The sequence below is a fragment of the Modestobacter sp. VKM Ac-2982 genome (assembly GCF_026967935.1).
Lineage (GTDB): Bacteria > Actinomycetota > Actinomycetes > Mycobacteriales > Geodermatophilaceae > Modestobacter.
Genome location: NZ_JAPVBL010000004.1, coordinates 230,687 through 454,798, shown reverse-complemented (window position 1 = coordinate 454,798; position 224,112 = coordinate 230,687). Strand labels below are relative to the sequence as shown.

Sequence of the window (224,112 nt, the reverse complement as noted above, 5' to 3'; positions counted from 1 at the left end):
CGTAGCTGCTGCCTTCGACGCGGTGCTCGCTGGTGCCTCCCTGCGGACCGTGGCGAGGGACTGGAACGCCGCCGGGCTGACCACCACCCACGGCGGCCCGTGGCGGCCCGACGGGGTCCGGTACGTGCTAACCAACCCCCGGTACGCCGGGCTGCGAGCGACCCGCTCAGGGGGCGGGCGGGCATGGCAGGTGGTCGGCCCCGGGAGCTGGACGGGCATCGTCGGGGAAGAGACCTTCCGGGCCGTCGCCGAGCTGCTGGGCAGCGCCTCTCGGCGCACCTCCCCGGACACCCGGCGGCGCTACTTCTTGTCCGGGCTCGCCCGCTGCGGGGTGTGCGGGGCACCGTGCAACACCGGCGGCACGCAGCACGGCGTCCGCACGCTGAAGTGCTCGGTCTCCCGGCATCTGTCCCGGTCCGCCGAGCCGATCGAGTCGTGGGTCGGTGAGCTGGTCGTGGCCCGCCTGTCCCGCCCGGACGCCGCCGAGCTGCTGGTCGACACCGACCTGCCCGACGTCACCGCGCTGCGGTCCGAAGCGGCGGCGAAGCGCGCGCGGCTCGGTCAGCTCGCCGACCTTCTCGCCGACGGCACGCTCACGCCCGAGGCGGTGCGCACGGCGTCGGCGCGGCTGCGGGCAGAACTGGCCGACGTCGAGGCGCGCATGGCCGACAGCGGGCGGGCCGACGTGCTCGGTCCGCTCGTGCACGCCGGGGACGTACGGGCGGTGTGGGCGGTGCTCGACCCGGACCGTCAGCGCGCCGTCGTCGATGCGCTGATGACGGTGACCCTGCACTCGCCGGGGCGCGGGCGGCGCAACTTCGACCCCGACACGGTCGAGGTCACGCCGCGCTGAGCAGGGCTGACGCACCGTGAAAGTTGCCAACTCGCGGTGTCGCTCGTTGGTGGCGGGCGTCGCAGAACTCATAGGCCGGTTGGAACGCCCTGTAGTACGTTCGCGTTGTCTACAGGTAGACGGAGCTACGGGGGCACCGAGTGGCGGCAACACCGCCGAAGCGTTTGCGCGAGTTGGTCGAGTTGGCGAAGGAGGCCGGGTGGTCGTACGACGAGACGTCCGACGGTCACCCGCGCCTGACGCCGCCGCCGGGTCTGACTGATCCGTACCGCGACAACCGTCCGGCCGCACCCGTCACGTTCTCGAAGACGCCGTCTGACCATCGCGGAGACATGAACATGGTGGTCATACTCCGTCGACTCGGAGTTCCTATCCCCCGCAAGGGGAACACGCAGAAGAAGGGGAAGCGATGACTGAGTTCACTGTCGAAGCGACCATGCAGGCCGTGACTGACGGGGACTGGTCGCGTCTTCGGAGCGTCATCGATCTCGTGCCCGGCACGCTGCTGATCGAAGACGCGGAAGAGCCGATGCTTGTCCTTCCGGTGCAGGCTGAGAGCCAGGGCAAGGCGTTCCTGTTCGTCGACGGAATCCTGAAGCTCGTCGGGCTTCGTCCCGTCACCGGAAGCATCAGCGAGGCTCCCGAGATCGACTTCGACTTCGACGACGACGGCGACGAGAACCAGGGAACCGACGCGGTCCGCGCCGTGAACGAGTGGGTCGACAGCGTTCCGTCGTTCGACAAGCGCGTCACGCGCGAGGGGCACGTCGAGTTCGCCTGACCATGCACTGAGAACGGCCCCGTTGAGCATCGCGCTCGACGGGGCCGTTCTGCGTTCCGCACCCGGGGTGGGCGATGTTCCGGCGCGGTGGTCAGGCGGTCGCGCGCGCCGTCTCGATCAGCTCGGCCAACTCTGCGTCCTCGCCGTCCCGCGCCTCGCACCGCTGCACCGGGGTGAGCTTCGCCCACGCCTTCGCCCCGGCGGACAGCTCGACCGCCAGCGCGTCGGCAGCCTCGGTGAGCGGAACGCCGGTCGCCGCTGCCCGGCGCTCGGTCAGCAGCTCGACCAACTCGGGGTCGGGCTGGTCGCTCGCCGCCGTGTCCCACTCCGTCGGCCGGGGAGCGCGGGAGCAGTGCGCCGACCGGTAGGTCGAGCCGCCACCGATCGCGCAGTCGGTGCCGTGCTTGACGCACCGGGCACCGCTGCCCGTCTTCGCGCGGGGCATCAGCGGTCGAGCCGGGCGCGGGCGTCCTCGACCGCCTGCGACGCGGCGGCGAGCTGGTCGGCGGGCGCACCCTCGCGGCGCAGTCGACGGCGCTCGGCGCGAGCCTCGCGGTACGTCTCGTCGGCGTCCTCGCGGGTGGCGCGGGTGATCGCGTCGCCGAGGGTGGTCGAGCCGGTGGCGACCCCGGCGTTCCGCTGACGGGAGATCGCGCGCCGGTTGGCGATGACGTCGGCCTCCCGCGCGTTCGCGGCGGTCATGGCGTTGATGTGGTCGGTCAGTGCGGTCATGGTCAGTCGTCCTCTCGTGGTGGCTTCTGCCAGGTGCCGAGCAGTCGCGCCCGGTCCCGTTCGACGGTCAGCAGTCCGTTCGCCGCCTGCGCTCGCACCTTCGGGTCGGTGTCGTCGAGCAGGTCGCCGTACACGCGGGCGACCTGATCGAGCCGCAGTTCGGACGTCGCGCGCAGCTCGTCGAGCTGCTGGGCAGGCATCCCCGCGATGCCCTCGCCGAGCAGCTTCGCCGCCCGGTCCGGGGTGACGTCCAGCTCGGCGGCCACGTCGCGGACCGACCGACCCCGGGCGTGCAGGTCAAGGGCAGCGGCCACCCGCTCACGGTGGGCGGCGCGGGCACCGGTCGGGGGCATGGGATAACTATACCGCCGGACGGTGGGTCGTGGGCGGGTCGAGGGTGGGCGGACGTGGGTCGTTTCGCCTACGGGGACCAGTAGGCGGACGGACCACAGGTCGGGGCAGGTGACGCTCTGTGCTGGGCGTTCTCCGGGGCCGGTCGGCGGACGTTCGGCCCCTACGCGCGGGCGCGCGCGAGGGATGCGCTCGAACGCGGGCGCGAACTGTCGGACCCCTGCGAGACAGTGCCGGGCGGAACCTGTGCCGCCCGAGGCGCAGGACGGACGAAGGAGAGCACATGGCGGTCATGGTCCGCACGGCCCGCACGAGTACTGGGACGCGAACCACGTTCACGCACAAGGAAGCGAACGGCATCGGGATCCAGGACGGCCACCTGCTGGTGCAGAAGTGGAACGGCATGGGGTACGACACCGTCGCCGCCTACGCGCCGGGGCAGTGGATCGACGCCACGACCGAAGAGCCCGAGCAGAAGTGAGCCGGGGCGGGGCGAGGGATGACCTCGCCCCGCCCGCCGGTCACCCGACCCGAGGCACCCGCCACACGCGCTGCGGGCACTGGTCGGCCACCGGGCAGCGAGCGCACACCCACCGCGCCTGCCGCAGCCGCTCGGCGTGGTCGGCCGGCGTCTCGCCGTCGAGCGCGTCCCGGTCGAAGCGCGGTGCCTGTCCGACGCACAGCGCGCCGGGCAGTGCCGGGACGTCGGTCAGGATCGCCACCAGCAGCGCGACAGTGCCGTCGCGCCTCACTGGTCCGCCTCCCGCACCAGCAGGACGACGGCGTCCGGCCCGACGACCGCCCGCGCAGCGGCGGTGCGAGCCCGCCAGGACGGGCAGGTCTCGTCGTGGCGCAGGTAGACGCTGCGGGGGCCGGTCCACACCAGCTCCGACGCGCAGTCCGGGCACCCCGCGACACGGGGCCGCTGTGCGCTCACGACACACGCCCGAAGGTCGCCGGGGTGCAGTGGCGGCAGGCGCGCCAGAAGTGCGCGGGCGGCACCAGCTCGCGGGGCCGCTCGCAGTCCGGGCAGACGTCGGCCGGGGCGGTCACCGCGAGGTCGGTCAGCAGCGCGTCGATCGCCGAGGGGGCGGGCTGCGGTGCGGTGGAAACCCTTTCCACCGCAGACCCCCGATCGGGTGCGGTGGAAACTGCCCGCTGACTTTCCACCGCAGCCACCGCAGAGGACGTTTCCGCAGGTGAGAGCTGCGGTGGACTTTCCACCGCATTACCTCCGCACTGGTCAGGGGACTGCGGTGCGGTACCCCCACCCCTAGAGGGGTACCGCGCTACCGCACCCACCGCAGCAGCGTCGTCCTGCCCCTTCGTGGGCTGCTCCCGGCGGCGCTTCACCGCCTCGCGCACGATCGGCTCGGTCACCCTCGTGAGCCCCCGGCCGTCCTCGCTGGCCCACCGCAGCACCTCGCGGTACCCGGTGCTCACCGGCACCCCGGCGTCGTCGAGCGCGTCGACCAGCGCGATGACCGCCGCATCCCTCCCGGCGTCGCTCGGCCGTCCCCGCCGACGCTTCGGCGTGGCGAACTGATCGGGCACGACGACCATCGAGTCAGCAGCCGCGCGGGGAACGATCGTGACCGGCTCGGCCAGCTCGCCAACCTTGCTCTTCGTCTGCCACAGCACGCGCGGGTTCTCGGTGCTGCGGTCCTCGCCGTCGATCCTGACCACGAAGGCGGCGTCGGCGTCGTCCTCGATCGCCGACGCACCGCGAGCGCGCTCACCGGCGTGCCCGGTGTGGTGCAGGACGAGGACGGTCGCCCCGGTGTCGTCGCGCAGCGAGGCGAGCCGACCGAACGCCGCGCCCATCTCGCTGTTGCTGTTCTCGTCGGCCCCGGGCGTCGAGCGGTGCCAGGTGTCGATGACGACCAGCGCCGCACCGGTCTCGCGCACCTTGTCGCGCAGCCACGCGGTGTCCTCGTCGCTGGTCAGCCACGCGGGGCGGGTGAGCACCGAGAACGCACCACGCGGCGGGATCGGCCCGTAGACCTCCTGCCACGCCGCGAGCCGCTTCAGCAGCGTCGTCGCACCCTCGGCAGCCACGTACAGCACGGGGCGAGCGACCGGCGCGGTGTACCCGCCCCACGGTCGACCGGTGGCGACGCAGGCTGACCAGTCGAGCGCGACGAACGTCTTGTACGTCGAGTGCTTGCCCGACAGGAAGGTCACCGTGCCCACGTCGAGCACCCCGGGCAGCAGCGGCTCAGGGGTGGGCAGGTTGACGAGGTCGGCCAGCTCGAAGAACGCGCCGTCGAGCCGCGAGGGTGCAGCGGCGGTGAACTCCGGTGCCCGCTCGATCAGTTCGGACAGCAGCGGACCGCGCCGTGCCGGGTCGGTCGCGGCGAGCACGTCGTCGAGCCCGTCCGTCCCGGTCCCCGGCAGGTCGACCAGCCGGACCGACGTCGCACCGGCAGCGCGCAGCAGGTCGGCGACCCGGCCGACGGCACCGCGCACCCGGTCGTTGGTCCGGTGGTCGGCGTCGAGCACCAGCCACACCCGCTGCCCCTTCGCCCACGTCAGCCGGTCGGCGATGCCCCGGTGGATGCCGTCGCAGCCGTTCATGCCGACGACGGAGAACTCGGCCGGGGCGTGGCTGGCAGCGGCGAGGGACTGCCGCACGCCCTCGACCACGACGGTGCGGTCGCTGTCGACCTCGCGCAGCAGGTTGGGGAAGGTGGTCCGGCCCTTCGGCCACACCACCTTCATGCCGCTCGCCGGGCGCTTGTCGCGGTCGAAGACGGCCAGGTCGAGCGCCTCGGTGCCGTCCCGCCAGGGGAGCACCCACCCCCGCCCGCCGGGGTCGGACCGGATGCCGACGGCGTCGATTACCTCGTCGGTGATCGCGGATGCGTGCAGGTCAGAGCGGTGAAACGCGGTCACCAGTCCGGTAACCTGGGGGTCAGAGCTGCCCGGCTCCTGGCCCGTTCCCGCCGTCGCGGGGGCGGGCCGGTTCATGCCCGCCGCCCGGTGATCGGGCGCAGCATGGCGCGCAGGGTGTGCCGCTGGTCAGCGGTCAGGGTCGGCCAGTCGCGCACGAGCCGCGCCGCGAGCACTTCGGGTGCCTGCGATGCCTGCCCGGCCTTGCGAGCGCGCTCGGTGCGCTGCTCGGGGGTGAGGGTGGACGTTGCCACGGGTGTTCTCCGTCGAGTGCGTTCCTCGACGGCCACCGCCCCGCGAAGGGCTCCCCGTCTGCACCCCCGGTGGGGGTGTCGTTCCTCCGGGTGCGCGTCCCGGCCCGCCGCAGGCTGTGCCCGCTGCGCTGTGCCCTGGGGGTGTCTCGGCTCCCGGCGCTACCGGGCCTCCGTGTCGGGCCTTCAGCGCCCGACCGTGCGTGTCTGCCGCCCACCCTACCTAGCTAGCTCGGACCTAGCAAGGCTCTGACCTGGGCGTTTATGTGTATGGCGGTCACAAGATCGGCCGACAACTACATGTGGTTTCAGCGTGTCTACTTGCTGCGGGTGCCGTTGCCCGACGTCGTGGCGATGCAGACCCGGCAGGCGAACCTGGAGGGCGCGGGGGAGATCCCGCTGCGCCGGCTGGTGAAGGAGGCGCTGCGGATGCGGCCCTCCCGCCTGGTCGTCGGGGAGGTGCGTCAGGAGGAGTGCCTGGACCTGCTGATCGCGCTGAACTCCGGACTCCCGGGGATGTGCACCCTGCACGCCAACAGTGCCCGCGAGGCCGTGGTCAAGATGTGCACCCTGCCGCTGCTGGCCGGGGAGAACATCGGGCACGCCTTCGTCGTCCCGACCGTGGCCTCCAGCGTCGACCTCGTCGTGCACGTCGGCACCGAGCCCAGCGGTGCGCGGCGGCTGCGCGAGGTGGTGGCGCTGTCCGGCCGCACCGAGGGCAGCATCGTCGAGACCGCCGACGTCTTCACCACCCGCGACGGCCGGCTGGTGCGCGCCGACGGCTACCCACCGCACGCCGACCGGTACGCCGCCCACGGCTTCGACCTGGCCGCGCTGCTGGGTGACCCGGCGGATCGGCGGACCGCGTGAGCGTGCCCGGCGGCCTGCTCGGGCTGGCCCTCGGCGTCGGGCTGCTGCTCATCTGGCGCAGCGGCGCACGTGCGCCCGTCCGGCGGGCGGGCACGTCCCGGCCGGGACGGCGCCAGCAGTTGCTGGCCGCTGCGGGGCTCACGGGGATCAACTCCGCCCAGTTGCTCGCTCTCCAGGTCGCCCTCGGGGTCGCCGCGCTCCTGCTGGTGCTGCTGACCACCCAGACGGTGACCATCAGCCTGGCGTTCGGCGTCTTCGGTTCGGCGGTGCCGTACCTGCTGGTGCGCCGGCTGGCCGCCAAGCGCCGGGCGGACCTGCGTGAGGTCTGGCCGGAGGTCGTGGACAACCTGGCGTCGGCGGTGCGGGCCGGGCTGTCGCTGCCCGAGGCGCTGTCGGCGCTCGCCGTCCGGGGCCCGGAGGTGCTGCGGGGCTCCTTCGCCCGGTTCGCCGCCGACCACCGGTCCAGCGGCCGGTTCAGCGACGCGCTCGACCGGTTGAAGGACGACCTGGCCGACCCGGTGGGCGACCGGATCGTGGAGACGCTCCGGGTGGCGCGCGAGGTCGGCGGCAGCGACCTGGGCCGGGTGCTGCGCACGCTGGCTGCGTTCCTCCGCGAGGACGCCCGGGCCCGCGCGGAGCTGGAGACCCGGCAGGGGTGGGTGATCCAGGCTGCCCGGCTGGCCGTCGCCGCGCCCTGGGTGGTGCTGCTCCTGCTCGCCACCCAGCAGCAGACCCTGACCGCCTACGACACCCCGGTCGGGACGGCGCTGCTGCTCATCGGCGGCGGGGTGTGTCTGCTGGCCTACCGGCTGATGCTCAAGATCGGGCGGCTGCCCGAGGACGTGCGGGTGCTCCAGTGAGCCCGCCTCAGCGAGCGAACGGTCCCCGCAGCGACGTGGTGTCGCCGTGAGCGCTGGTCTGGTGGGCATGCTGCTGGGGTTGGTCGCGGCCTCCGGCGTGCTCCTGGCGGTGAGCTTCTCCCCGCCGTTCCGGCAGGTGCGGCTGGTCGACCGGCTCGCGCCCTACGTGCACGACAGCCCGGCGCCGTCCCGGCTGCTGGGCACCGCCACCCAGCCGGGGCTGCTCAGCGCCGCCCGGCGGGTGTTCGGGCCGGTGCTGGCCGACGGCGCCCGGCACGTCGACCGGCTGCTCGGCGGCCGGGTGGCGGTGCGGCGGCGGCTCGATGCGCTGAACGCCGACACGACCGTCGAGGACTTCCGGATCGAGCAGGTCGTGTCGGGCGGGATCGGGCTGCTGGGCGCCGCCGTCCTGGCTGTTGCGGGGTCGGCGCTGGCCGGGGCGGTGAACCTGCTGTCGGTCGTGCTGCTGTGCGTGGCCGGCCTGGTCGGCGGGGTGCTCGGCCGCGACTGGTGGCTGACCCAGCAGGTGCAGCGGCGCGAGGAGCTGCTGCTGGCCGAGTTCCCGGTGGTCGCCGAGCTGCTGGCGCTGGCCGTGACCGCAGGGGAGAGCCCGACCGCGGCGATCGCCCGGGTCACCCGGCTCTCCGGCGGTGAGCTGGCCCGGGAGCTGGGCGCCACGCTGGCCCGGGCCCGCGCCGGGGTGCCGCTGGTCGAGGCGCTGCAGCAGCTGGCCGACCGGACCTCGCTGGACCCGCTGGCCCGCTTCGTCGACGGCCTGATCGTGGCCATCGAACGCGGCACCCCGCTGGCCGAGGTCCTGCGGGCCCAGGCCGCCGACGTCCGGGAGGCCGGCAAGCGCCGGCTGCTGGAGGCAGGTGGGCGCAAGGAGATCGCGATGATGGTCCCGGTCGTGTTCCTGGTGCTGCCCGTCACCGTTCTGTTCGCCCTGTACCCGGGGCTGATCAGCATCGTCTCGCTGGCGCAGTGACGCCGGTGACCCACAGAGAGGACCACGGATGCGTGCCTACGCGTTCCTTCTGACCGCGCTGGCTGCGCTGGCGGCCCGGCTCCGGGAGGACGATCCCGAGCGGGGCGACGTCCCGGGCTGGGTGATGATCACGGTGATGACCGCCGCGCTGGTGCTGGCGATCCTCGTGCCGTTCCGCGCGGCGATCGTGGAGGCGGTGTCGAACGCGCTGGAGTCCGTGACGAGTGCGCCCTGAGCGGCTGACGGACGACGGTGAGCGGGGGAGCGCGGTCGTCGACTTCGTGCTCGTCGGCGTGCTGATCGTGGCGCTGCTGCTGGCGGTGTTGCAGGTGGCGGTCTACGTGCACCTGCGCAACGTGGTGGTGGCCAGTGCCCAGCAGGGCGCCCGGTACGCGGCCAACGCGGGCGTGCCCACGGAGGCCGGGGCGGCCCGGACGTTGGAGATCGTCGGGCAGGCAACCTCGGCGGGGACGGCGGCAGGGTTGGCGTGCGAGTCGGTGCAGGAGGTCGACGAGAGCGGGTTGACATTGGTCGTCGTCCGGTGCGCCGGTGCGGTGCCGAGCTTGTTCGCACCCCTGGGTGACCTGTTGCCGCTGTCGGCGACCGGACGCTCGGTGGCGGAGACGCCGTGAGGTGGATCCGTGCGCGGCTGGGCGGCCCCGAGCGGGGGTCGGCGATCGTGGAGTTTGTGTTCATCGCGCTGGTGGTGTTCCTGCCGCTGGTCTACATCGTGGCCGGGTTCTCCGCCGTCCAGCGCGGGGTGTTCGCGGCCAACGCTGGGGCCCGGGAGGCCGGGCGGGCGATCGCCATGGCACCGGACGTGGCGACCGGGCAGGCCAGGGCGGAGGCGGCGGTGGCGATCGCGGTGGCCGACCAGTCTGTGGAGGCGACCGACGTCGTCCTGGCGTATGCGCCGGCCGGCTCGGGCTGCGGGGCGGCGGGCAGCTATGCGCCGTCGCTGGTGCCGGGGGAGGAGTTCTCGGTGTGCGTGACGGTGACGGTGCGGATCCCGCTGCTGCCGGAGTTCATCGACGCCAACACCGCCACCGGCCAGTTCCTCGTCGAACGCGACCGCTACGTCGACGGCTGACCTCGCGAGGAGAGCGCGATGACGGTCGCCGGTGTCAGGTGCTGACCGTGTGGATCGTCCTCACTGCTCCTCGATGCACGAGGGTCACGTGCGCCGCATAGACCGCGACCATCGCGACAGCGAGAGCGGCCACACCGGCCCATCGCCACGGGGTCAAGCCCTCGGCATGGGCGGCGACGTCGGAGATGCCGATGGCCAGGACCTCGAATGCCAGGAAGGCGACTCCGGCTGCGAAGAGGACCGAGGCCAAGCGCCCCGGCTCGTAGGCGAGGGCGATCGCGCCCGGCAGCAGGACCACGACGTAGAAGACCGTGATCCCAACGGTCCCCACCCAGCTGAACTCCGTAGCTCCGTCGGTCACCAGGGCAATCGCGCGCATGAGCAACCGTGTGAGCGCCGCACTGGCGATGCCCCAGACGGCAGCCACAGCGGTGCCCCTGGCAGTTGCACGCCCCAGCCGATGGATGTCCATGGCCGTCCTCAACTCGCCTGGACAGTCCCTCCATGCTGCTCTCGATGGCTGGAGAAGACCAGAGGACGACGGCTGAGCGGAGAGCCGTCCGAACTAGGCCGGCTCAGCCGGTGGCGGTGGTGGACGGCGGGGCGCTGCCGCCCTGCGGTGCCTCGCCGGTCATCAGCTGGACGATCTGCTCGCGGTCGGCGGCCGAGGGAAGTCCCCAGGTCGGCTCGTACTCGTAGACTTCCCGGAGCGGACGAGAGGCGGTGCGGCCGGTGAGGATCTCCACGGATGAGGTGTCGATGAGGCCGGGGTGCTCCACGCCGCAGGCCTCGGCGACCCTGATCAGGTCGCGCCGGAGCGTCTGGATGTAGGTGGCCGCCCGGACCGACTTCAGGGCCGGGTCCAGGCCGTGGGCGAGCCAGGCGTTCTGGGTGGCGACGCCGGTGGGGCACGTGTCGGTGTGGCACTTCTGCGCCTGGATGCAGCCGATCGCCAGCATCGCCTCGCGGGCGACGTTGACCAGGTCGCAGCCGAGGGCGAAGGCGATGACCGCGTTGTCGGGCAGGCCGAGCTTGCCGCCGCCGATGAAGGTGACCTGCTCGTGCAGCCCGGCCCGAGCGAAGGTGGAGTAGACCCGGGCGAAGCCCAGCTGGAAGGGCAGCGAGACGGAGTCGGTGAAGATCAGCGGCGCCGCGCCGGTGCCACCCTCGCCGCCGTCGATGGTCACGAAGTCCACGCCGCGGCCGGTGGTCGCCATGAGCTCGGTGAGCTCGTGCCAGAAGCTCATGTCGCCCACCGCGGACTTGATGCCGACCGGGAGCCCGGTCTCGGCGGCGAGCAGCTCGACCCAGTCCAACAGGCTGTCGGTGTCGGTGAACTCAGCGTGCCGGGACGGGCTGATGCAGTCCACGCCCTCCGGGACGCCACGGGTGGCGGCGATCTCGGCGGACACCTTGGCCGCGGGCAGCACTCCACCGAGGCCGGGCTTGGCGCCCTGGCTCAGCTTGATCTCCAGAGCGCGGACGGGGGCGGCGGCGACCAGGTCCTTGAGCCGGGCCAGGTCGAAGCGGCCCTGCTCGTCGCGGCAGCCGAAGTACGCCGTCCCGAGCTGGAACACCAGCTCACCGCCGTGCCGGTGGTGTGGGGAGATGCCGCCTTCGCCGCTGTTGTGCAGGCAGCCGGCCAGCGCGGCACCGCGGTTGAGTGCCTCGACCGCCTGGCCGGACAGCGAGCCGAAGCTCATCGCGGAGATGTTCACGACCGACTGCGGCCGGAACGCGTGCGTACGGCCGCGGGCGGCGCCGAGCACCTTGGCGCTGGGCAGCGGGGACGCGTACCCGGCCTGCACCGTGGTGGTCGGGACGGCGTGGCCGAACGTGCGGTGGTTGATCACCGGGTGGCCGGCGGTGAACTCCAGGTCGATGTCGGTGCCGAAGCCGAAGTAGTTGTTCTCCTTCTTCGCCGAGGCGTACACCCAGCGCCGCTGGTCGCGGGTGAACGGCCGCTCGTCGTTGTTCGCGGCCACCAGGTACTGGCGCAGCTCCGGGCCGATGGACTCCAGCAGGTAGCGGGCGCGGCCGAGCACGGGGAAGTTGCGCAGCAGGGTGTGCTCACGCTGGAGGAGGTCGCGGGCCGCGACCCCGGCGAGGGCGGACAGTCCGGCGGCCGCAGCGCGGGTGGCCCAGGTCATGTCCCACTATGACCCGCCTGCGGCCGGTTCGGGACCGGTTCACCGCCTGACCCTGCGACGGCGAGCCAGTCGGACACGCGCGAGGGGGCGGCCCCGGTGAACCGGGACCGCCCCCTGCGGGATGGTGCTGCCTCAGTAGGTGACGGAGGTCAGGTAGTCCAGGCCCACCTCTGCGGCCTCGAAGGGGTCGAACGTCGGGTCGCCGAAGCGCGGGTCGTGCTCGACGACGTAGTAGCGGATGCGGTGGGCGGCATCGAAGATCGCCGGGAAGTCGAGGGACCCGCGGCCCACGATCTCGATCCGGTTGTCCAGCTCCGGGTTGAGGTCCTTGACGTGGAGCAACTGGATCCGCTTGCCGTACTCCTCGACGACGTCGACCGGGTCGAGGCCGGCGAAGGCGACCCAGTACAGGTCGAGCTGGGAGACGACGTTCTTCTTCTGGGTGTGCTGCATCAGGATGTCGAAGGCGGTGCGGTCGCCGAAGACGGTGGTGAACTCGAAGTCGTGGTTGTGGATGAACAGCGTCTGGCCGGCCTTGCGCGCCTGCTCACCGACGGCGTCGAGGTACTCGGCGTAGGTGATCCAGTCGGCCTCGGTGGTGAGCTCGCCGATCCACGGGGCGCCCGCGGTGCTGCCGGAGCCGAAGTACTTGATGCCGAGGGTGCGGTTGTCCGCGATGATCTGCTCGATGTCCGCGGGGTTGGCGGGGGAGCCCACGTCGACGTGCCGGGCTGATGCCGTGAGGCCGTACTCGTCCAGCAGGGCCGCGTACTCCTCGGCGGTCCAGCCGCTCAGCGTGTACGGCTCGACGTTCCGGTAGCCCATCTCGGCCAGCCGGCGCAGGACCTCCTCGTGGCGCACCTGCTCGTCGGTACCACTGCTGAGGTAGTCGGCGAACGTGTAGAGCTGGATCGAGATCTTGCTGAGCGGCACGCCACGCTCGGCGCACTCCGCGGCCGCTGCCCCCTTCGTCGGTGGGGCGGCGCTTGCCGTGCCGGCGACGCCGACGAACAGCAACGCGGACAGGACGGCGACGAGCACGGCCCGCAGGCCGATCGGCAACTTCACGGTTTCCCCCTTGGCTGGTCACGTGGGCACACGACACCGCCGCTGCGAGCTCGCCCGCTGGCTGGGGTGGAGCACCGGACACGGCTATGGCGTGCGTCACAACGTAGGGCCACTTGTGTCAGATGCAAAGCAGAAGTCGCACACCGCCGAACGGAACCGGTCGACGGCTGCCCGCCCGCCGGCGGTCGTCCACTCGTCCTCTGTCTGACGTCGGCCAATCGACGACACGGCGTCGAAATCGGTGGCGGAGGCACCGACGCCGCACGTACGTTGCGGCGCGGACGTCCCCGACCGAGGAGCAGCGACATGGGTGGCAGCGGCGACATCTCCGGGTGAACCCCGGGATGTGCCCGGCAGGCGAGCAGCCGCCGGGCCTCCGTCCTCGTCCACCGCCGGGCTGCCACAGGCGCCCGCGTCCCCCGCAGAGGTCCCGCCGTGCCCGACGCCTCCGTCGTCTGCTCCGCCCTGTCCTTCGCCTAGCCCGACGGCACCCCCGTCTTCACCGATCTCTCCTGCACCGTCGGCGCTGGCCGCACCGGCCTCATCGCGCCCAACGGCGCGGGCAAGAGCACCCTGCTCAAGCTGATCGCCGGCGAGCTCCGGCCCGCCGCAGGCACGGTCACCGTCGACGGCGTCCTCGGGTACCTGCCCCAGTCGCTGCCGCTGGCCGGCGACCTGACCGTCGCCGAGGTGCTGGGCGTCGCGCCCGTGCTCGCCGCCCTGGCCGCCATCGAGTCCGGTGACGCCGCCGACGAGCACTTCGCCACCATCGGCACCGACTGGGACGTCGAGGAGCGCACCCACGCCCAGCTCGACCGGCTGGGCCTCGGCGACGTCCCCCTGGACCGCCGGCTCGACACCCTCAGCGGCGGGCAGGTCGTCACCCTCGGCCTGGCCGCGCAGCTGCTCGCGCGCCCCGACGTCCTGCTGCTCGACGAGCCGACCAACAACCTGGACGGCGACGCCCGGCGCACCCTGTACGCCGCGCTCGAGGACTTCCCGGGCTGCCTGCTCGTGGTCAGCCACGACCGGGCGCTGCTCGACCGGATGGACCGCATCGCCGAGCTCGACCGCGGCGAGCTGCGCACCTACGGCGGCGGCTTTACCGACTGGGAGACCGCCGTCCGGGCCGAACAGGAGGCGGTGCAGCGGGACGTGCGCACGGCCGAGCAGCAGCTCAGGCGGGAGAAGCGGGAGCGGCAGCAGGCCCGAGAGCGGGCGCAGCGGAAGTCCGGCAACGCCGCCCGCACCGTCAAGGACGCCGGGCTGCCGAAGATCCTCATCGGGAAGATGAAGCGGACCGCGCAGGAGACGGCGGGCAGGGCCGATGACGTGCACGCCGCCCGGCTCGACGGCGCCCGGACCCGGCTGGCGGAGGCCGAACGTGCGCTGCGGGAGGACCAGGCGATCGTGGTCGAGCTGCCCGGCACTGCGGTGCCCGCCGGGCGGACCGTGTTCGCCGGCGAGGGGCTGCAGCTGCGGCTGGGGGAGCGGGCGCTGTTCACCGAGGGCGGCGTCGACCTCACCATCCGCGGCCCGGAGCGGATCGCGCTGACCGGCGGGAACGGGGTTGGGAAGTCGTCACTGCTCCGGCTGATGACCGGCGACCTCACACCCGACGCCGGGGAGGTCCGGCGGGCCGACGGCCGGGTCGCCCACCTCTCTCAGCGGCTGGACCTGCTCGACCCCGACCGCACCGTGGCCGAGGCGCTGGCGGACGCGGCACCCGCGATGCCGGTGGCGGAGCGGATGAACCTGCTGGCCCGGTACCTGTTCCGCGGCAGCCGGGCGCACCTGCCTGTTCGGGCGCTCTCGGGTGGTGAACGACTGCGGGCGACGCTGGCCTGCGTGCTGCACGCCGAACCGGCGCCCCAGCTGCTGCTGCTCGACGAGCCGACCAACAACCTCGACCTGGTCAGCGTCGCCCAGCTGGTGAGTGCGCTGGCGGCCTACCGAGGCGCGTTCGTGGTGGTCAGCCACGACGACCGGTTCCTCGCCGACCTGGACATCACCCGGAGGCTGAACCTGACGTCAGGCCGCCTCGACGAGGACGCCGTTGGTCACGGAGCGCCGCCTCAGGGCGATCGAGGCAGCGCTCAGTGACCAACGGGGGAGCGCAACGACGTCAGCCGGCGATGCGGGTGCACTCCGGGCAGCGGTCGGTGCCGGAGAACGTCGTCCAGTCCTGATCGGCGACGGCGGACACCAGCACGCCACAGACCGACTGGTCGAGACCGTCGACGACCGGGCGCGCGACGGCATGGGTGACCTGGTCGCTGCTGCGCGGGTCGTGCGCCGTGGACGCCACGTGGGTGGCGGTGAGGTCGGTCCCGATCGTGGAGAGGCTCGCCGTCATGCGCAGCAGCCTGCCGCAGGAACATGACGATCAGACTGCGATGGGGCGTTGATCGTGCGATGGCTCGTCACACCGGCGACCGACCCCGGACCCGAGGTAGCGCCTGCTGTACCGCAAGAGGCCAGGTCAGGGGATCGGAGAGCGGGCTCCGCACGACCAGCATCGGTGGGGACACCAGACCGACCGAGGAGCCCCCGTGCCCGATCCGTACCGCCTGGACCCCGCGCCCACCGCCCAGCCCGTCGACCGCCGTCCCGCACCGGCGCCGGCCCGCCCGCTGCGCACGCTCCTCTGGATCGTGCTGGTGGTCAGCATCGCCGGGAACAGCGTCACCTCGTTCAGCGCCGTCCCGCTCGCGGTGAGCATCGGCTTCGGCCTGCTGACCGCCGTCAGCGGCATCACGCTGATCAGCCTGTACGTGCGGCAGCGATGAGCACCGCCCTCGCACCGGCGACCACCGCCGCCGTCGCGCTCAGACAGGTCACCAAGACCCACCCCCACGGCGTCCGGGCCCTGGACGACGTCACGGTCGAGGTGCCCCGCGGCAGCTTCCTCGCCGTCATGGGGCCCTCCGGCTCGGGCAAGAGCACCCTGCTGCAGGTCGCCGCCGGGCTGGACACCCCGACCAGCGGGGAGGTCCTCCTCGACGGCACCGCGATCGGCGGGCTCGACGAGACCCGCCGCACCGAGCTGCGCCGCGACCGGATCGGCTTCGTCTTCCAGGCCTACAACCTGCTGCCGGCGCTCACCGTGGCCGAGAACATCACCCTCCCGCTGCGGCTGGCCGGGAAGTCGCTGGACCGGGCGTGGGTGCAGTACCTGGTCGACCGGGTCGGCCTGGGCGACCGGCTGGACCACCGGCCGGCCGAGCTCTCCGGCGGCCAGCAGCAGCGCGCCGCGATCGCCCGCGCCCTGGTCGCCCGGCCCGCCGTCGTCTTCGCCGACGAGCCCACCGGCGCCCTGGACCTGCACAGCGCCGCCGAGGTGCTCGACCTGCTCCGCGACCTGGTCGACGACCTCGGGCAGACCGTCGTGCTAGTCACCCACGACCCGGCGGCCGCCGCCCGCGCCCACCGTGCGCTGGTGATGGCCGACGGCCGGGTCGTCGACACCCTCGACCACCCGGCCGCCGCCGACCTGGCCGGGCGCCTCGTCGCGCTTCGCGAGGGCTGAGCGGTGTTCGCGCTCGCCCTGCGGCTGGCCCGCACCCGGCTCACCGCGTCCCTCGCCGTCCTGGTCGCGGTGCTCGGCGGGGCGGCCATCGTCACCGGCACCGGCGTGCTGGCCGAGTCCGGGCTGCGCTCGCACCTGCCCGTCGACCGGCTGGCCGGCGCCGAGGTGGTCGTCTCCGCAGACCAGACGGTGCAGCCCAGCGCCGACCTCGCCGTCGCCCTGCCCGAGCGGGGGAGCGTGCCCGCCGCGCTGGCCGACGAGCTGGCGCAGCTGCCCGGGGTGCAGTCCGTCGTCCCCGACGTCAGCTTCCCGGCCGCCGTCCTCGACCCCGCGGGGGACGTCGTCGCGACCACCGACCCGGTGACCGCCGGGCACGGCTGGTCGTCGGTCGGCCTGCTCGACGACCCAGCGGTCACCGGCACCCCGCCGACCGGCCCGCGGGAGGTCGCCGTCGACACCGAGATGGCCGCCGCGGCCGGCGTGGCCCCCGGTGACCCGGTGCGGGTGGTGCTGGCCGGCCGCACGTCCGACGCCCGGGTCACCGCCGTCGTCCCGGCCGGCGCGGGCGTCCTGGTCGCCGACGACCGGGCGGCGCAGCTGGCCGGGCAGGCCGGCACGGTCGACCTGATCGGCCTCCAGGTGGACGGGGACGCCGAGGCGGTCGCCGACGCCGTCGGTCCGCTGCTCCCTGCCGGCACCATCGTCAGCACCGGCGACGCCCGCGGCGACGTCGCCCTCCCCGAGGCGGCCGCGGCCCGGTCGCTGCTGGTGGTGCTGGCCGGCTCCCTGATGGGCGTGCCGCTGCTGATCGTCGGGTTCGTCGTCGCCGGGGCGCTGGCCGTGTCGATCGGTGGCCAGCGCCGGGAGCTGGCGCTGCTGCGCGCCGTCGGCACCACCCCGCGGCAGCTGCGCCGGCTCGTGGCCGGGCAGGCCACCGTGGTCGCGGCGGTCGCCCTCGTCCCGGGCATCGCCGTCGGCTACCTGCTGGCCGGGCAGTTCCGCCGGCTGCTGGTGCACGTCGGGGTGCTCCCCGACGCGCTGCCGCTGACCGTCGGCCCGCTCCCGGCGCTGGCCGCCGCCGCACTGCTGCTCGGTGTCGTCCAGGTCGCCGCCCGCGGCGCCGCCTGGCGCACCAGCCGGGAGCCGGTGACCCAGCTGCTCGCGGACTCCCGGACCGGCCCGCGCACCCCCTCGCCCGGCCGGCACCGCGCCGGGCTGCTGCTCATCGCCGCCGCCGTGCCGCTCTCGGTGCCGCCGCTGCTGGTGCAGTCGCCGATCGGGGCGGCGTCCACCTCGCTGGCCGGCATCGTCGCCGCCATCGGCCTGGCGCTGGCCGGACCGCTCCTGCTCCGCCGGGTCACCGGCGGCCTCGCCCGCCGGCTGCCGGCCGGCACCTCGGCCCCCGCCTGGCTGGCGGTGGCCAACCTGCACGGCTACGCCCTGCGCTCGGCCGGGGCGGTCACCACGCTGGCGATGGCCGTCGTCGTCGCGCTCACCTACACGTTCGCCCAGACCACCGTGATCGACGCGACGGCGGAGCAGACCCGGGCGGGCACCGTCGCCGACGCGACGATCACCGCCCCCGGCCTGGGTGGCATCCCCGCCGGGCTGGTCGACGACGTCCAGGCCGTCCCCGGGGTGGAGGCGGTCGCACCGGTGAGCTCGACGACCGTGCTCTGGCCGATGCGCCTGCTGGGCGAGGAGGAGCTGTCCGCCGGGCCCGCGCTGGTGCTGCCCCCGGCCGGGGCGGGCGTGCTCGACCTCGACGTGCGGGACGGCGACCTGGCCGACCTGACCGGCGCCACCGTGGCCGTCGGCAGCGGCGCCGCCGGCGCCCGGGACGTCGGCGTGGGCGACCAGGTGCAGCTCACACTCGGGGACGGCGCAGCGGTCGAGGCCCGGGTGGTCGCCGTTTACGGCCGCGAACTGGGCTTCGGTTCCGTCGTCCTCTCCGCCGACCTGGCGGCGGGTCACACCACCGGCGGCCTGGCCGACAGCCTGCTGGTGCGCACCGACGGCGACCCGGCGACCGACCGGGCGCTCGCCGGGCTGACCGACCGGCCCGGCGTGACGGTGTCCGGCGGCGGGGTCGCCGGCGACCGCCCCGCTGCGCCACCGGAGGTCTGGATCAACCTCGCGGTCATCGGCGTGCTGCTGGGCTACCTGCTGCTGGGCATCGCCAACGCGCTGGTCGCGGCCACCGCCCAGCGGCGCGGGGAGATCGCCACCCTGCGGCTGACCGGCACCACGCCCCGCCAGGTGCGCACCATGATGCGACGCGAGGCGGCGCTGGTCTCCGGTGCGGCGGTCGCGGCCGGGGTGCTGGTCTCCGCGGTGCCGCTGGCGCTGCTGGGCCTGGGCTTCCTGGACCGTCCCTGGCCGTCGGGGCCCGGCTGGCTGCTGCCGGCCACGGCGCTCGTGGTCATCGGCATCGCGTTCCTGGCCATCGAGCTGCCGACCCGGTCCGCCCTGCGGTCACCGCCGGCCGACGCGCTCGCCAGCCAGGGGTGAAGGGGGGACCGGAGGCCGGGCACCCGAGGCCGGAGGTCCCTCGTCGAGGGACCTCTGGCCTCAGGGTGATCACTGCAGCGTGTCGCGGTTCTGGGCGTGTTCGCTGACCTGCGGCATCTCCTCGCCCGCCGAGCCGACCCGCACCGGTTCCCCGGCCGTCGTGCGCGCCCAGCAGAGCCGGCACAGGTGGGTGGGCTCCTCCGGCAGCAGTGGGTGCGCGCCCAGCGGCTGCACCTGGACCCAGCCGACGGCGGCGGCGGAGTCGGACACCTCGGCGCACCGGTCGCAGCGGTACCGAACGGTCATGCGGATCGACCTCCTGGCCCGAGGGACGGCGGTGGCCCTCAGGACACCAGCGTCCCCCTCCGCCGCCGAGATCGCACACCGGATCCGGTCGGCGCCGCAGGGTGATCACCCGGTCGGTCAGCCGCCGCGGTTGGCCTCGGCCTGGACGACGCCGAGCAGGGCGGTCTGCAGCGTCTGGTCGTCGTGTTCGCCGCGGTCGAGGGCGTCCTGGGCCGGCGCGGGGAGCTGGTGCACGTCGACGTCGTCCAGCCAGGTCGTGTCCCCGCCCACCTGGCGGCCCAGCTTGAGGGTGTCGCCCTCCCGCCGCACCAGGTACTCCTCGCCACCGAGCTCGATCGTCGTTGATTCGCTCATGGCGTCGCCCTACCCGGGGCCTCGGCAGGTCTACACCCCCGCCGACACGCACACCGGCGGTGATCGGGTGGCCGGGACACGCCGTCGGGGAGCTGCCGGTGTTCACTCTTCAGGGGCCGACCGGCGTGGCGGGTGTCCAGCTGTGCCCACTGTTGCCGATGGTCTCCAGGGGGCAGGAGCGGCCCGGGAGTGCGCACGACAGGCTCCGCGACGAACGAGCACAGGAGGTGGGCGTGCCGCGAGCGAGGAGTGCCCGGAAGTTGCCGATCGACGTCCGGCAGCGGGACGGCGGCGAACAGGCGCAGTCCGGGCTGGTGGCCGGTGTGCTCGACGCGCTGCCCTCACCGACGGTCCTGATCGACGCCGACGGCACGATGCTGCTGGTCAACTCCGCCTGGCAGGCCGCCGGTGACCTGCTCGACGACGACCGCCTCCGGGTCGGCGTGGGCGGCAACTACTTCGCGGTGATGCTCAGCCTGTCCGACGACACGGCGAACCGGGAGCGCATCGACCAGCTGCGTGAGCTGTCCGCCGGTGCCCGCACCTCGGTCTCGGCCGACTACGCCCTGGCCACGGTCACCGGGGTGCGCTGGTACCACCTGCAGGCCTCCCGCGCCGACCGGTCCGGTCGGGTCGTGGTCACCCACACCGACGTGACCTCCCGGGTCGAGGCCGAGCGGGCGTCGTCCTGGCAGGCCCGGCACGACCACCTCACCGACCTGCCCAACCGGGCGCACCTGCACGACCTGATCTCCGCCGAGCTGCGCCGCGTCGACCGCGGCCCGGTCACCGTGCTGTTCCTGGACGTCGACGGCTTCAAGGACGTCAACGACACGCTCGGCCACGAGATCGGCGACCACCTGCTGCGTGAGCTGGCCACCCGGCTGACCAGCCGCACCCGGGCGCAGGACACCGTCGGCCGTCTCGGCGGCGACGAGTTCGTCGTGCTGTGCCGCGACTGCGACGTCGACGGCGCCCTCGCGCTGGCCGAGCGCTTCCAGAGCACCTTCGACGAGCCGTTCGACCTCGGCGAGCGGGTCACCCGGCTGACCGTGAGCATCGGCGTGGCCACCGCGCCCGGCGACGACCCCGGCCTGCGCTCCACCGACCTGGTCCGGGACGCCGACCTGGCGATGTACGCCGCGAAGGCGGCCGGCCGCAACCGGGTGCGGGTGTTCAGCCCCGACCTGCGCAGCGCCGTCGAGCAGAAGGTGCTGGTGGCCGCCGAGCTGCGGGCAGCGATCGAGTCCGACCAGCTGGTGCTGCACTACCAGCCGGTGCTGCACCTGCCCAGCGGCGAGGTCTCCGGGGTGGAGGCGCTCGTCCGCTGGCAGCACCCCGAACGCGGCCTGCTGATGCCCTGCGACTTCATCCCGCTGGCCGAGCAGACCGGGGTCGTCGTCCAGCTGACCCGGTGGGTGCTGGCGGAGGCGACCCGGCAGGCCGCGGCTTGGGATCTGGCCGGTCTCCCGCTGGTCACCGGGGTGAACATCAGCGCGGCGCACTTCGCCACCGGCACCCTCGTCGCCGACGTCCACGACGCCCTCGATGCCGCCGGGCTCCCCCCGGAGCGGCTGGTGCTCGAGCTGACCGAGACCAGCGTCGCGGAGGACCCGCTCCGGGCTGCGGCCCAGTTCGCCCAGTTGCGGGTCACCGGGGTCGAGGTGTCCATCGACGACTTCGGCAGCGGCTTCTCCTCGTTGAGCCAGCTGGTGTCGATCCCGGCCGGCATCCTGAAGCTGGACCGCAGCCTGATCGCCGGCATCGAGGTCCGGCGCAGCGAGTCCGCGGCGGCCATCGCCGCCGTGGTGGGGCTCGCCGCCGCCTGCGGCATGCGCAGCCTCGCCGAGGGGGTGGAGACCGCCGGTCAGCTCACGCTGGTCAGCGACCTGGGCTGCACCCATGCGCAGGGCTTCCACATCGCCCGGCCGATGCCGGCCGCCGAGGTGGCCGACTGGCTGGCCATCCGGCGGACTGCCCGCCGCGCACTCCGCACGCGCCTGCAGAGCGCCTGAGCCCGGCGGCCGGCACCCGCGCGATCAGCCCGGTTCGCCGCGCAGCTTGCGGCGGGCCACGACCACCAGGTCGACCAGCGCGATCACCGCCAGCACGGCCAGGGCGATCGGGAAGACCACCGGGACGTCGGCGAGGAAGGCCAGCACCGCGAGGACGGCGCACACCACGAGCCCGAAGGTCGCCAGCCCCAGCCGCAGGGTCAGCGCGCTGCGGGCGTTCCCCGCGCCGCCTTCCTCGTACCGGGGCTGGGACTCGGGGATCCCGTGCGGGAAGTGGTCGCGCTCGTACTCGGTCAGGTCGTCGGGGGTGCGCCGGTCGTCCGACGGTGACGTGCTCATGCCGCCGTGGGTACCCGGTGGCGCGGCGCACTACCCTGGATCGACGTGGCCGCTGACTTCTCCGTCGTCCTGGACGAACTCGACACGACCTTGAAGTCCATCGAGGCCGTGATGCGGGTCGATGACCTGCGTCGGGAGGTGGCCGAGCTCGAGCAGAAGGCCTCCGCACCCGACCTCTGGAACGACGTCGAGGCCGCCCAGGCGGTGACCTCGCGGCTGTCCTACCTGCAGGGTGACCTGCGCCGGGTGGAGGAGCTGCGCAGCCGGCTCGACGACGTCGGGCTGCTGCACGAGATGGCGGCCGAGGAGGGCGACGAGGCCACCACCGCCGAGACGGAGCGGGAGCTGGCGAGCATCCGCACCGTCCTCGACGAGCTCGAGGTGCGCACGCTGCTCTCCGGGGAGTACGACGAGCGCGAGGCGCTGGTCACCATCCGCTCGGAGGCCGGCGGGGTGGACGCCGCCGACTTCGCCGAGATGCTGATGCGGATGTACCTGCGCTGGGCCGAGCGGCACAGGTACCCCACCGAGGTCTACGACGTCTCCTACGCGGAGGAGGCCGGGATCAAGTCGGCCACCTTCGCCGTCAAGCACCCCTACGCCTACGGCACCCTCTCGGTCGAGCAGGGCACCCACCGGCTGGTGCGGATCTCTCCGTTCGACAACCAGGGTCGCCGGCAGACCTCCTTCGCCGGCGTCGAGGTGCTGCCCGTCGTCGAGCAGACCGACCACGTCGACATCCCGGAGAACGAGATCCGGGTCGACGTCTTCCGCTCCTCCGGCCCGGGTGGGCAGAGCGTCAACACCACCGACTCCGCCGTCCGGATGACCCACATCCCGACCGGCATCGTCGTCTCCTGCCAGAACGAGAAGTCGCAGATCCAGAACCGGGCGGCTGCCCTGCGGGTGCTGCAGGCCCGGTTGCTGGTGGTCCGCAAGCAGGAGGAGCGGGCCCAGATGGACGCGCTCAAGGGCGAGGGCAGCAGCTGGGGCAACCAGATGCGCTCCTACGTGCTGCACCCGTACCAGATGGTCAAGGACCTGCGGACCGAGGTCGAGACCGGCAACCCGAGCAACGTCCTCGACGGGGAGATCGACGCCTTCATCGAGGCCGGGATCCGGTGGCGCCGGCAGCAGGAGACGGCCGAGCTCGACTGACGGGCCGCGGTCGGGGGCCGGGGGAGAGACCGGCCACAGCCGGACCCGGCCCGGCAGCACGCAGGGTGACAGTGACCGACGGCCGGGCCGCCCGTTGGTCACTGTCCGTCCATGAGGTTGCGGGACGCGCCGGGCGAACGGATCATCCGCCGGCGTCGGACAGGTACCGTGGCCCCTCGTGATCGAATTGCAACACGTCTCCAAGATCTACCCGACCAGTCCTCGGCCGGCGCTGGATGACGTCTCGATGCAGATCGACAAGGGGGAGTTCGTCTTCCTCATCGGCTCGTCGGGTTCGGGCAAGTCGACCTTCCTGCGGCTGTTGCTGAAGGAGGACAGCCCCACCAAGGGCGTCATCACGGTCAACGACAAGAACCTGAACACGATGAGCAAGTGGCAGGTGCCCAAGCTCCGCCGCACGATGGGCTGCGTCTTCCAGGACTTCCGGCTGCTGCGCAACAAGACGGTCGCCGAGAACGTCGCCTTCGCCCTCGAGGTGATCAACAAGCCCCAGCGCACGATCAAGCGGGTCGTGCCCGAGGTGCTGGAGATGGTGGGCCTGGACGGCAAGGAGAACCGGCTGCCCAGCGAGCTCTCCGGTGGTGAGCAGCAGCGGGTGGCGATCGCCCGGGCGTTCGTGAACCGGCCGCTGGTGCTGCTGGCCGACGAGCCCACCGGCAACCTGGACCCGGAGACGAGCCAGGACATCATGCTGCTGCTGGAGCGGATCAACCGCACCGGCACCACCGTGGTCATGGCCACGCACGACTACCACATCGTCGACTCGATGCGGCGCCGCGTGATCGAGCTGAGCGACGGCGTCGTCAGCCGCGACCAGAGCCGCGGCGTCTACGGCGTGGGTCGTTGAGGTGCGGATCGCCGACCAGCCGATGACCGCCGGACCGCAGAACACGACAGGGAACTGATGCGCGTCAACTTCGTCCTCTCCGAGGTGGCTGCCGGGCTGCGTCGGAACCTGACCATGACGGTCGCGATGATCCTGACCACCGGGATCTCGCTGGGCCTCATGGGCACCGGCCTCCTGATCGCCAACATGATCGGCGACATGCGGGAGATCTACTACGACAAGATCCAGGTGTCGATCTACCTCGCCGACGACGTCACCGACGAGCAGCGTGACTCGATCGCCGCGCAGCTGGACGCCTCGCCCGAGGTGCAGGACTACATCTACGAGACCCGCGCCGAGGCCTACCAGCGCTTCACCCAGCAGTTCCAGGAACAGCCGGCGCTGATCGCCAACACCCCGGAGGACGCGCTCCCGGAGAGCTTCCGGGTCGAGCTGGTCAACCCCGAGCGGTACCCGGTCATCGCCGAGCAGTTCCCGAACGGGGAGGCCGGTGTCGACGAGGTCCGCGACGAGGGCGACTTCCTGGACCGGCTGTTCAGCCTGCTCAACGGCGCGCGCAACGGCACCCTCGCGGTGGCTCTCGTGCAAGCCCTGGCCGCGTTGCTGCTGATCTCCAACACGATCCAGCTCGCGGCGTTCAACAGACGCAACGAGACCAACATCATGCGGTTGGTCGGCGCCTCCCGCTGGTACACCCAGCTGCCGTTCATCCTGGAGGCGGCGCTCGCCGGCCTGATCGGTGCGGGGCTGGCGATCGGCGGTCTGGTGCTGACCAAGATCCTGTTCGTCGACAAGACGCTCGCGGGACCGATCAAGGCGGGCATCATCCCACCGGTCGACTGGTCGGCGATCATCGCGATCTCCCCGATCATCGCCGCCGCCGGGGTCGGCCTGGCCGCCGTCGCCGCCTACGTGACCCTGCGCCTCTACGTCCGCCTGTAGCCCCCACCCCACCCCCGCCCCCGCGGCGATCATGGAGCTGCGGTGGCGACGCGCCGGCCACCACCCGCGCGTCGGCACCGCGGCTCCATGATCGTTTCCCGGCGGCGCTCCCGGTGAGCCGCCCGGTAGCCTGGGGGCATGCCGCGGGAACAGGGGCGCAAGTTCATCGCCCAGAACAAGAAGGCGCGGCACGACTACTCGATCCTGGACACCTACGAGGTGGGCCTGGTGCTGACCGGCACCGAGGTGAAGAGCCTGCGTGCCGGCCGTGCCTCCCTCGTCGACGGCTTCGCCAGCGTCGACGACGGCGAGGTGTGGCTGCAGCACGTGCACATCCCCGAGTACACCGAGGGCACGTGGACCAATCACGCCCCGCGCCGCAAGCGCAAGATCCTCATGCACCGAGCCGAGATCGAGAAGCTCATCGGCAAGACCAAGGAGGGCGGGCTCACGCTCGTCCCGCTGGACCTGTACTTCAAGGACGGCAAGGTCAAGGCCACCCTCGCGCTCGCGAAGGGCAAGCGGAGCTACGACAAGCGCCAGGACCTGGCCGAGCGTGACTCCCGCCGGGAGATGGAACGCGCCTTCGGCCGCTACGTGAAGGGACGGCGCTGACCTCCATGCGCGGCATCGCCTACGACCGGTTCGGCGACGAGTCGGTCCTGCAGTTGCGAGACGACCTGCCCGAGCCCCCGGTGGGGCCGGACACGGTGCTCGTCCGCACCCGCGCGGCCGGGGTCAACCCGGTCGACATGGGCATCCGGGAGGGCGGCCTGGCCGGCTTCTTCCCGCACCACTTCCCGATCGTGCCGGGCTGGGACCTGGCCGGGGTCGTGGAGCAGGTCGGGCCGGCAGTGGTCGACTTCGCCCCCGGCGACGAGGTCTTCGGGTACCTGCGCCGGGACGACGTCCAGTGGGGGACGGCGGCCGAGCTCGTGCCCGCCCCGCAGCGCTGCATCGCGCACAAGCCCGACTCGCTCGGGTTCACCGAGGCCGCGGCGCTGCCGCTGGCCGGGCTGACCGCCTACCAGGCCCTGACCGAGGCGCTCGAGGTCGGCGAGGGTGACCGGGTGCTGGTGCACCGGGCCGCCGGCGGGGTCGGCTTCTTCGCCGTGCAGATCGCCGCCGCGCTGGGCGCGCACGTCATCGGCACCGCCAGCCCGCGCAACCACGGCTTCCTGCGGGACGCCGGCGCCGCCGAGGTGTTGGACTACAACGCCGGTCCGATCTCCGCGCAGCTGTCCGAGCCGGTGGACGCCGTCCTGGACCTGATCGGCGGGCCGGCGTTGGGTGACGCCCCGGACCAGGTGCGCGACCCGAAGCGGATCGCCAGCGTCGTCGACCCGGTGGTGCGCGAGCTCGGCGGCCGGTACGTCTTCGTCCGCCCCGAGCGGCACGACCTGGAGGAGCTCGGCCGGATGGCCGACGCCGGGCAGCTGCGGGTGGCGATCGCCAAGGCGTTCCCGCTGGCCCAGACGGCCGACGCCCAGCGGCTGGTGGCCGGCGGGCACGTGCGCGGCAAGGTCGTCATCACGCTTCCCTGATCCGGCCTCACATGGTCGGGCCGCTGCCGTTGGCGGCCCGACCGCGACGCGGGGCAACGGTCAGTGCGACCGTCACCGTGTCGCCGTCGTCAAACCGCTCCGCCCCGCGGACGTGCTGCTTCACCGGGAGCACGTAGCCGCCGGCGCGCGGCAGCAGCGAGGTCTCCCACTCGGTGGTGCCGATCTGCACGCGCACGGGGACCGCGCCCCAGCCGTAGCTGGCCACGGTGGCCTCGGCACGGACGCGGTCGCACACGTCCGCGGGCAGGGACAGCCAGTGGAACGGCGCCGGACCACGCCACTCGAACAGCTCGGCGCTGAAGGTCGCGTCCACGCCGCCGGAGGCTAGCGGCGATCACCGGATGGCGGTGCTGGTCCGCCCGGCACGGTGGACGCCGGACGGTGGGGCGGACCTAGGGTGGCCCTCGTGGTCGCACCGCCCGTCGACGATGCCGACGTCCCGAGGTACTGGCGGGAGCTCGGGCTGCCGGGGCTGGTCGACGTGCACGTGCACTTCCTGCCCGAGCGGGTGCAGGCCAAGGTCTGGCAGTACTTCGCCGAGGCGGAGACGCACTACGGGGCCCCGTGGCCGGTCACCTATGCGCTGCCGGTCGAGGAGCGGCTGGCGGTGCTGGCGGCCCTCGGCGTCCGTGCCTTCCCGACGCTGCCCTACCCGCACCGGCCGGGGATGGCCGCCTGGCTCAACGACGAGGCGGCCGCCTTCGCCCGGCAACACCCGGCCGTGCTGCAGTCGGCCACCTTCTTCCCCGAGCCGTCGGCGGCGGCCTACGTCGCCGATGCGCTGGACGCCGGCGCCCGGGTGTTCAAGGTGCACGTGCAGGTCGGCTCCTTCGACCCGCGGGACCCGCAGCTGGACGACGTGTGGGCCCAGCTGGAGGACACCGGCACGCCGGTGGTCATCCACTGCGGCTCCGGGCCGCTGCGTGGGGAGCACACCGGCCCGGCCCCGATGGCCGGCCTGCTGGACCGCCACCCGCGGCTCCAGTTGGTGATCGCCCACCTGGGGATGCCCGAGTACGCGGCGTTCCTGGACCTCGCCGAGCAGTACGAGCGGGTGCACCTGGACACCACGATGTTCGCCACCGACTTCACGGAGCGGCTGATGCCCTTCGACCGGGCGCTGCTGCCCCGGCTGGCCGCGCTGCGGGACAAGGTGGTGCTCGGCAGCGACTTCCCGGCCATCCCGTACCCCTACGCCCACCAGCTGGCCGCGCTGCACCGGTTGGAGCTGGGGGAGGAGTGGCTGCGGGCGGTCCTCTGGCACAACGGTGCATGGCTGTTCGGGATCACCGCCTAACCTCGGGCCTCGTGAACTCTGCGCCGCTGGCTCTGCCCGAGGGCCTCTCCGCCCGCCCGATCCGTCCCGACGACGCCGTTGCGGTCGCCGAACTGCTCGCCGTTGCGGAGGTGGTCGACGACACCGGGCTGCACGAGTCGCCCGAGGACCTCACCGGGCTGTGGGTCAGTGAGCTGGTCGACCTGGAGCGAGACACCCGGCTGGTGAGCACGGCGGACGGCACCGTCGTCGCCTACGCCACCACGATCGCGCCCCCCACGTTCCGGGACGCCTACGGCGTGCACCTGCAGGGTCGGGTGCTGCCGGAGTGGCGGGGTCGTGGCATCGGCCGGGCGCTGCTGGCCTGGCAGCTGGGGCGGGGCGAGGAGCTGCACGCCGAGCGGCACCCCGAGTCGCCGGCCCGGCTGACCGCCACCGTGTACACGACGATGCCCTCGCTGGAGGCGCTGGTGCGCCGGGCCGGGCTGGAGGCGGTCCGCTGGTTCTTCCACATGGAGCGGCCGCTGACCGACCTGCCGCCGCGGCGCCGGCTCGACGGCATCGACCTGGTGCCGTTCACCTGGGACCGGGACGAGGAGGTGCGGCTGGCGCACAACGCCGCCTTCACCGAGCACTACGGCTCCAGCGAGCGCGACGTCGCCTCCTGGCAGGTCATGTTCACCGGCATGCGGACCTTCCGCCCGGACCTGTCGGTGTTGGCGGTGGAGGACGGCGAGGTGCTGGGCTACGCGCTCGCCTACGTATCCGAGGCGACCGCCGCGGCCAGCGGCTCCCGGGAGAGCTACTTCGGCCAGATCGGCGTCCTCCCGTCCGCGCGGGGCCGGGGGGTCTCCAAGGCCGTGATCATCGAGGCGATGCACGCCGCTGCGGCACAGGACTGCCAGACCTCGGGGCTGGAGGTCGACAGCGAGAACGTCACCGGCGCGCTGGGGCTGTACGAGAGCCTGGGCTTCACCACGGCCCGCACCCAGGTCTCCTGGTCCCGGCGGCTGGCGCCCCTGGGCTGACGTGCGGGAGGGGCCGACGTCGTGACGCCGGCCCCTCCCGGACGGGTCAGGCGGCCAGGGCCACCTCGGCGGGCAGGTCGTCCTTCTTCGCCCGGATCAGCACGATGCTGAGGACCAGGGCGACCGCCAGGAACACCGCGGCCCAGATGAAGGCCACGTGGTACCCCTGCACGAACGCCTCGCCCGGGGCCGCGCCCGGGTTGTCGACGAGGTACCCGGTGACCGCAGAGGCGTAGAAGGTGTTCAGCAGGGCCAGGCCGAGCGAGCCGCCCACCTGCTGGCTGGTGTTGAGCACGGCCGAGGCGATCCCCGTGTCGTGGCTCGCCACCCCGACCAGCGCCGTGCTGGACGCCGGCACGAACACCGCCGCCATGCCGAGGCTGATCGCCAGCAGGGCCGGCAGCACCTCGGTGACGTACGAACTGGTCTCACCGATCCGGGTCAGCCAGAGCATGCCCAGCGCAGCCAGCACCAGCCCACCGATGATCAGCGGCCGCGGCCCGACCCGGGGGAGGACCTGGGAGACGACCCCGGCGCCGAGGATGATCCCGCCGCTGAAGGGCAGGAACGCGAAGCCGGACTCCAGCGGGCTGTAGCCCAGGGTCTGTTGGAAGTAGAAGGTCAGGAACAGGAAGATCGCGAAGATCCCCGCGCCCACCAGCAGGAAGACCAGGTAGGAGCCGCCCCGGTTGCGGTCCAGGACCACGCGCAGCGGCAGCAGCGGGTGGCTGGCGCGCTGCTCGTAGAGCACGAACGACACCAGCAGGACGGTGGCCGCGGCCAGCAGGGTCAGCGTGACCGGGTCGGTCCAGCCCACGCCCTCCTCGGCCGCCTTGCTGAAGCCGTAGACCAGGCTCACCAGGCCGGCGGCCGACAGCAGCACGCCCGGCACGTCGTAGCGCCGGTCGCCGTCGGTGCGGCTCTCCTTCACCAGGCCGATCGCGAAGACGGCGGTGGCCAGCGCGATCGGCACGTTGACGCCCAGCGTCCAGCGCCACGAGGCGTACTCGGTGAGCACCCCGCCGAGGATCAGGCCGATCGCGGCGCCACCGCCGGAGATGGCACCGAAGACACCGAAGGCACGGGCCCGCTCCTTGGGGTCGGTGAAGGTGACCGCCAGCAGCGACAGCGCGGCCGGCGCCAGCAGCGCCGCGAACGCGCCCTGCAGGCCGCGGGCGGCGAACAGCAGCTCCTGGTTGGGGGCCAGGCCGCCCAGCGCAGAGGCGCCGGCGAAGCCGATCAGGCCGATCAGGAAGGCGCGCTTGCGGCCGGTGAAGTCGGCGATCCGCCCGCCGAGCAGCAGCAGCCCGCCGAAGGCGAGGGTGTAGGCGGTGACCACCCACTGGATGTTCGCTGCGCTGATGCCCAGGTCGAGGCCGGCGTCAGGGAGGGCGATGTTCACGATCGAGGCGTCCAGCACGACCATCAGCTGGGCGACGGCGATGACGGCGAGGGCCAGCCAGCGGCGGGGGTCCGGGCCCTCGGTGTCCGGTGCGGGCGGCGGTGGCGCGTCGGGGACGGTGCTCCCCGGCGGGGTGGTGAGGCTGTCTGCGGGCATGGCGGAGCCGTCCTTCCTGCGCAGGGCGCAGTGCGGGCTGAGGGATGAGGGCAGGGGAGGGCGCACGGCCGGCGGCGTCGCGCGGTCGCGTGGTGCGGGAGGAACCCGGGCAGGCGCGACGGCGCGACGGTGCGCGGTCGGGGTGCGGAGTGCCTGCCGGAGGAGGGGCCGGCGGGGTCGGGGCCGGTGGAGTGGAGAGCGGGTCAGCTGACGGATCGGGCCAGTCCGCCGCCGGCCAGTCGCAGGCAGTCGCGGGCGAGGTCCAGGAAGTGGTCGAAGGAGTCGTCGGGGTCCCAGGCCTCGATCGCCGTGTTGAACGCGGCGAAGGCGGTGTTGATGACCAGTGCGGCGTGCAGCTCGTCCCCGTCGGGGGTGCGCCGGGCGACCCACTCCCGCAGGTCGGGCCCGAAGCTGTCACAGACGTCCCGCGACGAGTCGCAGAGCTCCGGTGACTGCTGGAACAGCCGCTTCTGCAGGGGCAGCCGGTCGGCGAGGAGCTCCGCCAGGCTGAGGACGAGCCCGGTGAGCGCTTCCCACAGCGGCTCGTCCCCCGGGGCGTCCGCCAGGAGCTCGCGCCACTGCTGCAGCTCCTGCGGATCGAGGTCGTAGACGACGGCTTCCTTGCTGCGGAAGTAGGTGAAGAACGTCGTCCGGGAGACACCGGCCTCGGTGGCGATGTCCTCCACGCTCACCGCGTCGAAGCCGCACTCGCTGATCAGGCGCAGCGCGGTCGAGCGGATCGTCCGCCAGGCCTCGAGCTTCTTGCGCTCCCGGAGGCCCAGCACGCGACCGACGGGGCAGTGCGGGGTCTTCCCCTGCCCGGATCCGGTCATGGGAGCACCGTAGACCTGAACCTGAACTCAGTACAGAATTTTACCCCGTTCGGGTTTCTGGACGGCGGTGTCCGGTCCCGAGACGGCTGTACCGGCGCGTGGAGAGGCGTAGGGTCGATGTGATGCGGAGCATCCTGCGGACAGCGGTCGTGGCCGCGGCCGCGCTGGGCGCCACGGCGCTCGGTGCGCCGGCTGCCGGTGCCGCCGAGGAGCCCGCCGCCGAACGTCGCAGCGCCACGGCGCAGAGCCCGATCGTGCAGAGCACCGTCGGGTACGACGTCTCCCACCCCCAGTGCGGCCAGACGCTGCCCGACGACGCGGCGTTCGCGGTCATCGGCGTCAACGGCGGGATCGCCACCACGGAGAACCCCTGCCTGGCCGACCAGTGGGAGTGGGCGAACGACTCCTCGGGCGCCGTGTCGGCCCAGCCGCGGGCGCAGCTCTACGTGAACACCGCCAACCCCGGCGAGGTGCGCGGGCAGGTGACCACCTGGCCGCGGCTGGGCGTCAACCGCTACGGCGTGTGCGACGGCGGCAACAGCGCTGCCTGCTCCTACGAGTACGGCGTCGACCGGGCCGAGAACGACGTCCGGATCGCGCTCGACACCCTGGGTGAGGCGTCGCCCGGGGCCGGGGACATCGCCATCGAGAGCCGTGCCGACCTCGTCGGCCTGCGGTGGTGGCTGGACGTCGAGACGATGAACACCTGGCAGACCGACGGCGCCGCGGCGCAGCGGAACAACCGGGCCACCCTGGAGGGGATGACCGACCACCTGGAGTCGGTGGGTGGTCGGGTCGGGCTCTACTCGACCGGCTACCAGTGGGGCGAGATCGTCGGCGAGGTGCCCTCGTGGAGCAGCCTGGACGGCCTGGACAGCTGGCTGGCCGGAGCCCGCAGCCTCTCCGGCGCGGTGGCCAACTGCTCCGAGGACCCGCTCGTCGACGGCGGCCGGGTGGTCATGACCCAGTACGTGGAGGACGACCTGGACCACAACCACTCCTGCGTCGCGGCCGCACTCTCGGCCCCGGCGACCACGTCTCCGGCGACCACGGCCCCGGCCACCCCGGCGCCGACCAGTGCGGCAGCGACCAGCGCGGGGGCGTCGGGCTGAGTCGTTAGGGTGCGAGGCATGGTCAGCGTCGATCAGCCCGCCGTCCCGCTCGCCCCCGATCTCCGCCTGGTCGCTCGCACGCACCGGCGGCTGGAGCCGCTGCACTCGCACGTCTACTTCGCACCGGAGACCGACGAGCACCTGACCGCAGCCGGGCTGCGCCCCGGCCGGATGGTCTACTTCGCCGGCCGCGCGGCGGCGATGGGCGCCGTCGGCCCGGGCGTGGTGACGGCGACGTTCGCCAACTTCGCTCCCGCGATCGTCGCCCGGCACCTGCCCCGCGCCTGGACCCTCGCCACACCCGACCAGGTGCTCGCCGCCCGGACGGCGGCCGCCACCGCCTCGCTCACCCGGCTCCTCGACGGCGCCGACGAGAGCAGCCTGGGCGAGCTGGCCGGCCTGCTCCGCGAGGCGTGCACCGCGTTGACGCCGGAGGCCCGGCCGCTGTTCGCCGCCCACGCTGACCTGCCCTGGCCGGAGGACCCGCTGCTTCAGGTCTGGCACGGCGTCACCCTGCTCCGCGAGCACCGCGGCGACGGGCACGTGCTGAGCCTCGTCCGGCACGGGCTGACCGGGCTGGAGGGGCTGGTCACCCACACGCTCACCGGCCGCGGGTTCACCCGGCAGGCCGCCCAGGCGACCCGGGGCTGGTCCGACGAGGAGTGGTCGGCGGCGCTGACCGGCCTGGCCGAGCGCGGCCTGGTCGCCGACGGGGGTCTCACCGAGGCCGGCCAGCAGCTGCGGGCGTCGGTCGAGCAGGAGACCGACGCGCTGTCGGCCGCCCCCTTCGTGCACCTGGGCACCGCGCGCACCGAGCGCGTCGCCGAGCTGGCCGGCGAGCTGACCGGCCGGCTGCTGGGCAACGGCGCGTTCCCGGCCGGCGTGCTGTCCCGGCCGTGACCGGTGCGCGGCTGCCCGACGCCGACGGCGACGGCCCGGCCGCCGAGGTGCTGCGGGCCCGGCGTGGCGGAGAGCTGTCCGCGCTCGACCGTCTGCTGCTGCACAGCCCCGCCGTCGCCGAGGGGTGGAGCGCGCTGCTCGGGGCGCTGCGCAACGGGACGACGCTGACCGCCGACCTGACCGAGCTGGCGGTGCTCCGGGTCGCCGTGCTCAACGACGCGGCCTTCGAGTGGGTCGCGCACGAGCCCGCCGCCCGCCGGGCCGGGGTCACCGACGCGCAGCTGGCCGCGCTGCGGACCCGTGACCCCGCCGCGGCGCCGGTGTTCTCCGCCGTCCAGGTCGCCGTGCTGCGGTACACCGACGCCTCGAGCGTGCAGGTCGACGTCCCCGATGCGGTCTTCGCCGCGGTGCGTGCACACCTGGACGACCGGCAGGTGGTCGAGCTGGTGACCACCGTGGCCGGCTACGCGATGGTGTCCCGGTTCCTGGTGGCGCTGCGGGTGCCGGCACCGGCCGGCGAGGTCGCCGGCTGACCGTTCCCGGTCCGTTCACCCCCTGGTGGGGCGACCGGGGTGACCGAGGGCGGCACCGCGTGTCACGATGGACGACGGCCGCGTGACGGACGCCGGCCCTCGGAGACGGGAGGTGCTGGGCCGTGCGATCGGAGCCTCCCAGTCACAGTCCCCGGGTCCCCTCCCGCTGACGCCCCCGGTCACCTGACCCGGGCGGGCACGCCTGCGGGGACCTGCTGCCCCCGTCCCCGCGTCCCCCGGGAGCCCAGCCGTGGCCGATCGTCGTCTCGCCCCCCGCACCGCCCTGTCCAGCCTCACCCGCCGCCCGCGCGCCGTCCTGGCGCCCCCGCGCCCGGCGGAGCAGCCCGGGTCGGTCCCGGCGACCGAGCGGCGTTCCCGGATGGTCGACAACGCGGTCTACGCCGCCGGCCGGCGGATCGCCACGCCGGAGTCGGTGGCCGAGAGCCACGAGTGGCTGACCGAGGGCTTCGACGACCGGATGGTCTGGCTCGGGCTGTACCGCCCGGAGCCGGCCGAGCTCGGTGAGCTGGCCGAGCAGTACGACCTGCCCGACCTCGCGGTCGAGGACGCCATCCACGCCCACCAGCGGCCGAAGTTCGAGCGCTACGGCGACACGCTGTTCGTCGTCCTCAAGGCCGCCCGCTACCTGGACGAGGCCGAGGAGGTGGAGTTCGGCGAGCTGCACCTGTTCCTCGGCTCGGACTTCGCCATCACCGTCCGGCACAGCGAGTCGCCGGACCTGGCCCGGGTGCGCCGCCGGCTGGAGAGCTCACCGGAGCTGCTGGCCCGCGGCACGGAGGCGGTGCTGTACGCGATCCTGGACGCCGTCGTCGACGGGTACGCCCCGGTCGTCGCCGGGCTGGACAAGGACATCGACGAGATCGAGGTCGAGGTGTTCCGCGGTGACCCGCAGGTGTCGCGGCGCATCTACGAGCTGTCCCAGGAGGTCGTGGACTTCCAGCGGGCGGTCCAGCCGCTGACCGGCATCCTCGCCGCGATCACCGCCGGGTTCGAGAAGTACGGCGTCGACGAGGAGCTGCGCAGCCACCTGCGGGACGTCGCCGACCACGTCACCCAGATCACCGAGCGGGTCGAGGGCTTCCGGCTGCAGCTGCGCGACATCCTCACCGTGAACGCCACGCTGGTCGCCCAGCGGCAGAACGAGGAGATGAAGACCCTCACCGAGACCAGCATCGCCCAGGGCGAGGAGGTCAAGAAGATCTCCGCGTGGGCGGCCATCCTCTTCGCCCCCAGCCTCGTGGGCGGGGTCTACGGGATGAACTTCGAGAACATGCCGGAGACCGACTGGTACTACGGCTACCCGTTCGCCGTCGTGCTGATGTTCATGGTCAGCCTCACGCTGTACGTGATCTTCAAGCGCCGCGACTGGATCTGACCGGCGGGGCCGCGCAGCTGAGGACGGCGGCGACGATGGCGTCGTAACCGGTGCAGCGGCACAGGTTGCCGCTGATCGCCTCCCGGACCTCGGTCTCGGAGGGGGACGGGGTGCGCTCGAGCAGGTCCTCGGCCGCGAACAGCATGCCCGACAGGCAGAACCCGCACTGGAACGCGTTGGTGTCCCAGAAGGCCTGTTGCAGCGGTGTCAGCTCGCCGCCCACGGCCATCGACGCGGTCGTCCGCACCTCGCACCCGTCGTCGGCGACCGCCAGCCGGAGGCAGGACTTGGCGATCGCACCGTCGACCCGGACGGTGCACGCCCCGCAGTCGCCGGTGCGGCAGCCGGCCTTGGGCGCGATCGCGCCCAGCTCGTCCCGCAGCGCGTCGAGCAGGAGTGACCGCGGGTCGATGCTCGCCGTCCGTTCCGCTCCGTCGACGGTCAGCCGCAGCTCCACGCGTCCCTCCTCCCCGGTCATGCCCGTTCCTCCTCAGCGTCGGCGACCGCTGCGCTCAGCGCCCGGCGCGCCACGGGTGCGGCCACGGCCGCTCGGTAGGACGCCGGCGCCAGCACGTCTCCCCACGGCTCCGGCAGGGCGTCGGCCACCGCAGCGGTGACCGCCCGGACGTCGTCGTCGACGACCACCCGGCCGAGCAGGGCGGAGACGTCGATCCGGACCGGGACGGCGGCCACCCCGCCCAGGACGAGCGTCGCCTCGGTGCAGAGGCCCACGGCGTCCAGGCGCACCACCGCGGCCGCGGTCGCGATCGGCCAGGAGCTCCCGCCGCGCTTGAGCTTCACGTACCCGGAGCCCGCGCCCGCCGCGGACGGCACCCGGAAGCCGGCGAGCACCTCGTCCGGTGCCAGGGAGGGGCGCATGGCGCCGGCGAAGAGCTCGGCGGCGGGGATGTCGCGGGCACCGCGCGGGCCGGCGACCCGGGCCACCGCCGCGCAGGCGACCAGGGCGGCCGGGACGTCGGACTGGGGGCGGGCGGCCATCGCGGCGCCACCGACCGTCGCCTGGTTGCGCAGGGCCCAGCCGCCGGTGATGCCCCCGGCCATCGTCCGCAGCAGGGGGGCGTGCTCGGCCACCGGGCCGCTGCCGAGCAGGTCCGCGTAGGTGCACATCGCGCCCATCTGCAAACCGTCGGCGGTCGCGGTCAGCTCGGCCAGCCCGGCGCGCCGCAGGTCGACGAGCTGCGCCGGCGCGGACTCGCCCCGCGACATCTCCGGCAGCACCCAGGTGCCCCCGGCGAGCACCCGCCCGCCCTCGGCGAGCGCGGCGACGCAGCCGCCGAGGTCGGCCGGCGCGACGTGCCGGAAGCGTGCCGGGATCACCGGCCCACCGCCTGCAGGGCGGCGAGGATGCGCGGCGGGCTGACCGGTGTCGACTCCAGCGCCGCCCCGTGCGGGGCCAGCGCGTCGTTGACCGCGTTCACCACGGCGGCCAGTGCGCCGGAGAAGCCGGACTCCCCGACGCCCTTGGCGCCCAGCGGCGTGCCAGGGGCCGGGGTGCACAGGTGCTCCAGCTCCACCGTCGGCAGGTCGATCGCCCGGGGCAGCAGGTAGGTCTTGAACCCGGTGGTCAGCGGCACGCCGTCGGGGTCGAAGACGAGCTCCTCGCCCAGCGCGGCGCCGATCCCCATGGCCACCCCGCCGGTGACCTGGCCGTCGACGAACATCGGGTTCACCACGGTGCCGCAGTCGTGGGTCACCACGTGCCGCAGCAGGGTGACCGAACCGGTCTCCGGGTCGACCTCCAGCACGCTGGCGTGCACCGCGTACGGGTAGGTGGTGTAGGTCTGCATCCGGCCGAGGGCGTCGGGCACCTGGCGCACGTTGCCGGGCCGGTAGGTGCGGGTGGACTCCAGGCGCGGCTCGACGTCCAGCGCCAGCCGGTAGCTGAGGGTGTGCACCGCCCCCGCGACCACGGCCAGCGGCAGCACCCGGGACGGGTCGGCGGCCAGGGCCGCGGCGTTCCCGGCCAGCACGACCTCCTCGGTCGGCTCGACCTGCAGCATCGCGCGGGCGGTGGCGCGCAGCGTGGCCGCGACGTCGCGGGCGGCCAGCACGGCGGCGTTCCCGCCGGTGATGATCGACCGGCTGGAGATGTTGCCGAAGCCGTACGGGCACCGTTCCGTGTCGCCCTGCACGACCTGGACCGACGACATGGGCACGCCCAGCTCGTCGGCGACCAGCTGGGCGATCGCCGTCTCGTTGCCCGTGCCGGGCGAGGTCACGCCGGTGAGCACGGTGACCCGGCCGGTCGGTGACATCCGGACCGTCGAGGTGTCGAAGGCGGACACCAGGGCGCCGGGGATGTCGGCGCTCTCCGGCATCAGCTCGAAGGCCAGCCCGATGCCCAGCAACCGGCCGGCGGCGCGCGCGGTGCGCTGCTCGGCCAGGACCGCGGGGTGGTCCAGCCGCTTCAAGGTCAGGTCCAGGGCCGTCGCGTAGTCGCCGCTGTCCAGCTCCAGGCCGGAGGTGTGCAGCCACGGGAACGAGTCGGGCGGGACGAAGTTGCGCCGGCGCACCTCGGCCGGGTGCACGCCGACTACCTGGGCGACGCGGTCGACGACCCGTTCCAGCAGCAGCGTGGCGCCGTCCTTGCCGAACGGCTTCGTGCCCACCCAGGGGGCCTTGTTCGTGGCCACGACCTGGTACCGCACGTGGCAGGAGGGGAGGGCGTAGCCCAGGCCGGTCGCCAGCGCCCCCACGTGCGCCATGCCCCAGCCGTGGGTCGGCGCCGCTGCCCCGTGGTCGGCGATGGCGTGCACGTCCAGCGCCAGCAGCCGGCCGTCCGCGGCGGCGGCCACCCGGTACCGCAGCACCTGTTCGCGGGTGCCGGCCAGCAGCGTCGCCGAGCGCTCCTCGACCCACCGGACCGGCCGGCCCAGCATCCGGGCCAGCAGGGGGACGATGAAGTCCTCCCGGTTGCCGTACATCTTCAGGCCGAACGACCCGCCGAGCGCCGGGGCGATCACGTGCACCGCCTCCTCGTCGAGCCGGAGGGTCGCGGCGAGCACGGTGCGCAGGACGTGCGGGTTCTGGGTCGTCGCGTGCACGGTCATCTTCCCGGCGGCCGGGTCCCAGTCGGCGAGGTAGCTGCGGGTCTCCATCGGCGCGGCCGTGCCCCGGTGGGTGCGCAGCTCGCCCTCCAGGACGTGCGCTGCGTCCGCCGCGGCCGCGGTGAAGTCGTCCGGGCCCACGTCCCGCTCGATGATGAGGTTGTCGCCCCAGTCCGGGTAGAGCAGCGGGGCGCCGGGGAGCAGCGCCTGCTCGGCGTCGAGCACCACCGGAAGCCGCTCCCAGGTCACCTCCACCGCAGCTGCGGCCAGCGCCGCGTCGGCGGCGTTCGTGGCGACCACCGCGGCGACGGGCTCACCGGCGTACAGCGCCGTGCCCACCGCCAGCGGCCGGACCACCGCGTGGTGGCCGCCCAGGTGACCGGCGTCCAGGCCGTGCGGGATCTCCTCGCAGTGCTCGGCCGCCTCGTCGCCGGTGACCACGGCCAGCACCCCGGGCAGCGCCCGGGCCGCCGCGGCGTCGATGGCCACGATCCGGGCGTGTGCGTGCGGCGAGCGGACCAGCGCCACGTGCGCCGCCCCGTCGGCCCGCACGTCGGCGGTGTACACCGCCCGGCCGGTGACGAACACGTCGCCGTCCTGGCGGCGGACCGGCGAGCCGGTCAGCCGCGGCGGGACCGCGGTGGTCACGGGGAGGGCGTTCCGGCCGGCTCGACCACGAGGTCGATGACGGCGAGCCGGAACGGGTTGACCGTGCCGTACCGCTCGGCCTGCTCGGCGTCGTCGACCGGGGCGAAGTCGCGGACCAGGCTGCGCTTGACCGCGAAGACCGCGTCGGCGTCCAGGTAGGGGCTGCCCTCGACGAAGATGTGCGTGGTCACCGGCACGTACCCCGGGGCGTCGGCGATGAAGTGGATGTGCGCCGGCCGGTACGGCAGCCGGTCGGTCGCCGTGAGCAGCTCCCCGACCGGGCCGTCGGTGGGGATCGGGTAGTGCGCCGGGACGGTGGTGCGGAACCAGAACCGGCCCTCGTCGTCGGTGGTGAACAGCCCGCGGCCGTTGCCCGCGGGCTGCCGATCGGGCTGCTGCACGTCGTAGAAGCCGTTGTCGTCGGCCTGCCACACGTCGACCCTGGCCCCGGGCACCGGCTCACCGGAGACGGAGAGCACCCGGCCGGTGACGACGCACGGCCTGGTGCCGCCCACCTCGTCGATGGTGTCCCCGTTGCTCCGCGGTGGCGAGACGGTCATGTGGAAGGGCCCGAGGACGGTCGCCTCCGTGGCTCCGCCGACCTTGCGGTGGTTGATGTTCTCCACCAGCGAGGAGATCCCCAGGACGTCGGAGAGCAGCACGAACTCCTGCCGCACGTCATCGCACTTCTGGCCGGTGCGGGTCAGGAAGTCGATCGCGTACTCCCACTCCGCGAGCGTCGGCTCCACCTCCCGGATCGCGGTGTGCAGGCCACGCACGAGCGCGCCCAGCACCTCGCGCAGCCGGGCGTCCGACGTCCCGGCGAAGCTCGTGACGACGGCGTCGGTGACGGTGTGCTCGTCGATGTCGGCGACGTCGTCGTCGGCGAGGCCGGCATCGGTCTGCGTGTTGGTCATGCGTTTCCCCCAGGCGGATCGAGCGGCACGACCGGCAGCAGCAGCGCCGACGGCCGGGCGGTGTCGTGGTAGATCGTGTGCAGCGTCGTCCGCGAGCTGGACACGTGGTAGGGCACGTACTCGGCGTTGGTCGCCCCGGCGACCCCGGTGGGCACGTCCATGCTGGTGATCTCCAGGCAGATCCGGTGACCGGGCTGGAACAGGTTGGCCGTCGCGAGGATCTCGATCTCGTACTGCACCACCTCGCCGGGGGTCACCGGCTCGGCCGCGGCGCGGGTCAGCCGGTGGAACGGCTTCCACTCGGTGCTGCGCTCGGGGTCCAGTGCGCGGTTCGAGGCCTTCAGCCAGCCCCGGGTGAGCTCCCGCTCGGGCAGGTCGGGGTGCAGCTCCCGCTCACCCTCCCGGACGGTCATCACGTGCGGGTCCGGCCCGATGTCCTTGAGCGAGACCATCCAGGTGGTGTCGTCCTGGTCGAGGGCCGCGTACAGGGTCAGCTTCGCCGGTCCGGCGATCAGCATCGGCTCGCTCAGGGGCTCGCTGACGTAGCGGAGCCCGGTGACCTTCCGGGTGTGGGTGAGCGGCATCTGCACGAAGGAGTCCGGCGGGATGTGGTCGTCCACCGACATCGGCACGAACGGCTCCGGGCGCAGCCGCTCCCAGCTGCTGAGGTGCAGCGGTGTCCACTCGGTCTCCGGCAGCGGCCAGTCCGTGCCGGTCCGCCAGGCGTTGGCGCCGGTGACCCAGTAGCGGACCGGTGGCTCGTCGAGCACCCCGGTGTCGAGGCCCTTCAGCCAGTGGTCGTACCAGCGGAGGATCTCCGAGTGCATCCCGTGGAAGGGGCGCTCGAGGTGGGCCGGCCCGAGGAAGAGCAGCTTCTTGTCCTGGCTGGCGATGTTCCGCCAGTAGCTCTGCGCCCCCTGCAGGTGGGTCTTGTAGGTGTAGGCGTACCAACCCGAGCCGGTGTAGACCGGGATGTCGATGTCGGCGAAGCCGGCCTCGCTGCGCTCCAGCACGCCCTCGGCCTCGAAGGGGTCGATGAGCACGTTGAAGTAGGCCGGCATGTGCTGGCCCTTCATCGACAGGATGTTCACCAGGTGCGGGTGGATCGCGTAGTCCGGGTCGGCCATCGCCTCGCGCCAGAGGGCCTCGCGCTCGGGGGGCAGCTCACCGGGGGCGCCGCGGTCCTGGTGGAACGTGCCGAAGTGGCCCACCAGGTAGCGGAAGAGGTGCACGACCCCGCCGGGGTACTCCTCCCGGAAGCCGCCCAGCTCGCCGTAGGCGCCACGGGGGTCGAACGGGAAGACCGCCTTCAGGTGCGGCGGCTTCTGCCGGGCCACGTGCACCTGCTCGGCGCCGAAGCCGGAGATGCCGACCATCCCGACGTTCCCGTCGCACCAGGGCTGCTGGGCGATCCACTCGATGAGGTCGTAGGAGTCCCAGGTGCGGGAGCCCCCGCTCTCGGACTTCCCGACACCGCGCGGCATCCCGATCACGTGCACGTAGCCGCGGGAGACGAGGAACCGGGTGTCGCCGGCCTCCATCGGTCCGCTCCACAGCGGCGACCAGGCCGGCTGCGGCGGGATCGCCGTCGCGGTGTCCGGCCCCTGGATGTCCTTGTTGTAGATGGCGAACGCCAGCAGCGCCGGCTGCGGGGTGTCCGTGTCGGGCCGGTAGACGTCGACGCACAGCTGCACGCCGTCCCGCATGGGCACGTAGACGTCCCGCTCGACGACCATCCCCTCGTACTCGGGTGCCCGGTCGTAGCCGGGGGGCACGTGCTCCGGTGACAGCGGGGACGGCATGGGTCGCGGAGGCCTTTCTCGAGGCGGACCCGGCCGGTGTGGACCGGCTCCGGGTCGGGGCCGGGAGAACGTAACCGCGGCCGCGCGGGTCGGCTGTCCACCTGACGCGACCACTGTCCGCGATCCGCGACCGATCCGGCCGGACCTGCCGAGGGCCGCCGGGATGCACCTCGCCGCCCGGGCCGACCGGCCTACTGTCCGGCGCGATCCGGCGACCGGCCGGGTCCTGGACAGAGGAGACGGCGTGGCCGACTACAACCCGTTCATCAGCGACGTGGCCCCCGCGCCGTCGACGCGCCGGATCCGCCGACTGGTCACCGGCCTGGACGACGAGGGGCGCTCGACCATCGTCCTGGAGGACGTCGCCCGGCACGCCGCGGCCGGGCACGGGGTGCCCACCTACGTGGCCACCCAGCTGTGGCGGACCGAGACCACGCCGGCCGACAACACCGGTCCGCTGCGCGACCCCTACGACACGGACGAGCAGCTGAGCGTCGGGCCACCGGAGCAGGGCACCGTCTTCCGGACGCTCGAGCTGCCCCCGGACCGGGACTGGCGCTTCGACGCCGACGGGAACGAGGTCCGCCCGATGGCGTTCCACACCACCCGGTCCATCGACTACGCCATCGTGCTGAGCGGGGAGGTCTGGGCGGTGCTGGACGCGACCGAGGTGCGGATGACCGCCGGCGACGTGCTCGTCCAGCGGGGCACCGCGCACGCCTGGTCCAACCGCTCCGACGAGCCGTGCGTGCTGGCGTTCGTGCTCATCGGCGGGAACCTGCCGGGCGAGGGCTGAGCGCCGCCGCCGGCTCCAGCCGGACGCCGCGGCCGTCGACGCCGCGGACCGCTCAGGCGGGCGGGGCGTCGGCGCCCGTGGCGGAGGGCAGCTCCCCGAAGCGGGCGCGGTAGGCCGCGGAGAACCGGCCGAGGTGCGTGAAGCCGCACTGCTGCGCAGCCTCGGTGACGCTGATCCCCCCGGCCGTGAGCCGGGCGCGCGTGACGTCCAGTCGTACGTCGCGCAGGTACCCCATCGGCGAGACGTCCAGGTGCGCCGAGAAGGACTCCTGCAGCCGGCGCACGCTGGACCCGGTGGCCCGCGCGACGTCGGTCACCGTGAGCGGCTCGGCGAAGTGGTCCTTGATGAACTCCTGGGCGCGACGCACGGTGCGCGGGCGGAGCGGGGCGCCGCCGGAGCGCAGCGCCTCGCTCCAGTTGTGCGGCTGGCTGCTCAGCAGCCCCGTCACCAGGCTGCGCAGGTAGCTGTCGCGGACAGCCGGGGTGTCGAACACCCCCGGCCGGTCGAGCTCGTCCAGCAGGAACTGCACCATCGCCAGCCAGGACCGGCCGGCCGGCCCGCGCAGGTCGAAGGCGGGGGAGAAGCGGACCGGTCCGGCGGCCGGGTGGCCGAGGAGCGCGCTCAGCTCCCGCTCGACCAGACCCCGGCTGAGCTTGAGCCCGATCAGGCCGCTGTCGGCCTGGGTGCGGAGCTGGTGCCGCTCCCCGGCGGTGTGCACCGCCGCGAAGCCGGGCTGCACGAGCACCTCCTCCCGGCCGGCGACCGCCACCGCGGAACCGGACAGCGCCAGGTTGACGTGGTAGCTCGTCGACTCCAGCTCCGGGGTCACGCGCACGCTGCCGCCGGGTCGGATGAAGCCCAGCGTGACGTCCTCGGTCCGCAGCGCGTGCAGCACCGAGGGGTGGGTGAACCGGCGGCCCAGCTGCGGTGCGACCTCGGCCGGGTAGTAGGCGTCGTTGAGGCGCCCGGTGAACTCGTGGACGTCCAGCGAACGGCACAGCAGGAAGCGCTGCAGCGGGAGTGCCGTGGTCATGGCGCGACCCGGACTGTGACGGTGGACACGGCCCCAGGCTAGATGGCGGACGGCGAACTGCACGAACGTGCCGACCCGGTGGTGTGCGGTGTCCGGGATGCGCGCCCGGTGTCCGGTCGGCGCGGAGAAGTAGGGCCATCTGGCCCTTGTCGCCGTGACATGGCCCACCGCGCGCGCCGTACCGGCGATGCTGCCCCCGACGTGGTGACCGAGCGGGAGGAGCCGGGGCGTGAGCGACGAACGGTTCGACCTGGACGGCCTGCCGACCCGGGTCCTGTTCGGGCCCGGGCGGCGGGCCGACGTGCCGGGTGAGGTGGCGCGCCTGGGTGGGCGTCGGGTCCTCATCGTGACCGGACGGTCGCAGCAGGCTGCCGTGGCCGAGCAGCAGGCGGCCCTGGGGACGGCGCACGTGGCCACTCTGGACGGCGCTGTCGAGCACGTCCCCGTGGCCTCGGCGGCACGGGCCCGGGCGGTGGCGGACGAGGTGGACGCCGACCTGCTGCTGGCCGTGGGGGGTGGCTCGGCAGTGGGGCTGGCGAAGGCGGTCGCGCTGACCTCCGGGCGCCCGCTGGTCGTCGTCCCCACCACCTACTCCGGCTCGGAGATGACCCCGATCTGGGGCACCACCGAGGAGGGGCGGAAGACGACCGGACGGGATGAGCGGGTGCGCCCGAGCGTCGTCGTCTACGACCCCGAGCTGACCGTCGACCTGCCCTCGGGCACCACGGCCTCCAGCGGCATGAACGCCGTGGCCCACTGTGTCGAGGCGCTCTGGCTGCCCGGTGCGAACCCGCTGATCCGGGCGCTGGCGGAGGAGGGGGTCCGGGAGCTGGGCGACGCGCTCCCGGCGCTCGCCCACACGCCTCGGGACCTGGGCGCGCGGGCCGCGGCGCTGCGCGGGGCCTGGCTCGGCGGCACCGTCCTGGCGCTGGCCGGCACCGGCCTGCACCACAAGATCTGCCACGAGCTCGGCGGGCTCGGCCTGCCACACGCGCCGGTGCACGCCGCGGTGCTGCCGGCGGTCGCGGCCCTGCTCTCCGAGGCGGCACCGGACGCCCTGCGGCGGGTGGCCCGGGCCCTCGCCGCCGACGACGGTGTCGCCGCGCTGCGCCAGCTCGCCGTACAGGCCGGCGCGGCGACCTCCTTGGGCGACCTCGGCCTGCGGGTGGACCAGGTCGACGAGGTCGCGGAACGGGTCGCCGCCCTGGCGCCGGCCGCTCCGCGCGCGGTCTCCGCAGCCGACGTCCGCGGCGTGCTGCACGCCGCCCTGACCGGGGGGACGTGACCAGAACGTGACCTTGACTCGCGCTCGAGCTGCATCCAAGGGTGTGCCGCGCCACACAGCCGCGCCCCATCCATCTCTGGAAGTGAGGATCCGAATGACGGGAGCTGCGCTCCTCGCGTCCGTTCCGCTCCGTGGCCGCGTCGCGGTCACCGACACCGGCGTGCCGACATGAGCGGCACCGCCGTCTCGTCGACGTCGTCGCCGGGCGCCGGTCCTGACAGCCCGGAAGCCGGACCCCCGCAGCTGTCCTCGGGCTGGTCTCCCCGACGTGTCGGTCGGGTGGTCCTCGGGCAGGAGTACCTCGGGGTGCTGGCGGCGACGATCGCCCTCGTCCTGCTCATCGGGGCCTTCCACCCGCGCTTCCTCGAGGCCGGCCAGCTGGCCTCGATCCTCAACAACGCCGCCTACATCGGGATCCTCGCCTGCGGCCTGGCCTTCCTCCTGGCCATGCGGGAGCTCGACCTCTCCGTGGGCTCGGTGTACGCGTTGACCGCTCTGGCCTGCGCGATGCTCGTCCAGGAGGGCGTCAACCCGTGGCTCGCAGCCGCGCTGGCCATCGTCGTCGGTGGGTTGCTCGGCCTGGTGAACGCGCTGCTCATCCAGTACGCCGGGCTCCCCTCGATCGTCGCCACGCTGGCGACGCTGGCCATGTACCGCGGGCTCACCCTGGCGCTCAGCGAGGGCACCCAGGTGCTCGGGCCGCCGCTGGAGTCCTCCTTCGCGCAGGTGGTCAGCGCGCAGTTCCTCGGCATCCCGGTGCCGGGGTGGACGCTGATCGTGGTCGCGTCCGTGCTGACCGTCGTCCTGCGCGCCACGCCGTTCGGCTACCGGGTGCGCTCGATCGGGTCGAACCCCGACGCCGCCGCGTTCAGCGGCATCCCGGTCGGGAAGGTGCGGATGCAGGCGTTCGTGCTCACGGGCGTGCTGGGCGGGCTCGCCGGCGTGCTGACCATCGGCTACCTCGGCGCGGCGGATCCCAACACCGGCACCGGCTACGAGCTGCAGGCGATCGCCGCTGCGGTGATCGGCGGCACCTCGCTGGCCGGCGGGCGGGCGACCATCGTGGGCGCCGCGCTCGGCGCGATCCTGCTCGGGGTGGTCGGCAGCGGGCTGGCCTACTTCAGCGTCCCGATCAACTGGAACCAGTTCGCCCTCGGCGCGGTGATCCTCGGCGCGGTGTCGCTGGACAGCTTCGTCCGCCGGAGGCGGCGCCAGTCCCGTGCCGCCGGAGGCCTGCGGCTCTGACTCGGAGCGCCCCCACCGGACGGCCCCCGGGCCGGTCCGCTGATGTCCCCGAGGGACGCCGACACCTCGGCGCCCCCGTGCTCCACCCCGTCTCACCAACTGGAGGAACCGTGCGTACACGCTCAAGGACGACTGTGCCCATCGGACCGACCCGTCGCACCGCCGCGGGGATCACCGCCCTCGCCGCGGTGCTCCTCGTGACTGCCTGCGGCAGCGGCGACGGGAACGGCGACTCGGGAGAAGGAGCAGCCGCAGAGGGGAAGGCGCCCGAGGACATCAACATCGCCTTCATCGGCGCCGACGGGAGCCAGAACTTCGTCCGCGAGATGCTGGCCGGGGCCGAGGCCGCCGGCGAGGAGTTCGGGGTCGACGTCCAGCTCCTCGCGCCGACCAGCCTCGACGGGCCGGCGCAGGTGCGGATGTTCGAGGACGCCATGCGCAGTGCCACCGACGGCATCGCCGTCGAGTCGCTGACCCCGGACCTGCTGGTCCGGGCGCAGGCTCGGGCCGCCCAGCAGGACATCCCGGTCATCTCGGTCGACACCCCGCCGCTGGAGGGCTCGGAGGTGACCGCCTACATCGGCAACGACAACGCCGAGGCCGGTGCGCTGCTCGCCGACGAGGCGATCCGTCTGCTGGAGGAGGCGGGCACGACACAGGGCACGGCGGTCGTCGCCAGCCCGATCCCCGGGATCCCGACGCTGGACAACCGGGCCGAGGGCATGGCGGCGGCCTTCGCCGAGAGCCTGCCGGACTTCGAGGTCGTCGGTCCGGTGGCCAGCGCTCCCGACCCGACGGGCAACTACGGCGCCTGGTCGAACCTCGTCGCGGCCAACCGGGACGCGACCGTGTTCATGGACGCCGGTGACGCCGCGCTCGCCTCGCTGGCGCAGCTGAACCGGGAGGCGGGCGGCACCTACCTCACCGGCGCCTTCGACCTGAACGAGGCGGGCCTGCAGGCGATCGCCGACGGCACCAACTTCGCCACGGTCGACCCGCAGCACTTCCTCAAGGGCTACCTCTCCACCCGCATCCTCATCGAGGCAGCGATGGGGGAGCGTGAGATCTTCGAGGGCTGGTGGGTCAGCTCGGCAGCCCTGGTCACCCAGGAGAACGTGGCGGAGACCCAGGAGCGGCAGGAGTCGAGCGAGGCCAAGCTGGAGTTCTATCGCGACGAGATCGACGCCGAGCTCGCCGACCCGCCGCTGCGGCCCTTCCCCGGTTCGGACTGACCCGGTGCTCGAGGCGCAGGGCATCCGGAAGACCTACGGCGGCGTCGTCGCCCTCGGTGGGGTCGACTTCTCCGTCCGTCCCGGCACCGTGCACGCGCTGCTCGGCGAGAACGGCGCGGGGAAGTCGACGCTGATCAAGGTCCTGGTGGGGGCTCTCCCGCCCGATTCGGGTGTCCTGCGCCTCGACGGGCGGGAACTGCGCGTGCGCACCACCGCCGACGCCGTGGACAGCGGCATCGCCGTGGTCTCGCAGGAACTCAGTCTCTTCCCCGACCTCGACGTGCTGGCCAACCTCTTCCCGATGCGCGAGCCGCGGCGGGGCGGGCTGGTGGCCCGGCGCAGGATGGCGGAGAAGGCCCGGCCGGTGCTCGACGAGCTCGGCCTGCACGTGGACCTCGACCAGTCCGTCGAGGAGCTGGCGCTGGAGCAGCGCCAGCTCCTGGAGATCGCGCGGGCACTGTGCACCGACCCGCGGGTGCTGGTGCTGGACGAACCCACGTCAGCCCTGCACGAGGACGCCACGACCCAGCTGCACCAGGTCATCCGGCGGCTGGCCGCGCGAGACGTGGCGATCGTGTACGTCTCGCACCACCTCGAGGACGTGCTCGACGTCTGCGACACCGTCACGATCATGCGCGACGGTCTGGTGGCGGTCCCGGCCGTGCCGGCCCACACCCTGTCGGTCGACCGGATCGTGCAGCACATGCTCGGGGACCGGGTGGCCGCGGAGATGGAGGCGCGGTCGCACATCGACTCCGACGCGGTCGACCCTGGTGCACCGGCGCTCCGCTTCGAGGACGTGACGCTCGGCGACGAGCTGCGCGGGGTCGACCTCGTGGTGCCCGCCGGCCGGGTCGTCGGACTGGCCGGCGTCGACGGCGCCGGGCACCGGGCCCTGCTCAGCGTGGCTGCGGGCGTCGTGCGGCCGGACCGTGGCCGGGTCGTCCTGCCCGACGGCAGGTCGCTGCGGCACAGCATCCGCGGTGCCATCGAGCAGGGCGTCGCGATCATCTCCGGGGACCGCAAGCGCTTCGGCGTCATGCTGGACAAGTCCGTCTGGGACAACGTGGCCCAGGTGAGCACCGTCGGGCTGCGGCGGGACGGGCTGCTGGTACGAGCCGGGCGGCTGCGCGACCGGGCCCAGCTCCAGGTGGCGAGCCTGGGGATCAAGACACCGTCGGTCGACCAGGAGGTGGGGATGCTCTCCGGGGGCAACCAGCAGAAGGTCGTCTTCGCCAAGTGGTTCGAGTCCGACCCCTCGGTTCTCCTGCTCGACGACCCGACCCGGGGCATCGACGTCGGGGCGAAGGCGGAGATCTACAAGCTGCTGCAGGAGCAGTCGCGTCGGGGGGCCGTCCAGCTCGTGGCCTCGTCCGACCCCCGGGAGCTGGCGGCGATCTGCGACGAGGTGGCCGTCTTCCACGAGGGGCGGATCTGCGCCCGGCTGAGCGGGGCACACCTGAACGCGCACACCGTCCTCGAGGTGATGAACACCGGGGTCCCGCCCGCCATCGACCCGCCTGAGCGCTGAGCGGGCGGACGCCGGATCGCGCGGGAACAACCCCGGGGTGGTTGCCGTTATGCTGGCCGTACAACTACACAGGGGGGCGATTGGTCTCGACTGCGGTCGTTTGGCCAGGGGAAGCGAGCCGAGGAAGGCAACGATGATCTCGTTAACCATCCGTTGCAAAAAACACAAGCGCCGATTCCAATCAGCGCGACTTCGCTCTCGCTGCCTAACAGCAGCTAGGCGAGTCTGTCAGCCCGGGTTCGTCATCGGCCCGGATCCTGGCATCAGCTAGATGACTCACCGCACGCATCGGTCGCGGGTGCGTGTGGGACACCAAACAGCGACTGGGCCCGTCATCCCGACTCGTTCGTGAGATCGGGAGGGCCGAGCAGAGGCAGAGCGAACTGCGCTCGGAGAAGCCCTGGTGATGCGTCGCAGGACGCGGGTTCGATTCCCGCCGCCTCCACCCCCCGAGGTCTCCGCACGACGTGCGGAGGTCCTGGTAGTACCCCGAACCGCCCCGGACCGTCAGGTCCGGGGCGGTTCGTCGTCTCACCCGTTGCCGGACAGCCCGACCCACCGGCCCGGGTGTGCCGCGTGCCGTCTCCGGGCACGGTCGTGAGCCAGGAGGTGTCATGTCCACATCTGGGGAGAACCGCTCATCGCCTCGCGCGAGGCGCTGGCTGCTGCTGGCGCTGGTGGGTCTGCTCGTGCTGCTGGCCCTCGCCGTCGCCGCCGTCGTCGTCGCCCAGCGGGACGACCCGGTCGACCTGAGCGAGGGGATCAGCGCCGAGGAGGTCGGCCAGGACGTCGACGGTTCCGGCCTGGTCGTCAGCGACACCATCCAGAGCGTCGGGTTCTTCGTCGACACCGACACCGGTCCGGTCTTCGTGTACTACGGCGACACCACCGACCGGTTCGGCATCGGGACCACGATCGCCGAGCTCGAGGGTGAGGTGGCCGCGGTCACCGACGGCTTCCTCGACGATCTGGGCGGTGAGCTGGAGCCCGAGCAGCTCGCTCTGCTGGCCGACGTCGAGGTGTACGTCCAGGCGGACGAGCTCGCGGTGGTCCCACGTGCCGGCAGCTGAGCCGGTGCGCGGGGTCGACGTCGTCACGGAACAGGGAGTCGCATGAGCACGCCGGCACGGCAAGCCGCACAGCCTGACCAGGAGCGCCGCCGCGGCGGCTTCAGCTCCAGGCGCGTCTTCATCCTGGCGGCGATCGGGTCGGCCGTCGGGCTCGGCAACATCTGGCGGTTCCCCTACGTCGCCTACGAGAACGGCGGCGGCGCCTTCCTGCTGCCCTACCTGGTCGCGCTGCTGACCGCCGGCATCCCGTTCCTCCTGCTGGACTACGCGATCGGCCATCGCCACCGTGGCTCGGCACCGCTCTCCTTCGCCCGGCTGCGCCGCGGCACCGAGGGGCTCGGCTGGTGGCAGGTGGGCATCTGCTTCGTCATCGCCGTCTACTACGCGGCGGTCATCGCCTGGGCGCTGCGCTACACCTTCTTCTCCCTCGACGAGGCGTGGGGCGCTGATCCCCAGGGCTTCTTCTTCGGCGAGTTCCTCCAGGCCGGTGACGTGCGGGTCACCGCGGACGTGGTGCCCGGGGTCCTCGTGCCCCTCGCGCTGGTCTGGCTGGCCGTCCTGGTGATCATGGCCCTCGGCGTCCAGCGGGGCATCGGTGCGACCTCGCTGGTCTTCATCCCGGTGCTGGTGCTCGCCTTCGCCGCCCTCGTCGTGCAGGCGCTGCTGCTGCCGGGCGCGGCCACCGGCCTGGACGCGCTCTTCACGCCCGACTGGTCGGCGCTCACCTCGGCGCCCGTCTGGGCCGCCGCGTTCGGCCAGATCTTCTTCTCGCTGTCGATCGGCTTCGGCATCATGATCACGTACTCCTCGTACGTCGGCCGGCGCGAGGACATGATCGGCTCCGGGCTCGTCGTCGGCTTCGCGAACTCCGGGTTCGAGCTGCTCGCCGGCATCGGCGTGTTCGCCGCCCTCGGGTTCATGGCCCAGGCGAACGGGGTCGCGGTCGACGAGGTGGCCGACGACGGGATCGGCCTGGCCTTCATCGCCTTCCCGGCGATCATCAGCGAGGCCCCGGCCGGCGCCCTCCTCGGCGTGCTGTTCTTCGGGTGCCTCGTCATCGCCGGCATCACCTCGCTGGTGAGCGTGATCGAGGTCGTCATCTCCGCCGTCCGCGACAAGCTCGACACCGGCCGGCTCACCGCGACCCTCCTGGTCGGCGTCCCGGCTGCGGTGCTGAGCCTGGTGCTGTTCAGCACGACGAGCGGCATCTACGTGCTCGACGTCGTCGACCACTTCGTCAACCAGTACGGCATCCTCGTCGTGGCGCTGGTCAGCATGGTGGTCGTCGCGTGGGCGCTCCGGGCCCTGCCCGCCCTCGGCGCGCACCTCAACGTCCACGGCCGTCCCCGGGTGGGCACCGGCTGGCGGCTGCTGACGAGCGTCGTCGCCCCGGTGGCCCTGGCCGTGGTGCTGGTCTTCGCACTGCGGGACGACCTCGCCGCGCGCTACGAGGACTACCCCTTCTGGCTCCTGCTGGTCCTCGGGTGGGCGCTGGTCGTGGCGCTGCCGATCATCGGCTTCCTCGTCGCCCGCCTGCCGTGGCGCGCCGGGACGCACCTGGACGGACCGCCCCCCGGCTCCGACCCGGCGGAGCCGCTGCACGCGCCCGACCCGGCCCCGAACAGCCGCCCCCAGGACGACGGAGGACCCCGATGAGCACGGCCGCGATCGTGATGATGGTGGTGGCGATGGCCGTGATCTGGGGTGGCCTCGCCCTGGCCGTCGCCAGCCTGCTGCACCACGGCGCGGTCGAGGACCGCCCCGAGGCGCCGCGCCGCGACCTCTGACGCGGCCGACCTCGTCGTCCGAGCCGGTCGGTGGGGGACGGTGTGCGCGGAGTGCCAGCCGGAGCAGGTCCAGCTGACAGTCCGCGCACGCCGTCCGGATCAGAGCTCGGCGCGCAGCAGCTCCGCGGCCTGGGCGAGGGACCGCATCTTCCCCGCGGCCGACTCCCGCGGCAGGTACTTCAGCCCGCAGTCGCTGGACAGCAGGAGCGTGTCGACGTCCACGTGGTCCAGCGCCCGGCGGACCCGGTCGGCGACGACCTGCGGGGTCTCCACCTCCGGGGTGGAGAGGTCCAGCACGCCCAGCGCGACGCCCTTGCCGCGCAGCGGGCGCAGGGTCGCCGGGTCCAGGTGCGACTGCGCCGTCTCGATCGAGATCGCCGCGGCGGGCACGTCGGCCAGCTGCGGCAGCACCGAGTAGCCCTCGGGACGGTCGGCGACCATCGCCGCGTAGCCGAAGCAGACGTGCACGTGCACCGGCCCGGGAGCGTCGGCGAGCGCTGCGGTGAGCACCTCGACGCCGTAGCGACGGGCCACCTCGGGGCGGGCCTGCAGCCACGGCTCGTCCAGCTGCACGATGTCTGCGCCGGCGGCGAACAGGTCGGCGATCTCGGCGCGGACGACCTCGGCGTAGGCCAGCGCCAGGGCCCGGTCGTCCCCGTAGTGGTCGTCCTGCGCCTGCTGCGCCATGGTGAACGGGCCGGGCACGGTGATCTTCACGGCCCGGTCGGTGTGTGCGCGCAGGAACCGCACGTCCGCCGCCTGCACTGCGGCCGGCCGGCGGATCTCACCCACCACGCGCGGCGCGGGGATGTCGATGCCGGAGCGGTTGCGCACCGACCCCGGGTGGTCCAGGTCCAGCCCGTCGAGCGCGGTGGCGAAGTGGTTGGAGTAGGACTCGCGCCGGATCTCGCCGTCGCCGACGATGTCCAGCCCGGCCTCCTCCTGCGCCCGGATGGTGGCCAGGGTGGCGTCGTCCTGGGCCTCCTGCAGGAACTCCGGGGGCACCCGCCACAGCTCCTTGGCCCGGACGCGCGGCGGGAACTGGTGCCCGAGCCGGTCGCGGTCGATCAGCCAGTCGGGCTGGGGGAGGCTGCCGACGACGGTCGTGGGCAGCGGGGGGAGCGAGGCGGGCACGGTTCCTCCTGAGGACGTGGACGTGCCCGATCCTCCACGCTGCCTGCGACGGGGCCCGCGGAGGCTCCCCGCAGGGCCCGGTCACCGGGGGCTGCTGCGCCCTGGGGACGCCGCCGTTTGGTCCACCGGGCATCGGGCACTCGGGCAACATGACTGGACGGGACGTCCCCCGGTGAGCGTGCGGAGTCGGCTGGAAGGTGTCCTGGGGGCGGTCGAGCGCTGGGACCTCCTCGACGCACCCGGCTACCAGGTGGAACACGGCGTCGCGCTGACGTACCTGCTCGCCGGCCGGTACGCCCGGCCGCTGCAGGACCTGCTGCACGGCGTCTGGCTGGGCCACCCGCTGCACCCTGCGCTGGTCACCGTGCCGGTCGGGGCCTGGACGGCGGCGCTGGTGCTCGACGGTCTCGACGCGACCGGTCGGGGCGGTCCAGGAACCGGCCCGGCGGCGCGGGCCGTCGTCGGCGTCGGGGTGGCCGGCGCGGTGGCGTCCGCGGCGACCGGGTTCACCGACTGGCAGCACGCGCACGACGGCGCCCGGCGGGTCGGGCTGGTGCACGCCGGTCTGAACAGCGCCGCCCTCGCGCTGTACGGCTGGTCCTTCGCCGATCGCGGGCGCGGCCGGGCGGTGCGGGCCCGGGTCACCGCGGCGACCGGGCTCGCGCTCACGCTGGCCAGCAGCTGGCTTGGCGGGGCCCTGTCCTACCGCCACGGCCTCGGCACCGACCACGCCGACCGCAGCCCCGAGCCGCGCCGGTTCACCCCGGTGCTCGGGCAGGCAGACCTCGTCGAGGGGGAGCCGGTCGGGGTGGACGTGGCCGGCGTGCCGGTGGTGCTGGTCGCCCGGGACGGCGAGGTCCACGCCGTGGGCGGCACCTGCCCGCACCAGGGCGCACCGCTGGGGGAGGGGTGGCTGCACCGCGGCGAACTGGTCTGCCCGTGGCACGGGTCGCGCTTCGACCTGGCCACCGGGGAACCGGCGCAGGGTCCGTCGACCGCACCGCTGCCCTGCTTCGAGACCCGGGTGAGCGGCGGCCAGGTCGAGGTCCGCCGCCGGGCGCACTGGCGCAGTCCCACCGCCACGACGACCGCCGAGGAGGCGTCCCGATGAAGGCCGACCAGGTGCTGACCGCCCACCACGACGTGCTGCGCGGGCTGCTGCGAGAACTCGCGGAGACGACCGACGACCAGGTCGCGGACCGCCGGCGGCTGCGTGATCGGCTGCTGCGCGAACTGGAGGTGCACACCCAGATCGAGGACGAGCTGTTCTACCCCGCCGTCCGGGACGTCTCCCCGCTGCTCTCGGTGGCCCACGCCGAGCACCGCCAGATCGACGAACAGCTCGCCACCGTCATGCGCACGCCCGTGGACGACCCGGAGTTCGTCACCGAGGTGCGGATGCTCTCCTCCACGCTGCACCACCACACCTTCGAGGAGGAGCAGCGGATGTTCCCCCAGGCGCACGCCCTGGGTGAGGAGCGGCTGGAGGAACTCGGCCGCCAGTTGCAGGGGCGACAGGAGGAGCTCGGCCGGTCGGGGGCGATGCGGCTGATCGTGCGGCTCAAGCGGATGACGCTGAAGCTGGTCTGACCCGCCCGGGGTACAGCAGGCTGTACTCCTGGCCCGGTTCGCTGTCCCCGCCCGGTGCCGGGCCCTAGCGTCTGCAGCCGTGGGGACGACGAGCAGGCAGCGCGCGGGCGCCCGGCGAGGCCCCCTGGCCCGCGCAGCCGGCCGCAGCCTCGTGGCCCTGGAGCAGCTGCCCGGTGCGCTCGGCACCGCGTTGTTGGCGCTGGGGGTGCTGCTGTTCCTGCTCGGCGCACTGGTCACCAGCCTGGTCGGGATCGGGCTCCTGGCGCTGCCCGCCGGCCTGCGCGGGGTCCACGCGGTCGCCGAGCGGGAACGGGGACGGCTCGGTCGCTGGGGTCCGGAGGTCGTCGGCCCGGGGCCCCCGCCGCGGCCTCTCCGGGACGCAGTCGCCGACCCGGCCACCCGGCGCCAGCTGCGCTGGCTGGCGGGGCACGCGACGGGCGGCCTGCTGTCGTCGGCGATCGGGTTGCTGCTGCCGATCTACGCCGTCCGTGAGCTCACCTTCCCGCTGTGGTGGCAGTTGCTGCCCGAGGACGAGGCCACCGACGCGCTGACCTTCTGGGTGGTGGAGGACTGGGCCGACGTGGTCCCGGTGACGGCCATCGGACTGGTCTGGGCGCTGCTCACCGTCGTCCTCACCCCGCCGGTGGCCGGCCTCCTGGCCCGGCGCGGACGCCGGCTGCTGGCCGCGGACGCCGGCACGGACCTCTCGCTGCGGGTCGCGGAGCTGACCGCCACCCGCGCCGCTGCCCTGGACGCGCACGCCACCGAGCTGCGCCGGATCGAGCGCTCCCTGCACGACGGCGCACAGAACCGGCTGGTCGGTGTCACGGTGCTGCTCGGCGCCGCCCGGCGGGCCGTGCCCCGGGACCCGGCGGCCGCCGAGGAGATCCTCGGGCGGGCGCAGGACGCCGCGGAGCAGGCCCTGGCCGAGCTGCGGTCGGTGGCCCGCGGCATCCTGCCGCCGGTGCTGGAGGACCGCGGTCTGGCCGGCGCGCTCACCGGGCTGGCCGCGACCTCCGCCGTGCCGTGCCAGGTGGACGTCGACGTGCCGGTCCGCTGCGCCGCCTCCGTCGAGGCCACCGCCTACTTCGCCGTCGCCGAGGCGCTCACCAACGTGTCCCGGCACAGCGGGGCCGGCCGGGCCGCCGTCCAGGTGCGGCTGCGCGAGCAGCGGCTGTGCGTCCGCGTCACCGATGACGGCGCCGGTGGCGCCGTCGAGGGTGGCGGCTCCGGGCTGGTCGGCATCCGCCGCCGCGTCGAGGCCCACGACGGCACCCTCACCCTGACCAGCCCGCCCGGCGGGCCCACCACCCTGACCGTGGAGCTGCCGTGCGGATCGTGATCGCCGAGGACGACGCCCTGCTGCGCGAGGGCCTGGCCCTGCTGCTGCGGGCGGAGCAGCTGGACGTGGTGGCGACCGCGGCCGGTCCGGCGGAGTTCCTCACCGCGCTGGACCAGCACCGGCCCGACGTGGCGATCGTCGACGTCCGGATGCCGCCGACGCACACCGACGAGGGGATCGTGGCCGCCGTCGAGGCGCGGCGCCGCCGCCCGGACCTCGCCGTCCTGGTGCTGTCGGCGCACGTGGAGCAGGCCTTCGCCACCGACCTGCTCGCCGGCGGCGCCGCCCGGCTGGGCTACCTGCTCAAGGAGCGGGTCGGCCGGGTGGAGGAGTTCCTCGGCGCTCTGCACCGGGTGGCCGCCGGCGGCACGGCGATCGACCCGGAGGTGGTCGCCCAGCTGTTCGCCCGCACCCGCACCGACACCCGGCTGGAGCGGCTCAGCCCCCGGGAGCGGGAGGTGCTGGCGCTGATGGCCGAGGGGCTGGGCAACACCGCGATCGGGGAGCGGCTGGTGGTCACCGACGGCGCGGTGCACAAGCACATCCGCAGCATCTTCGCCAAGCTCGACCTGCCCCCCGACGATCGGGCGGACCGCCGGGTGACCGCGGTGCTCCGCTACCTGGAGGACGTCCGCCGCCGCGCCTAGCTCGCGTCCTCATGTGCGTTCAGGCCAGGGCGGGACGCCGAGCTGGCGGTGTCGCGGCAGGTGGGTGCGTGCTCGTCACAGCGGCCAGCCGGAGCGGCCCACGAACGGCAGACGACCGACCATGTCGGGTCGTTGTTCCCGGACACGGGTCTCGGGCGCAGCTAGCCCGGGATGCGATGCCCCGTCACGGTCGACTTGGGGAGCCGGCCTGCGCGGGAGTGGCCATGGAGCTCGTCCCCAGCGACGACGACGTCGAACACGAGCTTCAGCCGCAGTGGCTTCGTGATGGTCTGCGTCCAGGTCACCTGCTCACCGTCCTGGTGTGCTGCTGTCCGGACGTCGTGCAGTGGGACCGTCTCTCCTCTTCCGGTGGCCTGGCCGGTGAAGCCGTCGTCGTGCTGGGTGAAGGTCATCTCTGCCTCGATGCTGCCGATGGGGGTCTGCATGCGCAGGGCCCAGTGGCCGGGGAGGTGGCTGGTGGTCGGCACGGGAGTCCTCAGGTCAGGCGGGGAGCGGGACGTGACCGACGGGGCGCCAGACGGTGCCGCGTCGCTCGTACTGGAAGAGCTGCTCGACGGCGTGGGCGACCTGGGGTCCGAACTGTCGGTCCAGCAGGTGCAACCCGAGGTCCAGACCGGAGGTGACCCCGCCAGCGCTGACCAGGTCGCCGTCGTCGACGACCCGCGCGTCGACCACGTGCACGCCGGTGGCCTCGAGGACGTCGTTGCCCATGTGGTGAGTGACGGCGTGGCGGCCGTCCAGGAGCCCTGCCATGGCCAGGGCGAGGGAACCACCGCAGACGGTGGCCACCACAGTGTCGGGCGCGGCGAAGGCCTGCTCGATCTTGCCCGGCAGCGAGGTCTCCCCGACGCGGGCCAGCAGGACTGGGATGGTGTCCACCACGTCGGGATCGGCGGCCACCGGGCCCGAGGCGCCCGGGACGATCACGTAGCCGGGCTCCGTGGGGGCGAGCACGTGGGTGGCCTCCAGCCGCAGGCCACCCGTGCCGCTGGTGACCGGACCGGTGGCGTCGATGCCGACCAGTCGCACCTCGAGCCGGCCGCCAACTGAGTCCGAGCCTGCACTGAGCACCTCGAAGGGTGCGATGACGTCCAGCGGGTCGAACCCGTCGAAGAGCACGATCTGGGCCAGCACCAAAGTTCCTCTCGCAGGGCGTATGGCGAGCCTAGAACTGGCCGGGCGCTTGCGTGAGTGGCCAATTGGCCAACCTCCGCAATGATCTCGCCAGGTTCGGCGCTACCGTGAGTGGCGTGCACACCGTGGTGGTCCTGGCCCTGGATGGCGTGATCACGTTCGATCTCGGCACGCCGGTGGAGGTGTTCGGGCGCACCACCGTTGCGGGTGAGCCCGCCTACGAGGTGGTCGTCGCCGGTCCACGGCGCACCGTCGACGCCGGGCCGGTCTCGCTGGCCGTGCCGCACGGCCTCGACCGCATCGTCAACGCGGACACGGTGATCGTCCCGGGCCGGTCGGACCTCACTCTGCCGCCGGACCCCCGGGCGGTGCGTGCCCTCCAGGAAGCGGCCGGCCGCGGTGCGCGCATCGCGTCCATCTGCGTGGGCGCCCTGGACCTGGCGGCCACCGGGCTGCTGGACGGACTGCGGGCCACGACCCACTGGCGGGCCGCCGGTGTCCTCGCCGACCGTCATCCGGCCGTCGACGTCGACGCGGGCGCCCTGTTCGTCGACAACGGCCAGGTGCTCACCTCCGCCGGTGCGGCGGCCGGCCTGGACCTCTGCCTGCACATCATCGCCCGCGACCACGGAGGAGCGGTCGCTGCCGAAGCCGCCCGCACCGCCGTCGTGCCGCTGACGAGGGACGCCGGCCAAGCGCAGTTCATCCGGGACGACGAGCTGGGCAGCGGCGGGCTGGCGGCAACGCTCCAGTGGATCGAGGAGCACGCTGCCGAGCCCTTGACCGTCGCCGACATCGCCGCGGTGTCCGCCGTCAGCGCCCGCACCCTCAACCGCCGGTTCGCCGAGGAGGTGGGGACCACCCCCAGCGCCTGGCTGACCCGGTCCCGGGTCCGCCGGGCGCAGCGGCTGCTGGAGACCACGGACTGGTCGGTCGACCGCGTCGCCATGGCCAGCGGCCTGGGGTCGGCCACCAATCTGCGGACCCGGTTCTCCGCCGTCGTGGGTACCAGCCCCACGCGCTACCGGACTGCCCTGGGCGCCGCCCCGCGCTGACCTGGGTTCGTGGTCGGCGGGGTCTGCCTCGGATGCACGGAGGCCGGGGCGTCTCGGCCCAGCCAGGTGAAGAGCAGCTGGTACCGGGCGCCTGCGGTGCTCCGCCAGGTGCCGCGCGGGGGAGTTGCACGGTCGGCAGGAGAGCTGCGACGGCCACTTCGCCGAGGACCCTGGGACCCGGCTCGGGCCACCTCGCCGCCAGCGCACGACCGACCTCTCCCAGCGATCGGCTCCGACCATCGGCCAGGAGCTCCTGTGCGGCGCCCGCGAGCTCGTCGAGGTCGGTGTCGGCGAGCTCTCGGGTGTAGGTGCCGACGGTCCGCCGGAGCAGCAGGTCCTGGTGGCGGGGCCGCCAGTTCCACGCGTCGTCGGCGGCGACCAGGTGCACCGTGCGCCGCATGAGGTGCAACCGGACGAGCCGCCGTTCCTCCAGCCTCCCGGTTGCTGACCCTGCTGTCGCTGCTGCAGGCCCGACGCGACTGGCCTGGCGCCACCCTGGCCGAGCGGCTCGACGTCACCCCCCGCACCGTGCGCCGCGACATCGACCGGCTCCGCGAGCTCGGGTACCCGGTCCGGGCGTTCAAGGGGCCCGACGGCGGTTACCGCCTCGACGCCGGCGCCGACCTGCCGCCGCTGCTCTTCGACGACGACCAGGCCGTCGCCCTGGCCGTGGCCCTGCAGCTGGCCGCCGCCAGCGGCGCGGGCATCGGCGAGGCCGCAGCCCGCGCGTTGACCCCCGTCCGGCAGGTGATGCCCGCACGGCTGCGTCACCGCATCGACGCCGTCCAGGTCACCCCCGTTGCCCCTGGCGCGGCCGCGCAGGTAGACCCGGAGGTGCTGGTCGCGCTGACCGCTGCCATCCGGGCTCATGAGGTCCTGCGCTTCGACTACGTCCCCGCCGGTGGCTCCACCACTCCGGGCCCCGCCGCAACGCCGGAGGACGCCGCGCCGACCCTGGGCGACGACGAATTCGTCGCGCCGCGGCGAGCCGAGCCGCACCACCTGGTCACCCGGAACGGCCGCTGGTACCTCGTCGCCTTCGACCTCGACCGGGCCGACTGGCGGACCTTCCGCTGCGACCGGATGACCCCCCGCACACCGACCGGCCCGCGCTTCACCCCCCGCGAGCTGCCCGGCGGTGACCTCGCCACCTTCGTGAACGGTGTCTTCACGGGCGCCATCAGCGGCGCCGACACCTGGCCGTGCACCGGCACCGTGGAACTCGGTCTACCGGCCAGTCACGTCGCCCCGTTCGCCTACGACGGCGTCGTCGAACCCCTCGCCCCCGACCGCTGCCGGCTCACCCTCGGCGCCTGGTCCTGGACCGGCATCGCCGCCGCCGTCGCCCGCTACGACACCGACGTGCTCGCCGTCAGCCCACCGGCGCTGGCCGAGGCCTTCCAGACACTGTCCGGCCGGTGTGCCGCAGCCGCCCAGGCCGGTACCCGGCCCTGACCTGTGCCCACCGGGCACGGCTCAGGCGACGACTCGCAGCAGCGCCTGGCCGGCGGCACCCAGCGGGAAGACCAGCAGCAGCCAGACCATGGCGGTGCCGATGCCCCGACCAGGCGCACGAGCCGCTCGTGCCGCCGGCGCAGCGGCTCCCAGCGCCACCACGAGCAGGGCCCCGAGGGTGCAGAAGACGACGGCGTCACCGGCGTAGTGCAGGTAGACCCCGTAGCCGATGGCGCCTTCGGAGAGGAACACCCCGCCCAGGAGCGCTGCGCTGAGCCCCGCCCAGCGCAGCGACCGCACCCGCCGCCAGCACCACCCCGCCGCGCCGAACAGCGGACCGCCGACCACGCCGGTGGCCACCCACAACACGACCATGGACGGGTTGACGCCGAAGTCACGCACCAAGGAGACGAGGTAGTACCCGCCGACCTCGCCGAGGCAGACGAGCACCCCGGCGACGGCAGCGACCCACGACCGCCTGGTCAGCGCACCGATGGCGAACGCGGGGGCGACCCAGGGACTGACTGCGTTGGCGAGCCCGGAGAAGGGCCAGGGCAGGACCGTCTGCAGGCCGGACGTCGCGGCTCCCCATGCCAGGCCGATGAGCACGGCCAAGCCGAGCGCCACCGGGGCACCCAGCCCAGATCGCCGCTCCTCGTGGGGCGGGAGGTGGGAACGGCCGCCGTCGACACCGCCATCCCGGTCGTGGGCAACGCCGAGAGGACGGTCAGGAGCAGCCTGCGGAGGCTCGGGCGAGGCGGCGGCAGCGGGAACGGGGTTGCTCACGGGTGGACCCTGGCAGGCAGCAGCTCACCGCGGATCGGCCCACGGACGGACATCGGCGAACACGCCTCCTCCCCAGGTCGGACCGCGTGTCGATCCGGCACTCGCCGTCCTGTCAGGCCGCGTGCCTCCAGCAGGCGGACCCGGACGACCTCCTCGGCCGCGGCGCTGCGTCTGCTGGCTCAGGGACGGGGCTGTCGGTCGCGCGATCAGGCGGGGTCGGACGAAGGTGCAGGGACCAGCCAGAGCCCGATCGTCAGCGCGCCGTACGCCAGGGCCGGGCCGGTGTGCGGCAGCCGCTTGCCGGCCGCGGCCCGGGCCTGTCCCTGCCGGAACGCCCACCGTTCCCCGGCGACCACCCCGCGGGCCGCGAGGGCGAGCGCGGCTGCCGCGGAGCCGAGGGTGACGGCCTGCGTGCCCACGGGCAGCGACCGGAAGGTGAGGGGCGGGTCATCGTCGCCGCCGGGTCCCGGCCGTGCACGGGTGGTGGCTGACGCCGCCCGGAGCTCGGGTGCACTGAGCGCGAGCGACCCGGCGAACAGGCCGACCTTCGCCCATCCCCGAGCGGTGCGCGAGGAGATGACGTCGGGCATGGCGTACCAGAGGACGGTGGCCGCTCCCGAGGCGAGGACTGCGCCTGCTCGCGGGGGCGCCGCGGTGGTCGTCATGCGGCCATCCTCCCGTGCGCCCCGGCCGTGGGGACCGAGATCGGCGCGACTAGGCGTCCTTGCGGCGCAGCACCCACCAGGCGCCGAGCAGTGCCGCCGCGGCCCACAGGGCCAGCACGGTGAGCCCGGTGACCGGGCCGAAGGAGTCGATCGGGCGGGCGTGCAGCCGGACGGCGACCTGGCCGGCGCGGTCGGGGAGGTACACCGCGAGGTGCTGCAGCACCGGCACCAGCTCGAGCCAGCGGCGAGACCAGGAAGAAGAACGGGACCAGCAGCCCCAGCGCGCCGGTCTGGTCGCGCATCACCATGGCCACGCCCATGCAGAGCACGGCCAGCAGCGTCGGGTACAGCGCTGCCGCCACGGTCGGTCGGGCCAGCTCCGACAGGCCGACCCCCGCCGGCCCGAGCAGGGCCTGGGTGACCACCGCGCTGACCAGCGCGGTGACCGTGGCGGTGGCCAGCACCAGTGCGGCGCCCACGGCGACCTTGCTCACCAGGAAGACCCCGCGGCGGGGCACGGCGACCAGCGCGTCGTGCACCGTCTGCCGGCCGTACTCGCCGGCGGTGAGCAGCACCGCGACCACGATGACGGCCACGTGCCCGAAGTTCAGGCCGTAGAAGGCGAGCAGGCCGGCGTCGTAGTCGGGTTCGGCGGCCTGCAGGTCACCGATCGCACCGACGACGGCGGCGCTGATGCCGGTGACGGCGACGGCGAAACCGGCGAGGCACACCCACGTCGACCGCAGCGTGGTCGCCTTGACCCACTCGGCGTGCAGGGCGGCGATCACCGGCCGGCTCCGGTGGTCAGGGCCAGGAAGGCGTCCTCCAGCGACCGGTGGTCGGTCCCCGGCGCGGAGTGCTCGGCGAGGAAGTCGGGCAGCGGAGTGTCGGCCAGCAACCGGCCGCGGTCGATGACGAGCACGTGGTCGGCGGTCTGCTCGACCTCGCTCATCAGGTGGCTGGAGACCAGGACCGTGCGGCCCTCGGCGGCGAGCCGCCGCAGCGACGTGCGCAGCCACCGGATGCCCTCGGCGTCCAGCCCGTTGACCGGTTCGTCCAGCAGCAGCACCGCCGGGTCCCCGAGCAGGGCGGCGGCCAGGCCCAGCCGCTGTCGCATGCCCAGGGAGAACCCGCGCACCCGCCGGTCGGCGACGGCGGTCAGGTCGACGGTGTCGAGGACCTCGTCGATCCGGCGTCCGGGGAGGCGGTTGCTCGCGGCGAGCCACCGCAGGTGTGCCCGCGCCGTGCGGCCGGGATGCGGTGCGCTGCTGTCGAGCAGCGAGCCCACGGTCCGCAGCGGGTCGCGCAGCTGGGCGTAGTGGGAGCCGTTGATGCGGGCCGTGCCGGCGGTCGGCCGGTCCAGCCCGAGCAGCATCCGCAGCGTGGTCGACTTCCCGGCCCCGTTGGACCCCAGGAAGGCGGTCACCACGCCCGGTGCCACGTCGAACGTCAGCCCGGTCACCGCGGTGACCCCGCCGTACCGCTTGGTCAGTCCGCGTACCCCGATCACGTCGCGCTCCTGTCGTCCGGCATGCACCCACGCTGGCCGACCGGAGGCCCCCGCGCCTCCATCGCGCGATCACATCGACTCCCTCTCCAGCGGGACGCCGTGGCGGCCCGGGAGACGGGATCATGGCCGCGTGCACAGCGTCCTGCGGCCGGCGACCAGCAGGACGACGTGGACGCGCGTCCTGCACCTGGTGGTCGGACTGTGGTTCGCGGTCGCCTGCGCGATGGTCTGGCCGGGGCTGGAGGACACCTCGCCGGGCACGCTCGCGGGGCTCTCACTGGCCCCGTTGCCGCTGCTGGTGCTGCTGGCCGGCGTCCCGGTGGTGCGGCGCAGCGAGGGCGTCCAGGTGCGCGCCCTGGTGCTGCCCGGCGACGACGACGTCACGGTCGACTCCTCGCGGAGCTGGTCGGACCGGGCGCGGCTGCTCGCCTGGCTCGTCGTGCGGGTCGAGCTCGGCGTGCTGGCCGGTCAGCTGACGGCGGTCACCGTGGCCACCGTGCTGGGCCTCGCGTCGGGGGCCGCGGGGGGTGCCCCGGGCTGGGCCCGCCTGCTGCTCGCCCTGCTGCTGGTGGTCGCGCTGGTGTACGCACTCGCCGCGCTCGGCGGGCTGCTCGCGGCAGCGGCCCGGCACCTGCTGCACCCCTCGGCGGCCGAGCGGCTGGCCGCGCAACGGGCCCGCACCGAGCGGCTGCAGGAACGCACCCGGCTGGCCGCCGAGCTGCACGACTCGATCGGGCACGCGCTGACGGTCACGCTGCTCCAGGCCGGTGCCGCGCGAGAGGTCGCCGGCCGGGACCCGGCGTTCGTCGACGGCGCGCTGCGCGCCATCGAGGACTCCGCCCGGCAGGCCACCATCGACCTGGACCGGGTCCTCGGCCTGCTGCGCGACACCTCCCGCCCGCCCGTGGCGGCGCCCACGCTGGCCGACCTCGACCGGCTGGTGCACTCCGCGGAGGCCGCCGGGGCGCAGGTCGACCTGCACGTCGTCGGCCAGCTGGCCGACCTGCCGGGGCAGCTCTCCGAGGAGGGCTACCGGATCGTGCAGGAGGCGCTCACCAACGCCCTGCGGCACGCCGGCCCGGTGCCGGTGCGGCTGCGGGTCGAGGTGGACGGCGGGGGACTGGTCGTCGACGTCCGCAACCCCACCCCGGTGGCGCTCCCCGCCGCAGCCGGCACCGGCAGTGGGGTGCCCGGCCTGCGCCACCGGGCCGCCGCGCTCGGCGGCACGGTGGAGGCCGGCCGGGTGGACGACGGCTGGCGGGTCGCCGTCCGGCTGCCGGTGCCCGGATGACCGTCCGGGTGCTGCTGGTCGACGACGAGGAGCTGGTGCGCAGCGGCTTGCGCACCATCCTCGACGCGCAGCCGGACATCGAGGTGGTCGGCGAGGTCGCCGACGGGGCCGTGGTCGTGCCGGCTGTGGTGCGGTTGCGCCCGGACGTCGTCGTCCTGGACATCCGGATGCCGCTGGTCGACGGGATCGAGGCGACCCGGACGCTGCGGCGCCACCACCCCACCGCCCCGCGGGTGCTCGTGCTGACCACCTTCGCCGACGACGAGAACGTGGTCGCGGCCCTGCACGCCGGAGCGGACGGGTTCCTCCCGAAGCGGGCGCGGCCGGCCGAGATCGTGGACGCCGTGCGGATCGTCGCCCGGGGCGAGAGCCTGCTGTTCCCGGCCGCGATCCGGTCCCTCGCTGCGCGGCACGCGGGCGGGGGCACGGCCCGAGGCGCGGTGCGGGTGGCGTTGACCGATCGAGAGGCGGAGGTGCTGCGGCTGATGGCGCACGGGCTGAGCAACGGCGAGATCGCCACCGAGCTGTTCCTCGGCCTGCAGACCGTCAAGACGCACGTCAGCAGCCTGCTGCGCAAGCTCGGCGCCCGGGACCGCACGCAGGCCGTGATCGCTGCCTACGAGTCGGGTCTGGTGCCGCTGCGCTGAGAGTCGGACCCCGGCTGCGCACGACGGCGCAGCCGGGGTCGTCGTTCACTCGCAGAGGGCGGCGTCCACGACGTCCTCGACGTGCACGATCTGCTCCAGCTCGGTGGGCAGCGCGGTGACCGCCACCATGACGCCGCGCCCGTCCGCGGTGACCGCACCCCGGGTCTCGTAGCCGGGGATGTCGCCGCCGTGGGTCCAGGCGGTGCCGCCGCAGCTGAGCGTGAACGTCTGCAGCCCCAGGCCGTAGGCCTCGTCGCCGCTGGCGGCCGAGCCCGGCGCCGGCACCGTCGACTGCATCTCGGTGAGCATCGCCGGGCCGAGCAGCTCCCCGTCGACCAGGGCGGTGAAGAAGTCCAGCAGGTCGCCGGGGCTGGCGACCAGCTGGCCGGCGGCCCAGCCGAAGGCAGGGTCCTGCACGGTGACGTCGGCGTACTCGGCCCCCGGCTCGGCGGCGTAGTACCCGTGCGGGTGGTCCCCGCGGAGCTCCTGCTCGCCCTCGTGCGGCCAATAGGTGTCGTCCAGGTCCAGCGGCTCGATGATCCGGGTGGTGATCTCCGCGCCGATCGGCCGGCCGGTGACCTCCTGGACCAGCAGCCCGGCGAGCACGTAGTTGGTGTTGCTGTACTCCCAGCCGGCGTCGGGGGCGAAGGAGGCCGGCCGGGCCAGCGCGATGTCCAGCAGCTGGTGCGGCTCGACATAGCGGTGCTGCACCGCGAGGTAGTCGGCCACCACGACGTCGTCGTAGTCGGGGAGCCCGCTGGTGTGCTGCAGGAGTTGGCGCACGGTGATGGCGTTGCCGTCGCCGCCCGGTCCACGGACCAGCCCGGGCAGGTGGGTCTCGATCGGGGCGTCCAGATCCACCAGCCCCTCCTCGACCAGCTGCAGGACGACGGTCGCGACGAAGGTCTTGGTGTTGCTGGCGATCCGCACCTCGCCGTCGACCGGCACCGGCTCGCCGGTGGTCAGGTCGCCGACCCCGGCGGTGAGGTGGTGCACCCGGCCGCCCGAGCCGCGGACGGCGGCGAGCGCGCCGGGGAACCCGTCGTCGGCGACGAGCGCGTCCAGCTCACCCTGCAGGGCGTGCACCGGCCGGGCGGCATCGGCCGCAGCGTCGTCGGGGCTCAGCAGGCCGGTGGCGCCGGCGGTGGTCACCGTGGCGGCGGCGACCAGCAGCGTGGCCCAGGTGCGGCGGGGGATGGGGGAGCGGTTCGGGTCGGTGGCTGCGGGCACGGGGACTCCTCGGGGCAGGTCGATCGCGCGGACCTCCCGAGCCTGTCCGGGGAGGCCACGCCGATCGATCCCGCCCAGGGGTCACCTGAGGTGGCGCAGGCTGCACCCGGAAGTGGCGCCTCCTCAGCCCTCGATCGCGGCGCAGGCCGACCAGGCGGCGCCCTCGGCCAGCTCCTCGTCGTCCAGCGGCAGCACGATGAGCGATGTGCCGTCCTCGTCGGCCAGCAGGTCCAGGTCGAACTCCCCGGCCAGGGTGCTCAGCTCGCCGACCTCCTGCTCGGTCACCGGCAGGGCCGGGAGGTCGGCCACCGGGGCGCTGTCGATCGCGTCCTCGGTGCAGCCGCCCTCGCTGACCAGCAGCATCGGGTGGTCGCCCGGCGTCAGCCCGCTGGCGTCCACCTCGATCTCCGTCCCGTTGGTGGTGCTGCTGAAGGTGGCGGTGCCCAGCACGCTGCCCTCGGGGTCCACCAGCTCGCCGGTCAGGTCGAGCAGCACCTCGGGGGTCTCGGTGACCTCCCCGTTGCCCAGCCCTTCGAAGGAGCCCCCGACGCCGGCCGTGCTCTCGCCCCCGCAGGCGGTGAGCCCGAGGGCGGCGGTGGCGGTGGCGGCGAAGAGCATCGTCCGCTTCACAGGGAACTCCTTCAGGTCGTGGGCATGGTCCGGGAGGGGACTGCCCCTGTTCCCCGGGTCCCATTCCCGTCGGTCACCGACTCGATGCCGAGCCGTGACCTGGGCGAGCGGGTAGGAACGGCACATGGAGTTCCGACACCTGGGCCGCAGCGGCCTGAAGATCAGCGAGATCACCTACGGCAACTGGATCACCCACGGCGGGCAGGTGGAGGCCGAGGCGGCGAACGCCTGCGTCCGCGCCGCCCTGGACGCCGGCATCACCACCTTCGACACCGCCGACGTCTACGCCGGTGGCCGGGCGGAGGAGGTGCTGGGCAAGGCGCTGGCCGGTGAGCGGCGCAGCGGGATCGAGCTGTTCAGCAAGGTCTACTGGCCGACGGGGCCCGGCCGGAACGACCGCGGGCTGTCCCGCAAGCACGTGCTCGAGTCGATCGACGCCTCCCTGCGCCGCCTCGGCACCGACTACCTGGACCTCTACCAGGCGCATCGCTACGACTACGAGACGCCGCTGGAGGAGACGATGCTGGCCTTCGCCGACGTCGTGCGCAGCGGCAAGGCGCTCTACATCGGCGTCTCCGAGTGGCGGGCCGAGGAGATCCGGGCGGGCAAGGCCCTCGCCGACGAGCTCAGGATCCCGCTGGTCTCCAACCAGCCGCAGTACTCGGCGCTCCACCGGGTGCCCGAGGCGGAGGTCATCCCCACCTCCCGCGAGCTGGGCATCAGCCAGGTCGTCTTCTCACCCATCGCGCAGGGCGTGCTCACCGGCAAGTACCTGCCGGGCCAGCCCGTGCCGGCCGGCTCGCGGGCGACCGACGAGAAGGGCGGCGGGGCGAACATGATCGCCCGCTGGATGAAGGACGACGTCCTGGAGCGGGTGCAGGAGCTCAAGCCGATCGCCGACGACCTGGGGCTGACGATGGCCGCGCTCGCGGTGACCTGGGTGCTGCAGGAGGAGAACGTGGCGGCAGCGATCATCGGGGCCAGCCGGCCGGAGCAGGTGACCGACAACGTCAAGGCCTCCGGGGTCCGGCTCGACGACGACGTCAGGAAGCGGATCGACGAGGTGCTCGCCCCGGTCGCGCTGACCGACCCGGCGCTGACCAAGAGCCCCGACCCGCGGCCGTGAGACCCGGCCGGGCGGGCTCGCAGGAGCCCGCCCGGCCCGGCTCGGTCAGGACGGTCGCTGCTGGGGCTGCGGAGTGGTGGCCGGGCCGCGGCCGTGCGGCGGGCGGCGGCCGGCGACGTGCCCGGTGTGCGGGACCGGCGAGGGCTGGTGGTGTTCCCGCGGGGCGTCCCGGTGCGTGTCCCGTTGGGCCGGGGTGATCCGGGGCAGCTCGCTGGTGAGCCAGCGGACCGGACGCCGCTGGGCCGGACGCCGGGCGGCGAGGAAGTCCAGCGCGATCGCCGCCGTCCACGACTGGTCGCGGCTGCCGAGCGTCTCGCCGGTCACCGGCTGGTAGTACTCGGCGAAGTCGCAGTCGATCAGCTGGGACAGCCCGGCCAGCCGTAGCTGGTTGGCCGCCTCCGGCTCACCGGAGCGGTTCAGCGCCCAGGCCATCAGCCAGTTGAGCACCGGCCACTGCGGCCCGCGCCAGTAGGTCTGCTCCCGGAACGCCGGTGAGGCCGGGGAGACCGAGGGCACGACCGGCCAGCGCAGCCGGGAGTGCCCGCACCACCGCGGCCCGAGCAGCAGGTCGCGCTGCCGGCGGGTGAGCGCCTCGTCGCCGCCGCACACCAGCGGGGCGAACCCGGCGGCGCTCTCCACGTCCAGCCACTGGCCGGTGCGCAGGTCCAGGTCGCGGGCCAGCCCGGTCCGCGGGTCGACCGAGCGCAGCACCCCGGTGCGGAACCGGCGGGCGATCGCCCGGGACTGCTCGACGCCCCCGGCCGTGCCCCCGCCGATCCCCAGCTCCTCGCCCATGTCGGCGAGCAGGTCGCTGGCGGCGGCCAGCAGGGCCGACACCAGCACGTCGCCCACGACGAAGTCACCGGTCGCCCGGTAGGCGGTGTCGTCGTAGCGGGTGCGGACCTTCTGCTCCAGCAGCCACAGGTAGCGGGCGTACTCGGCGTCGGTCGGCCGCTGCGACGGGTCGGCGACGTGGGCCAGGTCGGCGCGGACGAACGGCGGCATGTCCGGCTGCGGGTGCACGTTGGCGTACGGGGAGTCCCAGCGCGGGGAGTCGTCCATCCCGGACTCCCAGCCGTGGTGGATCTCCACCAGCCCGTAGGAGTACGGGTCACGGGCCGTGGCCAGGTAGGAGTGCCAGGCCAGCCACTGGTCGAAGGTCTCCCGCACGAACTCCTCGGCCAGCTCCTGGTCGGCGCCGCCCTTCCGGCGGGCGTCGTGCAGGATCCGGGACAGGGCGATGACGTGGATCGGCGGCTGGCAGATCCCCGACGTCAGCACCCCGGCCGGGCGGGCGGCCGCCACCTGGGTGCGCCAGCGCTCCGGGCCGGGGAAGTAGTCGCTGGGCTCGTGGAACAGGATGTGCGGGATCATCCCGGTCGCCCACTGCCCCGACAGCAGGCTGCGCAGCTCGTTGAGCGCCCGGGGGACCGAGACCGTCGCGATGCCCAGCGCCACGAAGCCGGCGTCCCAGCTCCACATGTGCGGGTAGAGGGTGGGGGAGGCGACGGTGAAGGCGCCGCGGTCGTTCGCCCGCAGGACGTAGCCGGCGCGGCCGGACATCAGCCCGATCTCCACCGCGCTCGGTTGGGACACGGTCATCTGCTGGTCCGCTCCTCTCGCCGGTGCCCGGCCATCCTCACCCGCGACAGCGGGGAGACGCCTGCCCGTCGGGCACAGTTCATGCGAACGTCACGCGACGGTCGTTGACCGCCACGCCAGCAGTCTCACGCGGACCGGCCCGGCATGCTCCAGCGGGTGGGTCAGGCCTTCTCGTGCGCCGCCCGGTGGGCCTTCACGACCACGAGCACGTCCTCGCTCTGCAGGGTGCCGATCAGCGGGTCGTCGAAGCGCAGCGTGCGACCGCCGCGGGCCACGGACAGGACGACGTCCCGCAGCTGGCGCGGCCCGAGGCCGACCTCGGACTGGCTGACCGTGCGCTGCGCGAGGTCGAGCCCCCGTCCGCTGGTCAGCAGGTCCTCGACGACCGCGACCACGCCGGGCTGGTCGGTGGACAGGCCCAGCAGCCGCCCGGAGGTGGCCGAGGAGGTGATCACCGAGTCGGCGCCGGACTGGCGCAGCAGGCTGGCGTTCTCCTCCTCGCGGACGCTGGCGGTGATCGGCACCGTCGGGTTGAGCTGCCGCACGGTCAGGGTGATCAGCACGGCGGCGTCGTCGCGGTCGGCCGCCACGACGACCGCCCGGGCCTTCTCGACCGACGTGCGGCGCAGCACCTCCATCCGGCCGGCATCACCGAGCACACCGGTGAACCCGGCCGCGGTGGCCTCGTCGATGGCCCGGGGATCGGGGTCGACGACCAGGATGTGGTCGGCGTCGGTGCCCGTGCTGAGCAGGGCGCGGATGGCGCTGCGGCCCTTGGTGCCGTAGCCGCACACGATGACGTGCTGACGCACGCGAGACCTCCAGCGTCGGATCCGGAACTCCTCCCGGGAGCGCGCGGTGAGCGCCTCCAGGGTCGTCCCGATGAGGATGAGCAGGAACGTCACCCGCAGCGGGGTGATCACCAGGATGTTCACCAACCGGGCGCCGGGGGTGACCGGGACGATGTCGCCGTAGCCGGTGGTGGAGAGGGTGACGGTGGCGTAGTAGGTGGCGTCCAGGACGCTGATCTCACCGCCCTGGTTGTCCGTGTAGCTGTCCCGGTGCAGGTAGACGATCAGCACCGTGGCGATCAGGACGACGGCGGCGATGATCACCCGGCGCCAGACCTGCCGGGCGGGGGACTCCTCGGTGTGCGGCAGGTGGACGCCGCTGTGGTCGTCCCTCACGATGCCTCGTTCACTTTGCGCTCACCGGGCCGGCCGCTCGCACGTCACCGGCGGGACGATAGCCGCCGTGGCTGGGGACTGCGGTCCGGTGCGGCGGTCAGGACGGGGTGTCGGCCGGTCCGGGGTTGGGCTGTGGCCCGCCGACGCGGTCCGTCCCGGGCGGTGCCTGCACGGCGGCGAGCACCCGGCCCAGCAGGCCGTGCAGCGTCGCCGCCTCCGCCTCGGTCAGCCCCAGGACGGCGGGGCGGCCCAGGTCGGCCAGCACCGGACCGGCGGCCAGCAGCGCCTGGTGGCCGGCCTCGGTGAGGTGCACCTCGGCCCGCTGACCGCGGCGGACCGGCCCGGGCCGCTCGACCCAGCCGGCGTCGACCAGGCCGTGCAGCAGGGCGCTCATGCTCTGCGGTGTCAGCTGCAGCCGGCGGGCCAGCTCCGCGGAGGTGAGCGTGCGGGCGCGGGCCAGGTGGACCAGCACCACGAAGGTGTGCGGTCGCAGCCCGACGGTGGCCAGCTGCCGGGCGAAGAGCGCGTTGACCGCGGCGCCGGCCCGGGCCAGGGCGTAGGCGGGGATGCCGGCGGGGTCCTCGGCGAGCCAGGCCGGCAGCCCGGCGCCCGGGCTGTCGCCGTCCGCTGGATCCGCCACGGAGGACACCGTAGGTTGTCGGCAGAGCATCAGTCTCCTGATGCTTACGGTCGAGGGGGATGAGATGGGCCGACTGGCCGACTGGGTGCTCGGGCACCGCCGGATCGTGGTGCTCACCTGGCTGGCGCTCGCGGTCGTGGGCGGGGTGCTGGCGCCGACCACGATCGACCGGCTGGGGTTCGACTTCTCCACGCCCGGGCAGCCCGCGTACGAGGCGAACCAGGCCATCGTCGAGCAGTTCGGCACGGGCGGGGGCGTCGACCCGCTGGCGGTCACCGTGGCGCTGCCCGAGGGCAGCAGCATCGCCGAGAACCGCGAGGAGCTGGCCGGCGTCGTCGACCGGCTGCGGCAGCCCGGCTGGCGGGTGGCCAGTCCGCTCGACGAGGGCGCGGCGGCCGACGTGCTCTCCGCCGACGGCACCGCGGTCGTGCTGGTCTGGCCCCCGGCGGTCGAGGGCCCGGCGCCCTACGCGGCTGCGCTGCCCCAGCTGGAGGGAGCGCTGCAGGGGCTCACCGTGGCCGGGGTCGAACCGGTCGTCACCGGCACCCCGCTGCTGACCGAGGGGGGCGGTGAGGAGCGGCCGATCATCGTGGAGATCGCGCTCGGCGCCGGCGGGGCGATCGTCGTCCTGGTGCTGGTGTTCGGCTCGCTGCTGGCGCTGGTGCCGCTGCTGGTCGCCGCCGTGGCGATCACCACGACGTTCCTGCTGGTGCTCGCGCTGACCACGGTCACCGACGTCAGCTTCATCGTGCAGTACCTGGTCGGGCTGATCGGGCTGGGCGTGGCGATCGACTACTCGTTGCTGGTGGTCATGCGCTGGCGGGAGGAGCGCGCGGCCGGCGCCGACGACCTGACCGCGGTGCGCACCGCGATGACCACGGCCGGCCGCGCGGTCGTCTTCAGCGGGGTCACCGTGGCGATCTCGCTGCTGACCCTGGTGGTGCTGCCGCTGCCCTTCCTGCGCACGGTCGGCTTCGGTGGGCTGTTCATCCCGCTGGTCAGCGTGCTCGTCGCGCTCACCCTGCTGCCGGTCGTCCTCGCCTCGGCCGGGCGCCGGCTGGAGTGGCCGCGGCGGGAGGCGCGTGGCTCGGAGAGCCGGGCCTGGCGCCGGATCGGGACGACGGTGGTGCGGCACCGCTGGGTCTCCGCGGTGCTGGCGACCGCGCTGCTGCTGCTGCTCGCCTCCCCGGTGCTGGGCATCCGGTTGGGCTCCCCGCAGGTCTCGGCGATCGCCACCGGGTCCTCACCGGCGGCGACCGCCTTCCAGGAGCTCACCGGCGACGGCCTCCCGGCCGGGCTGGTCCGGCCCGTGGAGGTCCTCACCGAGGACCGCGCCGCGGCCGTCGAGCGGCTGTCGCAGGTCGAGGGCGTGGCCGGGGTGCTCGCGCCCGAGGGGGAGGCCTGGCAGGGCGGCGGGGTGGGGCTGGTGGACGTGGTCCTCGCCGACGACCCGTCGTCCACGGCCGGCCGGGAGGCGCTGACCGCCGTCCGGGCGGCCGCCGACGAGCTCCCTGGGGCTGAGGTCGGTGGCACCGCGGCCGGCGACGCCGACTCGGTGGAGGCGATCTACGGCAACGCCTGGTGGGTGCTGCCGCTGGTCGTCGTCGTCACCTTCGCGCTGCTCGCCCCGGCGCTGCGCTCCATCTGGCTGCCGGTCAAGGCGCTGCTGCTGAACGTGGTGTCGATCGCGGCCGCCTACGGGATGACCGTGTGGATCTGGCAGGAGGGGAACCTCACCGACACCCTCTTCGGCGCCTCCGCCACCGGCACGCTCACCTTCTGGGTGCCGGTGGCCGCGTTCTCGTTCCTGTTCGGGCTGTCGATGGACTACGAGGTCTTCATCCTGTCCCGCATCCGGGAGGGTCGGGACGCCGGGATGAGCACCGACGAGGCGACCGTGCACGGCGTCGCGTACACCGGCCGGCTGGTCACCTCGGCGGCGCTGATCCTGTTCCTGGCCTTCGTGGCGCTCTCCACGGTGCCGGTCGTCGACGTGAAGATCTTCGCGACCACCTTGGCGCTGGGCATCCTGCTCGACGCCACCGTGGTCCGCGGGGTGCTCACGCCCGCACTGGTCGCCGTGCTCGGCGACGTCAACTGGTGGTGGCCGTTCAGCCGGTCCCGGCGGCGTCCGGCCCATGTCCGACCCCGGCACGCTCACGCGCGCTCAACTCGCGCTTGAGCACCTTGCCGGCCGGCGACACCGGCAGGGCCTCGACGAAGACGACGTCGCGCAGCCGCTTGTACGGCGTCACCTGCTCGTTGACCACCGCCATCACGCCCGCGGCGGTCAGCGCCGCACCGGCGTCGTCGGCCCGGCGCACCACGTAGGCGACCGGCAGCTCGCCGGCCTCCGGGTCCGGCCGGCCGACCACCGCGGCGGCCGCCACCCCGGGCGTGCCGAACAGGATCTCCTCCAGCTCGCGCGGGAAGACGTTGTAGCCCTTGTAGAGCAGCATGTCCTTGGTCCGGTCGACGATCGACAGGTAGCCGTCGGCGTCCAGCACCCCGACGTCGCCGGTGTGGAACCAGCCGTCCGGGTCGATCGACTCGGCCGTCGCGTCGGCCCGCCCGGCGTAGCCGCGCATCAGCTGCGGGCCGCGGAGGCAGACCTCGCCGCGCTCCCCGGCCGGCAGCGGGTCACCGCCGCCCAGCGGACGGACGCTGACCTCGGTGTCCGGCAGCGGGACGCCGACCGTGCCGGGCTTGCGGATCCCCGAGGTGTGCGGCGGGTTGCCGGTCGCCATCATCGTGACCTCGGTCAGCCCGTAGCCCTCGGCGATCACCACCCCGGGCACCAGGGCCGCCATCCGCTCGATCAGCGGCACCGGCAACGGGGCCGCGCCGCTGGAGAAGCCGCGGACGCTGGACAGGTCGGCCTCCGCGATGCCCGGGACCTGCAGCAGCGCGACGAAGACCGGCGGCGCGCCGCCGATGCTGGTCACCCGGTACCGGACGGCGTCGGCCAGGTAGAGCGCCGGGTCGAACCGGTCGTGGACCACGACGGTGGCGCCGCTGAGCACCTGCCCGTTGAGGTAGCCGATCACCCCCATCGCGTGGAACCAGGGCGTCAGGTTGATCAGGGTGGCCGTGCCCAGCCGGGTGGGGTGCTCGGCCGGGTCGCTGAACTGGTCGAGCGTGACGTCGCCCTCGGCGTCCAGCGCCGGCATCGAGCCGGTGGTGAAGCAGGCCGACTGCAGCACGTTGGTGACCACCGCCCGGTGCGGCAGCTCCACGCCCTTGCTGACCCCGGTGGTGCCGCCGGTGTAGGCCAGGTGCGCCAGGTCGGTGACCGGGTCGACGTCGGCGTCGCGGTGGGCGTCGGTCGGGTCGGCGGCCAGCAGGTCCCCGAGGGAGACCGCGCCGGGCAGGTCGGCGAGGTCGACGGCGGCGGTCGGGTCGCCGATCTGCTGCGGACCGGTGACCACCACGGTCTGCACCCCGGTGTCGGGCAGCGCCAGCCGGACGACGGGCAGCACCGGCTCCCAGGTGACCAGTGCCCGGGCGCCGGCGTCGGCCAGCTGGTGCGCCAGCCCGGCCGGGGGCAGCAGCGGGTTGGTGGGGGAGAAGGTCGCCCCGGTCAGCAGCACCCCGTAGTAGACGGCCGGGTACTGCAGGCAGTTGGGCAGGTGCACGGCGACCACGTCACCCCGGCCGATGCCGCGGGCCGCGAGCCCGGCGGCCACCGCGTGCGCCCGCCGGCCCAGCTCGGTGAACGACAGCTCCGCGTCGTGGTGGACGAACGCCGTCCGGTCGCCCCACCGGCGCACCGCGGCCCGCAGCACCGAGCCGACCGGGACGAGCGGGTAGCTCAGCGAGCGGGGCAGCCCGGGCGGCCAGGGGGAACGCCCGGCAGACGGCTCGGTCGGTGCCGGCGTGCTGCCGGGGGCCTGCGTCGTGGTCATCCGTCGTCCTCACGGTCGGCGTCGTTGCCGAGCGTCAGAGTGGCGTACGTCACTCGCTGCGTCGAGACCGGTGGCGTGCGTCAGGATGACCTGATGAGCACGCAGCGCACGGCCCTGGTCCTCGGCGGCGGCGGCGTCACCGGCATCGCCTGGGAGATCGGGGTCCTCGCCGGGCTCGCCGACGCCGGAGTCGACCTGACCTCGGCCGACCTCGTCGTCGGCACCTCGGCCGGCTCGGTGGTCGGTGCCCTGGTGACCACCGGGGCCGACGTCGAGTCGCTGCACGAGCGGCAGCTGGAACCGGTCGCCCCGCAGGAGACCGCGTCCCGGATGGGCCGCGGCACGCTGGCCCGGTACGGGCTGGCCATGCTGCTGTCGCGCCGCGACGACGGCGCCTTCCGCCGCCGGATCGGCCAGCTGGCGCGCACCGCCGCCGACACCGGCCGGACGCCGTCGGAGGAGGAGCGCCGAGCCGCGATCGAGCGACGGCTGGCCGGCGCGCAGTGGCCCGATCGGCCGCTGGTGGTCACCGCCATCGACACCGAGAGCGGCGAGTTCACCCCCTTCACCCGCGACTCCGGGGTCGACCTGGTGACCGCGGTGGGCGCCAGCTGCGCCGTCCCGGGGGTCTACCCGCCGGTGACCATCGGCGACCGGCGCTACATGGACGGCGGCATGCGGTCGGCGGCCAACGCCGACCTGGCCGCCGAGTACGAGCGGATCGTGGTGATCGCACCGCTGCCCCGCGGCGCCGGCCCGATGGCCAGCGTCGACGCGCAGGTCACCGGTCTGGTCAGCCGGGTCGCCGTCGTCTCCCCGGACGAGGCCAGCCGGGCCGCCATCGGCAAGAACGTGCTCGACCCCGCCGCCCGTGCACCGTCGGCCCGCGCCGGGCGCACCCAGGCTGCCGGCGTCGCCGCGCGGGTCGCCGAGGTCTGGCAGGGCTGAGTCCGTGCTCCCGACCTCACGAGAGGACACGCCATGACCGCACCGGTGCTGACCGAGGTGACCGACGGGGTCGGGGTGCTCACCCTGAACCGGCCGGAGGCGAAGAACGCCGTCGACCTGGCGACGACCGAGGCCCTGGCGGCCGCGATCGACGAGTTCGATGCCCGCGACGACGTCGCCGTCCTGGTGCTCACCGGGGCGGGGGGCACGTTCTGCGCCGGCATGGACCTCAAGGCCTTCGCCCGGGGCGAGCGGCCGCGGATCGAGGGCCGCGGGTTCGCCGGGCTGACCGAGGCGCCACCGGCGAAGCCGCTGATCGCCGCGGTCGAGGGTTGGGCGCTGGCCGGCGGCTGCGAGCTCGCCCTCAGCGCGGACCTGGTGGTGGCCGCCCGGGACGCCCGGTTCGGCATCCCGGAGGTCAAGCGCGGGCTGTTCGCCGCCGGTGGCGGGGTGCTGCGGCTGGCCAAGGCGCTGCCCTACCAGCGGGCGATGGAGATGGCGCTCACCGGTGACCCGATGCCCGCGGAGGAAGCGCACCGGTTCGGGTTGGTCAACACCCTCACCGAGCCCGGCGGCGCGCTTGCCGGTGCGCGGGAGCTCGCCGCCCGGATCGTGGTCAACGGCCCGCTCGGCGTGCGGGCCAGCAAGCAGCTGATCGCCGGGTCGGTCGGCTGGACCGACCGGGCCGCGCTGGACGCGCAGCGGGAGCTGGCCGACCGGGTGTTCGGCTCGGCCGACGCGCTGGAGGGCGCCCGGGCCTTCGCCGAGAAGCGCCCCCCGGTCTGGCGCGGCGAGTGACAGCTCAGCGGGCTTCTTCGCCGGAGTGAGCCCGCTGACCCGTCACTCGGTGAGTGAGGCGCGGCGACACGCCGGGCGACTCGCGGGGCGCGCCGGTCGGCTTCATCCGTTGTTCGCCGGGCCTTGCCTGTGCCGCGGCTGAGGACGCACTGTGCTGGACGCGCGGGCCGCCGGCGATGGTCGCCGTCCGAGCCCGTGGGGGTTCCGATGAGCCGTACGTCCCGGCTGTCCGCCGCTGTGCTGACCGCCCTGCTCGCCGTCCTGCTGTCCCTGGTGGTCGCCCCGGCGTCCTCGGCCACTCCACCAGGCGGCCACCATGACGGCGGCCGGCCCGGCGCCGATCCCGCCGAGGACCTCCTGGTCATCGGCCATCGAGGAGCCTCCGGCTACCGGCCGGAGCACACGCTGGCCTCCTACGAGCTGGCCGCCCGGATGGGCGCGGACTACATCGAGTGCGACGTGGTGAGCACCGCCGACGCCGTGCTGGTCTGCCGGCACGAGAACGAGATCTCCGGCACCACCGACGTCGCCGACCGCCCGGAGTTCGCCGACCGGCAGACGACCAAGACGGTCGACGGGGTGGAGCTGACCGGCTGGTTCACCGAGGACTTCACGTTGGCGGAGCTGGAGACCCTGCGCGCGGTCGAGCGGCTGCCGGAGCTCCGGGAGGAGAACACCCTCTACGACGGCCTGTTCGCGGTGCCGACCCTGGACGAGTTCCTGGAGCTGCGCGAGGACCTCAGTCGTGAGCTGGACCGGGAGATCGGGGCCTACATCGAGACCAAGCACCCCACCTACTTCGACGGGATCGGGCTCTCGCTGGAGGAGCCGCTGCTCGCCGACCTGCGCGAGGCGCGCCTCGACCGCCGCAACTCCCCGGTGTTCCTGCAGTCGTTCGAGACGACGAACCTGCGTGAGCTGGACGCGGCCGGGGTGAAGGTCCCGCTGGTGCAGCTGCTGTCGGCCAGTGGCGCCCCGGCCGACCTGGTCGCCGCGGGTCAGCCGTACACCTACGCCGACCTGTCCACCGCGGTCGGGCTGGCCGTGATCTCGCGGTACGCGGACGGGGTGGGCCCGGAGAAGTCCCAGGTGATCCCGGTCGAGGAGGACGGCACGCTGGGGGAGCCGACCTCCTTCGTCGCGGACGCCCACGCCGTCGACCTGCTGGTGCACCCGTACACGTTCCGCAACGAGAACGAGTTCCTGCCGGCCGAGCTCGACGAGGGCACCGACCCGGCGGCCTACGGCCGGGCGCTCGAGGAGCAGCTGGCCTTCTGGGCGGCCGGCGTGGACGGGATCTTCACGGACAACCCGGACACCGGCGTCCTCACCCGCGAGCTCTTCCTGGACGAGGACGAGGAGCTGGCCCCGGCCGCCTGACGCGGCAGCCGCCTGAGGAACGGCGAGTGGCAGCTCAGCGGGCTTCCCCGACCCGGGAAGCCCGCTGGGCTGTCACTCGGTGAGTGCGGCGGCGATCCTCGCCAGCAGGACGGCGGGGGAGTGCAGGTCGGCGGCGGTGACGAACAGCACCCGCCAGCCCGCAGCCTGGAGGGACTCGATCCGCCGACGGTCCGCGGCGACGCGGGTGGTGTGCCATGCGCCCTCGTACTCGAGTGCGATGCGGCGCTCCGGCCAGGCGAAGTCGACCCGGGCCAGGAACATCCCGCCGCGGCGGACCACGTGCTGGGCCACCGGTGGCGGCAGCGACGAGCGGGAGAGCAGCAGCCGGAGCCGGGTCTCCGGGGGTGAGGCGGCCAGCCCGTCGGCGAGTGCGCAGGCCGTCCGGGCTCGGCGGCACCCACGGCCGGTGAGCTCGGCGGCCGTCAGCCGCAGGGTGGCGAGCGTGGTGGCCCGCGCTGCGACGAACCGGTCCAGCAGGACGACGCCGTCATCGAGGGGGAGCCGCCCGGCGAGCTCCAACGCCGTCGTCTCCGGGGAGGTCGCGGGACACCCCCGACGGGGCGCACCCGTTCTCCGGGGACGGTCCGTCGGTGCACCACCACGCCGGGAGCGGCACCGCGGGGTGCACCCGGCGCGACGGTCATCTCCACGTCGTCCGCCGGGCCGGCGAGGTCGGCCAGCCCCCAGAGCACCGCGGCGCTGACCCCGGAGACGACACCGTGCGGGAGCAGCAGCCGCCCCACCGCCTGCGCGCGCACCGTGTGGGTGACGTCGAGGGCGGCGTCGGCGTAGACGTCGGGGAACAGCCGCACCCAGGCGCAACTGCGGAGGTCGTCCCGGGTCAGCAGGCCGCTGCGGACGGCGGTCGTGCCGCGGAAGACGCGGCCGCGGAGTGGATCGGGACGGCGGGTCGGACGGGGCACCGCCGCACCCTGGCGCAGCGGGGCAGATCGCCGCTGGCGTCGTCCACAGCCGGTGAGTGACAGCTCAGCGGGCTTTCCGGGTCGCGGAAGCCCGCTGGGCTGTCACTCGGTGCGGGAGTTCACGCCTCGTCGTGCAGGTGGCGCAGCAGGGTGTCGCCGATGTCGCGCATCGCGGCGACCTGTTCCGGGCTGAGCTGGTCGAACAGGTGGCTGCGCACGCTCTCCACGTGCACCGGAGCCGCCCCCTCGAGCGCTGCGAACCCCTCGTCGGTGAGGACGGCGAGCTGTCCACGGCCGTCGTCGGGGCAGACCTGCCGGCGCACCCACCCGCGTTCCTCCAGTCGGGAGACCGCGTGGGACAGTCGACTGCGCGAGGACAGGCACCGCTCGGCGAGCTCGCTCATCCGCAGCTGCCGGCCCTCGGTCTCCGAGAGCTGGACGAGGATCTCGTAGTAGGCGTGGGAGATGCCCGTCTCCCGGGTCAGCTCGCGGTCCAGCCGGTCGTCGAGCAGCATCCAGCTGTACAGCCAGGCGCGCCAGGCGCGCTGCTCGTCGGGGTCCAGCCAGCGCGTCGCGGCGGGCGGAACCGCGGCAGGTGCGGCCGCCGTCCGCGCCGCGGGGGACACGTCACTCGTCATGGGGCGAGGGTACTGGCGGAATGCTCAAGCATTCAACTACGCTACGCCCCAAGCAATCGGTCAAACGCTCAACCACTTGGAGAACACCATGGCCAGCATCACCCAGATCCCCGGCTACGTCGTCGGCACGTGGGACATCGACGCCTCCCACTCCACCGTGGGCTTCGCCGTCCGCCACATGATGGTCAGCAAGGTCCGCGGCTACTTCCGCGAGTTCTCCGGCGAGATCGTGACCGCCGAGGACCCGGCCCAGTCCACGGTGCACGCGACGGTCGACATGGACTCGATCGACACCCGCCAGGAGCAGCGAGACGCGCACATCAAGTCCGCGGACTTCTTCGACGTCGGCAACCACACGGTCATGGAGTTCCGCTCCACCGGCGTCCGCAACAAGGGCGAGGACTGGGTCGTCGAGGGCAACCTGACGATCAAGGGCATCACCAAGCCGGTCACCCTGGCCCTGGAGCTCAACGGCTTCGGCCCCGACGCCTACGGCGGCACGCGCGCCGGCTTCTCCGGCAAGACCTCCATCTCCCGCAAGGAGTTCGGCGTGGACATCGACATGCCGATGGACGGCGGCGGCGTCGTCGTCGGCGACAAGATCGAGGTCGAGCTCGAGATCGAGGGCGTGCTCCGCACCGCCTGATCGAGGGCCCCTCTGCAGGGGCCAGACAGCAGAGCTCCCACCCGGCCCGGGTGGGAGCTCTGCTGCGTCTCAGGGCAGGCGCTGCTGACCGGTCTTCCGCCGGCCCTCCGTGAGCAGTGCGCCCAGCCGGTCGCCGGTCACCGGCGGGGACAGGTGGTGGCCCTGCGCGTAGGTGCACCCCACCCGGCGGGCCAGCTCGAGCTGCGCCGCGGTCTCCACCCCCTCGGCGAGCACCGCCATGTCCAGCGCCGCACCGAGCGCGGCGACCGCGCCGAGGAGCGCCTCGGGGGCCGTGGCGGCGGCCGGAAGGGGCCCGGCGACGAGGGCGCGGTCCACCTTCAGCACGTCGGCTGGCAACGAGGCCACCGCCGCCAGGGAGCTGTACCCGGCCCCGAAGTCGTCGAGGGCGATCCGGACGCCGTGGGTGCGCAGCTCGCAGAACTGGGCCACGGCGTGCTCCGGGTCGCGGGCCAGCGCCGTCTCGGTCAGCTCCAGCACGAGGTCGCCCGGGTCCAGGTCCCGCCCGGCCAGCGCCTGGCGGACGTCGTCGACCAGCGTCCCCGAGGAGAGGTGGACGGCGCTCACGTTCACCGCGACGGCCAGGTCGTGACCGTCGGCCTGCCATGCCTCGGCCTGGGCGATCGCCGTCCGCAGCAGCCAGCGGGTGATCGGCACGATCATCCCGGTCTCCTCCGCGACCGGGATGAACTCGGCCGGCTCGAGCCAGCCCCGGTGCGGGTGCTCCCACCGCAGCAGTGCCTCGCACCCGGTCACCGTGCCGCTGGGCAGGTGCACCACCGGCTGCCAGCGCACGGTCAGCTGGTCCAGCGCCGCAGCACCCTGCAGATGGGTGACGACCTGACGCCGGTCCTCCAGGGCGGTGCGCAGGGTCGGGGTGAAGTGCAGGTGCTGGTCCCGGCCGTCGGACTTCGCGGCGTACATCGCGGCGTCCGCGTCCCGGAGCAGGTCCTCGGGTCCGGTGTGCGCCGGGTCGGAGGTGGCCGTCCCGATGCTGGCGGTCAACGACAGCCGCGTCCCGGCCAGCTCGAAGGGCTCGTCGAAGACGGCCCGGAACCGCTGGGCCAGCACCTCCCCGGCCGGGGCGTCGCAGTCGCGGGCGACCACCACGAACTCGTCCCCGCCCAGTCGCCCGACCACGTCGCTCGTGCGGGTGCGCTGCGACAGCCGGGCCGCCAGCTCCTGCAGCAGCAGGTCGCCGGTGGAGTGCCCGAGCGAGTCGTTGACCTGCTTGAAGCCGTCGACGTCCAGGTAGAGGACGGTCACCGGGCCGCCGTCCTCGGTCAGGGCGCCGGTGATCGTCTCGTGCAGGGCAGCCCGGTTGGGCAGCTCGGTCAGGTGGTCGTGCCGGGCCTGCCAGGCGGCCCGCTGCTCGGCCCGCACCCGGTCGGTGATGTCGGTGTGGGTGACCACGGCGCCCGGTCCGCCGTCCACCGGGAAGGCCTGCAGGTGCCACCAGGTGCCGGCGGTCGGCGGGGAGTAGTCGAGGGAGAAGGACGGCGCCCGCCTCTCGAGCACCGCCTCCAGCCCCTCGACCGCCCGCTGGGCGTCGGGGTCGCCCGTCGCGGCCAGCGCGCGGCAGGCGGCCAGGTAGTCGTCACCGGCGCGGCTGGCGCCCGGCCTGCCCGCGGTCGTCGCCGCCTGTGCCCAGGCCGTGTTGGTGGTCAGGATCGTGCCGTCATCGCTGAGGATCGCGGTACGGGCCGGCAGTGCGTTGAGCACCCCGCGGATCAGGGAGGACTCCGCGGCGCGCTCCTCGTCGAGCGTGCGCCGTTCGTGCACGTCGCGGAAGAAGAGGACCAGGTCGTCGAGGACGGGATAGGCGCGCACCTCGAACCACCGGTCCAGCGGTTCGTGGAAGAACTCCAGGTGCTGGGTCGACCGGGTGGACCGGGCCCGCCGGACCGACTGCTGCCACGGCGCACCGGGCCGGTCCGGGAACTGGGTCCACAGCACCTGGCCGACGAGCTCGGCGGCCGGCCGCTCGAGCAGCCGTTCGGCGGCGTCGTTGACCCAGGTGTAGCGGTACTCCGCGTCCAGGAAACAGACCGCCTCGCTGATCGAGGACAGCGCCTCGGTCGCCCGTGCGCGCCAGGACCCGTCGGCCACCCACGGGGGTGGGTCGGTGTGCTGGGTCATGGGGACTCCTCGCACCGTCCGGACGGGTTCGAGCGGCGAACCGTACCGCCCAGGGTCACCGCTCAGCCTCCCGTGCGCAGGCCTGGCCCGCCGGGCCGGGCACGCTGGGACACTCGAGGACATGTCGACCTCGACCCTCAGTCGCGTGCAGGCCCGCTTCCCCTCGGCCGTCGCGGTGGCCGTCGGGCTGGCCGCCGGGTTCGGCGTCGCCCAGGGCACCGGCGTGCGGGCGCTCGGCGGCGTCGTGTTCGCCGCGGGCGGCCTGGCCGCCGGCTGGCTCTGGTACTGCCGTCGCGGGGCAGCGGTGGCCGCGGCGCTGGCGGCGGGCTACGTGGCGGCCTTCGTCGGCGCGCACGTGCTCGCCCTCGGCGTCGGCTGGCCGTCCTGGCTGGCGGTCGGGGTGGTGACGGTGGTCGCCGCGGCGGTCTCCTGGGTGGTGGCCGACCGTCCGTCGTCGTGAGGCCTCGGTCCAGAGGCTCGTCCCGAGCCTGCGAGGGATGAGGGGGACCGAGGTCCTTCGAGAGTGGTAGACCGGTCACAGCCGCTCGGAGGGGGCCCGTCGTCCCCTACCATGGGAAGGTCTCGGCCGCCCGTGCCGTTACACCTGACGCGCGCCGCTGCGCGCAGACCCCCACGCGATCCCCCGAGGTGCCTCTCCGCATGCCCACCCGCAACGACCTGCGCAACGTGGCGATCATCGCCCACGTCGACCACGGCAAGACCACCCTGGTCGACGCCCTGCTCCGGCAGGCCGGTGCCCTCGGGCGCTCGAAGGGCGAGGGGACGGACAACGACTCCACGCAGGACCGGGTCATGGACTCCGGCGAGCTCGAGCGCGAGCGCGGGATCACCATCCTCGCCAAGAACACCGCGATCCGCCTCGCCGACGAGGACGGCAACCCCGTCGTCGTGAACATCGTCGACACCCCGGGCCACGCCGACTTCGGTGGCGAGGTGGAGCGTGCGCTGTCGATGGTGGACGGTGTCGTGCTGCTCGTCGACGCCTCCGAGGGCCCGCTGCCGCAGACCCGGTTCGTGCTCCGCAAGGCGCTGGCGAAGGGGATGCCGGTCATCCTCGCGGTCAACAAGACCGACCGGCAGGACGCCCGCATCGAGGAGGTCGTCGACGAGACCTACGAGCTGTTCATGGAGCTGCTCGAGGACGCCGGCCTGCCCGCGGAGACCCTCGAGTTCCCGATCGTCTACTGCAACGGCCGTACCGGCCAGGCGTCGCTGAACAAGCCCGAGAACGGCACCGTCCCGGACAGCCCGGACCTCGGCCCGCTGGTCAAGACGCTGCTGGACACCGTGCCGGCGCCGGTCTACGACGCCGAAGAGCCGCTGCGCGCGCAGGTCACCAACCTCGACGCCTCGCCGTTCCTGGGCCGGCTGGCGCTGCTGCGCATCCACTCCGGTGAGATGAAGCGGGGCCAGCAGGTGGCCTGGTGCAAGGCCGACGGCACCATCACCCGCACCAAGATCACCGAGCTGCTGGTCACCGAGGGCCTCACCCGCACCCCGGCCGACAGCGCCGGCCCCGGCGACCTGATCGCCATCGCCGGCATCGAGGACATCATGATCGGCGACACCCTCGCCGACCCGAACGACCCGCGCCCGCTGCCGGCGATCACCGTCGACGAGCCGTCGATCTCGATCACCATCGGCATCAACACCAGCCCCATCTCGGGCAAGTCGGGCAAGAAGCTCACCGCCCGGCTGATCAAGAACCGGCTCGACCAGGAGCTGGTCGGCAACGTCTCGGTGCGGATGCTGCCCACCGAGCGCCCCGACACCTGGGAGATGCAGGGCCGCGGCGAGCTGGCGCTGGCGATCCTGGTCGAGCAGCTGCGTCGTGAGGAGTTCGAGCTCACCGTCGGCCGCCCGCAGGTGGTCACCAAGGAGATCGACGGCAAGCTGCACGAGCCGGTCGAGCGCGTCACGATCGACACCCCGGGTGAGTACGTCGGCACCCTGACCCAGGCCCTGGCCGTCCGGCGCGGGCGGCTGGAGAACCTGGTGCACCACGACACCGGCTGGGCGCGGATGGAGTACATCGTCCCCTCGCGTGGCCTGATCGGGTTCCGCACCGAGTTCCTCACCGAGACCCGCGGCACCGGCGTGCTGAACCACAACCTCGAGGGCTACGAGCCGTGGCTGGGCGACATGCGCGCACGCCCGACCGGCTCGCTGGTCGCCGACCGCACCGGCGTGGCGACGACGTACTCGATGTTCTCGCTGCAGGAGCGCGGCCAGATGATGGTCGAGCCGGGCACGACGGTCTACGAGGGCATGGTCATCGGTGAGAACTCGCGTCCGGACGACATGGACGTGAACATCACCAAGGAGAAGAAGCTCACCAACATGCGCAAGGCCACCTCCGAGGAGCTGGAGCGGCTCATCCCGCCGAAGCTGCTCAACCTGGAGCAGGCGCTGGAGTTCTGTGCCGAGGACGAGTGCGTGGAGGTCACGCCGGGCGCGGTCCGGGTGCGCAAGGTGGAGCTGGACCAGACGATCCGCGGTCGGTCCCGGAACCGGAAGCCCAAGCCCTGAGCGCGGACCCTGCGGGGTCATGACCGAACGCCGTCGTCCCGCTGGGGACGGCGGCGTTCGTCGTCCGGGGGTGCGACGCGCGGACGAGGACTGCCGATGCCGGTGGGGCCAGTGTGTCGAGAGTTGCGGCTCGGTCACGGTTCGTGATGGCTTGCCGGGTGCGCCCGGTGCGTTCCTCGGCTCCCCTCGTGGCGCGCCGGGGTGTTGCAGCGGCGGTCGTAGGTTCCGGTCCGGAGAGGTGGGCTCGGCAGGGGAAGGCCGGGCACACCTGGGGGAACGGTGTGAGAGGTGGTCGGGAAGCCGATGACGGTCCAGCGGGCAGCAGGTTTCCGGAACGGTATCGACGTGCGCGTGCGCTTGCGCCCGGCGACGGCAGCGACCGACGGCACGTTCGACGGGGCGTGGTGGCCGCGCAGCCGGCTGCTGTCCGTCGAGCTGCCCGAGCTGGCGGCGGCGCTGCAGAGCCTCGGCGTGCGGATCGACCGCTTCACCTACGCCGTGGGGGCCTGGGACGAGCCGCCGGCCCGCAAGGTGCTGATCGGCGGGCGCACCGTGCGCACCGGTGGGTTCGGCAGCATGGACCAGCAGCTGGTCTCCCTGACCGTCGACGGCGACCGGCGGGTCGACCTGCTGGTGGTCCCGCCGGAGGCCGACGCGCTCACCGGCGTGCGGGCGCTCCGGCTGGCCGGCCTGCGCGAGGACGCCGGCAACCCGCAGCGCGGGCTGCTCACCGCCCCGTCCCGGTCCCAGGTCGTCCCGCTGACCGGCGTCCGCGCGGGCTGAGGCCCGGCGACCGGCAGGCTGAGCGGGGTCGCTGACTGTCTGGCTGCGTCCTGACCCGGCTCTCCGGACGGTGCGGCGGCTCAGCCCGGATCGGCAGTGAGCCGAGAGCGAACCGGCTGGACGGCGGCCTGCGGCTGCGCTGACGTCGGGGCATGCGACTCCTGGTCCTCGGCGGCACGCACTTGCTCGGCCGGCACGTCGTCACCGCGGCGCTGGAACGCGGTCACGAGGTGGCCACGTTCACCCGCGGCGTCTCCGGGGCGCCCCCGACCGGGTCCCGGGCGCTGATCGGCGACCGCGACGACCCGGTCGCCCTGCCGGCGGCGCTGGACGGCTGGGTGCCCGAGCTGGTGGTCGACACCTCCTGCCAGTAGAAGGACCCCCGTGCCCCCCAGCACTCGCAAGCTCGCGCCGGGACCCTGCACGAGGGCCGGCAGCCTGAACGCCTACCGGAACTGGCCGCCCGGGCCGATCACCGGCGAGCAGGAGTCGACCTGGGACTCCGACGAGGACTCCTACGGGCCGAACAAGGCGCACGCCGAGCGGGTGCTGGGCGCGGCGCTGGGGGAGCGGTTCCTGACCGCGCGGGCCGGGCTGATCGTCGGGCCGCACGACCCGCTGTACCGGCTGGGCTGCGAAAGGACCTGACTGCCCCCCACGACTCGCAGGCTCGCCGCGGGCCCCTACAGCCAGGCCGGGCCGATCGCGCTCGTCGACGTCCGGGAGCTGGCCGGCTGGCTGGTCGAGATGGCCGAGCGTGGGCAGGGTGGCCCGGTCAACGCCACCGGGCCGGGCGGGATGACGACGCTCGGCGGGCTGCTGGACACCTGCCGGGAGGTGACCCGCGGCAATGCGGAGTGGGTGCCGGTGCCCGAGGCGGAGCTGCTGGCGGCCGGCGTCCAGGAGTGGACCCACCTCCCGCTGTGGCTGGCCGCCGAGACCGCCCGCACCGCCTGGGACGTCGACACCACCCGGGCCCGCGAGCTCGGTCTGCCCTCCCGTCCGGTGCGCGACTCGATCGCCGACACCTGGACCTGGATGCAGACCAGCGAACGCCCGGAGCCCCCGGCCGGCCCGTCACTCCCTGGCCTCTCTCTCGACCTGGAGCGGACCCTGCTGACTCGGGATTGAGCCGCACCGGCTGGGGTTGAGCCGCGTCAAGGCGCGGCTCAACCCCAGCCCAGGTGGGTCAACCCGGGCGGCTCACTCTCGCCGGCGGACCCGGACCACTTCGTCGGCGTCGTGGTGGTCGTGCTCGCCGGCCGGCCGCGGTCGGCTGCCGGCCAGGACGACGTCCCACTCCTGCAGGTCCAGGTCGGCGAGCACGTCGGCGGCCGTGGCGAAGCGGTCGGCGCCCCACACGGCGGCGCGCTGCTCGTCGTGGGCGTGGCCGACCCACAGCAGCGTTCCGCCGGGGGCGACCGCCGCCGCCAGTCGCGGCACCAGCGCGTGGCGCACCGCCGCCTCCGGGTGCAGGAAGTGGGCGGTGACCAGGTCGAACGCCGCCTCAGCGGGCTGCCAGGTGGCGACGTCGCCCTGCGCCCACGTCACCCGGTCGCCGAGCCCGGCGGCCGACGCCTGGGCGGCGCCGCGGTCGAGGGCGGTCCGGGACCAGTCCAGGCCGGTCACCTGCCAGCCGCGGGAGGCGAGCCACAGCGTGTCGCCGCCCTCCCCGCAGCCGACGTCCAGGGCCCGCCCCGGCGGGAGGTCGGCCGCCTGGTCGGCGAGCGTCGGGTTGACCCGGCCGCTCCACAGCGCGGTCGCGGCGGCGTAGCGCTCCTCCCAGGAGGCGTGGTCCTGGCCGGTCGAGGTCTGCTGCTGCTGGTGGTCGTGCACCGTTCCTCCTCAGATCCCGTGCCGGCGGTCGCCGAGCACCTGATCGCACAGTTCGCGTTCCGTCGCCGGGGAGAACACCTGCCGGGTGGCCAGGGCCCGGCGGGCGGCCACGGCCCGCCGGGTGGACAGGGCCCGCCGGGTGTCCTCGGCGATCAGGTCGGCGTTGACCGCCACCGCGGCGTTGAGCCCGGCCGCGGCCGCGCTGATCACCTGGGCCCGGGTGTCGGTGACGTTCCCGGCCGCCCACACCCCGGGGACGGCGGTCGCGCCGAACGCGTCCACCGGCACCCCGCTGCCCATCACCAGCTCACCCATCCGCTGCTCGACCGCCTCGAGCCCGAGGGACTCGAGGACGCCGGCCCGCGCGGTGAACCGCGGGGCCACCACCACGGCGTCGCGGGCGATCACCGTGCCGTCGGCCAGTCGGACCCCGGTGAGCCTCCCGTCGACGGTCTCCAGGCCGACGACCTCGCCGACGACCACGCTGATGCCCCGCGCGGCGAGCTGCTCCCACTCCTCCTCGGTCGGCTGCGGGCCGGTGTGCAGGAAGAGGGTGAGGTCGGCGGTCCACTGCCGCCACATCAGCACCTGGTGCACCCCGAGGGAGCTGGTCGCCAGCACGCCGACCGCCTGGTCGCGCACCTCCCACCCGTGGCAGTACGGGCAGTGCAGGACGTCGCTGCCCCACAGCTCGCGCACCCCCGGGACGTCGGGCAGCTCGTCGACCAGCCCGGTGGTCACCAGCAGCCGCCGGGCGCGCACCGACCGCCCGTCGGCCAGCCGCATCTCGAAACCGCCCTCGACGGGCGCGGCGGAGGTGACGTCGCCGTCGGTGAACTCCCCGCCGTAGCCGGCCACCTCGCTGCGCCCGATCGCCAGCAGCTCGCGCGGCGGGACGCCCTCCCGCCCCAGGTAGTTGTGCGCGTGCGCGGCGGGGGCGTTGCGGGGCGCTCCGCCGTCCACCACCAGCACCGATCGGCGGGCCCGGCTGAGCGCCAGTGCACCGCTCAGGCCGGCGGCGCCACCGCCGACGACCACCACGTCGTACTCCGTCTCCACCGTGCGCTCCTCTACTCGGACGGCGGGTCACCGGGATGGTGACCCGCCGGATCCGACAGTGCGCCGGGAGGACGGTTCGCGGCAAGGATCGTTGCCGCTACGGCAAAACGGTCAGGGGTGCGGGTGGCCCACCGGCACGCCGTCGGCGTCGACCGGCGCCACCTGGTTGGGGTGGGCGGTGCGCTCGGCCTGGGCTGCCCGCTCCTGCTCGGCCAGCTGCTCCGCCTCGGTGGCCAGCGCCTCGGCCGCCTCCTCCGCGCGCTCCCTGCGGTACTCGCGGAAGGACCAGGCCACCGCCGCCGCCCAGGTCGCGTAGACGACCGCCAGCACGACGTACCGGACCGGGTCGCTGGCACCCACCCACTCGCTGCTGAGCAGGCTCGTCGCGTTCGTGGAGACGATCATGCCGCCGACCCCGGCACCGAGCAGCCGCGGCGGGACGAAGCGGACCAGCCATGCGGCCAGCGGTGCGGCGACCAGGCCACCGGCCAGCAGGCCGAGCACCCAGTAGGCGTTGATCCCCTGGCTGCCGAGGGCGAAGAGGAAGCCCAGGCTCGCGGCGAGGGAGACCAGGAACTCCGAGGTGTCGATCGAGCCGATCGTCTTGCGCGGCTCCATCCGGCCGCTGGCCAGGATGGCCGGGGTGCTCACCGGGCCCCAGCCGCCACCGCCGGTGGCGTCGATGAAGCCGGCGGTGAGGCCCAGCGGGGCGAGGAAGCGGGTGCGCATCGGCTTGCCCAGCTGGCGCCGGTCGATGCCGCGGAGGGTGAAACGGGCCAGCAGGTACAGACCCAGGCCCAGCAGGATCAGCGACATCACCGGCGTGGCGACGGCGGTGGAGATGTTCGACAGCACGGTCGCCCCGGCGAAGGCGCCGATCGCGCCCGGGACGCCGATCTTGGCGACGACCTTCCAGTCGACGTTGCCGAACTTCCAGTGCGACAGGCCCGAGGCGAGGTTGGTGCCGATCTCGGCCAGGTGCACCGTGGCCGAGGCGGCGGCCGGGTTGGTGCCGATGGCGAGCAGCAGCGTCGTCGAGGTGACGCCGTAGCCCATGCCCAGGCTGCCGTCGACGAGCTGGGCGCCGAGGCCCGCGAGGGCGAGCAGGATCAGGGTCTTCACGGGTGATGTGCTCCGGGTTCGAGGATGCGGGCGCGCCGGGTGAGGGCGCAGCGGACCGCGGTGAACGAGGGGCGCCGGACGGCGCGGGAGGTCAGCGGCCGAGACAGACGGCGGTGCTGACCCGGAGCAGGTCGACGTGCAGACGGCTCACCAGGAAGGCGCCGGGGAGGGCCGACGGGAGGCGGGTGGGGTGTCCACCGGTGGCCATCGCCGTCGTCGTCACGCCGACATTCCTACCATGTTGGTAGACATTGTGCGGAAGGGGGCCGGGAGGGCCTGGTCACGTCCGCAGGACGTCGTTGCGCACCGTCGCCCAGGCGACCGCTGAGCCCAGCACCATCGCCGCCGCGCAGAGCACGAGGGCGAGGGAGTAGCCGGAGCTGAACGACGCCGGGTCGGTGTGGTCGTCGCCGGAGAGCCCGACCGCCACTGGCAGCGCCGCGACGGCGAGCAGGTTCGCCGCCCGGGCCACCGCGTTGTTCACCCCGCTGGCCACGCCGGCCAGGTGGTCGGGGGCGGCGCCGAGCACGGTCGCCGTCAGGGGGGCCACCACCAGCGACATGCCCAGCCCCAGGGCCAGGGAGCCGGGCAGCACGTCGACCCAGTAGGAGCTGCCGGCCCCGACCCGGGTCAGCCACACCAGGCCCCCGGCCGCCACCAGCGGGCCGACGGTCATCGGCAGCCGCGGCCCGATCCGCTGGGCGAGCGCGCCGGCCCGCGCCGACAGCAGCGTGATCACCAGGATCGTGGGCAGCAGCGCGGCGCCGGCCGCGGTGGCGCCGTAGTCCAGGACGGTCTGCAACTGCAGGACCAGGAAGAACATCACCCCACCCAGCGCCCCGTAGACGGCCAGGGTGCTGAGGTTCGCGCCGGTGAACTGCCGGTCGGCGAAGACGCCCAGCGGCAGCATCGGCTGGGCCGCCCGGCGCTCCCGGACGACGAACGCCGCCCCGGCCAGCACGCCGACGGCCGCGGCCAGGACCACCTCCGGCTGCCCGGGGTCGCTGCCCGCGGAGATCAGCGCGTCGGTGACCCCGGCCAGGGCCAGCGCACCGAGGACGGCGCCGAGCACGTCGAAGCGCCCGGTGCGCTCGGGGTCCCGGCTCTCCGGCAGGTGCCGGACGGCGACCAGGACGACGACCACCGCGAACGGCACGTTGATCCCGAACACCCAGCGCCAGCCGATCGAGTCGACGAGGAACCCGGCCAGGAACGGGCCGACCAGCCCGGCCAGGCCGCCCAGTGCCGACCACAGGCCGATGGCCCGGGGGCGGTCCCGGTGCCGGAAGGAGGACTGGATGATCGCCAGGCTGCCGGGGGTCAGCAGGGCACCGCCGATGCCCTGCAGCACCCGGGCGGCGACGAGCTGCCCGGTGCTCTGCGCCAGCCCGCAGGCCAGCGAGGCGACCGCGAACCAGACGACGCCGAGCACGAAGACCCGGCGGCGCCCGTACCGGTCGCCCAGCGCGCCACCGAGCAGGACGAGCGAGGCCAGCGCCAGCGTGTACCCGGTCACCGTCCACTGCAGCCCGGACAGGGACGAGCCGAGGTCCCGGCTGATCGAGGGCAGGGCGACGTTGACCGCGGTGGCGTCCAGCAGCGCCATGGCCGAGGCGAGCACGGTGGCCAGCAGCACCCAGCGGCCGGGGGCGGTGCCCAGCGCGACCGGCTCGCCGGTGTCCGGCGGTGGCCCGCCGGCCGCCGCGGACGGGGACGCGGTCACCAGGTCATCCTGGTCGACCGACCGGCCGCCCGGGGAGCAGGGGCCGGCGGTGTGGGGTGGCTCTCCTCCCGGGCGGCGCACTGCCGGGAACTGGACGGCTCGCGCCGACGACTGTGCAACCGTGCAGCAGCAGGAGCGGACCCGGCGAGCAGTCCACCGCCGTCCCGGGTCGTGGGCGCGGCGGCTGTCCGCCGCCGTCCTGCTGGGCGCGCTGCTGGTGCTCGGCGTGCTCGTCGACGTGGGGACCGCCCGCCCGGCCGCCGCGCACGCCACGGTGGTGACGACGACGCCGGCCGACGGCGCCCGGCTGGACTTCGCGCCGGCCGAGGTGGTCATCGAGTTCGACGAGGCGGTCTCCCTGGGCGCCGGCTACGCGCGGGTCCTGGATGGCGACGGGGAGCGCGTCGACACCGGCGCCGCCGAGGTGCGCGACACCACCCTCACCGTGCCGCTGCGCGAGAACCTGCCCGATGCCGGCTACGTGGCCACCTACCGGGTCGTCTCGGCGGACTCCCACCCCGTCTCCGGTGCCTTCTCCTTCGCGGTCGGGAACGGCGAGCTGCTGCCGGCCGGCTCCGTCGGCGAGGGGGACGGCGCGGACCCGGCCGTGGCCGCGGCGCTCCCGGCCGCCCGGTGGCTGGGCTACCTGGGCCTGGCCCTCGGGCTCGGGGTGCCGCTGGTGCTGGCCACCTGCTGGCCGGGGGGCTGGGCGGTGCCCCGGCTGCGCCGATTGGCCGGCGCCGGACTGGCCGCCGTCGTCGTCGGCGGGCTGCTCTCCCTGCTGCTGCAGGGGCCCTACGCCGCCGGGAGCGGGCTCGGTCAGCTGGTGGACCCGCAGCTGCTGGGCACCACGCTGGACTCGACCTTCGGCCGCACGTTGCTGCTCCGGGTGGTGCTCGCCGGGCTGCTGGCCGCCGTCCTGCTGCGCGGCTGGCGGCGGGGGAGCGCGCCGGGCACCGGCTGGCTGGTCGCCGGCGGGGTGCTCGCCACCGCGCTGGTGCTCTCCGTCGCCGCGATCGGCCACCCGGTCGCCGGGCCGCTGCCCGTGCTGGCCGTGACGGTGGCCGCCGTGCACGTCGCGGCGATGAGCGTCTGGCTGGGCGGACTGGTCGCGCTGCTCGCCGGCACCCTCCGCGGGCCGACGCCGGCGGGGGAGCTGCTCGCCGCGCTGCCCCGCTGGTCGGGGCTGGCCGCCGGCTGCATCGGTGCCCTGGTCGTCACCGGCGTGCTGCAGTCGATCCGCGAGGTCGGGTCGCCGTCCGCGCTGTTCGCCACCACCTACGGCTGGGTGCTGGTGGCCAAGGTCGGGCTCGTGCTGCTCGTGCTGGCCGCCGCCCTGGTGAGCCGGGATTGGGTGCAGCAGCGGGCGGGCACCCGCCGCCGCCCCTCGCGCCGGGTGGTCGCGCACGCGTTCGCGGCCGGCGCGGCCCCCACCGCCGAGGACCTCCCTGCCGAGGACCCCGCTGCGGTCGCGCCACCGGCGACGATCGGCGTGCTGCGCCGGGCGGTGCTGCTCGAGTGCATCGGCGCCGCCGTCGTCCTCGCGCTGTCCGCGGTGCTGGTCGGCACCCCGCCGGCGAAGGCGGCCGTCGCCCAGCCGGTCGAGGTTACCCTGCCGCTCCAGTCGGCCGGCGGCATCGGTGACGCCGGCGCGGTGCAGGTCACCCTCGACCCGGCCACGGCCGGCCCGACCACGCTGCACGTCTACCTCTTCGACGCCGTCGGGCAGCTGACCCAGCCGCAGCAGATCGGGGTCACCCTCACCGAGGTGGAACAGCAGATCGGCCCACTGGACGTCGACCTCGCCCCGGCCGGGCCGGGTCACTACGTCGCCGACCCGACGCTGCCGACCACCGGCACCTGGACCTTGACGGTGACCGTCCGGCTGGACGAGTTCACCGCGGTCACCGCCAGCACCGTCTTCCCGGTGCGCTGAGACCCCTGCACGTCCTGAGATCCGAGGAGAACACGTTGTCCCTGTCCCTGCTCCGTCCCGTGCGCCGTCCGGCCGTCGTCCTGCTGGCCGCGCTGCTCGCCTGGGCCGGGCTGCTCGTCGCCGGCACCGGCGTCGCCTCCGCGCACGTCACCGTCTCCTCCGGTGACGCCGCCCCGGGTGGCTACGGCAAGCTCACCTTCCGGGTGCCGAACGAGAGCGACACCGCGAGCACGGTCGGGCTGCGGGTCCAGGTGCCCACCGACACCCCGCTGACCTCGCTGCGCGCGCAGCCGGTGCCCGGCTGGACCGTCTCGCTGACCGAGGCGCAGCTCCCCGAGCCGGTCGAGGTGCACGGCGAGCCGGTCGAGCAGGCCGTCTCGGTCGTGGAGTTCCGGGCCGAGGACGGGCAGGGCATCGCCCCCGGCCAGTTCCAGGAGTTCGCCCTCTCCGGCGGTCCCTTCCCGGAGACCGACGAGCTGACCTTCAACGCCGTGCAGATCTACAGCGACGGCACCGAGGCCGCGTGGATCGAGCCGACCGTCGACGGCCAGCCCGAGCCGCGGTACCCGGCGCCGGTGCTGTCGCTGGCGGCGGAGGACGCCGGGACCTCGACCGACACGGTCGCGACGACGACCGACACCGCGGCCGACGAGGGCGGCAACGGGACCGCGGTCACCGCGCTGGTGCTCGCGGTGCTCGGGCTGCTCGCCGGGCTCGGTGGTCTCTTCCTCGGTCTGACCGCGCGGCGACGTACCGTGGCTCCGTGAGCGCTGCGACCCACCCGGCCCGTACCGGGCTGACCGCCCTGACCCTCGCGACCGGGCTGCTGCTGGCCGGCTGCGGCGGGGACGCCGACGCCAGTGCCGAGGCCACCGGCCACGACCACGGATCGGCGGAGGCCCCGGCCACGCTGGAGGGCGGCGTGCAGGAGGGCGGCATCCAGCTGGTCGACCCGTACCAGAAGCCGGACTTCACGCTCACCGACACCTCCGGTGCGCCGTTCGACTTCGCCGAGCAGACCGCGGCCGGGCCGACCCTGCTGTTCTTCGGCTTCACCCACTGCCCCGACATCTGCCCGACCACCATGGCCGACGTCATGCTGGCGCTCGGTGAGGTCGACCCGGCGGTGGCCGAGCAGACGTCGGTGGTGTTCGTGACCACCGACCCGGCGCGGGACACCCCCGAGGTTCTGCGGGAGTACCTGGACCGGTTCGACGCCGGCCTGCCGGCCGACTTCATCGGCCTCACCGGTGACCAGGAGCAGATCGACCAGGCGCAGCTGGCCGCCGGCATCCCGGTGGCGCAGAACGGTGGCGAGAGCCACTCCGCGCTGCTGCTGCTCTACGGCACCGACGGGGAGGCCGACGTCGCCTTCGACTCGGCCAACACCGCCCGCGACATCGCCCTCGAGCTGGCTGCCACCGCCGGGTGAGCCCGGGCAGTGCGCGTCCCGGGGTGGGCCGGGTCCTCGTCGTCCTCCTCGGGGTGCTGGCGGTCCTCGCCCTCGCCGCGCCGGCGTCGGCGCACGTGGGTGGCGGTGCGGCGGGCAGCGACTTCTCCGCCGCCGTCCGGTCGGTCTCCCCGCAGCTGCCGGGGGTGACCGTCCGGGTGCTGCAGTTCGGCGACGAGCTCGAGGTGGTCAACGAGACCGACACCGAGCTGACCGTGCCGGGGTACTCGGGCGAGCCCTACCTGCGGATCGGGCCGGACGGCGTCTGGCGCAACGCCGCCAGCCCGGCGACGTACCTCAACCTGGACCGGTACGGGCGCGCCCCGATGCCCGACGACGTCGACATCACCGCGGCCCCCCGCTGGGAGCAGGTGTCCACCCGGTCGCAGTACGTGTGGCACGACCACCGGACCCACTGGATGACCCAGGACCAGCTCCCACCGGTGGTGGCCGCGGACCCGTCCCGGTCGCACACGGTGATCGAGTGGACCGTGCCGATGGCCCACGGCGGGACCGAGGTCGTCGTGGAGGGCGTGCTCACCTGGAGCCCGCCGCCACCGGGCTGGCTGGTCTGGCCCGCCCACCTGCTGCTGCTGGCCGGCGCGGTCGCCGCCGGCTGGCTCGCCCGTGGCCCCCGGCCGCTGGCCGCCGTCCTCGCGCTGGGGGCGCTGGCCTCCATCCACCACGCGCTGGCCACGCCCGAGCCGCCGAGCAGCGTCTCCTCGCACGTCGGGGCGGTCGTCTCGGCCCTGCTCCCGGCGTTGCTGGTGCTGCTGGTGGCGGCGATCGGCGTGCGGGCGGCCGGGCGGGGTCGCGGCGTGCTGACCGGTCTGATGGCCGTGGTGGCCGGTTGGTTGCTGCTGGTGCAGGGCCTGCCCGACGTCGACGTGCTCTGGACGGCGAACGCGCTGACCGCCGGGCCGCAGCCGCTGGCCCGGGTGGCGGTCGCGGTGCTCGTCGCCGGCGGGCTGGGGCTGGTCCTCGGCGGGGTCGGTGCTGCCCGCCGCTTCCGGGACGACGCACCGACCGGCGACGCACCGACCGGCGGTGCGTCGACCTCGGGTGCGCCCGCCCCGGATTTTCCGGTCGGCGAGCCCGTTCTGCGCTGACCGGTCGACGTGTCGAGACGTCGACTCGGCGTCAGGTCGACTCGTCGACGGGTTGTCATCAGTCACTTCCGGAACGTTGTGAGGAAGTCACGCCGCGTGTTGTGGCGAACACGCCGGGCAGCGAATTACAACGGTGTCACTAGATGTTTGGATGTGTGCCAGACCGATCCGGAGCCACAGGAGGACGCCGGGGGTTCCAGGAGAGGCAGGCGCATGGGCTCGAGGCACGCCGGCGCGACCGTCCGCCCCCGCGGACGTGTGGTCGCCCCGTCCTCGGGCACGCAGCCCTCGGTTCCCCCGTCGTCGGGCTCCCTCTCGTCGGTCTCCCCGTCGTCCGGCTCTCCGTCGTCCGGATCCTGGCCGGCCGCCCTCCCGGCCGCCCCGGCGGCGGTCGCCCGCCGGCGTCCGGCCGCACTGCTCGCGGCGCTCGTCGTGGGGGCCACCGTCGCCCTGGTCGGCACCCAGACGCTGCCCGCCGCCGATGCGCGCGAGTCGGTCGAGGTGGCCGAGCTGCTCGGCTCGGACGCCGAGGGCCTGCTGGAGGTCGAGCCGACCCCGCAGCTGGCGATCACCGAGGTCGAGGCGCGCGCCCGGCTGGAGGAGGTCGCCGCCTCGCGTGCCGAGCGGGCCGACCGGGTCGCGAAGGAGCAGGCCGAGGCCGCCGAGGCCGCCGAGGCGGCGGCGGAGGCAGCTCGGCCCAAGGCGTCACCGCCGGTGAAGGGCGCCCGGCTGACCAGCTGCTTCTGCCCGCGCTGGGGGACCATGCACTGGGGGATCGACCTGGCGGCGCCGATGCTGACCCCGGAGTACGCCGTCGAGGACGGCGTCGTCCTGCGGGCGGGTGCGGCCAGCGGCTACGGCCTGGTCGTCTACATCCTGGGCGTCAGCGGTGACGTGACCGTGTACGGGCACATGGAGAAGATCCAGGTGGAGGCCGGTGACGTGGTCACCGCCGGCCAGCAGATCGCGCTGCTGGGCAGCCGCGGCCAGTCGACCGGCCCGCACCTGCACTTCGAGGTCCACTCCGGCGGCCTGGACGGCAAGCGCGTCGACCCGGTGGTCTGGCTGCGCGCCCGCGGCGTCGAGCTGTAGCGCCCGCGCGGCATCGAGCTGTAGCGCCCACGCGGTTCCCCTCCCGACCCGGTCAGGCCCGCGAAGACCAGGCGGTCACCATCGTCGGCAGCACCAGGCCGACGTGGAAGGGCAACAGGAGGGCGGCGGTCAGGACGCCGGTGCCCGGGGTGCCCCACTCGGCGACCCGCCAGGCGACGACCGCGGCGAGCTCGAGGACCAGCAGGCCGAAGCCGATCCGGTAGGCGCGCGCGTAGGCCTCGCCGCGGAGTTGCCACTGGCGCTCGTCGAGGGCATCGGCGGGGAGCTCTTCGATGCCGCGGGTGCTCGCCTTCAGCGCGCCCAGGCAGAACACGAACGCCACGATCACCAGGCTGAGCGGGATCAGCACGGCGACCGGGGACGCCTCGATGAACAGGAACAGGACGCCTTCCACGGCCAGCAGGCCACAGAGGGCGGCGACCAGCAGGCGGCGGGCGCGCAACGTGCGGAAGCGCTCGAAGCGCGGGTCGTCGAGGCGCTCGGCGCGGCGCTGGGTGCGGGTGGGGGTGCTCATGAGGACTCCTGAGTGCCGTAGACCTGCTCGGACAGGGTGCGGAACGGGGTGAGGGAGAAGACCGCCTCCATCGGGAGGCCGAAGACGGCGGCCAGCCGCAGCGCGAGGGTGGCGCTCGGGCTGTACTCGCCGCGCTCGAGGTAACCGATCGTCTGGTAGTGCACGCCGACGGCGTCGGCCAGCTCCTGGCGGGACATGCCGCGCTCGGTGCGCAGCAGGGTGAGCCGGTTGTACAGCTGTGGCTCATTGGAGCGTTTGCGCGGCGGCATGTAGCGAACTTACTACGAGCGGACGTTGACGCGCTACCTCGGGATGGGAGGGTCCTTCAGGAAGCGGTAGCCCATGCCGGGCTCGGTGTGCAGGTACCGCGGGTGCGCCGGGTCGGGTTCGAGCTTGCGGCGCAGCTGGGCCAGGTAGACCCGCAGGTAGTTGGTCTCCCGCTCGTACGCCGGGCCCCACACCGACTGCAGCAGCTCGCGCTGGCCGACCAGCCGGCCGGGGTTGCGCACCAGCTCCGACAGCAGCGCCCACTCGGTCGGGGTCAGCCGCACCGCGACGCCGTCCACCGTCACCTGCTTGGCGGCGAGGTCGACGGTGAAGTGGTCGGTGACCACCTGCGCCTGCCCGGGGTCGGCGGTGCCCCGGCGGAGGGCGGCGCGCAGCCGGGCGAGGAGCTCGGCCATGTCGAAGGGCTTGGTCACGTAGTCATCGGCGCCGGCGTCCAGGGCGCCGACCTTGTCCGAGCTGTCGCCGCGGGCCGAGAGCACCACGACCGGGCCGGTGAACCACGGGCGCAGCCCGGCGAGCACCTCGGTGCCGTCGAGGTCGGGCAGCCCCAGGTCGAGCACGACGAGGTCGGGGTGGGCGGCCGCGGCCTCGGCGAGCGCGGTGCGCCCGTCCTCGGCGGTGACGACGTCGAAGCCGGCGGCGCGCAGGGTGATCCGCAGGGCGCGGCGGAGCTGCGGGTCGTCGTCGACGACGAGCACCCGGCTCACGCCTCGACCGCCGTCAGCCGGGGCCCGGGCGCGCTGTCGACGGGGGCGGCCGGCAGCGAGACCAGCATGGTGAGGCCACCGCCCGGGGTCTCGTCGGCGGTGAGGGTGCCGCCCATCGCCTCGGTCAGGCCGCGGGCGACGGCGAGGCCCAGGCCGACGCCCTGCCCGGCGGGGGAGTCGCCCAGCCGCTGGAACGGCGCGAACATCCAGTCCCGGTCCCGCACCGGCACGCCCGGGCCGCGGTCGACCACGCGTACCTCGACCCGGCCGTCGACGGAGGAGGCGTCGACCTGCAGGCCGCCGGGCGCGTGCCCGGCGGCGTTGAGCAGCAGGTTGGCCACCACCCGCTCCAGCAGCCCGGGGTCGGCCAGCGCCGGGGGCACGTCGGTGGCGTCGGGGCGGGTGACCCGCCGCCGCTGGGTGGGGTCCAGCCAGGTGAGCGCCCGGCCGACCACCGCGGCGACGTCGACCGGGTCCGCGGCCGGGGTGACCACGCCGGCCTGCAGCCGGCTCATGTCCAGCAGGTTGTCGACCAGGCCGGTGAGCCGGTCGGCCGACTCGTCGACGGTGGCGACCAGCTCGGCGCGGTCCTCCTCGCTCAGCGCGAGCTCCTCGGTGCGCAGCGCGGACGCGGCGGCCTTGATCCCGGCCAGCGGGGTGCGCAGGTCGTGGCTCACCGCGGCGAGCAGCGCGTTGCGCATGCTGTTGCCCGCGGCGAGCCGGGACGCCTCCGCGGCCTGGGCGGCGAGCCGGCCCTGCTGCAGGGCGACGGCGGCCTGCTCGGCGACGGAGACCAGCACCTTCCGGTCACCGGCCGGCAGCGCGCGCCCGCACAGCCGCAGGGTGAGGGTGTCGGTGACCGCGACGTCGTCGACCTGGTCGTCGGCGCCGGGCTCGCCGCAGGTCCCGACGGTGTGCTCGCGGCCCTCGGCGTTCTCCACCATCGTGACCGCGCGCAGGCCGAACGCCTCGCGGATCTGCTCCAGCAGGCTGGGCAGGGCCCGGTCGCCGGCGAGCACCGAGCGGGACAGCGAGGCGAGCATCGCCGTCTCGGCGCGGGAGCGGGCCGCCACGGTGGCCCGGCGGGCGGACCGGTCCACGACGGCGGCCACCGCCACGGCCACGACCACCCCGCCGAACAGCGAGACGACGTCGTCGACCTGGCTGACCGTGAGCCGGCCGGTGGGGGCGGTGAAGAACCAGTTGGCGACCAGCCCGCCGGCGACGGCGGCGGCCAGCGCGGGCCCCAGCCCACCGACGATCGCCACCGCCGTGACGAGCAGGACGAAGGCCAGCAGCACGCTGGCCAGCGACAGCGCCGCCTGGGCGGCGATGCAGCTCAGCGCCAGCACGGGGACGCCCACCGCGGCCACCAGCCAGCCCAGCCAGCGGCGCCGCGCGGTGAGCGCGCCCTGGCTGCGGGGCAGCCGCCAGCCCTGCGACCCGGCGGCGGAGTGGGTGACGATGTGCACGTCGATCTCGCCGGAGCCGGCGATCACCCGCCCGCCGATCCCGCCGCGCAGCGCCCGCGCCCACCGCGGGCGCCGGCTGGTGCCGATGACCAGCTGGGTGGCGTCGACGCCCCGGGCGAACTCCAGCAGGGCCTCGGCGACGTCGTCCCCGACGACCTGGTGGTAGCTGCCGCCCAGGCTCTCCACGAGTGCCCGCTGGGCGCGCAGCGCCCCGGAGGAGGCGCCGGCCAGGCCGTCGCCGGAGAGCACGTGGACGGCGAGCAGCACTCCGTTGCCGCTGCGCCGGGCCACCCGGGAGGCGCGGCGGACCAGCGTCTCGCCCTCCGGGCCACCGGTGAGGGTGACGACCACCCGCTCGCGGGCCTCCCAGACGTGGTCGATGGCGTGGTCGTGCTTGTACGTGCGCAGCCCCTCGTCGACCCGGTCGGCGAGCCACAGCAGCGCCAGCTCGCGCAGCGCGGTCAGGTTGCCGACCCGGAACCAGTGGCCCATCGCGGCGTCGACCCGCTCGGCCGGGTAGACGTTCCCGTGCGCCAGGCGGCGGCGCAGCGCCTCGGGGCTCATGTCGACCAGCTCGATCTGGTCGGCCCGGCGGACCACCGCGTCGGGCACGGTCTCCTGCTGCGGGACGCCGGTGATCTGCTCGACGACGTCGTTGAGGCTCTCCAGGTGCTGCACGTTGACCGTGGTCAGCACGCTGATCCCGGCGTCCAGCACCTGCTCGACGTCCTGCCAGCGCTTCTCGTGCCGGCTGCCCGGCACGTTGGTGTGCGCGAGCTCGTCGATGACGACGACGTCCGGGCGGCGGGCGAGGACGGCGTCGACGTCCAGCTCGTCGAGGGTGACGCTGCGGTGGGTGACCCGGGCGCGGGGGAGCACCTCCAGGCCCTCGACGGCGGCGGCGGTGCGCGGCCGGCCGTGCGTCTCGACCAGGCCGACGACGACGTCGCAGCCCCGCTCGCGGCGCCGGTGGGCCTCACCGAGCACGGCGAAGGTCTTCCCGACGCCGGGGGCGGCGCCCAGGTAGATGCGCAGCGTGCCGCGGGCCATGCGCCCATGATCACCCCGGGCACCGACAGTCCGACGCCGCCGGGCGTCAGGATCGCGTCAAGACCACCCCCGGAGGGTGACGGCGGACGCCCGGGTTCAGCCGACCTGGCGGTGCGGCACGGGCCGGTGCCGCAGCCGGCGGCGGGCGATCAACGCGCCGGCCAGGACGGCGACCGCGGCGGCCGGCACCCAGCCGGCCTCGTCGGCGACCTGCTGCCCGAGCTCCCGGGACAGCAGGACGACGGTGGTCGCCCACGCGGTGCCGCTGGCGACGACGACCGGCCCCAACAACCGCAGCGGCACGCCCGCGCCCCCGGCGACGCGGGGCGTCAGCGTCCGGGTGACCGCAGCCCAGTGCGCGGCGGCGAGCACCAGCGCCGTGTGTCCGGGCGACCGGCTGGTCAGCCACAACTCCGCCTGCCGCACCGCCGGTTCGACCCGGGTCCGGAGTCGGCCCCGCGGTGGGCCGGTGATCCGTCGGTGGTGGCCGCGCAGCCAGCCGTGCACCGCCCCACCGCCGCTCGCGGCCGCGGCGACGGCGATCGGCAGCGCGGGGTGCGTGCCGGTGGTCGCCGACCACAGCCCCAGGACGACGAGGGTGGTCGACCCGGGCAGCAGCACCCCGGCGATCACCCCGCTCTCCAGGGCCAGCACCAGCGCGGCGATGCCGAGCACCAGCACCGCCGGCCACCCGCCGACCTGGTCCAGGGCGGCGGTCACCACGGGCGTGCCCTCGCCGTCGTCCGCATCTGCTGCCCCCCTGGTCGCCGTCGTCCCGACGGTGGTCGGTGCCGCTGGCGATCGGCTGAGCTGAGCCTGTCGGGAACCGGTGCCCCGGCACATCAGGGATCCCCCTGATCCCTTGACCGCGGGGCCCGGCGACGCGACGGTCGACCGTCAGGAGGGGATGCCGTGAGCAGCACGTCAGGACCGGTCCGATGAGCCGGGCGAGCGAGGACTCGAACCGGCGGATGCTGCGCGCCCGGGACGCGATGGACCGCTCCTACGCCGAGCCGCTCGACGTCCCGGCGCTGGCCCGGATTGCATTCGTCTCAGAGGCGCACTTCATCCGCACCTTCCGGGCCACGTTCGGTGAGACGCCGCACCGGTACCTGCAACGGCGGCGGGTCGAGCGGGCGATGTGGCTGCTGCGCAGCACCGACACCACGGTGACCGACGTCTGCATGGCCGTGGGGTTCACGAGCCTGGGCACGTTCAGCCGGGTGTTCACCGAGATCGTGGGGGAGCCGCCGAGCGTCTACCGCCGGCGCGGGCCGCTGGCGCCGGTGCCCTCCTGCTTCGGCATGCGGTGGCTGCGGCCCAGCGGGGAGACCGCAGTTTCGGAGAAGCCCGGGGACGCCGCTCGCCCCTAGCGTCCTGACCATGTTGAACACGATCTCGATCACCTCCCTCTACGTCCTCGACCAGGACCAGGCGCTGGACTTCTACGTCGGCACCCTCGGCTTCGAGGTGCAGACCGACCAGCAGTTCGGGCCGATGCGCTTCCTCACCGTGGCGCTGCCCTCCGACCCGGGGCATGCGGTGCTGCTCGAGCTGCCCGCTCCGCCGTCGGTGAGCCCGGAGATCGCCGGCCAGGTGCGCGACCTGGTCACCAAGGGCGCCGCCGGTGGGCACCTGTTCTTCACCACCGACGACGCGCGCAAGACCCACGCCGAGCTCAAGGAGCGGGGTGTGGACCTGCCGGAGGAGCCGGTCGTGCAGCCCTACGGCATCGACTTCGGCTTCCGCGACCCGTTCGGCAACTCCGTCCGCGTCGCCCAGATGACCCCGCCGCCGTCCGCCTGACCCAGCCAGCGCGACAGAAATGGCCATTTCTGTCGCGCTCGGGCGCCGTCCGTCAGGACGGCGTCAAGGTCGGTGCCCCGCGCCGTCAAGGACTCGTCAAGACACCCGTCAGCACCGCTGAGCGCTCCTAGCGTCGCCGCCCGGACGTGGACGACGTCAGGTCGTCCACCCGGATGCGGATGAAGGTGCTCTCGACGTGACCGACGTGGTCTACGTGCTCCTGACGCTGGTGGTCTTCGGGCTGCTGGCGCTGGCGGTGCGGGGGGTGGAACGGCTGTGACCTGGGTCGCGTTGGCCGTGGCCGCCGGGCTGGTGCTCTACCTGCTCGGCAGCCTGCTCTTCCCGGAGCGGTTCTGATGAGCGCCACGGCAGCCGGCTGGCTGCAGGTGGCGGTGCTGGTGATCGCGCTGGTCGCCGTCCACAAGCCGCTGGGCGACTGGATGGCCCGCGTCCTCACCACCGACGCCGCCCCCGAGGGGCCAAAGTCGCGACTTTGGCCCCAAGGGCACTGGCGGGTGGAGCGGCTGGTTCACCGTGCGGTGGGGGTGGACGCCGACGCCGAACAGCGGTGGCCGGTGTACCTGCGAAGCGTGCTGGCCTTCTCGCTGGTGTCGGTGCTCTTCCTGTACCTGCTCCAGCGCGTGCAGCAGTGGCTGCCGCTGGACAACGGGATGGCGGCGGTGAAGCCGGGCTCGGCCTGGAACACCGCGATCAGCTTCGTGACCAACACGAACTGGCAGGGCTACAGCGGCGAGTCGACGATGGGCCACCTGGTCCAGATGACCGGGCTCGCGGTGCAGAACTTCACCTCCGCCGCCGTCGGCATCGCGGTGGCGGTCGCGCTGGTGCGCGGCTTCGTCCGCAGCGGCACCGACCGGCTGGGCAACTTCTGGGTCGACGTGACCCGGGCGATCACCCGGGTCCTGCTGCCGCTGGCCACGGTCGCCGCCGTCGTCCTGGTGCTCGGTGGCGTGGTGCAAAACCTGTCCTCGGGCACCGACGCGACGACGCTGGCCGGGGCGACCCAGTTCCTGCCCGGCGGGCCGGTGGCCTCGCAGGAGGCGATCAAGGAGCTCGGCACCAACGGCGGTGGCTTCTACAACGCCAACTCCGCGCACCCCTTCGAGGGCCCGAGCGCCTGGATCTCGCTCTTCCAGGTGTTCCTGCTGCTGGTCATCCCGTTCTCGCTGCCGCGCACCTTCGGCCGGATGGTCGGTGACCGCCGGCAGGGCCTGGCCATCGTCGGGGTGATGGCCGGCCTGGCCACTGCGTCGCTGGCGCTCACCAGCTGGGCGCAGGCCCGGGCCGGGGGCGCGGCGCTGCAGCTCGCGGGTGCCGCGACCGAGGGCCAGGAGGTCCGCTTCGGCGGGCCGCTGTCGGCACTCTTCGGGACGGCGACGACGCTGACCTCGACCGGCGCGGTCAACTCGATGCACGACAGCTACACGCCCACCGGCGGGATGCTGGTGCTGGCGAACATGATGCTCGGCGAGGTCGCGCCCGGCGGCGTCGGCTCCGGGCTCTACGGGATGCTCGTGCTCGCCGTCGTCGCGGTGTTCGTCGCCGGGCTGATGGTCGGGCGCACCCCGGAGTACCTGGGCAAGAAGCTCGGCCGCCGCGAGATGACGCTAGCGTCGCTCTACGTGCTGGTCACCCCGGTGCTCGTGCTCACCGGGACGGCGGTCGCGGTCACCACCGACACCGGGCTCGGCTCGCTGCTGAACAACGGGTCGCACGGGCTGAGCGAGGTGCTCTACGCCTTCACCTCCGCGTCGAACAACAACGGCTCGGCGTTCGCCGGGCTGAGCGCGAACACGCCCTTCTACAACACCGCCCTCGGGCTGGCGATGGCCTTCGGCCGCTTCCTGCCCATCGTCCTGGTGGTCGCGCTGGCCGGCCGGCTCGCGGCGCAGGGCAAGGCGCCGGTGACCGCCGGGACGCTGCCCACCCACCAGCCGCTGTTCGTCGGCCTGCTGGGCGCCGTCGTCCTGGTCGTCGTCGGCCTCACGTACTTCCCCGCGCTCGCGCTGGGCCCCCTCGCCGAGGCCCTCGCATGAACCCCACCTCCCCGACAGAAATGGCCATTTCTGTCGTTCTCGCGACTGAAGGACTGTCATGACGACGGCGCTCGATCGTCGTCCCGTCTCCGCCACGCCCACCGAGCCACGCCCCCGCGCGGCGATCGAGTGGGGGCCGGCGCTGGCCGGCGCCGTCCGCAAGCTCGACCCGCGCGGCCTGGTGCGCCAGCCGGTGGTGTTCGTGGTGTGGGTCGGCTCCGTGTTTTCCACCGTGCTGGCGATCACCGACCCGTCGGTGTTCGGCTGGCTGATCGCCGGCTGGCTGTGGCTGACCGTGCTGTTCGCCAACGTCGCCGAGGCCGTGGCTGAGGGGCGGGGCAAGGCGCAGGCCGACACCCTGCGCAAGGCCCGGCAGACCACCGTCGCGTACCTGCTCGACGGCTCCGAGGTGCCGGCCGCGGACCTGCGGCCGGGCAGGCGGGTGGTCGTCGTGGCCGGGCAGGTGATCCCGGGGGACGGCGACGTCGTCGAGGGGATCGCCAGCGTCGACGAGTCGGCGATCACCGGGGAGTCCGCGCCGGTGATCCGCGAGTCCGGCGGTGACCGTTCCGCGGTGACCGGCGGGACGACGGTGCTCAGCGACCGCATCGTCGTGGAGATCACCAGCAAGCCGGGAGAGACGTTCGTCGACCGGATGATCGCGCTGGTCGAGGGCGCCTCCCGGCAGCGGACGCCGAACGAGATCGCGCTGAACATCCTGCTCAGCTCGCTGACCATCGTGTTTCTGATCGTGGTGGTCACCCTGCAGCCGCTGGCGGTCTACTCCGGGGCCGAGCAGTCGCTGACCACGCTGATCGCGCTGGTGGTCTGCCTGATCCCGACCACGATCGGGGCGCTGCTGTCGGCGATCGGCATCGCAGGGATGGACCGGCTGGTGCAGCGCAACGTGCTGGCGATGAGCGGCCGCGCTGTCGAGGCGGCCGGTGACGTGAACACCCTGCTGCTGGACAAGACCGGCACCATCACGCTGGGCAACCGGCAGGCGTCGGAGTTCGTCGCCGTCGGGACGGCTTCCGAGGCGGAGGTCGCCGACGCCGCGCAGCTGGCCTCGCTGGCCGACGAGACGCTGGAGGGCCGCAGCATCGTCGTCCTGGCGAAGGAGCGCTACGGCCTGCGCGGGCGGGATGACCTGCCGGGTGCCGTCTTCGTCCCCTTCACCGCGCAGACCCGGATGAGCGGGGTCGACCTGCCCGACGGCCGGCAGCTGCGCAAGGGCGCCGCCGGTGCGGTGCTGGCGTGGGTGCGGGCGCAGGACGGCCCGGTGCCGCCGGAGGTCGGGGACGTCGTCGACGGCATCTCTGCCGCCGGCGGGACGCCGCTGCTGCTGGCCTCGGCGTCGGCCGACGGCGCGCGGGTGCTCGGCGTCATCCACCTGAAGGACGTCGTCAAGGCGGGCATGGCAGAGCGGTTCGCGGAGCTGCGCCGGATGGGGATTCGCACGGTGATGATCACCGGTGACAACGAGCGGACGGCGCGGGCGATCGCCACGGAGGCCGGGATCGATGACGTGCTGGCCGAGGCGACGCCGGAGGACAAGCTGGCGCTGATCCAGCGCGAGCAGTCCGGCGGCCGGCTGGTGGCGATGACCGGTGACGGGACGAACGACGCCCCGGCGCTGGCGCAGGCCGACGTCGGGGTGGCGATGAACACCGGGACGACCGCGGCCAAGGAGGCCGGCAACATGGTCGACCTGGACTCCGACCCGACGAAGCTGATCGAGATCGTGGAGATCGGCAAGCAGCTGCTCATCACCCGCGGGTCGCTGACCACGTTCTCCATCGCCAACGACCTGGCGAAGTACTTCGCGATCCTGCCGGCCATGTTCGCCGGGGTCTTCCCGGGGCTGGACGCGCTGAACGTGATGCGGCTGTCCTCGCCGGAGTCGGCGATCCTGTCGGCGGTCGTGTTCAACGCGCTGATCATCGTGGCGCTGGTGCCCCTGGCGCTGCGCGGCGTGAAGTACCGGCCCGCGTCTGCGTCGGCGATGTTGCGCCGAAACCTGCTGGTCTACGGCATCGGCGGCGCGGTGCTGCCGTTCGTCGGGATCAAGCTCATCGACCTGCTCGTCTCTCTCATGCCCGGGATCGCGTGATGTCCGCTCTGCGTTCGGGCCGCCAGCTGGTGGCCGCCGTCCGTGCCCTGCTCGTGGCCACCGTGGTGCTCGGGCTGGCCTACCCGCTGCTGATGACGGGCGTCGCCCAGGTGATCGCGCCGGCTCGCGCCGACGGGTCGCTGGTGTCGGTCGAAGGTTCCGTTGTGGGGTCGTCGCTCATCGGTCAGTCGTTCACCGGCGCCGACGGCGACCCGCTGCAGGAGTACTTCCAGACCCGGCCGTCGGCGTCGGACTATGACGGCGCGGCGTCGGGTGGGTCGAACCTGGGGCCCAACTCCGAGGAACTGGTCGCCGCGGTGGGGGAGCGGCGGGCTGCCGTCGCCGCCCTCAACGGGGTCGCTGTCGACGAGGTGCCGGCCGATGCGGTGACGGCGTCCGGCTCGGGGCTCGACCCGGACATCTCGCCGGAGTACGCGGCTCTGCAGGTGGTTCGCGTCGCCGAGGCGCGCGGGGTGTCGATGGACGACGTCCAGGCGCTGGTCGACGAGTACACGGATGGGAGGGACCTCGGCTTCATCGGGGCGCCGCACGTGCGGGTGCTGGAGCTCAACCTGGCCCTCCACGAGCGCTTCGGCGCCGAGGGCTGACGACACGGTGCCCGCCGGGGACCCCTCCGCCGGGCACCGTTCACCCTGATGTAGTCTTCTCCACGGCTCGGACACACCAGACCGAGTCGGCAAGGGGCTGTGGCGCAGCTGGTAGCGCACCACACTGGCAGTGTGGGGGTCAGGGGTTCGAGTCCCCTCAGCTCCACCCAAGCGCAGGCCGTCCTCCCGCTGGGAGGGCGGCCTGATCGTCGTGCGATGGACTCGCGTAGTTGAACTGTGCTTGGTGTAGCGAGGTGCCTCTGGCCACCTCGCATCGGGCTTATCCGTCGCGGCGAAAAAGTTGGCCCCGGCACTCAGCGCGCAAGCCGAAGCATCCTGCTAGGCGATGAGCCGTAGTGCACCTCGCAGCGGCCCTCCCACATTGGCCGCTGCCGGTAGTAGAGTCGGCAGCACCGGAGGATGGTCAGTGACAATAGTTCGAGCGGGTGCGCATTTTCCCGTGCCCACCCTGGAGACCTAGGTGCCCCCTCGCGATGAAGACCCCGTTGAGGGCTCACCTACTGAGCAGGCCTTCGTCGAGACTCGCGTTTCGCGGCGATCCCTCGGGGTTCTTACAGCTCTCGTCCTAGGCATCGGCGGACCTCTCGCAGCACGCGACTTCCTAACCTCTTTAGGGCACACGGCCCTTGCCGTTACCCTCGCAGTCAGTTATGAGGCCCTCTTGGCGGCCGGACTGTTCGCGGCCAGCATTGGACGGGATCTCCGACAACGATGGACGGCTCGAGCGATTGAAGCAATCGATGCTGAGTTGCAGCGGCGCCTTTCGCGATTCACTCGCAAATACCTTAAAGCTGTCGCCGCGCGGACTCGATACCTCGAAACCCTCGGGCTCGTGACTAGGGGGGAATACGAACTCGAGTCGAAAGACGTCTATGTGAGACTTGACCTCGCGCCTGCCAGTCCGCATAACCTCTCGGCTGCTTTGCTGTCCGGGGAGAAGGCTGTCACTGGATACGCTGGCTCGAAGACCATATGGGACTGGCTGGGTGAGGCGACGGGGCAGGAAATACCCCTCGCGATAATCGGGGCGCCAGGGTCGGGCAAGACGACATTGCTTCGGCACGTCGCATACTCGCTCGCTGCGACGCGTAGAAGAGGGGTGGGGCGCGCCTTCTCGCGGAAAATTCCAGTTCTTATAAACGCACGCGACTTGAGATCTTGGCTGCCAGACTCGACGGCCACACTCTCCTCGTTAATTAGACGGTCCATCTCCGACCTTGAACTGCTAGAGCCGCCCGAGTGGGTTGAAACTAATCTACGTCGAGGCCGTTTTGCGCTGCTGATCGACGGCCTCGACGAACTGAGCAGTCCAGAGGCGCGGAGAACTCTCGTGCGCTGGCTCGATGCCAAAGTGGACGGTGCGGGAAGCAATTCCGTCGTTGTGAGCAGTCGACCGTATGGGTACCTAGAGAATCAACTCGCACGGGCGACGGCCCTTCAGGTTCGACCCTTCTCCGAGAAGCAAGTCGCTGCCTACGTTCGTGCCTGGTACCTGGCGACTTCTCTGCGCTCATTCGGCACGTTGAATGACTCGTCGACAAGGGCGGCCGCTGAGGGGCAGCGGGACCTGCTTTCCCGGCTGCATTCTAATGGTGCGTTGTTCGATCTAGCCGCCAATCCTCTGCTCTTGACCATGATGGCCAACGTCCATCGTTACCGCAGGGCGCTGCCCGGCAGTCGAGCGGAGTTGTATGGAGAAATTTTTGACGTGTTTCTAGGCAGGCGCCATGAGGCTAGGGGTATTGATGTAGTACTTCCGGTCCAACAAAAGCAGACCGTACTCGAGCATCTCGCCTACGCCATGACTGTCTCTGGAGCTCGAGACATGGATGTCAGGCGAGCAGTCAGCGTAGTGAAAGCACCGCTGCGGCGAGTGGCCGTGGTGATGACACCCGAAACGTTCTTGCAGCATGTACTCGAAACTTCGGGGCTACTTATTGAGAGGGAAAGGGGGAAGTACGCTTTTGCACACTTAACTTTGCAAGAGTACTTGACTGCTTCGCATATTAAGGAGCGCGGGCTGGAAGTCGAGCTTGCCGGTCGAGTCGCTGAACCGTGGTGGCATGAGACCGTCCGTCTTTATTGCAGCCTTTCGGACGCCACTCCAATTGTTCGTGCGTGCCTGAAACGCGCGAACGATCCCCGGCTCCTCGCGCTAGCGGTTCAGTGTGTCGAGGAAGCTAGAGAGGTCGCTCCCGAACTCAGGGCGACCATCAACTCGTACATGGATCCAGCGGACGGTCATACGAATCGACAAGCGCGAGAGATCGCCGCGATCACGCGACTCCAACTACGAGTGTACTCAGATCTACCCATTAGTTCGGGGCGTTTTCGGGCCAAGGGCCCGATCACCTGGCTTGAGTATCAGTACTTCCTCGATGTCACGGACGGCAATCGCGTGCCAGATCATTGGAGTTCGCCAACCTATCCTGCGGGCATGTCGAATGAGCCTGCCGTCGGGTTGAGATTCGACGATGCGCAAGCCTTTTGCATCTGGCTAGAGGGGCTGCAGTTGAGTGGTCAGTCGTACCGACTGCCAGCAACGACGGAACTAGGTACTGGCTCGTTCGAGCTTCCCCCTGTCGGTCGTCGATACGGCTCCTGGGTTTCAAACAACTTCTCGCAGCTACGCGACAGTCGATATTGGCCCGTCCTTCGATCAGGCGAACAACTGGAGCGGCGGATCACCTCACCGGAAGTGACGGTCGCACCGCAGTGGCTGTTCAATGATCTTTTTCAGCTCGACTTAAGTCAGACATGCGATGGTTGCGACGGCGACGAAAGGAGTGGAGATTCGTTGCTACTCTTTGGCGCCCACGCCAATATAGTCGACCGGAATGCGCACAATGCTGAATCGTCCCCACTGATTGAGCTGCTGCTCACCGCATGGTCGGACACGTCGGCGGTCGACGCTGGTCAAGCGAGCGTTGATGCGAAGATCCTGGCGCGCCTCTCGGCGGATTACGCGGTCGCCCATGAGGGTGACTCGGCGGAGCTGGTTGCCCGGCTAGTGCGGTCTTCGAAGGAACTTGTCGGAGCGATTGAACTGGCGTCCAACCGCGACTCTAGTGGCGATATTGAACGCAATCGCCGGGAACTCTTTCAAGCGGCACGAATGGAGGCACTGAGGTCCACTGCGGCGGCGCTGGCGTTGTATACAAGTCGGACCGGGAGCGCATCGCTTCCTGCCGCCAATAAGCTGCCCGCCGGGGCTGTCCGGCCAGCGCGCCTAGCTCAGGTGGCCAGCGCTGTCATGGCTCGTTGCTTCGCGCTTACTTACGTCGAGTTGTTGCAGCTGTCTGCCAGGCGAGAGGGGATTCTTGAACCAAGGGAGTCTCTGCAGTACGTCCGGGAGCCGGACGGATCTGCGCCAGAGGAGCGGTACATGGCCGTGCTCGAGGTGCTAAGCGCAGGAATGCGTAGGAGAATGTGGTCGTACGCTAAGCCTGTGCTCGATCGCACAGTCGCTGCCTTGGCGATTGCTTCTATTGCGCCGGTGCTAATGATTCTCGCGCTAGCCGTAATGACAACTAGCCCTGGGCCCGCATTGTATCGGCAGCAGCGCGTCGGTCTCAATGGGCGCACATTCAACATGTACAAGTTCCGGACCATGGTGCAGGGTGCAGACAGGATGCTGGCCGACGAGTTGTCGCTAACTGACGCGACGGGAGTCCTCTTCAAAATTAAATCGGACCCTCGGGTCACGCCGCTGGGTCGGATCTTGCGTCGATACAGCCTTGACGAGCTGGCTCAACTCTTCAACGTACTTCTGGGGGATATGTCCCTGGTTGGCCCGCGCCCGCCTCTGCCCAACGAGGTAGTGAAGTACGACGACCACTTCGCTCGTCGCCTGCTGGTCAAACCCGGGATTACCGGTTTGTGGCAGATTAGTGGTCGTTCGGACCTCAACTGGGAAGATTCAATCAGGCTCGACCTTGAGTATGTCGATCGCATGTCCCCACTCCTAGATCTGCGTATCCTAGGGAAAACCTTCGGAGCGGTCATGCGGGGGTCCGGTGCCTACTGAGCTGATCGGCGTGTGATCCTAGGCTTCTTGCTCGTGGTGTCTGAGTGTCAGGGCTTACCGTAGCCGCAGAGATCGGACTCCTGTCCCGTCGCGTGTAGGACTCACGGTGTCCCCGTCGAGGAGCAAAGTCGGGTTCGGGACTGCCCAGGGTTCGGTTCAGTCCTCAGTCGCTGTGAACCGCACGGTGCGGGTGGCCGAGTCTGCGGTCACGAGTTGGATCCGGTCCCGCTGGCCCGGGGTCAAGCGGCCGTCGCAGCGGGCCTGCACGGCCAGGTCGCTGAGCACCACGGTGGACCGCTTCTCGTCCGCGTCGAGCACCACGGCGTCGAACACCTCCCCGACCCGGCCGGCCAGCACGGTCGCCTCGACGAGGTCGATGACGGCGCGCTCGACCTCGCGCGTGCGCCGGTCCGAGGCGGCCATCAGCCCGGGCAGCTCCGGCAGTGCGGCGCGCAGCTCGGCCGAGGGCTGCTCACCGGCGGCCAGCGCCAGGCAGATCTCGGTCCCGAACCGGTCGACGAGCCGGCGGAGCGGCGCGGTCACGTGCGCGTAGGGCGCGCCGACGCCACCGTGTCCGGGCTGGGCGGGCGGCGGGCCGTCGAACGCGGTGTAGGCGGCGCCGCGCAACAGTGAGGCGGCGGCGTCCAGGAAGGCCGCGTGCCGGGGTCGCGCGGGGTCCAGGCCGGCGATGACGTCACCGGGACCGGCGTCGTCCGGCCAGTCGACGCCGAGCCCGGGGGCGAGCCGGCGGAGCGTGTCGACCGCGCTCGGGTCGGCCGGCGGCAGCGTGCGCAGCACCCCGGCCCCGCCGTCCAGCATCAGCTGGGCCGCGCACCGCCCGGTGAGCAGCGAGATCTGCGCGTTCCACCCCTCGACGTCGGACTGGCCGCGGAAGGCGATCGTCCAGCCGCCGTCGGGTCCGGGCTCCACCTCCTGGGACGGCGTGCCCAGCTCGATCGCGCCCCGGTCGCGGGCGCGAGCCCGCAGCAGCCGGCAGATCTCGGGCAGCAGCTCCAGTTCCGCGGGCACCTGCGCGCCCACCGACTCGTAGTCCAGCTGGGCCCGGCTGCGCACGTGGGCGCGGCGCAGGTCGACGGCGGTGACCTCGCCGTCGGCGTCCAGGTCGGTGGTCCACAGCGCGGCCGGCCGGAGTTGGCCGGGTAGCAGGCTGGCCGCGCCCTCGGACAGCTGCGGCGGGTGCAGCGGCGTCCGGCCGTCGGGGGAGTAGACGGTCTGCCCGCGGCGCCGTGCTTCGGCGTCGATGGCGCTGCCGAGCGGCACGAAGGCGCCGACGTCGGCGATCGCGTAGAACACCCGGTAGCCGCTCGCGGTGCGGGCCAGGTGCACCGCCTGGTCTAGGTCGCGGGCACCGGCTGGGTCGATGGTCACCAGCGGCAGGTCGGTGGCGTCGTGGTCGGGCAGTGGCGGGACGGCAGCGACCCGATCGGCCTCGGCCAGCACCTCCGCCGGGAACTCGTCGGGCACCCCGGCCTCCGCCTGGATCGCGGCAAAGTCGAGCGGTCCGGACACCCTCAGCACGCGAGCCACGCCGTCACCCTGGCACGAGGGGCCGTGTACTGCGATCTCCGTAGTCGGAGCCTGCGCCTGCACGACGACGGGACCCCTGCCAGGACGAAACGCTGCACGGGACAACCACCACGACCACTGGGGTGTACCGACATGGCAGGTCTGCTCGATCGTCTCGGCCGCTTCTCCTTCCGACGGCGGTGGTCGGTCGCTGTGATCTGGCTGCTCGTCCTCGCCGGGGCGGTGACGGCCGCCGTCACGTCCGAGGGCCCGGTGAACACCCGGGCGACCATCCCGGGCATCGAGTCGCAGGACGCGTTCGACCTCCTCGCGGAGCGCTTCCCGGACACGCCCTCGGACAGCGCGTCGGCGACCCTCGTCTTCGTCGCTCCCGACGGCGGGTCGCTGGAGGAGCCGGCGAACCAGGCGGCCGTCCAGGCGGCGCTGGCCACCGTCGCCGACAGCCCGCAGGTGATGCGGGTGGTACTGCCTTCGGCGGGCACGAGCATCAGTGCCGACGGCACGACCGGCTTCGCGTCGGTGAGCTACGAGGTGCCTTCGTCGGAGGTGACCGACGAGTCTCGCGTCGTGCTGGAGGGGGCGGTGGAGCAGGCGCGGGACGACGGGCTGACCGCGGAGATGCGTGGCTCGGCGCTCAAGAGCCCCACCAGCATGAGCGCCACCGAGCTGATCGGGGTCGCGATCGCGGCCCTCGTCCTGCTGCTGACCTTCGGGTCGCTGGTGGCCGCGGGCCTGCCGCTGCTCACCGCGATCATCGGGGTGGCCATCTCGTTCCTCGGCGTCTGGGCCCTCGCGGGCCCGCTGGGCATGGCGATCACCAGCGGGATGCTCGCGCTGATGCTGGGCCTCGCGGTCGGCATCGACTACGCGATGTTCGTCGTCTCCCGGTACCAGGAGGAACGCCAGAGCCAGGACGACGCCGAGACGGCGGCCGGCCGCGCCGTTGGCACCGCCGGGTCCGCGGTCGTCTTCGCCGGGACGACGGTGGTCATCGCGCTCGCCGGGCTGCTCGTGGTCGGCATCCCGTCGCTGACCAAGATGGGGCTGGCCGCCGCCGGTGCCGTCGTCGTGGCGGTCCTGGTGGCGCTGACCCTGGTCCCGGCGCTGCTGGGCATGTTCCCGAACAGGGTCCGGTCGCGGGCGCAGCGGCGGGCCGGGCGCACGAACCCCCGCGTCCCGGTGGCCCGGACGTGGATGCGGTTGGTCCGCCGCCGCCCGCTGCTGGTCACGGTGGCCGGGGTCGCGGTGCTCGCCGCTGTCGCCGTCCCGGCGCTGTCGCTGCAGCTGGGCACCCCCGGCGACGCGTCGCTGCCGACCACGGCCACCGAGCGCCGGGCCTACGACCTGCGGGCCGAGGCGTTCGGGCCCGGCTCCAACGGTCCGCTGACCGTGGTGGTCGACGCCCGCGGTGCGAGCGACCCGGAGACCGCGGTGACGGCCGTCGCGGACGACCTCGCGGCGACCGACGGCGTGGCCTCGGTGTCGACCCCGACCTTCAACGAGCAGGGGGACACGGCGATCCTCACCGCCGTTCCCACCACCGGGCCGACCGACGAGCGCACCGAGGCGCTGGTGGAGTCGCTGCGCGACGCTCGCCCGGCCGTGGAGCGTGACCAGGGCGTGAGCTATGAGATCACCGGGACGACGGCGCTCGACATCGACATGGCGCAGAAGACCCAGTCGGCCCTGGTGCCCTACGTCGCGCTCGTCGTCGGTCTCGCGGTGCTGCTCCTGCTGGTGGTGTTCCGCTCGATCTGGGTGCCGGTCAAGGCCGCGGTCGGCTTCCTGCTCTCGCTGTTCGCCTCGATCGGGGTGATCGTCGCGGTCTTCCAGTGGGGCTGGGCGGGTGATCTGCTCGGTGTCGAGCAGACTGGCCCGGTCATGAGCCTGATGCCGATCCTGCTGGTGGGGATCGTGTTCGGGCTGGCCATGGACTACGAGGTGTTCCTGGTGTCGCGGATGCGGGAGGCGCACGTGCACGGTGTGCCGGCCCGCGAGGCGGTCGGAACGGGCTTCGCGCAGAGCTCGAAGGTCGTGGTCGCCGCCGCGGTGATCATGATCGCGGTCTTCGGCGGGTTCGCGGCGGCGTCGGAACCGCTGATCAAGATGGTCGGTCTCGGTCTCGCCGCGGCGGTCTTCTTCGACGCCTTCGTCGTCCGCCTGACGCTCGTGCCCGCCGTCCTGCAGCTCCTCGGTGAGCGGGCCTGGTGGCTGCCGCGCTGGCTCGATCGGCTGCTGCCGCGCGTCGACGTGGAGGGTGCGTCGCTGGCTCCCGCACCGGCGGAGGAGCGACCCGACCTGGCGCTGAGCAACCGCTGATGAGCACCGGCCGGATCGGGGGGCGGGACGCGGCGGTCGCGCTCGTGGCGTTCCTCTTCGCCGCCCTCGGTGCCAGCATCGGCACCCAGGGGATCGTCGGTCCGGCCGTGCTCGTCCCCGGCGTGCTGCTCAGCCTGGTCGCCAGCGGTGCGCTGTTCACCGCGGCCCGGTGGCCGCGCGCCGCGACGGCCGTCGCGATCTGCTGCGAGACCGCCGCCTGCGCGCTCGGCTACCTGCCGACGCCGCTGCTGCTGGCTCCGCTGATCGGCTGCCTGTACTGGCTCGCGGTCGTCGGGTCGGTGCGGGCGGTCGCCTGGTGGACCGGGGCCGCGGTGGCCGCGGTCATCCTGGGCGGCCTGATCGACACCCCCACCGGCGGCTCGCTGGTGCTGCGCACCGTCGGGGTCGCGCTGTGGCTGCTGCCGGCGGTGTTCGCCGGCCGGACCACCCAGGCCCACCGGTCCTACCTGGACGTCGTCCGGGCCCGCGCCGAGGACGCCGAGCGCAGCCGGGACGACGAGGTCCGGCACCGGGTGGGGGAGGAGCGGCTGCGCATCGCGCGGGAGCTGCATGACGTCGTCGCCCACCACCTCACCGTGGCCCACGCGCAGGCCGGCACCGCGGAGCACCTGCTGGACCGGCGTCCCGAGCAGACGCGGGAGCTGCTGGCCGGGCTCAGTGGCTCCACGTCGGCGGCGCTCCAGGAGCTCAAGGCGACCGTGGCGGTGCTGCGCACCTCCGACGACGACCCCCCGGTGGACACCGTGCCGGCACCGGGGCTCGACCAGCTCGACGAGCTGGTCGAGCCCTGCCGGGCGGCCGGCATCGAGGTCACGGTGCTCCGCGAGGGGGCGCTGGAGTGCCTGCCCCGGCTGGTCGACGTCACCGCGTACCGGGTCGTCCAGGAGGCGCTGACCAACGTCACCAAGCACGCCGTCCGGCCGTCGGTGACGATCACCGTGAGCCGCACCGAGGGCACCTTCCGCGTCCACGTCGTGAACACCGGCGTCCGGCCCGGACCGGTGGGAGCGGGCTACGGGCTGATCGGGATGCGCGAACGCGCGCTCGCACTCGGTGGGACGGTGCACGCCGGCCCGGCCGGGGAAGACCAGTACGCCGTGACCTTCACCGTCCCGCTGACACCTTGGGAGGGACCCCGATGATCCGGGTGCTGCTGGCGGACGATCAGGCGCTGCTGCGCTCGACGTTCCGCATGCTGATCGACTCCGAGGACGACCTGACGGTCGTCGCCGAGGCCGCGAACGGCGTGGAGGCGGTCGACCTCGCCCGGGTCAACCATCCGGACCTGGTGCTGATGGACATCCGGATGCCGGTCCTGGACGGGCTCGCCGCCACCCGGCAGATCTGCTCCGACCCCGACCTGACCGGCACGCGGGTGCTGATCCTGACCACCTTCGAGTCCGACGAGCACGTGGCGCACGCGCTCCGCGCCGGGGCGAGCGGCTTCCTGGGCAAGGACGTCACGCCCGCCGAGCTGCTCGCCGGGATCCGGACGGTCGTGGACGGGGAGGCGCTGCTCTCCCCGGTCGCCACCCGGGTGCTGGTGAACCGCTTCCTCGCCAGTGCGGACGGCGTCGGAGACCTGCCGCGCGGACTGCTCCCGAGGCTGACCGACCGCGAGCGCGAGATCACCGGCCTGGCCGCGCTCGGCCTGTCCAACCAGGAGATCGCCGACCGGCTGGTGGTGAGCCCGCTGACCGTGCGCACCCACGTGCACCGGGCCATGACGAAGCTGGGCGCCCGCGACCGGGCCCAGTTGGTCGTCATCGCCTACCAGGAGGGGCTCGTCCGAGCGCCCTGACGGTCGCGCCCGGTCGGCCGTCTCAGTCCCCGATGAGCTTTGAATCCGGGGCGACGGGGAGGTCATCGTGCCGATCGTCATGCAGCCTCCCCGACCTACGGGTGCGACCGGGTCAATGCGCTGTTCGGGGTGGGAGTTCTCCGAGCGGCTGGCGGGAGCGACGTGGTCCCCGGCTTCCGCGGCGTCGGCGCACTGCGCCGAGCACGACGAGGAGCAGGAGGAGGCATGCGGCGCCGATGGTGGCGGGATGGGCCCACCAGCGTGTGCCGGTGTCGGCGGTCGCGACCGGGGCAGCTGTCCCGGCGTCGGGGAAGGTGATCGTCGCCTGCTGGGTGTGTTCGACCAGTCCGCTGCGCAGGCTGATCGTCGCCGTCCAGGGGCCTGCGGGGAGTTGGTCGTCCAGAGCGATGGTGACCGGTTCGGAGTCACCGATGGCGAGGGTGGTGCCGAGGACTGCGTCGAACGGCCCGGCGCTCAGTGCGCCGGGGCCGTCGGTCAGCGTGAGAGTGCCGGAGATGTCGAGGGCGCGACCGCCGGTGTTGTGGACCGTCGCGAGGACGATCGGCTGGCCCTCGGGTGAGCGCGTGGCGGTCAGGGAGTCGACGGTGAAGTCGGCTGCGGGTGCTCCACCGGGGCCGATCGACACGTAGAGGCGGATGCCGACGCGGCTCACCTGGGTGATGCCGCCGCTGGCGGCGGCATCTGAGGTCATCTCGGCCCAGACGACGGCGTACTGCTCCCCGGGTGGGGCGTCCGCCGGGACGGTGATGGTCACCGTCGCCGTCCGGGCGCCGCCGGAGGGGACGCTGGACACGCTGGGGTCGATCGAGGTCCATGAGGACAGTTCGTTGGCGGTGCGCCCTTCAGCGCCCTGGAAGGAGCCGTCGATGATGCTGGCGGCGGCGGCATAGAGCGAGACGTCCGCTGCGGAGTCGGTGGTGCTGGTGACCTGGATCCGGCGTTCGATGACCGTTCCGGGGGCGAGGTGGTCCACGATGTACACCCGTGCGCGGGGATCGTCGGTGGCCGTGACCGGCGCGTCGAGGAGCCTGAGCCCGATGCTCCCGGCCGCGGGTTCAGCGGCGGGAGCCGCGCTCGCCGCGCCCGCGGTCCCGAGCGCCATGGGCAGTGCGGCCAGGGCGACGAGGGCGAGCGCCAGCAGATGGTGGGATCGGCCACGTGCCGCCAGGACCGGGGAACGGCTGGCCGCTGGCCGTCCGCGCTCAGACAACGGAGTGCGTGATCGTCGCTGAGTAGACGCCGGCGGCCATGCCGCCGGGGACGCTGACGGTGATCGTGGGCGTCCAGGTCGCTGAGTTGTCCCCGGTGATCGCGGTGGCGGTCACCACCGGAGCGACTCCGGTGAGGTTGCCCGGGTCGTTCGCGGTGTACGTGGCGGTCCCGACCTGCGTGAGTGCGCCCACGGTGTAGCCGACCGCAGTCGCAGGTATCGCGGGGCCGACCGGTGGGGCGAAGGCGGTGGAGGTGGCGCTGGCGACCCATCCTGACCCCGCGACCGCGCTGCGCCCGTCGTCCACCTGTACCTGTCCGAGAGGACCACTGATGGCCCCACCCAGCACGGCGTTGTCCGCCGTGCCCAGGCTGCCGGCGTCGGTCGGCACGGTGATGCCGAGGACTCCGCCCTGCACGGTGACCGTCGCGGCGGTGACACCGGTCGTCTCCGCGATCGCGGGTGTGCCGGCGCCGAGCGCGAGCGCGAGGACGGCGGTGGTGACGAGCAGGCTGCGCGTTCTCATCAGGCATCCTCTGGTTGGGTGGAGCCAGACTCGATCGCCGGGCTCCGGCCGCTCCCGGAGCCCATCGACACGATCACGTGCAAGCTGAAGCGCGACCTGGCCGGGACGACCGCCTCACCCCCGAAAGGGGAGGCCGTTCATCCCATCGGGGTCTCGTGCACTCACGGGACGAGGTCGATGACTCCAGGGAGTGGGCGCCCAACTGGGCCAGCCTGCCGTACCACGATCAAGGGAGAACACCTTGAAGCTCCGCGCATCCCTGATCCTCGGCACCGCAACCGCCGGCCTGCTCGTCGTCACCGCCGGCCCCGCCATGGCCGCTGACACCGCGACCACCTTCGAACTCACCGGAGGGGGCCTGGCCCTCTCGGCGCCGGCCACCGCGCCCCTCACCAACGCCCCTGCCGGAACCCTGACGATCACCGGCAGCCTGGGAGAAGCCGCCGTGACCGACAGCCGCGGCGGCACTGTGGCCTGGACGGCTTCAGCGGCATCCACCGCCTTCACCGGCGTACTGGGCTCGTCGTCCACCGCGGTCTCCTACACCGCTGGGGTGGTCGCGGAGACCGGCACGATCACCGTCGCCGACGGCATTGCGACGACCCTCACCGCCACGCCCGCGAGCGTGGTCGCACCGACCACCCTGTCGGGCAACAACACCGCTTCATGGACCTCCACCCTGGCCGTCACCATGCCGGCGGGTGCCCTCGCTGACGACTACTCGGGAACCGTCACCACCTCTGTCCTGTAACCCGAGGACGCACGACCAGCACGCGCCGCGTGCCTCACCGGCGCTGTGGTCGACCGCGGCAGTCGGGCCCCCGCCCGGCTGCCGCCGTCAACCGCTGTCGGGCAAGCGGGCCTGATCTGGGCACCGGAGCTGCCCGCGCTGTTCGTCCCGCACCAATCATGAACCGCACCGGCCTGCACGGGCCCGGAGTCCCGCGAAGTGCGTCGGGGAGTGTGCGCGGCGCAGCAGCTCCAGGGCCGAGGCGGACGGCGTCCCGGCCGCGGCGGTGTAGAGCAGCACGCGGTGGCCGGCGTCGTCGGGCGGGGTGAGCACCTCGAACGCCACCTCCAGCTCGCCGACCTCCGGGTGTCGCAGGTGCTTGCTGCCGGACACGCAGTTCGCCACCGGGTGCCGGGCCCACAGCCGGGCGAACTCCGCGCTCTGTACGGTCAGCTCGCCCACCAGCCGGGTCAGCTCGTCGTCGTCCGGCGACCGGCCGGCCAGCACGCGCAGCGACGACACGGCCCGCTGTGCCTCGTCGTCCCACCGCGTGTACAGCTCCCGCGTGTGCGCGTCGAGGAACAGCAGCCGGGTCATGTTCGGCCGCTCGGCCGGGCGGTGCGGTGAGTCGAACGGCAGGTGCCCGGCGACCAGGCGGTGGCCCAGCGGGTTCCAGCCGAGCACCTCGCTGCGCCGTCCCAGCACCACTGCCGGGGTGTCCGGCATCGACTCGATCAGCCGCAGCATCCCGGGGCGGATCACGTCCGGGCGCGACCGGGAACGGCGGCGCGCGGGGGTGCGGGCCAGGGTGCGCAGGTGCGTCTGCTCGTCGGCGTCCAGCTCCAGTGCCCGGGCCAGCGCGTCGAGGACCGCCTCCGACGCGTTCGCGCTGAGCCCCTGCTCCAGCCGCGCGTAGTACGTGGCGCTCACCCCGGCCAGCATCGCCAGCTCCTCGCGCCGCAGCCCGGGCACCCGCCGCGCGCCGTAGCCGCGCAGGCCGACGTCCGCCGGCTGCAACGCCGCGCGGCGCACGCGCAGGAACTCCCCGAGCTCGGTCATGGGCTCATCCTGCCGCCGGCCACAACACCCAGCCTGTCCCTGCGAGTGACAGGCAGACGGGGGTGTGGTTGTCCGGCCGCCACCAGCGCAGCGTCGCCGGGGTGACCACTCTCGCCTCACCGACCCGGCAGCGCGCCGCCCTCGCCGTGCTGCTCACCGCGAGCTTCACCCTCGCCGTCGACTTCTCCATCCTCAACGTCGCCCTGCCCACGATCGGTGCGGACGTCGGCTTCCGCCTCGCCGACCTGCAGTGGATCGCCACCGCCTTCGCGCTCTGCGCCGCCGGGCTCACCCTGCTCATGGGCCGGGTCGCCGACCTCGCCGGACGGCGGCGGATGTTCCTGCTCGGCATGGCCCTGCTCGGCGCCGGCTCGCTGCTCGGCGGGCTGGCGACCACACCGGCGGTCCTGCTCACCGCCCGGGTCGCCCAGGGCGTTGCGACGGCGATCGTCGTCCCGGCCGCGCTGGCGCTGCTCCTCGCGACGTTCCCGGAGGGCCCGGCCCGCGACCGGGCGCTCGGGCTGAACGGTGCGCTGATGGCCGCCGGGTTCACCACCGGCGCCGTCCTCGGCGGGCTGCTGACCGACCTGCTCAGCTGGCGGTGGGCCTTCTTCCTCAACGTCCCCGTCGCCGTGATCGTGCTGATCGTCGCGCCGCGGGTGCTCGCCGAGCGCCCGGCCGAGCAGCGCAGCCGGCTCGACGTGCCCGGTGCGGCGACCGTGACGCTCGGGCTGCTCGCGCTCGTCTTCGGGCTGACCCGCGCCGCGTCGCACGGCTGGACCGACGGCCTGACGCTGCTCGCCTTCGCCATTGCGGTGGCGCTGCTGGTCGCCTTCGTCGCCGTCGAGCGGGGGACGGCGTTCCCGCTGGTGCCGCTGTCGGTGCTCCGTCGGCGCAGTGTCGCGATCGGCAACGTGGCCGGTGCGCTCGCCTTCGTCACCGAGACGTCGCTGGTCTTCCTGCTCACCCTGTACCTGCAGGAGGTGCTCGGCTACAGCCCGCTCGGCGCCGGCCTGGCGTTCGCCGTCCTCGGGCTCGGCACCGTGGCCGGCGGGCTGCTCGGGCCCCGCGTGATCGGGCGGTTCGGCAACCGGACGGCGATCGTCGGCGGCTTCGTCGTCCAGGCCGTGGCGACGCTGTCGCTGGTGTTCGTCTCCGCGGACGCGGATTCGATCTGGTTGGTGCTGGCGGCCACCTTCGTCGGGGGAGTTGCGAACCTCGTCGTCATCGTCGGGTTCATGGTCACCGCGACGTCCGGGCTGCCGGAGACCGAGCAGGGGCTGGCGACCGGGCTGACCACGATGAGCCAGCAGATCGGCATCACGCTCGGGACGCCGGTCATGAGCGCCGTCGTCACCGCGATGGTGCTTGGCGGCTCGGGGGTGCTCGACGGGGTGACGACGGCGATCGCGGTCAACGGCGCGCTCTGCCTGCTCGGCGCGGCGGTCGTGGCGGCGCGTCTCGGTGGGCGGTCGGCGCCGCGCCGGTGACCTCTACCCGGGCGGCGGACGGCTCACTAGCGTGCCGGCATGGACAGCCAGGTCGACGGGGCGTCGGTCCACTCCGTCGAGCACGGGGGCGGGCTGACGCTCGTCGCGCTGCACGGTGCCGGCGTCGACCACCGGGAGATCGAGGCGGCGGTCGAGGCCGTCGTCCCGGACGCCGGCCTACGCCGGGTCTACCCGGACCTGCCCGGGATGGGCCGCTCGACGGCCGAGGGGCTGAGAAGCAACGACGACGCCGTCACGCTGCTCGCCGGCTTCGTCGAGCAGCTGGCCGACGAACCGGTGCTGCTGCTCGGGCACTCCTACGGCGCCTACCTGGCCCGGGGCCTGGCCGCCCGCCGTCCGGACCTGGTGCGCGGCCTCGCCCTGGTGTGCCCGCTCGGCGAGCGGACCGGGCAGGTGCCTGAGCACCAGGTGGTCCGCCAGGACGACGACGCCCACGACGAGCTGGCGCCGGAGCAGCGGGCGGGGTTCGACGAGTACTTCGTGGTCCGGACCCGGACGACCGCCCGCCGCTACCGCGACCACGTCGTCCCCGGCACGATGCTGGTCGACGAGGCCGCGCTGGGTCGGGTCTTCGCGGGGTGGTCGATCGACCTGGGCGGCTACGACGGGCCCACCCTCATCGTCGCCGGCCGCCGCGACTCCACCGTCGGGTACGCCGATGCGGTCGGGCTCCTCGGCGACCACCCGCACGCCACCCTGGCGGTCGTGGACGACGCCGGCCATGCGCTCGTGCACGAGCGGCCGGAGGTGTTCGGCGCGCTGCTCCGCGAGTGGATCGACCGCGCCCGCCTCAGTCCCTGATGGGGCACTGGAGGTTGATCGGGTTGCCGTCCGGGTCGCTCACGTGGGCCACGCGCATGCCCCACTCCATGTCCGTCGGGCCGCCGGTGACGGAGCCGCCGTGTGCGCGCACGGAGTCCAGGAGCGCGTCGACGTCGTCGACGCCGATCCCCAGCAGGGTGCGGTTGCCGGCGGGTGGCTCGGCCTCCCGGACGAGCCCCAGCACCGAGTCACCGATGCGCAGGTTGAGGAAGAACGGCGGCTCGCCGTCGTCCTCCGGCGGGGTCCGCTCGACCACCTGCCCGCCCAGGACCCCGACGTAGAAGTCCCTCAGGCTCTCCGGGTCAGCCGTGAGGATCATGGGCAGGATCGTGGGCACGGGATCTCCTTCGGGTCGTCTTGCAGCACTGACTCCGGGATGGCGGGGAAGTCATCGGCTCGGCCGTCAGCGGAGTTGAGCCGGGCCGCCTGGCGGGTCAGGTGGTCGCGCTCGGCCGTGTTGCCCGCTCGGGTGGCCGCCTCGGCGTAGAGCCGCGCCGCCGTCGTCCGGTCGCCGTCCTTCTCGTGCAGGTACGCGGCCACGGCACGGTGGCGGGGGAGTGCGTCGTCCAGCTGGGCGAGCGCCGCGAGGCCGGCGCGTGGACCGTCGGCCTCGCCGACGGCGACCGCGCGGTTGAGCCGCACCACCGGGCTGCCGGTCAGCCGGACCAGCTCGTCGTACCACTCCACGACCTGCACCCAGTCGGTCTCCGCGGCCGACCGTGCGTCGGCGTGCAGCGCCGCGATCGCGGCCTGGGCCTGGTACTCGCCCAGCCGGTCCCGGACAAGGGCGGCCTGCAGCACCTGGACTCCCTCGCTGATCAGCGCGGTGTCCCACCGGTTGCGGTCCTGCTCGGCGAGCGGCACCAGGCTGCCGTCGGGGGCGGTCCGCGCGGCGCGCCGGGCGTGGTGAAGCAGCATCAGGGCGAGCAGCCCCGCCACCTCCGGGTGGTCGACGGCGGCGGCGAGCTGCCGGGTGAGCCGGATCGCCTCGGCGGCCAGGTCGACGTCACCGGAGTAGCCCTCGTTGAACACCAGGTAGAGGACGCGCAGCACGGTGGCGACGTCGCCGGGCTCGTCGAAGCGGACGCCGGACACGGTGCGCTTCGCCCGGCTGATCCGCTGGGCCATCGTCGCCTCGGGCACCAGGTAGGCCGAGGCGATCTGGCGGGTGGTCAGCCCGCCGACGGCGCGCAGCGTGAGCGCTACGGCCGACGCGGGCGTCAACGACGGGTGCGCGCACAGGAAGTACAACTGCAGCGTGTCGTCCGCCGAGGGCACGGGTCCGGACGGCGGCTCGTCCGCGACCGTCTCCTCGCGGCGGCGGCGCGTGGCCTCGGCCCGGGTCGCGTCGAGGAACCGGCGCCAGGCCACGGTGACCAGCCAGCCCCTCGGGTCCCGCGGCGGGGCGGCCGGCCAGCTGTGCACCGCCTCGACCAGCGCCTCCTGGACGGCGTCCTCGGCCGCCGCGAAGTCGGCTCCGCGGCGGACGAGGACGCCGATCACGCCCGGGACCAGGCTCCGGAGCAGCGCCTCGTCCACGTCACTCCGTGACGGTGGGTGGCGCGCCCAGGAACGGGCGCAGCTCCAGCCACTCGCGGATCGGCTGACCACCCGGGCCGGGGGCCGCCGAGAGCTCCCCAGCCAGCTCGACGGCGCGCTCGTAGCTGTCGACGTCGATCGCCATCCACCCGGCGATGAGGTCCTTGGTCTCGGCGAACGGCCCGTCGGTGACCGGCGGACGGCCTTCGCCGTCGTAGCGGACCCAGGTGCCCTCGGGGGCGAGCGCCTGGCCGTCGACGAACTCGCCGCTCTCGGTCAGCTTCGCCGCGAAGTCGTTCATGTACTGGATGTGGGCCGAGACCTCGTCCGGCGTCCACTGGTCCATCGGCGCGCAGTCGAGCGACTTCGACGTGCTGCGGTAGTGCTTGAGCATCAGGTACTTGGCCATGGTGGCTCTCCTCGGTGCTGGTGCGGCCCATCGTGGCCGCGGACACCCCAGGGACGGAACCGGCTGCGCGTTCTCGACATCGGGCGGTGGCTGGACGGTCGTGCGGGTCGTTCTCGGGCTCTCCGCAGCGGTCCGACCAGTGCGCTCTGGCGGTCTGTCAAGGCCCTGGGAAGATCTGTGGACAAGCGTCTGACCTGCGGATACGAGTTGTACCAGTGGCTTGGTGCCGATATCATTCGTACACACGTTCGATCCGGTCGGGAGGTGTCATGAGCGAGTTGCAGTCGGCTCTGGACGCCCTTGCGGCCGAGGACCTGCATGGCTTGACGGATGGCGCTGTGTTGGACCGGACGGCGTTGTTGGTGCAGCTCGGCAATCGGGTCGCGGCGGAGTTGACCCGCACGGTGCGCCGGGCGGAGACCACGCAGGCCGCCGAGCGCGACGGGTTGAAGTCGATGCGGTCGTGGTTGATCGGGCATGCGCGGTTGTCGCAGACGGAGGCGTCGCGGGTCGTGCGGTCGGGGCGGGTGCTGGAGCACTTCCCGGCCTTGGCGGCCGGGTTCGCCGACGGGCAGGTCACGGCGGCGCAGGTGAACGTGGTGGCGGAGAAGGTCGGGGCCGGTGAGGTGGCCCGGGCCGAGGAGCAGGGCATCGACCTGGGTGCCTTCGACCAGGTGTGGGCGCGGGTGGCCACGGAGTCCCCGCACGAGTCGCTGGCCGCCGCGGTGCAGGCCTTCGACGACGCCCTCGATCCCGATGGCCCGGAGCCGGACCCGACCGAGGGCCGCCGGTTGACGATGGTCAAGCACGCCGACGGGACCGTCACCGGCCGCTTCGAGCTGGATGCCGCCGGTGGGGAGAAGGCGCAGGCGGCGATCGAGTCGATCGTGCAGGCCGACCGCCCCCAGGGCGATGAGCGGACCCGCGCGCAGCAGAACGGCGATGCCTTCGTGCAGCTGTGTGACAACCAGCTGGCCTCGGGGAACCTGCCGATCCTGCGCACGGTGAAGCCGCACGTGGTGGTGGGCATCGACGTCGACGATCTGGTCGACCCGGCGACCGGTGCCGGTGCTGCGGAGATGGGGTTCGGGGCGACGATCTCTGCGGCGCGGGCCCGCTACCTGGCGTGTGACGGCAGCATCTCCCGGATCGTGATGGGCCCCGACGGCGTGCCCCTCGACCTCGGGAGAGATCACCGGGTGGTCACACCGGGCCTGCGCAAGGCGGTGGAACGGCGGGACAAGTCCTGCGTGTTCGCCGGCTGCGGTGCCCCGTCGTGGTGGTGCGACGTCCACCACCTCATCCACTGGCTGCACGGCGGAGAGACCTCGCTGCAGAACTCAGCCCTGTTGTGCGAACGGCACCACACCAAGGTCCACCACGGGTTCCGGGTCGAACGCGATCCCGGCGGACGATGGCGCACCTACCGCCCCGACGGCACCCAGATCCTCATCGGATCCCTGCTGCACTGATCGGCCCGGTCCCGGTAGCCGGCCACGGTCTCACCGTGGCCGGCCACTGGTGCGTGCGTGAAGCCGTCACGCTGCCCGGCTACCGGAGTTGCCTGGCTACCGGAGTTGGCCGGCCGCCAGAGGTTGCCGGCCGCCAGGGTTGCCCGGCCACCGCAGTCGCCTGGTCCGGCGCGCTCCGGGTCAGGGGCCGGTCGCGACGCCGGCCACGGCGAGGAGACCGTGGTGGTTTCCCGACGCCGCCCCGGGGCAGCGGACCGGGAGCATCGGGCACGTGCAGTCGCGAGGGACGGGAGGCCGGCGTGGTGAGGCTCTCCGACGTGGCGGACGAGCTGTACGGGTTGCCGCCGGACGAGTTCATCGCCGCACGCGACGCGCGGCGCAAGGAGGCGCGGGCCCGGGGCGACCGGGAGCTGGCGGAGGAGATCGGCGGGCTGCGGAAGCCGACGACCGCGGCCTGGGTGGTCAACACGCTCGTGCGGCGGCAGCCCGACGAGCTCCGCCAGCTCGTCGACCTCGGGGCCGACCTCCGAGAGGCGCAGCGCGACCTCGAGGGCGACCAGCTGAAAGAGCTCACCCGGCAGCGCCGTGCCGTGGTGCTGGCGCTGACCCGGCAGGCCCGCTCGCTGGCGAAGGAGCTGGGCAGGCCGGTGAGCGACTCGGTCGCCGGTCAGGTCCAGGACACCCTGCGCGCGGCGGTCGCCGACGAGGACGCCGGACGCGCGACGCTGTCCGGCCGGCTCACGTCGCCACTGTCCTACTCCGGCGTCGGAACGGCAGACGTGCGGGGCTCGGTGGCCACCCTCCCGCAGGGGGAGGACGACGCACCGGCCCCGACCACCCGCGGCGACCGCGCGTCGGGGGAGGACCGGCGGCAACGCGCCGCGGAGCGGCAGCTGGCCGGTGCGCGGGAGGAGCTGGCCGACGCCGAGACCGCCGCCGCCGACGCCGAGGCGGACGCGGAGCGGGAGCGGGAACAGCTGGCGGGGCTCAGTACGCGGCAGGAGCAGCTGCGCGCGCGGATCGGCGAGCTCGAGGCGGAACTGCGCCAGGCCGAGCAGGAGGCCGGTGAGGTGACCGCGGACCTGCGGGGCGGCCAGCGGAGGCGGGATGCCGCCGAGCGCCGGGAGCAGCGTGCGAACACGGTGCGGGACCGTGCCCGGGCACGTGTGCAGCGACTCGAGCAGACCGCGACCCCCGGCGGCGCAGCGACCTGAGCTCCCCGCATCGGCCACGGTCCCGCGCGGCATGAGCCCTCCCCGCACGGGTAGAGCGCCTGCAGGCGACGCGAGGAGGCGGTGGCAGTGGCTCGAGCCATCTGGACCGGGGCCCTGGGCTTCGGGCTGGTGAACGTGCCGGTCGGGTTGTACTCCGCGACCGAGGACAAGTCGGTGCACTTCAACCAGTTCGAGCGGGGGACCTCCTCCCGGATCCGCTACCGGCGGGTCAACGAGGACACCGGCCAGGAGGTCGACTACGACGACATCGTCAAGGGCGAGGACATCGGTGACGGTCGCTACGTCATCGTGGCGCCCGAGGAGCTGGAGGAGATCGCGCCGGGGCGCTCCCGGGTCATCGACATCTCCGACTTCGTCGACGTGGCCGAGATCGACCCGATCTTCTACCAGAAGACCTACTACCTGGCCCCGCAGGACGACCAGGCGCAGCGGGCCTACGCCCTCCTCCTGCAGGCGATGGAACGCGCCGGCCGGGTGGGGATCGCCACGTTCGTGATGCGGTCCAAGCAGTACCTGGCCGCCATCCGCCCGCAGGGCGAGGTCCTGACCCTGGAGACCATGTTCTTCGCCGACGAGGTGCGGGACCCCGTGGACGAGATCGAGCAGCTGCCGGTACGCCAGTCCTTCAAGTCCCGCGACCTCGACATGGCGGTGTCCCTCATCGACTCGATGACCACTGAGTGGGATCCCGGCAACTACCGGGACACCTATCGCGACCGCGTCAACGAGCTGATCGAGGCCAAGCGCCGCGGCGACGAGGTGGTCACCGAAGGCGAGCCGGAGACCGCCTCGAACGTCGTGGACCTGATGGAGGCGCTCAGCGCCAGCGTCGCGAACGCCAAGGGACACCGGCCGGGCAACGCCCAGGACACCGGCGGGCTGACCACGCGCCGGGCAGGGGCGGACGCCAACGGCGGGGACTCCGACCGGCCGGCTGAGGACCTGGGCGACCTGTCCAAGAAGGAGCTGTACGACCAGGCCCAGGAGCTCGACGTCGCCGGCCGGTCGAAGATGACCAAGGACGAGCTGGAGGACGCCGTGCGGGCGGCCCGCCAGGGGGACGGGCGCGCGAGCAAGGCGTCCTGACCAGGCCGGCTCAGGCGTCCTCGCGGTCCGGGCTCTCCAGCCGGAAGAAGTTGCTCTGGTTCCCGTCCTTGCGCTCCTCCTGGTAGAGGAAGTTCAGCTTCCGTGCGTCGAAGGTGTCGAACCACTCATCCCAGCTCACCTGGCGCAGGTTCTCCGAGTCGCCGGTGAAGTCGAACCGCAGGACGCCGAGGTGGTCGCCGTGTTCGGTGCCGTCGACGGTGGCCGGCACCCCACCGCGGTCCTCCGCCCACTTCCGGATCACCTCGTGGCTGGAGGTGGCGAGGCTGCGGCCGGCGCGCTCGGGGTCCTCGTCCAGCGAGGTGATCTCCTGCGAGTACTGCAGGGAGCGCGACGTCTCATCCCCGAGGCGCAGGTGGCCGTCGTCGGGACCGCGGTCGCCCGGCTGGCCGGCCTGACCGTCCTCCGGCGCTCCGCCGCCGGCAGCCTTCCCCTTGCGGTGGGCATCGGAGATCGCGCTGACCAGTTCCTCCTTCTTCATCGAGGAGGTCCCCCCGATGCCGGCGGCTCGGGCCTGCTCGCGCAGGTCGTCCAGCTTCGTCGCGCGCAGTTCGGTCTCGCTGAGGTCGGGCGTGTTCGGGGTCTCGTTCGTCACGGTGTCCTCCTCATCCGGATCGCACCCGGCGACCCGTCTCGTCGTCCAGTCCGGCCGTGCGACTGCGCCCTACCCGTGGTGGAGGAGCCCACGCACGGTCGGCGCCGGGCCGGCGGCCGCCGTCACCAGGCGACGGGACCGTGCCGGTCGGTGAAGGTGCCGGTCGGCCCGTCCGCCCCGATCGACGCCATCGCGACGATGGCGTCCGTGCCCTCGGTGACGGTCTGCGAGCCGGCGTGGCCGTTGAAGTCGGTGGCCGTGTAGCCGGGGTCCACCATGTTGATCCGCAGCTCCGGGAGGAACTGGGCGTAGACCGCGGTGAGCATGTTGACCGCCGCCTTGCTGGCCGAGTACCCGAGCGAGGGGACCGAGTGCTCGATCCGGGCCTCGTCGGAGCGCACGGCGAACGAGCCCAGCCCGCTGGTCACGTTCACGATGACCGGCTCCTTCGACTCCCGCAGCAGCGGCAGGAAGGCGTGCGTCGTCCGGACGATCCCCACGGTGTTGGTGTCGAGCACGGCCATCAGGTCCGGGCCGGTGTACTCGTCCACCGCGCCGATCGGTCCGGGGATGCCGGCGTTGTTGACCAGCACGTCCAGGCCGCCGAAGCGCTCGCGCACCTCGGCCGCCGCGGCCGCCACCGACTCGTCGGAGCTCACGTCGATGCGCACCCACTCGACCCCCAGCTCCTCGGCCGCGCGCTGACCCCGCTCCGGGTCGCGGGCGCCGATGACCACCCGGTGCCCGAGCTCCGTCAGCCGCCGGGCCGCCTCGAAGCCCAGACTCTTGTTGCCGCCAGTGATCAATGTCGTCGTCATGCGACCGACGGTGCCCCCGTCCGGCCGACGTCCGGTGGTCCCGCTGGACCGTGTGACCGGCAGTACCACCCAGCTCGCCTGCGGTGGACGACGATGGGCGCATGGTCGATCGAGGGGACTTCGCGGCACTGCTCCGCGCGTGGCGGGAACGCCTGCAGCCGGCCGCCGTCGGGTTCCCCACGGGGCAGCGCCGCACCGCGGGCTTGCGCCGGGAGGAGGTCGCCCTGCTGGCCGGGGTCTCGGTCGACTACCTGGTCCGGCTGGAGCAGGGGCGGGCAGCGCGTCCCTCGGCGCAGGTCGTCGCCTCGCTGGCCCGGGTGCTGCAGCTCTCGGACCTCGAACGCGACCAGCTCCACCTCGCCGCCGGCCTGCCGGCCCCGCTGCCCAGCGCCGTCCCCACGCACATCCCGGCCAGCGTGCAGCGGCTGCTCGCCCGGCTCCCGGACGTCGCCATCGGGGTGTGGACGGCGCACTGGACGCTGCTCACCGCCAACGCGGCCTGGCGGTCGCTCCTGGGTGAGATGGACCCCGGGCTCAACCTGCTCGTCGCCGAGTTCACCGGCACCGCACCGCAGGTCGTGTGGAGCGAGGGTGACCACGAACGCCACGAACGGGCGCTCGTCTCCGACCTGCGCAGCGCCCTGATCCGCTACCCGGACGACCGGTCCGCGCAGGCCGTGCTCGCCGAGCTACGGGGCAACGAGCGCTTCGCCCGACTGTGGGCCGAGGGCACCGTCACCGAGCACCGCGTGCAGGCGAAGACCTTCCTGCACCCACTCGTGGGTGAGGTGACGCTGGACTGCGACGTGTTCACCGTGATCGGCACCGACCTGCGCATCGTCACCTACACGGCCGAGCCCGGCACCGGGGACGCCTCGCGGTTCGACCTGGTCCGCACGCTGGGCGTGGCCGAGGTCAGCCCTGGTCTGTCAGGCTGACGAAGCCCCACACGTGCTTGCGGCCCTCCTCGGGAGCCCACCCGTGGGACGCGCAGAGCCGGGCGATGAGGTGCAGGCCCAGGCCGCCGAAGGCAGGGTCCCGGTCCACCGCCGGCACCGGCGCGTCCTGCGGGTCGGCGTCGGTGACGTCGATCAGCCAGCCGGTCGGCGTCGCGGTGACGGTGGTCCGCACCGGTGGGAGTCCGTGACGGACGCCGTTGGACGTCAGCTCCTCGAAGGCCAGCAGCAACCGCTCGAGCGCCGACCCGTCCGCGTCCCCGTCGCCCCGGCCGGCCGGGAGCGCCTCGTCGCGCAGTCGCCGGCGGTACCGGGTGAGGTCGGCAGGACGCCGGAGCTCCCAGTTCCACGACGCCCACACCTGCGACGGCCGCGGTGGTTCCAGCAGCGGCCAACCGGAGCGGCTCACTCGGTCTCCTCCAGGGAAGCGGGCACGACGTTGGGGCCGGCCTCGGCCGGGCGGGGACGGTCCTGGGGGTGCAGCCGGACGGCGACCAGTGCGACGTCGTCGTCGGGGCGACCGTGCACCATCTGGTCCAGCACCCCGTCGCAGAGCTCGTCGAGCGTGGCACCGGCCAGGCCGGCGACGGCGTCGACGAGCCGCTCCAGGCCGTCGTCGAGCGTGGCGTCGCGGCGCTCGATCAGCCCGTCGGTGTAGAGCAGCACGCTGGCGCCCGGCTGCAGGGCGAGCGCCCGTTCCCGCCGCTGCGCCGCGGGGTCGACGCCCAGCAGGAGGTCGGCGCGCCCGTCGTCCAGGACCGTGATCTCGCCGTCCGGGCTGATGACGAGCGGTGGCGGGTGCCCAGCGCTGGCCCACACCAGCCGGGTCACCCCCTGCCTCAGCTCCTCCGGGGTCTGCTCGAACCGGGCGATCGCGGCGGTGGCGATGGTGCGCACCATCAGCGTCTCCATCGACTCGTCGAGGCCGCGCAGCACCTCGACCGGCCCCGCGTTGCTGTACGCGGCGATCCCGCGCAGCAGTCCGCGCAGCTGGCCCATGGCGGCCGCGGCAGCCGTGTCGTGGCCGGCGACGTCCCCGATGACCAGCATGGTGGTGCCGCCCGGCTGCAGGAACGCGTCGTACCAGTCGCCGCCCACCTGCGCCGCCTCGGCGGCGGGCAGGTACCGCACCAGGATCTGCGCGTGGTCGGGCTCGGGTGGGTCGGTGAGCAGGCTGCGCTGCAGGCTCTCGGCGATCGTGGCCTGCGCGTTCGCCGACCGGGCGTTGTCCAGGGCCAGGCCGATCCGGTCGGCGAGGTCCTGGGCGGTCGAGCGCCAGTCGCGAGCGAGCGGACGGGACGCCGCGCAGAGCAGGGTCAACGCGCCGAACACCTTGCCGCGACCGCGCAGCGGGAGCTTCACCGCCCGGGAGTCGCCCAGCAGGTCCAACTGGCGGCGCGCCTCCCCGGCGGGCAGCAGGGCCGCCAGCTCGGCGGTCGACAGCGTCTCCGGCCGGCCGGTCTCCAGCACCCGGGTCAGCGGTGAGTGCGGCAGCGTCTCGGCGCGGGCCGAGACGTAGCGGTCGAGCACCGGGCGCAGCGCCGGGTCCGCGTGCGCCCAGCCGACGTCCCGGGGGCGGCCGGTGCCGTCGACCACGGTGACGATGCAGGCGTCCGCCAGCCCCGGCACGAGCGCGCTCGGCAGCCCGGCGACGGCGGCGGGCACGTCGACGGCCTCGGCCAGTTCGGCGTTGACCCGGGCCACCAGGGCGAGCCGAGCCGCGGAGCCCTCCGCCTCGGCCTCCGAGCGCTTCCGGTCGGTGACGTCGGAGAAGTAGAGCGACACCCCGTCGGCGGTGGGCCAGCAGAGCACGTCGTACCAGCCGTCCAGCGGAGCCGGGTACCAGGCGGTGAACGACTGCGGCTCCCGCGTCTCGACGGCCGTGCGGTAGGCGGCCTCGTAGTCGGTGCCCACCGTGTCGGGGAAGACCTCCCAGATCGTGCGGCCCAGCAGTTCGTCCCGGGAGTGGCCGAGCAGTGCCTCGGCGGCCGGGTTGAGCAGGGTGAACCGCCACTCGGTGTCCAGGGAGACGAAGCCCGACGGCATCGCCTCGACCGTGCGGGAGGTGCGCCGCTCGACCTCGCGCGCGGCCTCGACCTCCCCGGTGCGTGCGGTCAGCTCCGCCTGCAGCCGCTGCACCTGGGCCAGCAGGTTCTCCTGCCGGTCGGCGTCGGACCGCGCGGACTCCTGTTCGCGCACGTAGTCGGTCAGGTCGTCGACCCGCTGCAGGAACATCGCCAGCTTGCCGTCCTCGTCGAGGACGGGGATCGCGATGAGCGCCCACCAGCGGTCCTCGACCAGCCCGGTGTCGGGGTTGACCACCGGGTAGCGCTCGATCGGCAGGGCGTCCGGTCGGCCGGTGGCGCCGGCGCGTTCGAACGACCGGGCGATGTAGGGGACGCCCTCGGGGTCCAGCGCGTCGGGCGCCGGTGGGAACGCGTCGAACAGCCTCCGGCCGACGATCTGCTCCGGCACGACGCCGACCGTCCGCAGGTAGGCCGAGTTCGCGTAGTGCACGACCAGGTCGGGGGAGAGCACCAGATGGGCTGTCGGCAGCGCGGCGAACAGCATCGCGAAGTCAGGAACCAAGACCTTCTCTCTCGTCCGCCCCGGTGCCGGTGGTGCCCGAGACGGACGAGTCTCCCAGAGTCCGCTGGTCCGGCTCGGTGAACTGCCTCGACGACGGGTGACAACCTGGCGGCATGACGCAGCTCGGTCGGCAGGTCGCCGTCGTCGGCGGGGGAGTGCTCGGCGTCTCGACCGCCGCCCAGCTGGCCGCCCGGGGCGCGCGGGTCACGCTGCTGACCGAGGGCGAGCTGGCCGGCGGCGCGTCGGGACGGTCGCTGTCCTGGCTGAACTCGGCCGGCGACTTCCCGGCCGAGTACCACCGGCTCCGCGTGCTCGGCCTCCAGCGGTACCGGACCTTCGCCGCACGCCCCGACTCGACCGCGCACGTCGTCTTCGACGGCGGCCTCCGCTGGGGCGACGGCGTCCGCGCCTCGTTCGAGCACCAGCGCGACATCGGCTACCCGGCCGAGTGGTTGGGTCGCGCCGACGTGGCCGCCCGCCTGTCCGGGGTGGCCGTCGACGCGGTCCCGGACGACGGGGCGCTGTTCAACCCGGACGAGGGCTGGGCCGACCTGCCGTCGCTGATCGGTCAGCTGGTGCGGGACCTGGAGGCCGCCGGGGGAGCGGTGCGCACCGCGGTCGGCCGGTGCGACGTCGTCGTGGCGGGTGGCCGGGTCACCGACGTCCGGACCGGGACCGGCGACGTCCTCGCCGCCGATGCGGTGGTGCTGGCCACCGGAGCCGACGTCCCGCGCGCCCTGGCCGCTCTCGGCGTGCCCGTCCCGGACGCCACCTCCAACGCGCTGCTGCTCCGCACCCCGCCGTTCGCGCACCGGCTCCGCGCCGTGCTGAACACGCCGCGGGTGGCCCTGCGCCCCGCGCCCGGCGGCGGGATCGTCCTGGACGCCGGCTGGTCGGAGGAGCAGGTGGTCCGCCGGGACGACGGGACCTTCGACGTCCAGGACGCCACGGTGCAGGGCCTGCTGCACGAGGCCTCGCAGGTGCTCGCCGGTCACCCGGTGCTGACGTGCGAGTCCCGCGGTGTCGGGCGCAAGCCGATCCCCGGCGACGGGCACCCGGTGCTCGGCGCCGTCCCGGGCGTCGACGGGCTGACCGTTGCCTTCACCCACAGCGGCGCGACGCTCGGCCTCATCGCCGGGGAGCTGCTGGCCGGGGAGGTCCTGGACGGAGCGCCGAGCCCCCTGCTGGCTGCCTTCCGGCCCGCCCGGTTCGGCTGACCAGCCGGGGGGTCAGCGGGCGGCGGCGGCGTCCCGGACGCCGAACTCCGCCAGCGCGCCGGTGTACCGCTTCGGCAGGGGAGCGGCGTACTCGCCGCGCTTCCCGGTGCGCAGCCCGAGCCGCACCAGCCCCTCGACCGTCGCGACGGCCGCCGCCACCCCGTCGATCACCGGCACCCCCACCCGCCGGGTCAGCTCCGCAGCGAGATCGGCCATCCCCGCGCAGCCCAGCACGATCGCGTCGACGCCCTCGGTCGCGACCACGTCCGCGCACTCGGCGGCGATCCGCGAGCGGGCCGCCGGGTCGGTCTCCAGCGCCAGGACGGCGATCTCCACCGCCCGGATCGTGCGGCACTGCTCCCGCACCCCGTACCGGCCGGCGAGCTCCCAGGCCCGGCCGGTCGTCCGTTGCAGGGTCGTCACCACACCGAAGCTGCGCCCCAGGTAGGTCGCCGTCCGCATGCCGGCCTCGGCGATGCCCACCACCGGCCCGGTCGCGACCTCCCGTGCGGCGTCCAGCCCCGGGTCGCCGAAGCAGGCGATCACGTGGCCGGCGGCGCCGGCCTCCTCGCCGACCGCGACCTGGGCGAGCAGCCCCGGCACGGCGAGCGCCTCGTCGTAGTGGCTCTCGATCGAGGCCGGCCCCATCTCCGGGTGCACGGCGACCACCACGGTGCCCGGGCCGGCGGCGGCCCGGGCACTGCGCCCGATCAGGTCGGTCATCGACGCTGTGGTGTTCGGGTTGACGACCTGGATCAGCACGGGTCCGTCCTCAGACCCGGGTGCCGTCGGAGACCCCGGCCTCGGCCGGGTCGATCAGCACGATCATCGGCCGCACCCGCTCCAGCCCGGCGAAGAGCACGAAGCCCAGGCCGCAGCCGATGAACCAGCCGTAGTCGCCGACCGAGGTGAACAGGGTCAGCAGGATCGTCGGCACCCCGGCCCCCAGCACGGCGATCACCGCGTTCGGGTTGTAGCCGCCGCGGAACCAGTACCGGCCGGTCGGGGACATCGAGTACATGTCGTCGACGGCGACCCGCTGCTTGCTCGCCAGGTAGTAGCCGGCGATCAGGATGCCGAACAGCGGGCCGATCAGGCTGCCCAGGATGCCGAGGCTGAACCGGATGCCCTCGGCGCTGTCGTACCAGTTCCACGGGGTGAGCAGCACCGAGCCGACGGCGGCGATCATCCCGCCGGCGCGCCAGCTGATCTTCTGCGGCGCCACGTTGGAGAAGTCGAACGCCGGGGCGATGAAGTTGGCGACGATGTTGATGCCGACCGTCGCGATGACGAAGGTCAGCCCGCCCAGCAGGATCGCGAAGGTGGAGTCGATCGCCTCCACGGTGGCGATCGGGTCGGTGATCAGCTCACCGAACACCGGCACGGTCGCCGAGGCGCAGACCACGGTCAGCAGCGAGAAGAAGAGGAAGTTCAGCGGCAGGCCGAGCAGGTTGCCGCGCTTCACCGCTGCAAAGCTCTTGCCGTACCGGGCGAAGTCGCCGAAGTTCAGCATCGGGCCGGAGAAGTAGGAGACCACCAGCGCGATCGCGCCGAGCATCGTGGAGACCGTCGCCCAGCCGCTCAGCGTCGGCCCGGTGTGCAGGCTCAGGTCGATGTTCGACCAGCCGGCCTCCGACACCAGGTACACCGCCAGGACGATCATGACGACGTAGACGGCCGGGCCGGCGAAGTCGATGAACTTCCGGATCGTCTCCATGCCCCGCCAGAACAGCGCCGCCTGCGCCACCCAGAGCACCGCGAAGGAGATCCAGCCCAGCGCCTCCAGGCCCAGGAAGGACGGCGTCAGCAGCGACTCGGCACCCGGGACGAACTTCAGCCAGATGATGTTCAGGCTGCTCGCGGCCAGGAAGGTCTGCACGCCGTACCAGGCGACCGCGATCAGGCCGCGGATGATCGCCGGGATGTTGGCGCCCTTGACGCCGAAGACGGCGCGGTTGATCACCGGGTAGGGCACGCCGGTCATCTGGCTCGGCTTGGCCACCAGGTTGACGAACACCTGCACGATCACGATGCCGACGACCAGCGCGACGAGCACCTGCCAGGCCGCGATGCCGAGGGCGAAGAGGCTGCCCGCGGTCACGTACCCGCCGACGCTGTGCACGTCGGACATCCAGAACGCGAAGATGTTGTACGAGCCCCAGCGCTGCTGGCGCAGCGGGGCGAGGTCCTCGTTGGTGAGCCGGGGGTCGTAGTCGGCGCCGATCAGCGCGCCGCCGGGGGCGGCGGCCGAGGGCGCCGTCCCGGTCGGGGGGAGGTCGGTCGCGAGCGCGACCGGCTCGGGGGACGTGATGGCCATGGGGGCTCCTGCGGATCGTCGGCTGGCGCCGGCAGCGGCGGGTCACGGGCTCGTCGGTGTCCCAGGCGCGGCGGGGGAGCGGCCGTCCGGGAGCGACGCGGCGAACGCTAGGGAGCCGGTGTTGCCCCCGGATGTCCGCGCGGGTATATCCCGCCCCCGGCTCAGCCCGCGGCGGGGATCGCGGCGACGATCTCCTGCAGTCGGGCGTAGTGGGCGGCGGTCACCGAGGTCAGTGCTGCGGCGTCGCCGGCGGCGAAGGCGTCGAGCATGGCGACGTGGTCGGCGGCCAGCGCCGCGGTCGCGGCGGCCGACGCGTGCGACATCGGCCGACCGGGCTCGGTGACGTTCCATGCCCGTTCGAACATCTGCAGCAGGCGGTGCATCTGGCACGGGGCGATCAGCGCCAGGTGGAAGCGCCGGCTCCAGCGGTGGTGGTCGTCGGCACCGCCGGCGGCGGTCGCCGCCTCCAGTTCCCGCAGCGCCGCCGCGGCGACGGCGACGTCCTGCGGCGTCGCGCGCGGCACCGCGGCGGTCTGGGCGGCGGTCTCCAGCGAGGCCCGGACGACGTAGAGCTCGGCGAGCTCCGCCCGGCTCAGCCGCGCGACGACGTAGGCGCCCCGCACCTCGTGCGCGACCAGCCCCTCGGCCACCAGCGTCTTGAGCGCCTCGCGCACCGGGATCCGGCTGAGGGAGAACCGGGCCGCGACGTCGTCCACCGGGATCGGCGCGCCGGGCCGGACCAGGCCGGCCAGGATGGCCGTGCGCAGCTCCTCCAGCACGAGCGCCTGGGACGGGGTGTCGCGGGCGCTGGCCAGCGCAGCGACCCAGGGCGCGGGAGGGCGCTGTCGCGACATCCCACCGCCTCCCTCCCGCCGACCGGAGGCCGGGACGCTAGCGGAGGCGTGTTTCCGGCACGTTGACCCGCCGTCACCTCGCCGCCGCGCGCCGACCACTGTCGGCTCCCAGGAGTTCACCCAACGGGCATGGCGTCATCCTGGGGCCCGGTTTACGGTCGTCCTCGTCCGGAGCCGGGCATCGCTCGATGCCCGTCCCGGCCGAAGCAGGTTGACGGCCACAGGGGGAACTGGTGCCTGACCTCATTCCGTGCGAGCACGTCCAGGTCCTCGGCTGATGAGCCGCGCCCGTTCCGGACGACACACGAACACCCGGTCGAACCGGGGGCGAGCCCCGAGTGTCGTCGCTGGCGCGGGCATCACCACGGCCCTGGTCGCCTTCCTGCCGGCGGCCAGCGCCGCACCCGGCGAGGTCCCGGCGCTGCCGCAGTTCGCGCGCCTGGTCGCGGTCGAGGCCGATGCGCTCGTGCCCCGGCCCCCGTCCGCGCCGGGGGCCGACGTCGCGCCACCGACCGCACCGCCGGCCGAGCCGCTGCTCGAGACCGTCGCGGTCGGGACGGACGTCGCGACCAGCAGCGCTCCCGCCACCGCCACCCCGACCGGCGGGGCCTCGCCGCTCGCGGCGGGGGGCATCCCGTCGACCGCGCTGACCGCCTACCAGCGCGCCGCCGGGCTCGCTCCCACCGACTGCGGCATCAGCTGGACCCTGATCGCCGCCATCGGCCGGGTCGAGTCCAACCACGGCCGCTTCGCCGGCGCCGTCCTGCACACCGACGGGCTGTCGAGCCCGCCGATCATCGGCATCCCGCTCGACGGCAGCAACAACACCGCCCGGATCCTCGACTCCGACGGCGGGCGGCTCGACGGCGACACCGTCTACGACCGTGCCGTCGGCCCGATGCAGTTCATCCCGACCACCTGGGCGATGTACGTCAGCGACGGCAACGGCGACGGGCGCAGCGACCCCTTCAACATCAACGACGCGGCCGTCGCCACCGGGGCGTACCTCTGCGCCGCGGGCGGGGACCTGTCGACGCCGGCCGGGCAGTCGCGCGCCGTCTTCGCCTACAACCACTCCGACAGCTACGTCGCGTCGGTGCTCGAGCTGTCGGCCACCTACGCCGGGACGACGCCGGAGCCGGTGCCCACCCCGGCCGGGCCGGCGCCGACCGTTCCCCCGGCCGCCCCCGCCCCGCCGCCGGCCATCGTGCCGCCGCCCGCCGCGCCGCTGCCCGCCGCGCCGCTGCCCGCCGCGCCGCTGCCCGCCGCGCCGCCTGTGGTGGAGCCGGCTCCCGCGCCCGTCGAGCCGCCGCTGCTGGCTGCGCCCCCGCCACCGGTGCTGCCCGAGCCCCCGGTGGAGCCGGAGCCACCGGTGGAGCCGGAGCCCGAGCCGACGCCGGTCCCCGAGCCGACGCCGGTCCCCGAGCCGGCGCCGGTCCCCGAGCCGGCGCCGGTCCCCGAGCCGGCGCCGGTCCCCGAGCCGGCGCCGACCCCTGAGCCGGCGCCGCAGCCGGAGCCAGCCCCGACCCCGGAGCCGACCCCCGAGCCGGAGCCGGTCCCTGAGCCGACGACCCCTCCGGTGTCCGCCCCGGCACCGGAGCCGACGCCCGAGCCGGAGCCGAGTCCGGAGCCGACGACCCCTCCGACGACCGTCCCGGCGCCCGAACCGGAGCCGGGCGCGGAGCCGGTCCCGTGCGACATCGAGTTCGAGCCGGTCGCGCCGGTCGTCGTCGACGTGGTGGACGGCACCGGTGACCCGGCCCTGGTGGAGGCGGTGACCCGGTTCCTGACCGACGCCGGCCTCACCCTCGGCACGGTCCGCACCGCCGAGGTCGCCACCTCCGCGATCGAGCACCTCGACGGCCAGGAGGAGCAGGTGCGGCAGTTGGCCGAGCCGCTCGGCGCCGACCGGCTGCTCCGGCCGGCGACGGGGGAGCACCTCACCGTCGTGCTGGGCTCGGCCGACGCTGCCTCGCTCGTCGAGGCGATGAGCACGCTCGTCGGCGAGGCCTGCGATGGCGCACCGGCCGAGGAGACCGACTGAGCGGCGGCGACACCCAGACGTTCTTCGGCTCCCGGGCCGCCACCTGGGAGGAGAGGTTCCCCGACGACGGGCCCCGGTTCGAGCGGGCCGTCGCCGAGCTGGGGGTGCAGCCCCACGACGCCGTCCTGGACGCCGCCTGCGGCACCGGCCGGGCACTTCCGGTGCTGCGGGCCGCCACCGGCCCGGCGGGCCTGCTCGTCGGCCTGGACCTGACCGCGGAGATGCTCGCCGAGGCCCGGCGGCGCGGCCGCGGCGAGCTGGCGTGGCTGGTCCGCGGCGACGTCACCCGGCTGCCGTTCGCGGATCGGTCGTTCGACGTCGTCTTCGCCTCCGGGCTGGTCTCCCACCTGCCCGACCCCGACGCCGGCCTGCGTGAACTGGCCCGGGTCGCCGCGGACGGCGCCCGGCTCGGGCTCTTCCACCCGGTCGGCCGCGCCGCGCTGGCCCGGCGGCACGGCCGGGAGCTGACCGCCGACGACGTGCGCAGCGGACCCCGGATCCAGGAGCTGCTCACCCGAACCGGATGGCGAGTGACCCGCGTCGACGACGCCGAGGACCGCTGGCTCGTGGTCGCCGCGAGGCGCGAACGCCCGTAGCCGGCCGGCTCGTGCCTGCCCGGGGGAGCGGTCTGCGCGTGTCACCCTGTGCGGCGTGCTGCACCCGACCCGGCTCCGCCTGACGTGACCGGCGCGCTGCTCGCCGCCGTGGTCGCCGGGGTCGGTGGGGTCCTCGCCGGCCGGGTCGCCGACTCGCTCGCGCTGGTCGCCCCCCGCCGCGCGGGCGCCGGCGAGGGCACGGTCGCGGTCCGCGTCGACTGGCAGGCGCGTGCCGTGGGCGCGCCGTGGCCCGAGCTGGCCGGGGCGCTGTGCGCGGCGGCGGTGACCCTGCGGTTCGGCTGGACGGCGCAGCTCCCCGCGTGGCTGTGGTTCGTCGCGATCGGGCTGCTGCTGACCGTCGTCGACCTGCGCGAGCAGCTGCTGCCCAAGCGGGTGCTGGTGCCCGGGCTGCTCGGCGGCCTCGGCCTGCTGACCGTCGCCGCCGGGGCCACCGGGGACTGGCCGGACCTGGGACGGGCCGTGCTGGCCGGGGGAGCGGCCTTCGCGGTGCTGCTGGCGATGGCCCTGATCTCCCCGAGCGGCCTGGGGATGGGCGACGTCAAGTTGGCCGCCCTGCTCGGCCTGTACCTGGGCTGGCTCGGCTGGCCCGTCGTCCTGGCCGGCTTCTTCCTCGCGTTCCTGCTCCAGGCCGTGGTGGGGCTCGCGCTGCTCGCCACCCGGCGGGTGGGGCGCCGGACCGGGCTGCCGTTCGGGCCCGCGCTGCTCGGCGGCGCCCTGGTGGCGGCGCTGCTGGCCGAGGACTGGGTCCACACCTTCACCTGACCGGGTGTCAGCCACCGCCTGCCGGACGCGGTCGTGTGCGGCCCTGGGCAGGAGAATCAGGAGTCACCCCTGATCGTCCTCCTCGGCCCAGCGGTCCACGGCCTCCTCGACTCCATGGCTGACCTGCCGGCACGCTGCCCGCTGGATCAGGCGGGTGCTTCGATCGGCAGGCCGACGTAGAGCATGCCGACGAGCGCGCCGGCGGGGGAGTGCACGCCGGCGTAGGCGGTGAAGTACGGCTTGCCCGCGACGGTGGCCGGGCCGGTGTAGACCTGCCCGCCGAGCACCGCCGCCAGCACCGGGTTCCGGCCGCCGTCGGTGCCGGTGGGGGAGAGGGCGGTGCCGATGTTCCGCCGGCCCTGCGAGTTCACCACCGTGGTCGCCACCCGCACCATGCCGCCGGCGTCGTCGAGCCGCTGGAACAGCGTGCAGGTCCCGCCGACCTGGGCCACCACGTCGTCGACCAGCGGTGACCGGTGCCGTGGGTCGTCGTCCCACGCCAGCACCTCCCCGCCGAGCAGCAGCTCGGGCAACCGGACCGTGCGCGTCGCCGAGGTCGCCTGGTCGGTGACGGTCCGCCCCTGGAGCTCCTGGCCCACGTCGACCCCGCCGGCCTCGTCGAGCAGGTCCTGGGCGAGGGTCAGCGCCCGGCGGACGTAGACCAGCCGCTGGCTGTCGGCCAGCTCGGCGACCGCCTGGGTGATCCGGGCCGACCCGCTGGCCGCCCGGTCGACGTTGTCCACCACCCGCTCGGTGGCGGCGCGCTGCTGCGCGACGGCGGCGGCGATCGCGTCCTGCGCGTCGGCGATCGAACCCAGCGTGCCGGTGATCCGGCCGATCGCGGTGACCGCCTGGCGGGTCTCGGACTGCACCGCCTCGATCTGCGCGCCGATGTCCTCGGCGGCCTGGGCGGTGCGGCTGGCCAGCTGCTTGACCTCGTCGGCCACCACGGCGAAGCCCCGGCCCACGTCGCCGGCGCGCGCCGCCTCGACGTAGGCGTTGAGCGCGAGGAACCGGCTCTGCTGGCTGATCGCCGAGATCAGCCGCACCATCTCGGTGATCGATTCGCTGGCCTCCTGCAGTGCGGCGATCCGCTCGTCGACCGCGCGGGCGTCCCGCACGGCCTCCTCGGCGACAGCCGACGCCCGGGTGGTGCTCGAGGAGATGTCCGTGATCGCCGACCGCAGCTCGGTCAGCGACTCGGCGGCCTGCCGGGAGGTGTCGGACACCTCGCGGCTCGCCGAGGAGAGGACGCCGGCCTGCTGCGCGGCGACCGCCATGCTGGCGTCCTGCTCGGGCGGGCGCCGGGTGCGCGGGGACGCCGCCGGACGCGGGGCAGCGGTCGCGGGCTGGTCGGCCAGGGGCACGGGGCCGCCGGGCACGGGGCCGCCGGGCAGGGGGCCGCCGGGCACGAGGCCGCCGGGCACCGGTGCGGGGCCCCGCGAGGACGGGAAGCGCACGACTCGACTCCTCTCGGACGCAGGCGACGGAGCCGGGCGCGGGTCGCCAGCGGGGTCGCGCGGCCAGCCTAGGGGCCGCTGCGGTCGAGAACGTGCTGGTGAGGGCGGCGCGCCGGACCAGGCTCAGCGGGAACGTCCGCACGGCCCGGGCGACGGCCGCGCCCCTCGTCAGGTCAGCGGAGCCGCGTCGTCAACCGGATCGACAGTCCGTCCGGCCCGTCGACGACGTCGACGTGGTCGCACAGCTGGCGGGCCAGCCACAGGCCCATCCCGCCGTGGGAGAGGTCGTCCCCGTGCGCCGGGCCGTACCCGGCGAACGGGTCGTCCATCCCGGCGCCGCCGTCGCTGATCCGGCAGACCACCCGGTCGGCCGACGCCCACAACCGCAGCTGGACCGGCGGCCCGCCGTGCCGCACCGCGTTCGCGCTCATCTCGTCGATCGCCAGGTGGAGGTCCTCCAGCGCGTCCCGGGAGCCGTGCAGCTGCGTCAGCCGGGCGCCGACCGCGTGCCGCAGCCCGGCGAAGTCCTTGGCGTCGTCGACCTGCAGCAGCGGCTCGGTGGACTCGAGCGGCTCGTCCGGGACGGGCAGTTCTCGCAGGTAGTCGGCCGGCTCGGTGAAGTGCGGGTTGGGTCGGCGGCCGTCGGCGTCGACCAGGTGCGGGTGCGTGCGCAGCCCGGAGTCGATCAGCTCGTCGGGGAGCTGCCGGAGGTCGTAGGCACACAGCCCCCAGGTCGGCCAGGAGCGCATCGCCTCGTTCAGCACGGCCTCGTAGCGCTGCCACTCCAGCCACTCCCGCGGCGTCCGCCCGAACCAGGTCTCGCCGACCACCCGCAGCTCGGTGTGGCCGTGCCCGGTCACCCGCTCGGCGAGCCGGCGGAAGGCCGTGATCGCGGCCGGGGTGCGGTCCCGGTACACCTCACCGCGCGGCAGCACGTGCACCCGCTCGTCGTCACCCAGGGCGTCCCGCAGGATCGCGGCCGAGGGGTCACTGGTGGTGATGACGGCCGCAGCGCCGGCCTCCAGGCCCGCCCGCAGGAACGGGACGGCGACGGCGGCCAGCTCCTCGGCGGAGCTGTACAGGACCAGGTCGTGCCGGAACGTGGCCGGACCCAACTGGTCCGGTGATGCGTGCACGGGGTGGGTCCTTCCGTTTCGTCGGGGTCGATCGGGGCCGGGGGGATGGGCCCACGGTAGGCCGATGTCAGCCCGGCGGCTCCGCGTAGGCCCCGCAGGACCGCCTGGACCACGCCCTCATCGGCTCGCCGGGTCGTCCGGGACGACGTCGGGCACCCGGCTGGGGCCGGCCTCCGCCGGGCGCGGGCCGTCCTGCGGGTGCAGCCGGACGGCGACCAGGGCGACGTCGTCCTCGGGCTCCCCGTCGACCAGCCGCTCGATCAGCTGGTCCAGCAGGTCGGCCAGCGGGAGGTCGGCCAGCTCGGTCAGGTGCGTTCGGAGCCGGGCCAGCCCGGTGTCCAGGTCGGCGTCCCGGCGCTCGATCAGCCCGTCCGTGTAGAGCAGCACCGTCGACCCGCGGTCCAGGGTGACCACCGACTCGGTCCGCTGGAACGTGGCGTCGACGCCGAGCAGCAGGTCGGCCTTCCAGTCGGCGAGCACCGCGACGCTGCCGTCGGGCTGCAGCGCCAGCGGCGGCAGGTGCCCGGCGTTGGCCCAGACCATCCGGGTCACCCCGCGCACCCGCTCGTCGTCGGTCTGCTCGAACCGGGCCACCGCGGCGGTGGCCAGGGTGTCCAGCTGCAGCAGCTCCATCGCCGAGTCCAGCCCGCGGAGCACCTCCACCGGGCCGGCGTCGCTGTAGGCGGCGATGCCGCGCAGCAGGCTGCGCACCTGGCCCATGGCCGCCGCCGCAGCGGTGTCGTGCCCGACGACGTCCCCGATGACGAGCATCGTGGAGCCGCTCGGCTGCAGGAAGGCGTCGTACCAGTCCCCACCCACCCGGGCCGCCTCGGCCGCAGGCAGATAGCGCACCGCGATCTCGGCGTGGTCGGGCTCCGGCGGCTCGGTCAGCAGGCTGCGCTGCAGCACCTCGGCCATCTGCTGCTGCTGGGCGAACAGCCGGGCGTTGTCCAGCGCCAGCCCCGCCCGGTCGGCGACGTCCTGGGCCACCGCGACGTCGGCGTCGGTGGCGGCGTGCCCGTCGGCGTAGGCCAGGGTCAGCAGCCCGAGCGTGCGGCCGCGCGCCCGGAGCGGGATGGCCACCTCGACCCCGGGCGCCAGCACGGTCAGCAGGTCCCGGGCCTGCCCGGGCGGCAGCAGCTCGAGCACCTCGGCACCGGCGAAGGACACCGCGTCGACGGCGTGCAGGGCGCGGCCCACCGGTGCGGCGATCGGCATGGCGTCCAGCCGCACCTCGGCGTAGCGCTCCAGCACCGACCGGCTCGCGGGGTCGACGTGCCAGCTGCCGACGTCGCGGGGCTGGCCGTGGGCGTCGATGACCGTGACGATGCACCAGTCGGCCAGCGCCGGGACGACCAGCCGGGGCAGCCGGGCGGTCGCCGACTGCACGTCCAGGGCACCGGCGAGCTCGGCGCTGACCTGGGCCAGCAGCGCCAGCCGGCGGGCGGACCGTTCGGCCTGCTCCTGCGCCTGCCGGCGGGCGGTGACCTCGATGGCGTAGACCGACAGCCCCTCCGGCGTCGGCCAGGCGCGCACCTCGAACCAGCCGTTCAGCGGCGCGGGGTAGTGCGTGTCGAACGCGACCGGTTCGCCGGTGGTGACGGCCCGGCGGTAGTTCTCCTCGATGTTGCTCCCGACCGCGGCCGGGAAGGCCTGCCAGATGACCCGGCCCAGCAGGTCGTCACGGCTCTGCCCGAGCAGCCGCTCGGCCTCGGCGTTGACGTGCACGAAGCGCCAGTCGGCGTCCAGGGAGTAGAAGCCGGCCGGCATCGCCTCCAGGAGCCGAACCACCCGCGCCTCGGCGGCGAGCTCGGTCGTCGCGTCGTAGGCCACCCCGATCAGCCGGGCCGACGCCCCGTCGGGGCCTCCGAGCGCCCGGCCACGGGCCGAGACCCACCGGGTGTGCCCGCCGGGCAGGACGATCCGGTACTCGGCCTCGAACTCCCCGCACGTGTCGATGGCGCCCTGCAGCGCATCGCCCACCCGGGGCAGGTCGTCCGGGTGCACGCGGGCGTTGAACGCCTCGATGCTCTGCTCGAAGCTCGTCCGGTCGTAACCGAACATCTCGATCAGCCGGTCGTCCCAGACCAGCCGGCCGCTGCGCAGGTCCCAGTCGAACGTCCCGATCCGCGCGGCGTCGATCGCCAGTCGCGCCCGCAGCCGATCGCCTGCGGCGTCCTCCTGGAGGTCGCCGACGTGCGTGGGCTCTGCCACTGCCACCCACTTCACCTGGTCGCCCGACATCCGGGTCGGGAGCCTCTTTGCTCGCTGTTGAGCTGCGGGAGTTATGTCACGCGCGACCGAGTCGAGGCAAGCCTGCCGACGAAGATCACGTCGCCGGCCATCGGCCGCCGGGGCACCGGTGTCCGGGCTGGCGGGCGACTGTGCGATAACACCTGACATGGACATCTGCACGGCTCCGGCATGAGCAGTCCGTCCCCGGCGCCGTCCGCGCCACCCCGCGTGGAGGGCGCTGCCGTCGACAAGGGCCTCAAGACCGGCGCCCTCGGACTGGTCTCCTCGATCGTCCTGGCCGTCTCCTCGACCGCCCCGGCCTACGCGCTGGCCGCGACGCTCGGCTTCGTCGTCATCGCGGTGGGGGTGCAGGCCCCGGCGATCATGCTGCTGGCCTTCGTGCCGATGTGGTTGGTCGCGGTCGCCTACTCGGAGTTGAACAAGCGCGAGCCCGACTGCGGGACGACGTTCACCTGGGCCGCCCGGGCCTTCGGGCCACGCACCGGGTGGATGGGCGGCTGGGGGATCATCGCCGCCGACGTCATCGTGATGGCGAACCTCGCGCAGATCGCCGGCTCCTACGGCTACCGGCTGGTCGGGCTCGACGGGCTGGCGGAGAGCGCCCTCTGGACGACGCTCGCCGGTGTCGGGTGGATCGCCGTCATGACCTGGGTCTGCTACCGCGGCATCGAGCCGACCGCGCGGCTGCAGCAGGTGCTGCTGTCCGTCGAGGGCGTCGTGCTGCTGGCCTTCGCGGTGTACGCCCTGGTCAAGGTGTACGCGGGGACGGCGCCGGAGGGCTCGCTGACCCCGTCGCCGTCCTGGCTGTGGCCCGCCGGGATCGGCTGGCCGGCGCTCACCGAGGCCGTGCTGCTGGCGATCTTCATCTACTGGGGCTGGGACTCCGCCGTCGCGGTGAACGAGGAGACCGCTGACCCGACCCGGTCGCCCGGGCGGGCTGCGCTCATCTCCACGGTGCTGCTGGTCGGCATCTACACCGTGGTCTCCGTGGCGACGGTGGCCTTCGCCGGCGTCGGGGCCGAGGGCATCGGGCTGGGGAACGAGGCCAACGCCGAGGACGTGTTCGCCGCCCTCGGGGCGACGGTGTTCGGGGACGACGTCCTCGGGCGGGCCTTCGAGGCGCTGCTGATCATCTCGGTGCTCACCTCGGCGGCGGCCTGCACCCAGACCACGATCCTGCCCACCGCCCGCGGCACGCTGGCGATGGCCGCCTACGGCGCGCTGCCCCGGTCCTTCGCCCGGATCCACCCGCGGTACCTCACGCCCACGGTGTCCACGGTGTGGATGGGGATCGTCTCGATCGCCTTCTACGTCGGCCTGACGATCGTGAGCGAGAACGTGCTGATCGACTCGATCACGGCCACCGGCATGCTGATCGCCTTCTACTACGGGCTCACCGGCTTCGCCTGCGCCTGGCAGTTCCGCCGGGCGCTGCGCGGGCCGCGGGACGTCCTCATGCGGCTGGTCCTGCCCCTGCTCGGCGGGGTCTTCATGCTCACCGTCTTCGTGCTGGCCTGCGTCGCGTACGCCGATCCCGGCTACGGCGAGACGGTGATCGGCGGCGTCGGCGGGGTGTTCGTGGTGGGCATCGGGGCGCTGCTGCTGGGGCTGCTGCTGATGGTGGTCTACAGCCGGGTGGCGCCGGCGTTCTTCCGCGGCGAGACGATGCCCGCCGACACCGCGGACCTGCTGGTCGAGGAGGGCGTGGCGACCGTCGCGCCGGCCGCGCCCGACGACCGGCCGTCTGCGCCCGGGCGGTGATCCGGAGCGGGCACCGGCTCGGGGAGCCGGTGCTGGGCCGGCAGGAACGCCAGGACGACGGCCGCCCCGACCGCGCTGGCCGCGGCGCACACCCACGAGCCGGCGACGACGCCGTCCAGGAACGACTGCTGGACCGCCGTCACCGCACCACCGGGCAGCTGCCCGGCCACCGCGAGCCCGGCGAAGACGGAGTCCGCTGCGCTCTCGGCCACCCGGGCCGGCGCGCCGGCCGCGGTGAGCCCGTCGACCACGGCGGGGCCGTAGACCGTGCTCAGCACCGAGCCCACCACGGCGACGCCGAGGGTGCCGCCGACCTCGCGCACCGTGTCGTTCACCGCTGAGCCGGCCCCGGCCTGGTCGCCGCGGAGCGCTCCCATCACCGCCTCGGTCGCCGGGCTGGTGACCAGCCCGAGGCCGGCGGCCATGAGCACCATCGCGATCACGATCCGGCCCCAGTAGTCGGACTCCAGGGTGGTGCCGGTGGCGACGGCGAACCCGGCGGCCATGGTCAGCAGCCCGGCGGCGACCACCAGCTTCGTGCCGACCGCCCGCATCGCGACGATCGCCAGCGGCGCAGTGACGCCGATGACGGTGGCGAAGGGGAGGGTCGCCACGCCGGCGGTGAGGGTGTCGTACCCGCGGACCGACTGGAAGTACTGGGTGATCATGAAGATGAAGCCGAACAGGCTGAAGAAGGCCAGCGCGATCGCACCGCTGCCGACCGACACCCGCGGGTCGCGGAACAGCCGGACGTCCAGCAGCGGCTCGGCGGTGCGCAGCTCGTGGACGACGAAGCCGGCGAGCACCAGGGCCGCGACCGCGTAGCCGCCGAGCGTGGTCGCCGATCCCCAGCCGTGCCCGGGGGCCTCGATCGTCGTCCAGACCAGCAGGCCGATGGCGAGCACCGAGGCGGCGGCCCCGGTCAGGTCGAAGCGCTGCGCCCGCGCCGCGCGCGCCTCGGGGACCACCAGCCGGCCGGCGACCAGGGCGACCGCCGCGATCGGCAGGTTGACCAGGAAGACCGAGCCCCAGGAGAAGTGCTCCAGCAGCAGGCCGCCGGTGACCGGGCCGATGGCCACCGACAGGCCGGTGACCGCGGACCAGACACCCAGTGCGGTGGCCCGTTCCCGGCGGTCGGTGAACGTGGTGACCAGCAGGGCCAGGGTGGCCGGGTAGATCGCTGCTGCGGCCACGCCCATCGCGGCCCGGCCGGCGATGAGCTGGTCGGTGCTGGTGGCCGCCGAGGCCAGCGCGGAGGTCAGGGCGAAGGCGACCAGCCCGGCCTGGAGCACCCGCCGCCGGCCGAACCGGTCACCGAGCGCACCGCCGAGCAGCAGCAGTGCGGCGAAGGCCAGCGTGTAGCCGTCGACGACCCACTGCAGGTCGCGGGTGCTGGCCGACAGCTCGCGGCTGATGGTCGGCAGCGCGACGTTGACGATCGTGTTGTCGATGCTGACCAGCAGCACGGACAGGCAGAGCACGGCGAGCACCCACCACCGACGGGTGGCGAGGGCGGGTGGGGGAGTGGTCATCGCGGTCTCCGGTCTGTAGAACAACGTGCCAGAACAGTAGGACGATGTTCTACACGAGGCAAGCAGGATCCGTGCAGGAGGATGAGGTCGTGACAGACGTCAGGTCCGGCGCCGGGCGCACCCCCAGCCGCGCGGTCGAGCAGGCGCTGGTCGACGCGGCCGAGCGGGTGCTGGTCCGGGACGGCTTGGGCGCGGTGACCGTGCGGGCTGTCGCCACCGAGGCCGGGGTCGCGCCGATGGGCGTCTACAACCGCTTCGGCAGCAAGGACGGGTTGATCGCCGCCGTCCTGGTCCGGGGCTTCGACGGGTTGCGCTCCGCGGTCACCGAGGACCCCGACCCCGACCCGATCGCCCGGCTGCTGGCCAGCGGGCGCAACTACCGGCGGTTCGCGCTCGCCCAGCCGCAGCACTACGGGGCGATGTTCGGCGGGCGACCGCTGCCCACCGAGGGCGGAGACGAGCTGGTCGCGCACGCCGCCGCCGCCTTCGAGGCGCTGGTCGACCACGTGCGGTACGCGATGGCCCGCGGGGCGCTGCGCGAGCAGGACCCGACCGAGACCGCCCAGCTGATCTGGAGCTCGGTGCACGGGGCGGTGAGCCTGGAGCTCGGTGGGGCGGTGCTCACCCCCGACCCGGCGGTCACCTACGAGTCGCTGTTGCACCTGCTCGTCGACGGGCTCCGCCGACCACCCCCCTGAGGGTGAGTTGACGCGCCGTTCGCCGCGACGACGCTCCAGCGCCCCGCCGTCACTGCCGACACCAGCAGAGACGAAAGGGGCCGGTCATGATGACTCTGGCGTGCAGTGCAGTGGCTCAGGCGGGGATGGCAGCGGCGACGGCGTCGCTGGACGACACCCCGGCGGACTCGCTGATGTTCGTGGCCGGCTGGCTCACCACGGCCACCGACCTGACCGCGCAGGCGATGCTGCTGCGCGACCTCGGCGCGAGCTTCGACGTCCTGATCTAGGAGGACCCCGCCGCGCTCGGCAAGGACCGGCGGTTCGACCCGAGGTCCGCCTGGTCCGCGGCGCGCCGACCGGCGTGCCAGCCGGCCGGGTCGACCGTGCTGCCGCCGCGGCGGCGCAGCGACGGGAAGAGCTCCTCGACCGCACGGTCGACCGCGGCCGACCGTGCGGCCAGCACCGGCGCCAGCTCGGCGCCGTAGTCGACCCGGGCCTCGGCGGTCGCCTGCTCGCGCGCCTGGGTGAGCCGCTCCTCCAGCCGCTGGGCGAAGGAGTAGAGGAAGCCGCGGCGGAACGGCGTCGACCGCGCCCGGGCCCCGCCGCTCTGCGCCGCGTCGGCCAGCGCGCGGGCCGCCTGCAGCAGCAGTGAGGTGACCAGCAGCTCCACCAGGTCGACGTCGTCGCGGAAGCCCACCAGGGTCGCGATGCCGAGGGTGGGCAGCAGCACCACGCGGACCCCGTTCGCCGTGCCGACGGCCTGCACCACGGCCGCCTTCGCCTCGGTGTGCGGGTCGTCCAGGTGCAGCCGCCGGGCGACCACGCCGGCCGGGGAGCCGTCCCCCCGCTGTGCCAGCACCGCCGTGTCGATCGCGTGCCGGGCCATCAGCGACTGCGCCTTGGCGGTGAGCGCCTCGGCCTCCTCGGTGAACTCGGTGGACTCGGCCTTGGCCAGCAGCGACCGGATCCGGTGCAGCACCTTGCCGTCGGTCCCGCTGCCCGACGCCTCGACCGGCCACAGCGCAGCCGACCAGCCGCTGGGCGGTGGGAGCAGCTGCTCCAGCCGCGGCAGCGCACGGAACAGCCCGATCACCCGGAGCACGTCCCGCCAGGCGGCGGCCGGCTCGATCCGCTCGCCCCGCCACCACTCGGTGACCGACCGGTGCTCGGTGGGGAGCGCCGCCAGCTGGGCGGCCCATGCCTCCGGCGGCGCCGCAGCCGCTGCGGCGGCCTCCGCGGAGACCACCGCAGCCACCAGCCGGGCGCCCCGCTGGCTCACCTTCCGGCGCGCGACGTGGACGACGTCGACCGGCTGCCAGCCGCCCTCCCACAGCCGGGGCAGCGCCTCGGTGAGCACCTGCTGCGCCCGGCCGTCGCTGTCCACGCCGGCGTCCCGGCGGACCAGCCGCGCCACGACCGGGTCGAGCTCGGCGGCCTGCACCCCGGGCTCGGCGGCCAGCCGGCCACCGGCCTGCAGCAGCATCAGCACCTCGTCGGCGGTCATCGGTGGTCCTCTCCTCGTGCATGCGGGGCCGGCGCGCCCTGGACCAGGGTGCGGCCCACCCCAGCTGCTCCGACCGGTGCCCGGGCAGCTGTGGACCCGGCGTCCCGTTGTGGACGCCGGCGGGCGGCTCAGGCGCGGGGATGCACTCGGGATGCCGCCTCGCGGGCGGTGGCCCGGGCGGTGTCGACGTCCTCGGCGCGGGCCAGCGCCACGCCCATCCGCCGCCGGGTGAAGCTCTCCGGCTTGCCGAACAGCCGCAGCTCGACCCCGGGCAGCGCCAGCGCGTCGTCGACCCCGTCGAAGGTGATCCCGGTGGCCTCCACCCCGCCGTAGACGACCGCGGAGGCGCCCGGGTTGCGCAGTGCGGTGTCCACCGGCAGGCCGAGCAGGGCGCGGGCGTGCAGCTCGAACTCGTTCTGCCACTGCGTCGTCATCGTCACCATGCCGGTGTCGTGCGGCCGCGGGCTCACCTCGGAGAACCACACGTCGTCCCCGCGGACGAACAACTCGACGCCGAACACGCCCAGCCCGCCCAGCTCGGCGGTCACCGCCGCCGAGATCGCCTGCGCGCGGTCCAGCGCCACGGCCGACATCGGCTGCGGCTGCCAGCTCTCCACGTAGTCACCGGCCTCCTGACGGTGGCCGATCGGCGCACAGAAGGCGGTGACCGTCTGCCCGTCCCGCAGCGAGCGCACCGTCAGCAGGGTGATCTCGTAGTCGAAGTCGACGAACCCCTCGACGATGACCCGGGTGCCGGCGACCCGGCCGCCGGCCATCGCGTACGCCCAGGCGCCGTCCACGTCGTCCGGGCCGTCGAGCTTGCTCTGGCCCTTGCCGGAAGAGGACATCACCGGCTTCACCACGCACGGGAAGCCGACCTCCGCGGTGGCGGCCCGCAGCTCCTCCAGCGAGTCGCAGAACCGGTAGGCGCTGGTGGGCAGGGCGAGGTCCTCGGCGGCCAGCCGGCGGATGCCCTCGCGGTCCATGGTCAGCCGGGCGGCCCGCGCGGTCGGGACGACGCGCACCCCCTCGGCCTCCAGCTCGACCAGCGTCTGGGTGGCGATCGCCTCGATCTCCGGGACGACGACGTCGGGCCGCTCGGCCTCGATCAGCGCCCGCAGCTGCGCCGGGTCGCTCATCGTCAGGGTCCGGGCGTGGTGGGCGACCTGGTGGCCGGGCGCGTCGTCGTACCGGTCGGCGGCGATGGTCTCCACCCCGAGGCGCTGCAGGGCGATCAGCACCTCCTTGGCCAGTTCGCCGCTGCCCAGCAGCAGCACGCGGGTGGCCGAGGGAGACAGCGGAGTGCCCAGGGAGACCATGCGGACAGGCTAGAGAGGTGCGCCGGCCGACCGGGAACGGCCGGGACGGAGACGCCCCGGGGCCCTACCGTGCCGGCATGGGAGATCGCTGGGGACCGGGAGGGCCGCCGGAAGACGCGTACAGCCGGGTCACCGACCCGCAGCGGTACGCGTCGCTGCACGGCGTCGCCGACCGGCTGGTCACCGACCTCGTCGAGCGGTACGGCGTCTCGGTCACCGACGAGCCGGTACGCCCCGGTGAGGTGCGCGCCGTGCGGCTGCACCCTCGGTCCGCCGGGAGCGCGGACCTGGTGGTCGTGCACACCGAGTTCGGCGTGCGCCTGCGGGCGGGACGCTGGGTGGAGGAGTCGTTCCCGCGCTGCGGCTGCGATGCCTGCGACGAGGAACCCACCGACCTCGGCGAGGAACTGGGCGAGTTCGCCGCCGACGTGGTGCACGGCCGGCTGGCCGAGGAGCTGACCGCCGGCCTCCGCACGCGGACGCTCGCGGTGGAGCGCCCCCGGTCGAGCGCGACCCGGTCGCTGACGCGTGACGAGCTGCGGCAGCTGGGGCCGACCGGCCGCCATGAGTGGCAGCCATGGCCGGGACGGGAGGACACCTGACGGCCTGCGCGAGGGACGGTGCACCCGGGCACCGTGACGGCCGGAACCCGCCGGTCGACGGGCCGTCGGGTGGCTACGTTCCACCCGTGACCGATCCCGCCTCCCGCGCCCGCACCCTCCTCGACCTGCACCGGGCACCGGAGCTCCTGGTGCTCGCCAACGTCTGGGACGTGGCCTCCGCCCGGGTCGTGGCCAGCACCCCGGGCGTGCGCGCCCTGGCCACCGCGAGCCACGCGATCGCGGCCACGTTCGGCTACGCGGACGGCGAGCAGATCCCGCTCGACCTGCATCTGGACATGATCGGCCGGATCGTCGCCGCCGTGGACCTGCCGGTGTCGATGGACCTGGAGGCCGGCTACGGCGACCCGGGGGAGACCGCCCGCCGGGCGATCGGGGTGGGCGTCGTCGGCGGCAACCTGGAGGACCAGGTCCGCCCGCTGGACGATGCGGTCACCGCGGTCGAGGCGGTGCTGGACGCCGGCCGGGACGCCGGGATCGACTTCGTGCTCAACGCCCGCACCGACGTCCTCCTGCTGGCCGAGCCCGGTGCCGACCGCGACCTGCTGCTCGCCGACGCCGTGCGCCGCGGGCGCGCCTACCTGGCAGCCGGCGCACAGGTGGTCTTCGTGCCCGGTGTGGTGGCCCGAACGGAGCTCGAGGCGCTCGTCGACGGCCTCGGCCGCGGGCGGGTCTCGCTGATGAGCGTCCCAGGGGCCTCCCCGTCGGGACGGGAGCTGGCCGAGCTCGGCATCGCCCGGGTGTCCACCGGACCGTTCACCCAGCGGGTGGCGTTGACCGCGCTCCAGGACGCCGTCGTCGAGCTCGTCGCCGGCGGCACCCTCCCGCCCGCCACCCGCGCCCTGAGCTGACGTGCCCGTCGCCGCCTCCACCCGGCTCGTCTGGGCCGCGCGCGTCGCCGATCCCGGACCGGGGGAGCGGGTGCTGGAGGTGGGCTTCGGGCACGGCGTCCTGCTGTCCCTGCTCGCGGCCCGGCTGACCAGCGGCTCCGTCCTCGGGCTGGACCGCTCGGCCACCATGACCGCCGCGGCCGCCGCCCGGAACGCGGCCGCGGTGGGAGCCGGCACGGTCCGGCTGCAGACCGCGGCCCTGACCGACGCCGACCTGCCCGACGCGGCCTTCGACCTGGTGGTCGCGGTGCACGTCGGTGCCTTCTGGCGACCTCCGGCGGCCGAGCACGCCGTCGTGCGCCGGGTGCTCGCCGAGGGCGGTCGCTTCCTGCTGGTCGACCAGCCGCTCCAGCAGGGGGCGACACGGTCCCGGGTCGACCAGGTGGCCGGGCTGGCCGCGCCGCACGGGCTGACCGTCGCCGCGGTGCACACCGGCGCCACCCCGCCCCGGCCGTCGATCGCGGTCGAGCTGCGTCCGGGTCCGGGGTGAGCTGGGACACGCTCGGTGGCTGGGTGGGGAGTTCGGGCGGAGCATCAGGGGCAGGACGTCGAGGACGACGACGAGAGAGAAGGCACTGACGCCATGACCGATCTGCTCCTGCCCGCCGACTTCTTCGGTTTCCAGACGCTGCTGTCCGATGACGAGCAGAAGGAACTGCTGGCGCTCCGCGAGTTCCTCGAGTCGGAGATCAAGCCGCGGGTCAACGCCGCCTGGGCATCCGCCGAGTTCCCGCACGACCTGATCCCGAAGTTCGCCGAGGCCGACATCGTCGGCCGCTCCTACGACTGGGAGGGCCGGCCCCGCGCCTCCCGGCTCTACACCGGCTTCCAGGCGATGGAGCTGTCCCGGGTCGACCCGTCGATGGCCACCTTCCTGGGCGTGCACAACGGCCTGGCGATGGGTTCGATCATGATCCTCGGCTCGGAGGAGCAGCGGCAGCGCTGGATCCCCTCGATGATGCAGATGCAGACCATCGGTGCCTTCGGGCTGACCGAGCCCGAGGGCGGTTCCGACGTCGCCCGCGGGATGCGCACCACCGCCCGCCGGGACGGCGACTCCTGGGTGCTCAACGGCGCCAAGCGCTGGATCGGCAACGGCACCTTCGCCGACGTCGTGGTGGTGTTCGCCCGGGACGAGGCCGACGACCAGGTGAAGACCTTCGTCGTGGAGAAGGGCACCCCCGGCTTCACGGCCACCAAGATCGAGGACAAGTTCGCGCTGCGCACGGTGCAGAACGCCGACCTCACCTTCACCGACTGCCGCATCCCCGCCGAGAACAAGCTCGAGGACGGCAACACCTTCAAGGACGTCAACAAGGTGCTCAAGGTGACCCGGGGCGGCGTCGCCTGGAGCGGTGTCGGCTGCCAGCTGGGTGCCTACGAGGTGGCGGTGGCCTACGCCAAGGAGCGTCACCAATTCGGCAAGGCGATCGGCTCGTTCCAGCTGATCCAGGACCTCCTCGCCCGGATGCTGGGCAACGTCACCGCCAGCCTGGGGATGACCGTCCGGCTGTCCCAGCTGCAGGAGACCGACGACCTGCGCGACGACCAGGCCGCGCTGGCCAAGAGCTACGTGACCAGCCGCGGCCGGGAGACCGTCGCCTGGGCCCGCGAGCTGTTCGGCGGGAACGGGATCGTGCTGGAGAACGACGTCATCCGGTACTTCGCCGACGCCGAGGCCCTCTACTCCTACGAGGGCACACGCGAGATGAACACCCTCATCGTCGGCCGCTCGATCACCGGGATGAGCGCCTTCGTGTGAGCCCTGCGGCTCACCCCTCCGGGGCGGTGGGCTCGGCCAGGGGTGCAGGACCGACCACCTGACGACGATCATCAGCAGGGACGCCCCCGTGGCGTTCCTGCTGGAAGGGCCAGGACCGGACGGTCCTGGGGAAGACAGCTGCATCCGACGACGAGGCCCGGCCCCCCGAGGGGGACCGGGCCTCGTTGTGTCGTGCTGTGCCGTGGGTCAGGAGGAGGAAGCCTGCCCCTGGACCTTCTGCTTGGAGCCCTGGGCCTCGCCCTTGACGTCCTGCGCGGCGTGCTTGCTCTCGTCCTTCACGTTCTTCGCGCCTTCCATGGCCGTCGACATGACCGACCCGGCAGCGCTCGTGGCGGCCGGCTTCAGGTTCTCGCCGATCTCCTGCGCCACGTTCTTCGCCTGCTCCTTGGCCTGCTCCTTGAGCGGCTCGGAGTGCTCCTTGATGGCGGACTCGGCCTGCGAGGCGAGCTGCTTCTCCTTCTCGCTGGTGGGCAGCAGGGAAGAGACGAGCCAGCCCACGCCGAAGGCGATCAGGCCGGCGGCCAGGGGGTTGCCCTGCGCCTGACGCTGGAGCTGCTCCGGGGCGTGCTGGAGCGTGTCCTTGGCGCCCGAGGCAGCGTGCTGGGCGCTGTCGGCGGCGTCGGAGGCCTTCGACCCCATCTGCCCGCCCTTGTCCTGCGCCGTGCCGAACACCTTGTCCTTCATCCCGCCCACGCTGCTCTTCGCCTTGCTGACGCGACGGTCGACCACGCGTGAGGGGTTGACCTTGTCGTTCAGGGCGTCGACGTCGTAGCTGAGGTTGGCGCGGGTGTCCTCGATCTCACGTCGGATCACATCCGGGTCACTGCTGGTCATGTCTGTCTCCTGTCCGGTCAGTGGGGCTTGACGGCGTCGGGGACCTGCTTGAGGGTCTCCACCGTCTGCTCGGGCTTGGGGTTGATCGTCTTGAACCGGCTGAGGTCCACCTGCGTGAGCCGCTTCGGGTCGACCTGCTTGAGCCGCTTCGGGTCGACCTGCTTGAGCTTCTTCCGGCCCATCGCGGCCAGTACGGCGGCGATGAGGCCCCAGACGACGGCGACCACCAGCGTTGCCCACGCCAGGTTGTCGAACAGGTAGGCGAGGCCCCACATGGCGGCCAGGCTCAGGAACAGCACGAGCATGACGCCGGCGAAGGCGGCGCCACCGAGCATCCCGGCGCCCTTGCCGGCCTTGGTCGCCTCCTCCTTCGCGATGGTGGTGGCCTTGTTCGCCTCCTCCTTCGCGATGGCGGTGGCCTTGTTGACCTCCTCCTTCGCGATGGTGGTGGCCTCGTTCGCCTCCTGCTTGAGCTCGGCCTTGGCCAGCTCGAGCTCCTGGCGCATCAGCGTGGACATGTCCCGGCTGACCTGACCGATCAGGTCACCGACCGAGGCGTTGTGCTCCCTCGGCTCATCGGTGGTGCCGGCGCTCACCGAGGAGGCACCGCTGAGGGGCTGGGTGGTGTTGCCGTAGGCGTCCGGGGTGTAGCCGGTGCCGGTGTCCGGGGCGTAGCCGGTGCCGGGCTGGCCGGCGGTCGGAGAGGTCACAGCCGTCCCTCCCGGGTGGTGCCCGTCGGGTCGTCCCAGCCGGTGGTGGTCGGCTCGGCGGTGCCCGGCGTGCCGTACGGCGGCGGCGGCACGGTGCCGGTGGCCGCAGGGGCCGCGTAGCCCTCGGTGGCGTACCCGGTGGCCGGCGGGGTGGCGACGTAGTTCGTGTCGGTGGTCTCCCGGCGTGCGGTGGCCTCCACACCGGGGGAGGTGCGGCCGGACCGGTCGTTCCCGCCGGAGCTGCCGTTGTCCTTGTGGGCAGCCGCCACGCCGGTGGTCAGCCGGCCGGCGACGACGCCGGCGAGAGCCGCACCGAGCATGAACACGCCGGGGCGACGGCGGGCGAAGCTGCGCACGTCGTCGATCAGCTCGCTCGGCTCGCGGTTCTGCAGCCAGCTGGCCATCTCGTCGACCTTCTCACCGGCCTGGCGGACCAGGTCGGCGGCCGGGCCGGACGGCGCCTCGCCGCTGCCCTCGGCCATGCCCCGCAGCTGCTGGGCGACCTGGCCGAGGCCCTCGCCGGCCTTGGCCGTGCTGTTGCGTGCCTGCTCCTGCAGCTGCTGGCGGCCCTGGCCGAGGAGGTCCTGCGCCTGGCGCATCGTCTCCTGGGTGACCTCCTTGGCCTGGTCGGTCGCCGTGGATGCGACCTGGCCACCGGCCTGCTGCGCGGTCTGGCCGACGTTCTTGGCCTGGTCCTTGGCGACGTCCTTGGTGGAGGCGTCCTGCGCGCTGCCAGGGGGTGACTGCGTCGGGGTGTCGATGGAGTGGGTCATCGTTCCTCCTCGTCGTGCGTCGGGTCTGGGGTGGTGCTGTGGGTCCTGAGTCCTGCTGGGCATCCGTGCCCGGTCGACCCCGCCCGCACGAAGGCACCGCCACGGCCATCTCGGGGATGGCCGGCTCGGCAGCACCGGGCGGCGGGACGGCGTGCAGGCACCTCAGGTGCCCATGGGCGTGGCGTTTCGGAGGTCCCACCGACGTCTCGGTGGAACGCCGTTCCGTCGGAGCCCCTGGTACCCGAGAGATCGGTGGGGTCAAACGACGGTTGGTGAATTGCTGGCGTCGAAGTTGATCTGCACGGTGAGCTGCGGGAATGGTCTGGCCGCCGGCTGGGAGCGATCGGCACGCCGCGTAGGGTCGCCCAGTGAGGGAAGGCTGCCCTTCCTTCGGACCATGAGGTGAGGAGGCGTGATGAGCAGCGCGACAGACGGCCGGCCACGGCGTCCGCGGGTGGCACGGGTCGGGGAGGTGCTGCGCACCCACCGGCTGACGCCGCACATGATCCGCGTCGTGCTGGGTGGTGAGGGGCTGGCCGGGATGCCGGTCGGGGAGTTCAGCGACCACTACGTGAAGCTCGTCTTCCCGCCGCCGGGCGCGCCCTACGCCACGCCGTTCGACGCCGAGCAGGTGCGCGCCGAGCTGCCGCCCGAGCTCTGGCCGGTCACCCGCACGTACACCGTGCGCAGCTGGGACCCCGACACCGGCGAGCTGACCATCGACTTCGTGCACCACGGGGACGTGGGCCTCGCCGGGCCGTGGGCGGCGCAGGCCTCCCCCGGTGACCGGATCCAGATGTCCGGCCCCGGGGGCGCCTACCTGCCCAGCCCGGACGCCGACTGGCACCTGCTGGTGGGCGACGAGAGCGCGCTGCCGGCGATCGGGGCGTCCCTGATTCGGCTGCCCGCCGGGGCGCGGGCCCTGGTCTTCGTGGAGGTCGCCGGCCCCGAGGAGGAGCAGCCCGACCTGGTGCTCGGTGAGGGCGTGCAGCTCACCTGGGTGCACCGCGGCACGCAGCTGCCGGGGGAGGCCCTGGTCGCCGTCGTCCGGGCGCAGCCGCTCCCGGAGGGCACCGGGCACCTCTTCGTCCACGGGGAGGCGGGGCTGGTCCGGGAGCTGCGGCTGCACCTGCGGGCGCAGTGCGGGCTGGCGCCGGAGTTCACCTCCATCTCCGGCTACTGGCGGCGCGGCCGCACCGAGGACCGCTGGCAGTCCGAGAAGCCGGCCTGGAACGCCGAGGTCGAGGCCGCGGAGCAGGCCCTCGTCGTCGGCTGACCCGCCGGCGGCGCGCCACCGCGCCCGGCCCGCGGGCGCGGCGCCGACCGCGGTCCTAGGGTCGGTCCATGCCGCTGGAAGGTGAGTACGAGCCGAGTCCGGAGAAGTGGGTCCGCGACCAGGTGGAGGTCTACGAGCGCACCGGCGGCCGGGAGGGCAACACCCTTCCCGGGCGCACCGAGCCGGTCGTCGTCTTCACCACCCGCGGTGCGAAGAGCGGCAAGGTCCGCAAGAACCCGCTGATGAAGGTCGAGCACGACGGCGTCTACGCGATGGTCGCCTCGCAGGGCGGCGCACCGAAGCACCCGACCTGGTACTTCAACCTCAAGGCCCACCCCGACCAGGTCACCGTGCAGGACGGCGACCGCGTCTGGGACGGCGTGGCCCGCGAGGTCACCGGCGAGGAGAAGGCCGTCTGGTGGGAGCGGGCGGTCGCGGCGTTCCCCGACTACGCGGAGTACCAGCGCAGGACCGACCGGGAGATCCCGGTCGTGCTCGTCGAGCCGAGGCCCTGACCGCGGGTCCGGCGCCGGTGGTCGTCGTCACCGGGGCCAGCGACGGCATCGGTGCGGCGGCGGTCCGCCGGCTGCACCGCAGTGGCGCCCAGGTGGTGGTGGTCGGTCGGTCGCCGGAGAAGACCGCCGCGGTCGCCGCCGAGCTGGACGGCGCCCGGTCGGCGACCGTCGACCTCGCCCGGCTGGACGACGTCCGGCGGTTGGCTGCCGAGCTGGCCGAGCTGCCCCGGATCGACGTCCTCGCGCACAACGCCGGCGCCTCCTTCGCCCGGCGGGAGCTGACCGAGGACGGCCACGAACGGACCGCCCAGGTCGACCACCTCGGGCCCTACCTGCTCACCCGGCTGCTCGAGGAGCAGCTGCGCGCCTCGGGAGCGCGGGTGGTGACCACCTCGTCGTTCATGCACTGGGCCGGCGGGGCGCGGCGCGGTCACCTGCTCGACCGGGTCGGCCCCCACCTCGCCAGCCGCGCCTACGCCCGGGCGAAGTGGTGCAACGTGCTGTTCACCCGGGAGCTGGCCCGCCGGTGGGCCCCGGAGGTCAGCGCGACGTGCTTCGACCCGGGCGCGGTCGCCTCGTCGTTCGGGACGACCTCCGGCGGCATCACCGGCCTGGTGTTCCGGACGCCGCTGACCGCCTTCATGAGGACCCCGGCCCAGGGCGCGGACACCCTGGTCTGGCTGGCCACCGCGGACGACGGCTGGCGCAACGGCGGGCACCACGCGGACCGGGCACCGGCCTGGACGGCGCCGTCGGCCAGGGACGACGCCCGGGCCCGCGAGCTGTGGGAGCTGTCGGCGCGGCTGGTGGGCCTGCCGGCCTGAGCCGGTCCGCCGCCGGACGAACCGCCCCAGGACTCAGGAGAAGCCGACCACCGCGTGCGGGGTGTAGGGCTCCTCGAGCCGGGCGATCTCCTCCTCCGACAGCCGCAGCTCCACCGCCGCGACCGCGTCGTCCAGGTGCCGGTCCTTGGTGACGCCGATGATCGGCGCGGTCACCACCGGCTTGCTGAGCACCCAGGCGAGGGCGACCTGCGCCCGGGGCACCCCGCGGGCCTCGGCGACCTCGGCCACCCGCTCGACGATCACCCGGTCCTCCTCGGCGTAGAGCCTGCTGCCGAACTCGTCGGTCTCCGACCGGTCGGTCTGGGAGTCCCAGTCGCGGGTCAGCCGGCCTCGGGCCAGCGGGCTCCACGGGATCACCCCGATGCCCTCGTCGGCGCAGAGCGGCAGCATCTCCCGCTCCTCCTCGCGGTTGAGCAGGTTGTAGTGGTCCTGCATGGACACGAACCGGTGCCAGCCGTGCTCGCCGGCCCGGTGCAGCGCCTTGCTGAACTGCCAGGCCCACATGCTGGAGGCGCCGAGGTAGCGCACCTTCCCCGAGCGCACCGCGGAGTCCAGCGCCTCCAGCGTCTCCTCGATCGGCGTGGCCGGGTCCCAGCGGTGGATCTGGTACAGGTCGACGTAGTCGGTGCCCAGCCGGGTGAGGCTGGCGTCGAGCTCGGCCAGGACCGCCTTGCGGGAGAGCCCGGCGCCGTTCGGCCCCGGCCGCATCCGACCGTGCACCTTCGTCGCCAGGACGACGTCCTCCCGGTCGGCGAAGTCGCGGATCGCGCGGCCGGTGATCTCCTCGCTGGAGCCGGCCGAGTAGACGTTCGCGGTGTCGAAGAAGGTGATCCCGGCGGCGAGCGCCTTCTCGATGACGGCCCGGCTCTCCTCCTCGGGCAGGCTCCACGGGTGCCCGCCGCGGGCGGGGTCGCCGAAGCTCATCATCCCGAGACAGAGGCGGGACACCTGCAGGCCGGTGCTGCCCAGACGCGTGTACTCCATGGCCTCTCCTTCCCCCGGCGTGGCCGCGCGCAACCCCGGGCGGAGGAGCTCAGGGCAGCTCGGCGTACCGCTCCTGCACGGCGGCCAGCACCGTCGCGGGCAGCTCGGTGAACGGCTCCAGCTCGATCGCCCGGGCCTTGCCCCGGCCCACTCGCCAGACGCCCACGACGCGACCCCGGTGCACCGCGGTGGCCCGGAAGACCCCGTTGTTGCCGGGCACGATCCGGTCGGCGAACTCGGCCGGCACGGTGCAGCTGCGGTCGGCGTAGCCGAGCACCAGCTCGTCGAAGCCGGGCAGCAGGTGCACGCCGTCGGCCTCGGCGCGGGCGGCGGCGAGCCGGGCGGGCGTGGCCGGGTCCATCCAGTGTTCGGTGCCGTCGACGACGAGGCGCTCCAGCTGCGGTGCGGCGATCGCCAGCCCGGCCTTGACGTCGCGGACGAGGACCCCGGCCCAGCGGACCAGGTCCTTCACGGTCGCCGGGCCGTGGGAGGTGAAGAACCGCAGGGCCAGCTCGCCGAGGGCCTCCTCGCGCTCCAGGCGACGGGGGGCGGGCACCCACTCGTCGAGCAGCACGAACTGCTGGTCGCCGTCGGCGGTCGGGCCGAGCACGAGCGTGCCGGTCTGGGACAGGTACCAGAGCAGGTGGTAGCCGCGTTGACCGGTCGTGGGCACGCCGCCAGCCGAGATCGCAGCGAGGAGCTCGGCCCGGGACGACCGTCCACCGCCGCTGAGCGCGTCGACGGCCAGCTCCCGTGCCCGCTCGATCTCGGCGTCGGTGATGCCCAGTGATGCCCGTCTGGTGGACGCGCCGGCCAGCACCCGCGGACCGAGCAGCTCCAGCATCCAGGGCAGGTCCTCGGCGGCGGTGAGGTGCAGCGTGCCGCGCATCGGCCAGGAACGGACCACCTCGCCGGCGTCCAGCGCAGTCTCGACCGTGGCCCGGGTGCCGCCGACGGTGCGCAGCGCGACCGAGGTCAGCGCGCCGGGCAGGTCCTGCCCCTGGACGGCGGTCGACCAGCGCACCGCCTCGGCCGGGGTCGGGCACCGTTCACCGATCAGCCGTTGCGCCGCCATCCGCAGCTGGGCCAGCTCCACCGTCATGCCGACACCCTGGCAGCCGGTGCCGACAGTGCGGGCCTGCGCACGGTCCGGTCAGCGCACCAGGTGCAGGTAGACCAGGTCCTCGGCGTCGGGCTCGGTGGTGAGCGGGTCGAACCCGACCGCGGTCGCCGTCCGCAGGCTGGCGGTGTTGTCCGGCTCGATGCCGAGCACGAACTGCTCGACGTCGGCGAGCGCGTCGGCCGTGCCGAGGGCCCGCAGCGCCGCCGACCCGTACCCGCGGCGCCAGCGGGCCGGGTCGACCACGTACGCGGCGCCCATCGTGCGGCGCTCGTCGACGGCGGTGACCTGTCCGGTGGCCGGGTCCCACTGCGTCCAGCGGTCGTAGACGTCGCCGCCGATCAGCGCGACCGGCTCGCCGTCCGCGTCCAGCGCGACGGACGAGTGCGCGCGCAGCACGGTCCGGCCGCGGAACTCCTCGCCCCGGGCGGCGGTGCGCAACGCCAGCTCGCGCTCGGGCCAGCTGCGGCCGCCCAGGCGCCGTTGCACCACCGGGTGGTCGAACCAGGGGAGCACCCGCGGCAGCAGCTCGGGCTCGAACGGCACCAGCCGGGGCGTCGGGCATGCGGGCACCTCCTCACCCTGCAACACCGTCACGGCGACGTCATCCGGAGGCAACGACGGGCCCCTAACGTCGCAGGCTCCCGGGGAGAGGAAGCCGATGACCGCCGTCCCGCTGGTCGACCTGTCCCCGTGGTCCGCCGGTGACCCGGACGCCCGGCGGCGGGTGGCCACCGACGTCGACCGGGCCCTGTGCGAGGTCGGCGTCTTGATGCTCACCGGCCACCCGATCAGCTCCGCCCTCACCTGCTGCGTGCGGGAGGAGGCGCGGTCCTTCTTCGCGCAGCCGCCGGCCGTCAAGGCGGCGCTGGCCTGCTTCCCGGGCGGGCGCGGTTGGGTGCCCCCTGGTCCCGCCCGGAGGTCCGCGCCGCCGCCGGACCTCAAGGAGCAGTTCGGCTTCGGCCCGGAGCCCCGACCCGATCCCGGTGCCTGGCCGGCGGGCAGCCCGAGTCTGCGGCCGGCCGCCACCGCCTTCGCCGTCCGCTGTGCAGCGCTCGCCGCGGAACTGCTGCGGGTCTTCGCCCTGGCGCTGGACCTGGACGACGACTTCTTCGTGTCGCGCTGCCCCGCGGACGCCTGGTGCGCCGACCTCACCTGGCACCCGGGACGCGAGGCCGTCGGGTCGGTGGCGCCGGGACAGCTGCGGGTCGGCCCGCACACCGATGACGGCGTCCTGACGCTGACCGACCGCCAGGCCGGGCTGGGTGGGCTGCAGATCCGCACGCCGGACGGCAGGTGGGTCGACGCACCGCACGTGCCCGGTGCACTCACCGTCAACGCCGGGGACCTGCTGGCCCGCTGGACCGGCGACCGCTGGCGCTCCGCGCCGCACCGGGTGCTGCCACCGCCGGTCGAGGCCCCGGCCGAGGAGCTGCTCTCCCTCGCACTGCGCCAGGACGCCGATCCGCTCGCCGTGGTCGAGCGGCTGCCCACCGCGGCGGCCGGGCCCACCCGCCACCCGCCGGTGACCGCCGGGGAGTTCCTCCGGGAACGGCGGGAGCACGTCCCCGTCGGCTGACGTCGTACCGTGCTCGCATGATGGGGATGGGCAATCTCGGCCCGGAGGGACGACGTCGGCAGCGGCTGGTCGCCGGGGTCATCGTGGCGGCGATGCTGCTGGCCGCCGGGGCGGTGCTGTTCAGCGGCGTGCTGTGAGCGACGGCGACCCGGACGTCGACGCCTGGTTCGCCGGAGCCGGTCCGCGGGAGGCCGAACTGCGGGCCACCGACGCGCTGGTGCAGGCCGCCGCGCCGGGCATCGACCGGCAGCTCGTGCCGATGGGCCGCGGGCAGATGCTCGGGTACGGCTTGATGCCCTACCGGCCGCGGTCGGCGAAGGAGACCACGATGTGGCCGCTGATCGGGCTGGCTGCGCAGCAGCGGCACCTCTCGCTCTACGTGTCTGCCGTCGTGGACGGCGCCTACCTGGCCGAGTCGCGGGCGGCAGAGCTGGGCGAGGTGTCCTGCGGCAAGAGCTGCATCCGCTTCACCTCCCTGGACCGGGTGGACACGGCCGCGCTGGACCGGCTGCTGCGCGACGCCGTGGCCAGCACCGACCGCGGGGAGAACGGCTTCTCCGGCTGACCTGCCCGTCGCAGCCGGGCGTCTCGGCGTCCGCCGTGGCCCGGCCGGGACCCAGGTCCCTGGTGCGTGCGCCGGCGACGGTGCAGTCTGGTGCCGGAGCAGGACCCCGGGGACGGGCCGGTCGGCGGCGCGCGGGGCACGAGCACCGGAGGGCCCACGATGCCGTTGGCCGCGCTGTACACCATCGCACCGGACCCGTCGGTCGACCTCGCCGTGGACCTGGCCGTCGACCGGCTGGCCGACGAGCTCGGGGAGCGGCCGCAGGAGGTCCGGCTGGTGGTGCAGGAGTGTCGGCGACAGCTCAGCGGCGCGCCCGCCGGTGCGCTGCCCGAGCTGGTCGAGCGGCTCGCCCGGCACCGCCTCCAGGGCCCGGTGGGCTGACCGGTCGGAACCGGCTGGTGCCGTCGGCGATGATGGCGGCATGGGCTACGTCGACGTCACCGGGATCCGGTTCACCCTGCCGGACGGGCGGGTGCTGCTCGACGACGTCGCCTTCCGCATCGGGGAGGGCGCCTGTGCCGCGCTGGTCGGGGAGAACGGCGCCGGCAAGACCACGATGCTCCGGATCATCAGCGGTGACCTGACGCCGGACGCCGGTTCGGTGGCCCTCATCGGCGGGCTGGGCGTCATGCGCCAGTTCATCGGCTCGGTGCGCGACGACACCACCGTCCAGCGCTTCCTCGTCGACCTCGCGCCGCCCGCCGTCCGGCAGGCCTGGCACGCCGTCGAGGACGCCGAGCTGGCGATGATGGAGGCCGACGACGAGCCGACCCAGATGGCCTACGCCACCGCGCTGGCCCACTGGGGCGACGTCGGCGGCTACGACGTCGAGGTCACCTGGGACACCGTCACGGTCGCCGCGCTCGGCGTGCCCTACGACGGCTGCAAGTACCGCGAGCTGAACACCCTCTCCGGCGGTGAGCAGAAGCGGCTGGCCCTGGAGTGCCTGCTCCGCGGCCCCGACCAGGTGCTGCTGCTCGACGAGCCGGACAACTACCTCGACGTCCCCGGCAAGCGGTGGCTGGAGGAGCGGCTGATCGAGACCCGCAAGACGGTGCTGTTCGTGAGCCACGACCGGGAGCTGCTGGCCCGGGTCGCCGACCGGGTGGTCACCGTCGAGGGCGGGACGGCGTGGGTGCACGGCGGCGACTGGGCCGGCTACCCGGCTGCGCGGACCGCCCGGCACGAGCGGATGGCCGAGCTGCGCAGGCGCTGGGACGAGGAGCACGAGCGGCTGATCGACCTGGTCCGCACGCTGCAGCAGCAGGCCAAGAACTCCCCGGCCATGACGTCGACCTACCACGCGATGCAGACTCGGTTGGCCAAGTTCGAGGCGGCCGGCGCACCGCCGGAGCCGCCGAAGGAGCAGCACGTGGCGATGCGGCTGCGGGGTGGTCGTACCGGGGTGCGGGTGGTGATCGCCGAGCAGCTGGAGCTGTCCGGGCTGATGGGCGCCTTCGACCTGGAGGTCGAGTACGGCGACCGGGTCGCCGTCCTGGGGTCCAACGGGGCCGGCAAGTCGCACTTCCTGCGCCTGCTGGCCGGCCAGGAGGTCGCGCACACCGGTGACTGGCGGCTCGGGGCGCGCGTCGTCCCCGGGTTCTTCGCCCAGACCCACGCCCACCCCGAGTGGCTGGACCGCACGCTGGTCGACCTGCTCTGGCACGGCGAGGCCGGGCGGCCGGGCGTCGACCGCGGCCGGGCGATGGCCGCGCTGCGCCGGTACGGGCTCGCCCCCTCCGGCGACCAGCTGTTCCGCTCGCTGTCCGGTGGCCAGCAGGCCCGGTTCCAGGTGCTCCTGCTCGAGCTCTCCGGCGCCACCCTGCTGCTGCTGGACGAGCCGACCGACAACCTCGACGTGCTGTCGGCGGAGTCGTTGGAGGAGGCGCTGGACGCCTTCGACGGCACGGTGGTCGCGGTGACCCACGACCGCTGGTTCGCCCGCAGGTTCGACCGGTTCCTGCTGTTCGGCGCCGACGGACACGTGCGCGAGGTGCCCGAGCCGGTGTTCGACGAGGGCCGGGTCCAGCGCGCCCGCTGAATGCCCTTGCCGGCAGGCGGGCCCGCGCGGGACCGTGACGGCATGGACCGTGACGGCATGGACGGCGAGGGACGCGACGGCACGGAGCGCGCCGCTGAGCTGGTGCTCGTGCCGTCGGTCGTTGGGCTGGAGGTCCAGGCGGCCCGCCGGGTGGCGAACGCCGCCGGCGTGGAGCTGGCCCAGCCCGACCCGGACGGTCCGCCGCTGGGCGCGCTGACCTGGCCGGGGCGGTACCGGGTGGTGGGGCAGGAACCCGCCGCCGGCTCGGTGCTGCACCGGTGGGACAGCCTGGTGGTGCGCACCGAACCCGTGGACGACGGCGCCGCCGGGGTCCGCGAGCCGCGCCGTCCGCACCCCGACCCTCACGCCGGCCGGGCCACGCCCACTGAGTGAGCAGTTCCGGTCGTCGACACGGGCGGACGCGCCGAGCCGGACGACCAGAACCGCTCACTCGCGCAGCGGGCGGCCGAGGCCGACCTCGCGAGCTGCCCGCGAGGACCGGTGGGTCAGAGGTCGGGGTCGAGGGTGCCGTCACCGCCGATCCGGTCCAGCTCGGTCAGCTCCTCGGGGCCGAGCACCCGGGCCGCCGCCTCCAGGTTCTGCTCCAGGTGGGCGACCGAGGAGGTGCCCGGGATGAGCAGCAGGTTGGGCGAGCGGGCCAGCAGCCAGGTCAGCGCCACCTGCATGGGGGTGGTCTCCAGCCGGCGGGCCACCGTCTCCAGCGCCGCCGACTGCAGTGGCGAGAAGCCGCCGAGGGGGAAGAACGGGACGTAGGCGACGCCGTCCCGGGCCAGGGCGTCGACCAGCGGGTCGTCGGCCCGGTGGACCAGGTTGTAGTGGTTCTGCACGCAGACCACCGGCGCGATGCCGCGGGCCTCGGCGTACATCTGCGGCGTCACGTTGCTGACCCCGATGTGCCGGACCAGCCCCTCTTGCTGGAGGCCGGCGAGGGTCTCCATCGGCTCGGCCAGCGAGCGCTGCACCGGCTCGGCGAACCCGGGCATCCGCAGGTTCACCACCTCCAGGACGTCGAGCCCCAGGTGGTCGAGGTTGTCCCGCACCGCCTGCCGCAGCTCGTCGGCGCCCAGCGCCTCGGGCCAGTCGCCCTCCGGCGTCCGCCGGGCACCGACCTTGGTGACGATCGTGAGCTGCTCCGGGTAGGGGTGCAGCGCCTCACGGATGATCTCGTTGGTCACGTGCGGGCCGTAGTAGTCGCTGGTGTCGATGTGGTCGACGCCGAGCTCGACCGCACGGCGCAGCACCGCCACGGCGCCGTCCCGGTCGGCGGGCGGGCCCATGACGTGCGGGCCGGCGAGCTGCATGGCGCCGTAGCCGATGCGGTGCACCGTGCGGTCACCGAGGGCGAACTGACCGGACTTCTCGGCTGTCGTCGTCATGGGCGGTGCCTACCCGCGGGCAGCGGGCGTGCACACCGTCAGGCGGCGCGGACCGGGACGGGGTTCTCCATCGGGGTCGCGACCGTCGCTCCGGCGGCGGCGTCGCGGGCCGTCTCGGCCCGCTGGCTGCGCAGCGCGATCACCGACAGACCCGCGCCCAGCAGCGCCAGCACCGCCCCGACCCACATCGGCGCGCGGTAGCCCCAGCCGGCGGTGAGGGTGGCCGCGCCCAGGGCTGCGCCCAGGGCGTTGGCCGCGTTGAACGCGCCCTGGTTGGCTGCCGACACCATGCTGCCGCCCTGGACCCGGGCCGCCTCGATGGCCCGGTTCTGCACCACCGGCCCGCCGGAGAAGGTGATCGCACCGAACAGCACGAGCAGGACGACGGCGGCGACCTGGTTCACCACCACGACCGTGAACACGGCGAGGAGCGCGGCGGTGACCAGCAGCCCGACGGTGACGAAGGCGAAGCCGTACCGGTCGCCCAGCCGGCCGCCGAGCAGGGTGCCCACGGTGGTGCCCACCCCGAACAGCGCGAGCACGACGGTGACCCGGCTCTCGGGCATCCCGGCGAGGTCGGTGAGGATCGGGCTCACGTAGCTGTAGACCGAGAAGAGCGCGGCGAAGCCGATGGTGGTCACGCCGAGGGTCAGCCAGACCTGACGCCGGCGGAAGGCGCCCAGCTCCTGCCGGAGGTCGGTGGGCGCGGCGGCCACCCGGGGCAGCCAGGCGATGAGCCCGGCGATGGTGAGCAGCCCGATGACCGCGGTGCCACCGAACACCAACCGCCAGCTCAGCTGCTGGGCGACGAACGTGCCGATGGGGACGCCGATGACGTTGGCCAGGGTCAGCCCGACGAACATCAGCGAGATGGCCTGGGTGCCCTTCTCCTTGGCCACCAGCCCGCGGGCTGCGACCGCCCCCACCCCGAAGAACGAGCCGTGCGCCAGCGCGGTGACCACCCGGGCGGCCATCAGCGTCTCGTAGGTCGGGGCGACTGCGGAGAGGGTGTTGCCGACGGTGAAGACCACCATCAGCCCGACGAGCGTCTGCCGCGGGGTGAACCGCACGCCCAGCGCGGTCAACGTCGGCGCCCCGATGACGACCCCGAGGGCGTAGGCGCTGATCAGGATCCCGACCGCGGCGACCGAGACGGAGAAGTCCTCGGCCACCTGGGGGAGCATGCCCATGATCACGAACTCGGAGGTGCCGATGCCGAAGGCACCGATGGACAGGGCGAGCAGCGCGCGGGGCACGGCGGGGCTCCTCAGGGGCGGTGCGGGGACGGCGGGGACGGCGCCCCCGTCCAGACAAGAGCAGTGGCACCGGTTGCGCTGCCCCCGACGCACATGAGGCTGGTCACGTCGCCACGCGCGCCGCGGGCCGCGCCGGGACATGACTCCCGTGCGCGGCCCGTGGACGTGCAGGTCAGGGCTGCAGCAGCACCTTGACCGCGCCGTCCTGCTTCTGCCGGAAGGTCTCGTACGCCTGGGGCGCCTGCTCCAGCGGCACGCGGTGGGTGGCGAAGTCGTCGACGCCGAGGGGGTCGGCGTCGGTGAGCAGCGGGAGGATGTCGGGCACCCAGCGCCACACGTTGGCCTGGCCCATCCGCAGCTCGACCTGCTTGTCGAACATCCGCATCAGCGGCATCGGGTCGGTCGCCCCGCCGTAGACGCCCGACAGCGAGATGGTGCCGCCGCGGCGCACGGCCTCGATCGCGGTGTTGAGCGCGGCCATCCGGTCGGCGCCGACCACCGTCATGACCTTCTCCATGATGGCGTCGGGCACCAGGGCGCTGGCCTTCTGGGCGAACTTGGCGCCGGGGGAGCCGTGCGCCTCCATGCCGACGGCGTCGATCACGGCGTCCGGGCCGCGGCCGTCGGTCCTGTCGCGCACCCAGGCGACGACGTCGGCCTGCTCGGTGGAGTCCAGGACGTCGATCCCGTTGGCGCGGGCCCGGGCCAGCCGCTCGGGCACGACGTCCGCGGCGAGGACCTGGGAGGCACCGAGGTGCTTGGCGATCCGCGTGGCCATGTCACCGATCGGGCCGAGGCCGAGCACCAGCACCGACCCGCCGGGGACGACGCCGGCGTACTGCACGGCCTGCCAGGCGGTGGGCAGCACGTCGGAGAGGTAGACGAAACGGTCGTCGGCCGGGCCCTCGGGCACCTTGATCGGCAGCGTGTTGCCGAAGGGCACCCGCAGGTACTCGGCCTGGCCGCCGGGCACCTGCCCGTAGAGCTTGGTGTAGCCGAACAGCGAGGCGCCGAAGCCCTGCTCCCGGTTCTGCGTCGTCTCGCACTGGCTCTGCAGGCCCTGGTCGCACATCCAGCAGGTGCCGCAGGAGATGTTGAAGGGGACGACGACCCGGTCGCCGGCCTTGAGCTCGGTGACCCCGGGCCCGACCTCGCGGACGATGCCCATCGGCTCGTGGCCCAGGACGTCGCCGACGGTCATGAACGGGGCCATGACCTCGATCAGGTGGAGGTCCGAACCGCAGACCCCACTGGAGGTGATCTGCACGATCACGTCGGTGGGGTCCTTGATCTCGGGGTCCGGGACGGTGTCGACCCGGACGTCGTCGCGGCCGTGCCAGGTGACTGCGCGCATGGGAGGAACTCCTCGGATAGGGGTGCTCCGGACGGCCGCGACGTCGGTCAGCAGGCCGGTCACCGGGGCGTGACGTTCCTCGCTCCTACCCGTCACGGCGCGTTCGATTCCTCGGCAGCACGCAGTGATGACGTGACAGAGGGTGCTCATTTGGCACTAAGTGTTGTGACCTCGATCACTTGACCGGTCGTGCATACCCCTCGGCTCACATCTCGAACCCATCACGGCGTGTTTACATGGGCCCCGCTTTTGCACTGCCCCCACTCGAATCGCCCCCGACGGAAAGACAGGTGCATGGACCCGCAACACCTCGACCGGCTGGACGACGAGCGGACGGTGCGCCCGACCGGCACCGGCGCCGAGGGCGGCTCCGTCGCCACCCCGCCGTCCGACCGCACCGAGGTGCTGGCTCGCGTGCTGTCCTCCTGCCGGGTCGTCCGCCGCCGCCAGGCCGGTCGGCCGGCGCTGTTCGTGGCCGCCGGGATCATCGGGGTCGTCGGCCTGGGGCTCACCGCCGCCGGTGCGCCGTCCCCGGTCGCCCGGGCGGCAGGCGGGGAGTCGGTCAGCGTCGCCGAGGAACTGGGCATGATCGCCGACGAGCAGCCCGCGCTCACCGGCGAGGAGGCTGCCGCCCGGCTGCAGGAGCTGGCTGCCACCCGTGCCCAGCGCGAGGACGCCGAGGCCGCCGCGGCCCAGGTGCAGGCCGACGCGGACCGGGTCGCGGCCGAGGCGGCTGCGGCAGCCGCCGCGGCCGCGGCGGAGGCGGCTCGCCCCCACGCCGTGCTCCCCGTCCAGGGCCGCTTGACCAGCCAGTTCGGCTCCCGCTGGGGCACGCTGCACGCCGGCATCGACTTCGCCGCACCGCTGGGCACCCCGGAGTACGCGGTGATGGACGGCGTCGTGCTCCGTGCCGGCGCGGCCAGCGGCTTCGGGCTGGCGGTCTACATCCAGCACGCCGACGGAGACGTCTCCGTCTACGGCCACATGCAGGAGATCCTGGTCCAGGAGGGGCAGACCGTGCGGGCGGGCGACACCATCGCGCTGTTGGGCAACGAAGGGCAGTCGACCGGGCCGCACCTGCACTTCGAGGTGCACGACGGTGGCCTGGACGGCCCCCGGATCGACCCGCTCCCGTGGCTGCGCGAGCGCGGCGTCGCGATCTGAGACCGGAGCGGCCAGTCGTTCCTGGCGTTCTGCGCTCACATGCGGCACCCTGCATGTGAGGAAGCGGATCGGCTGAGGGGACGGCGATGGGTCACGACCACGGTGCGGGGCACGGTGCCGGCACCACGGCCGCTGGGCACCGCGGGCGGCTGGCGATCGTCCTGGCCCTCACCGGCTCGGTCTTCGTGCTCGAGCTGGTCGGCGCGCTGATCTCCGGTTCGCTGGCCCTGCTCGCCGACGCCGCGCACATGGCCACCGACGCGCTGGGCATCGGGATGGCCCTGGGTGCCGTCACCCTGGCCCAGCGCCCCGCCCGCGGCCGGCGGACCTTCGGCTGGCAGCGGATGGAGGTCCTCGCCGCCGTCGGCAACGGCCTGCTGCTGCTCGCGGTCGGCGGGTACGTCGTCGTGGAGGCGGTCCGCCGGATCGGCGACCCGCCGGACATCGACTCGGGCTGGATGCTCGGCGTCGCCCTCGTCGGGCTGGCGGTCAACATCGGGTCGCTGGCCCTGCTCCGCTCCGGCCAGCGTGAGTCGCTGAACACCCGCGGCGCCTACCTGGAGGTGGTCGGCGACGCGCTGGGCTCGGTGGCCGTGATCGTCGCCGCCGTCGTCATCCTCACCACCGGCTGGACCGGCGCCGACGTCGTCGCCTCGCTCGCCGTCGGCGCACTCGTGCTGCCCCGCGCCTGGTCGCTGCTGCGCGAGGCGCTGGACGTGCTGCTGGAGGCGGCGCCCAAGGGGGTCGACCTCGAGCAGGTCCGCGACCACGTGCTCGGCGTCCCCGGCGTCCTGGACGTGCACGACCTGCACGCCTGGACGATCACCTCCGGCCTGCCGGTGCTCTCCGCCCACGTGGTCGTCAGCGACGAGGCGCTGGCCGACGGGCACGGCGGCCGGGTGCTCGACGCGCTCTGCCACTGCCTGGGTGACCACTTCGACCTAGAGCACTGCACCTTCCAGCTCGAGTCACCCGGCCACAGCAGCCACGAGTCGCCCGTCCACGACTGACGGCGCCCGCCTCCGAGGTGGTGGGCGGCTGCGACGATGGCGTCGTGCCGGTCTCCGTGGTGTTCATCGCCGACACCCACGTCCCCAAGCGCGCCCGTGACCTGCCCGATCCGCTCTGGGACCGGATCGAGGCGGCCGACGTCGTGGTGCACGCCGGCGACTGGGTGGACGTGGCGCTGCTGGACGAGCTGACGCAGCGGGCGCGGCAGCTGGTGGGGGTCTACGGCAACAACGACCACGGGGTCCTGCGGGACCGGCTCCCGGAGGTCGCCCGGGTGGAGCTCGACGGCGTCCGGCTCGCGGTGGTGCACGAGACCGGGGACGTTAAGGGCCGGGAGCAGCGGTGCGCGGCCCGGTTCCCGGACGTCGACGTCCTGGTGTTCGGGCACAGCCACATCCCCTGGGACACCACCGCGTCCACCGGGCTCCGGCTGCTCAACCCCGGATCGCCCACCGACCGGCGCCGCCAGCCGTTCGCCACCTACCTCACCGCCACCGCCGAGGCCGGGCAGCTGCGGGACGTCGCACTGCACCGGCTGCCCGTGCGCCCGCCGCGCCGGTGAGCCCGCCCCCGCTCCCGGCGCCCGCGGTCGCCCTGCTCGCCTGCCCGGTCTGCGGCCGACAGCTCGCCCCCGACCCGGCCGGCCTCCGCTGCGCGGCCGGGCACGCCTTCGACCGGGCGCGGCAGGGCCACGTGACGCTGCTGCCACCGGGCGGCAGCCCGCACGAGGGCGACTCCGCGAGCATGGTGGCCGACCGGGCGGACTTCCTGGCCGCCGGCCACTACGCCGGCATCACCGCGGCCCTGGCCGACGCCGCCGTCACCGGGTCGCCGCGCACCCTGCTCGACCTGGGCGGTGGCACCGGCGCCCACCTCGCCGGGGTGCTGGACCGCGCGCCCGACGCCGTCGGGGTGGTGGTGGACGCCTCTCGCTACGCCGCTCGCCGGGCCGCCCGCGCGCATCCCCGGGCGATGGCCGTGGTGGCCGACTCCTGGGGACGCTGGCCGGTGCAGGACGCCGCCGTCGACCGGGTGCTCGTCGTGTTCGCCCCGCGCAACGGCGCGGAGACCGCCCGGGTGCTGGCCCCGGACGGCCGGCTCGTGGTGGTCACCCCCGCCGCGGACCACCTGGCCGAGCTCATCGGCCCGCTGGGTCTGCTGCGCGTCGACCCGGCCAAGGCCGACCGGCTGGCCGCCGCCCTCGAGCCGCACCTGCACCCGGCCGGGACGGCGGGCCACCGGTCGGTGCTGGCGCTGGACCACGCCGCGGTCCGGACGCTGGTCGGGATGGGGCCGCACGCCCGGCACCTCGCCGCGGGGGAACTGGCCGCCCGGGTGGCCACGCTGCCCGAGCCGGTCGGGGTCACCGTGGCGGTCGACGTCGGCAGTTGGACCCGCGGCTGAGTCCACCGCAGGACGGCCGAGGGCCCGGCCTCGCGGCCGGGCCCTCGGAGGAGCTGCTGGTGCCCGCCTGCGGGCGGCCGGGTCAGCGGGTGACGCGGCGCTGCTTGCCGGTGGCGGCGACGTAGACGGCCAGCACCAGGACGGCGCCCACGATCGACGCCCACCACCCGCCGAGGTCGAACTGCAGCCCGTCGCCCTGGACGAGGCTGAAGACCAGGTTGCCCACCACCGAGCCGATGAGGCCGAGCAGGAGGGTGGCGACGAGGCCGAGGTCCTGCTTGCCGGGGACGACGGCGCGGGCGACCAGGCCGGCGACGAAGCCGATCAGGATCGCGAGGAGAACTCCACCGATGCTCATGGGTGACCTCCGGTGCACGACGGTCGAGCCGCCTTGCGCTGGTCCGTCCAGCGCAAGATCATCAGTAGCCGCGCACGGACGTGAGCAAACTCCTCCTGGGGGCGTCGCGTCGTGCCCTCTGCTGCGCCCGTCCGGCCGGCCCCACAGGCCCCGTACCGCGCCGACCTGCGGTTCTCCCGGACGCCGGACCGGGGCCCCGCCGGACCTCCCCGGGGCGCGCCGCACCGACTGCTGCTCCCGCCGCGTCGGCCGTGACGTGACGGTCTAAGCTCCGACCGTGACGATCGCACCTGCCCCGATCGTGAGCCGGCCGAGCCCGGCCCACGAGGCCGAGAAGGGATCGCGGCTCCTCGGTCTGCTGCGCACCACCGACCACAAGACCATCGGCCTGATGTACACCACGGTGGCGTTCATCTGGTTCTTCCTCGGTGGCTTCATGGCTCTCCTGATGCGTGGTGAGCTGGCCCGCCCGGAGCTGCAGTACCTCTCGCCCGAGCAGTACAACCAGCTGGTCACGATGCACGGCACGATCATGCTGCTGTTCTTCGCGACGCCGATGTTCTTCGCGTTCGCGAACTTGATCATGCCGCTGCAGCTGGGCGCGCCGGACGTCGCCTTCCCGCGGTTGAACGCCTTCTCCTTCTGGCTGTTCTTCTTCGGCGCCTCGATCGCCGTCTCCGGCTTCCTGACCCCGGGTGGCGCAGCCGACTTCGGCTGGTACGCCTACACCCCGCTGTCGACCGGGGTGCACAGCCCGGGCGCCGGTGGTGACCTGTGGATCGCCGGCCTGGCGGTCAGCGGTCTGGGCACGATCCTCGGTGGCGTCAACTTCATCGCCACGATCGTCTGCCTGCGCGCGCCGGGTCTGACGATGTTCCGGATGTCCATCTTCACCTGGGCAGCGCTGGTCACCAGCATCCTGATCCTGCTGGCCTTCCCGATCCTGACCGCCGCGCTGATGGCGCTGCTGGCCGACCGGCACCTCGATGCGCAGATCTACACGCCGGAGAACGGCGGGCCGCTGCTGTGGCAGCACCTGTTCTGGTTCTTCGGGCACCCCGAGGTCTACATCATCGCGTTGCCGTTCTTCGGCATCATCAGCGAGGTCATCCCGGTCTTCAGCCGCAAGCCGCTGTTCGGCTACAAGGGCATGGTCTTCGCGCTGATCGCCATCACCGCGCTCTCGCTGGCGGTGTGGGCGCACCACATGTTCGCCACCGGTGCGGTGCTGCTGCCGTTCTTCGCCTTCCTGACCTACCTGATCGCGGTGCCGACCGGGATCAAGTTCTTCAACTGGATCGGCACGATGTGGCGGGGGCAGATCACCTTCGAGACGCCGATGCTCTTCTCGATCGGCTTCCTGATCACCTTCCTGCTCGGTGGTCTGACCGGTGTCCTGCTGGCCAGCCCGCCGCTGGACTGGCACGTCAACGACAGCTACTTCGTCGTGGCCCACTTCCACTACGTCGTCTTCGGCACCGTGGTGTTCGCGGCCTACGCCGGGCTGTACTTCTGGTTCCCGAAGATGTGCGGCCGGATGATGGACGAGAAGATCGGGAAGCTGCACTTCTGGCTGACCTTCATCGGCTTCCACGCCACCTTCCTCATCCAGCACTGGCTGGGCAACGAGGGCATGCCGCGCCGGTACGTCGACTACCTGGCGACCGACGGCGGCGGCTCCTTCACCACGATGCACACGATCTCGACGATCGGGTCGTTCATCCTGGGCGCCTCGGTGATCCCCTTCGTCTACAACGTCGTGAAGTCGTGGAAGCACGGCCGGCTGGCGCTGCGCGACGACCCCTGGGGTCACGGCAACTCGCTGGAGTGGGCGACGTCGTCCCCGCCGCCGCGGCACAACTTCGTCGAGATCCCCCGGATCCGGTCGGAGCGGCCCGCGTTCGAGCTGCACTACCCGCACCTGCGGGACCGCCTGGAGATGGAGGCCCACGCCGGCAAGGGCCACCAGCCCTACGCCAGCGAGGCCGGTCTCACCGGAGGCGCCCGCCAGGGAGCCGACGACAAGGACCCGACCTGACCTGAGGTCGGTGCCCCGCACCGGATCGACCCGGACGCCCCGTCAGCCGATGGCTGACGGGGCGTCCGTGCGTCCGGGATCAGAGGCGCGGCGGACGGGGTGCGGTCGGGAGGGCGATCACCGATCCGGCACGATGGCCGGGTGACCGACCGCGCCGCCGCCCCAGCGCCGACCGACCCGACCGCCGTGCCGCCGGCGTCCGACGGCGCCCTGCTGACCGTGACCGGCAGCGACCGGCCGGGGGTGACCGCAGCGCTGTTCGCTGCGCTGGACGAGCTCGGCCCGCACCCGGTCGAGGTCCTCGACGTCGAACAGGTCGTGGTGCACGGCCAGCTGGTGCTCGGCGTCGTCGTCGGCAGCCCGGAGAGCGCGGCCGACGGGCCGCTGGCCGATCGGCTGCGCGCCACCGCGGCCCAGGTGGCGGCGCAGACCGGCGTCCAGGTGAGCGTGCAGCCCACCGCGGCCGGCAGCGCCCGGCAGGAGCGCACCGCGCGCCACCACGTCATCGTGCTGGGCCGCCCCGTCCCGCCGGCTGCGGTCGCCGGCGCCGCGCGCGCCATCGCCGGGGTGGGCGGCAACATCGAGGCGATCCGCCGGCTGTCCGACTACCCGGTCACCAGCTTCGAGCTGACCGTCTCCGGCGCTGCCTCCACCGAGCTGCGCACGGCGCTGGCCACGGTCGCCGCCGAGACCGGCACCGACATCGCCGTGGAGCAGGTCGGGCTGGCCCGGCGCGGCAAGCGGCTGATCGTGCTGGACGTCGACTCGACCCTGGTGCGCGGGGAGGTGATCGACGAGCTGGCCGCCCGCGCCGGCCGGGCCGCCGAGGTCGCCCGGATCACCGCGGCGGCGATGAACGGCGAGCTGGACTTCGAGGAGTCCCTCCGCGCGCGGGTGGCGGTGCTGGCCGGGCTGCCGGTCGAGGTGCTGGACGAGGTCCGGGCGCACCTGGTGCTGACCCCGGGCGCCCGGACCCTGATCCGCACGCTGCAGCGGCTGGGCTTCCGCTGCGGGATCGTCAGCGGCGGGTTCACCCAGATCACCGATCCGCTCGCCGCCGAGCTCGGCCTGGACTTCGCCGCCGCGAACACCCTCGAGGTGGCCGACGGGCGGCTCACCGGCGGGCTCGTCGGGGAGGTCGTCGACCGGGCGGGCAAGGCGCGGGCGCTGGCCCGTTTCGCCGCCGAGCACGGGGTCCCGCTGGACCAGACGGTTGCAGTCGGCGATGGCGCCAACGACCTCGACATGCTCAACGCGGCCGGGCTCGGCATCGCCTTCAACGCGAAGCCGTTCGTCCGCGACCAGGCACACGCGGCGCTGAACCAGCCCTACCTGGACGCCGTGCTCCAGGTCCTCGGCTTCACCCGGGACGAGGTGCTGGACGCGGTGTGACCCTCGGGGTCACGCAGTCCCGTGGACGGTGCCCTCCAGCTCCACCCCGGCGGTGCGGAGCTGCTCCAGGGCGGCGTCGGTCGTGGCGGGGGAGACCCCGGCGGTGAGGTGCAGCAGCACCCGGGTGGCGAACCCGGCGCCGACCGCGTCCAGCGCGGTCGCCCGGACGCAGTGGTCGGTGGCGATGCCCACGACGTCGACGGCGTCGACCCCGTGCGCCCGCAGCCAGTCGGCCAGGGGCTGCCCGTCGAAGGAGCCCTCGAAGCCGGAGTAGGCGGCCTCGTACTCGCCCTTGTCGAAGACCGCCTCGATCGGGCGCCGGTCCAGGTCCGAGTGCAGCTCGACCCCGGACGTCCCGACCACGCAGTGCGCCGGCCAGGTCTCCAGGAAGTCGGGCTGCGCGGCGAAGTGGCCGCCCGGGTCGACGTGGTGGTCCCGGGTGGCGACGACGTGTGCGTAGTCGGTCCCGGCGGCGTGGGCGCTGATCGCCCGGGCGACGGCGGTGCCGCCGTCGACCGCGAGGCTCCCGCCCTCGCAGAAGTCGTTCTGCACGTCCACGATCACCAATGCCCGGGTCATGGCCTCATCCTGCCCCGACGGCGTCCCTCCCGGTGGGCGGGACACCCTCGGCCGCTACTCGGTGACGGTGTCGATCGCCGGCTCGCCCCGGGACAGCGACCACGCCTCGGTGGGCAGGGCGCTGCGCGCCTGGACGTGCCGTTCCTGCGCCACGGCCAGGGAGTCGGCGGGGGAGCGCGGTCCGACCAGTTCCCCGCCACGGACCAGTGGCCGGATCAGCTCGCGGTCGTGCTCCCGGGTGGTGACCGGTGCCGCGCTGACCACCTCTGCGGTCGCCGTCCCGTCGGCGTCGTGCCGGCGCACGGCGTGCTTGCGGCCACCCACCGAGCGCTTGCCCACGGAGTTCTTGGCCACCGGCACCCCGTCCCGGGCCACCAGCTTGTAGACCATCCCGACGGTGGGCGAGCCGGAACCGGTCACCAGGGAGGTGCCGACCCCGTAGCCGTCGACCGGGGCGGCCGCCAGCGCGGCGATCGCGTACTCGTCCAGGTCGCTGGTGACGATCACCCGGGTGCGCGTCGCGCCCAGGGAGTCCAGCAGCTCGCGGGCGCGGGTCGCCTCGATGGCGAGGTCGCCGGAGTCCAGCCGGACGGCGCCGAGCTCCGGGCCGGCCACCTCGATCGCCGTCCGGATGCCCTGCTCGGTGTCGTAGGTGTCGACCAGCAGCGTCGTCCCCACGCCCAGCGTGTCCAGCTGCGCGCGGAACGCCGACGCCTCGTCGTCGTGCAGCAGGGTGAACGCGTGCGCGCTGGTGCCGGTCGTGGGGATGCCGTAGCGAGCGCCGGCGGCCAGGTTCGACGTCGCCGAGAAGCCGACCAGGGCAGCGGCCCGGGCGGCGGCGACGGCGGCTTCCTCGTGTGTGCGCCGGGAGCCCATCTCGATGCACGGCCGGCCACAGGCGGCGCCGACCATCCGCGCCCCGGCCGCGGCGATGGCGCTGTCGTGGTTGAGGACCGACAGCACCAGGGTCTCGAGCAGGACGGCCTGGCCGAACGGGGCCCGCACGGTCAGCACCGGGGAGCCGGGGAAGTAGAGGTCGCCCTCGGCGTAGCCGTCGACGTCCCCGGTGAACCGGAAGTCGGCCAGGTGCTCCAGCAGCCGGGGGTCCTCGACGCCCTGCTGCCGGAGCGCGTCGAGCTCGGCCTCGCCGAACCGGAAGCCGGCCAGCGCCTCCAGGAACCGGCCGGTGCCGGCGAGCACCCCGTACCGCCGGCCGTGCGGCAGCCGGCGGGCGAACACCTCGAAGACGCAGTCCCGGTCGGCGGTGCCGTCGGCCAGGGCGGCGGCCAGCATCGTCAGCTCGTAGCGGTCGGTGAACATCGCGGGGCTGAGCGGCGGGCTCTGCGGCATGGAGCAGCACGATAGGTGCCCACCGACTGCGTCCGGGGAGGCGGTCGTCCTAGAGTGCTCACGTGGCCGGACCGCTCGCGCCCGAACGGGTGTCGGAGACGTCGACGGGGGAGGAGTCCGCCCTCGACCGCCCCTGGGTCACCGTCGTCTGGGACGACCCGGTCAACCTGATGACCTACGTGACCTTCGTGCTCCAGGAGCTGTTCGGGTACGACGAGGCGACCGCGACGGAGCTCATGCTGCAGGTGCACAACGAGGGCAAGGCGATCGTGAGCTCCGGGCCGCGGGAGCGGATGGAGCACGACACCAACCGGCTGCACGCCTACGGGCTGTGGGCCACCTACCAGCGGGACGCATGAAGCCGTTCCGCCGCAAGGGCGACCAGCTGGTGGCCCGGCTGGTCGACGCCGAGGCCGACATCGTGAACCTGCTGCTGGACCAGCTGGAGCAGCTGCTCGTCGCCGATGCGGCCGACTCCGGCGGCGACCCGGTCCTGGCCCGGCTGCTGCCCAGTGGGCACGCCAGCGACCCGCAGCTGGCCGCCGAGTACCGCGACCTCACCGAGGCCGGGCTGCGCAGCGGCAAGGCCGACGACCTGGCGATGGTCCGGGCCACCGTGCCCCCCGAAGGTGGGGAGGTGCGGCTGGACGCCGAGCAGGCACGGGCCTGGCTGCGCACCACCAACGACCTCCGGCTCGCGATGGGCACCCGGCTGGGCATCACCGCGGAGACCGAGCCCCCGGACATCGACCCCTCGGGCGAGGGGACGGACGACGAGAACTCGCAGCTGGCCGTCTACTACTGGCTCACCGCGGTGCAGGGCTCGCTGATCGACGCCTTGGCCGCCGGTCGAGGCGACCGACGGTGAGCAGCACCAGGATGGCGACGAGCAGGTCGGCGACGAAGAACACGTAGACCAGGCTGTGCACCGTCACGTCCTGCACGATCGCCCCGATGCAAGACACCAGGGTGATGCCGGACAGGGCGGTCAGCAGCACCAGCCCGATGAGCCGGCCGAGCACCACCAGCACCAGCTCGACCCGGTCGGTCCGCTGGTCCGTGGCGCGGCCACTGCGGTGCAGCAGCCGGGCCGACCCGATGGCCAGGGCCGGCAGCGCGACCAGGACGACGCCGAGCACCATGAGAACCTCGATCACCACGGTCGGCGACGTTATCGCCCGGACACCCCTGGGACGCAATCCGTTCCCCCGGCGGTCACCCGTCCCGGGCCGGGGAGGACGTCGCGCGGCGGCGCTGCCTAGACTGGGCCCGTGCTGCGCATCGACCGCGCGACCTACGACGCCATCGTGGCCCACGCCCGGGAAGACCACCCGGACGAGGCCTGTGGTGTCGTCGCCGGCCCCGAGGGCAGCGACCGGCCCGAGCGCTTCATCCCGATGCTCAACGCGGCCCGCTCACCGACGTTCTACGAGTTCGACAGCGGCGACCTGCTGAAGCTGTACCGCGACATGGACGACCGGGACGAGGTCCCCGTGGTCATCTACCACTCGCACACCGCCACCGAGGCCCGCCCCTCGCGCACCGACATCAGCTACGCCTCCGAGCCCGAGGCGCACTACGTGCTGGTCTCCACCCGCGAGCACGGCGACCGGACCGGCCTGGCCGGGGACACCGTGGAGTTCCGCAGCTTCCGGATCGTCGACGGCGAGGTGCGCGAGGAGGACGTCGAGGTCGTCGAGTCCTACCTGTTCGGCCACTCGCCGACCACCGTCGTCTACGACTGAGCGCCAGCTCACCCCGCGGCCGGCGGAATCGCCGGCCGCCCACCGGCGTTCCTCCGAGCAGCCGGCTCTGCGCGCCCTGCGCGCGACCCCTGTCCCAGCCCGATCCCGCACATCCCCACCCGAGGAGTTCTCACGCCATGGCCATCGAGGTCCGCATCCCGACCATCCTGCGCACCCACACCGGCGGCAACAAGACCGTCCAGGGGAACGGCGACACGCTCGGCGCGCTGGTCGACGACATCGACAGCCAGCACCCCGGGATCAAGGGCCGTCTGGTCACCGACGAGGGCAAGCTGCACCGCTTCGTGAACGTCTACGTCAACGACGAGGACGTGCGCTTCACCGGTGCCCTGGACACCTCCGTCAAGGACGGCGACTCCGTCACGATCCTGCCCGCCGTCGCCGGCGGCTGCTGACCCGGAGCCCCCCGCCCGGCACCGCGACCCCAGGAGACCCGTCATGGCCCGCTTCGCCTCCCTCGTCGACTCGCTCGGCAACACCCCGCTGGTGGGGCTGCCGGCGCTGTCGCCCACGCCCGACGTCCGGCTGTGGGCCAAGCTCGAGGACCACAACCCCACCGGTTCGATCAAGGACCGGGCCGCCATCGCGATGATCGAGGCGGCCGAGAAGGAGGGGCGGCTGCAGCCGGGCAGCACGATCCTGGAGCCCACCAGCGGCAACACCGGCATCTCCCTGGCGATGGTCGCCCGGCAGCGCGGCTACGAGCTGATCTGCGTGATGCCGGAGAACACCTCGATCGAGCGGCGTCAGCTGCTGGAGATGTACGGCGCCCGGATCATCAGCTCGCCGGCCGCCGGCGGCAGCAACCAGGCCGTCGCCGTCGCCAAGGGCCTGGCCGCCGAGCACGAGGACTGGGTGATGCTGTACCAGTACGGCAACCCGGCCAACGCCGAGGCCCACTACACCGGCACCGGCCCGGAGATCCTGGCCGACATGCCCTCGATCACCCACTTCGTGGCCGGGCTGGGCACCACCGGCACGCTGATGGGCGTCTCCCGGTACCTGCGGGAGAAGAAGCCCGGCGTCCAGGTGATCGCGGCCGAGCCGCGCTACGGCGAGCTGGTCTACGGCCTGCGCAACATCGACGAGGGGTTCATCCCCGAGCTGTACGACGCCGACCTGCTGGACTCGCGGTTCTCCGTCGGCCCGGACGACGCGATCCACCGCACCCGCCAGCTGGTGGAGCGCGAGGGCATCTTCGCCGGCATCTCGACCGGCGCGATCCTGCACGCGGCCCTCGGGGTCGCCGACAAGGAGGTCGCGGCCGGCCGCAAGGCCGACATCGTCTTCATCGTCTGCGACGGCGGTTGGAAGTACCTGTCCACCGGGGCCTACGCCGGCACCCTCGAGCAGGCCAGCGCCGCGCTCGAGGGCCAGCTCTGGGCATGAGCGGGCTGCTCCTGCCGGCACAGGGCCTGCTGTTCGACAACGACGGGGTGCTGGTCGACTCCGAGCCGAGCGTGGTGCGCTCCTGGTCCCGCTGGGCGGTCGACTCCGGGCTCGACCCGGACGAGGTCATGGCGGCGGTGCCCGGTCGCCGGGCCGCCGACACGGTGGCGCTGTTCGTCAAGCCCGAGGACGTCGAGCGGTCGACCGCGCTGATCACCCGCTACGAGCTGGAGGACGTCGCCGGCACCCTCGCCGTGCCGGGCGTCCTGGACATCGTCGCGCAGCTGGTCGACGTGCCCTGGGCGGTCGTCACCTCCGGGGTCCGTGAGCTGGCGACGGCGCGGCTGCTGGCCGCCGGGGTCCCGGCGCCGGACGTCGTGGTGACCGCCGAGGACGTCGTCACGGGCAAGCCCCACCCCGAGCCGTACCTGACCGGGGCGAGCCGGCTGGGGCTCCCGCCGGGCGAGCTGATCGTGCTGGAGGACAGCCCGAGCGGGGTCCGCGCGGGGCTGGCCGCCGGTGCGACGGTGCTGGGCATCGGGGAGACCGCACTGGCCAGCGAGGCGCCCGCCGTCGTCCGCGACCTGACCGGGGCCCGCTGGACCCCCGGCGGGCTGCTGCTCCCGGACGCGGCGCTGCTGCGTCGCCCCTGACCGGGCTGAGACGGCCGTCTCAGCCCGGACGCGCGGCGTTGTCCGACCGGGCCGTTAGCCTGGCTGCCGACATGAGCACTGCGACAGCGGGGGCGGACGCGCCCATCGGGATCTTCGACTCCGGGGTCGGTGGGCTCACCGTGGCCCGCGCCGTCCTCGACCAGCTGCCGCACGAGGCGATCCGCTACCTCGGCGACACCGCGCACAGCCCGTACGGTCCCCGGCCGATCGCCGACGTGCGCCGGCACTCGCTGGCGGCGATGGACCAGCTGGTCGCCGACGGGGTCAAGATGCTCGTCATCGCCTGCAACTCCGCCAGCGCCGCCTGCCTGGGCGACGCCCGGGAGCGCTACGACGTCCCGGTGGTCGAGGTGGTGCTCCCCGCGGTCCGTCGGGCGACCGCGGCGACGCGCAACGGCCGGGTGGGCGTCATCGCCACCCAGGCCACCGTCACCAGCGGTGCCTACGAGGACGCGTTCGCCGCGGCGCCGCAGCTCAGCGTCACCAGCGCCGCCTGCCCCAGCTTCGTCGACTTCGTCGAGCGCGGGATCACCAGCGGCCGGCAGCTCGTGGGGCTGGCGCAGTCCTACCTGGACCCACTGCTGGGCGCCGGCGTCGACACCGTCGTGCTCGGCTGCACGCACTATCCGCTGCTCACCGGCGTGCTGTCGCTGGTGCTGGGTGAGGAGGTCACGCTGGTGTCCAGCGCGGAGGAGACGGCCAAGGACGTGTACCGGGTGCTGACCCGGACCGACCTGTTGCGCGACCCGGAGGGCCCACCGCCGGTGCACCGGTTCCTCGCCACCGGTGACCCGGAGCCCTTCGCCCGGCTCGGCCGGCGGTTCCTCGGCCCGGAGGTCGACGCCGTCCTGCCTGCGGGTGCGGAGGCCGGGGCGTGAGGCTCACCGTCGTCGGCTGCTCCGGCAGCGGACCCGGCCCGTCCTCCCCGGCGTCCTGCTACCTGGTGGAACACGAGGAGTTCGCCCTGCTGCTGGACCTGGGCAACGGGTCCTTCGGTGCGTTGCAGGGGCTCACCGACCCCAGCCGGGTCGACGCCGTCTACCTCAGCCACCTGCACGCCGACCACTGCCTGGACGCCGCGCCGTTCATCGTGTGGCACCGCTACTCGGGCCGCTCCGACGGCCGCGCCGTGCCGCTGTACGCACCGGTCGGTGCCGACCGCCGCCTGGCGGCCGCCTACGACGCCGACGGCGGGCCGATCGACGACGTCTTCGACGTCACCCCGGTCGGCTCGGGCACCTGGTCCATCGGGCCGTTCGAGGTCCGGACGGCGCGGACGGCCCACCCGGTCGAGTGCTACGCCGTGCGGCTGACCGCGGGTGGCCGGTCGCTGGTCTACACCGGTGACACCGGCCCGTCGGACGCCGTGGTCGAGCTGGCCCGAGGTGCCGACGTGCTGCTGGCCGAGGCCGCCCACCCCGACGTCCCCGACCTGCCCCCCGCGCTGCACCTGACCGGCCGGCAGGCCGGTGAGCACGCGGCCGCCGCCGGGGTCGGCCGGCTGCTCGTGACGCACGTGCCCGCCTGGGTGGACACCGAGGCGCAGTTGGCCGCGGCCCGGTCGGTCTTCCCGGCCGCCGAGCTGGCCCGGCACGCCGCCGTCTACGACATCTGAGGAAGGGCCCCGTCCGGACCGGTTGCCCTGCGGGGACGGGCGCGGCACGGTGACCGGGTGGCCACCAGCGATGAGGAACGGGACGGCGTCCGGCTGAGCAGCCTGGACTCCCCGCTGGGCGACGGGCTCGAGGTGACCAAGCGGGAGCTCGTCGACCACCTGGACGCCTTCGCCGACCGGCTCGTGCCGCTGCTCGCCGGGCGGCCACTGACGATCAAGCGCGTCCGGCCCGGCGCCGCGCCGTTCATCCAGCGCGACGTGCCGAAGGGCGCGCCGGAGTGGGTCCGGACGGTGGCCACCTGGTCCGACCGGGCGCACCGCGAGGTGCACCAGGTACTGGTCGAGGACCGCCGCACCCTGCTGTGGCTGGCCAACCAGCGGGCCGTCGAGTACCACGTGCCGTTCAGCCGGGTGGGGGAGGACCAGCCCACCGGGCTGGTGCTGGACCTCGACCCACCCGATGACGCGCCGTTCGACGTGGTCGTGCGCACGGCACTGCTGTGCCGCCGTGCGCTGGCCGAGGCCGGTCTGTCGGCGGCGGTGAAGACCAGCGGGTCGACGGGGCTGCACGTCGTCGTCCCGGTGCACGGGTCGCCGGCCGAGGACGTCGCCGCCGCCACCCGGGCCCTGGCCGCCCGGACCGAGCGGCTGGACCCGGACCTGGCGACCACCGCGTACGTGGTGGCCGAGCGGGGTGACCGGGTGTTCGTCGACTCGACCCGATCCGGCCGGGGCACGGTGGCGGCGGCGTACAGCCCCCGGGTGCGGCCCGGGCTGCCGGTGTCCACGCCGGTGGACTGGGAGGCGCTGGACGGCGTCCGGCCCGGCGACGTCACCGTGCGCACCGCCCGGGAGCGGATCGGGGACGGCGACCCGTGGGCGGCGGCGCTGCCGGAGCCCCAGCAGCTGCCCGCCGACCTGGTCGCCGAGGGCCACACCATCCCCGTCGCCCGGGTGGCCGCGATGCACGAGGGCAAGCGCCGCGCCCGCGCCAAGGCGGCCGAGAGCGGGTCGTGACCCACGGCCGGCTGGACGTGGCCGGTCCGGAGTGCCATGACAGGCACCACTGACAGGCACCACTGACAGGGACCACTGACAGGGACCACTGACAGAACGGGGCCCGGTCCACAGCCGCACGGTCCTCCACAGGCGGTGCGGCCGGACGGCCGCCTGCCCGTCGGCTCACCGGCAGGGTCGGTGGCATGACGACGGACCCGCAGACCACCGCCTGGCTCGACCAGGAGGACGCCCACCTGACGCAGCTGATCCGCGCCCACCGCTGGGCGGTGCAGTACGTCGGGCCCGGTGACGACCCGGGAGAGCCACCCTTCGGCTACACCGTCGGGCTCTTCGGGTTCGGCCACCCGGAGCTGGTCGTGGTCGGGGCCGGGCACGACGACACCCAGACGATGCTGAACCGGGTGGCCGGCCTGGTCGCCGACGGGCGGGACCTGGTCCCCGGTGAACTGCTCATGTTCCCCGACCGTCCCGACGGGTTGGTCGTGGAGCAGTTGCCGAACCCCGGCGAGGTGCTGTTCGCCGCCAACCGGCACCACCGCCGGCCGGACGAGGCCTCGCTGCCGGCCTTCCAGCTGACCTGGCAGCACCGGGACGGCGCCTTTCCCTGGGACCCCGGCTGGCCCTGCGGTCCGGGGTGCCAGCCGCGGCCGGGCACCTGGCGAGCATGACCGGTGCGGTGGCGGGGCTCGCCCGGCAGGGCCTGCCCCGCCGCCGCACGGTCACCCGGGGTCGATCAGCTGGTCTTCACCTCGCGGCCGTCCTCGCCCCACATGGTGTGGAAGGAGCCCTCGCGGTCGGTGCGCCGGTAGGTGTGCGCGCCGAAGAGGTCGCGCAGGCCCTGGATCAGCGCGGCCGGCAGCCGCTCGGCCCGCAGCCCGTCGTAGTAGGCCAGCGCGCTGGCGAAGCCGGGCACCGGCACCCCGTGCCGGGCCGCGCCGGCCACGACCTGCCGCCAGCTCTCCTGGCCCTCGCTGACCGCGTTCCGGAAGTACTCGTTGGTCAGCAGGGTGGTGACGTCGGGCTCGTCGGTGAACACCTGGCTGATCCGGTCCAGGAAGCGCGCCCGGATGATGCAGCCACCGCGCCAGATCTTGGCCAGCGCCGCCCGGTCGATGTCCCAGCCGTGCTGGTCGGCGCCCTGGGTGATCTGGTCGAACCCCTGGGCGTAGGCGACCACCTTCGAGGCGTACAGCGCCTGGCGCACCGACTCGATGAAGGCCTCCTTGTCCGCCACCTGCTCGTCCCACTCGCGGTCGGGCCCCGGCAGCACCTTCTGCGCCGCCTGCCGCTGCTCCCGGTGCCCGGACAGCGCCCGGGCGAAGACGGCCTCCGCGATGCCGCTGACCGGCACGCCCAGGTCGAGGGCGGACTGCACGGTCCAGCGACCGGTGCCCTTCTGCTCGGCCTCGTCCAGCACGATGTCGACGAACGGCCCACCGGTCTCGGCGTCGGTGTGCCGCAGCACCTGCGCGGTGATCTCGATCAGGTAGCTCTCGAGGTCCCCCTCGTTCCAGCTGGCGAAGACGTCACCGATCTCCGCGGGCGTCAGCCCCAGCCCCTGGCGCAGCAGGTCGTAGGCCTCGGCGATGAGCTGCATGTCGGCGTACTCGATGCCGTTGTGCACCATCTTCACGAAGTGGCCGGCACCGCTGGCCCCGATGTGGGTGCAGCACGGCTCGCCGTCGACGACGGCGGCGATCGACTCCAGCAGCGGGCCGACCAGCGCGTAGGCCTCCTTCGAGCCGCCGGGCATGATGCTCGGCCCGTTGAGCGCGCCCTCCTCACCGCCGCTGATCCCGGTGCCCATGAAGTGCAGGCCCCGGGCGGTGAGCGCCTCGGTGCGGCGGATCGTGTCGGTGAACAGGGCGTTACCGCCGTCCATCAGCACGTCGCCCTCGTCCAGCAGCGGGGCGATCTCCTCGATGACGCCGTCGGTGGCCGCACCCGCCTGCACCATGACGATGATCTTGCGCGGGCGCTCCAGTGCGCCGACGAACTCCGCCATCGAGCCGGTCGGCACGAAGTCGCCCTCGCTGCCGTGCTGCTCGACGAGGGCATCGGTGCGCCCCCTGCTGCGGTTGTGCAGGACCACCTGGTGGCCGTGCCGGGCGAGGTTGCGGGCGAGGTTGGCGCCCATGACCGCGAGCCCGGTGACGCCGATCTGATCACTCATGCCACGACCCTGCCCGACCGGGTGCCGTGCTGACCAGTCACCGTCCACTCCGTGGACTCGCGGCCTGTCCCGCCGCTGCTCCTTGCGGACGGTGCGGGACAGGAGGAACCGTCAGTCGATGCCGAGGTCGCGCATCAGCTTCGCCACGTGCCCGGTGGCCTTGACGTTGTAGGCGGCCTTCTCGATCCGGCCGTCGGCGCCGACGACGAAGGTCGACCGGATGACCCCGACGACCTCCTTGCCGTACAGCTTCTTCGGGCCGTAGGCGCCGTAGGCCGTCAGCACCTGCTTCTCCGGGTCGGAGACCAGGGTGATGGACAGCTCTTCCTGCTCCCGGAACCGGCTCAGCTTCTCGGGGACGTCGGGGGAGACGCCGATGATGTCCAGCCCGGCCTCGGCCAGGTCCCCGGCTGCCGCGGTGAAGTCCACGGCCTGGGTGGTGCATCCCGGGGTGAGCGCGGCCGGGTAGCAGTACACGATGACCCGCCGACCCCGGTAGGACGACAGCGAGACGGGCGTGCCGTCGGCGTCCGGGAGGGTGAACTCGGGCGCCGGGTCACCGGGGGCGAGGCGGACGGGGGCCGTGTCGATGCCGGGGTCGGTCTCGGTCATGGGGGGATCGTGCCGCACGCGACCGGCGGTGCCCAACCCGGCTTCCGCTCAGCCGGCCAGGAAGCTGAACCGCACGTGCCGGGAGGGGTTGTCGACGTTGGTGTCGACGAAGCAGATGCGCTGCCACGTGCCCAGGGTCAGCCGCCCCTCGAGCACCGGCACCGTGGCGTGCGGCGGGACGAACGCCGGCAGCACGTGGTCGCGGCCGTGCCCGGGGGCGCCGTGCCGGTGCCGCCAGCGGTCGTCGCGGGGGAGCAGCTCGTCGAGCTGGGCGAGCAGGTCGTCGTCGCTGCCGGCACCGGTCTCGATGATCGCGATCCCGGCGGTCGCGTGCGGGACGAACACCTGGAGCAGACCGTCGCCCTCGCCGCGGACGAACTCGGCGCACTCGTCGGTGAGGTCGACGATCGAGGGCACGCCCCCGGTGCGGACGGCACGGAGCTCTGAGCGCATGGGGACACCATGGCATCCGCGCCCCCCGGGGACATCCGGGCGGTCGGTCCCGCGCGGGGGTCAGGCCGGGACCGCGAGCCCTTGCAGCCAGGTCTGCCAGGCCGGCTCCTCGCGCCGCACGTAGTCCGCCGCGTCGGCGGAGAACAGGTACCCACGCACGCCCGCCGTCGCCGTGCCGTCGCCGTCGCCGTAGGCGTGGGCGAAGACGCTGAGCATCCCGGGCACCGGCGCGGTGAGCCGGACGAGCGCCTGTCGCTCGCCGACCCGCTCGACCGTGCCGCTGGCACCGCGCACCTCGACCGTTGCGCCCTCGTCCCCGAGGCCGAGGGCGTCGTGCAGGGCCGACCAGACCGTCTCCGCGTCACCGGGGTGGGAGGCGGTGGCCTCCAGGTGCCTGGCTCGCTGGCCGGGGAAGTGCGCCAGGTAGAGGCGCAGGTTGTCGAAGAACGGCATCCAGGCCGGGCCCATGCTGTCCCACCACTCCGACTCCCAGGCGGCGCCGGTCCCGAAGCCACTGCTGGTGACGCGCACGATGCAGGTGCCGCCGGACTGCGCCTCGACGAGGAACTCCGACGTGAGCGGGCTCAGCGCGTCCGGGTCCTTGCCCATCAGGGCGGCCCAGTCCTCTTCGTAGGCGAGGCGGCGCGGCGGGTCCCAGCCGGTGACCCGGCCGTCCGAGCCCATGTCGGGGCCCATGGAGAAGCGCAGGGAGCCGCCCTCGTGCTCCTCGATCTCGGTCGGCAGGAACCAGGCGCTCATGCCCTGGGCGGTCGCGATGGCCTGCCAGACCTGTTCCGGTGTGCCCGGGACCTCGACGCTGAACTCCAGGCGGTACGGGACGTCCGTGGTCGTGCTCATGTTCTCTCCTCGGGAACGGGATGGGCGGCGACGACGAGCCGGTGCGGGCGCCCGTCGTCGTGGTGGTACCGAGCGGCCAGGTCGAGCACCGCCGCGGTCAGGTCGTCGGCGAAGGCAGCCCGGTCGGCGGCCGACCGGAAGCCGATCCGGGTGTCGATGGTCAGCGTCGGCAGGCGGGTGCCGGACGCGCCGGCCCGGCGCGCCAGGGCGCCGACCTCGCGCACCAGCCGGCCCGCCAGTGCGACGAGGTAGCCCGCCGACAGGTGGTCGGCGTTGGCGTCCGGGTCGGCCGCGGAGGCACTGACGGCCGCCGGTGACACGACGTACGACGCCGCCGACGCCTGCAGCACCCGCTCGGTGATCCCGCCGTGCCGGCGCGTCTCGGACAGCGCCACCAGGCCGTGCGCCTCGAGCGCCTTGAGGTGGTAGTTGACCTTCTGGCGCGTGATGCCGACCCGCGCGGCGAGCCCGGAGGCGGAGGCCGGAACGGCCAGCTCACCGAGCAGCCGCGCCCGGACCGGGTCCAGTGCGGCGGCGGCTGCCTCCGCGTCCTCGATGACCTCGACGTCCTGCATGACGTCAGGGTGCTCTTGACAAGAAAACCTGTCAAGGGTCCGCCCGCTCGTCGGCGGAGACGATGTCGGCAGGCCACCGCGGGGGCGTCAGTACCCTCGGACGACGTGACCCGCCCCGACGGCCGCGCGGCCGACCAGCTCCGCCCGGTGACCATCACCCGCAACTGGCTCGACCACGCCGAGGGCTCGGTGCTCGTCGAGTTCGGTCGCACCCGCGTGCTCTGCGCGGCCAGCGTCACCGAGGGGGTGCCCCGCTGGCGCCGCGGCTCGGGCCTGGGCTGGGTCACCGCCGAGTACTCGATGCTCCCGCGGGCCACCCACACGCGCAGCGACCGCGAGTCGGTCAAGGGCAAGATCGGCGGCCGCACCCACGAGATCAGCCGGCTCATCGGCCGGTCGCTGCGGGCGAGCATCGACCTGGCCGCGCTGGGGGAGAACAGCATCGCGCTGGACTGCGACGTCCTGCAGGCCGACGGCGGCACGCGCACCGCCGCGATCACCGGCGCCTACGTGGCCCTCGCCGACGCGGTGAGCTGGCTCGGCGAGCGCGGCAAGCTGGCCAGTGCGACCCCGCTGCCGAACTCGGTCGCCGCGGTCAGCGTGGGCGTCATCGACGGCGAGCCGCGACTGGACCTCGCCTACGAGGAGGACGTCACCGCCGGCACCGACATGAACGTCGTGTGCACCGGCACCGGCGGCTTCGTCGAGGTCCAGGGGACGGCGGAGGGCGCCGTCTTCGACCGGGCCACCCTCGACCAGCTGCTCGACCTGGCCGTCGCCGGCTGCGCGGAGCTGACGCTGGCCCAGCAGGAGGCGTTGTCGGCGTGAGCAAGCTGCTGCTCGCCACCCGCAACGCCGGCAAGCTCGCCGAGCTGCAGCGGCTGCTGGCCACCGCCGTCCCCGGGGTCGAGGTGCTGGGGCTGCGCGACGTGCCGGAGTACCCCGAGGCGCCGGAGACCGGGGCGACGTTTGAGGAGAACGCGCTGCTCAAGGCGCGGGAGGCGGTCCGGTACACCGGCCTGCCGGCGGTCGCCGACGACTCCGGTCTGGCCGTCGACGCGCTGAACGGGATGCCGGGGATCCTGTCCGCCCGCTGGTCCGGGCGGCACGGGGACGACCCGGCCAACACTGCTCTCCTGCTCGGGCAGCTCGCCGACGTGCCCGACGAACGGCGCGGTGCGGCGTTCGTCTGCGCCGCTGCGCTGGTCACGCCGGACGGCGGCGGGCACGTGCTCGAGCGGCGCTGGCGGGGCACGGTCGTCCGGGAGCCCCGGGGCAGCAACGGCTTCGGCTACGACCCGGTCTTCGTGCCGACCGGCCTCACCGTGACGTCGGCGGAGCTGGAGCCGGCGGAGAAGGACGCGATCAGCCACCGGGGGCAGGCGTTCGCCGCGCTGCTGCCGGTCATCGGTGAGGTGCTCGGCGGCCGTTAGCGGCGCTGCATCCAGTCGGTGAACCAGAGCGCGAACGCCGCCAGCACCGGGTGGAACGCGAGCACGAGGAAGGCTGCGAGCACCCGGTCGGACCGCCACTGGTCCCGTAGGCGTCGGCCGCGGCTGCGGTCGGCCTGAGGGGTGGCCGCGGCCTCCTGCTCCGTGCTCAGCGGGCGGGACTGCGCCGCCTGCCAGGTCTCGACCCGGGTCCAGCCGGGTGCGAGCCCGCACCCCAGGGCCAGCAGCGCGGCACCGCCGAGCAGCGGCAGCAGGGTGTCCGGCTGCAGCACGACCAGGCCGGCGGCGGCCGCACCCGCGGCGAAGCCGGCCACGGTGACGGCGCCGAGGCAGAAGACCAGCCCGAAGGCGACGATCAGCACCAGGTGGCCGGGCAGCAGCACGTCGCGCACCGACCGGTCGGTGGCGAGCAGGACGGCGCCCTGGACCCCGAGCAGGAGGGCGCCGGCCAGCAGCGCCCAGCGGATCGGCACCCGAGGAGGGGCGGCCACGGTGGCCGGCCGCACCGGGGACACGGCGGTCATGCCCGGTGCTCCACAGCGCGCCGGAGGACCGGCGCAGGGGGTGGCGCAGGGATGCTCTGCGGGTCGATCAGCTGGACGACGTCGTGCGTGCCCTGCCTCGTCGCGGGTGCCGGGGCCGCCGCGGGACGCGCCGAGGCGGGGCCGGCGTCCATGCGCGGCAGGTCCTCTGCCTGGACGTGGCTGGACAGCCCGTGGTTCGTCTTCTCCCAGTAGAAGGGGTTGACCAGCAGCTGCCACAGCGCCTTGTACGAGGCCACCGAGTGCAGCAGCCAGTAGAGCGGGGAGAGCAGCGCGAACGGCACCAGGCCGTAGGTCCGCCGCTTGAAGCCGGCCAGCAGCGACAGGTAGATGATCACGCCGTTGCCCAGCAGCAGGTTGGCCAGGCTGACCTGCACCAGCCACTCGGGCAGCGCCGGGGTCAGGGCGCCGGGCGCGATGAGCTCGACCGCGAGCATCGCGTAGAGCCACGGGGCGGCCAGGAACATCAACGGGGTGCCGCCGATGAGCAGCGCGAAGCCGGCCGCCTGCCGGGGGCCGACGCTGCGCAGCAGCCGCCACGGGTGCCGGGTGTGCACCAGGACCGTCTGCATGTAGCCCTTGATCCAGCGGCTGCGCTGCCGGATCCAGTTGCCGACGGCCATGTTCGCCTCCTCGTACGTCGTGGAGTTGACGACGGCGACGCGGTGGCCGCGGGCGGAGGCGCGGATGCCGAGGTCGGCGTCCTCGGTGACGTTGTAGGGGTCCCAGCCACCGAGGTCGCGCAGCATGTCGGTGCGGAAGTGGTTGCTCGTGCCGCCCAGCGGGATGGGCAGGCGCAGCTTGTCCAGGCCGGCCAGGGTGTAGTCGAACCAGGAGGAGTACTCCAGGGTGAACATCCGGGTGAGCAGGTTCTCCCGGGCGTTGAAGTAGTTCAGGGCCGCCTGCACGCAGACCAGGTCGTCCCCGCCCTTGCGGAAGGCGATCAGCGACTTCTTCAGCTGGTCGGCGTCGGGGCGGTCCTCGGCGTCGTAGATGACCACGTACTCGCCGCGGGCGAAGGCGAGCCCGACGTTGCAGGCGCGCGGCTTGGTCTTGGGCAGCGAGTGCGGGACGACGACGATGCGGACGATGTCCGGCGGTGCGGCGGCCAGCGCGGCGGTGAGCGTCTCCGGGTCGTCCTCCTCCAGCAGCAGCAGGATCTCCAGCTTCTCCCGCGGCCAGTCCAGGTCGGCCAGGTTGCGCATCAGCAGCCCGACGATCCCGGCTTCCTTGTAGACCGGGACGAGGATCGTGTAGACGGGCAGCTCGGCGTCGTCCAGTGCGCCGACCTCCGCCGCGGTGACCTGCTCGACGGTCTCCCAGGCGGTGCCGACGGTGCTGATCACCGCCTTGGCGCCGACGGCGAGTGCGACGGCGACGTTCACCGTCGCGACCAGGACCAGCATGGTCAGCGAGGGGTCGAGCACCAATCCGGTCACGGTGGCGACGAGCAGGGCGATCAGGCCGGCGATCTGCGGCCGGACGAACACCGTGGACGCCGACTCGTCGGGGCGGCGCTCGGCCAGCGCGCTGACCGCGTCGTGGACCAGCTCGTCCCGCCACACGGTGCGCAGTGCCCGCTGCACGTCCCAGTCGGTGGTGACCACCTGGCGCACCCGCGGGATGCCGGTGCGCTGCACGACCACCTCGGCGATGTGCGCCGACGGACGACCGGCGGTGGCGACGACGACCTGGGGCAGGCCGTCGCCGTCCTCCTCGACGCGCAGCGGCACCCAGGTCTCGCGGGCGAGCATCGCGGCCGGGAAGCGCCGGGCCAGTTCCTCGTCGACGTCCACCGGGTCGACGAACGCGAGGTCTGCGCCCCACACCGCCGCCAGGCCGACGTAGAGCTCCCGCCGGGTCACCCAGCCCTTGGCCAGGACGACGGAGCCCAGCGGTGCGCCCACCCGTTCCTGCTGGTCCAGGGCCTCGGCCAGCTGTTGCTCGGTGAGCACCCCCTGCTCGACCAGGACGGCGCCGAGCCGTTGGGGCGCGGCGTGCTTCCCGTGGTCAGGGCGCACCACCGGGCCGGGGATGGCGCCGCGGGGCGCGAAGACCGTCACCCCGTGGTGGTCGGCACCTGCGCCGTCCGGCTGTGGTCGGGCGGCGGGTGGGCCACCCGGGCGGGTGAGCCGGTGCCCGCGTGTGCGGCGTCGCTACCGTCGGGCTCCAGCGGCCGCAGCGGGCGACCGGGGACGGGGGAGTGGCGGATGGCCAACCTGGAGCAGCTGCGCCGGTTCGGGCTGGTGCTGGAGATGGCCGAGGCGGCCGGGGACGGCGACTGGCGGGCCTGGACGGCGGTGCTGGGCGGTCTGGACGAGGACACCCGCGCGGACGTCGTCCGGCAGTCCTCGCTGGTGATCGCGATGCTCTGCGAGCGGGAGGCCGAGCGGCGGGGCATCACCCGCGACCAGTTCCTGGCCCAGTTCCGAGCCGAGGCGATGGACTCCCTCGGCTGATCGGAGGCGTGTCGGACTGCCCCGGCGGGCACCACCGCGGCATGCGGATCACGGTGGACGACGTCCGGAAGCTGACCTTCGACGACGGGACGCCCGTGACGGCCGCGTCTGCGATCGCGCCGCTGGGGGACGGCTGGCTGGTGGCTCCGGACGACGCGACCATCGCCGCCTGGGTGCGGCCGGGTGGGGTGACCCCCGTGCGCGTGCTGCCGCCGGTGGAGGGGCTGGACCACTTCAGCGAGCCGGCGGGGACCAAGCACCTCAAGCCGGACCTGGAGGTGGCCTGCCCGGCCGAGGTGGACGGCGAGCCGGCCGTCCTGCTGCTCGGATCGGGGTCGACGCCGCGGCGGATGCGCGGGGTGCTCGTGCGGCTGGAGGGCGGCGAGCCGGTCGCGCAGGCCGACGAGCTGGGTGCGCTGTACGCCAGGGTGGCGCAGCTGCTGGAGATCCCGGCGGGCCAGCTGAACCTCGAAGGGGGCAGCCGGCACGGGGACACCGTCCGCTGGTTCCACCGGGGCAACCTCGCCGCCGGGGCGGGGCCGGCCAGCGTCGACCTGCCGCTGGCCGACCTGGTCGCCGCGGTGCTGGGCAGGGCCGGCGCCGACGCGGTGCCGATCTCCTCGCCCCGGTCCTACGACCTCGGCCGGGTGGCCGGTGTGGGGCTGGCGGTCACCGACGCCGTCTCGCTGCCCGACGGGCGGGTGCTGCTCTCCGCGGCCGCGGAGGACACCCCGAACGCGGTCGACGACGGGCCGGTGGTCGCCGCCGCTCTCGCGCTGGTCGACGGCGGGACCGTGCTCGACATCGCGGCGGTGCCCGAGGTCGACGGCCGCGTGCACAAGGTGGAGGGGCTGGCGTTGCGTGGGGTGGAGGACGCCCGGGTGTGCCTGCTGGGCGTGGTCGACGACGACGACCCGGCGGCGCCGTCGGTGCAGCTGGAGCTGCTGGTCGAGTTCACCTGACCGCGCTGCCCGGTGCTGGTCAGGGCGGCGGCACGGCCTGCTCGGCTCCCGCCTCGCGGTGTCCCTCGAGGAAGTAGGCGCCCAGCGCGCCGGCCAGCGTGGCGAACACCGCGACCGAGTAGACGGCCAGGGCGACCTCGAGGAAGCGGGCGAGACCGTGGTCGGTGTCGAGCACCTGCCCGGTGATCGTCGCCAGTGCGGCGTCGTGCAGGGCCGGGCCGTAGGTGTCGTAGGCCCCCACCACGTACAGCAGCTGGCTGCTGGCGAGGACGACGACGCCGGTCACCGCGGTGAGCCAGCCGATCCGGTTCGTGAGCAGCCGGCCGGCCGACCGCGAGCCGCGGACGGCGGCGGACAGCACACCGCCGATGCGGGCGGTCCGCAGCAGGGTGAGGGCGCGGGCGAAGCGGAGGAACGGCAGCGCCAGGAAGATGAGCTGCCACCAGTTCCGCAGCCAGAAGCGGCGCTGGCTGGGCGCCCGGACGGCGCGGAAGACGAACTCGGCCACGAAGACCGCCCAGCAGACCCAGCCCAGGACGGTGAGCGTCGTCACCAGCCAGGGCTCCCGGGCCAGGGCCTGGCCCAGGACGATCAGCACGAACACCAGGCCGAGGGCGCCCATCGGCCGGTCGAGCCGGGTGGCCAGCCCCTCGGTCTCGACCGTCGGGTCGGGGGTGGGCCGGTGGGTCGTGCCCTCGTCGCGCATGGGAGAGGCCTACCCGCTCGCTCCCGGAGGCCGCACGTCGGTGTCCACCCGTGCGGGAGGCGGGATTCGAACCCGCACGCCCGAAGGCACCAGATCCTAAGTCTGGCGTGGCTGCCGTTACACCACTCCCGCGTTGGAGGGAGTCTAGGAGGCTCCCACTCGGCCGTAGCTGAACCGATCTGGCAGGCTGTCGCCCGTGCCGAGGACCCCTGAGCAGATCCAGCAGGAGATCGACGCCGCCCGCGAGTCGCTGGGGGCCACCCTGGACGACCTGGCGTTCCGCACGAACCCGCAGCGCCTGGCCGACCAGGGCAAGGCGAAGGTGCAGGAGTTCCTGCAGAGCCCGCCCGGGATCGCGCTCGTCAGCGTGGTCGGCCTGACCGTCACCTTCGTCGTGACCCGGAAGGTCGTCCGCCGCGTCCGCGGCACCGACCGCCGCCGGGTCGAGCCGGTGGTCACCTACCGCCGCGAGCCCGTGGTCACCTACCGCCGGGTGCGCTGACCCGACCGACCTCCGCCGGTGAGGCGCACACTCGGGGCGTGTACCCACCGCCGCGTGACCCCGTCGGACCCGGCCAGGAGTCGGTCTGGAGCTACCCGCGCCCGCCGTCGGCCGAGGTGACCGGACGACGGATCGAGCTCACCCTCGGCGGGCGGGTCGTCGCCCGCACCGACCGGGCGGTCCGGGTCTGCGAGACCAGCCACCCGCCGGTCTTCTACGTGCCGTCCGCCGACGTCGAGGCTGGGGTGCTGGAGCGGGGCACCGGTTCGTCGTGGTGCGAGTTCAAGGGCATGGCCACCTACTGGGACGCCGTCGTCGACGGGGTGCGGCACCCCTCGATCGCCTGGTCCTACGAGCAGCCCACCGCCGGCTACGAGCAGCTGCGCGGCGCGCTGGCCTTCTACCCGAGCCGGCTGGACGGCGCGACGGTCGACGGTGAACCGGTGCGGGCGCAGGCCGGCGACTTCTACGGCGGCTGGATCACCGACGAGGTGGTCGGCCCGTTCAAGGGCGAACCCGGCACGCGCGGCTGGTGAACCCCTACCCCCCAGGGGTATGGTGGTCGGCATGACGGGCTACGACGGCAACAAGGACCAGGTGCTCGCGCGCCTCAAGCGCGTGGAGGGCCAGGTCCGCGGCATCGCGCGGATGGTCGAGGACGACACGTACTGCATCGACGTCCTCACCCAGGTGTCCGCCGCGACCAAGGCGCTGCAGGCGGTCGCCATCGGCCTGCTCGACGACCACCTGGCGCACTGCGTGCGTGAGGCCGTCGCCAGCAGCGCCGAGGACGACGGTGCCGCCGCCGACGCCAAGATCGCCGAGGCGTCCGCGGCCATCGCCCGGCTCGTCCGTTCCTGACCCAGCTCCCGAGGAGAGAACCACCGTGCAGACCCTGGACTTCACCGTCACCGGCATGACCTGCCAGCACTGCGTCGCCTCCGTCACCGAGGAGGTCAACGAGCTCTCCGGCGTGCAGGAGGTCGACGTCGACCTGGCCACCGGCCGGCTGCACGTCGTCGGCGACGTCACCACCGACCAGGTGCAGGCCGCCGTGGCGGAAGCGGGCGACTACACCGCCCAGCCGGCATGAGCGCCGGGCCCCAGGCGGAACGACCGGCAGCCGGGGCCCCGGCTGCCGGTGAGGGCCTGGTTGCCGAGGACGAGGTCCGCCTCGAGATCACCGGCATGACCTGCGCGAGCTGCGCGAACCGGATCGAGCGCAAGCTCAACAAGCTCGACGGCGTGCAGGCCAGCGTCAACTACGCCACCGAGGCCGCGACCGTCCGGTTCGACCCGGCGCGGGTCGACCCCGACCAGCTGGTGGCCACGGTCGCTGCCGCCGGCTACTCCGCCGCGCTGCCGGCCCCGCCGGTCACCGAGGACGACGCCGGGGCCCCGGACGAGGCGGCCCGGACGCCGGAGGCCGCGCTGCGGCAGCGGCTGCTGGTCAGCGCCGCGCTCACCCTGCCGGTCCTGGTGCTGTCGATGGTCCCGGCGCTGCAGTTCGACAACTGGCAGTGGCTGGCCCTCACCCTGGCCAGCCCGGTCGCGGTCTGGGGCGCCTGGCCGTTCCACCGCGCCGCGGTGGTCAACGCCCGGCACGGCGCCAGCACGATGGACACCCTGGTCTCGATCGGGATCAGCGCTGCCTACCTGTGGTCGCTGTGGGCGCTGTTCTTCGGTGACGCGGGGATGCCGGGCATGCGGATGGAGTTCACCCTCCTCCCCGAGCGCGGCGCCGGCACGCACGAGATCTACCTGGAGGTGGCCGCGGCGGTCACCGTCTTCCTGCTCGCCGGCCGCTGGGCCGAGGCGCGCGCCAAGCGCCGGTCCGGGGCCGCGCTGACCGCCCTGCTCGAGCTGGGGGCCAAGGACGCCGCGGTGCTGCAGGACGGGCGCGAGGTGCGGGTGCCCATCGCCCAGCTCGCCGTGGGGATGCGGTTCGTCGTCCGGCCGGGGGAGAAGGTCGCCACCGACGGCGTCGTCGTCAGCGGCAGCTCCGCGGTCGACCTGTCGATGCTGACCGGGGAGAGCGTGCCGGTCGAGGTCTCCGCCGGCGACCGGGTCACCGGGGCGACGGTCAACGTCGGCGGCCGGCTGGTCGTCGAGGCGACCCGGGTGGGCACGGACACGACGCTGGCCCAGCTCGGCCGACTGGTCACCCAGGCGCAGAGCGGCAAGGCGCCGGTGCAGCGGCTGGCCGACCGGGTCTCGGCGGTCTTCGTCCCCGTCGTCCTGCTCATCGCGGTGGCCACCCTGGTCACCTGGCTGGTCGTGACCGGCGACGTCACGGCGGCCTTCACCGCCGCGGTCGCCGTGCTCGTCATCGCCTGCCCGTGCGCCCTGGGCCTGGCCACGCCCACCGCACTGCTGGTCGGCACCGGTCGCGGCGCCCAGCTCGGCGTGCTGATCAAGGGCCCGGAGGTGCTGGAGAGCACCCGTCGGGTCGACACCGTGCTGCTGGACAAGACCGGCACCGTCACCACCGGGCAGATGAGCCTGGTGGAGGTGGCCGGGCACCCGGAGACGCTCCGGCTGGCGGCTGCGGTGGAGGCCGGCTCCGAGCACCCGATCGCCCGGGCGATCGTCGCCGGCGCCGGGGAGCTCCCCGAGGTCGAGGGCTTCGCCAGCGAGCAGGGGATCGGCGTGCAGGGCCGGGTCGAGGGCCGGGACGTCGTCGTCGGCCGGACCTCGGCGATGCCGGGCCCGGTGCCGGCCGACCTGGCCGCGGTGGTCGAGCGGGCCGAGCAGGCCGGGCAGACCGCCGTCCTGGTCGCCGTGGACGGCGCGGTCGCCGGGGTCTGCGTCGTCGCCGACACCGTCAAGCCCACCAGTGCGGCGGCGATCGTGCGGCTGCGGGAGCTGGGCCTGGCCCCGGTGCTGCTGACCGGTGACAACGCCGGTGCCGCCGCGGCCGTGGCCCGCTCGGTCGGGCTGGACCCCGACCGCGGGGAGGTCGTCGCCGGGGTGCTGCCCGCGGGCAAGGTCGACGTCGTCCGGGAGCTGCAGGCGCAGGGCCGGGTGGTGGCGATGGTCGGGGACGGCGTGAACGACGCCCCCGCGCTGGCCCAGGCCGACCTCGGGCTGGCGATGGGCTCGGGCACCGACGTCGCGATCGAGGCCAGCGACCTGACGCTGGTGCGCGCCGACCTGGACGCCGCGGTCGACGCCGTCCGGCTCTCCCGGCGGACCCTCGCGGTGATCAAGGGCAACCTGTTCTGGGCGTTCGCCTACAACGTCGCGCTCGTGCCGTTGGCCGCCCTGGGGTTCCTCAACCCGCTGCTGGCCGGGCTGGCGATGGCGGCGTCCTCCGTGCTGGTGGTCACCAACAGCCTGCGGCTGCGGGCCTTCCGGTCCAGCGCGCCGGCGGCCTGAGGCCGCCGGCGCAGGCGGGGGCTCAGGCCGCGCGGCGGGCCTCGACCAGCGGCAGGACGACGTCGGTGAGCACCTCGTCGGCGAACTCGACCGGGACCGGCCCCCCGCCGAAGAGCCAGCGCTGCAGGATCGGCGAGCTCGCCGTCGAGGCCACCGCGGTGCCCAGCGCAGCCGGGTGCACCTCGCCGCGGGCCTCGGCCCGCTCCCACACCTGACGGAACGTCGAGCTCCAGACCTCCATCGGGCCCTGGTGGAAGGCCTGGCGGAGCTCCGGCTCGTGCGGCAGGGCCGACAGCAGCGACAGCGTGGCGGCACCGAGCGGGCCGTTGACCGCCTCGACCAGCCAGCGCAGCAGCAGCCGGAGGTCGCCCTCCAGCGAGCCGGTGTCCGGCGGCTCGATCGACTTCTCGCTCAGCTCGGCCACCGCGTCGGCGACCAGCTCGGACTTGGTCCGCCACCGCCGGTAGATCGTGGCCTTGCCGACGCCGGCGGCCGAGGCGACGGCGTCCATGGTCAGCGCCCCGTAGCCGGACTCTGCCAGCACCTGGAGGATCGCCGCCCGGATGGCCCCGTCACGGGAAGGGTCGCGGGGCCGGCCGCCACGGCCGGAGGGAGCACCGTCGGCGGGAGTAAGGGGAGGCACACCTGGGACAGTAGCCGAGTTGATCTTCAGCGGCGTGTGATGCCCCGCAAGCCGGACGCGGTGGTACCCGGGTCCGCGCGCCTGCGTGTTCGCGGGGTCACCGTCGGTCATCCTGCAGCAGTGAACGGGCCTGCCGACGTCGTCCGTCCCTCCTGGGAGACCCCCCAGCGCGCTCGCCGGCTGTTGCTGGCCAGCACGCTCAGCCACGTGCTGCCCAGCATCTCCCGGATCGCCGGGGCGATGGGGCTGCGGATCGGCACTGCGCCCGGTCTGCTGGACATCGTCGACGACGAGGGCGGCCGGCGGGTCGACCGGCTGTTCCAGCGGCTGGCCCGCGAGCTCACCGCCGCCGAGACCGAGGCCGTCCGGGTGACCACCGACCCGCCCGGCGACGGGGTCGCCCTGGCCACCCGGCTGCTCACCGCCCCCACGCTCGCCGTCGAGCTGGCCCGCCGCGGGGTGACCGTGGAGATGGCACTGCTCACCGATGCCGAGCTGTGGCCGGTCTACCAGCCGATCATGTCGCTCACGACCGGTGGCATGGTCGGCCACGAGGCGCTGCTGCGCGGCCGGGTGGACGGGCGCGAGGTCGGCGGCGGCGACCTGTTCTTCCTCGCCCAGCGGGCCGGCTGGCTGCGCCGGCTGGACCGGGTGGCCCGCGAGGCGGCGATCCGCGGCGCGGCCGGGTGGCTGGGCAGCGCCGACCTCTACGTGAACTCCGACCCGGCAGCCGTGCACCGGCCCTCGGTCTGCCTGGCCAGCACCGAGCGGGCGGTGCACGACAGCGGCATCGACCCACGGCAGCTGGTCTTCGAGGTGGTCGCCTCGCACGCGGTGATCGACCACGAGCACCTGCTCTCGGTGCTGGAGCACCACCGGTCGCTGGGCTGGCGGGTCGCGCTGGACGACGTCGGCGTCGGCTGGTCGAGCCTGGCGCTGGTCAGCGTGGTCCGCCCCGACGTCGTCAAGCTCAGCAAGACCCTGGTGTGCCGGCTGCACGAACCCGGTGCGCACGCCATCGCCCGGGCCCTCACCGAGCTGACCCACCTGCAGGGCGGTGTGGTGGTCGCCGAGGGGATCGAGTCCGAGCGGATCGCCGACCAGGCGCGTTCGGTGGGGGCCGACCTCGGGCAGGGCTGGCTGTTCGGCCGGCCGGTGCGCCCGGAGCCCGAGGCCGAGCCGGAGCTCGCCTTCGCCTGACGCAGGCCCAGCCCGTCATCGGTGATCAGGTCCCCTGATCGAACACGGTCCCCCCACACCAGCGTTGGTGCGGGGGGACAGTCGGTGATCAGGGCACCTGATCGAACCTGGGACGGCGTGGCGGATCAGGGGCAGCCGGCGTTCCAGCTGGTCAGCGCAGGCCACTCGTGCTCGAACCCGAGCGTGCCGTACCGGCCGGTGGCGAGGGGGAGCAGCGCGCCCTGCTCGGGGCCGAACCCGATCCAGCGGGCGGCGAGGACCCGGAGCACGTGCCCGTGCGCCACCAGTGCGACATCGCCGTCGGCGAGCAGCGGGCGGGCCTTCTCCAGCACCCGGTCGACCCGCTCGGCCACCTGCGCCAGCGTCTCGCCCGGGGTGTCGCCGGGGACCGTGCCGTCGTGCCACAGCGACCAGGACCGGCCGACCCGCTCGCTGATCTCCGGCGTCGTCAGCCCCTCCCAGCCGCCGTAGTCCACCTCGACGAGGTCGGGCTCCAGCCGGGTGTCGATGCCGTCCTCGAACAGACCGGCGAGCTCGGCGGTGTGCCGGGCCCGGACCAGCGGGCTGACGAAGGCGTGCGTGATCTCCCGCTGCTCGAGCACCGAGCGCAGCCGCCGGCCGTCGTCCTCACCGTTCGGCAACAGCGGCAGGTCGGTCAGGCCGGTGTGCTGCCCGCTCGCGCTCCACTCGGTCTGTCCGTGCCGGACGACCACCAGTTCACCCACGGTGTTCCTTCCCCGCGGGGACCGGTACCGGCCCCGCCTCGGTTGCGTTCTCGGTCCGGCCACCGGCGGATGCCGTGCCGGCCACTGCCATGACGATCACGGAGCCCAGGATGACCAGCAGCGGTGCGCTCCAGCCACCGCTCGCCTCGTGCACGGTGCCGATCACCAGGGGGCCGGTCGCGGCCACGACGTAACCGCCACCCTGCACCATCGCCGAGAGCCGGCGGTTCTCGGTCAGGTCCCGGGACCGGCGCACGATCGCGATGAAGACGACGGTGATGCCACCACCCTGGGCGATCCCGGCCAGCGAGCACCACAGCGCCCACTGCGACGGGGCGGTCAGCAGCCCCAGCGGCAGCGCGGCCCAGACCACGGTCACCGCGAGCAGCACCAGTGACGGGCGCTTCCACCAGGCCACCAGTGCGGGCACGGCGAAGGCGCCGACGACGGCGAACACCTGGAACAGCGCGGAGCTGGCGCCGGCGGCCGCCCGGGTCATCCCGTTCACGTCGGCCAGCAGGGTGGGCAACCAGGCGGTCGCCCCGTAGTAGCTGAACGCCTGGCCGGCGAAGGCCAGCGTCAGGCCCCAGGCCGCCGGCTGTCGCCAGACCGAGCGGCCGGGCTCGACCGGTGCCGGCGGCGGCGCGGTGCCCGCCGCCTCGGCCGCGGCGGTGCGGGCGACCTGCTGGCGCAGTGCGGCGGTCCAGACGGTGGCCGCGACGACGACCAGGAGCCCCCAGGCGGCCAGGGCCAGCTGCCAGCCGACCAGGTCGGCGAGGGGGGCGGTGAGCGCGGAGGTGAGCGTGGAACCGATGTTCAGGGCGGCGGTGTAGGCGGCGGTGACCACGTTGGTGGCACCGGGGAAGTCGCGGCCGATGACGACCGGGACGACGACGTTGCCGACGGTGATCGCCAGGCCCATGACGACGGTGCCCGCGATCGCCGCCGTTGGGCTGCCCAGCGAGCGGAGCAGCGTGCCGGCGAGGACCCCGGCCATCGAGACGACGACCGCGCGGTGGACACCCGTGCGGGCGATGAGCAGCGAGGCCAGCGGGGCGGCCAGTCCGAAGCAGAGCACCGGGATGCTGGTCAGCAGCCCGATCGTGCCGGTGGAGAGCTGCAGGTCGGCCCGCATGGCGTCGACCACGGGGGCGATCGCCACCAGCGGGCCGCGCAGGTTCAGTGCGACCAGGACCACCCCGGCGAGCAGGAGGAACGGCAGGGCCGTCGTCCCGGCCCGCCCTCTCGGCTGGGCCGGCCCCCCTCGTTGCACCGGGCCACCTTCCTCCAGCCGTGGGTGCTGGTCGACGGCGGGGGACGGCGGGTGGGGCCGGTCACAGTCGGCGGAGACGGGAAGGGTCGACGAACACGACTGCTTGTGCACAACACGACCCGCTGGCACGGCCACGGGCACCGGACACCCGACGCGCAGGAGGACCCATGACGACCGCCACCACCCCGCAGACCTTCGACCTCGGTGGGGACCTGACCGTCCACCGCCTCGGCTACGGCGCCATGCAGCTCACCGGCCCCGGTGTCTGGGACGAGCCGGCCGACCGGCCGGGCGCGATCGAGGTCGTGCAGGCCGCGATCGAGGCGGGGGTCGACTTCATCGACACCGCCGACTCCTACGGCCCGCAGGTCAGCGAGCAGATCATCGCCGAGGCGGCGTTCCCCTACCCCGACGGCCTGGTCATCGCCACGAAGGCCGGGCTGACCCGGACCGGCCCCGGCGTGTGGCCGGTCTGCGGTCGCCCCGAGTACCTCACCCAGCAGGTCGAGCTCTCGCTGCGCAACCTGAAGGTGGACCGGATCGACCTGATCCAGTTGCACCGGATCGACCCGCAGGTGCCGCTCGCCGACCAGCTCGGCGCCTTCGCCGACCTGAAGGAGCAGGGCAAGGTGCGGCACATCGGCGTCTCCGAGGTCTCCGTCGACGAGCTGAAGGCCGCCCGCGCGATCACCGAGATCGTCAGCGTGCAGAACCTCTACAACCTGACCAACCGGCAGTCCCAGGACGTGCTGGACTACGCCGAGGCCGAGGGCATCGCCTTCATCCCGTGGTTCCCCATCGCCACCGGTGACCTGGCCAAGCCCGACAGCCCCGTCGCCGCCGTGGCGAAGGAGCTCGACGCCACCCCGTCGCAGGTCGCGCTGGCGTGGCTGCTGCAGAAGTCGCCGGTGATCCTGCCGATCCCGGGCACCAAGTCGGTCGAGCACCTGACCGAGAACCTCGGCGCTGCGCAGCTCACGCTCTCCGCCGACGAGATGGCCCGGCTCGACCAGCTCGCGTAGTCGTCCGTAGGACGACGGTCTGCTGGACCCCCGGTCGCGATCCCCGCGCCCGGGGGTTCAGCATGTCGGCATGGACAACGATGTCTTCCGCCAGGTCAGGGACGCCGTCCGGCAGCTGGTCCGGGAGGTGGTCGTCCCCCGCGAGGAGGAGATCGACCTCGACGACCGGATCCCCGACGAGCTGCGCAGCGCCGCCGCGGAGATGGGCCTCTTCGGCTACGCACTGCCCGAGGAGCACGGCGGCCTCGGCGTCACCATGAGCGAGGACGTCCAGCTGGCCTTCGAGTTCGGCTACACCACACCGGCGTTCCGGTCGCTGTTCGGCACGAACAACGGCATCGCCGGGCAGGTGATCGCCAAGTTCGGCAACGAGGAGCAGCAGAAGACGTACCTGCCGAGGCTGGCGGCGGGGGAGCTGATCGGCTCCTTCGCGCTCACCGAGGCCGAGGCCGGCTCCGACCCGGCCGGGCTGCGCACCTCCGCCCGCCGGGACGGCGACGGATGGGTGATCAGCGGCGGGAAGCGCTACATCACCAACGCGCCGATCGCCGACCTCTTCGTCGTCTTCGCCCGCACCGACCCGGCCGAGCGCGGTGGCCGGGGCATCTCCACCTTCGTGGTGGACGCCACCGCCCCCGGGGTCACGGTCGGGCCCAAGGACAAGAAGATGGGCCAGTCCGGCGCCTGGACCGCCGAGGTGTTCTTCGACGAGGCCCGGGTCGACGCCGGGGCGCTGATCGGCGAGGAGGGCCGCGGCTACGCCAAGGCGCTGACCGTGCTCTCCCGCGGGCGGCTGCACATCGCCGCGCTGTGCGTCGGGATGGCGCAACGGGTGCTGGACGAGTCGGTCGCCTACGCCGCCACCGCGAAGCAGGGCGGGGCGCCGATCGGCCGCTTCCAGCTGGTGCAGGCGATGCTCGCCGACATGCACACCGAGCTGCTGGCCGCCCGCAGCATGGTGGTCGACGTGGCCGCCCGGTACGACTCCGGCGAGGACACCTCGGTCGGCCCCTCGGCCGCGAAGCTGTTCTGCAGCGAGATGGTCGGCCGGGCCACGGACCGGGCGGTGCAGGTGCACGGCGGGCTGGGCTACCTGCGGTCGACGCCGGTCGAGCGCTTCTACCGCGACGCCCGGCTGTACCGGCTGTACGAGGGCACCAGCGAGGTGCAGAAGGTGATCATCGGCAACGCGCTGCTCCGCGCCGCCGGCATGCCCCGCAGCTGACCGCCCCGACCAGGCACAGGAGGCTCTTCACCCGCTCTGCACCGAGAAACCGGGTGAAGAGCCGCCTATGCCCAGGACGGGCGACGGCGGTTAGGCCGGGGTGTGCTCGGGGCCGGTGCCGGCGTGCAGCAGCGGGCCGGTGTGGCCTTGGCCCTTCCCCAGCGCGGCCACGAACTCGCGGAGCAGGTCGCCGCCGCGGTGCCGGGCGACCCACTCCAGGTCGGTGCGGGCACGCGTGGTGTCCAGCGGCGGCACTCCCAGCCCGAGGTCGAGCCAGCCGGGTTCGATCTGCAGCAGGTGCGCGAGGAACGCCGCCTGCATGCCGGTGCGCAGCACCGGGGCGGGCACCGGTACCCGACGCACGCCCAGCGCCCCGGCCAGCCCGTCGGCGTCGAAGTTGGGCGGGGCCGAGAGGTTGAACGGCCCGGGCGCCCGGCGGTCGAGGATCCGGGCGATCGCGTCGGCGACGTCGTCGGCGTGCACGAACCCGAGGTGCAGGGAGCTCGGCAACGGCAGGGGCAGCAGCTTGGCCACCGCCCCGGGCAGGGCCCGCGCCGCCGGGAAGAAGACGGGGCCGAGGAAGTACCGGCCGATCTCACTGGCCGCATCGGGCTGCAGCACCAGCGTCGGGCGGGTCACCGAGACGGTGGTGCCGGGGTGCGCGGCGTCGAAGTCCCGCACGTCCTGCTCGCACTGCACCTTCTGCCGGCTGTACTGGGAGCTGGGGACGCCGGTGGTGGGCCAGTCCTCGCGCACCGGGTGGGTCTGCGGGCCGGCGGCGTAGGTGCCGATCGAGGACATGTGCACCACGTGCCGGACGCCCGCGGCGCCGGCGGCGTCGAGCACCCGGCGGGTGCCCTCGACGTTCACCGCGTGCAGCACCTCGGGCTCCCGGTCGGGGGTCAGCGCCCAGGCCAGGTGGACGACGGCGTCGACGCCGTCGAGGAACTCGGCCAGCACCGGCTCGCTGTCCGCGGAGCCCAGGTCGGCGCGGTACCACCGCACCCCGGCGTAGGGCTCCTCTTCCGGTGGACGGCGGCGGGCCAGCCCGCGCACCTCGGCCACCCCGGTGTCGGCGAGGGAGCGCAGGACCGCCGTCCCCACGTTGCCGCTCGCGCCGGTGATCGCCACGGTCATGCCCGGGAGGAGTCCGCTGTTCAGCTCTGCCATGTCCTCGCGCTACCCGCGCCACCCCGCCGTCACCCGTCGCCTGACCGGAGGATCAGTGCTGCGCGACCTCGGGAGCCCGATCCTCCAGCGCCAGCCCGCGGAGCTCCGGCAGACCCCGGGTCGCGACCGCCGCCATCAGGAAGAACGCGGCGAAGATGCCGAACACCAGGCCGGTCCCACCGGCGGCGAGCAGCGGGGGGACGCTCAGCGGTGCCGCGATCGAGGCGATCCGGCCGAACCCGGCCGCGGCGCCGGCGCCGGTGGCCCGCAGGGCGGTTGGGTAGACCTCCGGCGTGATGGCGTACAGCGCGCCCCAGGCACCCAGGTTGAAGAAGGACAGCACCATCCCGGTGACCAACACGGCGGTCTCCCCGGCCGCTACGGCGAACAGCCCGGCGCCGACCGCGGAGCCGACCAGGAAGGTCGACAGCGTCGGCCGTCGTCCCCAGCGCTCGATGAGGAAGGCGGCCGCGGCGTAGCCCGGGAGCTGGGCCAGCGTGATCAACAGGGTGAACCCGAAGGACCGGACCAGGGAGAACCCGGACTCGACCAGCAGGGTGGGCAACCAGATGAAGGCGCCGTAGTAGGCGAAGTTGATCCCGAACCAGACGGCCCACAGTGCGGCGGTGCGCCGCCGGGTGCCGGCGGCCCACAGCGCCCGCGGCCCGGGTGGGGTGCTGGGCTCGGGGGCCGGCGAGGGCACCGCTGCCACGCCGGCCGCCCGCTCGAAGCGGCGCACGGCCGCCTCGGCCTCGGCTTCCCGGCCGCGGAGCTCCAGGAACCGGACCGACTCCGGCAGCCCCCGCCGGACGACGATGGCGTACAGCGCGGGGGCCGCCCCGAGCGCGAAGGCCCAGCGCCAGCCGGCGTCGCTGCGCGGCACCACGAAGTAGCCGATCAGCGCCGCGAGCAGCCAGCCGACTGCCCAGAAGGCCTCCAGGGCGACGACCACCCGGCCGCGCAGTCGCGCCGGCGCGAACTCGCTGACCAGGGTGGACGCCACCGGCAGTTCGGCACCCAGTCCCAGGCCGATGAGGAAGCGGAACACCAGCAGGGCACCGACCGACCAGGCCAGGGCGGCCGCCCCGGTCGCCAGGCCGAAGACCAGCAGGGTCAGCGCGAACACCTGGCGCCGCCCGATCCGGTCGGCGAGCAGTCCGCCCAGCGTGGCGCCCAGCGCCATCCCGACGAAGCCGATCGAGCCGATCCAGGACAGCTCGGTCGGCGTGAGGGACCACTGCACGGCCAACGCTGCCATCACGAAGGAGATGAGGCCGACGTCCATCGCGTCGAGGGCCCAGCCGATCCCGGAGCCGATGACGAGCTTGCGGTGCTCCCGGGTGACGGGGAGTCGGTCCAGCCGTTCGGCCCGGGTGAGGGGGGCAGCGGTCGACGTGTGCTCGGTCCGGTGATCGGCACTCATCCTCGGCGCCTACCCGCGCGGTGCGGCGGTCTAGTCACGGCTCCCGGCGGGTGTCAGCCGGCCGTGCGCACGTGCGCGGTGATCAGCTCCGCGGTCCGCTCGGCGGCCAGCTCGGGGACCCAGTGGCCGACGTCCTCGAGCACCTCCAGGGCGTACGCGGCGGCGACGAAGGCGGCGGTCGCCTCGGTCGCGGCCCGTCCCAGGTAGGGGTCCCGGGCACCCCAGACGTGCAGGGTCGGCACGCTCACCGGGCCCACCGGTGCACCGCCGGCGAGCGGCAGCGCACGGTACCAGTTCAGCGCCGCGGTGAGCGTCCCCGGCTGGCGCATCCGGGCCACGTAGCGGTCGACCAGGTCGGCCGGCAGCCCGCCCTGGCCCAGCGTCCGGCGCAGCACCGCGCCCTGGCCGGCCAGCAGCGTGGCCTCCGGGACGGCGGGCAGCTGGAAGAACCCGACGTAGGCGGACCGGACCGCCTGGTCGCTGTGCCGCACCGCCTGGGTCATCGCCGCCGGGTGCGGCACCGACAGGGCGGTCAGCGTGCGCACCCGCCAGGGGTGCCAGGCCGCCAGCGCCCACGCCGCGATCCCGCCCCAGTCGTGGCCGACGACGTGCGCGCTGGAGAGGCCGGCGGCGTCCAGCAGCGCGAGCACGTCGTCGACGACCGCCCGCAGCCGGTAGGCCGACCGGCCGGTCGGCCGGGCGCCGGGGGAGTACCCGCGCTGGTCGGGGGCGAGCGTGCGCAGCCCGGCCTGGTGCAGGGCCGGGCTCAGCCGGTCGAAGGCGCCGGCGTCCTGCGGGAAGCCGTGCAGCAGGACGACGGGCTCGCCGTCGGCCGGCCCGGAGTCGCGGACGTCGAAGACCAGGTCGCCGTGCCGGAAGGTGTCCATGCCCGGCTCACTGCCCGCTGTGTCCGGGGCCCACGCGCCGAACAGCGTCTCAGGAGGCGTCCGGGTCGATCAGCGCCAGGCCGGAGGCAGGGTCGTGCCGGCGTTGCAGGTGCCGTGCGCCGGTGGTGACCACCACCTCCAGGGTCGGGCGGGTCACCGCGCGGAGCAGGTGCCCGCCGACGGTGGACCCGTCCCGGCGGCCGCACACGACGTGCGCGTGCACCTGCCAGCCACCCTCGCCGTCCCGGGTGATGTCGCCGGCCAGGGTCAGCACCTCGACCTGGTCGGGCACCGGGATCTCGACGTACTCCTGCTCGTCGATGTCGTAGTACCCGAGCGTCGCCGAGGAGAAGGCGCCGATGCCGGTGAAGGAGCTGCCCGGCAGGTCGTTCTCCTCGGCCCAGCCGGCGAGCCCGGCCACGACCTCGTCGTCGGTGGCGAGGACGACGGCGTGCTGCCGTGGCGGGCCGTCGGTGAGCAGCCGCGTCCGCATCCGGCGTCAGCTGCCCAGCCGGGCCTTGAGCATGGCCTTGCCCTGCTCGCCGCCCTTGCGGCTCTCGTTCTGTGCCTTGCGGAAGAACTCCGCCAGCTCGGAGTCGCCGGCGCGTTCGGCGTCCTGGACGTAGGTCTCCAGGCGGAGCGCGTTGTCCAGGCTCGCCTGGGTGAACCAGAGCAGGTTGTAGTCCTTGTCAGCGGTGCCGGTGACGTTGCCGGTCTCGTGGGTGCTCATGGCGTGGTCCTCCGTTCCATCGGTGATGTGGACCACTTCTCCCTACCCCTTCGAACCCGATCGAACATCCGGACCGGGCTCTGTGCACCGGCCCGATTCGGGGCGGGTCGTCGTTTTCGGTCCCGGGTCACGGGTAGGCGGGCGAAGGACGATGAAGTCGACGCGAGGGGATCTCGCCATGAGTCGCACTGTCGCTGACGTCCTGCTGGAACGACTGCACGAGTGGGACGTCGAGAAGGTCTTCGCCTACCCGGGGGACGGGATCAACGGGATCCTGGCGTCCTTCGGCAAGCAGGACCACCTGCAGTTCATCCAGTCCCGGCACGAGGAGATGTCCGCCTTCGAGGCGGTCGGGTACGCCAAGTTCACCGGCCGCGTCGGGGTCTGCATGGCCACCTCCGGCCCGGGGGCCATCCACCTGCTGAACGGCCTCTACGACGCCAAGCTCGACCACGTGCCGGTCGTCGCGATCGTCGGCCAGACCGACCGCAGCGCGATGGGCGGCTCCTACCAGCAGGAGGTCGACCTGCTGTCGCTGTTCAAGGACGTCGCCCACCACTACGTGCACGTGGTCAACGTCCCCGAGCAGCTGCCCAACGTCCTGGACCGGGCCATGCGGATCGCGGCCGCCGAGCACGCGCCGACGGCGATCATCATCCCGGCCGACGTGCAGGAGCTGGACTACAGCCCGCCGACGCACGAGCACAAGATGGTGCCCTCCGGGGGTGTGCACACCTCCACGCCGCAGGTGACCCCCGACGACCCCTCGATCCGCGCCGCCGCCGACCTGCTCAACGCGGGGGAGAAGGTCGCGATGCTCGTCGGGCAGGGTGCCCGCGGTGCCCGCGCCGAGGTGGTCGAGGTCGCCGACCTGCTCGGCGCCGGCGTCGCGAAGGCGCTGCTCGGCAAGGACGTGCTCCCCGACGACCTGCCGTTCGTGACCGGGTCGATCGGACTGCTGGGCACGCGCCCGACCTGGGACATGATGAAGGACTGCGACACCCTGCTGACGGTGGGCTCGAACCTGCCCTACAGCGAGTTCTTCCCCGAGTACGACCAGGCCCGCGGCGTGCAGATCGACCACGACGCGAAGTTCATCGGGATGCGCTACCCCTACGAGCTGAACCTCGTCGGTGATGCGGCGGCCACGCTGCGGGCGCTGATCCCGCTGCTGCAGCGCAAGCAGGACCGGTCCTGGCGGGAGGGCATCGAGGACGGCGTCCGGCGGTGGTGGGAGACCATCCACATGCGGGCGATGACCGACGCCGACCCGGTCAACCCGATGCGGCTGTTCTGGGACCTGAACGACCGGCTGCCCGGCAACGCGATCCTCACCGCGGACTCCGGGTCGGCGGCGAACTGGTACGCCCGGCACCTGCGGTTCGGCCCGGACAACCGGGGTTCGCTGTCGGGCACCCTGGCCACCATGGGGCCGGCCGTGCCCTACGGCATCGGCGCGAAGTTCGGCCACCCGGACCGGCCGGTCATCGCCTTCGCCGGTGACGGCGCGATGCAGATGAACGGCATGGCCGAACTCCTCACGATCGCCCACTACTGGCAGGAGTGGACCGACCCGCGGCTGGTCGTGGCGGTGCTGCACAACAACGACCTCAACCAGGTGACCTGGGAGATGCGGGCCATGGGCGGGGAGCCCAAGCTGGCGGAGTCGCAGACCCTGCCGGACGTCTCCTACGCGGCCTTCGCCGCCGGACTGGGGTTCGAGGCCATCACGGTCGACGACCCCGACCAACTCGGGCCCGCCTGGGACCGGGCGCTGGCCGCCGGGAAGCCGGCGGTCATCGACGTGCTGTGCGACGGGGACGTCCCGCCGATCCCGCCGCACGCCACGCTGGAGCAGATGACCGAGACCGCCAAGTCGCTGTTCAAGGGCGACGAGAACGCCTGGGGAGTGGTCAAACAGGGCGCCAAGACCAAGATCCAGGAGTTCCTGCCGCACCGGAGCTGAGCCGTGGCCACCACCGACCTCCCCGATCCACGCACCGTGTGGCCGAGCCCGGCCGGTCGGCAGGACGTGGACGTGGCCGCGCTGGAGGCGGAGCTGTGCCGCCGGGTCGACGGCGAGGTGCGGTTCGACGCCGGCACCCGGGGCGCCTACTCCACCGACGCGTCGAACTACCGCATCCCGCCGCTGGGTGTGGTCGAGCCCCGCACGGTGGAGGACGCCGTCGAGGCGGCGGCGGTCTGCCGCGAGCACGGGGTCCCGCTGCTGTCCCGCGGCGGCGGGACCAGCCTGTCCGGCCAGACCACGAACGCCGCCGTCGTCCTGGACTGGAGCCGGCACTGCAACCGGCTGGAGTCGGTGGACGTCGACAGCCGGACGTGCGTCGTGGAGCCGGGCATGGTGCTGGACCACCTCGACGACCGGCTGGCCGAGCACGGCCTGACCTGGGGGCCGCAGCCGGCCACCCACTGGACCTGCACGGTCGGCGGGATGCTCGGGAACAACGCCTGCGGCTCGTCGGCGCAGATGTACGGCAAGGCCGTGGACAAGGTCTCCCGACTGGAGGTGCTCCTTGCCGACGGCACCCGGATGTGGGTGGGCCCCACGTCGGACGAGGAGCACGCCCGGGTCGTCCAGGCCGGCGGCCGCCCGGCCGAGGTGTACCGGGGTCTCCGCGAGCTGCGGGACCAGCACCTGGCCCAGATCCGGACCGGGTACCCGCAGATCCCGCGGCGGGTGTCGGGCTACAACCTGGACTCGCTGCTGCCGGAGAACGGCTTCGACCTGGCCCGGGCGCTGGTCGGCAGCGAGGGGACGCTGGTGACCGTCCTGCGCGCCGAGCTGCAGCTCGCCGAGCTGCCGGGGCACCGGCGGCTGGCCGTGCTGGGCTACCCGGACGTGGTGACCGCCGGTCGGGAGGTCACCCGGGTGCTGCCCTGGCGACCGCACCGGCTGGAGGGCGTCGACGACGTCCTGCGGCGGAACCAGGCCGAGGAGGGGATGAACCCGCGGGCGCTGGAGAAGCTGCCCGAGGGGGACGGCTGGCTGCTCGTGGAGCTCGCCGACGACGACCCCGACGAGCTCGGCCGGCGGATGGACGGGCTGGTCGCGGACGTCTGTGCGGCGCCCGAGCCGCCGTCGGTCCTGGTGCTGGACGACCCCGCGGAGCAGGCCGACCTCTGGGCGTTCCGGGAGGCCGGGCTGGGCGCCACGGCGCACCCGCCGACCGGGCGCGACACCTGGCCCGGCTGGGAGGACTCCGCGGTCGCGCCGGAGGACCTGGGGTCCTACCTCGCGGAGCTGCGGGACCTGCTGGACCGGCACGGGCTGACCCCCGCGTCCACGTACGGGCACTTCGGGCACGGCTGCGTGCACCTGCGCATCCCGTTCGAACTCGGTTCCCCCGGTGGCGCCGCGGGCTACCGGGCCTTCCTGGAAGAGGCCGCGGACCTGGTCGTGGGCTACGGCGGCTCGCTGTCGGGCGAGCACGGCGACGGGCAGGTCCGGGGTGAGCTGCTCGGGAAGATGTTCCCCCCGGAGCTGATCGGCGCGTTCGAGCGGATGAAGGAGCTGTTCGACCCGGAGAACCGGATGAACCCGGGCAAGGTGGTCCGCTCCCGCCCCCTGGACGCGGACCTGAGGCTCACCACCGAGTATCCGGCGTGGGAGCCGGAGGTGGCGTTCGGCTACCCGGAGGACGGCGGCTCCTTCGCGCAGGCGGCGGCCCGCTGCGTGGGCGTCGGCAAGTGCCGGGCCACGCTCGGCGAGGGTGCCGAGGGCGCGGTGATGTGCCCGAGCTACCAGGTCACCGGCGACGAGGTGCACTCCACCCGGGGCCGGGCCCGCCTGCTGTTCGAGATGCTCCGCGGCGACGTCGTCCGGGACCGGTGGCGGTCCACCGCCGTCCGGGACGCCCTGGACCTGTGCCTGGCCTGCAAGGGCTGCAAGAGCGACTGCCCGGTCGACGTCGACATGGCGACCTACAAGGCGGAGTTCCTGTCCCACCACTACGCCGGCCGGGTGCGCCCGCGGACCCACTACTCGCTGGGCTGGCTGCCGCTGGCAGCCCGCGTCGCGGCGCTGGCGCCCCGGGTCGTGAACGTCGCGACCCAGACGCCGGGGTTGCGCCGGATCGCCCAGGCCGTCGGCGGGCTCACCCCCGAGCGGGAGCTGCCGCTGTTCGCGCACGAGCGGTTCACCCACTGGTACCGCGAGCGCGGACCGCGCGGGGACGGCCGGCGCGGTGAGGTGCTGCTGTGGCCGGACACCTTCACCGAGTTCTTCCACCCGGCCATCGGCCGGGCGGCGGTCACGGTGCTGGAGGACGCCGGCTTCCGGGTGCGGCTGCCGGAGCAGGAGCTCTGCTGCGGGCTCACCTGGATCTCCACCGGCCAGCTGGGCGTGGCCGCCCGGGTGCTGCGGCGCACGGCGCAGGCGCTCGGCCCCGCGGTGCGGGACGGGGTGCCGGTGGTCGGGCTGGAGCCCAGCTGCACCTCGGTGTTCCGGGCCGACGCACCCGAGCTGCTCCCCGAGGACGAGGACGTGCGCCGGCTCGCCGAGACCACCCGCACCCTCGCCGAGCTGCTCACCGAGCGGGCCCCGGACTGGGCACCGCCGGCGGCCGAGCGGGCGGCGATGGTGCAGACCCACTGCCACCAGCACTCGATCATGGGCTTCGACGCCGATCGGGAACTCCTGCGGAAGGCCGGGCTCGACGCCGACGTGCTGGACTCGGGCTGCTGCGGGCTCGCCGGGAACTTCGGGTTCGAGCCCGGTCACCACGAGGTCTCGATGGCCTGCGGCGAGCAGGTCCTGCTGCCGGCCGTACGCGAGGGTGATCCCCGGTCGGTGGTGCTGGCGGACGGCTTCAGCTGTCGCACCCAGATCGAGCAGGGCGACACCGGGCGGCGGGCGGTGCACTCCGCGGAGGCGCTGGCCGGCCTGGTCGAGGGGGCGCGGCTGGGCGAGCTCCCCGAGCAGGTGCTGGCCGACCGGCCGCGGCCGCCGGGCAGGGTCGCCCAGGGCGCGGTGCTGGCCGCCGCGGCCGGCCTCGCGGTGGGGGCGGCAGCCAGCGGGCTGCGCCGGGTGAGCGGCTGATGCCCGCGCGACCAGGGGATCGCGGGACGCCGTCGGACCCGCGGGTCGACGCCGTGGAGGTCGCCGTCTACCGGCTGCCCACGGACCGCCCGGAGGCGGACGGGACGCTGAGCTGGGACGCCACCACCGCCGTCGTGGTGCACGCCTCCGGCGGCGGCAGCACCGGGGTCGGCTGGACCTACGCCGACGCCTCGGCCGCGGCGGTGGTCCGCGGTCTGCTGGCCGAGGTGGTGCTCGGCTGCCCGGTGCTCGACCCGCCGGCCGCGGCGTTCGCCATGGCACGGGCGGTCCGCAACGCCGGCGCGCCGGGTCTGGTGGCGATGGCGATCTCGGCGGTCGACGTCGCCCTGTGGGACCTGAAGGCGCGGCTGCTCGACGTCCCGCTCGCCGGTCTGCTCGGTGCGGTGCGCCCGGACGCCGCGGTCTACGCCAGCGGCGGCTTCACCAGCTACGACGACGACGCCACCCGCGACCAGCTCGGCGGCTGGCTGGCCGCCGGCCACGACCAGGCGAAGATCAAGATCGGGGAGTCGTGGGGGACGGCGGTTCCCCGAGACCTCGCCCGCACCCGGCTGGCGCGCGAGGTGCTGGGGGACGACGTCGCCCTGCTCGTCGACGCCAACGGTGGCTACACCGCGAAGCAGGCGGTCCGGGTCGGCCGGGAGCTCGACGACCTCGGCGTCGTGTGGTTCGAGGAGCCGGTCTCCTCCGACGACCTGGCCGGGCTGCAGCTGGTCCGCGAGAGCCTGGACTGCGACGTCGCCGCCGGGGAGTACGGCGCCCGGCTGCCCGACTTCGCCGCCCTGTGCGGTGCCGGTGCGGTCGACTGCCTGCAGGTGGACGCCAGCCGCTGCGGCGGCGTGACCGAGTGGATCCGGGCCTGCGCCGTGGCCGCCGGGCACCAGCTGGAGGTGTCGGCGCACTGCGTGCCCACCTTGCACGCGCACCTCGGGCCGGCGACGCCGAACCTGCGGCACCTGGAGTGGTTCCACGACCACGAGCGGTTCGAGCGGCGGCTCTTCGACGGCGTCGTCGAGCCGGTCGGCGGTCGCGTCCGGCCCCGGGGTGACGCACCCGGGCTGGGGCTCTCGCTGCGCACCGAGGACATCGAGGACCTCCGCATCGGCTGACCGGTGCGGTCCGGCGCCCGCGGACCTCGTGGGCGCCATCCGAGGAACGAGGAGGAACGACCGATGCAGGAACACGAGTTCGTCTCCGCCGTGCAGCAGTCCGCCGGCATCCCCGACCACGAGCACGCCCAGCAGGCGGTCCGGGCCACCCTCAGGGTGCTGGGCCAGCGGCTGTCCACCGAGGCGGCCGACCTGGCGGCCCAGCTGCCGGGAGAGCTGGCCGGCGCCGTCCCGACCGACGGATCGGTCGAGCGCTTCGACCTGGCGGAGTTCTACCGCCGGGTGGCCGAGGCCGAGGGGCGGGGCTGCACGCCCGAGCAGGCACGTCAGCACGCCCGCGCGGTGACGGCTGCCCTCCGCGAGGCGGTGGGGCCGGAGTACCTGCACGTGCTGGACCAGCTGCCCGCCGACTACGGCGACCTGATGCACACCGAGAACGCCCAGCACTGACCGGGCGGCCCGCCGGCGGCCTGTCTCACCGCCCCCGGCTCAGACCGCGGGGACGGGGGCTGGCGCCGGCTCGGGCAGGACGTGCGAGAAGACCGACGTCGGCTCCCCGGCCTGGTCCCGGACCACCGAGACGCGTACGAGCACGGGCACCTCGCTGCCGTCGGCGTGCCGGAGGCGGGTGGAGAGCTCGGTGACGCCGGCGAACTCGGTGAACAGCCGGCCGACCGCCGCGTGGCTGTCGGCAGTGGCGAGATCCTGGACGCGGCGGGCGGCGAGCGCCTCGGTCGTGGTGCCCAGCAGCGCCGCGAACGCCTTGTTCACCCGCACCAGCGAGCCGTCCATCCGGGTCAGCGTCATCCCGATCGGGGCGTCGTCGAAGGCGTGCCGCAGCATCAGTTCGCTGTCGGCCAGGTCCCGCCGTGCCTCGACGGTGGCGGTGACGTCCCGGGACACCGACAGCACCTCACGGACCGTGCCGTCGTCGGCGGCCAGCCGCCGGGTGTCGCTCTCCAGCCAGCGGACGCTGCCGTCCCGGTGCAGGACCCGGTGCACGCCCGTGCCGGTGGTGAACCGGGCAGCGAGTTCGGGGTCCGCGCTGACCCGGGCGCCGTCCTCGGGGTGCATGAAGTCGCCCACGGACATGCCCACCATCTCCTGGGGCAGCCAGCCGAGGATCGGCCCGCTGCTGGCCGAGGCGTAGGTGATGACCCGCTCCGGCGTGGTCACCAGGACGAGTTCGTCGTTGCCGCCCAGCGGCAGCACGGCGTCGGTGGCCAGCGGCTCGGCCAGCGCGCGGGAGGTGAGCAGCGCGGCGAGCCGGGATGAGGCCGGCTCCGGGCGGCCGAACAGCCAGCCCTGCGCGGAGTCGCAGCCCATCGAGACCAGCTGCTGTGCCTGCTCGGCGGTCTCCACGCCCTCGGCGCAGACCCGACGGCCCAGGCTGTGCGCCGCCTCGATGACCAGCCGGACCAGCACGGCGTCCGCGGTGTCGCTGGCGACCCGCTCGATGAAGGAACGGTCGATCTTGACCAGGTGCACCGGCAGGGCACGCAGCAGCGTCAGCGCGGAGTGCCCGGCGCCGAAGTCGTCCAGCGCCAGCCGCACGCCGAGGTCGCGCACCTGGGTGAGCCGCGCCGCGGTGGCGGTGAGGTCGGTGATCGCAGCGGTCTCGGTGATCTCCAGGCACAAGCGGGCCGGTGCCAGCCCGCTGTCGTTCAGCGCCTGCGTGACGTCGTCGATGAAGCCCCGCTGGGCCAGCTGGACCGGGGAGACGTTGACGGCCACGGTCGGGGGCAGCCCGGAGGGTCCGGCCGGCCAGCCGGCGGCCTCGCGACAGGCCGTCTGCAGGACCCACCGCCCGAGGTCGACGACGAGGCCGGTCTGCTCGGCGAGCGGGATGAACTGGTCCGGGGCCACCCGGCCGAGCTCGTCGTCCTCCCAGCGGGCCAGCGCCTCCACCCCGGTCACCTGGCCGGACGGCAGCGTGACGACGGGCTGGTAGTGCAGCGAGAGCGAGCGCGACTCGATCGCCAGCCGCAGCCGCCGCTCCATCCGGTGCCGAGCACGCACGGCGTCGGTGGTCTCGGCGTCCTCCAGCAGCTCCGTGCCGAAGTGCGCCACCCGGCCGCGGCCCAGCGACTTCGCCCGGAGCAACGCCAGGTCAGCCCGGTGCAGCAGCTTGTCCGGCGAGTACACCTCCGCCGTGCAACCGGCCACCCCGACGCTCGCACCGAGGCTGACCAGCTGCTCGGCGTCCCGGTCGGCGTTCCGCGGGGAGACGACGAACGGCGCTGCCGCGGTGAGCACGATCCGCTCCGCGAGCGCGGTGCTCTGCGCGGTGGTCAGCGGCGGCGTCAGCAGCGCGAACTCATCGCCGTTGAGCCGGACCACCAGGTCCTCGCTGCGGGCGACGGTGCGCAGCCGCTGCGCGAACTCGGTCAGCACGTCGTCCCCGGCCGCGTGGCCGAGGTGGTCGTTGATGTCCTTGAACCGGTCCAGGTCGATGACGAACAGCACGGCCGAGGAGCCGGGGCAGACCGCCTGCCGCAGCCGTTCGAGCAGGAAGAGCCGGTTCGGCAGCCCGGTGAGCGGGTCGTGCAGGGCCTGGTAGGCGTACTCCTGGGCGAGCTGCTCGAACACGGCGGTCACCGGCGCGACGCCCAGCCGGCCGTCGGGCCAGGAGACGAGCACGCCGTCGAGCAGGTCCTCGCCCGCGGCGCGCCGGTGGATGACGGCGGCGGCCGCGCGGCCGACCGGGCAGTCGGCGGGGTACCGCAGCGTGTCCGGCGGGGCGGCGTCCCGGACCCGGCGCCGCTGCTGCAGCAGCCGGCCGTAGCCCAGCCGGCCGGTCATGGACAGCTCGAACCAGGAGCGGCTGATCAGCACCGGTTCGCCGGGCCCGTCGACGACGATCCAGCGGAGGGCGGCATCGCGGCGGAAGAGCGCGTCGACCGAGGACATGGTGGCGCCGTCCGGCACCCGGAGGACGGGCTGCGCGAGCTCGCGGAGGGTGCCGCCGGCGTCGACGCGGCCCAGGTCCGCGGAGAGCGCGACCCGGAGGGCCGCGTCGGGGAGGGCCGCGTCGGGGAGGGCGACATCGTGAAGGGCGGCGATCGATGCCGTGGGGCTGCTCATCCGTGCTGGTCCTCTCGGGTCGCCTGCCGTGGTGACGCGGCCAGTGTGCAAACGATTGCGCAGCGTGACGATGCCCCCTCACCCGTCCGAGGCGGTGCCGATCGGGGGCCGTGCGCGCGGAATGCCTGCCCGTCGGGGACGATGGAGACGTGGTGGCATCCCCGACGGCAGAGCTGATCGTGCTGGTCGACGAGGAAGGGGCGGAGATCGGCACCATGCCCAAGCCGCTCGTGCACACCGGCGAGACGCCCCTGCACCGTGCGTTCTCCGCCTACCTCTTCGCCGACGACGGTCGGCTCCTGGTCACCCGGCGTGCACAGGAGAAGGCCACCTTCCCCGGGATGTGGACCAACACCGTCTGCGGGCACCCGGGGCCGGGGGAGGGTGACCTGCAGGCGATCGCCCGGCGCGCCCGGTACGAGCTCGGGGTCGACGTCACGGACCTGGTCCCGGCGCTGCCCTCCTACCGCTACCGGGCCGAGTTCCGGGGCGTCGTGGAGAACGAGATCTGCCCGGTCTACCTCGGCCGGTTCGCCGGCACGCCGGCGCCCGAACCCACCGAGGTGGGGGAGTGGGAGGTGGTCGACTGGGCCACCTTCCGCGCCCGGCAGGAGACCCAGCAGTACGACGCGTGGTCGCCCTGGTGCCGGGAGCAGGCCCGGCTCATCGAGGCCGCCGGCCTCGTCCCCGCCGCCGGGTGACCAGGACGCGGTGCTTCAGCACGCGTTGACGACCAGGCGCACGGTGCAGCCGTCGCCGGACTCGTCGGCCGGCGTCGCGGTCAGGCTGTCGACCGAACGGCGGGCCAGCCACAGGCCCATCCCGCCGACCGCCATGTCCCCGTGCGCCGGGCCGTAGCCCACCAGTGGGTCGTCGAAGGCTGTGCCCCGGTCGGTGACCGCGCACAGCAGTCGTTCCGGGGTGCACCACAGCCGCACGTCCACCGGGGGGACGCCGTGCTCGGAGGCGTTGGCGGTGATCTCGTCGATGGCGAGCACGAAGTCCTGTGCCGCGTCCGGGGACAGTGCGCTGTCGGCCAGCACCTCGTGCAGCGCCCGGCGCAGCGCCCGCATGTCGTCGAGGTCGACCATGGCCAGCGTCGGCTCGGTCTCCTCCAGCGGGTCGGGGACCGTGGCCCGCTGGACCTCGCGGAGCAGCTCGTCGGGTGACCGGAAGGCCGGGCTGCGGACGACGCCGTCCTCGGTCAGCAACCAGGGGTGGGTGGCCGCAGCGACGGCGTCGACGTCCGGACCGCCCTCGGCCGTCGGGCTGAGCAGGCACACGTGGTCGACCGGCCGTTCGGCGAGCACGTGGTTCAGCAGCGCCTCCGTCTGCACCCACACCGCCGGATCGGCGTCCGGACCGCCCGGCCCGGTCACCAGGTGCAGCCGGCGCCCGGCGCCCGGCGCCCGTTCGTCGACCAGTCCGGCGATCGCCGCGAGCACGGTCGGCGGCCGGTCGTCGATCCGCTGGGTCGGCGCGACGTGCACGTCACCAGCCCCGCGCAGGGCGTCCACCAGGGCGTTGGCCACGGCCTCGGGGCAGGCCACCACCACCGGCTCCCCGGCGGACAGCGCCTCCCGGAGCACCGGGCCGACCACCCCGGTCAGGTCCTGGCCCGGCCGGAGCACGTGCCCGACGTGCCGGTACCCCTGCTGCTGGACCCCCTGCTGCTCGACCCGCTGGTGCTGGGGCGTCTGGTGCTCCTCGTTGCGCTGCGTCACGGGACCACCTCCTCGTCGTCTTCTCCGACTCTCCGCCAGTGCCCGAGGAGCGTGATCGGGACACATCGGTGCCCGGCCCGACACCAGCGGCGGCTCGGGGTTTGGGCCGGTGCGCGCCGGGTCAG

227 protein-coding genes, 2 tRNA genes, 1 other RNA gene and 3 pseudogenes (1 of these 233 running past the window's edge) are annotated in these 224,112 nt (G+C 73.7%); 130 read left to right on the top strand and 103 right to left on the bottom strand.

Annotated elements, in window-relative coordinates:
- Nucleotides 1–853: the 3' portion of a recombinase family protein gene (locus O2W20_RS16700; RefSeq protein ID WP_269171057.1), read on the top strand. It extends 524 nt beyond the left edge of the window; only the last 853 of its 1,377 coding nucleotides appear in the window; its start codon lies off the left edge, out of view; it ends in the stop codon at nt 851–853.
- A gap of 409 nt (nt 854–1,262) precedes the next feature.
- On the top strand, nt 1,263–1,634 hold the full coding sequence (locus tag O2W20_RS16695; protein ID WP_269171058.1) for a hypothetical protein: 372 nt from the start codon (nt 1,263–1,265) through the stop codon (nt 1,632–1,634).
- A 91-nt stretch (nt 1,635–1,725) separates the two neighbouring features.
- Here the strand turns inward: O2W20_RS16695 and O2W20_RS16690 are convergent, their stop codons facing one another.
- Genes O2W20_RS16690 through O2W20_RS16680 form a run of 3 tightly spaced genes read right to left on the bottom strand, consistent with a single transcriptional unit; the run spans nt 1,726 to nt 2,719 of the window.
- Nucleotides 1,726–2,079, bottom strand: coding sequence for a hypothetical protein (locus O2W20_RS16690; RefSeq protein ID WP_269171059.1), 354 nt, complete (start codon nt 2,077–2,079; stop codon nt 1,726–1,728).
- Nucleotides 2,079–2,366 (bottom strand): hypothetical protein, encoded by a 288-nt coding sequence (locus O2W20_RS16685; RefSeq protein ID WP_269171060.1) that lies wholly within the window; start codon nt 2,364–2,366, stop codon nt 2,079–2,081. The genes O2W20_RS16690 and O2W20_RS16685 overlap by 1 nt, the downstream gene beginning before the upstream one ends.
- 2 nt (nt 2,367–2,368) lie before the next feature.
- A complete protein-coding gene (locus O2W20_RS16680) occupies nt 2,369–2,719 on the bottom strand; it encodes a hypothetical protein (RefSeq protein WP_269171061.1) in 351 nt (116 codons plus the stop codon).
- Between the two features lie 281 nt (nt 2,720–3,000).
- On the opposite strand from O2W20_RS16680, the gene O2W20_RS16675 reads away from it, so the two are divergent.
- On the top strand, nt 3,001–3,198 hold the full coding sequence (locus O2W20_RS16675) for a hypothetical protein (protein WP_269171062.1): 198 nt from the start codon (nt 3,001–3,003) through the stop codon (nt 3,196–3,198).
- 40 nt (nt 3,199–3,238) lie between these two features.
- Here the strand turns inward: O2W20_RS16675 and O2W20_RS16670 are convergent, their stop codons facing one another.
- From O2W20_RS16670 to O2W20_RS16655, 4 genes are all read right to left on the bottom strand, one after another.
- Complete coding sequence (locus O2W20_RS16670; protein WP_269171063.1) at nt 3,239–3,469, bottom strand: hypothetical protein; 231 nt, start codon at nt 3,467–3,469, stop codon at nt 3,239–3,241.
- Complete coding sequence (locus tag O2W20_RS16665; RefSeq protein ID WP_269171064.1) at nt 3,466–3,600, bottom strand: hypothetical protein; 135 nt, start codon at nt 3,598–3,600, stop codon at nt 3,466–3,468. Before O2W20_RS16665 ends, O2W20_RS16670 begins: the two co-directional genes overlap by 4 nt.
- 50 nt (nt 3,601–3,650) lie before the next feature.
- Nucleotides 3,651–5,612, bottom strand: coding sequence for an AAA family ATPase (locus O2W20_RS16660; RefSeq protein WP_269171065.1), 1,962 nt, complete (start codon nt 5,610–5,612; stop codon nt 3,651–3,653).
- Between the two features lie 71 nt (nt 5,613–5,683).
- Nucleotides 5,684–5,863, bottom strand: a complete 180-nt coding sequence (locus O2W20_RS16655; RefSeq protein ID WP_269171066.1) for a hypothetical protein — start codon at nt 5,861–5,863, stop codon at nt 5,684–5,686.
- 297 nt (nt 5,864–6,160) lie between these two features.
- On the opposite strand from O2W20_RS16655, the gene O2W20_RS16650 reads away from it, so the two are divergent.
- Genes O2W20_RS16650 through O2W20_RS16625 form a run of 6 tightly spaced genes read left to right on the top strand, consistent with a single transcriptional unit; the run spans nt 6,161 to nt 9,668 of the window.
- Nucleotides 6,161–6,730 carry an ATPase, T2SS/T4P/T4SS family gene (locus O2W20_RS16650; RefSeq protein ID WP_269171067.1) on the top strand — a complete coding sequence of 190 codons (570 nt, stop codon included), beginning with the start codon at nt 6,161–6,163 and terminating at the stop codon, nt 6,728–6,730.
- The gene (locus O2W20_RS16645; protein ID WP_269171068.1) at nt 6,727–7,590 is read left to right on the top strand and encodes a type II secretion system F family protein; all 864 of its coding nucleotides are present in this window, start codon (nt 6,727–6,729) and stop codon (nt 7,588–7,590) included. The genes O2W20_RS16650 and O2W20_RS16645 overlap by 4 nt, the downstream gene beginning before the upstream one ends.
- Before the next feature lie 46 nt (nt 7,591–7,636).
- Entirely contained in the window at nt 7,637–8,578 is a 942-nt protein-coding gene (locus O2W20_RS16640; RefSeq protein ID WP_269171069.1) for a type II secretion system F family protein, read from the top strand.
- Nucleotides 8,579–8,606: 28 nt separating this feature from the next.
- Nucleotides 8,607–8,813: a hypothetical protein gene (locus O2W20_RS16635; protein WP_269160612.1), complete on the top strand. Its 207-nt coding sequence runs from the start codon at nt 8,607–8,609 to the stop codon at nt 8,811–8,813.
- A complete protein-coding gene (locus O2W20_RS16630; protein WP_269171070.1) occupies nt 8,803–9,210 on the top strand; it encodes a TadE/TadG family type IV pilus assembly protein in 408 nt (135 codons plus the stop codon). Before O2W20_RS16635 ends, O2W20_RS16630 begins: the two co-directional genes overlap by 11 nt.
- Nucleotides 9,207–9,668 carry a hypothetical protein gene (locus O2W20_RS16625; protein WP_269171071.1) on the top strand — a complete coding sequence of 154 codons (462 nt, stop codon included), beginning with the start codon at nt 9,207–9,209 and terminating at the stop codon, nt 9,666–9,668. Before O2W20_RS16630 ends, O2W20_RS16625 begins: the two co-directional genes overlap by 4 nt.
- Before the next feature lie 34 nt (nt 9,669–9,702).
- Here O2W20_RS16625 and O2W20_RS16620 read toward each other — a convergent pair whose 3' ends face one another.
- The 3 genes from O2W20_RS16620 to O2W20_RS16610 all read right to left on the bottom strand — a co-directional run bounded on the left by O2W20_RS16620 (nt 9,703) and on the right by O2W20_RS16610 (nt 12,886).
- The gene (locus O2W20_RS16620) at nt 9,703–10,140 is read right to left on the bottom strand and encodes a hypothetical protein (protein ID WP_269171072.1); all 438 of its coding nucleotides are present in this window, start codon (nt 10,138–10,140) and stop codon (nt 9,703–9,705) included.
- 103 nt (nt 10,141–10,243) lie between these two features.
- Entirely contained in the window at nt 10,244–11,818 is a 1,575-nt protein-coding gene (locus O2W20_RS16615; protein WP_269171073.1) for an FMN-binding glutamate synthase family protein, read from the bottom strand.
- A 132-nt stretch (nt 11,819–11,950) separates the two neighbouring features.
- Nucleotides 11,951–12,886: a sugar phosphate isomerase/epimerase family protein gene (locus O2W20_RS16610; protein ID WP_269171074.1), complete on the bottom strand. Its 936-nt coding sequence runs from the start codon at nt 12,884–12,886 to the stop codon at nt 11,951–11,953.
- A gap of 516 nt (nt 12,887–13,402) precedes the next feature.
- Between O2W20_RS16610 and O2W20_RS16605 the strand changes: the two are divergent.
- Nucleotides 13,403–13,822: pseudogene (locus O2W20_RS16605) on the top strand (ATP-binding cassette domain-containing protein); the annotation flags it as partial.
- Nucleotides 13,823–13,933: 111 nt separating this feature from the next.
- Nucleotides 13,934–14,989: an ATP-binding cassette domain-containing protein gene (locus O2W20_RS16600; protein WP_331254121.1), complete on the top strand. Its 1,056-nt coding sequence runs from the start codon at nt 13,934–13,936 to the stop codon at nt 14,987–14,989.
- 22 nt (nt 14,990–15,011) lie between these two features.
- Here O2W20_RS16600 and O2W20_RS16595 read toward each other — a convergent pair whose 3' ends face one another.
- The gene (locus O2W20_RS16595; protein WP_269171075.1) at nt 15,012–15,242 is read right to left on the bottom strand and encodes a hypothetical protein; all 231 of its coding nucleotides are present in this window, start codon (nt 15,240–15,242) and stop codon (nt 15,012–15,014) included.
- Nucleotides 15,243–15,438: 196 nt separating this feature from the next.
- On the opposite strand from O2W20_RS16595, the gene O2W20_RS16590 reads away from it, so the two are divergent.
- Genes O2W20_RS16590 through O2W20_RS16580 form a run of 3 tightly spaced genes read left to right on the top strand, consistent with a single transcriptional unit; the run spans nt 15,439 to nt 18,926 of the window.
- Nucleotides 15,439–15,675 carry a hypothetical protein gene (locus O2W20_RS16590; protein WP_269171076.1) on the top strand — a complete coding sequence of 79 codons (237 nt, stop codon included), beginning with the start codon at nt 15,439–15,441 and terminating at the stop codon, nt 15,673–15,675.
- Nucleotides 15,672–16,415 (top strand): ABC transporter ATP-binding protein, encoded by a 744-nt coding sequence (locus O2W20_RS16585; RefSeq protein WP_269171077.1) that lies wholly within the window; start codon nt 15,672–15,674, stop codon nt 16,413–16,415. The genes O2W20_RS16590 and O2W20_RS16585 overlap by 4 nt, the downstream gene beginning before the upstream one ends.
- Nucleotides 16,416–16,418: 3 nt before the next feature.
- Complete coding sequence (locus tag O2W20_RS16580) at nt 16,419–18,926, top strand: FtsX-like permease family protein (RefSeq protein WP_269171078.1); 2,508 nt, start codon at nt 16,419–16,421, stop codon at nt 18,924–18,926.
- Nucleotides 18,927–18,995: 69 nt separating this feature from the next.
- On the opposite strand, the gene O2W20_RS16575 is transcribed toward O2W20_RS16580, so the two are convergent.
- Together O2W20_RS16575 and O2W20_RS16570 are read right to left on the bottom strand one after the other, a co-directional pair.
- Nucleotides 18,996–19,232, bottom strand: a complete 237-nt coding sequence (locus tag O2W20_RS16575) for a hypothetical protein (RefSeq protein ID WP_269171079.1) — start codon at nt 19,230–19,232, stop codon at nt 18,996–18,998.
- Between the two features lie 117 nt (nt 19,233–19,349).
- Nucleotides 19,350–19,586, bottom strand: a complete 237-nt coding sequence (locus tag O2W20_RS16570) for a hypothetical protein (RefSeq protein ID WP_269171080.1) — start codon at nt 19,584–19,586, stop codon at nt 19,350–19,352.
- A 233-nt stretch (nt 19,587–19,819) separates the two neighbouring features.
- On the opposite strand from O2W20_RS16570, the gene O2W20_RS16565 reads away from it, so the two are divergent.
- Entirely contained in the window at nt 19,820–21,601 is a 1,782-nt protein-coding gene (locus O2W20_RS16565; protein ID WP_269171081.1) for a putative bifunctional diguanylate cyclase/phosphodiesterase, read from the top strand.
- A 24-nt stretch (nt 21,602–21,625) separates the two neighbouring features.
- Here O2W20_RS16565 and O2W20_RS16560 read toward each other — a convergent pair whose 3' ends face one another.
- Nucleotides 21,626–21,940: a DUF6343 family protein gene (locus tag O2W20_RS16560; protein WP_269171082.1), complete on the bottom strand. Its 315-nt coding sequence runs from the start codon at nt 21,938–21,940 to the stop codon at nt 21,626–21,628.
- 45 nt (nt 21,941–21,985) lie between these two features.
- Here O2W20_RS16560 and prfB point away from each other — a divergent pair, with 45 nt between their 5' ends.
- From prfB to O2W20_RS16535, 5 genes are all read left to right on the top strand, one after another.
- Complete coding sequence (prfB, locus tag O2W20_RS16555) at nt 21,986–23,098, top strand: peptide chain release factor 2 (RefSeq protein ID WP_269171083.1); 1,113 nt, start codon at nt 21,986–21,988, stop codon at nt 23,096–23,098.
- Between the two features lie 178 nt (nt 23,099–23,276).
- Entirely contained in the window at nt 23,277–23,966 is a 690-nt protein-coding gene (gene ftsE, locus O2W20_RS16550) for a cell division ATP-binding protein FtsE (RefSeq protein ID WP_269171084.1), read from the top strand.
- A gap of 57 nt (nt 23,967–24,023) precedes the next feature.
- On the top strand, nt 24,024–24,908 hold the full coding sequence (ftsX, locus tag O2W20_RS16545) for a permease-like cell division protein FtsX (protein ID WP_269171085.1): 885 nt from the start codon (nt 24,024–24,026) through the stop codon (nt 24,906–24,908).
- Between the two features lie 138 nt (nt 24,909–25,046).
- A complete protein-coding gene (smpB, locus tag O2W20_RS16540) occupies nt 25,047–25,523 on the top strand; it encodes an SsrA-binding protein SmpB (RefSeq protein ID WP_269171086.1) in 477 nt (158 codons plus the stop codon).
- Nucleotides 25,524–25,528: 5 nt separating this feature from the next.
- A complete protein-coding gene (locus O2W20_RS16535) occupies nt 25,529–26,452 on the top strand; it encodes an NADP-dependent oxidoreductase (protein WP_269171087.1) in 924 nt (307 codons plus the stop codon).
- Nucleotides 26,453–26,459: 7 nt separating this feature from the next.
- Here the strand turns inward: O2W20_RS16535 and O2W20_RS16530 are convergent, their stop codons facing one another.
- Nucleotides 26,460–26,786, bottom strand: coding sequence for a DUF1905 domain-containing protein (locus tag O2W20_RS16530; protein ID WP_269171088.1), 327 nt, complete (start codon nt 26,784–26,786; stop codon nt 26,460–26,462).
- Between the two features lie 93 nt (nt 26,787–26,879).
- On the opposite strand from O2W20_RS16530, the gene O2W20_RS16525 reads away from it, so the two are divergent.
- On the top strand, nt 26,880–27,770 hold the full coding sequence (locus O2W20_RS16525) for an amidohydrolase family protein (protein WP_269171089.1): 891 nt from the start codon (nt 26,880–26,882) through the stop codon (nt 27,768–27,770).
- An 11-nt stretch (nt 27,771–27,781) separates the two neighbouring features.
- Complete coding sequence (locus O2W20_RS16520; protein ID WP_269171090.1) at nt 27,782–28,777, top strand: GNAT family N-acetyltransferase; 996 nt, start codon at nt 27,782–27,784, stop codon at nt 28,775–28,777.
- A gap of 46 nt (nt 28,778–28,823) precedes the next feature.
- On the opposite strand, the gene O2W20_RS16515 is transcribed toward O2W20_RS16520, so the two are convergent.
- Both O2W20_RS16515 and O2W20_RS16510 read right to left on the bottom strand, forming a co-directional pair.
- On the bottom strand, nt 28,824–30,335 hold the full coding sequence (locus O2W20_RS16515) for an MFS transporter (protein ID WP_269171091.1): 1,512 nt from the start codon (nt 30,333–30,335) through the stop codon (nt 28,824–28,826).
- 203 nt (nt 30,336–30,538) lie between these two features.
- The gene (locus O2W20_RS16510) at nt 30,539–31,168 is read right to left on the bottom strand and encodes a TetR family transcriptional regulator (protein WP_269171092.1); all 630 of its coding nucleotides are present in this window, start codon (nt 31,166–31,168) and stop codon (nt 30,539–30,541) included.
- 122 nt (nt 31,169–31,290) lie between these two features.
- Between O2W20_RS16510 and O2W20_RS16505 the strand changes: the two genes are divergently transcribed.
- The 4 genes from O2W20_RS16505 to corA all read left to right on the top strand — a co-directional run bounded on the left by O2W20_RS16505 (nt 31,291) and on the right by corA (nt 35,109).
- Entirely contained in the window at nt 31,291–32,280 is a 990-nt protein-coding gene (locus O2W20_RS16505; protein WP_269171093.1) for a hypothetical protein, read from the top strand.
- A gap of 18 nt (nt 32,281–32,298) precedes the next feature.
- Nucleotides 32,299–33,180: an SCO6745 family protein gene (locus tag O2W20_RS16500; protein WP_269171094.1), complete on the top strand. Its 882-nt coding sequence runs from the start codon at nt 32,299–32,301 to the stop codon at nt 33,178–33,180.
- Nucleotides 33,177–33,713, top strand: a complete 537-nt coding sequence (locus tag O2W20_RS16495; RefSeq protein WP_269171095.1) for a carboxymuconolactone decarboxylase family protein — start codon at nt 33,177–33,179, stop codon at nt 33,711–33,713. Before O2W20_RS16500 ends, O2W20_RS16495 begins: the two co-directional genes overlap by 4 nt.
- A gap of 250 nt (nt 33,714–33,963) precedes the next feature.
- Nucleotides 33,964–35,109, top strand: coding sequence for a magnesium/cobalt transporter CorA (gene corA / locus O2W20_RS16490; RefSeq protein ID WP_269171096.1), 1,146 nt, complete (start codon nt 33,964–33,966; stop codon nt 35,107–35,109).
- Here the strand turns inward: corA and O2W20_RS16485 are convergent.
- From O2W20_RS16485 to O2W20_RS16465, 5 genes are read right to left on the bottom strand one after another with little or no spacing between them, the layout of a single operon-like run.
- Nucleotides 35,087–35,587 carry a (2Fe-2S)-binding protein gene (locus tag O2W20_RS16485; RefSeq protein ID WP_269171097.1) on the bottom strand — a complete coding sequence of 167 codons (501 nt, stop codon included), beginning with the start codon at nt 35,585–35,587 and terminating at the stop codon, nt 35,087–35,089. The genes corA and O2W20_RS16485 overlap by 23 nt on opposite strands.
- The gene (locus O2W20_RS16480; protein ID WP_269171098.1) at nt 35,584–36,447 is read right to left on the bottom strand and encodes an FAD binding domain-containing protein; all 864 of its coding nucleotides are present in this window, start codon (nt 36,445–36,447) and stop codon (nt 35,584–35,586) included. Before O2W20_RS16480 ends, O2W20_RS16485 begins: the two co-directional genes overlap by 4 nt.
- Nucleotides 36,444–38,825 (bottom strand): xanthine dehydrogenase family protein molybdopterin-binding subunit, encoded by a 2,382-nt coding sequence (locus O2W20_RS16475; RefSeq protein ID WP_269171099.1) that lies wholly within the window; start codon nt 38,823–38,825, stop codon nt 36,444–36,446. The genes O2W20_RS16480 and O2W20_RS16475 overlap by 4 nt, the downstream gene beginning before the upstream one ends.
- The gene (locus O2W20_RS16470; RefSeq protein ID WP_269171100.1) at nt 38,822–39,742 is read right to left on the bottom strand and encodes a dioxygenase family protein; all 921 of its coding nucleotides are present in this window, start codon (nt 39,740–39,742) and stop codon (nt 38,822–38,824) included. Before O2W20_RS16470 ends, O2W20_RS16475 begins: the two co-directional genes overlap by 4 nt.
- Nucleotides 39,739–41,544, bottom strand: coding sequence for a CocE/NonD family hydrolase (locus O2W20_RS16465; RefSeq protein WP_269171101.1), 1,806 nt, complete (start codon nt 41,542–41,544; stop codon nt 39,739–39,741). Before O2W20_RS16465 ends, O2W20_RS16470 begins: the two co-directional genes overlap by 4 nt.
- A 244-nt stretch (nt 41,545–41,788) precedes the next feature.
- Here O2W20_RS16465 and O2W20_RS16460 point away from each other — a divergent pair, with 244 nt between their 5' ends.
- A complete protein-coding gene (locus O2W20_RS16460; RefSeq protein ID WP_269171102.1) occupies nt 41,789–42,340 on the top strand; it encodes a cupin domain-containing protein in 552 nt (183 codons plus the stop codon).
- Between the two features lie 52 nt (nt 42,341–42,392).
- On the opposite strand, the gene O2W20_RS16455 is transcribed toward O2W20_RS16460, so the two are convergent.
- Entirely contained in the window at nt 42,393–43,373 is a 981-nt protein-coding gene (locus O2W20_RS16455; RefSeq protein ID WP_269171103.1) for an AraC family transcriptional regulator, read from the bottom strand.
- Nucleotides 43,374–43,602: 229 nt separating this feature from the next.
- Between O2W20_RS16455 and O2W20_RS16450 the strand changes: the two genes are divergently transcribed.
- From O2W20_RS16450 to O2W20_RS16415, 8 genes are all read left to right on the top strand, one after another.
- Nucleotides 43,603–44,658, top strand: coding sequence for a maleylacetate reductase (locus O2W20_RS16450; RefSeq protein ID WP_269171104.1), 1,056 nt, complete (start codon nt 43,603–43,605; stop codon nt 44,656–44,658).
- Nucleotides 44,659–44,937: 279 nt separating this feature from the next.
- Entirely contained in the window at nt 44,938–45,903 is a 966-nt protein-coding gene (locus O2W20_RS16445) for an ABC transporter permease (protein WP_269171105.1), read from the top strand.
- A 134-nt stretch (nt 45,904–46,037) separates the two neighbouring features.
- Entirely contained in the window at nt 46,038–47,135 is a 1,098-nt protein-coding gene (locus tag O2W20_RS16440; RefSeq protein ID WP_269171106.1) for a sugar ABC transporter substrate-binding protein, read from the top strand.
- A gap of 4 nt (nt 47,136–47,139) precedes the next feature.
- Nucleotides 47,140–48,666: a sugar ABC transporter ATP-binding protein gene (locus O2W20_RS16435; protein WP_269171108.1), complete on the top strand. Its 1,527-nt coding sequence runs from the start codon at nt 47,140–47,142 to the stop codon at nt 48,664–48,666.
- Between the two features lie 72 nt (nt 48,667–48,738).
- Nucleotides 48,739–49,114, top strand: a transfer-messenger RNA (tmRNA) gene (gene ssrA / locus O2W20_RS16430).
- 166 nt (nt 49,115–49,280) lie between these two features.
- Nucleotides 49,281–49,736: a hypothetical protein gene (locus O2W20_RS16425; RefSeq protein WP_269171109.1), complete on the top strand. Its 456-nt coding sequence runs from the start codon at nt 49,281–49,283 to the stop codon at nt 49,734–49,736.
- 42 nt (nt 49,737–49,778) lie between these two features.
- Nucleotides 49,779–51,392, top strand: coding sequence for a sodium-dependent transporter (locus O2W20_RS16420; RefSeq protein WP_269171110.1), 1,614 nt, complete (start codon nt 49,779–49,781; stop codon nt 51,390–51,392).
- The gene (locus tag O2W20_RS16415) at nt 51,389–51,523 is read left to right on the top strand and encodes a methionine/alanine import family NSS transporter small subunit (protein ID WP_269171111.1); all 135 of its coding nucleotides are present in this window, start codon (nt 51,389–51,391) and stop codon (nt 51,521–51,523) included. Before O2W20_RS16420 ends, O2W20_RS16415 begins: the two co-directional genes overlap by 4 nt.
- Nucleotides 51,524–51,622: 99 nt before the next feature.
- Here O2W20_RS16415 and O2W20_RS16410 read toward each other — a convergent pair whose 3' ends face one another.
- On the bottom strand, nt 51,623–52,657 hold the full coding sequence (locus tag O2W20_RS16410; protein WP_269171112.1) for a 5-methyltetrahydropteroyltriglutamate--homocysteine methyltransferase: 1,035 nt from the start codon (nt 52,655–52,657) through the stop codon (nt 51,623–51,625).
- A gap of 172 nt (nt 52,658–52,829) precedes the next feature.
- Here O2W20_RS16410 and O2W20_RS16405 point away from each other — a divergent pair, with 172 nt between their 5' ends.
- The 4 genes from O2W20_RS16405 to O2W20_RS16390 all read left to right on the top strand — a co-directional run bounded on the left by O2W20_RS16405 (nt 52,830) and on the right by O2W20_RS16390 (nt 56,236).
- Nucleotides 52,830–53,768 (top strand): Rieske 2Fe-2S domain-containing protein, encoded by a 939-nt coding sequence (locus tag O2W20_RS16405; protein WP_269171113.1) that lies wholly within the window; start codon nt 52,830–52,832, stop codon nt 53,766–53,768.
- Entirely contained in the window at nt 53,765–54,247 is a 483-nt protein-coding gene (locus O2W20_RS16400; RefSeq protein WP_269171114.1) for a hemerythrin domain-containing protein, read from the top strand. Before O2W20_RS16405 ends, O2W20_RS16400 begins: the two co-directional genes overlap by 4 nt.
- Before the next feature lie 79 nt (nt 54,248–54,326).
- Nucleotides 54,327–55,589 (top strand): sensor histidine kinase, encoded by a 1,263-nt coding sequence (locus O2W20_RS16395; protein WP_269171115.1) that lies wholly within the window; start codon nt 54,327–54,329, stop codon nt 55,587–55,589.
- Nucleotides 55,577–56,236, top strand: coding sequence for a response regulator transcription factor (locus O2W20_RS16390; RefSeq protein ID WP_269171116.1), 660 nt, complete (start codon nt 55,577–55,579; stop codon nt 56,234–56,236). Before O2W20_RS16395 ends, O2W20_RS16390 begins: the two co-directional genes overlap by 13 nt.
- Before the next feature lie 161 nt (nt 56,237–56,397).
- On the opposite strand, the gene O2W20_RS16385 is transcribed toward O2W20_RS16390, so the two are convergent.
- Nucleotides 56,398–56,724 carry a hypothetical protein gene (locus O2W20_RS16385; protein WP_269171117.1) on the bottom strand — a complete coding sequence of 109 codons (327 nt, stop codon included), beginning with the start codon at nt 56,722–56,724 and terminating at the stop codon, nt 56,398–56,400.
- A 13-nt stretch (nt 56,725–56,737) separates the two neighbouring features.
- Nucleotides 56,738–57,391, bottom strand: coding sequence for a DJ-1/PfpI family protein (locus tag O2W20_RS16380; RefSeq protein WP_269164810.1), 654 nt, complete (start codon nt 57,389–57,391; stop codon nt 56,738–56,740).
- Between the two features lie 116 nt (nt 57,392–57,507).
- On the opposite strand from O2W20_RS16380, the gene O2W20_RS16375 reads away from it, so the two are divergent.
- Nucleotides 57,508–58,446 carry a GlxA family transcriptional regulator gene (locus O2W20_RS16375; protein WP_269171118.1) on the top strand — a complete coding sequence of 313 codons (939 nt, stop codon included), beginning with the start codon at nt 57,508–57,510 and terminating at the stop codon, nt 58,444–58,446.
- A 175-nt stretch (nt 58,447–58,621) separates the two neighbouring features.
- Here O2W20_RS16375 and O2W20_RS22820 read toward each other — a convergent pair.
- Nucleotides 58,622–58,879 (bottom strand): annotated as a pseudogene (locus O2W20_RS22820) (DNA glycosylase AlkZ-like family protein); the annotation flags it as partial.
- Between the two features lie 8 nt (nt 58,880–58,887).
- Between O2W20_RS22820 and O2W20_RS16370 the strand changes: the two are divergent.
- Entirely contained in the window at nt 58,888–59,901 is a 1,014-nt protein-coding gene (locus O2W20_RS16370; protein WP_269171119.1) for a helix-turn-helix transcriptional regulator, read from the top strand.
- Nucleotides 59,902–59,922: 21 nt separating this feature from the next.
- Here O2W20_RS16370 and O2W20_RS16365 read toward each other — a convergent pair whose 3' ends face one another.
- From O2W20_RS16365 to O2W20_RS16350, 4 genes are all read right to left on the bottom strand, one after another.
- Nucleotides 59,923–60,528 (bottom strand): DUF6518 family protein, encoded by a 606-nt coding sequence (locus O2W20_RS16365; protein ID WP_269171120.1) that lies wholly within the window; start codon nt 60,526–60,528, stop codon nt 59,923–59,925.
- A gap of 365 nt (nt 60,529–60,893) precedes the next feature.
- Nucleotides 60,894–61,352 carry a hypothetical protein gene (locus tag O2W20_RS16360; protein WP_269171121.1) on the bottom strand — a complete coding sequence of 153 codons (459 nt, stop codon included), beginning with the start codon at nt 61,350–61,352 and terminating at the stop codon, nt 60,894–60,896.
- Nucleotides 61,349–62,140 (bottom strand): hypothetical protein, encoded by a 792-nt coding sequence (locus O2W20_RS16355; protein ID WP_269171122.1) that lies wholly within the window; start codon nt 62,138–62,140, stop codon nt 61,349–61,351. Before O2W20_RS16355 ends, O2W20_RS16360 begins: the two co-directional genes overlap by 4 nt.
- A complete protein-coding gene (locus O2W20_RS16350) occupies nt 62,137–62,862 on the bottom strand; it encodes an ABC transporter ATP-binding protein (RefSeq protein WP_269171123.1) in 726 nt (241 codons plus the stop codon). The genes O2W20_RS16355 and O2W20_RS16350 overlap by 4 nt, the downstream gene beginning before the upstream one ends.
- 130 nt (nt 62,863–62,992) lie before the next feature.
- Between O2W20_RS16350 and O2W20_RS16345 the strand changes: the two genes are divergently transcribed.
- The gene (locus O2W20_RS16345; RefSeq protein ID WP_269171124.1) at nt 62,993–64,153 is read left to right on the top strand and encodes a sensor histidine kinase; all 1,161 of its coding nucleotides are present in this window, start codon (nt 62,993–62,995) and stop codon (nt 64,151–64,153) included.
- Nucleotides 64,150–64,800, top strand: coding sequence for a response regulator transcription factor (locus O2W20_RS16340; protein ID WP_269171125.1), 651 nt, complete (start codon nt 64,150–64,152; stop codon nt 64,798–64,800). Before O2W20_RS16345 ends, O2W20_RS16340 begins: the two co-directional genes overlap by 4 nt.
- 45 nt (nt 64,801–64,845) lie before the next feature.
- On the opposite strand, the gene O2W20_RS16335 is transcribed toward O2W20_RS16340, so the two are convergent.
- A complete protein-coding gene (locus O2W20_RS16335) occupies nt 64,846–66,030 on the bottom strand; it encodes a serine hydrolase domain-containing protein (RefSeq protein WP_269171126.1) in 1,185 nt (394 codons plus the stop codon).
- A 123-nt stretch (nt 66,031–66,153) separates the two neighbouring features.
- Nucleotides 66,154–66,660, bottom strand: coding sequence for a hypothetical protein (locus O2W20_RS16330; RefSeq protein WP_269171127.1), 507 nt, complete (start codon nt 66,658–66,660; stop codon nt 66,154–66,156).
- 124 nt (nt 66,661–66,784) lie between these two features.
- Between O2W20_RS16330 and O2W20_RS16325 the strand changes: the two genes are divergently transcribed.
- On the top strand, nt 66,785–67,786 hold the full coding sequence (locus O2W20_RS16325; RefSeq protein ID WP_269171128.1) for an aldo/keto reductase family protein: 1,002 nt from the start codon (nt 66,785–66,787) through the stop codon (nt 67,784–67,786).
- Between the two features lie 45 nt (nt 67,787–67,831).
- Here the strand turns inward: O2W20_RS16325 and ggh are convergent, their stop codons facing one another.
- The 3 genes from ggh to O2W20_RS16310 form a co-directional block, all read right to left on the bottom strand.
- Nucleotides 67,832–69,388 (bottom strand): glucosylglycerate hydrolase, encoded by a 1,557-nt coding sequence (gene ggh / locus O2W20_RS16320; protein WP_269171129.1) that lies wholly within the window; start codon nt 69,386–69,388, stop codon nt 67,832–67,834.
- A 161-nt stretch (nt 69,389–69,549) separates the two neighbouring features.
- Complete coding sequence (locus O2W20_RS16315) at nt 69,550–70,575, bottom strand: potassium channel family protein (protein ID WP_269171130.1); 1,026 nt, start codon at nt 70,573–70,575, stop codon at nt 69,550–69,552.
- Between the two features lie 97 nt (nt 70,576–70,672).
- Nucleotides 70,673–71,215 (bottom strand): MarR family winged helix-turn-helix transcriptional regulator, encoded by a 543-nt coding sequence (locus O2W20_RS16310; protein ID WP_269171131.1) that lies wholly within the window; start codon nt 71,213–71,215, stop codon nt 70,673–70,675.
- A 40-nt stretch (nt 71,216–71,255) separates the two neighbouring features.
- Between O2W20_RS16310 and O2W20_RS16305 the strand changes: the two genes are divergently transcribed.
- Entirely contained in the window at nt 71,256–73,397 is a 2,142-nt protein-coding gene (locus O2W20_RS16305) for an MMPL family transporter (RefSeq protein WP_269171132.1), read from the top strand.
- On the opposite strand, the gene O2W20_RS16300 is transcribed toward O2W20_RS16305, so the two are convergent.
- Nucleotides 73,327–75,120 (bottom strand): class I adenylate-forming enzyme family protein, encoded by a 1,794-nt coding sequence (locus tag O2W20_RS16300; RefSeq protein ID WP_269171133.1) that lies wholly within the window; start codon nt 75,118–75,120, stop codon nt 73,327–73,329. The two genes, O2W20_RS16305 and O2W20_RS16300, sit on opposite strands and share 71 nt — an antisense overlap.
- A gap of 93 nt (nt 75,121–75,213) precedes the next feature.
- On the opposite strand from O2W20_RS16300, the gene O2W20_RS16295 reads away from it, so the two are divergent.
- The 3 genes from O2W20_RS16295 (at nt 75,214) to O2W20_RS16285 (ending at nt 78,246) form a co-directional block, all read left to right on the top strand.
- Complete coding sequence (locus O2W20_RS16295; protein ID WP_269171134.1) at nt 75,214–76,068, top strand: patatin-like phospholipase family protein; 855 nt, start codon at nt 75,214–75,216, stop codon at nt 76,066–76,068.
- A 33-nt stretch (nt 76,069–76,101) separates the two neighbouring features.
- On the top strand, nt 76,102–76,866 hold the full coding sequence (locus tag O2W20_RS16290) for a crotonase/enoyl-CoA hydratase family protein (RefSeq protein ID WP_269171135.1): 765 nt from the start codon (nt 76,102–76,104) through the stop codon (nt 76,864–76,866).
- Between the two features lie 207 nt (nt 76,867–77,073).
- Entirely contained in the window at nt 77,074–78,246 is a 1,173-nt protein-coding gene (locus tag O2W20_RS16285; RefSeq protein WP_269171136.1) for a glycerophosphodiester phosphodiesterase, read from the top strand.
- A gap of 72 nt (nt 78,247–78,318) precedes the next feature.
- On the opposite strand, the gene O2W20_RS16280 is transcribed toward O2W20_RS16285, so the two are convergent.
- The 3 genes from O2W20_RS16280 to O2W20_RS16270 all read right to left on the bottom strand — a co-directional run bounded on the left by O2W20_RS16280 (nt 78,319) and on the right by O2W20_RS16270 (nt 79,828).
- Complete coding sequence (locus O2W20_RS16280) at nt 78,319–78,786, bottom strand: endonuclease domain-containing protein (protein ID WP_269171137.1); 468 nt, start codon at nt 78,784–78,786, stop codon at nt 78,319–78,321.
- Nucleotides 78,690–79,190: a hypothetical protein gene (locus O2W20_RS16275; protein WP_269171138.1), complete on the bottom strand. Its 501-nt coding sequence runs from the start codon at nt 79,188–79,190 to the stop codon at nt 78,690–78,692. Before O2W20_RS16275 ends, O2W20_RS16280 begins: the two co-directional genes overlap by 97 nt.
- Before the next feature lie 119 nt (nt 79,191–79,309).
- Nucleotides 79,310–79,828 (bottom strand): MarR family winged helix-turn-helix transcriptional regulator, encoded by a 519-nt coding sequence (locus tag O2W20_RS16270; RefSeq protein WP_269171139.1) that lies wholly within the window; start codon nt 79,826–79,828, stop codon nt 79,310–79,312.
- An 88-nt stretch (nt 79,829–79,916) separates the two neighbouring features.
- Here O2W20_RS16270 and O2W20_RS16265 point away from each other — a divergent pair, with 88 nt between their 5' ends.
- A complete protein-coding gene (locus O2W20_RS16265) occupies nt 79,917–80,474 on the top strand; it encodes a YceI family protein (protein ID WP_269171140.1) in 558 nt (185 codons plus the stop codon).
- 69 nt (nt 80,475–80,543) lie between these two features.
- Here the strand turns inward: O2W20_RS16265 and O2W20_RS16260 are convergent, their stop codons facing one another.
- On the bottom strand, nt 80,544–82,631 hold the full coding sequence (locus O2W20_RS16260) for a putative bifunctional diguanylate cyclase/phosphodiesterase (RefSeq protein ID WP_269171141.1): 2,088 nt from the start codon (nt 82,629–82,631) through the stop codon (nt 80,544–80,546).
- Between the two features lie 121 nt (nt 82,632–82,752).
- On the opposite strand from O2W20_RS16260, the gene O2W20_RS16255 reads away from it, so the two are divergent.
- From O2W20_RS16255 to O2W20_RS16230, 6 genes are all read left to right on the top strand, one after another.
- On the top strand, nt 82,753–83,091 hold the full coding sequence (locus O2W20_RS16255; protein ID WP_269171142.1) for a hypothetical protein: 339 nt from the start codon (nt 82,753–82,755) through the stop codon (nt 83,089–83,091).
- 200 nt (nt 83,092–83,291) lie between these two features.
- On the top strand, nt 83,292–85,181 hold the full coding sequence (typA, locus tag O2W20_RS16250) for a translational GTPase TypA (RefSeq protein WP_269171143.1): 1,890 nt from the start codon (nt 83,292–83,294) through the stop codon (nt 85,179–85,181).
- A gap of 351 nt (nt 85,182–85,532) precedes the next feature.
- Complete coding sequence (locus O2W20_RS16245; RefSeq protein WP_269185513.1) at nt 85,533–85,964, top strand: DUF5994 family protein; 432 nt, start codon at nt 85,533–85,535, stop codon at nt 85,962–85,964.
- 152 nt (nt 85,965–86,116) lie between these two features.
- Nucleotides 86,117–86,338, top strand: coding sequence for an NAD-dependent epimerase/dehydratase family protein (locus O2W20_RS16240; RefSeq protein ID WP_269171145.1), 222 nt, complete (start codon nt 86,117–86,119; stop codon nt 86,336–86,338).
- Nucleotides 86,339–86,348: 10 nt separating this feature from the next.
- A complete protein-coding gene (locus O2W20_RS16235; RefSeq protein ID WP_269171146.1) occupies nt 86,349–86,612 on the top strand; it encodes a hypothetical protein in 264 nt (87 codons plus the stop codon).
- 99 nt (nt 86,613–86,711) lie between these two features.
- Nucleotides 86,712–87,095, top strand: a complete 384-nt coding sequence (locus O2W20_RS16230; RefSeq protein WP_269171147.1) for a hypothetical protein — start codon at nt 86,712–86,714, stop codon at nt 87,093–87,095.
- A gap of 72 nt (nt 87,096–87,167) precedes the next feature.
- On the opposite strand, the gene O2W20_RS16225 is transcribed toward O2W20_RS16230, so the two are convergent.
- From O2W20_RS16225 to O2W20_RS16205, 5 genes are all read right to left on the bottom strand, one after another.
- Nucleotides 87,168–87,800 carry a class I SAM-dependent methyltransferase gene (locus O2W20_RS16225; RefSeq protein WP_269171148.1) on the bottom strand — a complete coding sequence of 211 codons (633 nt, stop codon included), beginning with the start codon at nt 87,798–87,800 and terminating at the stop codon, nt 87,168–87,170.
- A 9-nt stretch (nt 87,801–87,809) separates the two neighbouring features.
- Nucleotides 87,810–88,859 (bottom strand): NAD(P)/FAD-dependent oxidoreductase, encoded by a 1,050-nt coding sequence (locus O2W20_RS16220; RefSeq protein ID WP_269171149.1) that lies wholly within the window; start codon nt 88,857–88,859, stop codon nt 87,810–87,812.
- Nucleotides 88,860–88,970: 111 nt separating this feature from the next.
- Nucleotides 88,971–89,981, bottom strand: coding sequence for a sulfite exporter TauE/SafE family protein (locus O2W20_RS16215; RefSeq protein WP_269171150.1), 1,011 nt, complete (start codon nt 89,979–89,981; stop codon nt 88,971–88,973).
- A 91-nt stretch (nt 89,982–90,072) separates the two neighbouring features.
- Nucleotides 90,073–90,204 carry a putative leader peptide gene (locus tag O2W20_RS16210; protein WP_269171151.1) on the bottom strand — a complete coding sequence of 44 codons (132 nt, stop codon included), beginning with the start codon at nt 90,202–90,204 and terminating at the stop codon, nt 90,073–90,075.
- A 57-nt stretch (nt 90,205–90,261) separates the two neighbouring features.
- The gene (locus tag O2W20_RS16205) at nt 90,262–91,704 is read right to left on the bottom strand and encodes an MFS transporter (protein WP_269171152.1); all 1,443 of its coding nucleotides are present in this window, start codon (nt 91,702–91,704) and stop codon (nt 90,262–90,264) included.
- A gap of 121 nt (nt 91,705–91,825) precedes the next feature.
- Here O2W20_RS16205 and O2W20_RS16200 point away from each other — a divergent pair, with 121 nt between their 5' ends.
- The 5 genes from O2W20_RS16200 (at nt 91,826) to O2W20_RS16180 (ending at nt 97,291) form a co-directional block, all read left to right on the top strand.
- Complete coding sequence (locus tag O2W20_RS16200) at nt 91,826–93,640, top strand: copper resistance CopC/CopD family protein (protein ID WP_269171153.1); 1,815 nt, start codon at nt 91,826–91,828, stop codon at nt 93,638–93,640.
- A gap of 35 nt (nt 93,641–93,675) precedes the next feature.
- Complete coding sequence (locus tag O2W20_RS16195) at nt 93,676–94,407, top strand: YcnI family copper-binding membrane protein (protein ID WP_269171154.1); 732 nt, start codon at nt 93,676–93,678, stop codon at nt 94,405–94,407.
- Complete coding sequence (locus O2W20_RS16190; RefSeq protein ID WP_269171155.1) at nt 94,404–95,072, top strand: SCO family protein; 669 nt, start codon at nt 94,404–94,406, stop codon at nt 95,070–95,072. The genes O2W20_RS16195 and O2W20_RS16190 overlap by 4 nt, the downstream gene beginning before the upstream one ends.
- Nucleotides 95,069–96,199, top strand: a complete 1,131-nt coding sequence (locus tag O2W20_RS16185; protein ID WP_269171156.1) for a hypothetical protein — start codon at nt 95,069–95,071, stop codon at nt 96,197–96,199. The genes O2W20_RS16190 and O2W20_RS16185 overlap by 4 nt, the downstream gene beginning before the upstream one ends.
- Before the next feature lie 213 nt (nt 96,200–96,412).
- Nucleotides 96,413–97,291, top strand: a complete 879-nt coding sequence (locus tag O2W20_RS16180) for a M23 family metallopeptidase (RefSeq protein ID WP_269171157.1) — start codon at nt 96,413–96,415, stop codon at nt 97,289–97,291.
- 52 nt (nt 97,292–97,343) lie between these two features.
- On the opposite strand, the gene O2W20_RS16175 is transcribed toward O2W20_RS16180, so the two are convergent.
- The 5 genes from O2W20_RS16175 to O2W20_RS16155 all read right to left on the bottom strand — a co-directional run bounded on the left by O2W20_RS16175 (nt 97,344) and on the right by O2W20_RS16155 (nt 102,063).
- Nucleotides 97,344–97,826, bottom strand: coding sequence for a hypothetical protein (locus tag O2W20_RS16175; protein WP_269171158.1), 483 nt, complete (start codon nt 97,824–97,826; stop codon nt 97,344–97,346).
- Nucleotides 97,823–98,095, bottom strand: coding sequence for a helix-turn-helix transcriptional regulator (locus O2W20_RS16170; RefSeq protein ID WP_269171159.1), 273 nt, complete (start codon nt 98,093–98,095; stop codon nt 97,823–97,825). Before O2W20_RS16170 ends, O2W20_RS16175 begins: the two co-directional genes overlap by 4 nt.
- A 33-nt stretch (nt 98,096–98,128) precedes the next feature.
- Complete coding sequence (locus O2W20_RS16165) at nt 98,129–98,821, bottom strand: response regulator (protein WP_269171160.1); 693 nt, start codon at nt 98,819–98,821, stop codon at nt 98,129–98,131.
- Nucleotides 98,818–101,343 carry an ATP-binding protein gene (locus O2W20_RS16160; protein WP_269171161.1) on the bottom strand — a complete coding sequence of 842 codons (2,526 nt, stop codon included), beginning with the start codon at nt 101,341–101,343 and terminating at the stop codon, nt 98,818–98,820. The genes O2W20_RS16165 and O2W20_RS16160 overlap by 4 nt, the downstream gene beginning before the upstream one ends.
- 96 nt (nt 101,344–101,439) lie before the next feature.
- Entirely contained in the window at nt 101,440–102,063 is a 624-nt protein-coding gene (locus O2W20_RS16155) for a hypothetical protein (RefSeq protein WP_269171162.1), read from the bottom strand.
- A 218-nt stretch (nt 102,064–102,281) separates the two neighbouring features.
- Here O2W20_RS16155 and O2W20_RS16150 point away from each other — a divergent pair, with 218 nt between their 5' ends.
- The 8 genes from O2W20_RS16150 (at nt 102,282) to O2W20_RS16120 (ending at nt 111,975) form a co-directional block, all read left to right on the top strand.
- A complete protein-coding gene (locus O2W20_RS16150; RefSeq protein WP_269171164.1) occupies nt 102,282–102,716 on the top strand; it encodes a helix-turn-helix domain-containing protein in 435 nt (144 codons plus the stop codon).
- A gap of 10 nt (nt 102,717–102,726) precedes the next feature.
- Nucleotides 102,727–103,149, top strand: a complete 423-nt coding sequence (locus O2W20_RS16145) for a VOC family protein (RefSeq protein ID WP_269171166.1) — start codon at nt 102,727–102,729, stop codon at nt 103,147–103,149.
- Between the two features lie 276 nt (nt 103,150–103,425).
- Nucleotides 103,426–103,506, top strand: a complete 81-nt coding sequence (kdpF, locus tag O2W20_RS22815) for a K(+)-transporting ATPase subunit F (protein WP_366139772.1) — start codon at nt 103,426–103,428, stop codon at nt 103,504–103,506.
- Nucleotides 103,506–105,206, top strand: a complete 1,701-nt coding sequence (gene kdpA, locus O2W20_RS16140) for a potassium-transporting ATPase subunit KdpA (protein WP_269171167.1) — start codon at nt 103,506–103,508, stop codon at nt 105,204–105,206. The genes kdpF and kdpA overlap by 1 nt, the downstream gene beginning before the upstream one ends.
- A 58-nt stretch (nt 105,207–105,264) precedes the next feature.
- The gene (gene kdpB, locus O2W20_RS16135) at nt 105,265–107,319 is read left to right on the top strand and encodes a potassium-transporting ATPase subunit KdpB (protein WP_269171168.1); all 2,055 of its coding nucleotides are present in this window, start codon (nt 105,265–105,267) and stop codon (nt 107,317–107,319) included.
- On the top strand, nt 107,319–107,927 hold the full coding sequence (gene kdpC, locus O2W20_RS16130; RefSeq protein ID WP_269171169.1) for a potassium-transporting ATPase subunit KdpC: 609 nt from the start codon (nt 107,319–107,321) through the stop codon (nt 107,925–107,927). The genes kdpB and kdpC overlap by 1 nt, the downstream gene beginning before the upstream one ends.
- Before the next feature lie 93 nt (nt 107,928–108,020).
- Nucleotides 108,021–108,093: transfer RNA gene (locus O2W20_RS16125), tRNA-Ala, on the top strand.
- A gap of 315 nt (nt 108,094–108,408) precedes the next feature.
- Nucleotides 108,409–111,975, top strand: coding sequence for a sugar transferase (locus O2W20_RS16120; protein ID WP_331254119.1), 3,567 nt, complete (start codon nt 108,409–108,411; stop codon nt 111,973–111,975).
- Between the two features lie 156 nt (nt 111,976–112,131).
- On the opposite strand, the gene O2W20_RS16115 is transcribed toward O2W20_RS16120, so the two are convergent.
- Nucleotides 112,132–113,505 carry an RNB domain-containing ribonuclease gene (locus tag O2W20_RS16115; protein ID WP_269171170.1) on the bottom strand — a complete coding sequence of 458 codons (1,374 nt, stop codon included), beginning with the start codon at nt 113,503–113,505 and terminating at the stop codon, nt 112,132–112,134.
- A 150-nt stretch (nt 113,506–113,655) separates the two neighbouring features.
- Here O2W20_RS16115 and O2W20_RS16110 point away from each other — a divergent pair, with 150 nt between their 5' ends.
- From O2W20_RS16110 to O2W20_RS16100, 3 genes are read left to right on the top strand one after another with little or no spacing between them, the layout of a single operon-like run.
- Complete coding sequence (locus O2W20_RS16110) at nt 113,656–115,842, top strand: MMPL family transporter (RefSeq protein WP_269171171.1); 2,187 nt, start codon at nt 113,656–113,658, stop codon at nt 115,840–115,842.
- Nucleotides 115,842–117,005, top strand: a complete 1,164-nt coding sequence (locus O2W20_RS16105) for a sensor histidine kinase (RefSeq protein ID WP_269171172.1) — start codon at nt 115,842–115,844, stop codon at nt 117,003–117,005. Before O2W20_RS16110 ends, O2W20_RS16105 begins: the two co-directional genes overlap by 1 nt.
- On the top strand, nt 117,002–117,664 hold the full coding sequence (locus O2W20_RS16100; protein ID WP_269171173.1) for a response regulator: 663 nt from the start codon (nt 117,002–117,004) through the stop codon (nt 117,662–117,664). Before O2W20_RS16105 ends, O2W20_RS16100 begins: the two co-directional genes overlap by 4 nt.
- 112 nt (nt 117,665–117,776) lie before the next feature.
- Here O2W20_RS16100 and O2W20_RS16095 read toward each other — a convergent pair whose 3' ends face one another.
- Both O2W20_RS16095 and O2W20_RS16090 read right to left on the bottom strand, forming a co-directional pair.
- Nucleotides 117,777–118,658: a hypothetical protein gene (locus tag O2W20_RS16095; protein ID WP_269171174.1), complete on the bottom strand. Its 882-nt coding sequence runs from the start codon at nt 118,656–118,658 to the stop codon at nt 117,777–117,779.
- Nucleotides 118,659–118,887: 229 nt separating this feature from the next.
- Nucleotides 118,888–119,421, bottom strand: a complete 534-nt coding sequence (locus O2W20_RS16090; RefSeq protein ID WP_269171175.1) for a hypothetical protein — start codon at nt 119,419–119,421, stop codon at nt 118,888–118,890.
- Between the two features lie 190 nt (nt 119,422–119,611).
- Between O2W20_RS16090 and O2W20_RS16085 the strand changes: the two genes are divergently transcribed.
- The gene (locus tag O2W20_RS16085; RefSeq protein ID WP_269171176.1) at nt 119,612–120,172 is read left to right on the top strand and encodes a hypothetical protein; all 561 of its coding nucleotides are present in this window, start codon (nt 119,612–119,614) and stop codon (nt 120,170–120,172) included.
- Nucleotides 120,173–120,328: 156 nt separating this feature from the next.
- On the opposite strand, the gene O2W20_RS16080 is transcribed toward O2W20_RS16085, so the two are convergent.
- Nucleotides 120,329–121,210, bottom strand: a complete 882-nt coding sequence (locus O2W20_RS16080) for a helix-turn-helix domain-containing protein (RefSeq protein ID WP_269171177.1) — start codon at nt 121,208–121,210, stop codon at nt 120,329–120,331.
- Between the two features lie 101 nt (nt 121,211–121,311).
- On the opposite strand from O2W20_RS16080, the gene O2W20_RS16075 reads away from it, so the two are divergent.
- Together O2W20_RS16075 and O2W20_RS16070 are read left to right on the top strand one after the other, a co-directional pair.
- Nucleotides 121,312–122,700, top strand: a complete 1,389-nt coding sequence (locus O2W20_RS16075) for an MFS transporter (protein WP_269171178.1) — start codon at nt 121,312–121,314, stop codon at nt 122,698–122,700.
- Between the two features lie 39 nt (nt 122,701–122,739).
- On the top strand, nt 122,740–123,522 hold the full coding sequence (locus tag O2W20_RS16070; protein WP_269171179.1) for an alpha/beta fold hydrolase: 783 nt from the start codon (nt 122,740–122,742) through the stop codon (nt 123,520–123,522).
- Here the strand turns inward: O2W20_RS16070 and O2W20_RS16065 are convergent.
- From O2W20_RS16065 to O2W20_RS16055, 3 genes are read right to left on the bottom strand one after another with little or no spacing between them, the layout of a single operon-like run.
- Nucleotides 123,512–123,862, bottom strand: coding sequence for a VOC family protein (locus tag O2W20_RS16065; RefSeq protein WP_269171180.1), 351 nt, complete (start codon nt 123,860–123,862; stop codon nt 123,512–123,514). The two genes, O2W20_RS16070 and O2W20_RS16065, sit on opposite strands and share 11 nt — an antisense overlap.
- A complete protein-coding gene (locus O2W20_RS16060) occupies nt 123,859–125,082 on the bottom strand; it encodes an RNA polymerase sigma factor (RefSeq protein WP_269171181.1) in 1,224 nt (407 codons plus the stop codon). Before O2W20_RS16060 ends, O2W20_RS16065 begins: the two co-directional genes overlap by 4 nt.
- Nucleotide 125,083: 1 nt before the next feature.
- Nucleotides 125,084–125,491: a YciI family protein gene (locus O2W20_RS16055; protein ID WP_269171182.1), complete on the bottom strand. Its 408-nt coding sequence runs from the start codon at nt 125,489–125,491 to the stop codon at nt 125,084–125,086.
- A 269-nt stretch (nt 125,492–125,760) separates the two neighbouring features.
- Here O2W20_RS16055 and O2W20_RS16050 point away from each other — a divergent pair, with 269 nt between their 5' ends.
- From O2W20_RS16050 to ku, 3 genes are all read left to right on the top strand, one after another.
- Entirely contained in the window at nt 125,761–126,963 is a 1,203-nt protein-coding gene (locus O2W20_RS16050) for an HNH endonuclease signature motif containing protein (RefSeq protein ID WP_269171183.1), read from the top strand.
- 302 nt (nt 126,964–127,265) lie between these two features.
- Entirely contained in the window at nt 127,266–128,177 is a 912-nt protein-coding gene (locus tag O2W20_RS16045; RefSeq protein ID WP_269171184.1) for a hypothetical protein, read from the top strand.
- Nucleotides 128,178–128,264: 87 nt separating this feature from the next.
- A complete protein-coding gene (gene ku, locus O2W20_RS16040) occupies nt 128,265–129,284 on the top strand; it encodes a non-homologous end joining protein Ku (RefSeq protein WP_269171185.1) in 1,020 nt (339 codons plus the stop codon).
- Between the two features lie 10 nt (nt 129,285–129,294).
- Here the strand turns inward: ku and O2W20_RS16035 are convergent, their stop codons facing one another.
- Both O2W20_RS16035 and O2W20_RS16030 read right to left on the bottom strand, forming a co-directional pair.
- Nucleotides 129,295–129,897 (bottom strand): Rho termination factor N-terminal domain-containing protein, encoded by a 603-nt coding sequence (locus O2W20_RS16035; protein WP_269171186.1) that lies wholly within the window; start codon nt 129,895–129,897, stop codon nt 129,295–129,297.
- A gap of 122 nt (nt 129,898–130,019) precedes the next feature.
- Entirely contained in the window at nt 130,020–130,715 is a 696-nt protein-coding gene (locus O2W20_RS16030; RefSeq protein ID WP_269171187.1) for an SDR family NAD(P)-dependent oxidoreductase, read from the bottom strand.
- Nucleotides 130,716–130,816: 101 nt separating this feature from the next.
- On the opposite strand from O2W20_RS16030, the gene O2W20_RS16025 reads away from it, so the two are divergent.
- Nucleotides 130,817–131,653 carry a helix-turn-helix transcriptional regulator gene (locus O2W20_RS16025; RefSeq protein ID WP_269171188.1) on the top strand — a complete coding sequence of 279 codons (837 nt, stop codon included), beginning with the start codon at nt 130,817–130,819 and terminating at the stop codon, nt 131,651–131,653.
- Here O2W20_RS16025 and O2W20_RS16020 read toward each other — a convergent pair.
- Both O2W20_RS16020 and O2W20_RS16015 read right to left on the bottom strand, forming a co-directional pair.
- Nucleotides 131,631–132,080: an ATP-binding protein gene (locus tag O2W20_RS16020; RefSeq protein ID WP_269171189.1), complete on the bottom strand. Its 450-nt coding sequence runs from the start codon at nt 132,078–132,080 to the stop codon at nt 131,631–131,633. The genes O2W20_RS16025 and O2W20_RS16020 overlap by 23 nt on opposite strands.
- The gene (locus tag O2W20_RS16015; protein WP_269171190.1) at nt 132,077–134,260 is read right to left on the bottom strand and encodes a SpoIIE family protein phosphatase; all 2,184 of its coding nucleotides are present in this window, start codon (nt 134,258–134,260) and stop codon (nt 132,077–132,079) included. The genes O2W20_RS16020 and O2W20_RS16015 overlap by 4 nt, the downstream gene beginning before the upstream one ends.
- A gap of 113 nt (nt 134,261–134,373) precedes the next feature.
- Between O2W20_RS16015 and O2W20_RS16010 the strand changes: the two genes are divergently transcribed.
- Entirely contained in the window at nt 134,374–135,477 is a 1,104-nt protein-coding gene (locus O2W20_RS16010) for an NAD(P)/FAD-dependent oxidoreductase (protein ID WP_269171191.1), read from the top strand.
- Nucleotides 135,478–135,489: 12 nt separating this feature from the next.
- Here the strand turns inward: O2W20_RS16010 and O2W20_RS16005 are convergent, their stop codons facing one another.
- The 3 genes from O2W20_RS16005 to O2W20_RS15995 all read right to left on the bottom strand — a co-directional run bounded on the left by O2W20_RS16005 (nt 135,490) and on the right by O2W20_RS15995 (nt 138,648).
- Nucleotides 135,490–136,239 carry an aspartate/glutamate racemase family protein gene (locus O2W20_RS16005; protein WP_269171192.1) on the bottom strand — a complete coding sequence of 250 codons (750 nt, stop codon included), beginning with the start codon at nt 136,237–136,239 and terminating at the stop codon, nt 135,490–135,492.
- A 10-nt stretch (nt 136,240–136,249) separates the two neighbouring features.
- A complete protein-coding gene (locus tag O2W20_RS16000; protein WP_269171193.1) occupies nt 136,250–137,794 on the bottom strand; it encodes an NCS1 family nucleobase:cation symporter-1 in 1,545 nt (514 codons plus the stop codon).
- A 161-nt stretch (nt 137,795–137,955) separates the two neighbouring features.
- Complete coding sequence (locus tag O2W20_RS15995; RefSeq protein WP_269171194.1) at nt 137,956–138,648, bottom strand: GntR family transcriptional regulator; 693 nt, start codon at nt 138,646–138,648, stop codon at nt 137,956–137,958.
- A 277-nt stretch (nt 138,649–138,925) separates the two neighbouring features.
- Between O2W20_RS15995 and O2W20_RS15990 the strand changes: the two genes are divergently transcribed.
- The 3 genes from O2W20_RS15990 to O2W20_RS15980 all read left to right on the top strand — a co-directional run bounded on the left by O2W20_RS15990 (nt 138,926) and on the right by O2W20_RS15980 (nt 142,071).
- The gene (locus tag O2W20_RS15990) at nt 138,926–140,692 is read left to right on the top strand and encodes a lytic transglycosylase domain-containing protein (protein ID WP_269171195.1); all 1,767 of its coding nucleotides are present in this window, start codon (nt 138,926–138,928) and stop codon (nt 140,690–140,692) included.
- 104 nt (nt 140,693–140,796) lie between these two features.
- A complete protein-coding gene (locus tag O2W20_RS15985; protein ID WP_442928936.1) occupies nt 140,797–141,288 on the top strand; it encodes a class I SAM-dependent methyltransferase in 492 nt (163 codons plus the stop codon).
- An 84-nt stretch (nt 141,289–141,372) separates the two neighbouring features.
- Entirely contained in the window at nt 141,373–142,071 is a 699-nt protein-coding gene (locus O2W20_RS15980) for a prepilin peptidase (protein WP_269171196.1), read from the top strand.
- A gap of 146 nt (nt 142,072–142,217) precedes the next feature.
- Here O2W20_RS15980 and O2W20_RS15975 read toward each other — a convergent pair whose 3' ends face one another.
- From O2W20_RS15975 to O2W20_RS15965, 3 genes are all read right to left on the bottom strand, one after another.
- Complete coding sequence (locus O2W20_RS15975; protein WP_269171197.1) at nt 142,218–143,531, bottom strand: Cache 3/Cache 2 fusion domain-containing protein; 1,314 nt, start codon at nt 143,529–143,531, stop codon at nt 142,218–142,220.
- 173 nt (nt 143,532–143,704) lie between these two features.
- Nucleotides 143,705–144,667 carry a sensor histidine kinase gene (locus O2W20_RS15970; RefSeq protein ID WP_269171198.1) on the bottom strand — a complete coding sequence of 321 codons (963 nt, stop codon included), beginning with the start codon at nt 144,665–144,667 and terminating at the stop codon, nt 143,705–143,707.
- A gap of 117 nt (nt 144,668–144,784) precedes the next feature.
- On the bottom strand, nt 144,785–146,887 hold the full coding sequence (locus O2W20_RS15965; protein WP_269171200.1) for a SpoIIE family protein phosphatase: 2,103 nt from the start codon (nt 146,885–146,887) through the stop codon (nt 144,785–144,787).
- Nucleotides 146,888–147,091: 204 nt separating this feature from the next.
- On the opposite strand from O2W20_RS15965, the gene O2W20_RS15960 reads away from it, so the two are divergent.
- Complete coding sequence (locus O2W20_RS15960; protein WP_269171201.1) at nt 147,092–148,684, top strand: APC family permease; 1,593 nt, start codon at nt 147,092–147,094, stop codon at nt 148,682–148,684.
- A 281-nt stretch (nt 148,685–148,965) separates the two neighbouring features.
- On the opposite strand, the pseudogene O2W20_RS15955 reads toward O2W20_RS15960, so the two are convergent.
- Nucleotides 148,966–150,216 (bottom strand): annotated as a pseudogene (locus O2W20_RS15955) (DHA2 family efflux MFS transporter permease subunit); the annotation flags it as partial.
- 89 nt (nt 150,217–150,305) lie between these two features.
- On the opposite strand from O2W20_RS15955, the gene O2W20_RS15950 reads away from it, so the two are divergent.
- Complete coding sequence (locus O2W20_RS15950) at nt 150,306–150,914, top strand: TetR/AcrR family transcriptional regulator (RefSeq protein ID WP_269171202.1); 609 nt, start codon at nt 150,306–150,308, stop codon at nt 150,912–150,914.
- Nucleotides 150,915–151,039: 125 nt separating this feature from the next.
- Nucleotides 151,040–151,183: a hypothetical protein gene (locus O2W20_RS15945; RefSeq protein WP_269157432.1), complete on the top strand. Its 144-nt coding sequence runs from the start codon at nt 151,040–151,042 to the stop codon at nt 151,181–151,183.
- Here the strand turns inward: O2W20_RS15945 and O2W20_RS15940 are convergent.
- Entirely contained in the window at nt 151,180–152,400 is a 1,221-nt protein-coding gene (locus tag O2W20_RS15940; protein WP_269171203.1) for a DUF2786 domain-containing protein, read from the bottom strand. The genes O2W20_RS15945 and O2W20_RS15940 overlap by 4 nt on opposite strands.
- 128 nt (nt 152,401–152,528) lie before the next feature.
- Nucleotides 152,529–153,719: a formate-dependent phosphoribosylglycinamide formyltransferase gene (purT, locus tag O2W20_RS15935; RefSeq protein ID WP_269171204.1), complete on the bottom strand. Its 1,191-nt coding sequence runs from the start codon at nt 153,717–153,719 to the stop codon at nt 152,529–152,531.
- Nucleotides 153,720–153,796: 77 nt separating this feature from the next.
- Here purT and O2W20_RS15930 point away from each other — a divergent pair, with 77 nt between their 5' ends.
- From O2W20_RS15930 to O2W20_RS15915, 4 genes are all read left to right on the top strand, one after another.
- The gene (locus O2W20_RS15930; RefSeq protein WP_269171205.1) at nt 153,797–154,321 is read left to right on the top strand and encodes a DUF6226 family protein; all 525 of its coding nucleotides are present in this window, start codon (nt 153,797–153,799) and stop codon (nt 154,319–154,321) included.
- Between the two features lie 86 nt (nt 154,322–154,407).
- Nucleotides 154,408–155,190, top strand: a complete 783-nt coding sequence (locus O2W20_RS15925) for an isocitrate lyase/PEP mutase family protein (protein ID WP_269171206.1) — start codon at nt 154,408–154,410, stop codon at nt 155,188–155,190.
- Nucleotide 155,191: 1 nt separating this feature from the next.
- Entirely contained in the window at nt 155,192–155,719 is a 528-nt protein-coding gene (locus O2W20_RS15920) for a class I SAM-dependent methyltransferase (RefSeq protein ID WP_269171207.1), read from the top strand.
- A 93-nt stretch (nt 155,720–155,812) separates the two neighbouring features.
- Entirely contained in the window at nt 155,813–156,991 is a 1,179-nt protein-coding gene (locus O2W20_RS15915; protein ID WP_269171208.1) for an acyl-CoA dehydrogenase family protein, read from the top strand.
- Between the two features lie 207 nt (nt 156,992–157,198).
- Here O2W20_RS15915 and O2W20_RS15910 read toward each other — a convergent pair whose 3' ends face one another.
- From O2W20_RS15910 to O2W20_RS15900, 3 genes are read right to left on the bottom strand one after another with little or no spacing between them, the layout of a single operon-like run.
- A complete protein-coding gene (locus O2W20_RS15910) occupies nt 157,199–157,846 on the bottom strand; it encodes a DUF3618 domain-containing protein (protein WP_269171209.1) in 648 nt (215 codons plus the stop codon).
- A gap of 17 nt (nt 157,847–157,863) precedes the next feature.
- Nucleotides 157,864–158,556 (bottom strand): phage holin family protein, encoded by a 693-nt coding sequence (locus O2W20_RS15905; protein WP_269171210.1) that lies wholly within the window; start codon nt 158,554–158,556, stop codon nt 157,864–157,866.
- Entirely contained in the window at nt 158,553–159,329 is a 777-nt protein-coding gene (locus O2W20_RS15900; RefSeq protein WP_269171211.1) for a hypothetical protein, read from the bottom strand. The genes O2W20_RS15905 and O2W20_RS15900 overlap by 4 nt, the downstream gene beginning before the upstream one ends.
- A 415-nt stretch (nt 159,330–159,744) precedes the next feature.
- Between O2W20_RS15900 and O2W20_RS15895 the strand changes: the two genes are divergently transcribed.
- The 3 genes from O2W20_RS15895 to O2W20_RS15885 all read left to right on the top strand — a co-directional run bounded on the left by O2W20_RS15895 (nt 159,745) and on the right by O2W20_RS15885 (nt 161,944).
- Complete coding sequence (locus O2W20_RS15895) at nt 159,745–160,605, top strand: siderophore-interacting protein (protein ID WP_269171212.1); 861 nt, start codon at nt 159,745–159,747, stop codon at nt 160,603–160,605.
- Nucleotides 160,606–160,673: 68 nt separating this feature from the next.
- Entirely contained in the window at nt 160,674–161,120 is a 447-nt protein-coding gene (locus O2W20_RS15890) for a nitroreductase family deazaflavin-dependent oxidoreductase (protein WP_269171213.1), read from the top strand.
- Nucleotides 161,121–161,137: 17 nt separating this feature from the next.
- Nucleotides 161,138–161,944, top strand: a complete 807-nt coding sequence (locus O2W20_RS15885) for an SDR family NAD(P)-dependent oxidoreductase (protein WP_269171214.1) — start codon at nt 161,138–161,140, stop codon at nt 161,942–161,944.
- Between the two features lie 33 nt (nt 161,945–161,977).
- Here the strand turns inward: O2W20_RS15885 and O2W20_RS15880 are convergent, their stop codons facing one another.
- Genes O2W20_RS15880 through O2W20_RS15870 form a run of 3 tightly spaced genes read right to left on the bottom strand, consistent with a single transcriptional unit; the run spans nt 161,978 to nt 164,666 of the window.
- Nucleotides 161,978–162,949, bottom strand: a complete 972-nt coding sequence (locus tag O2W20_RS15880) for an aldo/keto reductase (RefSeq protein ID WP_269171215.1) — start codon at nt 162,947–162,949, stop codon at nt 161,978–161,980.
- 49 nt (nt 162,950–162,998) lie between these two features.
- Entirely contained in the window at nt 162,999–164,051 is a 1,053-nt protein-coding gene (locus tag O2W20_RS15875) for a winged helix DNA-binding domain-containing protein (protein WP_269171216.1), read from the bottom strand.
- Between the two features lie 51 nt (nt 164,052–164,102).
- A complete protein-coding gene (locus tag O2W20_RS15870) occupies nt 164,103–164,666 on the bottom strand; it encodes a GNAT family N-acetyltransferase (protein WP_269171217.1) in 564 nt (187 codons plus the stop codon).
- A gap of 64 nt (nt 164,667–164,730) precedes the next feature.
- Between O2W20_RS15870 and O2W20_RS15865 the strand changes: the two genes are divergently transcribed.
- The 5 genes from O2W20_RS15865 to O2W20_RS15845 all read left to right on the top strand — a co-directional run bounded on the left by O2W20_RS15865 (nt 164,731) and on the right by O2W20_RS15845 (nt 168,647).
- On the top strand, nt 164,731–165,648 hold the full coding sequence (locus O2W20_RS15865) for an isopenicillin N synthase family dioxygenase (RefSeq protein ID WP_269171218.1): 918 nt from the start codon (nt 164,731–164,733) through the stop codon (nt 165,646–165,648).
- A 133-nt stretch (nt 165,649–165,781) separates the two neighbouring features.
- Entirely contained in the window at nt 165,782–166,213 is a 432-nt protein-coding gene (locus O2W20_RS15860; RefSeq protein ID WP_269171219.1) for a DUF1801 domain-containing protein, read from the top strand.
- A gap of 90 nt (nt 166,214–166,303) precedes the next feature.
- Complete coding sequence (locus O2W20_RS15855; protein ID WP_269171220.1) at nt 166,304–166,594, top strand: hypothetical protein; 291 nt, start codon at nt 166,304–166,306, stop codon at nt 166,592–166,594.
- A 40-nt stretch (nt 166,595–166,634) separates the two neighbouring features.
- On the top strand, nt 166,635–168,254 hold the full coding sequence (locus O2W20_RS15850; protein ID WP_269171221.1) for an ABC-F family ATP-binding cassette domain-containing protein: 1,620 nt from the start codon (nt 166,635–166,637) through the stop codon (nt 168,252–168,254).
- 42 nt (nt 168,255–168,296) lie between these two features.
- Nucleotides 168,297–168,647 carry a PASTA domain-containing protein gene (locus O2W20_RS15845; RefSeq protein ID WP_269171222.1) on the top strand — a complete coding sequence of 117 codons (351 nt, stop codon included), beginning with the start codon at nt 168,297–168,299 and terminating at the stop codon, nt 168,645–168,647.
- Nucleotides 168,648–168,760: 113 nt separating this feature from the next.
- On the opposite strand, the gene O2W20_RS15840 is transcribed toward O2W20_RS15845, so the two are convergent.
- The 3 genes from O2W20_RS15840 to O2W20_RS15830 form a co-directional block, all read right to left on the bottom strand.
- Nucleotides 168,761–169,651, bottom strand: a complete 891-nt coding sequence (locus O2W20_RS15840; RefSeq protein WP_269171223.1) for an oxidoreductase — start codon at nt 169,649–169,651, stop codon at nt 168,761–168,763.
- A gap of 38 nt (nt 169,652–169,689) precedes the next feature.
- Nucleotides 169,690–170,907 (bottom strand): MFS transporter, encoded by a 1,218-nt coding sequence (locus O2W20_RS15835; RefSeq protein ID WP_269171224.1) that lies wholly within the window; start codon nt 170,905–170,907, stop codon nt 169,690–169,692.
- A 172-nt stretch (nt 170,908–171,079) separates the two neighbouring features.
- Nucleotides 171,080–172,261, bottom strand: coding sequence for a zinc-dependent alcohol dehydrogenase (locus tag O2W20_RS15830; protein ID WP_269171225.1), 1,182 nt, complete (start codon nt 172,259–172,261; stop codon nt 171,080–171,082).
- 294 nt (nt 172,262–172,555) lie between these two features.
- Between O2W20_RS15830 and O2W20_RS15825 the strand changes: the two genes are divergently transcribed.
- The 4 genes from O2W20_RS15825 to O2W20_RS15810 all read left to right on the top strand — a co-directional run bounded on the left by O2W20_RS15825 (nt 172,556) and on the right by O2W20_RS15810 (nt 175,840).
- Nucleotides 172,556–173,425 (top strand): M23 family metallopeptidase, encoded by an 870-nt coding sequence (locus tag O2W20_RS15825; protein WP_269171226.1) that lies wholly within the window; start codon nt 172,556–172,558, stop codon nt 173,423–173,425.
- A gap of 86 nt (nt 173,426–173,511) precedes the next feature.
- Nucleotides 173,512–174,435: a cation diffusion facilitator family transporter gene (locus tag O2W20_RS15820; RefSeq protein WP_269171227.1), complete on the top strand. Its 924-nt coding sequence runs from the start codon at nt 173,512–173,514 to the stop codon at nt 174,433–174,435.
- A gap of 44 nt (nt 174,436–174,479) precedes the next feature.
- A complete protein-coding gene (locus O2W20_RS15815; protein WP_269171228.1) occupies nt 174,480–174,998 on the top strand; it encodes a metallophosphoesterase family protein in 519 nt (172 codons plus the stop codon).
- Complete coding sequence (locus O2W20_RS15810; protein ID WP_269171229.1) at nt 174,995–175,840, top strand: putative RNA methyltransferase; 846 nt, start codon at nt 174,995–174,997, stop codon at nt 175,838–175,840. The genes O2W20_RS15815 and O2W20_RS15810 overlap by 4 nt, the downstream gene beginning before the upstream one ends.
- A gap of 82 nt (nt 175,841–175,922) precedes the next feature.
- On the opposite strand, the gene O2W20_RS15805 is transcribed toward O2W20_RS15810, so the two are convergent.
- Nucleotides 175,923–176,198 (bottom strand): GlsB/YeaQ/YmgE family stress response membrane protein, encoded by a 276-nt coding sequence (locus O2W20_RS15805; protein WP_269171230.1) that lies wholly within the window; start codon nt 176,196–176,198, stop codon nt 175,923–175,925.
- Between the two features lie 277 nt (nt 176,199–176,475).
- On the opposite strand from O2W20_RS15805, the gene ctaD reads away from it, so the two are divergent.
- Complete coding sequence (ctaD, locus tag O2W20_RS15800) at nt 176,476–178,236, top strand: aa3-type cytochrome oxidase subunit I (protein ID WP_269171231.1); 1,761 nt, start codon at nt 176,476–176,478, stop codon at nt 178,234–178,236.
- A gap of 141 nt (nt 178,237–178,377) precedes the next feature.
- The gene (gene serB / locus O2W20_RS15795; protein ID WP_269171232.1) at nt 178,378–179,628 is read left to right on the top strand and encodes a phosphoserine phosphatase SerB; all 1,251 of its coding nucleotides are present in this window, start codon (nt 178,378–178,380) and stop codon (nt 179,626–179,628) included.
- A 9-nt stretch (nt 179,629–179,637) separates the two neighbouring features.
- Here serB and O2W20_RS15790 read toward each other — a convergent pair whose 3' ends face one another.
- Nucleotides 179,638–180,207: an isochorismatase family protein gene (locus tag O2W20_RS15790; protein WP_269171233.1), complete on the bottom strand. Its 570-nt coding sequence runs from the start codon at nt 180,205–180,207 to the stop codon at nt 179,638–179,640.
- Nucleotides 180,208–180,261: 54 nt separating this feature from the next.
- The gene (locus O2W20_RS15785; protein WP_269171234.1) at nt 180,262–181,557 is read right to left on the bottom strand and encodes a nicotinate phosphoribosyltransferase; all 1,296 of its coding nucleotides are present in this window, start codon (nt 181,555–181,557) and stop codon (nt 180,262–180,264) included.
- Between the two features lie 62 nt (nt 181,558–181,619).
- Between O2W20_RS15785 and clpS the strand changes: the two genes are divergently transcribed.
- Nucleotides 181,620–181,916, top strand: coding sequence for an ATP-dependent Clp protease adapter ClpS (gene clpS, locus O2W20_RS15780; protein ID WP_036333437.1), 297 nt, complete (start codon nt 181,620–181,622; stop codon nt 181,914–181,916).
- Complete coding sequence (locus tag O2W20_RS15775; RefSeq protein WP_269171235.1) at nt 181,913–182,425, top strand: DUF2017 family protein; 513 nt, start codon at nt 181,913–181,915, stop codon at nt 182,423–182,425. Before clpS ends, O2W20_RS15775 begins: the two co-directional genes overlap by 4 nt.
- Here O2W20_RS15775 and O2W20_RS15770 read toward each other — a convergent pair.
- Complete coding sequence (locus O2W20_RS15770) at nt 182,364–182,717, bottom strand: hypothetical protein (protein ID WP_269171236.1); 354 nt, start codon at nt 182,715–182,717, stop codon at nt 182,364–182,366. The two genes, O2W20_RS15775 and O2W20_RS15770, sit on opposite strands and share 62 nt — an antisense overlap.
- A 111-nt stretch (nt 182,718–182,828) precedes the next feature.
- Here O2W20_RS15770 and O2W20_RS15765 point away from each other — a divergent pair, with 111 nt between their 5' ends.
- From O2W20_RS15765 to O2W20_RS15730, 8 genes are all read left to right on the top strand, one after another.
- Complete coding sequence (locus tag O2W20_RS15765) at nt 182,829–183,302, top strand: M67 family metallopeptidase (RefSeq protein ID WP_269171237.1); 474 nt, start codon at nt 182,829–182,831, stop codon at nt 183,300–183,302.
- Nucleotides 183,303–183,439: 137 nt separating this feature from the next.
- The gene (locus tag O2W20_RS15760; protein WP_036333445.1) at nt 183,440–183,718 is read left to right on the top strand and encodes a MoaD/ThiS family protein; all 279 of its coding nucleotides are present in this window, start codon (nt 183,440–183,442) and stop codon (nt 183,716–183,718) included.
- A gap of 43 nt (nt 183,719–183,761) precedes the next feature.
- Entirely contained in the window at nt 183,762–184,712 is a 951-nt protein-coding gene (locus tag O2W20_RS15755; protein WP_269171238.1) for a PLP-dependent cysteine synthase family protein, read from the top strand.
- Nucleotides 184,709–185,365 (top strand): HAD-IA family hydrolase, encoded by a 657-nt coding sequence (locus O2W20_RS15750; RefSeq protein ID WP_269171239.1) that lies wholly within the window; start codon nt 184,709–184,711, stop codon nt 185,363–185,365. Before O2W20_RS15755 ends, O2W20_RS15750 begins: the two co-directional genes overlap by 4 nt.
- A gap of 71 nt (nt 185,366–185,436) precedes the next feature.
- Nucleotides 185,437–186,264 (top strand): glutamate racemase, encoded by an 828-nt coding sequence (murI, locus tag O2W20_RS15745; RefSeq protein WP_269171240.1) that lies wholly within the window; start codon nt 185,437–185,439, stop codon nt 186,262–186,264.
- Nucleotides 186,261–187,001 carry an MBL fold metallo-hydrolase gene (locus tag O2W20_RS15740; protein WP_269171241.1) on the top strand — a complete coding sequence of 247 codons (741 nt, stop codon included), beginning with the start codon at nt 186,261–186,263 and terminating at the stop codon, nt 186,999–187,001. The genes murI and O2W20_RS15740 overlap by 4 nt, the downstream gene beginning before the upstream one ends.
- Nucleotides 187,002–187,058: 57 nt before the next feature.
- Nucleotides 187,059–188,018 (top strand): DNA polymerase domain-containing protein, encoded by a 960-nt coding sequence (locus O2W20_RS15735; RefSeq protein WP_269171242.1) that lies wholly within the window; start codon nt 187,059–187,061, stop codon nt 188,016–188,018.
- 185 nt (nt 188,019–188,203) lie between these two features.
- Complete coding sequence (locus tag O2W20_RS15730) at nt 188,204–188,689, top strand: DUF4262 domain-containing protein (protein WP_269171243.1); 486 nt, start codon at nt 188,204–188,206, stop codon at nt 188,687–188,689.
- Between the two features lie 65 nt (nt 188,690–188,754).
- Here the strand turns inward: O2W20_RS15730 and gndA are convergent, their stop codons facing one another.
- From gndA to O2W20_RS15705, 5 genes are all read right to left on the bottom strand, one after another.
- Nucleotides 188,755–190,194, bottom strand: a complete 1,440-nt coding sequence (gndA, locus tag O2W20_RS15725; protein WP_269171244.1) for an NADP-dependent phosphogluconate dehydrogenase — start codon at nt 190,192–190,194, stop codon at nt 188,755–188,757.
- Nucleotides 190,195–190,305: 111 nt separating this feature from the next.
- The gene (gene bcp, locus O2W20_RS15720; RefSeq protein ID WP_269171245.1) at nt 190,306–190,806 is read right to left on the bottom strand and encodes a thioredoxin-dependent thiol peroxidase; all 501 of its coding nucleotides are present in this window, start codon (nt 190,804–190,806) and stop codon (nt 190,306–190,308) included.
- Nucleotides 190,807–190,854: 48 nt separating this feature from the next.
- Entirely contained in the window at nt 190,855–191,259 is a 405-nt protein-coding gene (locus O2W20_RS15715; protein ID WP_269171246.1) for a YjbQ family protein, read from the bottom strand.
- Nucleotides 191,260–191,319: 60 nt separating this feature from the next.
- Nucleotides 191,320–192,117 carry an SRPBCC family protein gene (locus O2W20_RS15710; protein ID WP_269171247.1) on the bottom strand — a complete coding sequence of 266 codons (798 nt, stop codon included), beginning with the start codon at nt 192,115–192,117 and terminating at the stop codon, nt 191,320–191,322.
- Nucleotides 192,114–192,692, bottom strand: a complete 579-nt coding sequence (locus O2W20_RS15705) for an ArsR/SmtB family transcription factor (protein ID WP_269171248.1) — start codon at nt 192,690–192,692, stop codon at nt 192,114–192,116. Before O2W20_RS15705 ends, O2W20_RS15710 begins: the two co-directional genes overlap by 4 nt.
- A gap of 105 nt (nt 192,693–192,797) precedes the next feature.
- Here O2W20_RS15705 and rph point away from each other — a divergent pair, with 105 nt between their 5' ends.
- A complete protein-coding gene (rph, locus tag O2W20_RS15700; RefSeq protein WP_269171249.1) occupies nt 192,798–193,520 on the top strand; it encodes a ribonuclease PH in 723 nt (240 codons plus the stop codon).
- Nucleotides 193,517–194,125, top strand: coding sequence for an RdgB/HAM1 family non-canonical purine NTP pyrophosphatase (rdgB, locus tag O2W20_RS15695; protein ID WP_269171250.1), 609 nt, complete (start codon nt 193,517–193,519; stop codon nt 194,123–194,125). The genes rph and rdgB overlap by 4 nt, the downstream gene beginning before the upstream one ends.
- Here the strand turns inward: rdgB and O2W20_RS15690 are convergent.
- Both O2W20_RS15690 and O2W20_RS15685 read right to left on the bottom strand, forming a co-directional pair.
- Nucleotides 194,122–194,667, bottom strand: coding sequence for a hypothetical protein (locus tag O2W20_RS15690; protein WP_269171251.1), 546 nt, complete (start codon nt 194,665–194,667; stop codon nt 194,122–194,124). The two genes, rdgB and O2W20_RS15690, sit on opposite strands and share 4 nt — an antisense overlap.
- Nucleotides 194,664–196,748 carry a glycosyltransferase gene (locus O2W20_RS15685; RefSeq protein ID WP_269171252.1) on the bottom strand — a complete coding sequence of 695 codons (2,085 nt, stop codon included), beginning with the start codon at nt 196,746–196,748 and terminating at the stop codon, nt 194,664–194,666. The genes O2W20_RS15690 and O2W20_RS15685 overlap by 4 nt, the downstream gene beginning before the upstream one ends.
- Nucleotides 196,749–196,895: 147 nt before the next feature.
- Here O2W20_RS15685 and O2W20_RS15680 point away from each other — a divergent pair, with 147 nt between their 5' ends.
- Nucleotides 196,896–197,144 (top strand): hypothetical protein, encoded by a 249-nt coding sequence (locus O2W20_RS15680; protein WP_269171253.1) that lies wholly within the window; start codon nt 196,896–196,898, stop codon nt 197,142–197,144.
- Nucleotides 197,145–197,185: 41 nt separating this feature from the next.
- Entirely contained in the window at nt 197,186–198,106 is a 921-nt protein-coding gene (locus tag O2W20_RS15675; RefSeq protein ID WP_269171254.1) for a DUF6910 family protein, read from the top strand.
- Between the two features lie 19 nt (nt 198,107–198,125).
- Here the strand turns inward: O2W20_RS15675 and O2W20_RS15670 are convergent, their stop codons facing one another.
- Both O2W20_RS15670 and O2W20_RS15665 read right to left on the bottom strand, forming a co-directional pair.
- Complete coding sequence (locus O2W20_RS15670) at nt 198,126–198,812, bottom strand: hypothetical protein (protein WP_269171255.1); 687 nt, start codon at nt 198,810–198,812, stop codon at nt 198,126–198,128.
- A 51-nt stretch (nt 198,813–198,863) separates the two neighbouring features.
- Nucleotides 198,864–198,944 (bottom strand) — tRNA-Leu (locus tag O2W20_RS15665).
- Nucleotides 198,945–199,008: 64 nt separating this feature from the next.
- Between O2W20_RS15665 and O2W20_RS15660 the strand changes: the two genes are divergently transcribed.
- Genes O2W20_RS15660 through O2W20_RS15640 form a run of 5 tightly spaced genes read left to right on the top strand, consistent with a single transcriptional unit; the run spans nt 199,009 to nt 202,692 of the window.
- On the top strand, nt 199,009–199,314 hold the full coding sequence (locus O2W20_RS15660; protein ID WP_269157383.1) for a DUF3618 domain-containing protein: 306 nt from the start codon (nt 199,009–199,011) through the stop codon (nt 199,312–199,314).
- A 38-nt stretch (nt 199,315–199,352) separates the two neighbouring features.
- Nucleotides 199,353–199,850 carry a DUF427 domain-containing protein gene (locus tag O2W20_RS15655; protein WP_269171256.1) on the top strand — a complete coding sequence of 166 codons (498 nt, stop codon included), beginning with the start codon at nt 199,353–199,355 and terminating at the stop codon, nt 199,848–199,850.
- A 31-nt stretch (nt 199,851–199,881) separates the two neighbouring features.
- Complete coding sequence (locus tag O2W20_RS15650) at nt 199,882–200,175, top strand: metal-sensitive transcriptional regulator (RefSeq protein WP_269171257.1); 294 nt, start codon at nt 199,882–199,884, stop codon at nt 200,173–200,175.
- Between the two features lie 25 nt (nt 200,176–200,200).
- On the top strand, nt 200,201–200,407 hold the full coding sequence (locus O2W20_RS15645) for a heavy-metal-associated domain-containing protein (RefSeq protein WP_269171258.1): 207 nt from the start codon (nt 200,201–200,203) through the stop codon (nt 200,405–200,407).
- Nucleotides 200,404–202,692 carry a heavy metal translocating P-type ATPase gene (locus O2W20_RS15640; RefSeq protein WP_442928937.1) on the top strand — a complete coding sequence of 763 codons (2,289 nt, stop codon included), beginning with the start codon at nt 200,404–200,406 and terminating at the stop codon, nt 202,690–202,692. Before O2W20_RS15645 ends, O2W20_RS15640 begins: the two co-directional genes overlap by 4 nt.
- A 22-nt stretch (nt 202,693–202,714) precedes the next feature.
- Here O2W20_RS15640 and O2W20_RS15635 read toward each other — a convergent pair whose 3' ends face one another.
- Nucleotides 202,715–203,335: a TetR/AcrR family transcriptional regulator gene (locus O2W20_RS15635; protein ID WP_269171259.1), complete on the bottom strand. Its 621-nt coding sequence runs from the start codon at nt 203,333–203,335 to the stop codon at nt 202,715–202,717.
- Nucleotides 203,336–203,455: 120 nt separating this feature from the next.
- Here O2W20_RS15635 and O2W20_RS15630 point away from each other — a divergent pair, with 120 nt between their 5' ends.
- Entirely contained in the window at nt 203,456–204,535 is a 1,080-nt protein-coding gene (locus O2W20_RS15630; RefSeq protein WP_269171260.1) for an EAL domain-containing protein, read from the top strand.
- A 125-nt stretch (nt 204,536–204,660) separates the two neighbouring features.
- Here O2W20_RS15630 and O2W20_RS15625 read toward each other — a convergent pair whose 3' ends face one another.
- A complete protein-coding gene (locus O2W20_RS15625) occupies nt 204,661–205,260 on the bottom strand; it encodes a histidine phosphatase family protein (RefSeq protein WP_269171261.1) in 600 nt (199 codons plus the stop codon).
- Complete coding sequence (locus O2W20_RS15620) at nt 205,253–206,533, bottom strand: MFS transporter (protein ID WP_269171262.1); 1,281 nt, start codon at nt 206,531–206,533, stop codon at nt 205,253–205,255. Before O2W20_RS15620 ends, O2W20_RS15625 begins: the two co-directional genes overlap by 8 nt.
- A 167-nt stretch (nt 206,534–206,700) precedes the next feature.
- Between O2W20_RS15620 and O2W20_RS15615 the strand changes: the two genes are divergently transcribed.
- Nucleotides 206,701–207,555 (top strand): aldo/keto reductase, encoded by an 855-nt coding sequence (locus O2W20_RS15615; RefSeq protein ID WP_269171263.1) that lies wholly within the window; start codon nt 206,701–206,703, stop codon nt 207,553–207,555.
- Between the two features lie 70 nt (nt 207,556–207,625).
- The gene (locus O2W20_RS15610) at nt 207,626–208,780 is read left to right on the top strand and encodes an acyl-CoA dehydrogenase family protein (RefSeq protein ID WP_269171264.1); all 1,155 of its coding nucleotides are present in this window, start codon (nt 207,626–207,628) and stop codon (nt 208,778–208,780) included.
- A gap of 90 nt (nt 208,781–208,870) precedes the next feature.
- Here O2W20_RS15610 and O2W20_RS15605 read toward each other — a convergent pair whose 3' ends face one another.
- The 5 genes from O2W20_RS15605 to O2W20_RS15585 are packed head-to-tail and all read right to left on the bottom strand — an operon-like array spanning nt 208,871 to nt 212,990.
- A complete protein-coding gene (locus O2W20_RS15605; RefSeq protein ID WP_269171265.1) occupies nt 208,871–209,950 on the bottom strand; it encodes an NAD-dependent epimerase/dehydratase family protein in 1,080 nt (359 codons plus the stop codon).
- 52 nt (nt 209,951–210,002) lie between these two features.
- Nucleotides 210,003–211,373 carry an MFS transporter gene (locus O2W20_RS15600; RefSeq protein WP_269171266.1) on the bottom strand — a complete coding sequence of 457 codons (1,371 nt, stop codon included), beginning with the start codon at nt 211,371–211,373 and terminating at the stop codon, nt 210,003–210,005.
- A gap of 53 nt (nt 211,374–211,426) precedes the next feature.
- Nucleotides 211,427–212,260 (bottom strand): alpha/beta fold hydrolase, encoded by an 834-nt coding sequence (locus tag O2W20_RS15595; RefSeq protein ID WP_269171267.1) that lies wholly within the window; start codon nt 212,258–212,260, stop codon nt 211,427–211,429.
- Between the two features lie 49 nt (nt 212,261–212,309).
- On the bottom strand, nt 212,310–212,753 hold the full coding sequence (locus O2W20_RS15590) for a PPC domain-containing DNA-binding protein (RefSeq protein ID WP_269171268.1): 444 nt from the start codon (nt 212,751–212,753) through the stop codon (nt 212,310–212,312).
- A 6-nt stretch (nt 212,754–212,759) separates the two neighbouring features.
- Complete coding sequence (locus O2W20_RS15585) at nt 212,760–212,990, bottom strand: hypothetical protein (RefSeq protein ID WP_269157368.1); 231 nt, start codon at nt 212,988–212,990, stop codon at nt 212,760–212,762.
- A 178-nt stretch (nt 212,991–213,168) separates the two neighbouring features.
- On the opposite strand from O2W20_RS15585, the gene O2W20_RS15580 reads away from it, so the two are divergent.
- The 4 genes from O2W20_RS15580 (at nt 213,169) to O2W20_RS15565 (ending at nt 219,629) form a co-directional block, all read left to right on the top strand.
- A complete protein-coding gene (locus O2W20_RS15580) occupies nt 213,169–214,956 on the top strand; it encodes a thiamine pyrophosphate-requiring protein (RefSeq protein ID WP_269171269.1) in 1,788 nt (595 codons plus the stop codon).
- 3 nt (nt 214,957–214,959) lie between these two features.
- Nucleotides 214,960–218,049: an FAD-binding and (Fe-S)-binding domain-containing protein gene (locus O2W20_RS15575; protein WP_269171270.1), complete on the top strand. Its 3,090-nt coding sequence runs from the start codon at nt 214,960–214,962 to the stop codon at nt 218,047–218,049.
- The gene (locus O2W20_RS15570) at nt 218,049–219,179 is read left to right on the top strand and encodes an enolase C-terminal domain-like protein (protein ID WP_269171271.1); all 1,131 of its coding nucleotides are present in this window, start codon (nt 218,049–218,051) and stop codon (nt 219,177–219,179) included. Before O2W20_RS15575 ends, O2W20_RS15570 begins: the two co-directional genes overlap by 1 nt.
- Before the next feature lie 63 nt (nt 219,180–219,242).
- A complete protein-coding gene (locus O2W20_RS15565; protein WP_269171272.1) occupies nt 219,243–219,629 on the top strand; it encodes a DUF2267 domain-containing protein in 387 nt (128 codons plus the stop codon).
- Between the two features lie 39 nt (nt 219,630–219,668).
- Here the strand turns inward: O2W20_RS15565 and O2W20_RS15560 are convergent, their stop codons facing one another.
- Nucleotides 219,669–222,263 (bottom strand): EAL domain-containing protein, encoded by a 2,595-nt coding sequence (locus O2W20_RS15560; protein WP_269171273.1) that lies wholly within the window; start codon nt 222,261–222,263, stop codon nt 219,669–219,671.
- Between the two features lie 152 nt (nt 222,264–222,415).
- On the opposite strand from O2W20_RS15560, the gene idi reads away from it, so the two are divergent.
- Nucleotides 222,416–222,964, top strand: a complete 549-nt coding sequence (gene idi / locus O2W20_RS15555) for an isopentenyl-diphosphate Delta-isomerase (RefSeq protein ID WP_269171274.1) — start codon at nt 222,416–222,418, stop codon at nt 222,962–222,964.
- A gap of 15 nt (nt 222,965–222,979) precedes the next feature.
- Here the strand turns inward: idi and O2W20_RS15550 are convergent, their stop codons facing one another.
- Nucleotides 222,980–223,987 carry an ATP-binding protein gene (locus O2W20_RS15550; protein WP_269171275.1) on the bottom strand — a complete coding sequence of 336 codons (1,008 nt, stop codon included), beginning with the start codon at nt 223,985–223,987 and terminating at the stop codon, nt 222,980–222,982.
- Nucleotides 223,988–224,112: the final 125 nt, after the last annotated feature.

Coding starts and splice junctions, on each gene's coding strand:
- O2W20_RS15990 (WP_269171195.1), top strand. CDS start 138,926: ATGAGCCGCGCCCGTTCCGGACGACACACGAACACCCGGTCGAACCGG.
- O2W20_RS16305 (WP_269171132.1), top strand. CDS start 71,256: ATGCTTACGGTCGAGGGGGATGAGATGGGCCGACTGGCCGACTGGGTG.
- O2W20_RS16360 (WP_269171121.1), bottom strand. CDS start 61,352: ATGACGACCACCGCGGCGCCCCCGCGAGCAGGCGCAGTCCTCGCCTCG.
- O2W20_RS15600 (WP_269171266.1), bottom strand. CDS start 211,373: ATGAGTGCCGATCACCGGACCGAGCACACGTCGACCGCTGCCCCCCTC.
- O2W20_RS16295 (WP_269171134.1), top strand. CDS start 75,214: ATGAGCACGCAGCGCACGGCCCTGGTCCTCGGCGGCGGCGGCGTCACC.
- kdpA (WP_269171167.1), top strand. CDS start 103,506: ATGAGCGCCACGGCAGCCGGCTGGCTGCAGGTGGCGGTGCTGGTGATC.
- O2W20_RS15875 (WP_269171216.1), bottom strand. CDS start 164,051: ATGACGGTGGAGCTGGCCCAGCTGCGGATGGCGGCGCAACGGCTGATC.
- O2W20_RS16470 (WP_269171100.1), bottom strand. CDS start 39,742: ATGACCAACACGCAGACCGATGCCGGCCTCGCCGACGACGACGTCGCC.
- O2W20_RS16255 (WP_269171142.1), top strand. CDS start 82,753: ATGTCGACCTCGACCCTCAGTCGCGTGCAGGCCCGCTTCCCCTCGGCC.
- gndA (WP_269171244.1), bottom strand. CDS start 190,194: ATGAGTGATCAGATCGGCGTCACCGGGCTCGCGGTCATGGGCGCCAAC.
- O2W20_RS15650 (WP_269171257.1), top strand. CDS start 199,882: ATGACGGGCTACGACGGCAACAAGGACCAGGTGCTCGCGCGCCTCAAG.
- O2W20_RS16240 (WP_269171145.1), top strand. CDS start 86,117: ATGCGACTCCTGGTCCTCGGCGGCACGCACTTGCTCGGCCGGCACGTC.
- O2W20_RS16290 (WP_269171135.1), top strand. CDS start 76,102: ATGACCGCACCGGTGCTGACCGAGGTGACCGACGGGGTCGGGGTGCTC.
- O2W20_RS15785 (WP_269171234.1), bottom strand. CDS start 181,557: ATGCCGCAGAGCCCGCCGCTCAGCCCCGCGATGTTCACCGACCGCTAC.
- O2W20_RS16510 (WP_269171092.1), bottom strand. CDS start 31,168: ATGACCGGATCCGGGCAGGGGAAGACCCCGCACTGCCCCGTCGGTCGC.
- O2W20_RS15715 (WP_269171246.1), bottom strand. CDS start 191,259: ATGCGCTCAGAGCTCCGTGCCGTCCGCACCGGGGGCGTGCCCTCGATC.
- O2W20_RS15865 (WP_269171218.1), top strand. CDS start 164,731: ATGACCGCCGTCCCGCTGGTCGACCTGTCCCCGTGGTCCGCCGGTGAC.
- O2W20_RS16145 (WP_269171166.1), top strand. CDS start 102,727: ATGTTGAACACGATCTCGATCACCTCCCTCTACGTCCTCGACCAGGAC.
- O2W20_RS16575 (WP_269171079.1), bottom strand. CDS start 19,232: ATGACCGTTCGGTACCGCTGCGACCGGTGCGCCGAGGTGTCCGACTCC.
- O2W20_RS15585 (WP_269157368.1), bottom strand. CDS start 212,990: ATGAGCACCCACGAGACCGGCAACGTCACCGGCACCGCTGACAAGGAC.
- O2W20_RS15945 (WP_269157432.1), top strand. CDS start 151,040: ATGGCAGCGGCGACGGCGTCGCTGGACGACACCCCGGCGGACTCGCTG.
- O2W20_RS16065 (WP_269171180.1), bottom strand. CDS start 123,862: ATGATCCTCACGGCTGACCCGGAGAGCCTGAGGGACTTCTACGTCGGG.
- O2W20_RS15775 (WP_269171235.1), top strand. CDS start 181,913: ATGAAGCCGTTCCGCCGCAAGGGCGACCAGCTGGTGGCCCGGCTGGTC.
- O2W20_RS15595 (WP_269171267.1), bottom strand. CDS start 212,260: ATGGACACCTTCCGGCACGGCGACCTGGTCTTCGACGTCCGCGACTCC.
- O2W20_RS16485 (WP_269171097.1), bottom strand. CDS start 35,587: ATGACCGGGGAGGAGGGACGCGTGGAGCTGCGGCTGACCGTCGACGGA.
- O2W20_RS15995 (WP_269171194.1), bottom strand. CDS start 138,648: ATGTCGCGACAGCGCCCTCCCGCGCCCTGGGTCGCTGCGCTGGCCAGC.
- O2W20_RS16615 (WP_269171073.1), bottom strand. CDS start 11,818: ATGACCTGGGCCACCCGCGCTGCGGCCGCCGGACTGTCCGCCCTCGCC.
- ggh (WP_269171129.1), bottom strand. CDS start 69,388: ATGACCGTGTCCCAACCGAGCGCGGTGGAGATCGGGCTGATGTCCGGC.
- bcp (WP_269171245.1), bottom strand. CDS start 190,806: ATGACCGAGACCGACCCCGGCATCGACACGGCCCCCGTCCGCCTCGCC.
- O2W20_RS16325 (WP_269171128.1), top strand. CDS start 66,785: ATGGAGTTCCGACACCTGGGCCGCAGCGGCCTGAAGATCAGCGAGATC.
- O2W20_RS16585 (WP_269171077.1), top strand. CDS start 15,672: ATGAGCACCGCCCTCGCACCGGCGACCACCGCCGCCGTCGCGCTCAGA.
- O2W20_RS15690 (WP_269171251.1), bottom strand. CDS start 194,667: ATGACCGCCGTGTCCCCGGTGCGGCCGGCCACCGTGGCCGCCCCTCCT.
- murI (WP_269171240.1), top strand. CDS start 185,437: ATGAGCACTGCGACAGCGGGGGCGGACGCGCCCATCGGGATCTTCGAC.
- O2W20_RS15750 (WP_269171239.1), top strand. CDS start 184,709: ATGAGCGGGCTGCTCCTGCCGGCACAGGGCCTGCTGTTCGACAACGAC.
- O2W20_RS16110 (WP_269171171.1), top strand. CDS start 113,656: ATGGCAGGTCTGCTCGATCGTCTCGGCCGCTTCTCCTTCCGACGGCGG.
- O2W20_RS15895 (WP_269171212.1), top strand. CDS start 159,745: ATGAGCAGCGCGACAGACGGCCGGCCACGGCGTCCGCGGGTGGCACGG.
- O2W20_RS16100 (WP_269171173.1), top strand. CDS start 117,002: ATGATCCGGGTGCTGCTGGCGGACGATCAGGCGCTGCTGCGCTCGACG.
- typA (WP_269171143.1), top strand. CDS start 83,292: ATGCCCACCCGCAACGACCTGCGCAACGTGGCGATCATCGCCCACGTC.
- O2W20_RS16560 (WP_269171082.1), bottom strand. CDS start 21,940: ATGAGCACGTCACCGTCGGACGACCGGCGCACCCCCGACGACCTGACC.
- O2W20_RS16270 (WP_269171139.1), bottom strand. CDS start 79,828: ATGACGAGTGACGTGTCCCCCGCGGCGCGGACGGCGGCCGCACCTGCC.
- O2W20_RS16425 (WP_269171109.1), top strand. CDS start 49,281: ATGTCCACATCTGGGGAGAACCGCTCATCGCCTCGCGCGAGGCGCTGG.
- O2W20_RS16505 (WP_269171093.1), top strand. CDS start 31,291: ATGCGGAGCATCCTGCGGACAGCGGTCGTGGCCGCGGCCGCGCTGGGC.
- O2W20_RS16535 (WP_269171087.1), top strand. CDS start 25,529: ATGCGCGGCATCGCCTACGACCGGTTCGGCGACGAGTCGGTCCTGCAG.
- O2W20_RS16070 (WP_269171179.1), top strand. CDS start 122,740: ATGGACAGCCAGGTCGACGGGGCGTCGGTCCACTCCGTCGAGCACGGG.
- O2W20_RS15845 (WP_269171222.1), top strand. CDS start 168,297: ATGGACCGTGACGGCATGGACGGCGAGGGACGCGACGGCACGGAGCGC.
- O2W20_RS16230 (WP_269171147.1), top strand. CDS start 86,712: ATGGCCGAGCGTGGGCAGGGTGGCCCGGTCAACGCCACCGGGCCGGGC.
- O2W20_RS16600 (WP_331254121.1), top strand. CDS start 13,934: ATGGACCGCATCGCCGAGCTCGACCGCGGCGAGCTGCGCACCTACGGC.
- O2W20_RS16000 (WP_269171193.1), bottom strand. CDS start 137,794: ATGGCCATCACGTCCCCCGAGCCGGTCGCGCTCGCGACCGACCTCCCC.
- O2W20_RS15570 (WP_269171271.1), top strand. CDS start 218,049: ATGCCCGCGCGACCAGGGGATCGCGGGACGCCGTCGGACCCGCGGGTC.
- O2W20_RS16500 (WP_269171094.1), top strand. CDS start 32,299: ATGGTCAGCGTCGATCAGCCCGCCGTCCCGCTCGCCCCCGATCTCCGC.
- O2W20_RS15565 (WP_269171272.1), top strand. CDS start 219,243: ATGCAGGAACACGAGTTCGTCTCCGCCGTGCAGCAGTCCGCCGGCATC.
- O2W20_RS16620 (WP_269171072.1), bottom strand. CDS start 10,140: ATGGACATCCATCGGCTGGGGCGTGCAACTGCCAGGGGCACCGCTGTG.
- O2W20_RS16260 (WP_269171141.1), bottom strand. CDS start 82,631: ATGACCCAGCACACCGACCCACCCCCGTGGGTGGCCGACGGGTCCTGG.
- ftsX (WP_269171085.1), top strand. CDS start 24,024: ATGCGCGTCAACTTCGTCCTCTCCGAGGTGGCTGCCGGGCTGCGTCGG.
- O2W20_RS15825 (WP_269171226.1), top strand. CDS start 172,556: ATGGACCCGCAACACCTCGACCGGCTGGACGACGAGCGGACGGTGCGC.
- kdpB (WP_269171168.1), top strand. CDS start 105,265: ATGACGACGGCGCTCGATCGTCGTCCCGTCTCCGCCACGCCCACCGAG.
- O2W20_RS15790 (WP_269171233.1), bottom strand. CDS start 180,207: ATGACCCGGGCATTGGTGATCGTGGACGTGCAGAACGACTTCTGCGAG.
- O2W20_RS16285 (WP_269171136.1), top strand. CDS start 77,074: ATGAGCCGTACGTCCCGGCTGTCCGCCGCTGTGCTGACCGCCCTGCTC.
- O2W20_RS16170 (WP_269171159.1), bottom strand. CDS start 98,095: ATGCCGCCGCGCAAACGCTCCAATGAGCCACAGCTGTACAACCGGCTC.
- O2W20_RS16055 (WP_269171182.1), bottom strand. CDS start 125,491: ATGGCCAAGTACCTGATGCTCAAGCACTACCGCAGCACGTCGAAGTCG.
- O2W20_RS16175 (WP_269171158.1), bottom strand. CDS start 97,826: ATGAGCACCCCCACCCGCACCCAGCGCCGCGCCGAGCGCCTCGACGAC.
- O2W20_RS15680 (WP_269171253.1), top strand. CDS start 196,896: ATGGCCAACCTGGAGCAGCTGCGCCGGTTCGGGCTGGTGCTGGAGATG.
- O2W20_RS15830 (WP_269171225.1), bottom strand. CDS start 172,261: ATGCGCGCAGTCACCTGGCACGGCCGCGACGACGTCCGGGTCGACACC.
- O2W20_RS16455 (WP_269171103.1), bottom strand. CDS start 43,373: ATGACCACGGCACTCCCGCTGCAGCGCTTCCTGCTGTGCCGTTCGCTG.
- O2W20_RS16180 (WP_269171157.1), top strand. CDS start 96,413: ATGGGCTCGAGGCACGCCGGCGCGACCGTCCGCCCCCGCGGACGTGTG.
- O2W20_RS15590 (WP_269171268.1), bottom strand. CDS start 212,753: ATGCGGACGCGGCTGCTCACCGACGGCCCGCCACGGCAGCACGCCGTC.
- O2W20_RS16010 (WP_269171191.1), top strand. CDS start 134,374: ATGACGCAGCTCGGTCGGCAGGTCGCCGTCGTCGGCGGGGGAGTGCTC.
- O2W20_RS15670 (WP_269171255.1), bottom strand. CDS start 198,812: ATGCGCGACGAGGGCACGACCCACCGGCCCACCCCCGACCCGACGGTC.
- O2W20_RS16080 (WP_269171177.1), bottom strand. CDS start 121,210: ATGACCGAGCTCGGGGAGTTCCTGCGCGTGCGCCGCGCGGCGTTGCAG.
- O2W20_RS15760 (WP_036333445.1), top strand. CDS start 183,440: ATGGCCATCGAGGTCCGCATCCCGACCATCCTGCGCACCCACACCGGC.
- O2W20_RS16595 (WP_269171075.1), bottom strand. CDS start 15,242: ATGACGGCGAGCCTCTCCACGATCGGGACCGACCTCACCGCCACCCAC.
- O2W20_RS15605 (WP_269171265.1), bottom strand. CDS start 209,950: ATGGCAGAGCTGAACAGCGGACTCCTCCCGGGCATGACCGTGGCGATC.
- O2W20_RS16685 (WP_269171060.1), bottom strand. CDS start 2,366: ATGACCGCACTGACCGACCACATCAACGCCATGACCGCCGCGAACGCG.
- O2W20_RS16160 (WP_269171161.1), bottom strand. CDS start 101,343: ATGGCCCGCGGCACGCTGCGCATCTACCTGGGCGCCGCCCCCGGCGTC.
- O2W20_RS15820 (WP_269171227.1), top strand. CDS start 173,512: ATGGGTCACGACCACGGTGCGGGGCACGGTGCCGGCACCACGGCCGCT.
- O2W20_RS16025 (WP_269171188.1), top strand. CDS start 130,817: ATGGTCGATCGAGGGGACTTCGCGGCACTGCTCCGCGCGTGGCGGGAA.
- O2W20_RS16680 (WP_269171061.1), bottom strand. CDS start 2,719: ATGCCCCCGACCGGTGCCCGCGCCGCCCACCGTGAGCGGGTGGCCGCT.
- O2W20_RS16265 (WP_269171140.1), top strand. CDS start 79,917: ATGGCCAGCATCACCCAGATCCCCGGCTACGTCGTCGGCACGTGGGAC.
- O2W20_RS15940 (WP_269171203.1), bottom strand. CDS start 152,400: ATGACCGCCGACGAGGTGCTGATGCTGCTGCAGGCCGGTGGCCGGCTG.
- O2W20_RS16465 (WP_269171101.1), bottom strand. CDS start 41,544: ATGCCGTCCCCGCTGTCACCGGAGCACGTGCCCCCCGGCTACGACCGG.
- O2W20_RS15910 (WP_269171209.1), bottom strand. CDS start 157,846: ATGACCAGCAGTGACCCGGATGTGATCCGACGTGAGATCGAGGACACC.
- O2W20_RS16105 (WP_269171172.1), top strand. CDS start 115,842: ATGAGCACCGGCCGGATCGGGGGGCGGGACGCGGCGGTCGCGCTCGTG.
- smpB (WP_269171086.1), top strand. CDS start 25,047: ATGCCGCGGGAACAGGGGCGCAAGTTCATCGCCCAGAACAAGAAGGCG.
- O2W20_RS15710 (WP_269171247.1), bottom strand. CDS start 192,117: ATGAGCACGACCACGGACGTCCCGTACCGCCTGGAGTTCAGCGTCGAG.
- O2W20_RS16570 (WP_269171080.1), bottom strand. CDS start 19,586: ATGAGCGAATCAACGACGATCGAGCTCGGTGGCGAGGAGTACCTGGTG.
- O2W20_RS15755 (WP_269171238.1), top strand. CDS start 183,762: ATGGCCCGCTTCGCCTCCCTCGTCGACTCGCTCGGCAACACCCCGCTG.
- O2W20_RS15900 (WP_269171211.1), bottom strand. CDS start 159,329: ATGACCCACTCCATCGACACCCCGACGCAGTCACCCCCTGGCAGCGCG.
- O2W20_RS15640 (WP_442928937.1), top strand. CDS start 200,404: ATGAGCGCCGGGCCCCAGGCGGAACGACCGGCAGCCGGGGCCCCGGCT.
- O2W20_RS16340 (WP_269171125.1), top strand. CDS start 64,150: ATGACCGTCCGGGTGCTGCTGGTCGACGACGAGGAGCTGGTGCGCAGC.
- O2W20_RS15615 (WP_269171263.1), top strand. CDS start 206,701: ATGACGACCGCCACCACCCCGCAGACCTTCGACCTCGGTGGGGACCTG.
- O2W20_RS16675 (WP_269171062.1), top strand. CDS start 3,001: ATGGCGGTCATGGTCCGCACGGCCCGCACGAGTACTGGGACGCGAACC.
- O2W20_RS16150 (WP_269171164.1), top strand. CDS start 102,282: ATGAGCCGGGCGAGCGAGGACTCGAACCGGCGGATGCTGCGCGCCCGG.
- O2W20_RS16420 (WP_269171110.1), top strand. CDS start 49,779: ATGAGCACGCCGGCACGGCAAGCCGCACAGCCTGACCAGGAGCGCCGC.
- O2W20_RS15805 (WP_269171230.1), bottom strand. CDS start 176,198: ATGAGCATCGGTGGAGTTCTCCTCGCGATCCTGATCGGCTTCGTCGCC.
- O2W20_RS15840 (WP_269171223.1), bottom strand. CDS start 169,651: ATGACGACGACAGCCGAGAAGTCCGGTCAGTTCGCCCTCGGTGACCGC.
- O2W20_RS15890 (WP_269171213.1), top strand. CDS start 160,674: ATGCCGCTGGAAGGTGAGTACGAGCCGAGTCCGGAGAAGTGGGTCCGC.
- O2W20_RS15560 (WP_269171273.1), bottom strand. CDS start 222,263: ATGAGCAGCCCCACGGCATCGATCGCCGCCCTTCACGATGTCGCCCTC.
- O2W20_RS15915 (WP_269171208.1), top strand. CDS start 155,813: ATGACCGATCTGCTCCTGCCCGCCGACTTCTTCGGTTTCCAGACGCTG.
- O2W20_RS15730 (WP_269171243.1), top strand. CDS start 188,204: ATGACGACGGACCCGCAGACCACCGCCTGGCTCGACCAGGAGGACGCC.
- O2W20_RS15675 (WP_269171254.1), top strand. CDS start 197,186: ATGCGGATCACGGTGGACGACGTCCGGAAGCTGACCTTCGACGACGGG.
- O2W20_RS16400 (WP_269171114.1), top strand. CDS start 53,765: ATGAAGGCCGACCAGGTGCTGACCGCCCACCACGACGTGCTGCGCGGG.
- O2W20_RS16635 (WP_269160612.1), top strand. CDS start 8,607: ATGCGTGCCTACGCGTTCCTTCTGACCGCGCTGGCTGCGCTGGCGGCC.
- O2W20_RS16690 (WP_269171059.1), bottom strand. CDS start 2,079: ATGCCCCGCGCGAAGACGGGCAGCGGTGCCCGGTGCGTCAAGCACGGC.
- O2W20_RS15610 (WP_269171264.1), top strand. CDS start 207,626: ATGGACAACGATGTCTTCCGCCAGGTCAGGGACGCCGTCCGGCAGCTG.
- O2W20_RS16090 (WP_269171175.1), bottom strand. CDS start 119,421: ATGAGAACGCGCAGCCTGCTCGTCACCACCGCCGTCCTCGCGCTCGCG.
- O2W20_RS15960 (WP_269171201.1), top strand. CDS start 147,092: ATGAGCAGTCCGTCCCCGGCGCCGTCCGCGCCACCCCGCGTGGAGGGC.
- O2W20_RS16415 (WP_269171111.1), top strand. CDS start 51,389: ATGAGCACGGCCGCGATCGTGATGATGGTGGTGGCGATGGCCGTGATC.
- O2W20_RS16515 (WP_269171091.1), bottom strand. CDS start 30,335: ATGCCCGCAGACAGCCTCACCACCCCGCCGGGGAGCACCGTCCCCGAC.
- O2W20_RS16695 (WP_269171058.1), top strand. CDS start 1,263: ATGACTGAGTTCACTGTCGAAGCGACCATGCAGGCCGTGACTGACGGG.
- O2W20_RS15850 (WP_269171221.1), top strand. CDS start 166,635: ATGGGCTACGTCGACGTCACCGGGATCCGGTTCACCCTGCCGGACGGG.
- O2W20_RS15580 (WP_269171269.1), top strand. CDS start 213,169: ATGAGTCGCACTGTCGCTGACGTCCTGCTGGAACGACTGCACGAGTGG.
- O2W20_RS15930 (WP_269171205.1), top strand. CDS start 153,797: ATGGGAGATCGCTGGGGACCGGGAGGGCCGCCGGAAGACGCGTACAGC.
- O2W20_RS15880 (WP_269171215.1), bottom strand. CDS start 162,949: ATGGAGTACACGCGTCTGGGCAGCACCGGCCTGCAGGTGTCCCGCCTC.
- purT (WP_269171204.1), bottom strand. CDS start 153,719: ATGGTCTCCCTGGGCACTCCGCTGTCTCCCTCGGCCACCCGCGTGCTG.
- O2W20_RS16300 (WP_269171133.1), bottom strand. CDS start 75,120: ATGACCACGACGCAGGCCCCCGGCAGCACGCCGGCACCGACCGAGCCG.
- kdpC (WP_269171169.1), top strand. CDS start 107,319: ATGTCCGCTCTGCGTTCGGGCCGCCAGCTGGTGGCCGCCGTCCGTGCC.
- O2W20_RS16050 (WP_269171183.1), top strand. CDS start 125,761: ATGAGCGAGTTGCAGTCGGCTCTGGACGCCCTTGCGGCCGAGGACCTG.
- O2W20_RS16650 (WP_269171067.1), top strand. CDS start 6,161: ATGTGGTTTCAGCGTGTCTACTTGCTGCGGGTGCCGTTGCCCGACGTC.
- O2W20_RS16030 (WP_269171187.1), bottom strand. CDS start 130,715: ATGACGACGACATTGATCACTGGCGGCAACAAGAGTCTGGGCTTCGAG.
- O2W20_RS15705 (WP_269171248.1), bottom strand. CDS start 192,692: ATGCAGGACGTCGAGGTCATCGAGGACGCGGAGGCAGCCGCCGCCGCA.